This window comes from Loktanella sp. F6476L (genome assembly GCF_023015725.1).
GTDB lineage: Bacteria > Pseudomonadota > Alphaproteobacteria > Rhodobacterales > Rhodobacteraceae > Yoonia.
Genome location: NZ_JALKAR010000006.1, coordinates 1 through 223,087, shown reverse-complemented (window position 1 = coordinate 223,087; position 223,087 = coordinate 1). Strand labels below are relative to the sequence as shown.

The following is a 223,087-nucleotide window of genomic DNA, read 5'->3' as shown; positions in this document are numbered from 1 at the left end:
CGTGACCGCAATGCATTACATCGGGATGGCAGCACTAAAGGTCCAGGGGCAGTTTGAATGGAATTCAGACCTCGTCATTCTGTCGATCGTTTTCGGCAGCGTGTTTGGCATGATCATGGTGCACCGCGTGATGCATCCTGTGACACGGTTTTGTTGGGCGGGTGCCACCGTTGCGATGGTTTTGTCGGTTTGCACCATGCATTTCACAGGGATGGCTGCGGCGACATTTGTCCCTGACCCCAGCTATATTGTGCCTGCGCGCTTGATTTCGAACTTTGTTTTAGGGTTCATCGTTTTGACGGTGGTGAGCCTGATCCTGTTGATCGGCTTCACCACGTTCGTCATTGAAACTGAAATGAGCGCGGATACGCAACGCAAGTTAAGCGATGCGGTGCGCCGCGATTTGCTGACGATGTTGCCAAATCGTTTGGGTTTTGCGGAACGTGCCGCGCGTCTGCAAAAACGGGTTGATCGGGGGCACCAAATCCGGATTGCGGTTCTGACGATTGATTTGGATTTATTTAAACAAATCAATGACACGATGGGACATGCGACAGGTGATATCGTGCTGCGACATGTCGCCGATCAAATGAATGCCGTGCTGCAGGATCATGAATTCATTGCACGTATTGGGGGGGATGAATTCGCGGCGTTGAAGTCGGATTTGACCGACCCAGATGACGCGCGCGAATTTGCCATGCGCCTGCAAACCGCTATTGGCGAACCGCTATATTTAGGCATGTCTGATCTGAAACTGGGGGTCAGCATCGGGATTGCGACGTACCCCGACGACGGGGATCAACTGGAAACGCTGCAACAATATTCGGATCTGGCAATGTATCAGGCCAAGGGCCAGTCGCGCAGCAAAATTGAGTTTTATGACAATGAAATCGAGCAACGCAAGCGAGAAAAACAGGCGTTAATGGGTGATCTTAGCAAGGCAATCGACCGGGAAGAGTTGTTTTTGCACTACCAATTCCAAAACAGCATCGTCAGTCACGCCATCATTGGCTTTGAGGTTCTGTTGCGCTGGCGACATCCTGAAAGAGGGCTGATTGGCCCGAATGTATTTATACCGCTGGCCGAGGAAACCGGCCTGATCAAAGACATCGGGATGTGGGTGATGCGGACGGCATGTCAGGAAGCTGCAACATGGAATCAACCTTATCCGATTGCTGTCAACGTATCGCCGCAACAATTGATCGAACCCGACTTTGTGACGCAGGTTCTTGCGATTTTGGACGACTGCCAGCTCGCGCCTGAACGCTTAGAAGTCGAAATCACCGAAGCCACTATCATTCAGGATCAAGACAACGCGCTTGCCGTGATGCATAAACTGAAATCGATGGGGATACGCATTGCGATGGACGATTTTGGCACCGGATATTCGTCGTTGTCGACCCTGCAGGCCTTTCCGTTTGATAAAATCAAAATTGACCGCAGCTTTGTACACAACGTCCATCAAAGTCGACAAAACGCTGCAATTGTGCGCGCCACGCTTTTGTTGGGTGGCGCGCTAGATGTGCCGGTTCTTGCGGAAGGGGCAGAGGTTGCAGAAGAAATCGCATTTCTAGCCGGAGAAAGTTGTGACGCGGTGCAAGGGTATTTCTTTGGCAAACCAATGCCAGTTGACGATGTTCGCGATGTTACAATGAAACAGGCCCGCGGACCGAAGATCGCTTAACCCGTTGGGCGGCTGTCTGGCAGACTTATCCGTGCCACTTGTTCAGCGATGGGATCGGTGCTGAGCGGATGTAGCGCGCTATCATAGTCCGAAGGTTCGCGAATGGGGGCCCATTCACGGTTGTGATAAACCTCTAACCCGCTGAATTTGGATTTATACTCCATCTTCGGCGATCCTGGCACCCAGTAGCCTAAATAGACATAGGGCAGGCCGAGGTCGATCGCGATGGCGATGTGGTCGAGAATGATGAACGTGCCCAGCGACGATCGTTCAAAGTCCGGATCGAAGAACGAATACACAAGGCTCAACCCGTCATCGAGAATATCTGTCAGGCATACGGCCCGCAAATCTTCTGTTTCTTTGTCGGTATATTCGATCAATCGGGACCGGATCGGGGTTTCTTCGACCATGGCTGCGAATTCGAACATGTCCATGTCGGCCATGCCACCGGACGCGTGACGGCTATCCAGATAACGCCGGAAAAGATCGTATTGCGCTTCAGTCGCCCAAGGCGACGTCGCGCGGCGTGACAGGTTCGTATTGCGGTTCCTGACGCGTTTTTGGGATTTTGTCGGCACAAAGTCCGCAACACGGATGCGCGCAGACATACAGGCCGAACATTCCGAACAAGACGGGCGGTAAAGCACGTTCTGCGACCGCCGAAATCCTTGTTTGGACAGGCTATCATTCAGACGCGTTGCGGTGTCACCTTGCAAAGCAGTGAACAACTTCCGTTCCATCCGGCCCTCAAGGTAAGGGCAGGGTTGCGGAGCCGTGACATAAAACTGCGGCGCAATGGGAAGCGTGTGGCGCATGGTACTCTGGCGAAATGAACTAGGGTGACGTTAGCAAGCAATATTGCACAAACCAAGCCCCCCGAAAATAGCGAGGTTCTTACAAAGCAATCTTATGCCGTTCTTTCGTGCAACCGCTCAAAAAAGGGGCGCCTTGCCCGGGGACACAGGCAAGGCGCGACGGGGATGGGGGGACACCCGTCTTAGGACGATGCGGACAATCTGCCTGCACGGTCATCCATAAACTGATCAAATTCAGTCGAGTCTTTCGCAGCGCGGAGGCGGTCCAAGAAATCTTCAAAGTTTTCTTGTTCGTGCTCGAGCCGTTCCAGCATTTCGTCGCGGTACCGGTCAAAGCTGGCGTTGCCGCTGCGCCGTTGGGCGGCTTCGGGGGAAACGGTTTTTACGGCTTCACCAAGGGCTGCCATATCAATGCTATTCCCCATTCCCGGTGCAAATCCACCGCGCCATGCAAGGATGGCTGCGATTGCGATACCTGCCGGCCAAAAGACATTCAGCGCGACAATGGTGACCGGAATAGCAAACCCTGCAAACAACACGGTTGATACAATTTGGACAGCGACCGGCATCTGTTGTGCGGGGGACGGTGTGTGGGTCATCGAAAAAATCCTAAATCAAATGGGGTCCCCGAAGGGACCCGTTGAACCATTAGTGAGAGGTTTCAGCAGAGTCGTCAGATTTGCTCTGATGACCACGTTCGTCCATAAATTGGTCGAATTCTGCTTTGTCTTTGGCTTCGCGCAGACGTTCGAGGAATTCCTCGAAGTTTGTCTGTTCTTCTTCCAAGCGGCGCAGCGTTTCGTCTTTGTACGTGTCAAAGGCTGCGTTGCCCGTGGACCGGTTCATGTGGACAGAATGTGACCCACGGTGACAGCGTTTCCGGCTGTGCGTGCCCGAAAATTTGTTGTTGATGACCATATAAGCCGTCATCGCCAGACCAACCGGCCAGAAAACAATATAGCTGCCGACCATTGCTGTGATCCATGCAGCCCGACCGCGTGCGTCCAACCACGCTTCGGTCCGGGCAAAAAAGCCAGGGGCCTGTGTGCCCATGGAAGACGTGGAGTTCAGGGTTGCGGTGTTCATCTCAAAATCCTTTGTGTGTAAGGTAGAGGGTCTTATGTTTATGCCCTTTACATTACTCAAGATGGGAGGTGTGGCGTATCCTTGCAAGGGATAATGTAAATGTATTTTACATTTCTCGAGATTAACTTGTAAAATCAGCTGTTTGCGCGTTTGAAATTTGCAGAAGTTCATCCGGATTGATCGGTAAAATGTGCCGTGGCGTGCCCGCTGCCGCATAAATAACGTCGAATTCCGCCAATCTAGGGTCCGCGAACGCCCGTATCGGGTTCAGGTGCCCAACGGGGGAAACGCCCCCGATGGCAAAGCCGGTTTGTTTGCGTATCAGCGCCGCGTCCGCTTTGCCGAGCGGTTCGCGTGCGACGCGGCTGGCCTTGTCCGCGTCTACCGTGTTACCACCCGCTGTCAGGAACAGGACCGCGTCACCGCTGTCCAAGCCTTGGAAGATCACGGATTTCGCGATCTGGTCCAAATGACACCCAGCGGCGTCTGCGGCTTGTTGCGCGGTTTTGGTCAGTTCGCCCATTTCCATGACGTCTGCTGTGATGCCTGCGGCCTCAAGGGCTGCTTTCACTCGTTTCAAGCTCTTGCTCATGGGACCGTCCTTGCCTAGCGTGGACGTCCAACACATCATCGCGTTTCCCTAAAGACAAGAGCTTCCCCATGAGTATCGCCGACCGGATGACCCGTTGCCCGCATCCGTATAATGCTGAACGGGGCGCGGATGCCTTGGCTGCGTTTGACGTATTACCGGATGGTTTGGCGGACCTGATCAGGGGCACGGCGGGGTCTAGTCCGTACCTTGCAGGTTTGCTGAAAAGCGAAGCGAATTGGGTCATCCCCGCAATGGATGATCCAGAGACGGCGGTCGCTGATATTCTGGCAGGAGTGCGCGGGTGTCAGGCTGCTGATCTGGCAGATCACCTGCGCCAAGCCAAACGCCGGATTGCGTTGATCACGGCATTGGCGGACCTGTCGGGCGTGTGGCCTTTGGCGACCGTCACCGGGACCATCACCGATTTTTCCTATGCCGTTGTTCATCAGTGCATCACACAATTGGTTGCTGCAGAAATCAAGCGCGGCAAGCTGCCGGGGATGGTCGATGCGGATGCCGCGACCGGGGCAGGGATGGTGGCGCTTGCGATGGGCAAGATGGGCGCGAGGGAGTTGAACTATTCATCCGATATCGACCTGATCTGTCTGTTTGATGAAACGCGGTTCGACCCTGACGACTACCACGACGCCCGCGCCGCATTTATCCGCGTGACCCGCAAGATGACGGCGATCATGCAGGATGTGACGAAAGGCGGCTATGTTTTTCGGACCGATCTGCGGTTACGCCCCGATGCGTCGTCCACGCCAGTCTGCATTTCGATGGAAACGGCCGAACGGTATTACGAAAGCCTTGGCCGCACATGGGAACGCGCCGCGTACATCAAGGCAAACCCCTGCGGTGGTGATCTCGCGGCGGGCATGCGGTTTTTGGATACGTTGCGCCCGTTTGTCTGGCGTAAGCATCTGGATTTTGCCGCGATCCAAGACGCGCATGATATGCGGTTGCTGATCAAGGATCATAAGGGGCTGGGCGGGACGCAATCGCTTGAAGGCCACAATATGAAGCTGGGGCAGGGTGGTATTCGCGAGATCGAATTTTTCACGCAGACCCGACAGTTGATTTCGGGCGGGCGTGATCCGTCATTGCGGACCCGCGAAACGGTGGAAGGGTTGCAGCGTTTGGCGGCCGCGGGCTGGATCACCGACGATAATGCAGCAGAGCTGACCGATCATTATGAATTCCACCGCGAAATCGAACATCGGTTGCAGATGATCAATGACGCGCAGACCCACACGTTGCCGACGACCGATGATGGCTTTGCCCGCTTGGCGGCGTTGATGGGGCGCGATGTGGCGGGGCTGCGGGCGGACATTCAGACGCGGTTGGACGCAGTGCATGAACTGACGGAAAGCTTCTTTGCGCCGGACGAGGTCGCAGCGGAAGACAATAGCGATTGGGGCAAAGACACCACAGACCGTTGGCCGACGTACCCCGCGTTACGATCGGACCGCGGGCAGGCGATTTTTGATCGGTTACGGCCTGATATTATGCGCCGTCTGGCGGCGTCTGCAAAACCGGACGAAGCGCTGGCGCAGTTTGACGGTTTTCTGGCAGGGCTTCCCGCAGGCGTGCAGCTGTTTTCGTTGTTTGAAGCGAACCCGCAGCTGACCCAGTTGATCGTGGATATTGCAGCAACGGCACCTGCCTTGGCCCAATATCTTTCGCGCAATTCAGGTGTTTTTGACGCCGTGCTGGGGGGATCGTTCTTTGGCGATTGGCCGGGTGCGGATGCGCTGACTGTTGAGGCGGGCAAGGTTCTGCAGGCCGCACCCGATTACGAGGCGCAATTGATCGCGTTGCGGCGTTGGGCAAAGGAATGGCATTTCCGGATTGGGGTGCATTTGTTGCGCGGTTTGACCGATACGCCCACAGCGGGGCAGCAATATGCGGACCTTGCGGCGGCCTCTATCGCGGCTGTGATGCCTGTGGTCGAAGTAGAATTTGCTCGGAAACACGGGGCCGCCCCCGGTCGTGGGGCTGCTGTTGTTGGGATGGGGTCGCTGGGTGCGCATCGTCTGACGGCGATGTCTGATCTGGACCTGATCGTGATTTACGATGCGGGCGAGGCCGAAATGTCCGACGGGCCGCGCCCGCTGGCTGTGCGACCGTATTTTGCGCGTTTGACACAGGCTTTGGTGACCGCACTTTCCGCGCCAATGTCCGAAGGTCGGTTGTATGAAGTGGACATGCGGTTACGTCCATCGGGACGGCAAGGGCCAGTGGCGACATCGCTGCCTGCTTTCAAGAGCTACCAATTGAACGAAGCTTGGACTTGGGAACATCTTGCGCTTACGCGGGCGCAACCGATTGTTGGGGACACCGGTCTGTGTGCTGAAATCACCGAATTTTTGGGTGTCGTCGTGGCCAAGCACCGCGACAAAGCGGGGATCATGACAGACCTGCGGGATATGCGGCGCCGGATCGCAGATGCGCGTGGAGACGGGGCCGCGTGGGATGCCAAGAACGGTGTAGGACGTCTGCAGGATTGCGAACTGTTGGCGCAAGCGGCTGCCTTACGTGCAGGTCAGGCGGTTATCGCGACGGAAGACCAGATTGCGGCGGGTGTCGCGGACGGGTGGCTCGATGCCGCGCAGGCCGATGCGATCCTGCGGGCGTATCGTCTATTCTCAGCGGTGCAGGGCGCTGCGCGTTTGTTGACAGGCGGGGTACTGGACCCTGAACAGATCGGTGTGGGCGGGTGCGCTGTGGTGCTACGTGAAACGGGGGCAGAGGACATGCAATCTCTTTTGACCCAGATGGATGATGCCGCGACACAAGCGGATGCGGCGATAACGGCGCTATTGGCAGGAGAGACTTAAATGGCTGAAAGAGATCCGCTCGACCCCAAGGGTCTGATCCGCGAAGCCTATAACATTGATGGCATTTCATCCTATGAGTGCCGGTCAATTTTTCTGGATTGGGCGTTGAGCCACAATAGCGACGACCACACGCCTGCCATTGAAAAGCTGCTGACCGCTTACGGGCCGGGGCGGTTGGATCATCCGATGACACAAACGCTGACGGCCGCATTGGCCGATGCCAGCCCCGCCAAACGACGGGGCGGGCGAGCTGCGAGATTAGCGCGTTAGTTTTGCGGCCTCGGCTGCGATAGCGGTGATGCCAGCCCAGTCGCCCGCATCAATCAAGTTCTTTGGGGCAACCCAGCTACCACCAACACAAAGCGTGTTCGACAGGCTCAGGTAATCCGGTGCGTTCTTCAATGAAACACCGCCTGTTGGGCAAAACTTCACCTGTGGGATCGGACCGCCGATACCTTTCAGGGCTGCGGCACCGCCATTTGCCTCGGCAGGAAAAAACTTCTGAACCCAATAACCGCGTTCCAGCAGGCGCATCGCCTCGGACGACGTCGCAATACCCGGAAGCAATGGCAAATCGTTGGCTTCACATGCGTCGAGCAGTTTGTCTGTCGCACCCGGAGAGACGCCAAATGTTGCACCCGCGGCCTTCGCATTTTCCACGTCTTTCGGCGTCAACAATGTGCCAGCACCGACAACGCCGCCTTCAACTTTTGCCATCTCGCGGATCACGTCCAACGCGGCTGGCGTGCGCAACGTGACTTCCAACGCAGGCAAACCGCCAGCAACCAGTGCTTTTGCGAGTTCTTCGGCAGTGTCGGCTTTTTCCACAACCAGCACAGGCACAACAGGTGCGAGGGCGCAAATGTCGGCGGCGGCTTGAGAGGCGTCTTGCGGTGTCATTGGTATCTCTTTCGTCTGCGTTACGTATTATGCGGCGGCAGTATCAGGCGCTGATGTCGCGGGAATTTTGTCCCCGTTTCTTTTGGCACCAAATATCCCCGCCGGAGGCATAAAAGTTAAACCACAACGCCTGCGCCTTCAGAGGCACGTCCAACGTTCTGGCGGAAGACCTCGAACAATTCGCGGCCAACCCCGTTTCCATTGCCAGTCAGGTCCGCAACCGCAAGGTCGCGTGTGTCCAGATCGACGCCGACTACATCAATGGTCCCGGACGTGGCGTCAAGGCGGATGATGTCTCCGTCTTGGATTTTCGCAAGCGGTCCGCCGTCTGCGGCCTCTGGGCTGACGTGGATTGCGGATGGGACTTTACCGGATGCGCCTGACATGCGGCCGTCGGTTACGAGCGCTACCTTGAGGCCCCGATCCTGCATGATCGACAGGGTCGGTGTCAGGCCGTGCAGTTCTGGCATCCCGTTGGACCGTGGTCCTTGAAAACGCACAACGATGATCGTGTCTTGGGCCAATTCGCCAGCCTTAAAGGCCGCTTTAACAGCGTCTTGAGTATGGAAAACCTTTGCCGGTGCTTCGACTATGTGCCGTTCTGGTGCCACAGCGGATGCTTTCATCACGCCGCGCCCAAGGTTGCCTGCCAGTTGCACAAGCCCGCCGGTGGTCGCAAACGGATCGGACACAGGGCGCACGATTTTTTCGTTCAAGCTTTTTTTCGCTCCGGCACGGTAGCTGACGCGTCCGTCTTTCAGTTCGGCTTCATTGCGGTAATGCGATAGCCCGTCGCCCGCGACGGTTTTCACGTCGTCGTGCAGCAGACCCGCATCGAGCAGGTCGTTGATCAGGTACTGAAGCCCACCCGCCGCGTGGAAGTGGTTTACGTCGGCCAGACCGTTTGGGTAGACCTTGGCCATCAAAGGCACGGCTTTTGAGATGTCATCGAAATCTTCGAGGTCGAGGATTACGCCAGCGGCGCGCGCCATGGCGGGCAAATGCAGGACGAGGTTCGTGGAACCGCCAGTCGCCATCAGACCCACAAGGCCGTTCACAAATGTCTTCTCGTCGAGAATATCGCAGACCGGACGGAATTCGTTGCCGAGGCTTGTGATTGCAGCGGCGCGTTCGGTGCCTGCAACGGTCAACGCATCGCGCAATGGCGTGTTCGGGTTCACGAATGACGCGCCTGGCAGGTGCAGCCCCATGAATTCCATCAACATCTGGTTGGTGTTGGCTGTGCCGTAGAAGGTACAGGTGCCCGGACCATGGTAGGCGGCCATTTCGGCGGCCATCAGTTCTTCGCGTGTCGCTTCACCGATGGCGAATTTCTGGCGGACTTTGGCTTTTTCATCGTTAGGCAGGCCGCTGACCATGGGACCTGCGGGCAGGAACACGGACGGGATGTAGCCAAACGTTGCGGCGGCAATCACCAGACCCGGAATGATCTTGTCGCAGACGCCAAGGTAAACTGCCGCGTCAAAGACATTGTGAGACAGGCCGACGCCCGCCGCCAATGCGATCACGTCACGCGAAAACAGGGACAATTCCATGCCTGTTTCGCCTTGGGTCACGCCGTCACACATCGCAGGCACGCCACCTGCAACTTGGGCCGTGGCCCCAACCGCGCGCGCGGCTGATTTGATCAGGTTCGGATATGTTTCAAACGGTTGGTGCGCGGACAGCATGTCGTTATATGCGGTGATGATCCCGATGTTGGGCGCTTTGCCTGCCGCCAGATCACCCTTTTGTTCGCCCATTGCCGCAAACGCGTGGGCTTGACCGCTACACGAAATATGCCCGCGACGCGGACCGTCAGAGGCGGCCTTTGCCATCAAATCCAGATAGGCCCCGCGTGTGGCTTCGCTCCGTTTGCGAATACGGTCTGTGACTGCGGCGATTTGGGAGTTCAGTGTCATGACGCACCTCTACGTTTGATTTGGTGCTCTCGTAGCAGGGTTTGTTAGCGCTAACAACAGTGTTCTTTGTCGCAGTCTGGCTGGGCTCTTTCCAAGGGACGGTGTTTCGCTGTAGGAGGCAGGTATGACAGATACAGCTTCCCCCACAGTGCGCCTGAACCCAAAGGGTGATGCCCGCGCAATTCGGCATGGTTTTCCATGGGTTTACGCAAACGAGGTGGTCATGGACCGCCGCACCAAAGGCATCAAGGCGGGCACGATCGCGCGGCTTGAAGATGCAGAACGCCGTCCGTTGGGGATGGTCGCGGTAAACCCGCAGTCGAAAATCATCTGCCGGATGTTGGACCGCGATGAAAATGCGGTGATTGATCAGGCGTGGTTCGCGGCGAAATTACAGCGTGCTTTGACACACCGTGAACGGATGTTTGCGGAACCGTTTTATCGGTTGGTTCATGCAGAAGCGGACGGACTGCCGGGTGTTGTAATTGACCGCTTTGGCGATACGGCTGTTGTGCAACCCAATGCGGCTTATGCGGATGCGAATATCGAGGCGCTTGTTGCGGCACTGGTCGATGTGACGGGTGTTGCGACCGTGGTGATGAACGGAACGGGGCGTGCGCGGACCTTGGAAGGTCTGGACGAACGCACCGATGTGATGGTTGGCCAGACGCCCACAGCGGCAATTCCGGTACAGATGAACGGCGCGACCTATATGGCGGATGTCATTGGTGGCCAGAAAACCGGTCTGTTCTTTGATCAACGTCCGAACCATGCGTTTGCGGCGTCGCTGTCCAAAGGCGCACGGGTCTTGGATGTGTTTTCACACGTTGGCGGGTTTGGTCTAGCAGCTTTGGCTGGTGGCGCGGCGTCTGCATTGGCCGTTGACGGATCGCAACCTGCCTTGGATCTCGCAGCACAAGGTGCTGAGGCGATGGGCGTGTCAGATAAGTTTACAACGCGTAAGGGCGATGCCTTTGACGTATTGACGAAACTGGCGGAAGAGGGCGAGACGTTTGACGTTGTGATCTGTGATCCACCCGCATTTGCGCCGTCGAAAAAGGCGATGGAAGCAGGCCTGCGCGCCTATGAACGTGTCGCGCGTCTTGCGGCACCTTTGGTCGCTGAGGGCGGCTATCTGGGGCTGTGTTCGTGTTCACATGCTGCGGATCTGACAAAATTCCGCAACGCATCGGCGCGCGGGATTGGCCGTGCAGGGCGTCGTGGTCAGATCATTTACACGGGCTTTGCCGGTCCTGATCACCCGTTGATGCCGCATCTGGCGGAAACAGGTTATCTGAAATCGGTCTTCTTCCGCCTGTGAGGGTCTTGGTCGACACCTGCGTTCTTTACCCAACAGTCATGCGCGAAGTCGTGCTTGGCTGTGCGCAGGCGGGCCTGTTTGAAGTTCGCTGGTCAGCACGCATTTTGGAAGAATGGGCGCGGGCAGCACGCAAGATCGGGCCAGAAGGGGAAACCTTGGCGCGTGGTGAAATCGCCGGTGTTTCTGCCCGTTTTCCGAATGCTGTGGTGGCCTATCCCGAAGACAAGCTGCGTCAGTTCTGGTTGCCCGACAAGGACGACATCCATGTGCTGACGGCCGCTGTTGTGGGGTCTTGCGACGCGATTATGACGGTGAACGTCAAGGATTTCCCGAAGGATGTGCTGGCCGAGAACGATCTGGATCGGCTTAGCCCTGACGTTTATCTCGTCGAGATGTTCCATCAAAACCCGGATGTGGTGCGAGGTGTCGGCGACGCGGTGTTGGCTGAGGCGCGACGGTTGTCAGGCGACGACTGGCAGATGCGGCCATTGATGAAGAAGGCGCGACTGCCGCGTTTGGGCAAAGCCCTAACGGCCTAAGCCTGCCATTTCGCAGCGTTTGCTTCAATCGCCGCGATCCGTTGGTCGGTCTTTGGGTGGCTCATGATCCACGCGGGAATTTTTGCGCCACGTGCGCCTGTCAGCGTTTCGAGCTTATGGAATAGCGAAATCTGCGGTGCGGTGCCGATGCCGGATTTGACGAGCAGGGCAGATGCGTAAGCATCAGCTTCAAATTCGTCCTTACGGGATAAACCTGCCGCCAAAAGCCGCATTGCATGTCCTGCGATCCAGTTGCCAATACCAAAAGGCAGGAACCGTCCCAGCACCATTGCGATCGCAGTGCGCGCGGCGTTCTGGCCGGAAAAGTCGATCATGCGGCGACGGGCATGGCCCAGTGCCACGTGCCCCAGTTCATGGGCAATCACGCTGGCCATTTCATCCGCAGACACCTTGCCCGCGCGGTATTTGTTGAAGAAACCACGCGTGATAAAAATCCGCCCGTCAGGGGACGCGAGGCCATTCACAGGTTCAATTTCGTAGATGTTGACCTTGATCTGTTTCAAATCCAACGCACCGGCCATTTGATCACAGAGCTGGCGTAGCATGGGATCGGTTAACGGCGTTGATTTCTGATCAAGCTCGCGCTGCGTCCGCCAAACGGAAAAGCGATACATGGCGAGGCCGTACAGAACGGCGAGCAAAATGGGGGCGAGGCGCAACATACCCTAGATATGGGGCGCGGGGGCGTGCGGGGCAAGCGCTGGATGTGTTGTTTTGGCAGATGACGTGCGTGGTGATTGTTAGCCCAGCGACTTCATACCTTTTGTCAGCCCTGCGATGGTCATAGGGACCATGCGATCTGCTCCGAAAATCTGTTGGATCATTTGGGTGGATTGGGTGTGGCGCCAATAGGCTTCGTTCAGGGGATTGATCCAAATGTGGTTGGGCCATTGGTCGCGGACGCGGGTCAGCCAGACTTCGCCGGATTCGGGATTGTAATGCTCATTCGCCCCGCCGGGGTAGGCGATTTCGTAGGGTGACATGGATGCGTCGCCGACGATGATGCATTTGTAGTCGGACCCGTAGGTGCGCATGATTTCATGGGTATCGGTCTGGTCGTTCCAGCGGCGGCGGTTGTCGCGCCAGACGCCTTCGTAAATACAATTGTGGAAGTAGAAATGCTGCAGCGTTTTGAATTCGGATTTGGCCGCTGAGAACAGTTCTTCGACCATTTTGATATGCGGATCCATAGACCCGCCGATATCGAGGAACAGCAGAACTTTGACGGCGTTGCGCCGTTCAGGGCGTGTTTTGACGTCGATGTAGCCGTTTTCGGCTGTGGCGCGGATGGTGCCGTTCAGGTCGAGTTCTTCGGCGGCCCCGTCACGTGCCCAAGACCGGAGGCGTTTGAGCGCGACCTTGATATTGCGGGTTTGCAGTTCAACCGTGTCGTCGAGATTGCGGAATTCGCGTTTGTCCCAGACTTTAACAGCGCGTTGATGGCGCGACTTGTCTTGGCCGATGCGGATGCCTTCGGGGTTGTAGCCGTAGGCGCCAAACGGTGACGTGCCCGCAGTGCCAACCCACTTGGACCCGCCTTGGTGGCGACCCTTTTGTTCTTCGAGCCGTTTCTTCAACGTTTCCATCAGCTTATCAAAGCCACCTAGCGCTTCGATTTCGGCTTTTTCTTCCGCACTCAGGTGTTTTTCAGCGAGCTTTTCCAGCCAATCTGCGGGCAGGTCGACGGCGTTCAAAACCTGATCTGTCGTGATGTTTTCCAACCCTGCGAAGGTTGCCCCGAATGCACGGTCAAAACGGTCGAGGTGCCGTTCATCTTTGACCATCACGGTGCGCGCTAGAAAGTAGAACGCGTCCACATCATAGGTCGCCAGTCCCGCCTGCATCCCTTCGAGGAAGGCCAGAAATTCGCGTAGGGTCACGGGGACCTTTGCCGCGCGGAGGTTTTCGAAGAAGGGCAGGAACATCGTTTAGATGCTGGCGCGTTCGATCAACACAAGTGCGAACATGCCAATGATGCCGCCCATGATCGCCAGCACGCCGCCCCATTGCAAAAGATCAAGCATCTTGCCGCCGCGCCGTTTGGCGCTGAGCGCCCCAAGAATGGCACCAATCAGAAGGCCGGAAAGGGGGTAAATCATCGCGCAAATCGTCCTTTAGAGCGGGCGCAGCGCCCTGATCTCGTTCAGACGGGCCTGCACAAATACATCCTGACCAAAGCCGTATCGCGCCCAACCCAGACTGTCCAGCCGCACCGCTTCGGCCTCTGCGGTGTTGCCTTGCAGCATAAGCGCTTCGGCCTTGAACATCATCAATGTCGCAAGCAGGGCGGCGTTTTGGTGGTCACGGGCAAGGGGAATTGCACCGTTAGTCAGTGCGATGACGGCCTCCGCGTCACCGGCAGTGAGCGCAAATGCCGCACGTTGCACGGCGATGTGTGCTGCGTGAATTTGTGTCGCGGGATTGGACCGGTAGATGCGGTCGGCCGCGTTGAAAGAGGCCAGCGCAAGTTCGGAATTGTTGCCGACTTGCAGACGACCATGCGCGTAATGTGCAAATGCTTCGCGTGTGCCACCCCAGCCAAAGGCGTTGCCGATTTGGATGGCATTTTGGGCAGCCGCGCGGCGGCGCGATGGCGTTGCTGCACCCGACAGCGCCGTTTGGACGGCATCAATCCAGTCGCGATTGGTGTCATCTTCAGGGAACCGCGATCCGCGATTGCCCGCAGGGTTTAGCCGGGCAAGAAGGGCAGGGAGCTTTTCTGCCACCTGACCGCGTGTCATGCCGTTTGCCAATTCGGGGGCGTAATAGGCTTTCAAAACCAGCATATCAAAGCTGGTCAGCACGTTGTGGATGTTGTCGTCGTTGAACACTGAATCCGGCAGACGGTACAGATCGTTGAGCGGTCCAAGCGCTTGTGCCAGTTCTTCGTGCAGACAGTCGCGGATTTCCTGTGGGGCTACATCGGACGGCACAAACATAATCGCACGGTCGCGGCGTGTCAGCGTTGTCCAATCGACCGTGTCGGTCCGGCGGACGCGCAGGAATTCGTCCCAACTGGATACGCGGGGCACAACAAAACAGGCCGCACGCGGCACGGCGTCGTTCAGCACGCGGCGGGGGATGGCCTGTACGATAATCTGCGGTTGTGCGGCTTCCGACATGTCGATGTTGATGTTCGCTTCGCGCCGCAGACGGCTGAGCAATTGATCAAGATCATTCAGCAATGTGTCTGAGATTTCGCCCTGCACACGGACATTTATGGGCCCTTCGAAACGGGTCATGAACGGTATTTGTTTGCCGCTTTCCATGCGGAACGACAGGTCGAGAAAGTCCTGCGAAATCTCGGTATTTGATCGCGATGGGGTGCGCACGGGCACAGCCGCAAAGGTTTTGACCGGTGGCAGGACGGATGCAATCGGGGCCGCGCGTGTTGCGGCGACCTCTTGCGGGACAGGCGCGCAGGCCGTGAGAACGGCGAGACTGAGGGCTGCGAGACGGCTCATGCGGCGGGCCGTTGGTATTTGATGAAATTGGTTAAGCTGCCGACGCGGTCATACAGCTGGCGACCAGCAGCGTTGTCGTCTTGGGTCAGCCAGTACACATTCGGCGCGCCCTGGGCGTCGGCTTCGGCATAGACCGCTTCGATCAATTTCCGACCGCAGCCTGTGCCACGCGCGGCGGGACTGACGTAGAGATCTTGCAGATAACAGACGTTTTCGATTTTCCATCCATGACGGTGGAAAAGGTAATGGGTGAGGCCAATCAGTTCGCCATCCGCTTCAGCAACAAGAGCGGAAAAGTCCTGAGGATCGTCGCCCAAAAGGCGGTCAAAGGTGGACGCAAAGACGTCGGACGGCAAAGCGGTGCCGTAGAATTCAAGATAGGCGGTCCACAGCCCTATCCACGCCGCCTGATCAGCTGCGTGAAGTGGGCGTATGATGACCGGCATTTTTGCCTTGGTCACGTCTGCTCTCCTCAAGTGCGTCAATCTTGCCTGCCACAAGACTGCGTCCCCTCGTGTGTGTGGCTACGGCAAATGCGCGGCCATCATGGTGGGGGCAGGTTGATTAAAGGTGAACAGAGGGAGGCACGCACCTGATATTCGGGATAGTACCCGCTTTCTCGGAACTGCGTTGCACAGAAGACTCAGAGGTTTGTGGTGGCGGAGGTGCCGTGGGCTAGATGTTGATGCAGGTTTCTGAAGGGATCATGGTCAACAGCTCGCTCCATTAGATTTTACAGATCAACTGATAAGAGAGCGAATGTCTGTTTCGTGTCAAACCAACTATGCACTCTTGGAACGCCTGACTGGAAAATATTAGCTTCGGAAAGCAAAACAATAGAACGATTGCCACGATGCATAGCCAAGGTGTTCCTGATAAAATACTTCGAGCGTTGAAGCGATTTGAAGTAGACAAGCGGTTACTGGAAAATCTCAATCGAGAAACCCAAATCGTAACTGACCTTGATATTTGGGGAGACGATTTCACCGAATTTTATGAGATATTTAGCGAGAGAGATGGCGCTGAGTATCTTGTTAATGCGAAGCTTGTCCCAAGCGAATTTGCCTGGGCTGAAACCACCAGGGATGGTTTCCCTTACCGATATGAAAAGGGCTGTACCCGTGGCCTCATTGACTGTTGCGGAACTTGATGAATTCTCGCGTGGGCTTGGCTCCGAAGCATTGGTTTCGACCGATGTACAAAGTGTAGCAAAGTCCGTCTCTTACTAGCTTAAGCGCTGCTAAGCGAACGGCGGTAATTTCCGGACCGGCAACTCGTGACCAGCTCAGCGATGATGTTGGAAGAGCCAAAATTTCCAGATGCTGCAAAGTCCTTCAACATCGACTAAAGACTTGGGGGCTGCGCAATAAAGGAGGACGAAAATGCTGAGGAAATTGCTTATTTGGGGCGCGCTATTGGCATTGATTTTCATCGGGGGAAATCTTTTTCTGTTTCCGCCGCTCCCAAATCCCCCCGAAATTGCTAAAGGACTTCCGAGTGATTTCTCCGAAGCTGACGAAGAGTTTAACAGGCGAGTGTTGGCAGCATTCCCGATGCCATTAACGGTCGAAGAACTCACCGATCGGTTGAGCGAGCAAGGGTTTAAAGTTTATGCTGAAAATAACTATGGAAACTTTGAACAGAGCGGTTTTCCCTGCACGCTAATCTGGAGAATCCATTGGGAAGAAGTAGATGGTGCTGTCAGCGAAATGACATCAAAATATGGGGGCATATGTCTGTAAGGCAGGTTCAGTCACCGGAGAAGCAACCGTTGGCGCATCCGCAGCGAAGCCACATTTTGTCCGCTCAACTATCCCACGACCAGCCAAACCTACTGAATAACAATCTCGTCTGCACGGATCATGCCCAGCACATCGCGCGCTTGTTCGTCCAGAAGGTCCAGATCAAGGTAGTTATCCGACAACCGGCGTGTCAGGTTTTCCATGCGTGCCACTTCGGCGTGTAGGGTCGCGAGCTCTTGGGATAGCGCGCGACCCTCTGCTGTGACTTCCGCACGTTTGAACACCCCGTAATCACCCTGCACGGCGGCAAAGGTGAAATACAGACCCATGGCCAAAAGCCCTAGGAAAGAAAGGAGTGTGCCCATCGCTGGGCGGCTACGTTTTCGCATCGGTGCCTCAAAATGCCGTCTTCTTTGGACGATCTATCGCTAGAATCGCACATCCGAATCACTTTGTGAATCCTAAAAATGCACCGCCATGCAATTAATAATGGATTAGTTCGGCATCCACGCATGCGTCGTAAAACTGCCCGTGATGTAGTGGCATTCAGGGGCGCTTGGCGGTTCGCTGCATAGGTGGCCTGCGATGGTTCCTGCGACATATCCGATGTCGTCGACCGGATCTGGCGTCAGCTCTGTCAGGGTCAAGCGTAGATCGCTTTGCGCGCGTGCGACCACGTCTTCGGCGAATTGACCTGCCATGAACAGGGTGGCGCTTGTGCTTGTGCTGGGGACTGATTGCGCGAAGGTGGCTGTGATATTGATCAGGCCTGCGCCTTCAAGCAGGCGGTCGCCGCTGTCATAGCCGACAAGATACAGCGTATTGGACATCGGGCCACCTTCGACGAGAAACTCGGCGCTCAGGTCGATGACGTCGGTTGAAAAATCAACCGTTTCCCAATCATAAAGATCACCAGCGATGGACAGGTGAATTGTACCAAGCTTTGGAATATCCCGTAGAGGATGATCGCTTTGCTGCCAACGTGGGCTGCCTTCCGCTGCGACTTGCGTCCATGCGGGCGGGATGCCGTCGAGCACTGGCTGTTCAACAGGTGTGCAGGCCACCAGTCCGAAAAGTACAAAACTATATCGTAGCATCACCACGCCCCCTTGCTTTGGTACAACTTAGCCGTGCAAGCGGGCGTGGTCTAGCATTTAGCCCGCCACAGAGGCCGCGTAGATCGCATCGATTGTCTTAGACAATTCGCTGTTGAAATCGGCGTCGTCCTGCTGGGCAGAAAGTCCTTCGGTCAACGCGCGAGAGAAGCTCGCGATGATGCCCTTGTTCTGAGCGAGTCGCGTATTGGCCTCTTCACGGTTGTAACCACCGGACAGTGCCACGATCCGCAGTACTTTTGGATGGTCGACCAATGACTGATATTGGTTCGCGACTTCCGGCAGCGTCAGTTTCAGCATGACTTGCTGATCGTCGGGCAGGGCGTCCAATTGCTTTGTGATCGCAGCCAGCAGCAGGTCTTCGGCTTCGGCTTTGTCAGCGATAGAAATTGTGACCTCAGGCTCCAGGATTGGCATCAAACCGTGCGCCAAGATTTGTTTGCCCACTTCGAACTGCTGGGCGACGATCGCATCAATGCCGTTAGCATTGGCCGCTGAAATAACAGAACGCATTTTGGTTCCGAAAATACCGGCGTCTGCCGCCTTTTTCAAAAGTGCGTCCAGACCGTCGATCGGTTTCATCAACTGAACGCCGCCCTCTGCATCGCACAGGCCTTTGTCGACTTTCAGGAATGGGACAACGTGGTGATCTTCCCACAGTGCGGTCGCGGCAGGCTTGCCATCGATCTGGCGGTCCATCGTCATTTCAAAAAGGATCGCACCGACGACCTTGTCGCCCGTAAATGCGGGCGCGTTCACGATCCGGGACCGCATCCCGTGGATCAATGAAAACATCTCGTCTTCGGTTTTGTAGGCATCTTCTGTGACGCCGTACAATTTGAGTGCTTTTGGGGTTGAACCGCCACTTTGATCCAAAGCCGCGATAAAGCCTTTGCCGGCCCGAACCTGTTCCCACTGCGCTTGATTAGACATGTCTAGCATCACCAATTTCCTTGCAAATGACTGGGTCACCCCCGTTACCCGTTGTCATAAGGTGCGGGGGGAGAGTCTTGCAATTATGGTTACGCTAACAGTTAGCGCTAAACAGTCGGTTTAATTGGATAAAGCGGCAACGCCGGGCAATTCCTTGCCTTCCATCCACTCCAAAAAGGCCCCGCCTGCAGTCGAGATATAGGTGAAATTATCTGCCACCCCCGCCTGATTCAGCGCCGCAACCGTATCACCGCCACCCGCGACAGACGTCAGGTTACCCGAGTCGGTCAATGCACCAGCCACGCCCGCAGCCGCATTTGTGGCCCGATCAAACGGTTCGATTTCAAACGCACCCAACGGGCCGTTCCAGACGAGGGTTTTGGCGCCCGCCAGAACTTCGCTAATGTATGTCACCGTGTCAGGACCTGCGTCCAAGATCATCGCATCCGCGGGGCAGGCGTCAGGCGCGACTACTTCGTTCGCAGCGCCCGCTTTGAATTCGCGGGCGACAACAATATCGCGCGGCAGGATGATTTCGCAGCCCACCTTTTCGGCTTTGCCCAAAATTTCGCGGGCCGTGTCTGCCAGATCATGCTCGCATAGCGATTTGCCGACATCGATCCCTTGGGCTGCAAGGAACGTATTCGCCATGCCGCCACCGATCACCAGATGATCGACCTTGCCGACAAGATTACCCAACAAATCAAGTTTCGTTGACACTTTCGCACCACCAACCACGGCCACAACAGGGCGTTTTGGTGTGCCAAGGGCCGCTTCCAATGCGCCAAGCTCTGCCGCCATCAAACGGCCTGCGCAGGCAGGTAGCAATTTCGCAATGGCTTCTGTTGAGGCATGGGCACGATGGGCCGCAGAAAAGGCATCGTTCACATAGATATCGCCGAGTGACGCCAAACGCTTTGCAAAGCCTTCGTCGTTCTTTTCTTCGCCGGGATTAAACCGCAAGTTTTCCAGCAGCAGGACCTCGCCGTCTTCCATGTCAGCGACGGCATCCGCGTAGTCACCATCCACAAAGGTCACAGGCAAGCCAAGCGTGTCGGACACAGCACTTGCGATATGTCCAAGCGACATTTCAGGGACGACCTGACCCTTCGGACGCCCGAAGTGCGCCATCAGGATAACCTTGCCGCCAGCTGCCTGAATATCGTCCACAGTCGCGGCAATCCGCTCAATGCGAGTTGTATCCGTCACGCGTCCGTCTTCCATCGGCACGTTTATGTCTACGCGGACCAATGCGCGCTTGCCCGCAAAGTCCATATCATCAAGGGTTTTCCACGCCATTTGCCGTCTCCTAAGTCTGGGTTGTGTCTTACCTGAGGGAAGGACCGGAAAACGTCAACTAGCCGTCCCTTGGCAATTGCCGCTTTGGGCCATATGTCTAGGCCAACCTAAAAACACGGGAGCGCCCAATGGCCGATATTAAAGATCCAGAAAACACGATCATCATGACACTGAAAAACGGTGACGTTGTGATCCAGCTTTTGCCTGATGTGGCACCACAGCATTGCGAGCGGATGAAGACACTCGTGCGCAATGGCGACTACGACAACGTGGCGTTTCACCGCGTGATCGACGGCTTCATGGCGCAAACAGGCGACGTGGCAAACGCGAACATGGAAAAAGACTACAACCCGGGCCGCGCAGGCACAGGTGGGTCGAACATGCCCGACCTGCCAGCAGAATTCTCCAAGATCCCACACGCACGCGGGTCTATCGGCGCTGCACGGTCTGCGAACCCGAACTCTGCGAACTCCCAGTTCTTCATCAACTTCAAAGACAATGACTTCCTGAACGGCCAGTACACTGTTTACGGTCAGGTCATCGAAGGCATGGAGCACGTTGACGCAATCGTAAAAGGCGAGCCACCTGCGAACCCTGATCGTATGGTTAAAGTTGTGGTGGCTGCTGATGCTTAAGCTTGCTGCCGTTCTTGCACTTGTCGCTGGTCCAGCGGTGGCGACAGGTCTTGAAATCGACGTGACAGGTGAGGCCAATGGCACCATCAAGATCGACCTTTTCGAAGATGTCGCACCAAACCACGTGGCCCAGATCACTGCGATTGCAGAAGCTGGTGATTACGACAACGTCGTATTCCACCGTGTGATTGAAGGTTTCATGGCGCAAACCGGCGATGTCAAAAATGGCGTCGCGGGTGGCAACCTGTCCCGTGCGGGTACAGGTGGGTCTGACCTCGGCAACATCAACGCAGAATTCTCTGATCTTCCGTTTGATCGTGGCGTCGTCGGCATGGCGCGGTCGCAAAACCCGAATTCTGCGAATTCGCAGTTTTTCATCATGTTTGCACCGGGTCACTTCTTGAACGGTCAATACACAGTCGTTGGTGAAGTTACCGAAGGCATGGATGTCGTTGACGCGATCAAGCGCGGCCAAGGCCAAAGCGGGTCTGTTGCAGGCACGCCAGACGTGATGAGCGCCGTACGCGTGACGGAATAGCGCATCGCACTTGATGCGCAAAAGGCGGGTCCAATGGGGCCCGCCTTTTTTTGTTGGGCAACTGCGTTTCCTATCGGGAAACATTGCTGTGACGCTACGACCGATGGTTGTGTCAGGCCGCAAGACTGTTAGTGTCGCGACTTGTCGAGTTCAGTGGTGGTAAAGATATGCGACCAGTTTTTCTATCTTACGGTTTGATAGCAGTGCTGCTGGCTGGCTGCGGCGGCGGTGGGTCAAATATGGCCGAGGTCATGACAGCTGTGCCGACGCCAAACCAACCCGCAACCCCGACACCAGATACGCAAACGCCCGCCGTGACGCCGCCGGCCGTATCCGACACCTCAATTACGCTTTCACAGGTGAACACGAACGCGGCGGGGTTCGCGGCATTGCTGACGGATATTGGTGCTCGCGAAGACCTGAGCGAACTTGCCCCACTGGATTCCGTTGCAGACCTGCAGGCACGGGGCGGTGCGACCTATGACGGCGTCTTTTACGTCTATGGCAACGCGTCGCGCGTCGATGGATTTGTCGGCAACAGCGTTATTGAAATCGGCTTTGATGATCCTTCGATCCCAAGCGTTGCAGGCGGTGCGGACGGTTTCATCTATGTGGATGGGCCGGAATTAGCGGCTGTCGTGGAAACGGATTCTTTTGCGGCGATCGCGAGCGATACGCCGACTTTCGATGCCGAAGGGTCGATCACTTTCACAAACGGCGAATTGGCCAATACGTCCGGTGTCGCGGCTGCCGGATTTGAAATCGCGGGGACGCTCAGCGCCGATACCGGTGGTGGGACCACGCAAACAGTAAATGTAACAGGCGCAATGGCCGTCTTGTTCGACGGGGATCAGGCGTTTGGGGTCGGGGGCGATATCAGCGATCCGTCCTTTGACCTGAGCACCCCAGAAGTCTTCTTTTTTGGTAACGCAGACCGCTAGGTCCCGCAGAATGTGCGGGTGACCTGTTCTTCCTCGGTCGGCGCATTGGCGAACCCCTTGGTCGCGTCAGTGAGCGGCGCAAAAGGGTCCGTGACGGCTGCCAATAGTGCGTGAAACGGTGCGAAATCCCCAGAAACCGCGGCTGTGATCATCGCTTCTACATTATGGTTGCGCGAAATGATCAATGCGTTCACCGGTTCAGCATCACGACGTTTGGTCCAGCGGTCATGCCATGCGTCAAATGCGGCGCGGTCCAAAAACTGATCCCGCGCGTCGTCAAGATTGGCAAAAACGTTCGTGAAGTCTGCCCCGTCCGCTGCCATCAGGTCCAGTAGATCGCTGGCAAGGGCATCATCGGCCTCTATCATGACTGACAGCCCCAGCTTCCGCCCGAACACACGGCGACGCTCTACTTGAAAGATATCGTTGAAACCGTTGACAGCAATCGTAAATTCTTCAATCGCGGCGTCCCGATCATCCATCAACGGAATAAGGGACGTGGCAAATTGGGCCATATTCCACGTCGCGATTTGTGGTTGATTTTGATAGGCGTAGCGACCAAATTGATCAATCGCGCTGAACACGCGTTCGGGATGATAGCTGTCCATGAAGGCGCAGGGCCCGTAGTCAATCGTTTCGCCCGCAATTGATGCGTTATCGGTGTTCATCACGCCGTGGATAAACCCAAGCCCCATCCACTCCGCGATCAGTCTGGCCTGCCGCGCGATCACGGCATTCAAGAGATCGCTTGGACCTGTCGCATCAGGATAATGCCGCGCGATTGTGTAGTCGGTCAGGGCCTTCAACGCATCCATATCGCCGCGTGCTGCGTAAATCTGGAAGGTGCCGACGCGGATGTGGCTGCTGGCAACGCGGGTCAGGATAGCTCCGGGCAGGACGGTTTCACGCACCACAGGCTCACCCGTCGATACGGCGGCTAAGGCACGCGTTGTGGGAACGCCAAGCGCATGCATGGCTTCGGACACAAGATACTCGCGCAACACAGGACCAAGCCACGCACGCCCGTCGCCACCACGCGAAAACGGCGTACGACCGGACCCTTTCAGCTGTATGTCGAAGCGTTGATTGTTCTGAACAACTTCTCCCAACAAAACCGCGCGTCCGTCGCCCAGTTGCGGGTTCCAGTTCCCGAATTGATGACCCGCGTAAAGCTGCGCAAGGGGGGCGGCACCGTCTGGAATGGTATTGCCCGAAAACACGGCCGTGTCGCCATCGTCAAAAGTAATCCCAAGGTCCTTGGCCAGCGCATCGTTGCGGATTATCAAATGCGGGTTTCCGACGGGTGTCGGTGTAACCTCAGCAAACATATTGGCCGGTAAGTGACTGTAAGAATTATCGAAATGCGCCTTCATGACAGAATGTCAGTCACCACTGACCGCGTGCTGTCGGTCCGAAAACCAACGCGTTTCCAGAAATGCAGCAGCGGATTGTCCGCAGCGCCCAGTTCCGCATGCAAGGCTTTCACACCGCCCGCCCGCAGTGCCACCGCAACTGCGTGCAAGGTTTCGGTGCCAATCCCGCGTTTACGGACAGACGGGCGCATGTAGATTTCTGAAATCCAGCCGACCATACCGCCAGCCTCAACGCTCCATGCGAAAGTGACCAGCACGTAACCCAACGGGGCGCGGGCAGGGCCGATTAACCAGATGGCACCCAGCGGGTTTCCTTCAAGCAAAGGGGCGGCCACCGCAGCACGGTGGGCGTCGTCGTAAGGAAGCCCTTGTTCGGTATGGTGTTTTTCCATCAACGCGAGGCACAGATCGGCGCCATCCGGCGTCGCAAGGTTCACCGCGGCGCTCATAGTCTTGCCAACCGTGTGGCAAGCAAATCAAAGAAACCGTCAGCGTCGATATCTTTCATGAAGGTCGCGTTAGCCGGTCGATCCGACACGCGCCACCAATCCGCGACAGTGGCTCCTAGCGTCAGTTCTGAAGTTGTTTCGATCTCGACGTTGATGTGGCGGCCTGCGAACAAATCCGGCTGGATGAGGTAGGCAATTACGGTTGGGTCATGCAGCGGCGCGCCCTCTGATCCGTATTTTTCCATGTCGAACCTTTCGAAGAAATCGGTCCAAGCAGCGACCATGTCACCGACCTTGGTCCCCATGGCGCGGAACTTATCGACGCGGGCTTTGGTGGTCAGCGCTTTGTGTGTCACGTCGAGCGGCATCATTGTGATCTTTACGCCAGATTTCATCACGATATCAGCAGCTTCTGGATCAACGTAAATGTTAAATTCAGCGCTTGGTGTGATGTTGCCACCTTCAAAATAACCGCCGCCCATCAGCACAATTTCTTGCACCTTTTCAACGACATCCGGTGCGCGGTTAAATGCGGTCGCAATATTCGTCAAAGGACCAAGCGGGCACAATGTCACGGTGCCTGCATCTTCGCGGCGCAGCGTTTCGATAATGAAATCAACGCCGTGCTGGTCCTGAAGCGGCATGGTCGGATCATCCATTTGCGGCCCGTCCAGACCTGTCGATCCGTGAACATGTTCGGCTGTGATCAGCTTGCGATTTATGGGCGCGTCACAGCCCGCGAAGACCTTGGTTTCGGGGAAACCAGCCAATTCGCAGACGATGCGTGCGTTCTTTTCGGTCAGTGGCAGTGGCACGTTACCGGCGACCGCCACGACGCCCAAGACATCAAGGTCTTCGGGTGACGCAAGCGCCAACAAAATGGCGACCGCGTCGTCTTGGCCGGGGTCCGTGTCGATGATGATTTTGCGGGGCATGAAACGTCCTTTTGATTCCGCGTCACTGTGTCGGTTTGGGGCAAAAGGGGCAAGGGCTGGCGGCGCGATAACGTGGCGCGCGAAGGCTGATTTGCGCCTATGATTGCGTTGGTTTTGGCGCGCCGTCCGCCGAATTTGGGCTGATTTGTAGGCGATCCTTTTTACGCTGCATTGCAAGGGCGATTTCAGCAACTCATGGCCGAAATTAGGCATCAATGCACAACCCCATGGTGGGGCTAAGGCGTTGTGGTCAAAAGGGTTTCGGGAAGCATCAGCTTTTCAAGATCCGAAAAATGGAGACATGACCATGACAACGCAAATGAAGTTCACAACGCCTGCAATCGCATTGGTGATGACAGCCGGGGCTGCTTCGGCACAGGCCGCAAGTATCGATGTGAATGGGGATGGAATGTATAGTTTTCCGGAACTGCAGGCTGCCATGCCCGAGATCACCGAAGACGCCTATGTCGTACTGGATGTGAACGGGGATGGCTTACTGGAAGCTGACGAAATTACGGCCGCAATCGAAGCGGGTCTGATCGTCAATCCAGAAGAATAACAGATAGATGCGCACGGCGGGGACGCCCGCCGTGCGCATGATTTTTAGACGTGTGCGTCTGGTCCGCGCGACAGGGCCGCGACGCCAGTGCGTGCGACTTCTTGCAGGCCTAGCGGGCGCATCAGGTCAGCAAAGGCGTCAATTTTTTCAGGCGTGCCTGTGATCTCAAACACAAATGATTCCAACGTGCTATCGACCACATTGGCGCGGAAAATGTCGGCCAAGCGGATTGCTTCAATGCGGTGATCGCCTTTGCCAGCGACTTTCAGCAGCGCCAGTTCACGTTCCACAGATGGGCCTTCGACAGTTAGATCGTTGACTGTGTGCACGGTGACAATCCGGCCCAGCTGCGACTTGATCTGCTGGATCACTTGCGGCGTCCCGGACGTCACAATCGTGATCCGTGACTGATGACCTGTGTGGTCAATTTCGGCCACTGTCAGGCTTTCGATGTTGTAGCCGCGCCCCGAAAACAGGCCGATGACACGGGCCAGAACACCCGGTTCGTTTTCGACGATGACCGCCAATGTATGCCGTTCGACCGTGTCGCCAAACGGCGTTTTTAGGTCATAGGCAGAGTGGCTGGAGGCGCCTTTTTTGAGTTTGAGTGGTGACATGGTGATGTCCCTTTTTCGCATTTTTTGCATTGTAACTGACGTGCACAATGCGTGCACAACCCGTGCACATGTGTGTCATTAAACGAGGACTGCGCCGCCCGCCTTGATTGCCCCTTGCGTGTCCGCGTCGCCCAGCAGCATTTCGTTGTGCGGCTTGCCTGACGGGATCATCGGGAAGCAGTTTTCGTGCTTTTCGACCAGACAATCGAACAGGACCGGACCGTCGTGCGTGATCATTTCCATGATCGCGTCGTCCAGCGTATCGGGGTCGTGGCACTGGATGCCTTTTGCACCAAACGCTTCGGCCAGTTTCACGAAATCGGGCAGGGATTCGGACCAGCTGGATGAATAGCGTTCGCCGTGCAGCAATTCCTGCCACTGACGCACCATGCCCAGACGTTCGTTGTTCAGGATGAATTGTTTTACGGGCAGGCGGTATTGCATCGCGGTGCCCAGTTCCTGCATGTTCATCAGCCATGACGCTTCGCCAGCCACGTTAATGACCAGCGCGTCAGGATGCGCCATTTGCGTCCCGATTGACGCAGGGAAGCCGTAGCCCATTGTGCCCAGACCACCGGAGGTCATCCAGCGGTTCGGATCTTCAAAGCCAAGATACTGCGCGGCCCACATCTGGTGCTGGCCCACTTCGGTCGTGATGTAGCGGTCGTGTTTCTTGGTCAGTTCTTCCAAGCGCTGCAACGCGTACTGCGGCTTGATGATCTTGCCTTCTTGTTTGAAGCTCAAACAATCGACTTTTTTCCATTCGTTGATCTGGTCCCACCATTTGGCCAGACCTTCTTTGTTGGTCTTGCGTCCGTTGGCCTTCCAAACTTTCAGCAGGTCCTCAAGAACATGGGCCACGTCGCCCAAGATCGGCATATCGACGTGGATCACCTTGTTGATGGATGATGCGTCGATATCGATGTGTGCTTTCTTCGATCCCGGCGAGAACGCATCAAGACGCCCTGTGATCCGGTCGTCGAAACGCGCCCCGATGTTGATCATCAGATCGCAGTCATGCATCGCCATGTTGGCTTCGTACAGCCCGTGCATACCCAACATGCCCAGCCAGTTGTCACCAGACGCGGGGTAGGCGCCCAGACCCATCAGCGTGGATGTGATCGGGAAACCTGTTGCCGCAACCAATTCGCGCAGCAGCTGGGACGCTGCCGTGCCAGAGTTGATGACGCCGCCGCCTGTATAGAAGATCGGGCGTTTTGCCGTTTCCATCGCTTTGGCGAGTTCGGTGATCATTTCCAGATCGCCTTTGACCTGCGGCTGGTAGTGCGTTTCCATCTGCTTTTTCTGGGAATAGGCCCCAGTTGCAAATTGCACGTCTTTTGGAATGTCGATCAGCACCGGACCCGGACGGCCCGATGTCGCGACATGGAATGCTTCGTGCAGTGTTTGCGCCAGTTGATCCGTTTCTTTGACCAGCCAGTTATGTTTCGTACATGGCCGCGTGATGCCAACGGTGTCGGCTTCTTGGAACGCGTCGGATCCGATCATAAATGTCGGAACTTGGCCCGTCAGAACCAGCAATGGGATGCTGTCCATCAAGGCATCCGTCAGACCCGTCACGGCGTTTGTCGCGCCCGGGCCGGATGTCACCAATGCCACACCAACCTTACCAGTGGATCGCGCATACCCTTCAGCTGCGTGCACCGCACCTTGTTCGTGGCGGACCAGGACGTGCTTAATGTGGTTCTGCTGGAAAATCTCGTCGTAGATCGGAAGGACGGCACCACCGGGATATCCAAAGACGACTTCCACGCCCTGATCTATCAGAGCCTGTACTACCATTTTTGCGCCGGTCATGGCTTTTGTCATATCACTCGCGTCCTTCGCGTCAGTTTTCAGATCGATTGGCAACGTGGGGTGCCGGTCGTGTTCTCACAAAAAAGCCCCCGATGTTATCGAGGGCGCATGGGAAGCTGTTATGGCTTTACCGTTACCGGCCCATGCGCGTTATATTCACCACTAGAATGACGATGTTCATCTCAGGCTCCTTCGTGTGGGGACACACTATGCAGATGAAAAAGGGGGGTCAACGCCTGAGTTGGAGAAAATGTCGTCAGGAGGCGATTTTTCGCAACTTTGTTAAAGGTGGCGTTTTGGGGGGCGGCGTTCATGGGAAAGCAAAAGGCCCGCCACATTGGTGACGGACCTTTTCAATCAGGTGTTGGTACATCCGAGCCCTAGCAAGCGTGGGGCCCGTCGATGTGATCACCGATAATTAGTTCGCGTCAAAGCAACCGGCGTTACCCGCCTGACACCGTTCATTGAGGAAGAGGCCAAACTCGGCTTCGCCCTCGACGTCGTCGAACAGCGTTGTTGCAACGCCACCAACAGTTGCGTCTTCAAGGAACCCTTCGCCAAGAGTGATCGCACCAGCGATGGCTGTTGCTTCATCGCCGCCCAATGCCCCTTCGTAAGTGCCGACGGTTTCAAGGTCCTGAAATTCGACAGTACCAGCGAATTGGCCGTCAAGATCGAATTCAGTTGCCGTCAGGATGATGGTCTGCAGGTCGATGGCTAGCCCGTCGGGATCATATACGCGATCGTAGATAGACCCGTTTACCTGACGCTCGCCAAAATCGACATTGACGAAGACATCGCCGGTAATCAGCGTAGCAGCTTCTGGTACAAGTGATGGATCCGCGCCGTTGCCGGTCGTCAGAAGTGACCCGATGTTGGACAGGCCAACATAATCACCTGCAAAGCTTGCAAGTCCCGCTGGCGCCGCTGTGTACTCGACCTGCTGAACGACCCCACCGCCGAAGTAACGGTTGAATTGTCCGCCATCCATTACAAGAACAGCATTGAGACCCGCGTCATCAGATTCGGCAGCAAAACCTGTGAATGCGCGATCAAGCGGGTCATCTTGCTTCACAAAGCGCGCATAGCCATCCACTGTTCCTGCTGCGGTGTATTCTTGCAGAATGTCATTGCCGTCCAATGCGATCTGTACGGTCAGGGTGCCAGCATCTGGATCGAACGAGGCGGTGCCAACATCACCTGATGTGACTGCCCTTGTTGTCACTAATTCAGCGGAAGGGTCGGTGGGGGCCGCAACGACTGGCGGCTGTGCACGCGGCAGGTTTTTGGGATCGGCCGCTTCGCCTGGCGATGGTGGCACGACTGTGCCATCTGTTGGTGTATCGACGACTTCGGTCGGCGTTTCGGGGGTTTCCTGCTCCACGACAGGAATGTCCGGCGTTGTAATGACTTCGTTGCCTGAGCTGTTGCCGCAGGCAGACAAGGTTGCTGCAGCGACGGCTAATCCAAACAACTTATTCATTTGTACATTCCTTTTTTGACCACTCATATGTTGTAAAAGCGGCGGTTGGCTGAAAGTCAATCTGTAACCGCAAGTTGAGCGTAGTTTTCAATATCTCACACATTGAATACACTTCTAAGGCGTTAAGATGGCAAAGATCGTTCCTAATCAAGGACAAGCAGCGATGCCGGATCATATTCGAAATCAACCTCGCGGTATGGCGTCTCAAATATCATCTCATTGGTCCTGAAATCGTTGGACAGGCAGCCGATGCGATTGGACGTGACTTTTTCCCCGTAGATTTTCGGGCCTGTCGGGTCCATGACAATGCAGCCTGCATTCTGGGCTAAAAGGCACGTTATGACCGAGACAATTGTAGATTTAGAGACATGGCCCCGTGCTGCCCAGTTTCGCTGGTTTCGCACCTATGATCGCCCGCATTATGCAACCACGTCTCGTTTGGATGTTTCGCGTTTGATCGCGCGGCGTGGCGCGTCGGACTTTTCTGTGTACCGCGCGAGCCTGTTTGCGATTGGCTGTGGCCTGCATGCGGTGCCCGAGCTGCTGATGCGGTTTCGAAGTGACACGGTTGTGCGCCACGCGACGACGCATTTGTCGATGCCAGTGCCGACGCCGGAGGGGAGTTTTAACTACGCTTATGTTCCGTTTGTCTCGGACTTCGCAGAATTTGATCCCCAGACCAAAGCAATTTTGCACGACGCCGCCGCCGCTGACGAATTGAATGCTGTGGGGGCAGGGACCGACGATGTGGTCTTCCTGTCCTGTATGCCGTGGCTGGATTATACGTCGATCAACAACGCGATGCCCCATAAAGATGACAGCATTCCGCGGGTCACTTGGGGCAAATATGTGTCTGAAGCGCACGAATGGAAAATGGCCATGACGCTCGAAGTGCATCACGCGTTGGTAGATGGCGCGCATGTCGGTGCGTTTTTTCAGGCGGTTCAGGACACGCTCGATCAGTTTTAACGCTAACAGCCGACGGGTTGGTCCTAGACCACCGTCCCGCATCCGCGTATCAGGCCCGCGCAACATGACCCGATAGACTGGGCGGCGGGAGGCCACGACCATGACTGACAAGACACGTATCGTTATTTCAAGCGACCATGCCGATATCGCGATGCGCCAAGCCATTGCGGCGCGCGTGGCTGAATTGGGCTATGAGGCGGTTGATATCGGCCCGACCACTTCGGAAAGCACTCATTACCCCAAGCACGGCGAAGCGGCTGCGCGGATGGTCGCGTCAGGTGATTGCGCGCTTGGCATTTTGCTGTGCGGCACAGGGCAGGGGATCATGATGGCGGCCAACAAAGTGAAGGGTATCCGCTGCGGCGTCTGCTCTGACACGTTTTCCGCTCGGATGATCCGTGAACACAACAACGCAAATATGTTGTCGATGGGCGCGCGGGTGATCGGTGAAGGCCTTGCGCTGGACATCGTCGATGCGTTTCTTGGAGCAGCCTTTGAAGGCGGCCGCCACGGCACGCGGGTCGACATGATCACTGCGATTGAAGGCGCCTAGGCGGTTTCTGGCAACGAGCGCGAATTGATGAATGATCACTTCGCGTTCAAAGTTGTGACTGTACGCTTAGCGCCTAACGTCTGCCCGTACTCTCGAAGGTGGATTTAGAACCAACCGATGATCGCGTCGTAGGCATACAATCCAAGGTAAGCCAGAGCGATATTGTAGAACGTGTTCCCGATGGCCAACGGCACGATGATCCGCCAGTAGTTGTAGCCGATAATGCTAAGCGAGCCGACGACGAAATCGTTGGAGAACGGTGACACGGTTCCGTAAACGAAAAGCGCAGGTGTCACTAATCTAGGGTGACGCGCAAGGCGTTCGGACAAGTGCTCCATCGTTGCTTCGACCCTTGGCGGCAGGCTGGATTTGACCGTGCGCCCGATCAAATACATCGTGCTGTCGCCGAGCATGACGCCCATGGCAGTGCTGATCCCAAGCACAACAGGATTCAACCCGCCGGCTGCCAGACTCATCAAAACCAGATGATAAGGAATGCCGGTGAATGTTGTGAAGCCGCCGATCATGCCGAGTGCGAACATTACCACATAGGCATTGGTGGCACCGACCGCGTCAATCAGGTCGTCTGCCGGAAAGCTTGCTACAGCGATCGAGATCGCGAGGTATGCACCGACCACCATGACCACTTTGGCGACGTTCTTGCCGCGCTTCGGGGGCGGATTAATCTCGGCGGCGGTCACTCTGCTGGTCTTTCGGTTAGGGGCCGCATGCGGTCGACCGCGAAAGTCCCATCGTCCACAAAGCTGCCCCGCATCATGACATGCTGTCCAATTTCCATTTCCCGGAACGACGCGATATCGCGCAGCTCCGCGTCAGCGGATACGACAAGGACGGTGATCTCGCCGTGTGCGTCCTGAATGCGCGCGCTGTCTGCGGTGACGCTGACGACCTCACCCGCAAGACGGTGTTGGGTTTCTTGCGCCTGCATGTAGAGGAAAAACAGCGAGAGCAGCGCGAATGCGACCGCTGTCGCCAGACCGACCAAGAGTGTCCGGCCCAGCGAATAAGGGTGGGTTTTGCGGGTCATCTTGTGCCTTTGTCCATCAGGCTTTGATACCACGGTCGCATTCGATGAACACCCTACGCCGTAACACGCTGGCGGCGGCGCGCCCTTATCGACGAGACGCGGTAGATTTCCAAAAGGACGAGTGGCATGAAGTGTACCAAGGCAGGTCCGACACCGCCCCAATCATGTAATGCCGCCCAGTGAACAAGTGTCAGCACAGCAGCGCCGTAAACGAACTGCTGAAGCGTTTTCCAATTGCGGCCCAATTTGCGGACCCAACCGTCTGTTGATGTGATGGCCAGTGGCACGAAGATCAGGAACGCCAGCCAGCCAGTCCAGATATAGAGTTTGGAGATTTCGCCACCGGTGAAGGCCACGGCCCCCTCGTCAATGAGGTAAAGCACCGTATGTGCCAGCGCGTAAAGGAATGCCGCGACGCCAAGGTGACGGCGGCGCTTCATCATCCAGCGTGGCCAGCTTGAATTGCGAAACAACATCATCAGCGGCGTAATCATCATCGTGATAATCATAAACCGCGCGGCGAATTCGCCGGATGGGTGAAGGACGTTCTTCACCGCATCGGGATCGCCAGAGGTCAGCCCGAGGATCATAGGAATGGCCGGCAGGCTTAGCAGAGCCCAGAAGGTGTAGGGATGGTCCCAAATGGATTTGAGTGTGGACATGGGGTTTCTCCGAAAGATCGAGAGTTGTACGATGCGCGGCTGCAGTTCCGTCGCGGTTATTCTGCAAGAGACGCAAAATAATCGCCCCAGCTTTGATGGGGGCGGCCAGTCACTGTCTCGAAACTGCCTATACGGTCATAGCTGCCCCTGCTTATGCCGTCGTAGATGCCGCCGATGATCGGGCCGAAAAAATCGCCCAATTCTGCGGAGCGATCCGCGACAAAGTCTGCCGATGACATTGCGCGATAGGTCAGTTCGGTTTCGAATGCGGCGTTCAGGTGTTCGGCCAGTTGGTTTTGCGTGATGGGCGTGCCGTTCAGGTTGAAGGTCTCACCGTTCAGGTCATCCCTTGCCAGCAAAGCTGTATAGGCATGGGCTAATTCCGACCGCGTGGTGTAACCGCATTTGCCGCTGCCCGCGCTGTTGGCGATCTCGCCTTGGGTACGGTAGCTGTCGATATATTCCACATCCGGTTCGATATAGATCCCGTTGCGCCCGATTGCCCAGTCAAGGCCACTGGCGCGGATGTCCGCCTCGGTCTGGCGATTGCTTTGGACCACGGGGGAAAAGGCCGTGCCTTCAATGGGGCCCTGAATGCTGGTGTAGACGATTTTGCGCACCCCTGCGGATTTCGCGGCCTCGATTACATTGCGATGCTGCTGAATGCGATCTTCCGGCGGGGCGATGCCGGACACGAGGATCAAGGCATCGATGCCTTTGAGGGATGCGCGCAGATCGTTTGGTTTATCATAATCGCCGAGGCGAACGTCGATACCTAGGCCTTCCACGCGGGCGGGAGTGCGGGCCAGACCTATGACGTTGTCTGTACCAAATCTGCCGATGAGTTTGAGCGCGATTTCGCGGCCCAATTGTCCGGAAACGGCGGTGACGGCGTAAATCATAAGTTTCTCCTACGGGCGGGGGAATGGCCCGATTGGCGGGCCATTCCAGTCGGTAAATATCAGCCGTGATATGCTTGGCTGATTGCGAAGCTGTCTTCGAACCAGTGCCAAAGAACGACCTGTCCATCACGGACCTTGGCGCGCAGGGCGAATGTGAATTCACCCGTTTCTTTGCCTGAATGTGTTGTGATGCCGTTCATTACACCGAAAACGGCCACGGTATCGCCCGATGCGAAGGCGTCGGTGTTTTCCCATTTGGTGGTTTGCAAGTTTTCGGAAAAGACGCCGAGGAAGGTAAAGATGTTTTTCTTGCCACGGGTCTCGCCGATCCACGGCAGGCTTTCGTCGCCTTCATTGTGCCAAACCATGTCATCGGCCATCAGGCTGTTCATTTTTTCCATGTCACCCGATCCCATCGCGCCCATAAAGGCCATGACTGTATCGAATGATGCTTGTGTTTCTTCATCCATTTCTTGTGCTCCTGCTTGTGTTCCAAGGATGATCGCCAGCGATGCGCCGAGCGACGTTGTGAGTAGTGTTCTACGGTTCATTTTATGCTCCTGTTTGGTGCGCTGCGGGCGGGCCGCGGCGCTACGGTGGATTAGAATTTGCCGGCTTCATTGTGTGCCGCGTCTGCGGCTGGCATCGGCGCGATGACATCCCAATGTTCGACGATCAGCCCGTCTTCGACGCGGAACAGGTCGTAAAATGCGGTGGGGTCTTCACCGAGCGTGCCTTCGGACATTGTCAGTACGAAGTTGCCTTCGCCGATGACCTTATGGACCTTGGTGTAGTCCATGCTGATACCTTGCTGGGCCATCTCAGCCATGAATGCGCCGAAGCCTTCCAATCCATCTGCAACCATCGGGTTGTGCTGAATGTAGGTGACGGGGCTGATGTAATCGGTGATGTTGACTTCAGCATGTTCGATCAATGATTTGGTCAGGAAATCTTCAACCAGCGCCTTGTTCGCTTCGGTTTGATCAAGATCGGTGATTTCGGTCGCGCCGTCGATCTGGCTGCGGCCTGACGGGTTCAGGGGCTGTTCGGTGATCAGGTTGTCCCAGTGTTCAGCGATCTTGCCGTCCTCGACACGGAAAACGTCGAAACCAATGACCGGATCGGGACCGAAGCCTTCGTAACGGGCATGGACGGCGACGATATTATCATCGGCGATTACGCGGATATATTCAGCGCTAAAGTCACCATTGCCGGACAAGAAGCCAACAACGCCTTTTTGGGCTTCGATGCCGTTTGCGAACATGTCGTTATGCTGGATAATGTCGGTCGCGAAATACTGATCAACAGCGTCGACATCGCCCGCCAAGAGCGTGTTTTCCAACGCCTCAAGAACAAATGCCTTGTTTTCCGCGCTGTCAGCTATCGCGGTGATTGGTAGTGCAACCGCGATAGCGGCGGTGGCCATAAGTGTTTTCATAGTCATGTTTATCTCCAGGTTTCAGGGGTGATTTGGTCGGGTCGATGGGTGGAATGCGTGGCTTAGTGCCATTCGATTTGCGGGTTCTCGCGGAAAGCGAAACGTTCGAGGTGACTGGCAATAATCTGTGCTGTTTTGTCGAGATCGGCCTTGTTTTCCGCGGACACTTTCATGTCGAGCGCGCCGCCGTTCACGGCCAATTCGCACTGTCCAAACGGGAGGTCGATCCGGCCAGTATTGCCGTCGAGTTCTACCGGAACCTTATGGCCGAAGTGCTTGCACAGCGTGCCGAGATAGCGTCGCGCCTGTTCTGTCTTGAATGTTGTTTCTGCGTTCATCGGGGTGTTCCTTCAGTGTTGAAAACACATCTAGCCCCGTTGATCTGTTTCGAATACGGTATGAAAATTGACTTCATAGTTCCGAAAAAGAGATCAATGATTAACCACCTGAAACACATGGCCGTTTTTGCCCGCGTCGTTGATAAAGGGTCCTTTCGCGCCGCCGCACAGGATCTTGGCGTGGCCCCGTCGCGCGTCAGTCAGACGATCACTGATCTTGAAAGCTATCTCGGCACGACCCTGCTTTATCGCACGACACGCAAGCTTGCGCTGACGGGTGAGGGCAGAACGCTTTATCGACGCGTCACGGAAATGTTGCGCAGTGCCGAAGCTGGGTTCAATGAAATCAACGCCAACACGAATGACCCAGTTGGTGCGCTGCGCGTGTCCGTTCCGGCGTTTCTGGCTATGTCCGATCTTTCAACCGCCATGGCCAATTTTATCAAACGGTATCCGAACGTGGCGCTTTCACTGTACTATAATGATCGCAAGGTCGAGATCATCGAAAACGGGTTCGATCTTGCCATCAAAGCGGGTTCGCTTGCGGACAGTGCGATGATGTCTCGCAAGCTAGGCGCTATCCCGCGCGCGTTGGTCGCCGGTGTCGAATACGCAGCCGCCCGTCCGGTCCCCCAGCGGCCTCGCGACCTCGAAGATTGGGATTGGATCCAGTACCAGCAGCGTTCAGACACGGTCGACCTGTTGTCCGAAAAGGGCAAAATGGAAAAGGTCGGCGGGCAATCGCAGATTGAGGTTGATAGCGTCAACGCGCTCTATCATTTCGCCCAGCAAAATGTGGGCACAACAGTGCTGACGGAAAATCTGGCGGCGCAAGGGGTCGCGTCCGGCGCGCTTGTCCGCTTGTTGCCCAAGTGGCGGCCGCCCGACATTGATCTGCACGCTGTGTGGCCAGATTCGTCACGACGGGAAAACCTGACACTACTGTTCGTGCGGTTCCTTGCTGATGAACTTGGCCGCGAAGCGAAATCCTAAGCTGGGCGGTAAATGGCGCGCGAGCGCCAATGCTGAGGATCGATTACCGCCCGCCGCGCGCCATGAATGCCAGCCGTTCGAAGAGGTGAACGTCTTGTTCGTTTTTCAGCAGCGCGCCGTGTAGTTTGGGCAATGCGTTAGCACCGTCGCGTTTTAGGTCTTCTGGCGAAAGATCTTCGGCCAACAACAGTTTGAGCCAATCGATGACTTCCGATGTCGACGGCTTCTTCTTCAAACCCTGCGTTTCGCGGATTTCGTCGAATTGCGTCAGCGCTGCCGTCAGCAGGGCGTCTTTGATCCCCGGATGGTGGACTTCGACGATTTTGCGCAGTGTCTCCATGTCCGGGAACCGGATGTAGTGGAAGAAGCAACGGCGCAGAAACGCGTCTGGCAATTCTTTCTCGTTATTTGACGTGATGATGACGACAGGCCTGTTAACCGCTTTGACAGTTTCTCCGGTCTCGTAAACGTGAAACTCCATCTTATCGAGCTCTTGAAGCAGGTCGTTCGGGAACTCGATATCGGCCTTGTCGATCTCATCAATCAGCAAAACGGATCGGCGTTCAGCCGTGAAAGCCTGCCACAGTTTGCCGCGCCGGATGTAGTTCGACACGTCGTTGACCTTTTCATCCCCAAGTTGACTGTCCCGCAGGCGGCTGACGGCATCATATTCGTACAGACCTTGCTGTGCTTTCGTCGTAGATTTGACGTGCCATTCAATCATGGGCATGTCTAACGCCGCGCTGACCTGACGGGCGAGTTCTGTTTTGCCTGTGCCCGGCTCGCCTTTAACGAGCAGGGGGCGTTCCAGCGTGACGGCCGCATTCACCGCCATCTTAAGGTCGTCAGTCGCGATGTAGTCGTCGGTGCCGGTAAATTGCATAAGTCATGTCCTTGGTTTCGCTGGATACATTACCAGCAATGCGTCCAGCTTCAACACCTCGCGATAAACGGTAAAAGGGGGTGACAATTCAAAGGTTAGGGCGTAAACGACCCACAGTTCAGTGGGGGTCCGGACATGTCTGATAATTTAGCTGATGCGTCCGTTGACCAAGTGAGGGAAATTGACATGAAAGCCGAAGTTTTCTTGCCAGAGGATTATCGCCCGGCCGAAGACGAACCGTTTATGAATGATCGCCAGACAGAGTACTTCCGCCGGAAGCTGTTGGCGTGGAAAGCGGACATTGTTGAAAACAGCTCTGATACAGTGGCAAGCATGAAAGACCAGACGCGCAACATCCCTGATGTTGCCGATCGTGCGTCCGAAGAAACCGACCGTGCGCTGGAATTGCGTACACGGGATCGCGAACGCAAACTAGTGTCCAAGATTGATGCAGCGCTGCGCCGGATCGAAGAAGACGAATACGGGTACTGTTCTATCACAGGCGAACCGATCAGTCTGAAACGTCTGGACGCACGTCCAATCGCCACGATGAGCCTTGAGGCGCAGGAGCGTCACGAGCGTCGTGAAAAAGTTCACCGCGACGACTAAGGTCGGATTGGTGCAAGCAAACAAGGGTCGCCGTGTTGCCGTTATCGGGGCAGGGATCGGCGGCCTGACCACCGCATTGGCGTTTGCCCTGACAGGCGCAGAGGTCACGGTTTACGAACAGGCAGACGCACTGACCGAAGTCGGGGCAGGTCTGCAAATTACCCCAAATGGTGCGCGGGTTTTGAACGCGCTTGGCCTTGAAGATGCTTTGACTGCTGTCGGCATTGCTGCACAGGCCGTGTGTCCCATGGATGCGATGACGGGCCGCCAGATCGCGCGGTTCGATCTGACCACACAAAACCCTGTCTACCGTTTTTATCACCGTGCTGATTTGCTGGCCGTTCTAGTCGACGGGTGTCGCAAAGCGGGCGTGACGATAAAGCTGGGGTGCCGCATTGATACCGTGTCATCGGATGGTCGGTTCGTCGCAGATGGCGAGACGATTGAGCCGCTTTTGACGATTGGCGCGGATGGTCTGCATTCCAGTACGCGGCCATTACTGAATGGGCCAGAAAAGCCGTTCTTTACCGGACAAGTTGCGTGGCGTGCGTTGGTGCGTCGCGAAGATGCCGCGCCGTGCGCCCAAATCTGGATGGCACCGGGCCGACATGTCGTGACTTATCCGCTGCGGGACGGGATGCTGAATGTCGTTGCCGTTCAGGAACGCTCCGATTGGGCCGCCGAGGGCTGGCACCACGAAGATAGCCCTGCGAACATGCAAGCCGTGTTTGCGGATATGGGCGATGACCTGCAGGGTATTCTGGCAGATGTGACGGAGCTGCGGTTATGGGGCTTGTTCCGCCATCCAGTTGCTGACCACTGGCAGCAGGACGGTATCTTGGCCTTGGTCGGGGATGCCGCACATCCTACGCTGCCATTTCTGGCACAAGGCGCGAACCTCGCGATTGAAGATGGGTTGGCGCTGGCCGCCTGTTGCCAGCATGATCCGTCGTTGGAGCGGGCATTGGAGAATTACCAAGCGCTCCGCCGCCCGCGCGTCTCTAAGGCTATCAAGGCGGCTAATGCGAATGCGCGCAATTATCATTTGGATGGTGTGCAACGCAGGATTGCGCATGCGGGTCTAGGCGTGTTGGGGGCCATTGCGCCTAATGCGTTTCTTAGTCGTTTGGCGTGGCTTTACGATCATGATGCCGCAGCGGTTCACCAGTTTGCGGCAGTTTGATGCGTCACATTGTCGATCACCGTATGTGACGAAAAATCGACCCGGTAGACTTGGCGGTCAATGTCCATATAGACCCAACCATCCTGTACGGGGGGTAGCCCGTAATAATCCGCCATAATGATCACATTGTATTCGCCACGCGGCAGCGTCGTACCTGCATCAAGCATATCAACCATTGGTGCACGGCGTTGCCGCAGTTGGGGTTTGGCAGTGGTCGGTTCTCCCGCGACAACACACGATGCGCCAGTCGTTTGCATCGCGCAGCTTTGCGCGGTCGCGGTCAGAGGAATCGAGGACGCGGTCAAGAGAAAACCGACAAAAGTGATTAACTTCAGCATGATACAAGCCCTTCTTTATATGCAATGTTGCGTAAAGAACGGGCAGTCAGCGAAAAAGTTCCGACTATTTTAGGCTTTGATGTCGACCCAGACCGGTACGTGGTCGGATGGCTTTTCACGGCCACGGACCTCTTTTTCGATCCAGCAGTCCTGCAGCATATCCGCGCATTGTGGTGTTAGCAGGAAGTGGTCGATGCGGATGCCGTCGTCTTTGTTCCATGCACCGGCTTGGTAATCCCAGAAGCTATAGTGGCCGGGGCCGACGGCGCGGGACCGGAACGCTTCGGTAAACCCAAGGTTCAGGATTTTGCGGAAGGCCGCGCGGCTTTCGGGGCGGAAAAGCGCGTCGTCGGTCCAGACTTCGGGGCGTTTGGCGTCTTCGGGCTGCGGGATGATGTTGTAATCGCCCGCCATCAGTGCGGGCATTTCATCCGCGAGCAACTGTTGGCCGCGGGCGTATAGCCTTTCCATCCAAGCGAGTTTGTAATCGTATTTCGGGCCAGGGGCAGGGTTGCCGTTGGGCAGGTATAGACCGCAAACGCGCACGGCGTCGGTTTCGCCAATCACCGTGGCCTCGATCCAGCGGGCCTGTTCGTCTTCGTCGTCACCGGGTAGGCCGCGTGTGACGTCTTCCAATGGGAGTTTCGACAGAATGGCGACGCCGTTGAAACCCTTTTGGCCGTGGGTTTCGACAGTGTAGCCGAGGTCTTCGATCACTTCGCGGGGGAAACCTTCATCGACGGATTTGATTTCTTGCAGAAGGGCCACGTCAGGCGCGCTTTCTTTAAGCCAGTCGGTCAATGCGTTGATCCGAGCTTTGACACCGTTGATGTTGAAAGTCGCGATTTTCATGGATGGCCCCCGATTGCTTGGGGTGTTCATAAAGCGGAGTTCCGATGATTGAAACGGGGCAGGCGACGGTTTGTTGGGCAAAGGGGGCGGGGATCACCAGATATCCTCCCGTCGATGACCGCTTTGCGGACTTTCCAGCCATTCATTTTCGTATTCCGAAGGTGCAGCATGCGTTCACACTCGCGACACGAATTGCTCTGCACTACATCATCTGTCGCCAGACCGGTCATTCGCAAAAGTGGTATCAATAAGAACAAAGAACGTATTTTCACTGCAAACTGATCCGGCCAACGATCCGGTGGACAAAGCGCCAATGCTTTGCCGCGTAGGGATCTTGCTTCGGCCCTCCTTTTGCAGATCAGTCCACTGCAGCCCCAGAACCACTATTCAATACCAACCATTGCGCCTGGCATCGAAATCCCGCTGGGCGCATTCATGGCAGGTGAACTTAGCCTTTAAAAAGGGTCCGCCCACAGCCTTCCGGATGAGCTGCTTGGCGTTTAGTCATGCGAACCGATGTAGGCTTTGGCGGTCTTCGCGACTTTCTGCACACCCGTCAATCATTCACCAGTCATTTTCATTCAATCCCAGTTTTTTGAGCCTTGAATAGAGTGTTGTCGGCTTGATGCCGAGCAATGTTGCCGCCCCTTTTGCCCCGGAAACCTTTCCATCAGCTTCTTTCATGCAGGCGATGATATTGGCTCGACGGATTTGCTCCACGTCCGCTTCGGTGAGCAAGGCAGACGTCGGCGCGGATCCCGGTACAACCTGGCTCTGGATCTCAACTTGTAACTTGTCGGATTGCGACACGATGGCACCGCGTTCGATGACGTTTGCCAGTTCGCGCACGTTGCCGGGCCAGTGGTAGTCTTGCAGCTTTCGCATTGCCCCTTCGGTGACGACAGGGACCTTTCGACCGAGCCGCTTGCAGGCAATGCGCAGCAGATGGGCGGTCAGGATCGGGACGTCCTCCGGCCTATCCCGTAAAGAAGGACACAGAATAGGAAAGACCCCAAGGTGCAGCATGAGGTCCTGACGCAAACGCCCTGCCTGCACTTCACGGTCAACGTTGCGGTTGGTCGATGCGATCACACGTAGATCAAGGCTGCGGCTGCGATCATCGCCCAATCGGGTCACCACTCTGTTCTGCAATGCATCGAGTAGGTGGCCCTGTAATTCGATAGGAATGTCTGCAACCTCATCAATGAACAAGGTGCCGCCATGTGCCAATTCCAACTTTCCTGGCCGATCCTTGAGCGCCCCGGCAAAGGCACCACGGACTTGGCCGAACAACTCACTTTCAATTTTCTCAGGGCTTACGGCTCCAGCCTTGAAGTGGATCATAGGGCGGCGTTTACGGCTGCTTTCGTCATGGACAGCTGACGCCACAAGGGATTTCCCGACACCGTTCTCGCCACGGATCAGGACGCTTGTATCGGTTGGGCCTACAAGTTCGATCTGCCTGATGACCTCCTGAATTGCTTCCGAGCGCCCGATAATGTCGTGATGTGCCCGCTCGATACTGATCGCTTCCTGTAGGTATGCGTTTTCCTCTTCCAGCTGATGATGCAACGCAGCAACTTGATCCATTGCGTCCCGCAATTTGCGTTCGTTTTCCCAGCGTTCCGTGATGTCGCGAAAGATCACCACCGCACCGACCAATTTGGGTCCGTCGTAGATTGGGGTGGAGACGTATTCGACCCGGATCGGTTTGCCATCCTTACGCCAGAATACTTCGTCTTCGATCCGGTTGACCTGCTCATACCGGAAGGATTGATAGATCGGACATTCGTGCGATGGATATTGTTCGCCGTTCAGGTGGTGATGGTGAATTTTTGCGTGGATATCGTGGCCCAGAAGGTCTTGGGTTGTCCAACCAAGCATTTCCTGCGCTGCGCGGTTCACAAAGGTTGTTTTGCCATCGGCGTTGACCCCGTAAATCCCCTCGCCAGCGGCGTTCAGGATCAATTGGTTTTCGCGTTCCAGATCCGCAAAGAAGCTTTGCGCGCGTTGCCATTCCATCAGGCCGCCGTTGTAGATTTTTCCGGCCTCAACCTCAGCTGCGTGTTGTTCAAGGGTCTCAAGATCAAGCACATGCAAAAGCAGCATGTCCTGACCGTCGTGATGTATAGCCCGCCCCGTGACCTCACATTGCAGGGGCGATTGGTCCGCATTTTGGAGAGTCACCTGCCGGGTCCAAGCTGTGCCTCGGTGTTGAACCTCTGTGATGAAGACGACGAAGGTCTCCATGCCTGCGGCAACGAAGCGGGCGAAGTGCGATCCAGTTAGGGCATCATCCCCTAAAAGTGTTTCAGCCTCTTTCGTCGCTGCCAAAATTTGATCCCGGCCAAGATGAATTAGGATCGTAGGGCCAATTGCGCCAGCGAGAAAAGAATCGTGAGGGAGATCGGTATCAAGCATCCTTTGATGAAGGATAAGCACGCGCCCATGAGCAATACGAAATATCGTAATTTACGAAATTTCGTAATAATTCGTGGGCTGTTCTTCTATTATTGCTTTGAAATTAATCAAAAAATCCATTTTTTGATTTCTTAACGAATGCCTTCAATTGTCGATACCCCGCTGCCAGCATGGAGAAAATCAACAGCGAGGTTGCAACATGACTGTCAAATCACTGGGTAATCCCTTCTCTTCCGAAACCGATCTGCGGCACGCCGCCGATTGCGGCTGCCACACCTGTAGCGCACCCAAACCCGATGCTGCGGACAGCATTGACCTGTCCACCTCCGAAGGCATGTTGGAGCGCGCGGTCGAAAGCGCAATTGTGCGGTCAGTTTTTGGACAAAGCGACATCGGGCGTCGGTCTTTTATGGGCATGATGGGTGGGTCGACGATGGCCGCTGCACTGGCGTCTGTTTTTCCACTGAACGAAGCGAAAGCCGCTATCCTCGACAATCTTGGGCCACCTGAAAAGACCGACCTGAACATTGGTTTTGTGCCGATCACCTGTGCGACGCCGATCATTATGGCACAGCCTTTGGGTTTTTATGAGCGTTACGGCCTCAATGCCCAAGTGATCAAAACCGCGGGTTGGGCCGTTGCGCGTGACAAGTCGCTGAACGGGGAATACGACGCCTCGCACATGCTGACGCCGATGCCATTGGCGATGACACTTGGGGCGGGGTCGGTTGCGGAGCCTTACATCATGCCAGCCGTTGAAAATATCAACGGGCAAGCCATCGTGCTGTCTAACGAACACCTCGATAAGCGTGACCCGAAACAGTGGAAGGGCTTCACCTTCGGCGTGCCGTTTGAGTATTCGATGCACAACTTCCTACTGCGGTATTATGTGGCCGAGTTTGGTCTGGACCCAGATGTCGATATCCAGATCCGCGTCGTCCCACCGCCAGAAATGGTTGCAAACCTGCGTGCCGGTAACCTTGACGGGTATCTGTCGCCTGATCCGTTCAACCAGCGTGCCGTCTATGAAGGCATTGGTTTCCTTCACCTGCTGACAAAAGAAATCTGGGAAGGCCACCCATGCTGCGCTTTCGCGGCACCCCTGTCCTTTGCCACAGAGTTGCCGAACACCTACGGTGCGCTTTTGAAATCGATCATCGACGCGACGCAGTACGCGTCAGCGCCGGAAAACCGCAAGGAAATCTCAGAAGCGATTGCCCCGACCAACTACCTCAACCAGCCGGTGACCGTGATCGAGCAGGTTCTGACCGGAACCTACGCCGACGGCTTGGGCGAGGTGCAGCGTGTGCCCGACAGGATCGATTTCGATCCATTCCCATGGCACTCCATGGGCGTATGGATCCTGACGCAGATGAAACGTTGGGGCTATATCGAAGGCGACGTGGATTACCGCGGCGTGGCGGAGCAGGTCTACCTTGCTGCTGACTGTAAGAAAGTGATGGAAGACCTCGGTTACGAGGCACCGGACATCACCTACAAGTCGCATACGATCATGGGCAAAACCTTTGATCCTGCGAAACCGGAAGAATACGTCAGCAGCTTCCCAATCGGGAAAGGGTAAGCCATGGGCACCCTTTCGATAAACCAACGTGCTGCATTGTTGTCGGTTGTCATGTTGGTTGTCGGCCTCCTGATTTGGGAGGCCGCCATCCCGGCACAAAAGGCCGCTGAAGAGTTGACCGAATACGAAATTCTAACCGGCGCTGGCGCCCCAAAGGCGGGTGTCCCGCCACCCAGTCAGGTCATTGCCAAGGCGTGGGAACAACTCAGTAACCCGTTCTATGATGCGGGGCCCAACGACAAAGGCATTGGCATTCAAATCGGATATTCGATTTATCGTGTCCTGACGGGTTATTTTCTGGCCGCCTTGATCGCCATTCCTTTCGGGTTCCTAATCGGGATGAGCCAGGTTGCGTACAAGGCCTTCAACCCGTTTATTCAGGTACTGCGTCCGATCTCGCCGCTCGCTTGGATGCCGCTTGCGTTGTTCATTATCGGTGACAGTGAAGCATCGGCGATCTTCGTGATCTTCATCTGCTCAATCTGGCCCATGCTGATCAACACCGCCTTCGGTGTGGCTGGCGTCCGTGAGGATTGGGTCAACGTCGCCCGCACCCATGAGCTGGGACCAATTCGAACGGCCTTCACTGTGATCCTGCCTGCGGCTGCGCCGACCATTCTGACTGGCATGCGCATCTCGATCGGTATCGCGTGGCTGGTGATTGTGGCCGCTGAAATGCTCGTCGGTGGCACCGGCATTGGCTACTACGTGTGGAACGAATGGAACAATCTTGATCTGACGTCCGTCGTTTTCTCAATCCTCATGATTGGTGTGGTGGGCATGCTACTCGACGCCATGTTCGGCCTGCTGCAGCGCCGTGTCACCTACGCCGAATAAAGGAAGAGCCATGAAACCGTTCTTAAGTATCGACAAACTCACCCAACGGTTCCCGGATGGGAACGGCGGCGAGTTGACTGTTTTCGAAAACGCCTCCTTCGGTGTCGAGAAAGGCGAATTCGTGGTGATCCTTGGCCATTCCGGCTGCGGTAAGTCGACGATCATGAACATCCTCGCAGGGTTGGCAGACCCGACCAGCGGTGTTGTCACGATGGATGGCTACGAGGTCCGTGGTCCCAGCCTCGACCGAGGCGTCGTGTTCCAGAACTATTCTTTGCTGCCATGGCTGACGACGCTAAAGAACGTCACGTTTGGGGTTAAGGCCCGGCATCCGGAATGGACCAAGCAGCAGGTCGAAGAACATGCGACCAAGTTCCTTGCGATGGTGGGGCTTGAGGGGGATGTGATCCACCGCAAGCCGAGCCAATTGTCGGGTGGCATGCGCCAGCGGGTGTCAATTGCGCGCGCCTTTGCAAACCACCCAAAACTGTTGCTGCTGGATGAGCCTTTCGGCGCACTTGATGCCCTCACACGCGGGACCATTCAGGACGAGCTGCTCAAGATTTGGGGTCAGATGGAGCAAACGGTGTTCATGATCACCCATGACATCGACGAAGCGATCCTACTGGCCGACCGCATCTTGCTGATGACAAACGGACCGCACGCGCGGGTTGCCGAAAGTGTCGAAATCACAATCCCGCGCCCGCGCAATCGGACCGAAATTGTCGAACACCCGAACTACTATGCGATCCGCAACCATTTGGTGCAGTTCCTTGGCAAACGATCAAAGGAACTGGCCGGACAGCCAACGGAAGCAGGCGAAATGAATAAGCCCAAAACGGTCAAGATCAACTTGACCGATTCCGCAGAAGATTCCGAAGACAAACGACCTGCCTTGAAAGCAGTGAATAGCTAAGACCGGAGGAGACCAACATGAAAGACCTCACAATGACTGAGATGATGACCAAAGAAGACGTCACCGCCATGATCCTGTCCGCCAAGAAACAGGCTGGCCTAACATGGGAAGAGATCGCCGAAAAAATCGGCATGTCTCCTGTCTGGACCCATTCCGCCGCGATGGGCATGAACGCCTTTCCGGTCGAAAAAGCCACGTTGATGGTCAGCGTCATAGGCCTGCCGCAAGAAGCGGAAAGCGTCTTGGCCGAAAGCCCCACAAAGATTTGGGAACAAGCCGTGCCGACCGATCCTTGCATTTACCGTTTTTATGAAATCGTCGGCGTTTATGGCCCGACCCTCAAGGCGTTGATCCAAGAGAAATTCGGAGACGGGATCATGTCCGCCATTGATTTCGACATGACCGTTACGCGCGTTGAGAACCCAAAAGGTGATCGCGTAAAGGTCGAGATGTCGGGCAAATACCTTGGCTATAATAGCTGGTAGGCCGCAATGACCCGTATGCCAGTGCCGCCCTTTTCCTACGATGATGCAGTCAAAAAAGTCCGCATGGCCGAAGATGCGTGGAACACACGTGATCCCGACAAGGTGGCACTGGCTTACACGCCCGATACCAAATGGCGCAACCGATCCGAGTTCCTGAATGGCCGGGACGAAGTGCGCGTTTTTCTGACCCGTAAGTGGTCGCAGGAAAACGGATACCGGTTGATCAAGGAAATCTGGGCGCATAGCGACAATCGCATCGCTGTACGCTTTTGCTACGAATACCATGACGAGAGCGGCAACTGGTTCCGCGCCCACGGCAATGAAAACTGGGAATTTGACGCCGAGGGCTACATGGCCGTGCGCCACGCCTCAATCAATGATGTCGCGATCACTGAGACCGAAAGGCTGTTTCATTGGCCGCATGGGCCTAGGCCATCAGAACATGGCGGTTTGTCTGATCTCGGACTGTAAACGAAGAGTATCAAGAGAGCTTGGCAGCGACTGAGCGTCATTTTTATTGCCGTATCAACGATAAAAGAGGGCTTAAATTGAAGAACGGCGGGCCTGTCATCGATTAGGATGCCTACTCACATATGAACGGGATTTATCTACAGCAGGACCTGCCTTTAGACCGAATGTCTCAGAAGTTCGCGACCCGAATAATTTCCGCCCAATTCTTCTCCGCACCATGAAGGAATGGCCGCTATCCTTACCGCCGCGTAGCCTAGCCTACCTAGTATCCGCGGCGATTGGCCTGCTGCGAGCGCACACAGCACAAATTACCTAGTTACGGTATGGGCTCGTTGCGGACCTTCACGGTATTTCGCACGAAGATCCATGTTGCCGTTTTGGAGTCAGTACTTGAAGTGAAGTTCAAAGGCGTGTGGCGTACGACGTGGTTAGCTGTCGAACACGGGCCGCGCTTTTCCATCATCGTCAAGCGCCACAAAAACAAAGTCCGCGTCTGTCACTTTCGCGGCTTTATCGGAATAGCGCGGGCGGCCCCATGCGTCGACGTGGATGCGCATGGATGTGCGGCCGACTTTGCGTAGGGTGGCGTAGAGGGTGACTTCATCCCCGACTTTGACGGGGCGTAGGAATTGCAGCGCCTCGACCGATACCGTGGCGCAGCGCCCTTGGGATACGCGGCCTGCCATGTTGCCTGCTGCGAGGTCCATCTGGGACATCAGCCAGCCGCCAAAGATATCGCCGGAAGGGTTCGTGTCCGCAGGCATCGCGATCGTGCGAATGACAAGCACGCCTTCGTCCTGCTGACGCCCATGCGATCCGCGTTGTTGGCCCAGCTCAAGCGTTTTGTCAGTGTCGTCAGTCATTTGCGCAGTATCCTTTGGCCAATCTTTCCCTATTAGTGGGGCAGAATAGCCGGAAAGGCTACATTGAAAAGGACGTGCCGCAGCCGCAGGATGATGTCGCGTTGGGGTTTTCAATGACGAACCGCGCGCCGATCAATTCCTCGGAGAACGTGATCACGGCGTCCGTCAGAAAAGGCAATGAGACGCTGTCGATCAGGACTTTTTCGCCTTGGCCCTCAAGGATCAGATCGTCTTCTTTCGGTTCGTCCAGATCAATCTCGTATTGGAAGCCGGAACAGCCGCCGCCTTCAACGGCGACGCGCAATGCCTTGCGCCGCTGCACCAATCTCGGCGAGACGTTCAAACGCGCGTTCTGTGACTTTTGGGGGCAGGGTTAGCATCTTGGCACCTTACGATCTGGTTACGTTTGCAATATAGAGACGGCAGGCAAACACAACAAGACCGTCGCAGGGCAATGCGATGACTTGTGAAGATAAAAGGGCAGGGACACCAATGGCAGCCCCCTATGCAACCGACCCCGCAAATCCGCGCGGGCGGCTTTATCCTGAGGTGGAAAGCACCTTTCGGTCTCCGTTTCAGCGCGACCGCGACCGGATTATCCATGCGAGCGCCTTTCGGCGGTTGAAACATAAGACCCAAGTGTTCGTGGAACATGAAGGCGATTATTTCCGCACACGTTTGACCCATTCGATTGAGGTGGCACAGGTGGCGCGGACTGTGGCCGCGGCGCTGGATTTGAACGTCGAACTGACTGAGGCTGTCGCGTTGGCCCATGATCTGGGGCACACGCCCTTTGGTCACACTGGCGAAGAGGCGTTGGATGCATTGATGGCCCCATATGGCGGGTTTGATCATAACGCGCAGGCCTTGCGGATCGTGACTGATCTGGAACGGCATTACGCCGAATGGGACGGGCTGAACCTGACGTGGGAGACGCTGGAAGGTATCGCAAAGCACAACGGGCCTGTGACGGGTGACATTCCCTATGCGCTGTCTGCGTACAACGACCGTCATGATCTGGAACTGCATACCCATGCCAGCGCCGAAGCACAGGTTGCCGCTTTGGCGGACGATATTGCGTATAATAACCATGACTTACACGACGGTCTTCGTGCGGAGTTGTTCAGCACGGATGACCTTGCGGAGCTGCCGATCCTGGATGATTGCTTCAAACGGGTGGATCACAAATATCCGGGGTTGAATTACTACCGTCGCCGGCATGAAGCCTTGCGCCGCTTCTTTGGTATTCTCGTGGAAGATGTGATTGTTCTGGCCCGCCGTAATCTGGCGGAGCTTGATCCGCATTCTGTGCATGATGTCCGTCACGCTGGTCGTATGGTGATCCAGTTTACGCCCGAGATTTGGAAAGACTTGAAGGTTATTCGCCAGTTCTTGTTCGAACGGATGTACCGCGCCCCTGCAGTCGTCGAAATGCGGGTAGAGGTCACGGCCATGGTCGACTCGCTTTTCCCGTTTTTCATGGAAAACCCGCAAGAATTGCCCAAACAATGGCGCAAGGACGTGGATGCGGCCCCTGATCAGATCACGCTGGCGCGCATCGTGGCGGATTACATTGCGGGCATGACAGACCGGTTTGCGATCCAAGAACACGGGCGTCTTTTGGGTGGGGTATCCGGTCTCAAGGGAACGTGACGTTTGGTCACCTAATAATTGGTTAACAAAAGGTTAATTTCCGCAGATTTGACATATTCTCGTCACCCAAAAGACGTGCGCGACTAGTCTTTTGCGCTCAACAAAAGGTTCCGCGCTTTCATGCGCAGGCGCCACGCGATTGAGACGAGAAGGGTAGTTCTGTGAAGCCAACGCATATCTTATGCGGCGTTTTGTGTGCGCTGTGCATTGATGCAGGTGCCACAATTGCGGCGACCACGATATACACGGATAGGGCTGCATTCGATATTGCGACAGGTGGCAGTCTCAATTTTGAAGATTTCAGTGATACGACTTTCGAGAACGTAGCGATCAGTTCGGATGCCGGTTTTGTCACCAGCGGCTTTTTCCGCGACAGGCCGACGCCAAGCAGCTTTTTTCAGTCAGGCGATACGACCACCTACACGTTTGCGTCGCCGACCACCGCATTTGGTGGTGATTTTGACCTGTCGCCGCGCGGAAACGGAAATGGGTTGCGGTTTGTCCTGAGCAACGGAGAGATCGTTTCGGAAGAAATCGGTGCGCCGTTCGAAGGATTTTGGGGGTTCGTTTCGGATTTGTCCTTTACGTCCGTGACTGTTCAGGCTGGATCTGGCCCAGGTCGTGCTGAAACCCATAATTTCGACAACTTTTCTTTCGGGTTGGCGCAGCCTGTGGCGCCAGTTCCGGTGCCGGCTGGATTGCCGCTTTTGCTGACTGGATTGCTGGCTTTTGTGGGCTGGCGGCACCGGATGGGACGCAAAGCTGCGGTTTAACTGGTTTCTCTCCCCTTGTGATCTAGGTTTTGCGTGATAGGCAATACGCCTGCGACAGGAGAATACCCATGGCCACTGAAACCACGACGGGCCTTAGCCCCGTTGAAGCAATCGCCCTTGTTGGCGCTTTAGGCGTTGGATCACAGTGGCTTGCGTGGCGTTTAAGGATGCCTGCGATTGTCCTGATGTTGGTCGCTGGCATCATCGTCGGGCCTGTCTTGGGGATATTTGATCCGATCCGTGACATCGGCCCGTTGACCGCGCCGATGATTTCGATTGCCGTGGCGATTATCCTGTTTGAAGGCGGGATGACCCTGAATTTCCATCACCTGCGGGATGCGGCTGTTGGTGTGCGCAGGCTTGTCTTTATTGGTGCCCCGCTTGGCTGGCTAACGTCGGTGCTGGCGCTGCATTATGGGGCAGGGATCGGCTGGGAAAGTGCGGCTGTCTTTGGCGGGATCATGATCGTGACGGGCCCCACGGTGATCGCGCCGCTTTTGCGCACAGCGCGTTTGTCGCGCAGGCCAGCTGCATTGCTGCAGTGGGAAGCCATCGTAAACGATCCCATCGGGGCGTTGGCGGCTGTATTCGCGTTCTCTGTCGTTTTGGTTCTGAACACCGAAGGTGCGACCCCCATGGACGCCGCAATCGAGCTAATCTTGGGCATTGTTGTCGCGTCAGTTCTGGGGTGGCTCGCGGGCTACGGGTTATCTCGTGCGTTTAAACAAGCGCTTGTGCCGGAATATATGAAGGTCCCCGTGTTGTTCACGCTGCTGTTGGCGACATTCGCCGTATCGGACGCGGTGCTGCACGAAAGCGGTCTATTAGCTGTGACCGTCATGGGCGTTGTGATCGCGAACGCGAACCTGCCCAGCTATACCGAATTGCTACGTTTCAAAGAACACGCGACCGTTCTGTTGGTATCGGGTGTTTTCATTTTGCTGGCAGCCAACCTTGATTTTGCAGCGTTGGCCAAGTTGGACATGCGTGCGGTGATCTTTGTGCTGGCCGTCGTATTTGTGGCGCGTCCCGTGACTGTATTTGTGTCGTTGATCGGGTCAAAGCTGCCATTCAAGGAACAGGTTTTGGTGGCCTTTACCGGCCCGCGTGGTGTCGTGTTGATCGCCGTGGCAGGGCTGTTCGGGGAACGCTTGCAAGAACTGGGCATTCCTGACGCAGACTTGATCGGGCCATTGGCGTTTGTTCTGGTGGCCGTGACCGTTGTGATCCACGGCTTCACCTTGGCCCCGTTTGCACGGCTCTTGGGCCTGACAGGTGCAAGCACGCCGGGGGTTATCTTGATCGGTGGATCGCGCTTTACGACTGGCTTGGCCGAAGCGTTGCAGAAGGCTGAGATTCCGGTGCTGATGACTGATCCCAACTTTGGTCACTTGCGCCGTGCGCGGAGTGCAGGGATCGCGACGTTCTCTGGTGATATCCTATCGGAAGCTGCAGAGAACCGGCTTGAGTTTATCAACTACGCAACCTTGGTCGCCGCGACTGATAACGATGCCTACAACACCTTAGTCGCAACCGATTTGTCCCCTGAATACGGCCGCGACAACGTCTTCCAGATCATGCGCGAAAAATCGGAAAGTGCGCGGCATCAATTGCCCCGCACGTTGGGTGGGCAACGATTTGGCCCCGATCAGTCTTATCACGATCTTGAAGCGATGGTAGAGGATGGTTGGACGTTCCGCGTGACACGTCTGACGGAAGAGTTCGATTTTGACGCTTGGCGCGCCGAACATGCTGACAGTATTTTGTTGGGCTGGTGGCCTGATGGCGGTGCGATCAAGCTGGTGCGGTACGACACCGAAATTAAAAGTGGGGCCAACGTGCGCTTGATTGCGTTGCGTCCTGCAGAAGACAGGGCAGGGACGCAACCGCCGTCGGACGCAAAAGGGTGACAGAAGCGGGGCTGCGACATGAGTAATCATAGCGATACGCTGCCTAAATCTTACCGTCGTGCGTTGGTCATCGTGGTGTTGCTTGTGGTGGCATATGTTTTCGTGTGGCGGCCCTTGTTTCAGGACAGAGATGCGCCCGCGCAGCGCAGCGGTGCGACAACCGGCTATGTCGTCGAGGACGGGAAAATGGCCTGGCGGCCGATGTCGGGTGTCGATAAATTTGTGGTCAATGTCCTGACGCTAGGGCTAGCTGCCAATTCCGAGACGGTGAACGGGCGGACACTGGATACAGCCGATATCGAGAGCTTTCGCGTCATCGCGGGGCGCTACGGTCTCGATCGCACGCGGGTTTGGCTGGAAGGTCGCCAGATCGTAGGCGCTGATCCAGCGACGTTTGCGGTTTTGGAACGTGGTTTTGCCCATGACGCTTTTCAGGTTTGGAAAGGTGGCACGCAGGTGATGTCGTTGCCTGCAGGAGAGACGCCTTTGATCGAAATCCATTCAGATCATATACTATCGATTGGCGAAGAGACTTGGTTTGCCAGCATCCCTGCGTTTGAGCTGCCCGAACGGCCCGTCACCGAGCCGCATCATTATTGCCGCCATTGGTTAAAGATGAACGGAGCCATTTGGGAGGGGGCGACACGGCTTTATGATCTGGATGCGGCAGATCCGGTCGAGATGCTTGATTGTGATACGCGCGTCTCGACACAGTTTAAGGACGGTGTCGGCACGGAAGACTTGTCGGCTAACGCTGGACTGCTGATCCGTCAGGGGCCCGACATCACGCGGCTCACTTTGCTACATGATGTGGTGGACGTGATGACATTTCCTGAACCAATCGAGCAGGCCGGCTTTGTTGGGTCAGGCATTGGTCGTGACGCCGTCTATTTGGCGCGTGGCAGATCTGGGCAGGTCTATGCGACGCGACTGACAAAGTCGTCGCCAATCCAGCCAATTGGTACGTTCGCGGCGCTGCCCAGTGACGATGATATGATATTTGATGACGCGTTCTGGATGGGTGCGGATTATTTTACTGTCGTGCCTGCGGAAGCTGTGACCGATGCGCACGTCGTGAACCAAGGTTCAGGCATCCGCGTTGGCCGTTACGCGCATGTTGGTGGTGCACTGTTTAACAGGAATGAAATCCTCGCGCATCCGGGCGATTTGCCTGTGCGGTTTTTGGGCGAAGATACCGTTCTGATCGGCTCAACTTGTATGGATTTCGGGGAGTTTGTGACGGATGTCATTGATCCAACTGCCGACGAAAGAGAGGTCAGAGATAACTGTAGCACGATGCGGCGGCCAGAAACTGTTCTTTATGATGGTTTACGCATTGCCTTCTGGCCGCGATTGTTACCTATCGGGTTTACAGAAACGGACCCAGTCATGGAAATCTTGGACATTGGATCGCTTGCGATAACAAACGTGTCGGACGCGCCGATTGATTTGTCACCCGAATTTCTGGCCGGTTTTTATCTTCGGATTAACAGGACGGAGATTACGCGCCCCGATGATGCGTGGCCGGATGGTGGGTTGCGGTTGGAAGCAGGGGCCAGCCATACTTGGACTTATAACGTACACACTAACGCCGACCCGACATATTGGGCTTGGACGTTGAAGATGGTGCATAACGTCGAGCGGTCAAAGATTTTCGACAGCGATCCATTTTACATTGCAACTGGCCAATTTGTTGGAGGGAATTAGGCTGTTGTTGCCGTTACGCGCCCGCAAGCACCGTCCCGGCAATTGACCTAGACGCCAAGAGTGTTAGACGGACGACTTACCTTTGAGAGATGTGAAAACGCTATGAACCTTTTTGCTGATATCCGGGCTGTTGTGATCGACAGTCTTGACGCGCTTGTTGCTGACGGCACTTTGCCGGACGGTTTGTCCACGACCAATGTGTCTGTGGAACCGCCACGAGACGCAGCACATGGTGATATGGCGACAAACGCCGCGATGGTTTTGGCGAAACCTGCCAAGATGAACCCGCGGGCGATTGCAGAAGCTCTGGCAGGCAAGCTGACGGCTGATGCGCGGATTGCGTCGGCAGAAGTTGCGGGACCCGGTTTCCTGAACATGCGGTTGAACGCGGATGTGTGGCAGGGCGTGGTGAAGGCCGCGTTGACTGACCCGTCCTACGGCAAGTCCGATCTCGGTCAGGGCAAAAAGATGATGGTGGAATATGTGTCCGCCAACCCGACTGGGCCTTTGCACGTTGGTCATACGCGGGGCGCTGTGTTTGGCGATGCGCTGGCGACGCTCCTGTCCTACGCAGGCTACGACGTCACCAAAGAATACTACATCAACGATGGCGGTGGTCAGGTCGATGTGCTCGCGCGGTCTGTGTTCCTGCGGTATCAAGAGGCGCACGGCCAAGAGGTTGCGTTCGAGGACGGAACTTATCCGGGTGATTATCTGATCCCGGTGGGCGAAGGGTTGAAAGAAAAAGTTGGCGACGCGTACCTCGGGAAGTCAGAGGATGTTTGGCTGCAAGACGTTCGCGAATTTTCCACAGAGAAAATGATGGACCTGATCCGCGACGATCTGGCGTCTTTGAACGTCGAAATGGACAACTTCTTTTCTGAAAAATCGCTTTACGGCACAGGCCTGATTGAATCCGCGATTGCGGAGCTAAAGGAAAAGGGCCTGATCTACCAAGGCACGCTTGAACCACCAAAGGGCAAAATGCCGGATGACTGGGAAGCACGTGAGCAGACCTTGTTCAAATCTACTGACTTTGGCGATGACCAAGATCGGGCTGTGCAGAAATCTGACGGGGCGTGGACCTATTTCGCGCCGGATATTGCGTACCACTACGACAAGGTAAAGCGCGGCTATGATGCGTTGATCAATGTCTTTGGGGCGGATCACGGCGGCTATGTGAAGCGGATGAAAGCGGCTGTGTCTGCGCTGTCTGACAACAAGGTGCCGTTGGATATCAAGCTGACGCAGCTTGTGAAGCTGTACAAAAACGGTGAGCCGTTCAAGATGTCCAAACGGGCAGGGACGTTTGTGACCCTGCGCGATGTGGTGGACCAAGTGGGCGCAAGCGTCACACGGTTCCACATGCTGACCCGTAAAAACGATGCGCCGCTGGACTTCGATTTCGCGAAAGTGCTGGAGCAGTCCAAGGACAACCCTGTGTTCTACGTGAACTACGCTTATGCGCGGGTGAATTCAGCCAAGGCGAAAGCGGCTGCGTTTGCGGACGTGTCGGACGCCACTTTGGCAGGGATTGATTTGTCAGGTCTCACGAATGAGGCCGAACTGACTGTTGCGAAGAAACTGGCTGAATGGCCGCGTTTGGTGGAAATTGCCGCCAAGGGGCACGAGCCGCATAAGATCGCGTTCTACCTCTATGAACTCGCGTCAGACTTCCATGCGCTCTACAACAAAGGCAACGATGATGTGTCGCTGCGCTTTGTCCAAGAGGGTGACGTTTCGACAACACAGGCGAAAATTGCGCTGATCAGCGCCGTTTCTGTTGTGATCGTGGCTGGGTTGGGTATTCTTGGGGTTACTCCTGCGGAAGAGATGTAGATCAACTGCACCGTCGCGGGGGCGAGCAAACTCTAGATGATCAGTCCCCGCCTGACTTGGCTTGGCGGTAAGCTGGCGCGAGGCAGGTATGGCGATTTACGACGAGCGGGATCAGTCCCAGTCATTTGTGCAATCCGGTTCATTGATGAACTACGCGGGTGCGGCGGTATCGCTGGCCTTGGTCGTAGGCGTGAGCGTTTGGGGCTACCAATTGATCATGCGAGACGTATCCGGCATCCCCGTCGTCCGCGCAATGGAAGGGGCGATGCGTGTCGCCCCGCAAGCACCGGGTGGTGAGATTGCATCCCACGCTGGTTTGTCTGTGAACGACGTTGCAGGAATAGGCGAGGCCGCAGGGCCGTCCGATAGCCTGCTGTTGGCACCTGCCACACCAGGTTTGGCCGAAGAAGATTTACGGGTTGAGCCGTTGGCCGAAGCGGGCGAAGTTCTGCCCGCGACGGACGTGACCCCGTCCGAGACACAAATTCCAACGGCGCTTGAAACCGCCGTGACAACTGACACGGAAGAGCCGTTGACGACCGAAGGCATTCTAGCGCTAGCCGATCAGATCGCAGGCACCGCCGCGCCTCTGACAGCTTTGGCTGACGGCGAAGACGTGGCACCCACCGTCACGGTTGATGGTGCCGAAGTTGCGTCTGCGCCTGCCGTTGATCCAGCTGTGCCGGGTGTTTCGACATCCTTGCGCCCAACAGTACGACCGCGCCGCGCTACACCTGCTGCGGTGACGACAACAGCGCCAGCCGCTGCTGCACCACAGGTGGCTGATACCAGCACTGCTGTTGCTGCCGCACTGGCCGAGGCCACTGTCGCAACTAATGGCGCATTGCCTGTTGGCACGAACCTTGTGCAGCTTGGCGCGTTCCCATCTGCCGATACAGCCGCCGCTGAATGGACGCGTATGTCGTCGCTTTTCTCTGACTATATGGGCGACAAAACCCGCGTGATCCAAGAAGCATCAAGCGGCGGCAGCACATTCTATCGTCTGCGCGCCAGTGGCTTTACCGAGGCTGCGGATGCCCGCCGTTTCTGTGCCACGCTGCAGGCTGCAAACACGGATTGTATTCCGGTCGTCGTACGCTGATGCGTAACGGTGCCACGATCCTCGCGCCCGCGGGGCTGCGCCTGTCGGCGTGGGAAAAGACGTTCTTTCGGGATGCAGACCCTTGGGGGTTTATCCTGTTCGCCCGCAATGTGGATACCCCGGATCAACTGCGGTCACTGACAGCCGAATTGCGTGACAGCGTGGGCCGCGACGCACCAATTATGATCGACCAAGAAGGCGGGCGCGTGCAGCGCCTGCACGAACCGCATTGGGCCGAATATTGGCCGCCATTGGATCAGGCAGATCGGGCGCAAGACCCTGCCAAAAGCTTTTACATGCGGGCCCGTTTGATTGCCGCTGAGTTGCGTGACGTGGGTATTGATACAAACTGCGGGCCGACTTGCGATATCGCATCGGATGAAACCCATCCGTTCCTGCAAAACCGCTGCATGGGCCGCAACCCAGAGACGGTGACTGAAAACGCGCGTGCGGTGGCTGACGGGTATCTTGCGGGCGGCGTCCTGCCGATTATCAAACACATGCCGGGACACGGGCGTACAACGGTGGACAGCCACCTAAACTTGCCGACCGCCAACGCGGAACTGCTGGAAGCCAGCGCATGGGACTTCGCCCCGTTCCGCGCGTTAAACGATCTGCCGATGGGCATGTCCGCGCATATGGTGTTCCCAGAAGCTGGTGAACTGCCTGCCACCCAGAACCCTGCATTGATCGAAATGATCCGTGTGGATATCGGATTTGAGGGGCTTTTGATGACTGACGATATCTCGATGGAGGCTTTGTCGGGCAGTATCGCCGAACGGGCCGAAGTGTCGATTGCAGCGGGCTGTGACGTGGCTTTGCACTGCAACGGCGACGAGAACGAAATGATCGCTGTCGCAGCGGCTGCAGGCAAAATGACCGATGCCGCGCAATCCCGCGCAGATCGCGCGCTGACATGGCGAAAAGACCCTGATCACATTGACATTTCAGCGCTCAAAGCGGACCTTGCAGCCCAACTTGGCTGAAGGCACAGATGAGCGATACAGATACCTCTGAACCCGACCTGATGAGCGTCAGCGAACGTGTGGCCGCTGAAGCGTTGATCGTGGACGTGGGGGCGTATGAAGGGCCATTGGACCTGCTGCTGACGCTGTCGCGGACGCAGAAGGTGGATCTGCGCCAGATTTCGATCCTTGCTTTGGCCGAACAATATCTGGCGTTTGTCGAGAAAGCCAAAGAACTGCGGCTGGAATTGGCGGCCGATTATCTGGTGATGGCGGCGTGGCTCGCGTTTTTGAAATCGCGGCTGTTGCTCCCCCCTGATCCGACCGAAGATGGGCCATCGGGTGAAGAGCTTGCCGCGCATCTGGCGTTCCAGTTGGAACGGTTGGCTGCTATGCGTGAAGTTGCGGCAAAACTCATGGGCCGCGACCAATTGGGCCGTGATTTCTTTGCACGCGGCATCACAGAAGACGTCCAGCGCGTGCGCAAAGTCACCTATACCGCAACGCTGCTTGATCTGATGCAGGGCTACGCGCGGATCAGGACAAAGGACGATTTCCGGCCCTTTGTGCTGGACCGCGCCCATGTGATGACGATGGAACAGGCGCTGGAACGCATGCGGGGTATGATCGGCTTTGCGGGAGACTGGACTGATTTACAAAGCTATTACCCCGATGGCTGGGACGCGGACGCGGTGCGTACCCGATCATCCACCGCGGCGACCTTTGCGGCATCGCTGGAACTGGCCAAAGAAGGCAAAATCGAAATTCGGCAGGGCGAGATTTTCGCGCCGATCCAAATCCGAAAAAGGCTCCCCCGTGACTGACGACACATTGAACGAAAGCCTGTTCGAGGCGCCCCCCATGGCCGAACAGACCCGCATGGTCGAAGCGATCCTGTTTGCGACCGCCGACCCCGTGTCGATCAAAGAACTGACGGGGCGGATGCCGCACGGCTGCAATCCGGCAGAGGCGCTGGTACATGTTGGCAAACGATACGAAGGGCGGGGCGTGCATTTGGTCAAGATCGAAGACGCCTATGCGTTCCGGACGGCACCTGACCTTGGGTATCTGATGCAGAAAGAAACGGTCGAGGTGCGCAAGCTAAGTCGCGCTGCGATCGAGACCCTCGCGATCATCGCCTACCACCAACCCGCGACACGGGCCGAGATCGAAGAAATTCGGGGGGTGAGCGTTTCACGCGGCACTATCGATCAGTTGATTGAACTGGAATGGGTGCGGCTGGGACGTCGGCGCATGACACCGGGCAGGCCTGTGACGTTTGTGGTGACGGCAGGGTTCCTCGACCACTTCGGACTAGAGAACGCGCGTGACCTGCCGGGGCTGAAAGAGCTGCGGTCCGCTGGGTTGCTGGAGAACCGACCACCACCGGGGACGGGGGATGTTGACGGTGATGACGAAGATGACGGGCAGGAAGAGCTGTTTGAGGACAACGACGAATGAATGTTCAATCTTTGGTCCGCATGGCCATGGATCTGCTTGTGAGCGAGGGCATCCAAAAAACGACCCAAGATAAAACGGGGACAGCAGAAGGACGGGAGACCGCGCAATCCAAACGCAAAGCCGCGCAACGGACACGGCAAACGGCGAATTTGCTGAGGAGGTTGATGAGGTGATTGAGTTGGGGTGCGCGCTAAAGACCGGACCGGCATCGAGCTTAGCTTTCACTTTTTAGCCACTGATGCTTGATATTACATCTGGTGCATCGCATCTTAGACGTTGAAAGGACAACAAAATGACCTCGAAGAATTCAAATGCTGCAACAGTCACCCGAACCTCGAAGACGGGCCAATTTGTTGTGCGAAAAAGTGGTGGCGCCGTTTCGACACATACTGTTCGGTCGAAATCAACAGCAGCTATTAGTAAAAGCGTGAATAAGAACAGGGACGCTTTGCAGCGATTGGCTAATAGGTAAGCGCCACTATAGAGTGACTTTTTCCGACGCGCTAGAAGCGCACGAAGAGTCACTTGACGCCTTTGGGGGGCTGCGTGGCATTAGCAATATTGACAACATACATGGTGCTTTAGGCCGCCCGTATCACGGGTATCACCGTATGATTTGGGCTAAGGGAGCCGCTTTGCTTCATGGAGTTGCCTCGAGCCACGGATTTAATGACGGAAACAAGCGAACCTCATGGTTGCTTACTGAATTGCTTTTTCAACGAAGCGATTATGAATTGACGCTGTTAGACGACGACAGGCTCGACGACGTTGTTGTCAATGTTGTCAATGGAGACATGTCGCAGGATCAGTTAGAATTATGGCTCAAGGTTCGTACGTTTCGAACGTAGTTCTGTTTGATTGCTGATTGCACGATCGGATTTTGCGCTCACCCAAAATGCTTCGACAGCTTCAGCCCTTGCCCTTGGTAATTCGACTTGATCTCACGCCCGTACAGCGCGTCTGGCATTGCTGCCATGTGCTCGTATACCAACCGTCCTACGATCTGGCCGTGTTCCAGTACAAACGGGGCCTCGTGGCAGCGCACTTCTAGCACGCCGCGCGACCCTGATCCGCCTGCCTCTGCGTACCCGAACCCCGGATCGAAGAAGCCTGCGTAGTGGACCCGAAATTCGCCGACCATGGCGATGTAGGGCGCCATTTCGGCGGCGGCCATGGGGGGGATCGCGATGGATTCATTACTAACCAGAATGTAGAATGCGCCCGGATCGAGGATGATCCAGCCTTTGTCGGTGCGGACTTCCTCCCAATACTCAGTAGGGTCGTAGTGCGCCAGTTTGCCCAGATCGATGACGCCTGTGTGCGGTTTGGCGCGGTAGCCGACCAGATCGGTGCCGTCGGGGCGCAGATCGACCGAGAACCCGAGCCCGTCCGAGATTACAGCATCCCCGTCCACAATCGGCGTCTTGGCGTGCAGCGCCCGTAGCGCGTCGTCGTCCATGATCGTTTTGCCATTGCGGAAAATGATCTGGTTCAACATCTGGCCCGTCTGGGCGACGACAGAGAATGACCGCGGGCAGATTTCGACGTAAAGCGGGCCAACGTAGCCTTCGGGCACGCGGTCAAATTCGATCCCATGATCGGTGATCACGCGGGTCAACAGGTCGAGCCTGCCGATGGAAGATTTAGCCGACGCGGCGGCGGTCATGCCAGCGGGCAGGGCGAGGGATTCGATCAGCGGGACAACGTAGACGCAGCCTTTTTCCAGCACAGCACCGCCTGTCAGGTCGATTTCATGCATCTGGAACAGGTTCAGGCGGTCCGCAACCGTATGGTCGTGGCCCGCAAGAAACGACGCGCGGACACGGTAAGCCATATTGCCAAGACGCAGATCAAGCGACGCGGGCTGGATTTGACCATCGGCCACATCCGCAGAGGCTGCAATTTGTCCCGCATCCAGCATCGCGCGGATTTGGTGATCGGCTAGAACGCCCGGCTGTGGTGTCTGTGTCATATCGTGCCTCCCAAGCGGCGTATTATATCAAAACGCCCGCCACGCAAAAAGCGGGACGGGCGGTTATGATTGGTCGGGCTAGCAGGACTCGAACCTGCGACCTTCCGTCCCCCAGACGGACGCGCTACCAGGCTGCGCTATAGCCCGACTGCGTGTGTATTTACCGCAATTCCCACGCGGGGCAAGCGCGAAATCGGGCTGCTGCATCGGTTGCTTACCAAGGATGGCGCATCTCGTCGCGCAGTTTGGTGAGCTGATCTAGCAAAGGTGCAATCTTCGCCGCATTCGCCGCCACCCGCTGCGGTTTGGCATGGACCACTGACGCCAAACACCGCGCTGGCAGGTCAGAGCGAGGCATTGGATTTGCTGGCAGATCGACCTTGGGTTTGGCCAAGGACGACAAAGCGGTGATTGGATCTGCTGTCTGCGTATCAGCATCCGCTGATGGATCAGGGGCAGGGGATGCTGATGGAATTTCAAGCTCTTCGAAGTCATCAGCCGGTTGTTCGTTTGATGCGACAGGTTCGGCTGGTGTGTCCGGTGTCCGCTTTGCGCTGATGATCTGCAACTTGGGTTTGGGTTGCTCTTCAGGCGTCGCCGCAGCGACCGGTGCCGTAAACATTTCGGTTTGCGATTCATCTTCGGCTTTGAGTATCTCGGAGACCGCTTTTGCTGCAGCCTCTGGGGGGACTTCGACGTGCGACTGTGGCATGGTTTCTAATGGGCCATCGAGGCCTTGGCCGATACCCACAACGTGTTTCACGCCTTTTTCGCGCAGCAGTTTCTGTGCGCCTTTGATGGTCATGCCCTGATCGTGCAGCAAATGCTGTATCCCCGCGAGCAAGGATACGTCGTCGGGACGGTAATACCGCCGACCACCAGCCCGCTTGACGGGCTTGATTTGGCTGAATTTGCTTTCCCAAAACCGCAGCACGTGGGCAGGGGTTTCAAGCACGTCTGAAACTTCCGAAATGGTCCGGAAGGCATCGCGTGATTTGGCCATGGCAGTAGCCTCTTGTTAAGGTGTCGTGGTCGCGTTTAGCGTTTGTTGCCGGACGCGACGCGATCTTTCATCAGATGTGATGGACGGAATGTCAGAACGCGGCGTGGGTGGATCGGGACTTCTTCGCCGGTTTTTGGATTACGACCGACGCGGGCCGCTTTGTCGCGGATCGAAAATGTACCGAAAGACGAGATTTTGACTGACTCACCGGACACCAAGGCATCGGAGACATGTGACAAAACGCTTTCAACCAAATCCGCACTATCGTTACGGGACAAACCCACTTCACTGTGCACAGCCTCAGCAAGGTCCATGCGCGTTAATGTCTTATCAGCCATCGTATCCCCCTGTTATTTCGAGGACGATAGGCGGGTTCCGTTTTCAAAGTCAATAACCACGACGCCTAGGTCGCTGATTGCGCGGGATTTTTCTACCAGCGTAGAACAACCGCGCCCCATGCCAGACCGCCACCAATTGCCTCGGACACGATCATATCACCTTGTTTGATTTGACCATTTTCGACGCCGACTGATAGCGCCAACGGAATGGATGCAGCGGATGTATTGCCGTGATCTTGGACAGTTACGATGACACGGTCCATGCCAACGCCCAGCTTTTTAGCCGTGGATTGGATGATCCGAATGTTGGCTTGGTGTGGGACAACCCAGTCCACATCGTCTGCGCCTAGGCCTACTTTTTCAAGCGCTGTATCGGCGGTTTTCGCAAGCTTTTCAACGGCATGGCGGAAAACTTCTTTGCCCTGCATCTTGAGCACGCCAGTGTTCTGGGTGGACACACCACCATCGACATACAACAGGTCGCGGTAGCTTCCGTCGGAATTCAGGTCGGTGGCAAGGATACCCCGATCAGCGGTGGTTCCGTCGCCTTCTTGGGCCTCAAGAACCAATGCACCGGCACCATCGCCGAACAACACGCAAGTGGACCTGTCTGTCCAATCCATAATGCGGCTGAAGGTTTCAGCGCCGATGACCAGCACCCGATCCGCTTGGCCTGATAAGATCAACGCATTTGCATTTGTCAGTGCATAAATGAAGCCCGCGCAGACCGCCTGAATGTCAAAGGCGAATCCTTTTGTGTTACCGATCTTATGCTGGACCATTGTCGCCGCTGAAGGGAACGTTTGATCTGCCGTCGACGTCGCGACAATAATTGCGTCGATGTCGTTTGGTTCAAAGCCCGCCATTTTCAACGCGTTGTTCGCGGCCTCTGTGGCAAGATCGGATGTGCCTTGCTCTGGGAGCGCAAAGTGCCGACGTTCAATCCCGGACCGGGATTTGATCCACTCGCTTGTTGTTTCGAGTGTCTTTTCAAATTCAGAATTTGGTACGATCCGTTCGGGCAGGTAGTGACCAACCCCCCGAACCACTGCACGTCGTGTCATTGTATTGCCTGTTGCCCGTTAAGTCCGACACGTCTTATGACGTTACGTCGGTTTCATCTCGGACATCTTGGGCTAGGCTGACAGCAGAGGCAACCCGCGCCGCGAGTTTGTCTGAAAAACCTGAGCGTGCGAGGCGATATGCCAACGAAATTGCCGCAGAAACGCCGGCCGCATCCGCTGAGCCGTGGCTCTTAATCACCGTATGGTTGAGCCCCAGAAAAACGCCGCCGTTCACGCCGCTTGGATCGACTTTTTTACGCAATGCTTTCAGTGCGCCGCGCGCAAGCAGCGCGCCCAGCATCGCCATTGGATTCGCTTTGAGGTTCGTGCGCAGCAGGCCGGAAATCAGTTTGGCTGTGCCTTCGCCTGTCTTCAACGCGACGTTGCCCGTGAATCCGTCTGTGACGATTACGTCGATGCGGTCTGATGGAATATCGCCACCTTCTACGAAGCCTACGTATTCAAAGTCACCGACGTCTGCAGCATTTGCGATCAGTTCGTGCGCAACTTTTAGTTCTGCGCGCCCTTTATGTTCTTCGACACCAACGTTCAGTAGGCCAACGCGGGGACGTGGGATGTCCATACCGTTACGCGCATAAGACGCGCCCATTAGCGCGTAGGCCAACAGATCGTCTTGGTCAGCGCGGATATCGGCACCGGCGTCCAGCAGAACGTTGAAACCTGACGGATTGTGGGATGGCCATAAGCAGGCGATGGCGGGGCGGTTCACGCCCTCGGCCTTGCGCAGCCGCAACATAGACATCGCCATTAGGCCACCAGTGTTGCCACAGCTGACACACACTTGCGCTTGGCCCGCTCGGACCGCTTCGATGGCGGACCACATGGATGTGTTTTTACCGCTACGCAGCACTTTGCTTGGCTTGTCGGTCATTTTCACGACATCAGTCGCGTTATGCACCGTGACGTTGTCGGTCAGGCCTTTGGCCGCCAGCAGGGGGGCAAGTTCGTCTTCTGGACCATGCAGAATGATTTTGGCGTCTGGTTGCTTCTTTAGAAAGAACGAAAGGCCCGCAACTACAGTTGCAGGCCCAGAATCGCCACCCATCGCATCAACAGAGAGCACGGTTTCAGTCGCAGTAGCCTTGGTCGGATCGGTGTCCGTTACGGCGTTCATCATGACTGAGCGGCCCCTGTCTTGGGTAATTATGCGGCGTCGTCGTCGAGATCGATTTCGTTGGCTTGCGCCACAACTTCGCGCTGTGCGTAGTGACCACAGGATGGGCAAACGTGGTGTGGGCGCTTCAGCTCACCACAGTTGTCACATTCGTTTGGGTTCGCAGCGGAGAGTGAGTCGTGGGAACGACGGTTGTTCCGGCGGGATTTGGAAACTTTATTCTGCTGTACAGCCATTGTCTCGGCCCTTAGTTTATGGGGCTCAATGCCCGGATGTATCTGTCTTTCGGGGCAACTACGCCATTCCGGCAGCCCTGTCGAGACGCAATGTTCAAGAGCCGCGGAACATACTGCGATTCTTTTATGGTGCAAGGGGTTTGTTTGGATATTTCCAGACGGTGTTTTGCGCTGTTTTCAAAGGCCCGTAAAGCAGTGCGACACTGCGCGAGAATCGTCTGACTTCACAAGGCGCGTCTACCTGTGTGACGCGTCTTGCTGGGTTTTTAATCCGGATCGCAGGCCGTTTGATCAACCTGCCATCGCAAACTGTTCTTTTAGTCGATGACGCTGACCATCGTGTCGCGCGATTTGCGGACTTTGCCCATTGGCAGCAGCCAGTCACCGTCTTGGTCGCGATAGCCCAGCGGCATCAGTACGACAGAGCGCAGACCGCGTTCTTTGAGCCCGAGGATTTCATCGACAGCTTCGGGTGAGAAACCTTCCATCGGTGTGCTATCGACTTCTTGTTCGGCGGCAGCGACCAGCGCGACGCCAAGCGCGATATAGGCTTGGCGCGCCGCGTGTTCGTAGTTCACATCTGCGTCGCGCGGCAGGTAATTCGCTTTCAGATTGTCATAATAGGCCCGCAACATTGGCAGATCACCGCGCACGTCTACGTTTAGATCGACGACGGCGTCGATGCGGTCAGCGGTGTAATTGTCCCACGCCGCAAACACCAACAGGTGTGATCCATCAGTGATTTGTGCTTGATCGCCAGATGCTTTGGCAATTTGCGCGCGCAGGTCGGGGTTGGTCACGACAAGCAGCTCGAACGGTTGCGTGCCGCTGGATGTTGGCGTCATGCGGATCGCCTCAACGATCGCGTCGACCTTTTCTTGCGGTACTGATTTCGTAGCATCCATTTTCTTGGTGGCGTAGCGCCAGTTTAGATGCTCGTTCAAGGTCTTGGTTGTCATGTCGGTCTTCCCGTTGCTTGCGCCCGAAATGGGCGGTATACATTTGTAACCGGCGACCTAATAAGTACTGGGTGTTGGTGCAAGAAGGCACATTCTTTAACCTCGGTTACACAAAGGGAACCGCTATGCCCGACGACGCGCAATGTCCCGAATGCCAACGTATCAATGAAGTGTTGTCGCGTGTCGGCGATCGGTGGAGCGTGCTGGTTGTTATTTCGCTCGCGCAATACGGAACGTTGCGGTTCAACGAATTGAAACGGAACCTCGGGATTTCTCAGCGTATGTTGAGCCTGACATTAAAACAGCTGGAAAGGGACGGTCTTGTTAACCGGACCTACCACCCGACTATCCCACCAAAGGTGGAATATAATTTGACGGAAATGGGCGAATCTTTTCGTGAACCTGTCACCGTCTTGGGTGAATGGGCTTTGCGGAATTTGGCGACAATCGACGCCTCACGCGAAGCATATGACAATAATGTGAGCGGCTGAGGGTAGCTGTGCTGCGGCGATTTACCTTTGTTCGGATGGTTGTCCGCCCGTGGTTCAAATTACTCGTCGCCTTTTGCCTCTAACGCTGCTTTCAACGCTCCGAGACCTGCGAATGGTTTCGCGTCATCGTCTGTCATTGGTGTCGCTCCGTCCTGCGCGTAGACCGCTTCGCCCAGTTCTGCGCCTTCGGCACGCGGGAAGGGTGGTAGGGCCAATGACAAGACTTCTGCCAAAAGTACTTCGAGATCGAGCACCGCTGGGATCGGTTCAACCGTGTCGTCTTCGGGCATTTCGGCCTCGGATGCTTCGATTTCTTCGTAATCGCCGACGTAGGTGCGGGACACGGGTTCGTCGATCCGCGTGACCAAAGGTTCAAGCGTCACACCGCATTCCTGCACAACCGTCGCCCCAAGCGTGCCCGACAATTGCCAGTCGCGCCCGCCCTGCGGTGCGATTTCCCCATCAAACCGAAGTTTGCGGATTTCGATGATCTGCAATTCATCAGCCAGCGCCGCGCGGGCAGGCCCATCCGGCAAAATGCTGAATGTCGTGGCTTTCCGGGTAGCCAAATCAGCCATACGAAACTGTGTCGGCGCTTTATTGGTCACGGGCGTATCCATTCTTGAACAAGGAGGGGTGCATGTTGTAGGTGGAATAAAAGCCAAGAGCACCCAAAGCAAGAGGTCAGTCATGAGCAGGAACGACAGCACATCGGGTGTTCTATTGCGCCGCGCCGTGATGATGGCAGGTCTTGGCCTTGCGGTGGCCTGTACACCGATCACGCGCAACCATGGTTTTGTGCCTTTGCCCGAAGATCTGGCGCAGTTGACAGTTGGTGTCGATACTCGCGAATCTGTCATGGCTTTGGTGGGGCCTGCGACCGCTGGCGGCGTGATTGGCGAGAACACGATGTATTACGTGGCCAGCAAATTCGAACACTACGGTCCTTTTGAACCTACCGAAGTCGACCGCCAAGTCGTGGCGATCAGCTTCACTGGGGCAGGGACGTTGTCCAACATTGAACGGTTTACTTTGCAAGACGGTCGCGTCGTTGCGTTGTCACGGCGTGTGACTGACGACGGCATCGCTGATCTGACGGTGATTTCACAGCTGTTGGGCTCTATTGGCCAGATTGATGCAGGCCAGTTCTTGGGTGGGCCTCTGGCCGATAACGATATCTAGGCCAAAGCCTAGATATCCATTTTTTGCGATGATTGATTAGTCGCTTTCAGGTTCGAACGTCAAAGCCACGCCATTAATACAGTACCGCAGACCCGTCGGGGCTGGACCGTCCGGGAAAACGTGCCCCAGATGCGCTTCGCAGCGGTTGCAATGCACCTCTGTGCGTTTCATGAAAAACTTGCGATCCTCGCTTTCGCCGACCTGTTCGGCATCGATTGGCGCATAGAATGACGGCCATCCCGTGCCGCTTTCGAACTTCGTATCCTGTTCGAACAAAGGTGAGCCGCAGCAGACACACATGTAGGTCCCTGCATCTTTTGGGAAATCTTCGTGCGTCCCTGCGCGTTCCGTGCCATGTTTACGTGTGACCTTGTAAGCAAGGTCAGAAAGTTGCGCACGCCATTCGGCGTCTGTTTTGACGATTTTATCCATGGGTTCGCGATGTCCTCTTTGGTGCTGACACAAGATGTAGGGCTTAGTTCCATTTGTTCCAAGGGTTTGCTGCCTGTGGGGGGCATCACATGACTGTGGGTTTTCCGAAAGGGCGTTACGTCGCGCGGTTTGCGACATCTGCGGCGGATGTTGTCGCCTGTCAAAAGCTGCGGCATCGCTGCTTTTTTGGAAAATCGGGCGTCGATCTGGATCAATTTGATGCCAGTTGGTCGCATCTGATGATTGAAGACGGCACCGATGGCCCGCTTGTTTGCACGTTTCGCATGCGGCAATCATCTGCCGCCGCGGTGCAAGACGGGTACGCGGGGCAGTTCTACGATCTGTCAGGATTGGCGCAAACGACCGGCCCACATATCGAAATTGGTCGTTTTTGTACGGATCCGGCAACGCCTGACCCTCATATCCTACGCGTCGCGTGGGGGGCGCTGACGCAATACGTGGACGCCTGCGAAGCCACGATCCTATTTGGCTGCACAAGCCTGACCGGCACTGATCCCGCCCCATATGCCCGTGTCATTCGGGCGTTGCAGGACCGTTATCAAGGACCGCACGCATTGATGCCCGGCGCTATCGCGCCCGAGGTTATTCGTTTTGGTGAACAGATGGGCGACGCAGATCAACGCCCCATGCCGCCTCTGTTGCGGACCTATCTGGCGATGGGCGGATGGGTCAGCGATCATGCGGTTGTGGACCGGACGATGGACACGCTTCACGTGCTGACGGTTGTGGAAATCGCTAAAATACCCCCCGCACGCGCCCGCGCATTGCGCGCACTGGTTTAGATGCGGGCGACCCGCTGGGTCCGGTTGTTCCCCGACGGATAAAACAGGGGCTTGCACGTTGTCGTTTGCGGCAATAGCTGGTGGGCATGGCACGTACACCTTTACTCCAAATGTCCGATATCGCGCTGACCTTCGGCGGCGATCCTGTATTCGAAGACCTGTCGCTTGTGGTGCAACCCGGCGACCGCGTGGCGCTAGTGGGGCGCAACGGGTCTGGGAAATCTACCTTGATGAAAGTCATGGCTGGCCTTGTGGAGGCCGACAGCGGGACGCGGGTCGCAGCACCCGGCGTGTCTGTGGGGTACATGGAACAAGACCCGACGATGGAAGGGTTTGCGACGCTTGGCGATTACGCCGCGAGCGGCTTGGATATTGACGAAGCCTACCGCGTCGAAATGGTGGCGGAAGGGCTGAAATTTGATCCTGCGGGTGACGTGAATACGGCGTCGGGTGGGGAAAGACGGCGAGCGGCCTTGGCCAAGCTGATGGCCGAAGCACCTGAACTGATGTTGCTGGACGAGCCGACCAACCACCTTGATATCGAAGCGATTGCGTGGCTCGAAACCGAACTCAAAACGACCCGCGCAGGTTTCGTGCTGATTTCCCACGACCGTGCATTTTTGCGCGAACTTACCCGCGCAACCCTTTGGATTGATAGAGGAATGGTGCGCAGGGCCGAACAGGGTTTTGACGGTTTTGAAGAATGGCGCGACAAGATTTGGGAAGAAGAAGACCAACAACGCCACAAGCTGAACCGCAAGATTAAAGCGGAAGCACGGTGGGCGGTTGAAGGTATCTCTGCGCGTCGGAAACGGAACCAAGGTCGCGTGCGGGCGTTGCAGGATCTGCGGGCTGAAAAGTCGGCGCAGATCAAACGGCAAGGCACGGCCGCGATGGCGTTCGAGGGCGGCAGCACGTCCGGCAAAAAGGTTGTCGAAGCGTTCGGTCTTACCAAATCCTTCGATGGCAAACAAATCGTCAGGGATTTCGACCTGACTGTACAGCGCGGCGACCGGATCGCTTTTGTGGGGCCTAACGGGGTGGGGAAAACCACGTTAATCAAGATGTTGCTGGGGCAAGTTGAACCGGATGAAGGATCGGTCAAGCTTGGCACGAACCTTGATATCGCGGTGTTTGACCAGACGCGTGCGGCGCTCGATCCGGACATGACGTTGTGGGACAATCTGGCCAGCGACCCAGTGCTCGGGGCGAGCGGTAAGTCTGACCAGATCATGGTGCGGGGCGCACCGAAGCATGTCGTGGGCTACCTGAAAGAATTCCTGTTCGACGATGCACAGGCGCGCGCGCCCGTCCGGTCCTTGTCCGGTGGCGAAAAAGCACGGCTCTTGCTGGCGAAATTGATGGCGCGGGAAAGCAATTTCCTTGTGCTTGATGAACCGACAAACGATCTGGACATCGAAACGCTGGACCTGCTGCAGGACATCCTTGGCGACTATCCGGGCACTGTGCTGCTGGTCAGCCACGACCGTGATTTCCTTGACCGGACGGCGACCACAACCATCGCGATGGAAGGCAACGGGCAGGCTGTCGTCTATGCGGGCGGTTGGACGGATTACCGCGAACAGCGCGGAGCGGACACGCCTGACGCGCCGAAATCTGTGGGCAAGCAGCTGTCCAGCAAAGGTAAACAAGGCCAAGCGGTGGCGCGCAAAACCACGCTTTCGTTCACCGAAAAACATCGGCTGGAAGAACTACCAAGTGTGATCGAACGGATTACAGCCGAAATCGACAAGCTGACAGAATTGCTCGCCGATCCTGCGCTTTTCACAGACAACCCTGTGAAATTTCAAAAAGCGACCGACGCGCTTGTCGCACGTCAGGCCGCCTTGGAAGCTGCTGAAGAAGAATGGCTGACGCTCGAGGAAAAAGCGTCTTAATTCTTTTGGCCCCAAATATCCTGGGGGGTGCGGGGGGCTAGTCCCCCGCTTGATCGGCGGCGTTAGCCGTCGAAATCAACTTCTTCCATGATCCGCAATGCGGCGGCACGGTGGCCCGCAATTTCCGTCAGATCAGTCGTGTCTGCAGTCACAGGACCCCAGCTTTCGACCAGTTCGGACAATGGTGCGCCGTCCAGAACAGGGTATTCAAAGTTCAGCTCTGCGTAGATCGACTGTGCCGCTGGCGACACGAGGAATTCCATCAGTTGCAGCGCTTCTTCTTTGTTTGGTGCGGCTTGCGTCAGCGCGATACCGGATACGTTCACGTGTGACCCGCCATCTTCGAACTCTGGGAACACCAGACGGACAGAGTTGGCCCATTCGGTCTGCTCTTCGTTACCCAGCATTTTACCCATGTAGTAGGTATTGCCCAAAGAAATGTCGCATTCGCCAGCCCAGATTGCTTTGACCTGTGCGCGGTCGTTGCCTTCTGGTTTGCGTGCAAGGTTGTCTTTCACGCCTGCGGCCCAGTCTTTCGCGCCATCTTCGCCAAGGTGTGCGATCATCGCGGACACAAGTGCGAGGTTGTAGTTGTGCAAACCTGAACGTGTGCAGATGCGGCCTTCCCATTTGTCGTCGGCCAGATCTTCGTATGTTGTCAGTTCGCCGTCTGCGACGCGGTCACGGGATGCATATACGACGCGGGCCCGTGTTGTTAGGCCGAACCATTGGTTGTCTGTGTCGCGCAGGGCTGCAGGAATGGCAGTGTTCAGCACGTCGCTTTCAACGGGTTGAACAACGTCAGCATCAACGATTTGTTTCAGGTTCGCGATGTCGACAGTCATCACCAGATCAGCAGGGGACCGTGTGCCTTCGGCTTTCAGGCGCTCAACCAGACCGTCATCAACAAAGGCGAGGTTCACAGCAATGCCGGTTTCGGCGGTGAAGGCGTCCATGACAGGCTGGATCAGCTCTGGCTGGCGGGTGGTGTAAATGTTGACGTCTGCAAGGGCGGGTGCCGCGATTGCGAGGGTAGATGTTGCCAGAAGGCAGGTACGCAGTGACATTGGAAAGCTCCGTTATTTGATGGCGCTCATAAAGCCGACTATTTTTGTCGGGTCAATACCTGAATTATTTAGTCGGATACATTTTTTGCGCGTTTTTCCGCCAGTTTCGCAGCGTCCCAAAGGGCATCCATTTCAGCCAAATCGCTGTCCTTTGGTGTTTTGCCGCGCGCGGCCAATGCGTCCTCAACGGCCTCAAAGCGCCTTTGAAACTTGGTGTTTGCGGATCGCAGCGTGTCTTCGGGATCAAGTTTGAGGTGCCGTGCAAGGTTAGCGACGACAAACATCAGGTCACCGAATTCTTCTGCGACCTCTGCGTCGGTCAATGTATCGCGGGCCTCAACCAGTTCAGCCGATTCTTCTTTGATTTTATCGATGACGTGTGACGTATCCGGCCAATCGAATCCCACACGCGCAGCACGGTTTTGCAGTTTTACGGCGCGCGTCAGGGCAGGCAGGCCCACCGCCACGCCGTCCAACGTGCGTTTTTGCGCCTTGGCACCACGTTCCGCAGCTTTGATCTTTTCCCAATCGGCGGTTTGTTGTGCTGCCGATTTGTCCCGCGATTCGTCGCCAAAGACATGGGGATGCCGCGCGACCATTTTGTCTGAAATCGCCTTCACGACGCTATCAAAGTCGAAATGTCCTGCCTCGGACCCCATTTGTGTGTGGTAAACCGTCTGAAGCAACAGATCGCCCAGTTCGCCTTCGAGATCTGTCCAATCGCTGCGGGCGATCGCGTCCGCGACTTCATAGGCTTCTTCAATCGTGTAGGGCGCTATGGTGTTGAAATCCTGTTCGATGTCCCACGGGCAGCCTGTGTTCGGGTCCCGCAGGCGACGCATGATTTCTAGCAGTCGCGGCATCCCGCCATTTGGATCATGAATAAGGGTATCGTCCATTGCCAGTGCCTCTCGGTTAGGATCAACTACGACCATATTGCCCCTAACGACCGAGTACCACCTATGCCTGTTATCAATCGGATCGCCGACTTTACGCCTGACATGACTGCGTGGCGGCAGCATTTACACCAGCATCCTGAACTGGTGTTCGACTGCCATCAGACGGCGGCGTTTGTTGTTGAAAAGCTTCGGTCATTTGGGATCACAGACATCCACGAAGGTATCGCAACATCGGGTGTCGTGGCGATCATCGAAGGGCAGGGCGACGGCCCTACGATTGGTCTGCGCGCAGATATGGATGCGCTGCCGATGGATGAGGTCACAGGGCTAGATTACGCATCCAAGATCAACGGTGCGATGCATGCTTGCGGCCACGATGGGCACACGACAATGCTGTTGGGTGCAGCGAAGTATCTGGCTGAGACACGCAATTTTCGAGGCCGTGTCGCGCTTGTATTCCAGCCCGCGGAGGAAAGCATCGGTGGGGCGCAGGTAATGGTGGAGGAAGGCATTTTGGACCGCTTTGCCATCGACGAGATTTACGCGCTCCATAACCTGCCAGGTTTGCCTGTTGGGCATTTTCAAACGGTCGCTGGACCGATCATGGCGGCTGTTGATACGGCGACGATCACGGTTCAGGGGCGCGGGGGGCATGGGGCGATGCCACATGACACGGCCGATCCGGTTGTCGCGGCAGTATCGATTGTGCAGGCGATCCAGACGATTCTGAGCCGAAACCATTATGCATTTGATCAATTGGTGATTTCGGTGACACAAATCCACACAGGGTCCGCCGATAACGTGATCCCCGATACGGCATGGATTCAAGCGACGGTGCGCAGTTACGACAAAGACGTGCAGGCGATGGTGATCCGGCGGTTGGAAGAGATTTGCGCAGGCCAAGCGGCGAGTTTTGGGGTGGAGGCGACGCTCGATTATGAAATCGGGTATCCAGCGACCGTGAATGATGCCGACAAGACCGCATTTGCCTGCGACGTGGCGCGCGAGATTGCGGGGGACACCGCCGTCAATGGCGCGGCGAGCCCCGAAATGGGCGCCGAAGATTTTGCCTATTTCCTCGAAAAACGCCCCGGTGCCTATTTGTTTGTGGGGAACGGCGATACGGCAGGGTTGCACCATCCGGCCTATGATTTCACTGACGAAGGGGCGGCGCATGGGGCATCGTTCTTTGCGCGCCTTGTGGAGACCGCGCAGCCGGTGGTTTGATCCGGATGTGCGCGTGCCGCGCAAGACTTGTTTTGGTTGCACATGTCGCTGCATGGGCAGTCCGCAGTCGCGCGTGGCGCATGTCTTGACCGCGCAGCGTTGCCAGTGTCAGGTGATTTGAAAGACAGGAGCCCCCAATCCATGAGCCTTGAAGATGCCAAACGCCAGATTGACCGCGCATTCACGACTGATGATCCGCGCGGCTTAGCGTTTGAAAATGCCTTTGCTGGCGCCACGTCTTTTTTGCGTCGCAAATACACCAAGGATTTGACGGGGGTGGATCTGGCGATCACAGGCGTGCCGTTTGATCAGGCCGTGACCCATCGCACCGGCTGCCGCATGGGGCCGCGCGCGATCCGTGAAGCATCAACGTTGCAGCCCTATGATCCCCCATATGGCTGGGACGGGTTTGATCCGTTGTCAGAATTTTCGATCGTGGATTACGGTGATCTGGCGTTTGACTACGCACATACGCCGAGTTTCCCTGGGCTCTTGCAGGAGCATATAGCAGGGATTCTGGCGCAGGGGCCGGGCACGGTTTCGTTGGGCGGCGATCATTTTATGACGCTTCCGATTCTGCGTGCTTACGCTGAGAAATTCGGGCCGATGTCCGTGATCCAATTTGATGCCCATTCTGATCTGTGGGCAGATGACGATATGGACCGGATCGACCACGGTACGTTTATGTATAAGGCAGTGAAAGCAGGGCTGGTTGATGTGACGCGGTCTGTTCAGATCGGTATCCGGACCGAATGCGAAGATTACCTTGGGATGCCTTACATTGACGCCCGCACTGTTCACGAGAAGGGTGCTGCGTATGTCGTTGATCGTGTGAAGAAAATCGTCGGCGATCATCCGACCTATGTGACGTTTGATATCGACGCTTTGGACCCTGCCTTTGCTCCCGGTACAGGGACGCCGGTTTGGGGTGGTCTTGCGTCTTGGCAAGCGGCGGCGATCCTGCGGGATTTGGCTGGTGTAAACGTAGTGGGCGGCGATGTTGTCGAAGTATCGCCTGCATATGATACGACCGGTGCGACCGCGATTGCAGGGGCTCATGTTGTGATGGAGCTTTGCTGTCTAGCCCTCTGGAATAAAAGGAAAGTCTGATGCCGAATTTGCCAATTTCCGGAAACGATCTGGCCCGTTTCGCCGGGCCGCAAAGTTTCATGCGGTTGCCCGAAGTTGCGACGGCCGAAGGGATCGACGTTGGCTTCATCGGGATACCGATGGACATTGGCACGTCGTGGCGGTCCGGTACCCGTATGGGGCCAAAGCAATTGCGTGAACAATCGGCAATGATCCGGCCCTATAATATCCAAACGGGGGCTGCGCCGTTTGATGCGTTGCAGTGTGCGGACCTTGGCGATGTACCGATCAACACGTTCAATTTGCAGGAATCTATTCGTTTAATAACAGAGACTTACGACAATCACCTCAAGCATGATGTGATCCCGATGGGGCTTGGTGGGGATCATACTTTGACGTTGCCGATTTTGCGGTCGATTGCGAAAAAACACGGTCCTGTCGCGCTGGTGCATGTCGACGCACATGCCGATGTGAATGACGAGATGTTCGGCGAACGGGAAACCCACGGCACCGTTTTTAGGCGTGCGTATGAGGAAGGGTTGATCACCGCTGACAAGGTGTTCCAGATCGGTTTGCGCGGCACGGGTTACACGGCGGATGACTTCACTGAAGCTGCCGGTTGGGGCTTTAATCAGTATCTCGCGCCTGATCTTTGGCACAAGAGCCTTGCGCCCTTAGCTGCTGAAATAAAAGCAAAGATTGGCGATCAGAAGACCTATATCACCTACGATATCGACAGTCTTGATCCTGCTTATGCGCCGGGCACAGGAACCCCTGAGATTGGCGGGCTGACGACGCCGCAAGCGATGGAATTGATCCGCGGGTTGCGAGGACTAAACATCGTTGGGTGTGATTTGGTTGAGGTGTCGCCGCCCTATGACACCTCGGGGAATACAGCGCTGACGGGCGCAAATCTGATGTTCGAGATGCTGTCGATTTTGCCCGGAGTGCCGTACAGATAGGCTGGCACAACCCGTGCACAACCCGTACACAAGGCGTGCACTGGATTCCCAAAGTGAGAACACGACATGCGCACCATTTTTTTGCTGGCGATTGGCATTTTCGTCGCTCTCATCGTTTATGTACGGCTTGCACCGAATGACCCGAACAACGCCCATGTTCAGGCGCAAGTCAGGGGGCCGGGTGACTATCCGTCGGCAGGTGGTTTCACTGCCGTGCGTCAGATCACGGCGGCGCCAGCCGATGTTTTGACGGTTATCACCCAAGCCGCGATGGACACCGACAGGACCACCGTATTGGACGGGACGGTAGAGGACGGCATGATTACCTTCGTGACCCGTTCAAAGGTCGTGGGTTTTCCCGACTACACCACCGTTTCAATTATCCCCGCAGGGGCAGACGAGCTGGATAATGAAGGGCCGTTGTTGATGATCAATGCGCGATTGCGCTACGGACAAAGCGATATGGGTGTGAATAAGCGCCGTGTACTGGGTTGGCTTTCGGCACTTGGTCCTTTGACGGTCGCACTTGACCAGGACACGCCAAGCACATGATTGCAGAAGACAAAATCATTCAACTAATCGACCGGTTCCAGTTTCTTGAAGCCAAGATGTCGGGCGATGTTGCTGGTGCTGATATCGCTGCATTGGCGAAAGAATACAGCGAGTTAAAGCCCGTTGTTGAGACAGTTTCGGCCTATAAAGACCTCGTCACCCAGATCGCCGAAGCCGAAGCGATGCTGAAAGATCCCGAGATGCGTGAACTGGCCGAGATGGAATTGCCAGAGTTGAAAGCGCAGCTTGAAGGATCGGAACATGATGTTCAGTTGGCGCTGCTGCCAAAGGATGCGGCCGATGGCCGTCCTGCGCTGTTGGAAATTCGTCCCGGAACGGGTGGCGACGAAGCCGGACTTTTTGCCGCGGATCTGCTGCGGATGTATCAGCGTTATGCCGAAGGTCAGGGATGGACGTTTGAAATTCTCGAACATTCCCAGTCCGAGCTGGGCGGCGTGAAAGAAGCCACTGTTCGAATTGCCGGAGAAGGCGTTTTCGCGAAAATGAAATACGAATCTGGCGTGCACCGTGTTCAACGTGTGCCGGAAACGGAAAGCGGCGGGCGTATCCATACCTCTGCTGCGACTGTTGCGGTGCTGCCTGAGGCCGAAGACGTGGATATTCAAATTGCCAGCACTGACATTCGCATTGATACGATGCGGGCGTCGGGTGCGGGTGGTCAGCACGTGAACACGACCGATTCTGCGGTGCGGATCACGCATATTCCGACAGGAATTATCGTTGTGTCAGCTGAGAAGTCACAACACCGCAATCGCGAGATTGCGATGCAGGTGCTGAAGACGCGGTTGTTTGATCTCGAACGCCAACGTGTGGACGGCGAACGCTCTGCGGACCGTAAGGCGCAAGTGGGGTCGGGGGATCGGTCGGAACGTATCCGCACCTATAACTTCCCACAGGGCCGGATGACGGATCACCGGATTAATCTGACGCTCTATTCGTTGAACCAAATCATGCAAGGTGATCTGGATGAAGTGATCGAAGCGCTGTCTGCCGATGCTCAGGCCGCGTTGTTGGCTGAGATGGGCGCGTGAGCGGATTTTTTGCCGAAGGGACGTTCTGGGACGTAAACGGCACGCAGGACGCGGCAATACGGGATGCGGCCAAGCGGCTTGGCTTTGACGGGGCCTTGGGCGAGGTACAACGTCTGTGGGCCGTGGCTGTGGGCAATCTGACGACATTTGACGCATTGGTGGCGCAACGTGCGGACCATGTTCCGCTGTCGCACCTGTTGGGTTACCGCGATTTTTACAAACATCGGTTCATTGTGACGTCGGATGTGCTTGATCCGCGGCCTGATACTGAAACATTGATTGAGGCCGCTTTGGCTGTGCCTTTCACGCGGGTTTTGGATCTTGGGACAGGGTCTGGCTGTATTCTGCTGTCGTTGCTCGGGGACCGTCCCGATGCGATTGGCGTGGGCACCGATATGTCTGACGCGGCGCTTGCGGTGGCGGGGCGGAACGCTGCGGCGTTAGATCTGGAGTCGCGTGCCACGTTTTTGCGGTCGGATTGGTTTGCCGTTGTCGCAGGGGCATTTGATCTGATCGTATCGAACCCGCCTTATATCGCGGCGGATGAAATGGCGGGCCTGCAGGCGGATGTGCGTGATCATGAACCACGCATGGCTTTGACCGACGAGGCGGATGGGCTGACCTGTTACCGCATCATCGCGAATGGTGCGCACGCGGCGCTGAACACAGACGGTCACCTGATGGTCGAGATTGGACCAACCCAAGGTGCTGCCGTCGCGGAGATGTTTGCCGCAAATGGATTCGCCAAGATTCAGGTCACACAGGACCTTGATGGCCGTGATCGTGTGGTTTCCGGGCAAAAATCCGGGGGTTAACGGTCTTTCAAGGTGTCAAATGGCACTTAGGGGTTGCACAAAACGACGACCCGTGCTTTTTCTTCGCTACCAACAGCAGAGCCGTTATGCTCTCGTTGGCCATCGCCAAACACGCTTAATCCCAAAATGCCGCGCTGCTGCGGTACGGGAAAATAAAGCGCAACAAAGCCCGAAGGCTTGACGGAAAGCATTCCATGAGATCATCGAAGTCGCGTTCGCGGGGCAATAAGAACCGCAACAACCGCCCCTCAGGTGGCAGCCTGATTAACCGTGTGTTCGACAGTAACGGACCTGACGGAAAGGTGCGCGGTACGCCGCAGCAGATTATCGAGAAATACAACCAGCTTCACCGCGACGCCCAATTGTCTGGCGACCGTGTGAATGCGGAAAACTTTGCGCAGCACGCAGAACATTACCTGCGGATGCTGGCCGAGGCGCAGAAAGAAGTCGACGCTAAGCGCGAAGAGCAGGAACAAGCGAACCGCGAACGCCAAGCTGAACGGGATCGCGAACGCGCGGAACGTCTGAAAGCGCAAGAAGCGGCGTCGAATGATCCAGCGAATATGGATCAGCCTGATACGTCGTCGGATATCGTTGATACGCCCGAGGCGAAATCGGACGATCAGCCACAACCTGAAAAGCAGCCCGAGAAAAAGCCGCGCCGCCCGCGTCAGCCACGCAAGCCGCGTGCGCCGAAGGCAGACGCAGACCAGCCCAAAGAAGAGGCGAAACCTGATGCGCCCGCACCTGATAGCGGTGCAGCGCCGGAAGCTGCTGAATGATTGCAAAGCCCTCCGATTTCGGGGGGCTTTTTTCTTGCCAACGTGTCCTGATCATCGGCGCAAACGGGGCGGGCAAGACTTGGTTTGCCAATAGGCTGTCGGACCGCATTGGGCTTCCCGTTTTCCACAACGATGCGTTCGCGTTGAAAACGGGTTGGGCATATCGCGACCGTTCAGACATACGACGTGCCCAAGACGATGTTATTGCCCAGCCACGTTGGATCCTCGAAGGCGGTCCCTCGCTGCTTCAAACGGACGGGCTAAAGCGTGCAGATGTCGTCGTTTGGCTCGATCCGCCCAAATCAGTTCGTATTGGCCGGATCATTTGGCGCAGTATCCGCTTCATGGGGCGTAACCGGTCGGAACATCCTGAAGGCAATACAGATTGGCCCGGTCGGCGGCAATTCCGTTTTGTGCGTAAAGCATGGCGGCTTGATGCGAAAAACCGCGCGGAAATCGGTGCTGCACTAGCGGAAACGCCAACCCCAACGATCCGCCTTAGGACCGCAAAGGCGGCGCGAGACCTCTTCTAGGACGCAGACGCAACGCTGCGCGCCAATGCGCAGAATTCTTCCAGTGATACTTGTTCGGCGCGTTCCGTGGGCTTGATTCCCGCGGCGACGAGGTGGTCTTCGATATCTGGTCCCAACACCTTCAACGCAGAGCGCAGCATTTTGCGTCGTTGGTTGAAACCCGCAGCGACGACACGGTTCAGCACAGCCGGATCGGCCTCAAAGCGGGGTGCGGGCAGGGCTGTCAGGTGGACGACGGCGGAACTGACTTTTGGGGGCGGTGAAAACGCTTCTGGCGGTAAGTCCAATACGATCCGTGGCTCAGCCCGCCACTGCGCTAAAAGCGCCAAGCGACCGTAGGCCTTTGTGCCCGGCTGGGCCACGATCCGTTGGGCGACCTCACGTTGGAACATCAACGTCAGGCTTTCCCAGAACGGCGGCCATTCGGGCGGCGTCAGCCAGCGGACGAGCAATTCAGTGCCAACGTTATAGGGCAAGTTGGCGGCCACTTTAATTGGCGGCGTCAGATAGGTCAGCGGGTTCACCTCGAGCGCGTCACCGTTGATGACCTCCAACTGTCCCGGATAGGCGGCCGAAATTTCGGCCAGCGCTGACATACAGCGTTCATCTTTTTCGATGGCCAACACGCGCCGCGCGCCTTCGGCCAGCAAGCCGCGTGTCAGGCCACCCGGACCGGGGCCAACTTCCAGCACATCCGCGCCCGACAGATCACCCGCCATCCGCGCGATTTTCGCGGTCAGGTTCAGGTCCAACAAGAAATTCTGGCCCAACGATTTTTTCGCGGCAATCCCGTGGGTGTCGATCACCTCCCGCAGGGGGGGCAGATTATCAATGGTGCTCATGTTGGCACTCCGTCCGTGCTTCTTTGGGTTCTTCTATATCCCCGCCGGAGGCTCCCGCAAGTTCAGCCACGCGCCGCGTCTGCGTCTCTTGCGTCCGCCATCACAGCCGCCATTTTGATCGCTTCAATCATTGACGACGGATTGGCAAGACCTTTGCCCGCAATGTCAAAGGCTGTTCCGTGATCGGGCGATGTGCGGATGAACGGCAGGCCTAGCGTCACGTTTACGCCCGTATCAAAGCCGAGCGTCTTGACGGGGATCAGCGCTTGGTCGTGATACATGCAGACTGCGACATCATAGTTTTGGCGGGCGGCCGCATGGAACATCGTGTCCGCAGACATCGGCCCCATCAAATCCATGCCTTCTTGCCGCAGTGCGTCCAGTACCGGCGTGATCATCTCGATTTCTTCGTGACCCATTTTGCCGTCTTCGCCCGCATGAGGGTTCAGGCCTGCCACCGCGATGCGCGGCGCTTTGATCCCGAAATCACGACGCAATGCAGCATGGGTGATCAGTAGCGTATCAGTCAGGAGGCTGGCCGTCAGGTTAGACGACACATCCGCCAGCGGGATGTGGATTGTGACCGGCACAACGCGCAGGTCGTCGCACGCCAGCATCATCACGACACGATCTGTTTTGGCGAGTGCTGCGAGGTATTCAGTATGACCCGGATGAGCGAAATCCGCCCCGTCGATCAGTGCGGCCTTGTGAATAGGTGCCGTGCAGATCGCGCGGGCTTGGCCTGTTGTGACCAGATCGACCCCGATGGCGATTGCGTCGATCACCCCCTGCGCATTGGCGGGGTCTGCCGTGCCTGGGATCGCTGTGCCATCCATCGCGACGGTAAGCACGGGCAGTTTGCCTTGCTGACACAGGTCTGCTGCTTCACTGGCCTTGTCGATACAGACGTAATCTGTCCCCGCCGGCAGGTGCCTTGGGTCGCCAAGCCACGCGAGTGGAATATCGCGGCACAGCACATCAAAGGCTGCCACCGCGATTTCAGGTCCGATACCAGCTGGTTCGCCGCAGCTGATGACGATTGGTCTCGCTTGGGTCACTGATCTACGATGACCGCAGAGGCGCGGCGATCTGCCAGAAGCGCATCGGCAAATCCAGCCAAACGGGCGCTGCGCAATTGGTTGCTGACCGCTTCACGATCTGCATCTTCACGGCCTGCTGTCACACGGTTGCACAGCATCAAGAACACGGTTGTTTGGCCGTTAGCGCGCGTGAGGTTGTAGGACACTTCGCCCGGATCAAGGCGCGCCAGTTCAAGGGCCACATCCTGCGGGATTTGCGATGGTGCGAGGCTGTCGCGTTCCAGTACTTCCGCTGGTTGGCCTTGCGCCACGCCGTAAAGGTCGTCGCAGGTATCAACACGGTCTTGCAACGCGCGTGCGGCGTCACGGCCACCTGCCATGTAGTACGCCGCATATTCGATCTCAGCGGGCGCCGGACGCGCTGTCGGAACTTCACGCACACCGCGCATTTGGAACAACGCGACACCGTTTGGAATTTGGATTGGGGCCGTGACTTCTCCTGTGCCGAGACCAAGGATCAACCCTTGCAGCGCAGGTGGATAGTTTGAAATTGGTAACCAGCCCAGACGTCCACCGTTGGTTTTGGATGGCAATGCGGACACGCGGCGGGCTTCGCTTGAAAACACGTCCGTGGACCGCGTTTGGGCGATACGTTCGGCGGTCGCGAGCGCTGATGCGGCGCGTGGGGGTGGTGCCGGAATGATGATCTCGGACAGGAGCACCTCGATCCCGTCTGCCGTACCGCCAGATGCGCTGAGCGCACGGTCGATTTCGGCTTCCGAGATTTGCGCCTGTGATCCGAACCGCGACCGCACGTAGTCCCGCCATGTCACGCCGATTTCGACAAAATCGCGCAGTGTTTCGGGGGCGACGCCGTTTTGGGCGAGGATCACTTCGAACTGATCAAGCGTCAGGTTTGCGCGGCCTGCGAATTCTTCCAGTGCGGTCTGTAGCCCACCTTCGGCGATGCGCAAACCGACGCTGTCCATTTCGGCTTGCTTCAACCGATCATCGATCAGCTGTTCGCGGGCTAAAGCCCGACCTGCGCCGGGTGTGCGGAACAGTTCCAGTAGTTTCGCCCGTTGGTCAATTTCATAGCCGGTGATGGCGCTATTGTTGACGGTCACGGAAGGTCCAAACTGGCCCTGCGCGGTTGTGGCAAGGGGGGTGAAACCAACTGTCAGGGCAATCAGGCCGCAAAGAATGTTGAGTGCGCGCATCGGGGTCCTCATGGGGCTCGGTGCATCCGGTTTGTCCGAATGGTCATTAATTCTGGCATCCTGCACTTGGGCCTGCAACACTGCGTCCGGCAGAAAAGCCGTTGAGCGATATGGACAAGCCGTAGTCCGTGGACGGTTCAATCGTATCTGAAGACGTAAAGCGGCGCGAGACCGAAAGATCAACAGTCACGCATTCGTTGCGCCATTCTACGCCCAATCCGGCGGTGGCGGGGCTGTCGTTGGCGATATCGTAGCGGGCGTCGGCGCTAATTTTGAACGCATCGTTCAATTGCACAGCTGTATCAAGCGTCCATTCGGACACCGTGTCGGGTCTGCTTTCGGTCAAATCTGCTTCTTGCCAAATGTAGGCTGCATTCAATGTGACGTCGTCGGTCCGCCATCCAACGCGTCCAGCGCCGCGTGTCGTTTCAAGATCGTCGTTCAAAAGGACTCGCCCGTCGAAGTGGACGCCTTGCGGAGACGTGACTTGTCCCGCGATCAACCAATCTGATGATGTGCCATCAAGGCCCGATGAGGGAGAGAACGCATCGTCTGCTTCCGCGCGAATTACCCGCCCGAAGGTAAGCGATGTGAAGCTGCCGGTTGTGCCTTGCCGCGCGTAGGTGGCACCAAGTGCCGCCCGTGGACCGGTTTCAACGCGATCATCACCGGGGAACCGCGAAAGGTCGAACAGATTGGCTTGGTCCAATTCGGCGCGCGTGCTGTCTTCGTTCGGAGGCGTGGTGCCTAGAACGTCTGACCACGCGACTGCCAGCTTCGGTGTCACTGTATGAATAGCTGCGTCCGTGTTCCCTGTGATAACGGGCCAGCTGAACGACGCCCCAATGGTGGGAACAATCCGGTTGAAGGACGTTTCATAGGCTGGATCATCGCGGACAAAGTACTGGTCTGCACGAATGGCTGCGGTGATGTCGCCAATGACACCTGCTGGTAAGGTCAAATCGCGTGTCCACGACCCAAATGCGCCAGCACGTGCGACATCGCGGCCATAGTCGTCAGTGCCGTCGCCAGTCCTGAAAACCGCATCCCCAGACAGACCGTATGTCAGTCGGCCACCGGCAAAAGTATCCCGTTTTTCATAGCGCAGGTCTGCAACAATGGGGGGCAAGGTTGCGTTGACTTCGTCATCGCGCAGGGTCTCGAAAAAGCTGAAACGCGCGCGGAACAGACTATCGTCTGTGATCGTTTCCAGTGTCACACTGCTTTCTAGCCGATCAAGGTCCGCATAGCCGTATTCAGTAAGGTACGCTTTGTCGCTGACAGTTTTGATATCGAACGATAATACAGTGTTGGCGCTGAGTTTGAATTCACCGTCGGCAAACAGATACGACCGACGGTCCGTGTTTAGCGTATCGCGGCTGTAGGCTGCATCAATATTCAGATCACCGGAAAGAAACGCCTGACGATAGCTGGCCTCAAGCGTTGTGGTTTCGGACGACAAATATGGCGTTAAAGTCAGATCGCGATGGTCGCCGAGCGTGATGAAATAGGGCAGCTTGATCCCTAGGCCCAGTAGATCCGAATTCCGAAAGTCAGGTATTAGAAGACCCGTCGCACGTTCGAGCGTTGGATCGGGCAGACGCGCATAAGGCAGCCACAAGACAGGCACGCCACGGACGCGGAAGGTCGCATTGTCGAAGTAAAGTTGCTGGGCATCTTGGTCATGGACAACCCGTTCGGCCCTGATGTCCCACAGCGCGGGACGCCCGTTGCAAACGGCGCATGAACTCGCCACGACGCGGGTGAGCTGCGAATAGCGACCGTCGACGCGGTCGATCTGGTTGGCCGCTAGTTGCAACTGCTGATCCAAAACCAATCGCGCGCCGCGCAGCATGCCATTTTCAAGTTGCGGATCGAGCGTTGCGCGGTCGGCTGTCAGGATTTCACCGTCTGCGGTTTGGATGAAAATAGGTCCGTCAATCGTTAGTTGATCGCCGGATTGATCATAGACGATCCGGCGGGCGGACAAGCGGGTGTCGTCATAAAAGACTTCGATATTGCCTTGTGCGATCAGACGACTGCCGCCTTCGACTGAGACGTTATCGGCCACAAGTGTCGCAACCCCTTGGGCGGTCGCGGTCATTGGTAGCAGCAGCAAAAGGCAGATGAGAAGGGCGCGCATTATCCGTCTTCCCGATGTAATAAGAAGCTAAGTGCAAGACCGATGGCGGCAAGCGGCGGGGCCCACGCGGCCAAAGCGGCTGGCAATTGTCCGTTTTCCCCGAGAATTTGGGCGAAGTTACGCAGGAAGTAGGTCCCAAACGACAGCATGATTGCGAAAAGGACCATCATGCCAGTGCGCCCGCCGCGTTGATGGCGGACGGTAAAACTGGCACCGATCATGACCATCGCGACGAGGAATATGGGCATGGCCAATTCCATTTGCAGCCAGACCTGATGGCGTTGTGCAGAAAAGCCCGCTGTCTTCAGCCGTTCAATGAACGCCGGAAGATCCCAGATCGGGATTGAGGACGGGGTTCCGAAACTGTCGCGGATTTGGTCTGCGGTTAGGGTCGAACTGATGTCGTAGCTGTCTTGCGTGATGGCGTTGGATTCCGGCGTTAGCGACGTGGCAAGCGGCCATATCTTGACGTTGGACAGGGACCACGCGCCGTTGGTCAGCACGGCTGTTTTCGCCGCGATCCGTTCGACCGGCAGCCCGTCGTCGGTGAACCGCAGGAACGTCACGTTTTGCAGCCGTGTCCCGTCCAGATTTGCCGTCTCAGCGCGGATCACGGTCTGGCTTTCGTCATCGCCTTGCCGCAACCAGAGCCCCGTTGAGCCAAGTGTCAGAACGCGATCTTGGCCTTTGAAGCTATTGCTGCGTTCTTCAAATTCGCGAGACGTCGACGCGACAATCGGGTTGATCACTGCCACGCCCAGAACGCCGATCATGAATGCCATCAAAACGGGGGACATCAACGCGCGAACCGCTGAACGGCCCGCGGCCCGTGTCACGACCATTTCAGAAGACCGCGCCAGTCCAAGGAACAGCGCAATTGTGGCGATGATCATGATCAGCGGCAGGATCGCGTAGATACCTTGTGGCACGTTCAGCAGGGTTAATCCGACAATATCGGCAAATGTCGCGGGCGTGTTTCCGAAGCGACGCAATTGTTCAACGAGGTCGAGAAACACGAGGATCAGCACAAATATGCCAAGGACTCCGCCGAAGGTTTTCAGGAACCGATATGCAAAATAACGGTGAAGGATCATGCGGTTATCCGGCGTTTGAAAAGTGCAGGGTGCGCGGACATGTAAAGAAGGGCTGCGACAAATAACAGACCGACAACTGACGCCGCGTAGGCTGCAAACCACAGGTTGGGATCATCACGCGCGGCGTTCAGGCCCGCTGTTTCAACGGCCTTGATGACGATGATCAGGAAAATCGCGACGACGATCTGACGCCAGACCCCAAAGCGGCTGAACCCACCGACGATCAAGGCCGCAAAGCCCAACAAAGCGGCGACGGATCCAAGGATGGATTGGCTAAAGCGGTCGTGTGCGCGTGCAATCAGTTCTGCCCGTGTTTTGCCTGTTTCGGCAATTAATGCGGGGCTGGCCTGAAGCAGTTCGAGCGTCGGCACTTGTGTGTCGCGCCGTCCATCCCGCGTGGTCACGGTGATGAAACTGCCGATGTCATAGGCAAAATCTTTGAACGACGTGGTGGCAAGGCGCTGTGTTTCGGCCTCTAGGATTTGGGCCATCCCGTCTACCATCACCAACTGCGTGCCGGCGTCATTGCGCACCAGATAGGCGGATGCTGCGGTATAGGTGATCTGGCGGCTCGTATTCCGCAGATCGGTCAGAAAGACGTTTTGCAGTTCGCCTGAGGGCGTCACGTCACCAATGTAGAACGTCACGCCGTCGATCGGTTCCAAAAACGCGCCGGGTGTGAGCAGGCGTGATGTGATGTTCTGGGCAATCTCTGCTTGGCGCACGTCCAGTCGCGAAGATGCGAGCGGCACTAGTAGATGCATCAGCAGGGTCATCAGCGCGAAAACCAAGACGCCAAAATACGCCACTGGCCGCGCCATGCGGTAAGGGGAAAATCCGGTGGCCTGAACGACCACCAGTTCCGATTCCGTGGACATGCGGTTGGTCACGTAAACGGCTGCAGCAAAAGCAGAAAGCGGCAGCGCAAGGCGGATGACGCCGGGCAGGGAAAGCGCTGTGAATTCTAAGAAAACCGAAGCTGATTGCCCGTCTGCGATCAAGGTGTCGAACAAAACGACAGCCCGATTGATCCAATAGACCAGCACCAGAACGAGACTAAAAAAGCCAAACATCACGACAAGCTGGGACAGCATGTATCTGTCAAACCTTGCCACGTGTGTCACCTCTTACCGCATCATCTTGTATGTTGGCCGTTGTCTACCGCAATTCCAAAGGAGTTTGAACTGATATCTGGCCAATCGGCGGAGGGCGGACTACCTATATCGCAACTCAGTTTGATTAGAGGTCATCATGACAACGCCAACGCCTATTTCTTTCCTCGCCTATGCACATGAAGATCTGCCTGTAACGTCCAGAAAAATCGTTATTTTTGTAACCGAAGATGGCAAGATGGATCAAGGTTGCCGGAAGGTAAACACCCTGACCCGTAAAACCGTTGCGCGGGTTGCAGAGAGCGCTGCGTTCGAAAAGGCGAAGGCTGGTGATGTGACAAGCATTGCAATGCCTGTCGGGTTGGCGGCTGAAGCGTTGCTTGTTGTGAAATTGCCGCGGCGTCCAACATCAACCGAAGCCCGTAAAGCAGGTGCCAACTTGGCGAAACTGTTGGGCAAAGACGGTATGCTGGTGATCGCCGGGTCCACTTACCGCGTCGAAGAAATCGCGCAAGGCATCGCGATGCGCAACTATAGCTACGATGCACACAAGACCGCAGAGCCAAAAGAGATCGGCGATGTGTCCTTCATGGTGAATGATCCGGACGCTGCCGCCGCGGCCTACGCCCCGATTGCGGCGATTGTCGAAGGTGTGTTTTTCACACGTGATCTGACCAATGCCCCGGCCAATGACCTGACGACGACGTCTTTTGCGGATCAACTGGCCGCGATGGCTGACATCGGGCTGCAAGTTGAAGTGCTGGAAGAAGCTGATCTTGAGAAGCTTGGGATGGGGTCGCTTTTGTGTGTCGGGCAAGGCTCTGACAGCCCGTCCAAGGTTGTTGTGATGCAATGGAGTGGCGGCGGCGACGAAGCCCCGTTTGCGCTTGTCGGCAAGGGCGTTGTGTTTGATACGGGCGGGATCAGCCTGAAACCCGGCGCAGGCATGGAAGATATGACCATGGACATGGGCGGCGCGGGTGTTGTGTCGGGTGTGATGAAAACGCTGGCGCTGCGCAAGGCGAAGGCCAATGTTGTGGGCCTTGTCGGGATCGTTGAAAACATGCCGTCGGGCAATGCTGTGCGTCCGGGCGATGTTGTGACGTCCATGAAGGGCGATACGATCGAGGTGATTAACACGGACGCCGAAGGGCGGCTCGTGCTGGCTGATGTGCTTTGGTACACGCAGGAACGGTTTGCGCCTGTCGGGATGATCAACCTTGCGACATTGACCGGCGCGATGCTGGTTGCCTTAGGCCATGAAAACGCAGGCGTGTTTTCGAATTCTGATGATCTGTCTGGTGCGTTTATCAAGGCTGCCGGTGAAGAGGGTGAAGGCGCATGGCGGATGCCGATGTCGCCTGCCTATGACGCGCTGATCAAGTCGCGGATTGCGGATATGAAGAACGTTGGTGGCCGCATGGCAGGGTCGATCACAGCAGCGCAATTCCTGAAACGGTTTGTGAAGGATGATGTGCCGTGGTGCCATTTGGATATTGCGGGCACGGCGTCGGTGAAATCCGAAACTGCATTGGCACCTGCGGGTGCGACGGGTTGGGGCGTGATGGCGCTGAACCGTCTGATTGCTGACAAATACGAAGGGTAACATTGTGGGCGCTGCGTATTTCTACCACCTGACGGACACGCCGTTGGAACGGACTTTGCCGATGTTGCTTGGCAAATGCCGTGCGGCGGGATGGCGGGTGGCGGTGCGTGGTCGCGATCAGGGATTACTTCAACGACTTGACGCAACGCTTTGGAGTGACGGGTTTCTACCGCATGGCATGGCGGGCGGTGCGCATGATGCGGATCAACCGGTTCTGTTAGGCACAGACATTCCTGCAGAGGGATTTCAGTGCGTGATGTCTGTTGGCGGCGCAGAGGTGACGTCTGCTGAGGTCGGGCTGTCAGACCGCGTTTGCATCTTGTTTGACGGCTTTGACGAGGGTGCGTTGAACCACGCGCGCGGTCAGTGGAAAACACTGACGGCTGAGGGGTGTCAGGCACAGTATTGGGCGCAGGAAGACGGACGCTGGACCAAGAAGGCGGAAAGCTAACGGTCCGGCGCGGCGTTTCGGTCAATTGTGAAGCGAGGGCCGCGTAAGGCGGCCCCCGTCGATACCCAAGATTACCCGCAATACAGGTCTTCGCGGTGTGCGACGTCGTCGCGGTGCTTTTCGACGAACTTCATCAGGTTGCCCATTGTGCAGGTTTCGCCAAAGCCGCTCCATGGTGCGAAGTCTGGGACGTGCAGCACGCTTTCGCGGTCTTCGCGTAAAAGGCGGACGATGACAGAAGCTACGATCTTACCGCCAACGCCTGTGAGTTTACCTTTGCCCGAAGCTTGCGCCTCTTGCAGGCAATAGAACCACAGCGGCGTTTTATCGACGTGGTGATCTTTCAGAACCTGTGGCGTTGGGCATTCCGGAATACCAAGGTGGCGGGCCATTTGCTGACCGGATGGCAGCAGCATCGCCGTGCGATCCCGCAGGATGTTCCGCAAGCTCAGCTTTTTGGCTTGTTCGACTGGGATCGTGTGATCGCCCCATTGCAGACCGCGGCCGACGATAAAGTCGGGCAGTTCAAAAAGCGTTTCCGCCATGTCGGTCCCAACGGGAAGCGCTTTTTGCGCCCCTGGACCAAAGAACATTTCCAAGTCGATGGTCGCACCCGGATCGCGCGGCTTAAAGCCGCCGTCCAATGCAAACAAACCGACAGGTGCCTCACCTTTGCGCAGCGCATATTCGGGCTGCACAGTGGCATGTCCAAAACGGTAAGCCGCGACAGAGAACTCGGCAGGCATTATCGGTGCATCTGGGAAGATGTCGTGTGACAGGGCGTGGTCGATATCGGGCTGATCAACAAAGCTGGGCAAGAATTCATGCAGAACCAACCATTGGTAATGCAGCCGGATAAAGCGGCGGACTTCCTCGAATGTCTGAAGGCCGGGGTTCAGCACGTCGTGCCAAACTTCGGTCCGCACGCCCATTGATGAACAATGCGCGATGTCACGTTTCACAGCGCCGTTCTTTTCCGCCTGCGTCATCAGAATGTTGTGGAGGCAAATGAAGGCACCCTGCACCTGACTGACAATGATGTTTTCATCGTTGCGAAAGTCGCCGATTAACGCGCGGCCTGTGCAATTGCGGGCGAGATCGTAGGGGTTATCTTCGCGTCCGAACAAAAGGAATTCGTGAAGATTGCCGCCACCATAAAGGTATGGCGACGCTTCAGGGCCATCGCCATAGACGCAATCGAGATCAAGTTCCGGCGTGCGGATGTTGCGGATCGAACGCGGGTCGATCTTTGTTCCGATGGCCGAGGTTGCATCGAGCGTAATGTCGTGGTCGATGAATTGACCGAAGAACGTCATGCCCGCATCAGCAGGACCATCTTTGACGACGGTTGTGCGCATGGTTTCCACCAATGCATCAAAAGCCGCAACGATTGTGGCTTTTGACAGGTTGCCTGTGACTGGATTGGCATGCGTCAAATAGCCGAACGTTTGGGGCAAGGGGCGGTCGTCGTTGAGGCTGTGTTTATCTAGGCATTCTTTCAGAAACAGATCGAGACGGGACATCCCGTGTGGCATCTTAGCCATTGGACTTCTCCTAAAAATGGATCGCTTTAAAATAGAAATTTGTGAGTGGGTGTATCGTGGCACGGGTGGCGCGCTTCTCAAGTCGGGATTTCCTGACTTAAGGTCAACTTGGCGCGTGGCCGCGAGGTGGTATTTTTAATTGAATTTAAACAATGAATTAAGAGTGTTTTTTAATGTGGTCGGGAAGGGTGGTGCGCAGACTTCCGCCGAAGTCCTAACGGTTGAACCTATGGTGTCGCGCTGTTTTGGCCGTCGTGCGTGTCGCCGGATATTACGGGGTTAGGACATGCTGTGGTTGCCTGCGCATGCGTGGAGCTTGTTCAGCGAGCAGATACTGCGCAGAGTCGAAAAGCCCGAGGTTTTCACCTCGGGCTTTTCTAAATTTAGGGTGATGCTAGCGTCCCGAAAGGGGCCTTTAACCCCGACGGCGGCGGCCTGTCCGTGCGCGTCCTTCGCCTTCTTTTGGCGCGACGCGGTTGGCCTTGATCCATTCCGCACCGCTTGGGTCATTATCGGTCAGGAAGTTGGCCGCTCGGATCGCTTCCATTTCGGAACCTGCGCGTGCTTTGGTGGAGCCGAGCCCGAACATCTGCACAAACGTTTCGTCGTCCATGCCGTCTGGCAGGATGATGCCGGATGCGAGCACTTCGGCCTTCTTTTCTGCGATTTTCTTTGGCCCGATTGGCAGCGCCACTGGGTTCATGATCGCGGATGTCATGCCAGCGGCCATCGCCATGGGCAGGAATGCGTTGTTGATGCCGTGCCGGTTTGGCAGGCCGAAAGAAATGTTCGACGCGCCACAAGTCGTGTTAACGCCCAATTCGTCGCGCAAACGGCGCACAAGCGTGAAGACCTGTAGGCCCGCAGTCGACATCGCGCCGATTGGCATCACCAGCGGGTCGACCACGATGTCATGGGCTGGAATGCCGAAGTCGGCGGCGCGTTCTACGATCTTCTTCGCAACCGCAAAGCGGACATCAGGGTCTTCGGAAATGCCTGTGTCATCGTTGGAAATGGCTACAACCGGTACGTTGTATTTCTTGACGAGCGGCAGCACCAATTCCAGACGTTCTTCTTCGCCTGTGACAGAGTTCAACAGCGGACGCCCTTCGGCAGCTGCCAGACCGTTTTCCAGCGCACCCGGTACAGAGCTGTCGATGCACAGCGGGATGTCTGTGACGGCTTGCACCTTTTCGATCAGCTGTTTCATCAGCATTGGTTCGACAAAGTTGTTGTCCGCGTAACGTGGATCTTCGGCCATTTTGTTCGAAAATACAGCGCCAGAGTTCACGTCGAGGATGTTTGCGCCCGCCATGACCTGCGCGATCGCGTCCGCTTCCACACGGGAAAAGTCGTCCATTTCCAGTTCTGCCGCGAGGATTTTGCGACCTGTTGGGTTGATCCGTTCCCCGATCACGCAGAATGGTTCGTCAAAGCCGATGACGGCCGTCTTGGTCTTACTTTCAACAATCGTGCGGGTCATATTTCGGTCTTTCACTCAGGAGTTTTGTCAGGGTTGGCTGGGATCGCATTGTCCCCGCCGTGGGCCATCGCCCATTTTGCGTTGGTTTTGATGCCACCCAGCGGGAAGAAGTGGACGGCTTCGATGTTAAAGTCGGGGTTCGCTGCTTTGTGGTCGGCCAGTTGCGTGACCACGTCGTTTGGTTCGTAGGGCAGCAGCAGTTTGGTCACGTCCATTGCGCGTTTTTGCAGCACTTTCAGGGATGGGCCAACGCCGCAGGCGATTGCGAATTTGATCAGCGTTTGCAGTTTCGCGGGCCCCGCGATGCCGATGTGGATCGGGATAGTGATGCCTGCGTCCTTAAGCGCATCGGCCCAAGCAATGATCGGGTCCGCCTCGAACGCAAATTGCGTGGCAAGTGCCATGTCGGCGTCTGTTGTGTCGTTGAATTTCTGTTTCCAGCGCAGGGCATCCATGACGTTTGCGTCTGACCCGTCCGGGTCGATGTCTTTGTTACCTTCGGGGTGGCCTGCGACGTGCAGCCGTTTGAAACCGGTTTTGTCGAACAGGCCGGTTTCCAGCAATTGCATCGACGAATCAAAATCGCCGTGCGGGGTCGCGACGCCGCCAGCGAGCAATAGGGCTTGGTCGACGCCTGCTTCGCCTTGGTAGCGTGCGATCCAATCGCCGAGCGTTGCTTGGTCCTTAATGATCCGCGCCGGAAAATGCGGCATGACGTTATAGCCGTCCGCAGACAGGCGTTTGGCCGTCGCGACCATGTCTTCAATCGGTGTCCCTTCGATATGGGCGATGTAGACGCGGGTTCCAGTCGGCAGGAGGCTCTGGAAATCGACGATTTTCTCTGCCGTGCGCGGCATGACCTCTATCGAGTAATCCTTGAGAAAGGCTGTGACGTTGTCAGACACTGGGGCAGGGTCTTCGGATTTCTTGCGGAAGTTCAGCAGGGCCATCACAGCCTCCTTTACAGAAAAAGACAGGGCCCTACGCCCAGCCATCGTTTGCAATCAGGGTTTTGATCCGCTCTTGGTCGTATTCAGCTTCGATTTTTGCGACAGTTGCTGCTGCCGCTTCTTCGTCACTGCCGTCCACCGGAATGGGGGCGGCTTTGCGGAACCCTTCAAGGTAGGCATCAGATTCAGCGGCACCCGATTTCATCGCGGCCCGATCAATTGCCTGTTCAAAGCGTTCTGGCAAAGGCAACTTCACACCCCGACGCCCACGGCCTACTAGAACCTGAGCTGGCATGTCGCGCCAATAAACGATGATCACATCTGCCATCACGGCCTCCCTTTTTGCTATCTGTAACAGCACTTTTGTCCGTCCATCGCCTGATATCGACATGATTGTAACAATGGCGACTTCATTTTTATGCCGACGCTTGTTGGTAAACACCACAGGCCCGCGCGCCCGTATTCTTCACTATGTTCATGTGTCGCGTTCATGAAAGCGTGACTGTATCGCATGCAAGGCTTGCGCGGCGCGCCGTCCAGACATAGCTTGGGGGTAACTTAGAAATGGAGGGCGTGTCAGATGGCGCCCAAGCGTCCCAACGGTGCGGGCGCGTTTCCCAAAGCGGTCGATACCCCCGCGCCAATATCGCCTGATCCGGCGCAGCTTTATGCTGCCTTGGATTTGGGCACAAATAGCTGTCGCATGTTGATTGCCCAACCGAAGGGCAGTCAGTTTCATGTGGTCGATAGCTTTACGAAGTCTGTGCAATTGGGCCAAGGGCTTGAAAGCACGGGGAAACTGTCGCGGACGTCCATGAACAGGACGATTTCCGCGATGCGTGTGTGCAAGCAAAAGCTGGATCGGCACGGTGTGAAACGGATGCGACTTGTCGCAACCGAAGCCTGTCGGCGTGCCAAAAACGGGCATAGTTTTGTGGCGCAAGTCAGTCGTGAGACGGGTCTGAAGCTTGAGATCATCAAGCCCGAGGAAGAAGCGCGTCTTGCGGTAATTTCTTGCGCGCCGTTGGTCAGCACCAAAACAGAGCAACTGTTGGTCGTTGATATCGGCGGCGGGTCGACTGAGCTGGTCTGGATTGACCTGACGAATGTGCCGAAACGCGAACGGCCGCATGCGATTATGCGGCTGCACGCGGGGTTCAAATCGGATCCCGGTCCGTTTGCGGCCGCGAAGGTCGTCGATTGGATTTCGGTGCCTTTGGGTGTGGCGACGCTGCGCGATCAGTTTGCCGATGTGGAAGATGACGCGGCGCGTTTTGCGTTAATGTCGTGGTTCTTTGAAGAAAATCTTGAAGATTTCTCGCCTTACTCTGCCGCGCAAGCACGCGAAGGGTTTCAGATTGTTGGCACCAGCGGGACGGTAACGACCGTGGCCGCCAGTCATCTGGGTTTGAAACGCTACGACCGGACGAAGGTCGACGGCTTGCGCATGACATCTGATCAGATTGACAAAGTGATCCGCAACTACCTGAGCCTTGGTCCAAACGGGCGGCGCAGTGATCCGCGGATTGGTAAGGACCGGCAGGCGTTGATTATGTCAGGCTCTGCTATTCTTCAGGCCTTGATGCGGTTGTGGCCGACGGATCGGTTATCGGTGGCGGATCGCGGTTTGCGTGAAGGGCTGTTATACCAGCAAATGTCCGCAGATGGTGTGTTGGAAGACGCGCCGTTTTAGAGTAGGGCAGTTTTTCTAGAAAAATTGCGGCCCGTCGGCAGCGAGTTGTTTAGGACAGATGAGATGGCGAAGACACCAACAAAGAACTCTAGCGGCCGTGGCCAGCGTGATCTGACCGTAAAGGTCAAATCGGCCCGTGGTCGGTCGCAAAGTTCGACGCGGTGGTTGCAGCGTCAGTTGAACGATCCTTATGTCGTGCGGGCCAAGAAGGACGGTTATCGCGGGCGGGCGGCGTATAAGATTCTGGAATTGAACGAGAAGTTCCAGTTCTTGGTACCCGGTGCGCGGATCGTTGATTTGGGTTGTGCGCCGGGTGGTTGGATTCAGGTCGCTGTGCCACGGATCAACGCCTTGGGTGATCGGAAGTCCAAAGCGGTTGGCACCGTGTTGGGCATTGATTTGCAAGAAGTCGAACCCATTCCGGGTGCAGAAATCCATCAGCTCGATTTTCTTGAGGATGATGCGGACAAGAAGGTCATGGAATGGCTTGGTGGTCAGGCGGATGTTGTGATGTCGGATATGGCCGCGTCGTCATCGGGCCACAAACAGACCGACCATTTGCGGATCATCGCGTTGTGCGAAGCGGCTGCTTATTTCTCTTTCGATGTTCTGGTGGAAGGCGGTACCTTTATTGCCAAGACTTTGGCTGGTGGTGCGGAAGGCGATTTGCAGAAATTGTTGAAGAACCGCTTCACCAAAGTTGCAAATGTGAAACCGCCATCATCCCGCCAAGACAGTTCGGAAAAGTTCGTCGTCGCGACTGGTTTTAAAGGCTAGGCCAGATGCACCTTGGTGCCCCAGTCCGATAGTGCGTTCGCGAGCCGTTCGGACGGGATGCCATCGGTTACGAAATCATCAACGTCCATTAGTGATCCGATTTTGACGGGCGCTTTGCGTGTAAATTTTGCTTTGTCTGACAGGACCATGGTTTTGCGGGCAGCCCCGATGATCGCTTGAGATACCCGCACTTCTTCGGGATCGAAGTCCAGCAGGTCACCGTCCAGATCAATGGCTGATGCACCGATCACGGCGATATCGACCTTGAACCGTGCGATGGCGAGTGCTGCGAGGTCACCAACAAGACCGCCGTCCGACGGGCGCAGAACACCGCCTGCCACGACGACTTCGCAATCGCGGGTGTGGGCCAAGATATTGGCGACATTGAGATTATTGGTCACGACTTTCAGATTGCGGTGATGGTGTAAGGCGCGGGCGAGGGCTTCGGTTGTTGTTCCGATGTTGAGGAACAGCGACGCGTTGTCCGGTATCAGACGCGCGGCTTTTGCTGCAATCCGTGCCTTGGCATCTCGGTTCAGCGCGCGACGGTCGTCGTACCCGATGTTGCGCGTGCCGGATGGTAGAACCGCGCCGCCGTGCACCCGTTCTAGTAGGCCCGCTTGTGCGAGTTCGCGTAGGTCCCTACGGATCGTTTGAACTGCGACGTCGAAGTGGGCAGCGAGTTGGGTGGCGCTGACTTTGCCTTTGTCTCGGGCGCGGGTCAGGATGGCGGTGTGGCGGGTTTCGATATCCATGTGTTCGGTATTTAGTAGAAACGAACATCAAAGGCCAGATATATCCGCTAAGGTCCGGTTCGCTTTGCAATGATGGAACATTCTACTGGGTCATTCGTTGCGTCTGACAGGTGGATTGTTAGTGAAGCTCAAACAGATTTGGACGAAGCACATGAACACAGATTTCGATATTTTCATCATCGGTGGCGGCATCAACGGTGTGGGCGTTGCCCGTGACGCGCAGGGCCGTGGGTTGCAGGTTGGACTGGCTGAGATGAACGATCTTGGTGGGGCCACGTCGTCTGCATCGACGAAGCTGTTTCATGGCGGTTTGCGCTATCTTGAATTTTTCGAATTCGGATTGGTGAAGAAGGCGTTGATTGAACGCGAGGTTTTGCTGAAAGCAATGCCGCATATTTCATGGCCAATGCGGTTTGTACTGCCTTACCACAAAGATATGCGGTTCGAAGGCGACACGCCGACGTCCAAGCTGTTGACGTTGTTCATGCCGTGGATGAAAGGGCGCAGACCTGCGTGGCTGATCCGTTTGGGTTTGTTCATGTATGACAACCTTGGTGGGCGCGAGATTTTGCCGGGGACGGAAACGCTTGATCTGACGACCGGGCCTGAGGGTGCGCCGCTGAAGGAAAAGTTTGAACGCGCTTATGAGTATTCCGATTGCTGGATCGAAGATTCGCGGTTGGTTGTGCTGAACGCACGCGACGCCGAAGAACGCGGCGCGAAGATTATGACCCGTACAAAGGTGGTGTCGGCACAGCGGCAGGATGATCATTGGGTGATTGATCTGGACCACGATGGCGCTGTGCATCAGGTGACGGCGAAGTCATTGGTCAACGCGGGTGGCCCATGGGTCGAGGACGTCATCAAAGGTGTCGTGCGGTTGAATGCGACCGAAGGTGTGCGGCTGGTCCGTGGATCACATATCGTGACCAAGCGTTTGTTCGATCACGATAAATCCTACTTCTTCCAAGGCGAAGACGGGCGGATTATCTTTGCGATCCCGTACGAGACTGACTTTACCTTGATCGGCACAACAGACGCCGAACATACGGACGTCAGCGCGAAACCTGTCGCGACGGATGAAGAACAAGACTACCTTGTCGCTTTCGCAAACCAGTACTTCAAACAGGACATTTCCCGCGACGATGTGGTCTGGACCTATTCAGGTGTGCGTCCGTTGTACGACGACGGTGCGAAGTCCGCGACGGCCGCGACCCGCGACTACGTTTTGACGGTGAACGACGACGGTGCGCCGTTGCTGAATATTTTTGGCGGTAAGATCACAACTTATCGTAAGCTGGCCGAACAGGTCATGGCCAAGATGACCCCATTTGTCGGCGGATCGGACGACTGGACCGCTGGCGTTGCGTTGCCAGGCGGTGACTTTAAGGTTGCTGATCGGGATGCGTTGGTTGCGACCCTGAAGGCTGATTATCCTTTCTTAACAGACTTCTGGGCGCTGCGGTTGATCCGTGCGTATGGCACCGATGCGGTGGACATGCTGGGTGATGCCACGACACAGGCTGATCTTGGCGAAGATTTTGGTGCGACGCTGACGGCGCGTGAGGTGAATTACCTGATGCGTTACGAATACGCGCGGTCGGCTGAAGACATCGTATGGCGGCGCAGTAAATTGGGTCTGCGTTTGACGTCAGATCAGATTGCAGCCATCGACACCTATATCCAGACGGCTGTCGGCACTGCTTGAGCATTGCTACCAAGCCGTTAAGATCACAAGAAATTCGGGGGGACAACATGACCTATATTCTGGCCATTGATCAGGGCACGACATCAAGCCGTGGCATTGTTTTTGATAAAGACATGGGGGTTGTGGCCTCTGATCAACTTGAATTTACGCAGCATTTTCCGCAATCGGGCTGGGTTGAACATGAGGTCGCGGATCTGTGGGCGACGACTGTGTCCACCGCCAAAGGTGCAATATCAAAGGCGGGCATAGCTGCTGCTGATGTGGCTGCGATTGGCATCACGAACCAGCGCGAAACCGTGGTTGTTTGGGACAAAGCAACGGGAGAAGCCATTCATAACGCCATCGTTTGGCAGGATCGGCGGACAGCCGAACTTTGTCGCGAATTGAAGGCGGACGGATTCGAGGATGAAGTGACCGAAAAGACCGGTTTGCTGCTAGACCCTTATTTTTCGAGCACGAAACTGAAATGGATTCTCGACAATGTTGATGGTGCGCGTGCGCGTGCCGAGGCGGGTGAACTGCTGTTCGGGACCGTCGATAGTTACCTGATCTGGATGTTCACCAAAGGTGCGCGGCATGTGACCGATGCGACCAATGCAGCCCGTACGATGCTGTATAACATCCGTGAAGGCGCATGGGACGAAAGCATTTGTGCGCGTCTTGGCGTTCCGATGCAGATGCTGCCAGAAGTGCTTGATTGCGCGGCTGATTTTGGAGTGACGGATGCGTCTATCTTGGGTGCCGAGGTGCCGATTTTGGGTGTCGCGGGTGATCAGCAGGCCGCGACCATCGGGCAGGCCTGTTTTGAACCGGGGATGTTGAAATCGACCTATGGTACCGGGTGTTTTGCGTTGCTGAACACGGGCGACACGTTGGTGCGCAGTCAGAAGCGGATGCTCGGTACAATTGCCTATCAGTTGGACGGCAAAACGACTTACGCGCTGGAAGGGTCGATCTTTATTGCAGGCGCTGTTGTGCAATGGTTGCGCGACGGGTTGGGCATCATTGAACATGCGAGCGAGACACAAAAGCTGGCTGAAGATGCGGATGAAACGCAGGAACTGTACCTTGTTCCTGCCTTCACCGGTCTTGGTGCGCCGCATTGGGATGCTGATGCGCGCGGGGCGATTTACGGTCTGACGCGTGGGTCTGGTCCTGCGGAATTCGCAAAGGCCGCTTTGGAAAGTGTTGGGTATCAGACCCGCGATCTGCTGGATGCAATGAAAAGCGATTGGCCGGATGCCGCAGATGCGGGTGTTTTGCGCGTTGATGGCGGGATGAGCGCGTCAGACTGGTCGATGCAGTTCCTGTCCGACATCATCGGTGCGCCTGTGGATCGGCCGAAGGTTTTGGAAACAACCGCGCTTGGCGTGGCTTGGCTGGCGGGGATGCGGGCAGGGGTCTACCCTGATCAGGTAGGCTTTGCCGCAAATTGGGCGTTGGACCAGCGGTTCGACCCACAAATGGACGAAGACAGCCGTAGCCGTCGCTATGCAGGCTGGCAGGACGCAATTGAACGGACGTTGTCGCGGTAATCAGGACTGGCCTTGATCCCAAACAGAAAATTCAAAAGCGCGGCGGTCACGCAGTCGCGCCTCTACATCCTGTGAAATCGTCAGCGCCATTGGTGGTGAGACGTTTTTGCGGTTGAGTATGATCTCGTCTTTCTTGAGCCGTTGTTTCAGGAAATCGATGGCTTTGGGCATCGCTTCGTATTTGTAGAGATGGTTCACGCCGATGGATTTATCGCCTCGCGTCAGGAACTTGGCCTGTGATCCGACATTCGCAAAGGATGCGGGCTGTCCTTTGCAGTATTCCACCACGAAATCATCAAAACTGATGTCGCGGGTCGAATTTTCTGTTCCGACGATTTCGTCGCGTGCGCGGTAGCGATACCAACTGCCAAGCCAGTCGATCGGATTGCGGACCATGGCGAAGGTTTCCATGTCATCTTGGCCGCCGCCTTGGGCAAAAAGCGGCTGAAGGAATCGTTTGTAGCGGTAAACCGGTGAATGTTTCAGCTGCGGCGGATCACGCAGGACCATGGACGCACGGGGGGCTAACGCCCCTTCAATCGCAGTGGTGCCGGTTTTGGGTACGGCAAGGAAGACAAGTTTTTCAGCCCAGAAAACAAGCATTTGGGGTCCGTTTGTGATGTTCGATGCCGTTTATCGTAAGGCATAAATACTTAATTAACCACCAATAGCATTTCATAGTGTTCAAAGATTTTAGTTGAAATGTTCTGGTTTTGGTCTCATATGGTGAAGAGAACATAAAAAGAACAAAGCAGCGATTGTAGCCCGACAGGGCCTATGGAATAAGGGCGTAATTGACATGGCAACGGCAGAACTTCTGAAAATGACTGATAAGAAAACAGCGGACAAACAAAAGGCGTTGGATAGCGCTTTGGCGCAGATCGAACGTCAGTTTGGTAAAGGGTCGATCATGACCCTTGGTGGCGGCAACCAGATGCCGGATATCGAAGCAACGTCCACAGGGTCGTTGGGTTTGGATATCGCGCTTGGCATTGGCGGTCTGCCGAAAGGTCGAATTGTTGAGATTTATGGACCGGAATCGTCAGGTAAGACGACCTTGACGCTGCACACCCTTGCGGAGGAGCAGAAAAAGGGTGGCGTTTGTGCCTTTGTCGACGCGGAACATGCGCTTGACCCAGGTTACGCGAAAAAGCTTGGCGTGAACCTAGATGAGCTGCTGATTTCGCAGCCTGACACAGGTGAGCAGGCGCTCGAGATTGTGGATACGCTGGTGCGGTCCGGTGCGGTCAGCCTTGTAGTTGTCGATTCGGTGGCGGCGTTGACGCCGAAATCCGAACTTGAAGGCGACATGGGTGACAGTTCTGTCGGTGTGCATGCGCGTTTGATGAGCCAAGCGATGCGGAAACTGACAGGGTCGATTAACCGTTCTGGCTGTATGGTGATCTTCATCAACCAAATCCGGATGAAAATCGGCGTTATGTTTGGCTCGCCTGAAACCACAACCGGTGGTAACGCGTTGAAATTCTACGCGTCTGTCCGTCTGGATATCCGCCGCATCGGTGCGATCAAGGACCGTGACGAGGTCGTGGGTAACGCGACCCGCGTGAAGGTTGTGAAGAACAAAGTCGCGCCGCCATTCAAACAGGTCGAGTTTGATATCATGTACGGTGAAGGCATTTCCAAGATGGGCGAATTGCTTGATCTGGGTGTGAAAGCTGGTGTTGTTGAAAAATCTGGTGCGTGGTTCTCTTATGGGGACGAACGGATCGGGCAGGGGCGTGAGAATTCAAAAACCTTCCTGCGCGAAAACAGCCACATCGCGATTGAAATCGAAGACAAGATTCGCGCCGCACATGGTCTGGATTTTGACGGCGACGACATGCCATCGGGTGATGACGACCTCGTCGAGATGTAAATCTTCCGAAAACTTAGCAAAGGGCGTCCCTGATGGGGCGCCCTTTTGCGTTGGCTGTGGACAGTTTGCGGGCCTGCGGGTATTTCACGTGACAACCTTATTTTCTTGCGAAAGACGCCCATGACCAGCCTGTCCGATATCCGCTCTACCTTCTTGGATTTTTACGCGCGTAATGGGCACGAAGTTGTGGCCTCTAGCCCGCTTGTTCCGCGCAATGATCCGACCCTGATGTTCACCAACTCTGGCATGGTTCAGTTTAAGAACCGCTTTACCGGTGTTGAACAGGGGCCGTACCAGCGTGCGACGACCAGCCAGAAATGTGTGCGCGCAGGCGGCAAACACAATGATCTTGATAACGTGGGTTACACGGCGCGGCATCATACCTTTTTCGAAATGCTGGGCAACTTCAGCTTTGGTGATTATTTCAAAAACGAAGCGATTCCATATGCTTGGGAATTGTTGACCAAGGATTTCGGGATCAACAAAGACAAGCTACTCGTGACTGTTTACCACACAGACGACGGAGCAGCGGACATCTGGAAAAAGGTTGGCGGGTTGTCCGATGACCGGATTATCCGCATTCCGACTGATGATAACTTTTGGCGGATGGGCCCGACTGGACCTTGTGGCCCGTGTACCGAGATTTTCTATGACCACGGCGATCACATCTGGGGTGGTCCTCCGGGATCAGCGGAAGAGGACGGCGACCGGTTCATCGAGATTTGGAACGTCGTGTTCATGCAGAACGAACAGCATGCTGACGGCGCAATGACGCCGCTGGACATGCAGTCGATTGATACGGGCATGGGCCTGGAACGGATCGGCGCGTTGCTGCAAGGCAAACACGACAACTACGACACCGATTTGATGCGCGCGTTGATCGAGGCGTCCGCGCAGGCCACGTCTGTTGATCCGGATGGTGATGGCAACACGCACCACCGCGTGATTGCGGACCATTTGCGGTCCACGTCGTTCCTGATTGCCGAGGGTGTTCTACCGTCAAACGAAGGCCGTGGTTACGTGCTGCGCCGGATCATGCGCCGTGCGATGCGTCATGCGCATCTGTTGGGTGCGAAAGATCCTGTCATGCACAAACTGGTGCCGGAGCTGGTCAAACAGATGGGCGCTGCATACCCTGAATTGGGCCAAGGTCAGCGGTTGATCGAAGAAACATTGTTGAATGAAGAAATCCGGTTCAAGACGACGTTGGATCGTGGTCTGAAACTGCTCGACGATGAAGTGTCCAGCCTGTCCGAAGGCGCTGATTTGCCCGGTGCGGCGGCGTTTAAACTGTATGACACCTACGGCTTCCCGCTCGACCTGACTCAAGACGCGTTGCGCGAAAAGGGGCTGGGTGTGGATACAGAAGGCTTTAATGCGGCGATGGCTGAGCAGAAGGCAAAGGCGCGTGCGGCATGGTCCGGCACGGGTGCGCAAGCTGACGCAAGTGTATGGTTTGATGTGGCGGACAGCCACGGCACGACTGATTTCTTGGGCTATGAGAACTTGTCTGCAGAAGGCCAGATCGTGGCGCTGATCGTGGATGGCGAGTCTGCTGATGCAGCGTCAGGTGACGTGCAAATCGCGTTGAACCAATCGCCATTCTACGCGGAATCCGGTGGTCAGGTTGGCGATGCTGGCATCATCAAGACCGAAACCGGCGTGGCCTCAATCACTGACACCAAAAAGGTGGCGGGCGTGTTCATTCACATCGGCACCGTGACAGAGGGCGAAGTCAAATCTGGACAGGCCGCTGTTTTGGCGGTGGATGCAGATCGCCGTGCCGCGATCCAAGCGAACCATTCTGCGACGCACCTGCTGAACGAAGCTTTGCGCAACGTTCTGGGCGATCACATCGCGCAGAAGGGATCGTTGAACGCGCCGGATCGTCTGCGGTTTGATTTCAGCCACAACAATGCTGTCAGCCTTGAAGACCTTGATAAAGTCGAACGTGAAGTGAACGCGATCATACGTCAGAACGGCGTGGTCGAGACGCGGATCATGACGCCTGACGATGCACGCGGCCTTGGGGCGCAGGCGCTGTTTGGCGAAAAATACGGCGATGAAGTGCGTGTTGTGTCGATGGGGCAACAAGATGGGTCTGGTAAGGGCACCGATGGTGCGACTTACAGTCTTGAACTGTGTGGCGGTACGCATGTGGACCGGCTTGGCGAAATCGGCGCGTTTGTAACCTTGGGCGAAAGTGCGTCCAGTGCCGGTGTTCGCCGGATCGAAGCGCTGACAGGGCAGGCCGCGTTAGATTATCTGCGGGCGCAGGATCAGCGGCTTGCGGCTGTTGCGAATGTACTGAAAGCACCTGCGGCGGATGTCGCGGATCGTGTGAAGGCGCTGATGGATGAACGCAAAGCGCTGGCCAATGAAGTGGCGCAGTTGCGTCGCGATGTAGCGATGGGTGGTGGCGGTGATGCTGCACCTGCCGATGCGCAGGTAAACGGCATGGGCTTTATCGGTCAGGTGATGCAGGGCATCACGGGCAAAGACCTGCCGGGGCTGGTTGATCAGATGAAAGATCGCATAGGAAGTGGCGTTGTGCTGTTGATCGCCGATACGGGCGGCAAAGCGGCTGTCGCGGCTGGTGTGACCAAAGACCTGACCGACAAAGTGTCGGCGGTAGACGTGCTGCGCGCGGCCGTGCCACTATTGGGCGGTAAAGGCGGCGGTGGCCGTCCTGATATGGCGCAGGGTGGCGGTGCATCTGCTGAAAATGCGGATGACGCGATTGCTGCTGCGAAAACTTACTTGGAGGGCCTGTGATGCCGACTGCACTATGGATTGCGCATGTGACCGTAACAGACGAAGCATCTTATGCCGAATATGCAAAACGGGCGACCGTGGCGATTGATGACTTTAAGGGTGAATTTCTAGCACGTGGCGGGAAGTTCGAACAGTTGGAAGGCCCAGAACGGTCCCGCAACGTGGTCGCACGTTTTCCCAGCCTGCAAGCGGCGCATGATTGCTACTATTCAGAGGCCTACCAACACGCGTTGAGCTTCGCCAAAGGGGCGAGCCAACGTGAGTTGAGTATTGTTGAAGAGATCTGACACCATCGACGGTGGGCAGCTTTGAAACGATTCTGCAGCTTGTGATTGTTGTCATGCTTGCGAAACCCTTATAGGGTCAATAGTCTCTTACTCATTCGTTAGAATTAGTAAGGGAGAGTTTTGATATGCCAAAATGGATTTGCTCTACTCCGTGGTGCGATACGTGGGTGTTCGCACCGAGCGTTCGACCAGTGCATGCTGTTGCACCGAATCCCAGCATGCAAGCCAGAGACCCATCCTGCCCGAAATGTCAGGTCCCCTTAGAGTATACTGAAGATGCGATTGTAGCCCCAATTGCGCCGGGAATTGCGCCGGGAAGCCAGGTCCATAAGATCGGAACCATACATGAGAAACTTGGAATTCTTGTCGGGCTGCACAACAACCTGATCCCAATCTATTGTGATTACCATCAACGTAAGCATGTATCGCACGGTTTATGGCCCGGTTCGGTTCCAACAAACAAACCTGTTTTTCTCCCAAACTTGTTTCATCAAGGCGAGCTCACTTTATGCAGCAAGTTAGCAACTTCTGTTCCGTGGGGAAGGTTTATCGGCAAACGAGGTGGTACGGATGTTATTTTCGATTGCGGCAGAACCGTTGTTGGTACCGACGGCGAACAAGAAATACTTGTTCAGGGTGGTGCGCAGATCGAAAAAGGTGAAACGATCATCACGTTTCATGCGTACCCCGTGGCGCGGAATGGATCTCAAGCCAGCACTTATAGAAGCTGTGAAAAAGATGATCGATTTTTGCCATTGGAGGTTTGACAACGAATCTAGCCTGTTTCGCGCAACCCTATTTCGTTAGGGTAGTTATTTCTGTGGCAATATATATCAGGCGAGTAAAGTCACATGCTCTGAAATCTAAAAAGCCGCGCAGTTAGCGCGGCTTTTTTGTTTTTATTCTGCTGAACGCGACTGGCGTTTGCGTTCGTGTGGATCGAGGTACCGTTTGCGCAACCGGATCGCGTTTGGTGTGACTTCGACCAATTCGTCGTCGTCGATGTACGCAATCGCTTGTTCCAGCGTCATGGTCACTGGTGTTGTCAAACGCACGGCTTCATCTGTCCCGGAGGCCCGTACGTTGGTCAGCTGTTTGCCCTTGAGCGGGTTCACTTCGAGGTCGTTTTCACGGCTGTGTTCGCCGATGATCATGCCTTGGTAAACCGCTTCTTGTGCGCCGATGAAGAACTTGCCGCGATCTTCGAGTTTCCACAGAGCGAAGGCCACTGATGTACCGTTTTCCATTGAGATCAGAACGCCCTGACGACGACCCTGGATTTTACCTTTGTAAGGTGCCCAGCCGTGGAACAGGCGGTTCAGGATGCCTGAGCCGCGTGTGTCAGTCAGGAATTCGCCATGGTAGCCGATCAGGCCGCGTGATGGCACGTGGGCCACAATACGCGTTTTGCCGACGCCGGCTGGTTTCATCTCGACCAATTCGCCTTTGCGCGGGCCAGTCAGTTTTTCAACAACAACGCCTGTGTATTCGTCATCAACGTCGATTGTTGCTTCTTCGATAGGCTCGTGACGTACGCCGTCGATGTCTTTGAAAATCACCTGCGGGCGCGAGATAGACAGCTCGAACCCCTCGCGGCGCATGTTTTCGATCAACACGCCCATTTGCAATTCGCCACGACCGGAGACTTCGAAAGCGTCGCCTTTTTCGGTGTCAGCGATTTTAATCGCCACGTTCACTTCGCATTCTTTTTCAAGACGGTTGCGGATGACGCGGGATTGCACGTGCTTGCCGTCACGACCAGCCAGCGGGCTGTCGTTGATGCCGAAGGTCACTGTGATGGTTGGCGGATCGATCGGCTGGGCAGGGATCGCTTCGTTGATTTCCGGATCACACAGGGTGTCGGCAACCGTCGCTTTGGTCATGCCAGCCACTGTGACGATGTCGCCCGCTTCGGCCACGTCGATTGGCTGCTGCATCAGGCCACGGAATGCGAGGATCTTAGACGCGCGGAATTGTTCGATTTTTGTGCCGTCACGGGACAGCGCCTTAACCGTGTCGCCAGCTTTCAATGTACCTGCTTCGACACGACCTGTCAGAATACGACCGATGAATGGGTCAGCGGACAGAGTTGTGGCGAGCATTTGGAATGGCTCGTCTTTGCGTGTGATCTGCTTTGGCATCGGGACGTGTTCAACGATCTGATCGAACAGCGCGTCAAGGTTTTCACGTGGTCCGTCAAGTTCTTGGTCACACCAGCCAGCACGACCAGAGGCGAACATTGTTGGGAAGTCGAGCTGGTCGTCGTCTGCATCAAGGTTGGCGAACAGGTCGAAGCAAAGATCAACCGCGTTGTCTGGGTCGCCGTCTGCTTTGTCGACTTTGTTCACAACAACGATTGGGCGCAGGCCAAGGGCCAGTGCTTTGGCAGTTACGAATTTCGTCTGTGGCATTGGGCCTTCAGCCGCATCAACCAGCAGAACAACGCCGTCAACCATGGACAGAATGCGTTCCACTTCGCCGCCGAAGTCGGCGTGGCCCGGCGTATCAACGATGTTGATCCGAGTGCCTTTCCATTCAACGGACGTACATTTCGCAAGAATCGTGATCCCGCGTTCGCGTTCGATGTCATTGCTGTCCATCGCCCGTTCAACGGTGGCTTCGTTGTCGCGGTAAACACCGGATTGTTTCAGAAGTTCGTCAACAAGTGTCGTCTTGCCGTGGTCAACGTGCGCGATAATCGCGATATTGCGGATATCCATATCATGGTCTTTCATCGGGAGTTCGGTGCCAAACAGCACGGATTTGACGCGCGGATACAGGGCATCGCGTCTAAAGGGAACCCCTTTAAAATGCAGGCGTGTTATGCGCCCACGGGTCCGCTGCGTTATTTAGTGCGTGCTGCTGTTCGAGAACAGGTGAATGACCAAAATGCCGGACAGGATCATGATGATGCCAAGAACGGCTGGCAGATCCAGTTTTTGGCCGAATACGGCATATCCAATCGCCGCGATCAAAACGATTCCGAGGCCGGACCAAACCGCGTAGAGAATGCCAACTGGCATCACCTTTAGCGCAAGTGACAACAAGTAGAACGCAGCCGCATAGCTGATGACACAGATCACTGATGGCAAAAGCCGTGTGAATTGTTGGCTGGATTGCAGCGCTGTTGTGCCGATTGTTTCGGCGGCAACTGCAAAGAAAAGGATGATGTAATGGTTTGGCATAGCCTGAACGCTAGCGACAGTTTTGCGGAGTTACAATCGGTCCAGGTTTGATTTTTCCGATGGTGCCAGAAGCTGCGTCAAGGCTTCGATAATTGCGCCTTCACGGGTCGGTTTTTCGATAACAGGAACGTCGGGAAAAGATGACCCGAATATGTCCCGATCAATCACACCCGTATGCCAAATGAACGGCGTGTTGTGTTTTTTCAGGACGTCGGCCACCGCATAGCTGTGCTTACCTTTGAGGTCCACATCCACGATCGCAGCGTCAAGCGAAGGATCGTCCGCCGCGTCGAGTGCAGCATTGAGCGACGCGGCAGGGCCAAGTAACGTGGCACCAGCCGCTTCAAGTTCCATCTTAAGATCAAGCGCCACGAAAATCTCATCTTCAATAATCAGGATGCGTTTCCCGATCAGGGTCTCTGAGGGCCGAATGTCTAAAGTGAATGTCATAATTTGGCTGGCTGCTTCAAAATTGGTGCGTGTGACCCTTGTTTGATCTATCGCGTCACACCCCAACGAAACTGAGACTGGATTTGTTCCATCTGGTGTGAAAAATTTACGAAGGTTTCTAGATTATGTGCGCACCGCACGGAGGGGCGCACAAAAAAGGGCCACGATACATTCCGTATCGTGGCCCTTTTTGCGTCAATTTTTGCGAACGCTTACATCGCCGCGTTCAGGTTCTGATCGATCTTCTCGAGGAACCCTTCGGTTGTCAGCCACGACTGATCAGGTCCGACCAGCAAAGCGAGGTCTTTGGTCATGTGACCGGATTCGACCGTATCGACGATGACTTTCTCTAGCGTCTCTGCGAAGTTCATAAGTTGCGTGTTTTCGTCCAGTTTGGCGCGGTGTTTCAGGCCACCAGTCCACGCGAAGATCGACGCGATAGAGTTGGTGGAGGTCGCTTTGCCTTCTTGGTGCTGACGGTAGTGGCGCGTGACAGTACCGTGGGCTGCTTCGGCTTCCATGATCTTGCCATCGGGTGTCAGGAGCGCGGATGTCATCAGGCCAAGTGACCCGAAGCCTTGGGCCACGGTATCGGACTGCACGTCGCCGTCGTAGTTTTTACAGGCCCAGACGAATTTACCGGACCATTTCATTGCGGATGCCACCATGTCGTCGATCAGGCGGTGCTGGTAATACAGACCTGCGTCTTCGAATTTCTGTGCAAATTCGGCGTCGTAGATTTCTTGGAAAAGGTCCTTAAAGCGACCGTCATACGCTTTCAGGATCGTGTTCTTTGTGGACAGGTAAACCGGCCAACCAACGTTCAGACCATAATTGAAAGACGCACGGGCAAAATCGCGGATCGAATCGTCGAGGTTATACATGCCCATCGCAACACCCGCGGATGGGGCGTCGAAGACTTCTTTTTCGATGACAGTGCCGTCTTCGCCAACGAATTTCATCGTCAGTTTGCCGGGGCCGGGCATTAAGAAGTCGGTCGCCTTGTACTGGTCACCAAACGCGTGGCGGCCAATGACGATCGGGTCAGTCCAACCGGGGACAAGACGCGGCACGTTTTTACAGATGATTGGCGCACGGAAGACAACGCCGCCAAGGATGTTGCGGATTGTGCCGTTTGGGCTGCGCCACATTTGCTTCAGGCCAAATTCTTCGACCCGCTGTTCGTCTGGTGTAATGGTCGCGCATTTCACGCCAACGCCATATTTCTTGATCGCTTCAGCCGCGTCGATAGTGATCTGGTCGTTCGTTTCGTCCCGGACTTCCATGCCCAGATCGTAATATTTCAGATCGATATCGAGGTAGGGCAAAATCAACTTCTGCTTGATAAAGTCCCACATGATGCGGGTCATCTCATCGCCGTCGAGTTCAACAACGGGGTTTTCTACCTTGATCTTGGACATAGGTCTCTCCGGTAAGGTGATGTGTTTGATCATGCCTTAGCGCAATTGGAACGCGAGGGAAAGAGTGTATACCGTGGTATGCTGAATGGATCGTTTATATTTCTGCTGATTTTTTAAGACCTTGGCGGCGCCGTCGCTGAAGGTATGCGCCTGCCGCAAGCGCAAGCCCGAGAAGCGCGCCTGATGCGGGTACTGGTACGGGGCTGGGGATCGGTCGGTCCGCGTTTGGCACGGATTGGCCTGCTGCGGGGGGAATCAGGTACGCCACGGTCTGCGGTGCTAAGCTGGCGCTGGTCGGCTCACCAAGTCCGCCCGGGATAAACGGGCGCAAACGCGACGATGTTGGCGTTCCGGTGTATTGGATAATGCGGGCGCGGTCGATGATCGGTTTCCAGAACCCGTCTGCTGTTCGTGGGCGCGACACCACAACTTCGCGGCGGCAGTGGTCAGCGTAGCGTGAATAATAGTCGTCCCACTCATCGTGAAAGCTGGCCAGAATCGGCTCTGTCCCCGTGATGTTAGACAATTCCCGCTTGGTCAGTGCGCGTGCGCATGGATCGGGTAGACAGGTACGGGGCAGGCGGGTCTTGCCCGAAAGCGAGAACGCAATCGCGGCACCGCCGTCTTCGTCATCGTCAAAATACACTGATGGAATGCAGCGATACCCGAGTGCGTCGATTTCCAAGATATCAGCAAGTTCGATGGGTCCGGCAATAGCGCGAGACGTGGGAAGCGCGCACAGCAACAGGCTGGCCGTTATGGCCAACAGCGCGTTCACCAGACGCAAAACCGTTGCTCGTTCACTCACGTCACAGACCTTTCAGGTCGCCTTATGCGTTGTGTTAGAACAGTTAACTGTGGCTTAACGATGGAATTTGGGTCTGATAACGCACTGAAATCACGTGTTTTGTGGCGATAATTGGGCAGCTATTGTGGGCCCGAAACCAAAGCCCGCACAGTGTTGCGGCTTTGGTTTGAATCGTGGGGTAGGTTGGTCAGTTCACGGCTTTGAAATAGTCCAGTTTCCAGTAGATCACCGAGAGGAAAATCAGGCTGATCACGTTCGGGATGAGTATCTGGGCAAGGCCGAGCTCTGCCTTGACCGTGACCAATGCGACGATCCCGTTCAGTACGAATAGCCCGATATAGATCGTGGCCCATTTCGGCCCCCAGTGCTTGCGCGTCCAAAGTGCGAATAGGAAGATCGCGGGGCCAATGAAATCGAAAAACAGAACAACACACAGCGCGACCGCGCCGAAGGCAAATGTTCCAAAGAAAGGCAGGCCATTTGCCATCAAGTTGGGCAGGTTCATGACGGACCCAATTGCCCATAAGGCCATGAAAACGGACAGAATTTTCAGAGCCAACGGGATGGGTTTCCAGCCCGTCGGGCGTTCTGATACGGCAGTCATGATGCTTGCACCAGAATCGCGCCAAGCTTGTCGATTGCCTGAACCCAGCCACCTTCGCCTGCAGTGCCCGCAGGGACGCCAACGTGGACCATCGTCATTGCCGTTTTCCCGTCATTGTCGCTGAGTTCGACGATTACTTCGGTGATATCAGGATGGCCGGGGGGCATGCCCATCGCTTCGGCAGGAATGATCGTTCCGTTCTCGTCGCACATGCTTTCAGTGTAGACGAGACGGGTCGGGCTGTTCACCTCTTTATAGACGCCCGTAAACCACATGGACATCGTGCGATCGGGCATTTGCATTTCCATGCAAATCTTGCGGGTCCCACCCACAACGACGTCCATTTCGGCCACGGGAATCGTCATACCGTTGGGTCCGTACCATTTCTGAAACATCGCGGGGTCGGTCCACATTTGCCAAACGGTCTCAATCGGTGCGTCAAATTCGCGTTGGATTTTCACCCAGTCTTGTTGATCACTCATCGGGGTTTTCCTTTATTGATTGAAGAATTTCGGCCATCGCGTCGAACCGTGCTTCCCAAATAGGGCGGTACTGGTCTGTCCAAGAGGCCACCGCTTGAAGCGGTCCGGTGTTTAGCGTGCAGGGGCGAAATTGCGCGTCGCGTCCGCGCGTGACCAGCCCTGCGGTTTCGAGAACGCGGATATGTTTGGAAATGGCAGGTAGGCTCATGTCGTAGGGCTCTGCCAAGGTGTTCACGGTCGCGGGGCCGCGTGCAAGTTGCGCCAGAATTGCGCGTCGGGTCGGATTGGCAAGGGCGGCGAATGCCGCATCAAGTTGATCAGGCGATGTCATCCCACCTTGATAAACTGTATGGTTAATTAATCAAGTGGTTTATTAATGGACGTGAAGATTTGCAGTCGCCTAAGGCGCGTCAGGTACATTCGTCCCAATAAGTTGGGGAAAGGTGGTAGGCCCGGCAGGACTTGAACCCGCAACCAAAGCGTTATGAGCGCTCTGCTCTAACCAGTTGAGCTACAGGCCCCCTGCAGCTTGAGGTATCAGACTCGCCCGATGCGTCAAGGTCGAAAAATCACTCTGGAGCGGGATGCTGAAAACTTGATGGAGGACGGCGATCATTTCCAGTTCTTCATCGGTGACGATGCTGGGTTCTCCGTCGAGATCGGCGAGCGCCACAATGTCAGCTGCTGTCTTGATTTCGATCACAGGTTCTTCTGTTTGGCCTGGCGCCGCGTGCGACGTGGCCGCCCAGAAAAACGGGATGAAAAATGCGGATGCATAGACGAAGCGGGCGAGGGGCTTGAGATGTGTCATGTGTGCATGAACACCTAAAGAGATGAATAGTTCCTTAACCGCGAAAAAAACCTTTCAAACATTTGCGCCGCACGCGTTGTTGGGCTATCGCAGCGTCAAATCCTTGGGGGACATGATATGACCGACAAAACTGGCCTGACTTATGCGGACGCGGGCGTCGATATCGACGCGGGCAATACATTGGTAGAGCGGATCAAACCTGCCGCGAAACGCACGAAGCGTAGCGGTGTGATGGCGGGTTTGGGCGGCTTTGGTGCTTTGTTCGATCTCAAGGATGCGGGTTACGTTGATCCGGTTCTGGTGGCTGCGACTGACGGTGTTGGCACCAAGCTGCGGATCGCGATTGATACGGGCAATGTGGACACGATCGGGATCGATCTGGTGGCCATGTGTGTCAATGATCTGGTCTGCCAAGGTGCTGAGCCTTTGTTCTTCCTTGATTATTTCGCGACAGGTAAGCTGGAACTGGATGCGGCTACACGGATCATCAACGGGATTGCTGCTGGTTGTGAAGCCTCTGGCTGTGCGTTGATCGGTGGTGAAACGGCGGAAATGCCGGGGATGTACCATGACGGTGATTTCGACCTTGCGGGCTTTGCAGTCGGTGCGATGGAACGCGGTCATGATTTGCCACGCGGTGTGGCTGAGGGTGATGTACTGCTTGGCCTCGCGTCTGACGGTGTTCATTCCAACGGCTATTCATTGGTGCGCCGTATCGTTGAGAAAAGCGGGTTGGCGTGGTCCGATGCCTGCCCTTGGGCGGATGGCACGCTGGGCGAGGCTTTGTTGGCCCCAACACGTCTTTACGTAAAATCGACGCTGGCGGCTGTGAAAGAGGGTTCCGTGCGCGGGTTGGCCCATATCACAGGTGGTGGTTTGACCGAGAACCTACCGCGTGTGTTGCCGGAAGGGTTGGGCGCGGACATTGATCTGGGTGCATGGGAACTGCCTGCTGTGTTCAAATGGCTGGCGGCGGAAGGCGGCATGGCTGAGGCCGAGTTGCTGAATACGTTCAATTCCGGTCTTGGCATGGTTGTGATTTGCCCGGCTGATCAGGTTGAAACTGCGAAGGCCACATTGACCGCAGCTGGTGAAACCGTGTCGCAGATCGGCACCGTGACAGCGGGCGAGGGCGTGCGATACACTGGATCGCTGCTGTGACAAAACGGGTCGCGATCCTGATTTCGGGGGGCGGCTCTAACATGGTGTCGCTGGCCCGCGCGATGACGGGTGACTATCCGGCGCGCCCTTGTTTGGTTCTGTCGAATGTGCCTGATGCGGGCGGTCTGGCCAAGGCTGCTGACATGGGGATTCCGACGGCTGTTGTAGATCACCGCAACTTCAAGGGTGATCGGCACTGGTTTGAAAATGAACTACAAATAGCGCTTGAGGCGGCTAATCCCGATATCATTTGTCTTGCCGGTTTTATGCGCATCCTGACGCCTGAATTCACGGCGCAGTGGGCGGGCAAGATGCTGAACATTCACCCGTCGCTCCTGCCGAAATACAAAGGGCTGCACACACATGCCCGCGCGTTAGAGGCAGGTGATACGGTGCATGGTTGTTCGGTGCATGAAGTGAACGGTGAACTCGACGGTGGCCAAGTGCTTGGTCAGGCGCGTGTGCCGGTATTCGCGGATGATACGCCGGACGATCTGGCGGCGCGGGTTTTACCGATGGAACATCAGCTTTATCCTGCTGTTTTGGAACGCTTTGCGCAGGGTGACCTTACGCCAATCCAACTTGGCGAGGCTTGACCTTTTCAACCCTTCCGTGATCGCCTATCATAAACCACCCAGACTTGGGCGGCATAAAAAGACGGACAAAAAAGAGAACAGCCCACATGAAGACAATCACGACGACTGACGATCTTGCGGCATTCTGTAAAGAGGCTGCAAAACGCGCCTATGTGACTGTCGATACGGAGTTTTTGCGCGAACGCACGTATTATTCAAAGCTGTGTTTGGTCCAGCTTGCCTATCAGGATGATGCAGGCAGTGACGCGGTTTTGGTTGACCCGTTGGCGGGTGATCTGTCACTTGCACCGCTTTACGATCTGTTCCGGGATCATGGTGTTGTGAAAGTATTCCACGCCGCGCGTCAGGATCTCGAAATTTTCTACGTCGACGAAGGTGTTATTCCGGAGCCGTTGTTTGACACCCAAGTGGCCGCGATGGTCTGCGGGTTTGGCGAACAAGTGGGTTACGAGACGCTTGTTCGTAAGATCGCCAAGTCTGATCTGGATAAATCGTCACGTTTCACCGACTGGTCGCGGCGTCCTTTGACGGATGCACAGGCGAAATATGCAGTCGCGGATGTGACGCATTTGCGGGACATTTACGAATTCCTGTCCGCACAATTAGCCAAATCAGGCCGTGCGAAATGGGTTCAGGAAGAACTTGGCGTGTTGCAGGACCCCGCGACATATGAGGCGCATCCGGATGATGCATGGAAACGTGTGAAAACGCGGAATAATTCGGGTCGGTTCCTTGGGATCGTGCGCGAACTTGCGCGGTTCCGTGAAGCCTATGCGCAGGAACGCAACATCCCGCGCAGCCGTGTTTATAAAGATGATGCTCTGGTTGAACTCGCATCGACGAAACCGCAATCGGAACAGGACCTTGGCCGGTCCCGCCTATTGCTGCGCGATGCCCGTAAGGGCGATATTGCACAGGGTATTCTGGCTGCTGTGAAAGCTGGCCTCGCGCTGCCGAATGATGAATTACCAAAGGCAGATACCAGCCGCACGAAGCTGCAGGTGAACCCTGCGATTGCGGATATGCTGCGCGTGTTGCTCAAGTCGAAATCCGAAGGCGAAGGTGTCGCACCGAAGCTGATTGCAACGTCATCGGACCTTGATGCTTTGGCGGCAGGGCAGCGCGACATGATCGCGTTGCGCGGCTGGCGTAAAGAAGTGTTCGGGAATGACGCTTTGTTGCTTTGCGAAGGCAAAATCGGCCTGAAAGTGGACGGTCAAAAAGTTGTGCCCGTGATGCTGTGATCCCAAGGCTGGACGTTTGCCCGTTCGGCCCCTAGATCAGAGTTATCAAGAGGAGCACACCATGGCGACCGAAGCCTTTGAAGAGATTGCAGAGACATTCGACTTTCTGGACGATTGGGAAGACCGCTATCGTCATGTAATCGACATGGGCCGCGCGATGCCTGCGATGGATGATGCGCTGAAAGTGCCCGCGACAAAGGTCGACGGTTGCGCGTCGCAGGTCTGGATTCAGCCGCGTATCGAAGATGGTCGGTTCTATTTTGACGGCGACAGCGATGCGATGATTGTTAAGGGGCTGATCGCAGTCCTGCAGGCGCTTTATACCGGTGTACCCGCCGCGGATGTCGCCGCTGTCGATGCGCATGCAGAGCTTGGCCGCCTCGGTTTGAACGATCACCTGTCGGCGCAAAGATCGAATGGTGTACGTGCAATGATTGAACGTATTCAAACGGTTGCGGCGTCAGCTTAAGGTCGCAAGTAGATAGTCGTTTCGATTACCGATCTTTACAGCGAACATTTTAGGCTGGAACACAATATGATTTTTGGTGCTATTGGCGCAGTTTTTGCGATGTTCCAGTCGCTTCTGGTTTTGCTAATCATATTGTTGGGGTTCTTCATCAATCGACGGATCGCAGGTTTTGCGCTTATTGGATATTTTGCGGTTCTCCTACTTCCTCCATTTACGAGTTGGGCATGGTACAGCGCGCGGCTAGCATGGAACGGTGGATTTCACGAGCGAGTCTTTGATGGTGTAAAGTACCGGGTAAAGTTAGATGAGGAAAACGGTTTTGACCTAGCCGGTACCCGTCACGCGTACCGGCGAAACCAGCTCCGGTTTTCGTATCGTGTGCCAGAGACACAGAGCATTGATTTCTGGTTGCAACAGATCGATGGCGATTCAATGCAACCGTCAGGATGTCCAGTCATTGGCTACCGCTACGGGTTGAACGAGGTATCAATCAGTTGTTCGATACGAGATGATCGGTCATTGTATTCTGATTATGTCTTCGAGACAGGAAAAGATGCACCGATCCAAGTTCAACTGGTATGTGACGACGCACGTGATTGGCAAAAAGATCAAATGCAGAATTGTAGTGCTTATTTCCAGATTGAACGTTTCTTCATTGGGGCGTGGCTATCACTCAATGATCCAAACGATTGGTCGATTATTGCAGCTGGCTTGTCTCAGATCATCGCCGAGCAATTTGTGATCGAGGATGCTCCCCGCGGGTAAGAGCGAGTGCTACTGCCTCAGATGCTGACGAGTGAGTTTTCGAGATCACCGTACCCCGTGAACCGACGTTCGAATGCTAGCCCCAAACGGGCCGCGCAATCTTTTGCTTTGGCTGTGAGTTCTGGATCGTCGATTTGCGCTTGGTAGACAAGTTTAGTGTAGTGCCCGAAGTACATGTCACGCAGGGTATCCGCTCGGTCGGGGTATTTCGCAAAGCCGAGCGGTTCCCAGACGAAAGCGTCAAATTGCCGAACAAGAAAATCGGTCAGGTAGAACGCTGTCATTTCCTCTTTTGCGGCAAAAGCTGCGTTGCCTTCAAAGAAGGAATAGCAATGGGGACCGTCGAGCATTTCGACGCCGAGCTCTGCACATGTGGCTTGCAGTAAGCCGCCGGTCCCGCAGTCCGCGTAAACCACAAAGATTTTGGTGTAGCTGTCCCGATATTTGCCCACGGCTTCGCGCACGGCGGGTTCAATTTTTTCGGGGTGGTTGTGGTAGATGGCGGGTAGGCATTGCAGATCAAGGTGATCCAGCCCGTTTGCTTCCGTGACCGCCAGAATTTCGCGGGCCAGCGCACCACAGGCGAGCAGAAGAACCCGCTCGCCGTTGTTAGAGGACGTTTTTGGTATCAAGGGACCCGCTGTCTTAGGATCATACGCAGACCGATCGCGCCGATAAGGACGATCGGGATCAGCGTAGATGATGGTGCGATGCTAATCGCAAAGGCCGTGATGGCACCTGCGACGAGCACGGTAAACAGAATGATTGCAAAGACAGTTGTTGGCATATCGTGTCCCCCCCAAAGGACACGTCAACTATGGCTAGGAACCGCCATGGTTGCAATCAAGTCCTTGCAGTACCTTGGTTATGTTTGCGCGCCACGAAGGTTTTTGCCGTTTCAACCGCAACAGCCGCATCACGACAGTAGGCGTCCGCACCGATGGCTTTGCCGAATTCTTCGTTCAGCGGCGCACCACCAACAAGGACGATGTAATCATCGCGGATGCCCTTTTCGACGAGCGTGTCGATAACGACCTTCATGTAAGGCATCGTGGTTGTCAGCAGGGCGGACATCCCGAGGATATCTGGCGATTCCGCTTCCAGCGCTTCCATGTAGGATTCAACGGCGTTGTTGATGCCAAGATCAATGACCTCGAAACCAGCACCTTCCATCATCATACCAACAAGGTTCTTACCGATGTCGTGAATGTCACCTTTGACGGTCCCGATGACCATTTTGCCAACTTGCGGCGCACCTGTTTCGGCCAGAAGTGGTTTCAGGATGAACATCCCGCCCTTCATCGCGTTCGCAGCCAGAAGAACTTCGGGCACAAACAGGATACCGTCGCGGAAATCGTGACCAACGATGGTCATACCGCCCACAAGGGCTTCGGTCAGGATGCGGTAAGGCGCCCAGCCACGTTCGAGAAGGATATTTACGCCTTCTTCGATTTCTTCTTTCATACCGTCGTAAAGGTCGTCGAACATCTGCGCGACAAGGTCTTCGTCGTTCAGTTCAGACAGGATGATATCGTCTTCGTCGGACATGATAAGGTCTCCGTGGCGTGTGGCATTTTGCCCTATGCATTTAGTAATGCGATAAGTCGTGAATTTCTATTGAACTTTTCGCGACATCATTATGAACAATCCCGACCTTTTCTTGTGCGTGTTCCGTATTTGTTCTAGTGAAGGTTATGGCAGAGCATCCCGTCCAACCCAAACACCGGACGCCCGGTAGGGCAGCGCTATCGAATCCTGATAATCGGTTTGATCGTTTGACGGATGAAGCGGTTGATGACGGCTGGGCGCGTGACGATGAATTGCCGGTGCTGCGGACTGTCGTCACGGATGAGGTCCCGCGTCGCGTGATTACCCGCAATACGTCGCCTGATCTGTCATTTGATCGGTCGATCAATCCTTACCGTGGGTGCGAACACGGGTGCATTTATTGTTTCGCCCGCCCGAGCCACGCTTACCTTGGGATGTCCGCTGGTCTGGATTTTGAAACGCAGCTTGTGGCGCGTCCTGATGCGCCGCAGGTCTTGGCGCGCGAATTGTCGAAGGCGTCCTATGTGCCGGACACAATCGCGATTGGTACGAACACAGATCCTTATCAACCGATAGAGCGTGATCGGCAGATCATGCGCGAGGTGTTGAAGGTGCTGTCGGCATTTAATCATCCGGTAGCGATTGTCACTAAGGGCACCCTGATTGAGCGCGACATTGATATTCTGGCGCCGATGGCAGCGAAGGGCCTGTTGCGGGTCGGGATTTCGGTGACGACTCTTGATAACGCGACATCGCGGGCAATGGAGCCGCGGGTGCCGTTGCCCGCAGTGCGATTGCGCACAATCCGGCGGCTGACGGATGCGGGGATACCTGTGCGGGCGATGGTGTCGCCCGTTGTACCTGCGCTGACGGATCATGAACTGGAAAGGATCGTCACGGCCTGCGCAGAGGCTGGTGCGGTCGCTGCGTCGTCGATTGTTCTGCGCTTGCCACGTGAGGTCGCAGGATTGTTCAGCGACTGGGTGACGGAAACCTATCCTGATCGTGCCAATCGCATCATGTCCCGCGTGCGTGAACTGCATGGCGGGAAAGATTACGATCCCACATTTGGGACACGCATGAACGGGCAGGGCGAATGGGCCGCTTTGATGAAGCAACGATTCCGATTGATCACGCGCAAGCTCGGGCTTGATCGCGACCTCCCAAAGCTGCGCAGTGACTTGTTTGCCGTGCCACCCAAGGTCGGGGATCAGATGAATTTGTTCTGACGTCGGTTTTTTCTGCTATCACTTTGTGAGGCTCCGGAAGCATTGGGCCAGCGATCAAGGGAACAACGCATGATTGATCATATTAGTTTCGGTGTCACCGACTTTGCGCGGTCCGTGGCCTTCTATGATCGCGCTTTTGCGCCTCTGGGTGTGACGCGATTGTTCACCGTTCCGCCTGAACACACCGATGGGGTGCAGGTGACAGGATATGGCGACACGGCCCCGTGGTTCTGGATCGCCGAGGAAAACGCGACCAGTGGTACGCTGCATATCGCGCTGCGTGCGTCGGATCGGGCGTGCGTGGATGCGTTTTACGCGGCGGCCTTGGCAGCGGGCGGATCAGATAACGGCCCCCCCGGACTGAGACCGCATTATCATGATGCGTATTATGGTGCGTTTGTGCGTGATCCGGACGGGCACAACATCGAAGCTGTGTGCCACAATCCGTAAGTTTTATGCGATGGGGCGGGGATTAAGCCCGACGCCGTCCGCGACGTGCAGCGCGCACTGGGCCCGCGCCGTCTGTGCCATCGGATTCGGAAGAGAACCCACCAAGTGCGGCAGAGATCGCTTCGAGTGATGGCGTTTCGCCTTTTGGCCGCGTTTCCAGTGCTTCGCGCATGCTGCGCAGGTGCTCTGGCGTTGTCCCGCAACAGCCACCAATGATCTTTGCGCCACAATCGCGCGCCAGAGTGGCGTAATCGGCCATCAGTTCTGGTGTGCCGTCATAATGGATATGACCGTCGTGGAATTTCGGAATGCCAGCGTTGCCTTTAGCGATCAGCGGGAAGGGCGCGTTGATCGACAACCCAAGGATCGTCCGCAGAAGATCGGACGCGCCGACGCCGCAGTTTGCACCAAAGGCCAGCGGTGCGTTTTCCAGCTTACCCACCATTTTGGTCATCGCGGAAGATGTGATGCCCATCATTGTGCGACCGGCGGTGTCAAAGCTCATCGTGCCACACCACGGCATATCGGCCATGGCGAATGCCTCTGACGCGGCTTTGTATTCTTCGGCAGCACTGATTGTTTCGACCCACAGCAAGTCCGCGCCGCCCGCTTTCAGGCCTTCGGCCTGTGCGTGGAACATCTCGACCGCCAATTCGTGGGTCAAAGTGCCGCCCATATCTTTCATGATGTCGCCTGTCGGGCCAACGGACCCCGCAACGATCACTTTACGATCCATCGCATCTGCTACGTCGCGGCCCAATTCCGCGCCGACTTTATTTAGCTCAAACACGCGGTCTTGCGCATTATGCAGTTTCAGCCGTGACGCATTGCCCCCGAACGTATTGGTTAGGAAGATGTCAGAACCGGCATGTGCCGCCCCTTCATACAGGGCCTTGATCCGGTCAGGGTGATCGACGTTCCAGAATTCTGGTGGGTCACCCGCTTCGAGACCCATATTGAACAGGTTTGTCCCCGTTGCGCCATCGGCCAAAAGCCAGTCACGTTCGGACAAGAGTGTCGCAAATGCGGTATTCGTCATGGGGAGATGCCTTTTTGGTCAGCCGTGCGCCTGCACGACGGGATCAGGGACGGATGTCACGGGGATCGGCTTGGTTCAAATGAAAAATTTCACTGATCATTATGAGGGATTTAACAGTTCGCGAAAGACGCCCAAATGTACGTGGCAGGGGGCGCTGAACGTGCCAGACGACATGTGCTATGGAGATGATCCATTGCAGCCGTGTCGGTGCCACATGATACAACGGACGCCACGTGGGTGCAAAGCTTTGTTTGAACTGAACCAGACCTGCCTTTGCGGACCGAAATTTCAGTTGATGTTTGCAGACCGTATCGGCGGTGGGGACCGCGCCAAGCGACAGCATTTTTGCTCCGCTTGTCTTGGCGTCTGCAATGACCGCGGCATAGGCCGCATGAATGGCCCCGTTTGGCATGTCAGGTAAGTGTCGGATGACGTCGATTGACCATGTTTTCTGGCGCGTTTGAACGGTGATGAACCCGCATAGCTTTGGACCATCCCAAATGAGATAGACGCGTTGCTGCCCAATGTAGTCAGGGCAATAGCGGCCCATTGAATAGCCTAACTCACCGCCATGATGCTGCGCCCACGTTTTCGCGATCTGCGCCATATCACGCGTAGGCAAGGGGCCTTGGGCTGGGATGATCTGCACGCCTGCCTTCGTGGCTTGGGCGATTTTGCGGCGTAACTGGCGCATTTTTGATCCTTCAGCAGTCCATGTTTGGGGAGCGATCACTGCGTCGTCGGCAATCCGCCGGACAGCCCAACCGCGTTGTTTGGCCTGTGCTGCGAGTTGGCTGTCGGCTTTGTAGAGAGCGCGAAAGCCTCCGACCTTGGACAGCCAAACGGTTAGGTCGGCGTTGCGCCCTGATGGTTCGATGGCCACCGTACCCAATAGGTGTTTGCGAATGACCCAATCTTTGGCACCGACTTGTTTCAGTTGTGCCCCTTGGCGGCAAAGATCGCTGATTGGGGCGTCGGTCGTGTCTATGCTGTGATTGCGGTTCAGATGCACAGCGGCAAGGTATGCGCCAGCCGCGATGGCGGGGATGAGATAGTAAACCACGCGAAAGGCGAGGATCGCGGCCAGCGCGTCCGCTTCAGCGATTGTCGGAATGAACGCCAGCAAGCAGAGGTCGAAAGCGCCAAGCCCGCCGGGTGCATTGGAAATCAGACCTGCGCCGAGCGCGACGACGTAGGCGGCCACAATCGGGGCGAGCAGGCTTAGTGACGCGTCGGGAACCAAGGCCCATAGCGCCAAGCCTGCAAACCCCATATCAAGTGCCGAAAGCTTCAGCAGCCGACCCGCGTCTTTGCGGTACATCGCAAGCTTTGCGGTGAAACAGGCGGCAAGAAACGGCGCCAAAGCCGCGCAGATGGTGATCCCCCACAGCACAGGCATTAACGGCAGAATGCCGATCCAGACTGCGGCACCGAATCCCAAGACAGCCCAGCAGGTTAGGAAGGAAAGGCTCACGCCCACGGTGATTGCGGTTGTTGTCTTGAATCCAAGCCCGGGCAGCAGATGCCAGCGGACGAACGCGCTGGTTACTGTTCCCGCGCCAATTGTCTGGCCGATTGCGATGGCTGCCATGCCGGTGCGGCGGGCTTTGGCGTCGGGAACGTCGGTGCCGAAACGTTTGTGCCAAACGGCGTCGTAGCGGCCCACGGCCATAAAACTGCACAGTGTCGCAGTAGATGCCAAACCCCATTGCCACGGAGCGATGGCATGAAATGTTGCCAGCAAGTCTTCCGTTGGGATAGCGGCGATCTGCCGCCATAAGATCGCGCCACATATGGCCATCACAGCCAGCGCCAAGACGCTTTTCGCCGCCCGCTTGGATGAAATGAATGGTGTTTGCATATGTCGCCCCGAACCGCTGTTGTCGCGGTTCAGAGGTAAATGTGGGTCGTTAATGGGGCATGAAAAATGGCGCTGCCCATGCGGGGCAACGCCATTGTTTGTTCATCGTATTTAATCAGAAGTTGAAAAGACTTTTCTTAAACTTCGTCAACAAGCTGGGCTTTGGCTTCTGCCATCAGCTCTTCCATTTTGGCGCGGATTGTCGCTTCGTCGGCTTTGTCGCCGAGATCGCCGGATACTTTGCGGAAGACGTCTTCGTGGCCGGCTTCTTCAAAATCGGACTTCACGACTTCGCTGGCATATGCTGCCGCGTCGTCACCGTCTTTGCCCAGCAAACCTGCGGCCCAAAGCCCGAGCAGTTTGTTGCGACGTGCATCCGCTTTGAACTGCATTTCTGCGTCATGTGCGAATTTGTTTTCAAATGCGTTTTCGCGGTCTTTCATGCTGGACATTGGTGTCCCTCCGAGTGGTTCGAATTACGTTATCTATGATATGACGTCAGGTAGGCTTGCTCGCAAGGGGGGCTTGGCTTATGAGGCGCGCTATGACGCACCCTGCTGCGGGGTGTGACTTGAGGATATTCGGCATGGCACGTCGCAAACTGGTTTACGAAGGCAAAGCAAAAATTCTGTACGAAGGCCCAGAGCCGGGCACGTATGTTCAGTATTTTAAGGACGATGCCACCGCTTTTAATGCTGAAAAGAAAGCCGTAATCGAAGGTAAAGGCGTGTTAAATAACCGCCTTTCCGAATATTTTATGAACGGGTTGACCCAGATCGGCGTCCCCACACATTTTATCAAACGCCTGAATATGCGCGAACAATTGATCCGCCAGGTTGAGGTCATTCCTTTGGAAGTCATCGTGCGCAACTTTGCCGCAGGGTCCATGGCCAAGCGTCTGGGTCTGCAAGAAGGCATGGCGTTGCCGCGTCCGATTGTCGAATTTTCCTACAAAGACGATTCTCTTGGTGATCCGCTGGTCCCTGAAGAATACATCGCGGCCTTTGGTTGGGCATCTCAGCAAGAGATGGACGATATCGTAAGCATGGCGCTGCGCGTCAATGATTTCCTTTCCGGTACGATGTACGGTGTTGGGATCAAGCTGATCGACTTCAAAATCGAAATCGGTCGTGTCTTTGACAGTGAATTCCCCCGCTTAGTTGTCGCCGACGAGATCAGCCCTGATAGCTGCCGTCTGTGGGACATCGAGAGCGGTCAGAAGCTGGACAAGGACGTGTTCCGTCAGGATCTGGGCGATTTGGCCGATGCTTACACTGAAGTTGCCAAGCGTTTGGGCGTTTTGCCATCCAACGTGACCCACGCCCCAACAAAACCGACACTCATCAACTGAAACGGCCCTGCCGTTTGAGCTGATATAGACAGATGAAATAAAGGACCCGCCCATGAAAGCCCGTGTACATGTGATGTTGAAAAACGGTGTTTTGGACCCGCAGGGGGCTGCTGTGAAGCACGCGCTTGGTGCGTTGGGTTTTGCAGGTGTCGAAGATGTCCGTCAGGGCAAAGTGATCGAGCTGGAACTGGCGGATGGCACATCAGAGGCTACAATCGGCGAGATGTGTGAAAAGCTGCTCGCGAACACTGTGATCGAAAGCTACCGCGTCGAGGTGCTCTGATGCGCGCCGCCGTTATTGTTTTTCCGGGGTCTAACTGCGATCGGGATATGGCTGTCGCTTTGAAAGCGGCGGGCGCGGACGTCAGCATGGTGTGGCACAAAGATGCCGCCTTGCCTGACGGTGTGGATCTTGTCGCTGTACCTGGTGGGTTTTCGTTTGGCGATTACCTGCGCTGTGGCGCGATTGCCGCCCAAAGCCCTGTGTCCCAAGCCATCGTGAAACACGTTGAACGCGGCGGTTATGCCCTTGGCGTCTGTAACGGGTTTCAGGTTCTGACAGAAACGGGTTTGTTGCCGGGTGCTTTGATGCGCAATGCCGGACTGAAGTTTCTGTGCAAGACCGTTGGCCTTCAGGTCGCGACTTCAAATTCCGCTTTCACCGAAGGCTATGCCGCGGGCGATGTCGTTGATTATCCAATCGCGCATCACGACGGCAACTACACAACGGACCCAGAAACGCTGGCTGCACTGAAAGACCAAGACCGGATTGCGTTCACTTATGCGCAGAACCCGAATGGGTCACTTGCCGACATAGCGGGCGTCTTGTCCGAGAACCGTCGCGTGCTGGGCATGATGCCGCATCCTGAACGTGCCGTTGATGCCGCACACGGTGGCACGGACGGTAAAGCGTTGTTCACGGGGCTGCTTGGGCAATTGACCGCCGCGTGAAGCGACGGTTGCTTGTGAGACGGTATGGCTCGGCCTAGACTGGCGTTCATGACGCAAGCTGCTGCCGCACCCAAGACAAAAAGATCTGACCGCTGGTTCTTCCGCATTGCCGTTGTCGGCGTGTGTTTACTGGCCGTCGTGGTCATTACGGTCACGAACAGTCTGTTGACCCAACGCTTCACGGCGAGCACAAACACGCGCGCCGAAGTCCGGTTGACCCTATACGTCGCCAGTTTGATGAGCGAGCTGCAGCGCAATTCTATCGTGCCGCAGCTTTTGGCGCGTGATCCAGAGCTGACGACAGCCTTGCAAGATCGCAATTATTCCTTGTCCACCCAACGCCTGTTGTCGTTTGTTGACGAAATCGGTGCGGCGTCTTTGATGCTGTTGGACCGCGATGGCCGCACGGTTGCGGCGACGGATCGCAATAAAATCGCAGAAATCCACAAAACAGAGCCGTATTTTGTGAATGCCCTGCGCAGCAATACAACCACCTTTACCGTCACAGAACGTGACGAAGGCGGGTACATTTTTGTCTATTCCCGCAAAGTCGAAGCGGCTGGTACCGTTTTGGGCGTGATCACGGTTGAGGTCGACATGGCCAAGCTGGAACGCGGTTGGGCAGGGGTGTCTGACGCTGTTTTTGTGACCACCAGTCAGGGCGAGATTATCCTTGCGACAGAACCCCGTTGGCGTGGTTTGCAAGAAACGGATGCATTGGCGCGTCAATCGGCCCCGTCCGCGATCCAGCGTGCGTTACAAGCGACCCAAGATTGGGCTGATCCGCCGATTGATATCTATTTGGGTGGCGAGGCCGTTCTGCGCCGCGAAATTCGCGTGCCGTTCCAAGGTTGGCGGATGGTCAGTTTCACAACTTACAGTTCGGTCCGCGAAAAGGTGAACGGTGTTCTGGCGCTCGAAGTCATGGGATTCGCGATCCTGTTGGCGCTGATGTTCTGGTTGTCGAACCGCCAGACGACATCACGGCTGATCTTTTTCCAACGCGAGTCGGCAGAGTTGCGCGCACTGAACGCAAGGCTACAGCGGGAAATTGCCGAACGCGAAAAGGTCGAAAAGACGCTGGAAGTGGCGGAACAAACGCTCGCGCAATCGTCGAAATTGGCGGCTTTGGGCGAGATGTCGGCGGCTGTGTCGCACGAGTTGAACCAACCGCTGGCTGCGATGAAGACGTACCTCGCAGGTGCCCGTCTTTTGCTGCAACGCAAACGCCCCGATGAGGCGCTGTCATCCTTCCAGCGGATCGACGATTTGATCGACCGGATGGGTGCGATCACGCGTCAGTTGAAATCCTACGCCCGCAAAGGGGCCGATGCCTTTGAACCCGTTGATACAAGGGCTGCAGTGTCGTCTGCGCTTGCGATGATGGAACCGCAATTGAAAACCCGCGACGTCGATATCACCCGCACTTTGCCGTCTGAACCGGTGATGATCATGGGCGACAGGCTGCGTCTGGAGCAGGTGATTATTAACTTGCTCCGCAACGCGCTGGACGCCACCAAATTGTCCGATGATCCGGCGATTGAAATCATCCTTGCCGCTGGTGACACCGTCAGTTTGACGGTCCGCGACAACGGGCAGGGGATTGATGACTTGGATGAATTGTTCGAGCCATTCTACACCACAAAAGAGCCGGGTGACGGTGTGGGCTTGGGGCTTGCGATCTCTTCCGGGATCGTAAACGACCTAGGTGGACGGCTGACTGCGCGCAATGCAGTGGCCGGGGGGGCTGTTTTTGAGGTGCAGCTTCCTATCTATAAAGAACACGTTGCTGCGGCAGAATAAGGAATGATCCGATGAACAAGGCTATGAAGATTGCCATTGTGGATGATGAAAAAGATATGCGGCAGTCGATTTCCCAGTGGCTTGCGCTATCTGGCTTCGACACCGAAACATACGCCAGCGCCGAAGATGCGCTGAAAGGCCTGTCGCCTGATTTCCCGGGGATTGTTGTCAGTGACATCAAGATGCCTGGCATGGACGGGATGCAGTTTCTGAAGAAGCTGAAGGGCGTCGATAGCAGTTTGCCTGTGATCATGATCACAGGTCACGGCGACGTTCCGATGGCTGTTGAGGCGATGCGCGTCGGTGCGTTTGATTTCTTGGAGAAGCCGTTCAACCCTGATCGGATGACGGAATTGGCAAAACGGGCCACGACTGCACGCCGATTGACTTTGGATAACCGTGCGCTGCGCCGCGAATTGTCTGATGGGACCGCGATTATCAAGAAACTGATTGGTCAGTCGCCTGTGATGGAACGTTTGAAAGAAGACATTCTTGATCTGGGCCAAGCCGACGGCCACGTGTTGATCGAAGGTGAGACGGGGACGGGGAAAACGCTGGTTGCCCATGCCCTGCACGCTGTTGGTGCGCGTGCGTCCAAGACGTTTAGCCTGATTTCATGTTCTGCCTTTGACGAAGACAGTCTTGGCCGCCGACTATTTGGTCCTGCCGATGAAGGCGAACCGATCCCCGCGATTGAAGCCGCCCGTGGTGGCACATTGGTGCTGGAAGACGTTGAAGCGTTGTCGGACAAACTGCAGGCACGTCTTTTGACTGCCATTAACGAGCAGGGGACGCCTGCCGAAACGCGCATTGTCGCGATTTGTAATCTGCAAGAGCAGGACAAGACCTGCGAAAGCGTTCTGCGGCCTGATTTGTTCTATCGCCTTGCTGCCCTGCGGATCACAGTCCCACCACTGCGCCAGCGCGGCGAAGATATTCTGACGTTGTTCACACGTTTGGGCGAACAGTTTGCTGATGAATACGGCTGTGACGCGCCAGAGGTGACAGCACAAGAAGCCGCACAGCTATTGCAGGCCCCTTGGCCGGGCAATGTGCGTCAGTTGATCAACGTGGCAGAACGGGCCGTGTTGCAGAACCGTCGTGGATCCGGATCAATTGCTTCGCTTCTTATGTCGGACACCGAAGAAATGAAGCCGGTGATGACGACTGAAGGCAAGCCGCTGAAAGAGTTTGTCGAAGCGTTCGAGCGGATGCTGATCGACAACACGATGCGTCGCCATAAGGGGTCTATCGTCGCGGTGATGGACGAGCTCTGTCTGCCGCGCCGGACGTTGAACGAAAAAATGGCGAAATACGGGCTGCAACGGTCGGATTATCTGGCTGCGTAAGTTCCTTAGACGTTTGAAGTCTCTTCACACCTGTCGTAGCTTGTGCCGCGACAGGTGTTTCTATTCTGAGGTGTGTGATGCGGAAAGTTGTGAGTTTGATTGCGTTGGCGGCTCTTACAGCCTGTGGGGGGACTGGCAGTGGTCGCGCTTATCTGGGCGGCATCATTGAGGAAGCTGACATCAACGGCAACTTTGTCGGCGTACCACCTGAAGATGTGCAGATCGTGCGCGACGGCGCCAACGCTGTGGCGTTTGGTTTTTCGCGCGGTCTGGATGCGACCGTCGTTGGCAATTCTTACCAAGCATCTTCCGGGGACACGGGCAACTTCGGCGTTGCAGGTATCGTGCCGGGATACCACGTCGGCGAACCGATTTTGTCCGGATCGGCATCCTTAACGGGTGACTATGCCTTCACAAAGATCACTGGGTACGAAGATACGTCCAACGCCGCGAATTGGACCGAAGAGGAATTTGCGGGTTCCATGACGGCAACAATCACTTTTGACCGTGAAGAGGCGGATATTTCCGATCCGGAAGACCCTAGCACGGCTGGTGACGTTGATATTTACCAAAACGACATGATCCTCACTGGGGAATCTTTCGATGGACGCTTTGTGGTCGAAGAATCGCGCATTTATGATTTGCTGAACCAACGTGATCTGTCTGCGCCATCCGTTGTCTCAGACCTAAACATCACAGTCGATGGGCAGGCACTATCCCCGCGTAACGAAGTCGTCGCAGGCCAACGCGGAGTGGTCGCCGCATTTGCCGGATCACAAGATAATACAATCATAACGGGTGGCTTCGTTTTGGGGCGCGACAACTGATCCGCCTCATTTATCTTGCGGATTAACATGCGATTTCGGTCATCTACGTCGATCTACACTTGTTTTCGGACATGTAAGTGACCTATGTATGGAGGACGGGAGTGCCACGAGAAGGATCGTTGTGACCCCGGTGAGATTCTCTGACAGCGTCGCGCGGCGAATACGCCCCCCGAATGATGATCAGCTGATTTGGCGGAAACGCCATATATAACGCCTAGGGCGAGAGATCACATCAACCGCTAGGCCTTGAATGGGTGTCGCGAAACCGCGACGCTGGAGACCAACGCGATGCAAAGCGCGCCAGATACAGGCTACGACGCACGCGCCCCGAGGGGCCGCGACGACGCCTATGCGCACATCGCCAACATCAGACACATCACAGGCGCGTCTGCCCCACCGGGGCGGCGTGATTTGTCGTGTGCGAACGGACAATATGCCAAAGAAAATGCTAATCGATGCAACACACGCGGAAGAAACCCGCGTTGTTGTCGTAGACGGAAACAAAGTAGAGGAGTTTGATTTCGAGAGCCAGTTCAAGCGTCAGCTTGCTGGGAACATCTATCTAGCCAAAGTGACACGGGTTGAGCCGTCGTTGCAGGCTGCTTTTGTTGACTACGGTGGGAACCGTCACGGTTTCCTCGCGTTCTCTGAAATCCACCCTGACTATTACCAAATCCCTGTAGCTGATCGCGAAGCACTGCTTGCGGAAGAAAAAGCCTATGCCGAAAGCCTGAAGGCCGAAGCAGAAGCGCAGGACGAAGAAAAGCCGAAACCAAAACGCCGCCGCCGTAGTCGCGCAAAGGCATCCGAAACTGTATCTGATGATGCAGTGGCAACGGCCGAAGTTGCGTCAGACGATTCGTCTAACGATTCTGGCGCAGAAGTCGCTGGCATGGAAACCATTGATCTGGAGGAAGGCGACGAAGGGTCGTCTCCGATGGAATTGGTCGCGGAAACGCCTGTCGAAACGCCGTCTGCTGATGAAGACGCTTCGGATGACGCAGCGACTGGTGACGCGGACGCAGTAGTAGCGTTGGAAGATACACCAGCAGAAACTGTTGAAGAGGCCGCGGATGACGCATCCTCTGACGATGAAGATGACGCGCCGAAAGGCAAAGACGCTACGTCCAAAGACGACAGCATCGAAAGCGTCGCTGAGGAAGACGACACCGACGAAGTTCGTCCTGTGCGCAAACCACGTCCAAAGCGTTACAAAATCCAGGAAGTGGTGAAAGTACGCCAAATCTTGTTGATCCAAGTCGTGAAAGAAGAACGCGGCAACAAGGGCGCTGCCCTGACAACTTACCTGTCATTGGCGGGTCGCTACTGCGTTCTGATGCCAAACACCGCCCGTGGCGGTGGCATTTCGCGCAAGATCACAAACGCTGCCGACCGTAAGAAGCTGAAAGAAATCGCAAATTCTATGACTGTCCCTGATGGGGCAGGTTTGATCATCCGAACTGCGGGGTCCCAGCGGACCAAGGCCGAGATCAAGCGTGACTACGAATACCTGCAGCGTATGTGGGAACAGATCCGCGAACTGACGATGAAATCTATCGCCCCTGCGAAGATCTACGAAGAAGGCGATCTGATCAAACGGTCGATCCGCGATCTGTATAACAAAGACATCGACGAAGTGATCGTCGCGGGCGACGAAGGCTACAAAACAGCCAAGACGTTCATGAAAATGATCATGCCGTCCCACGCCAAGAACGTGAAGCATTACGGTGAACAATTGCCGCTGTATGCGCGTTATCAGGTCGAAACTTACCTCGGTGGTATGTTCAATCCGACGGTTCAACTGCCATCTGGCGGTTACATCGTGATCGGGATCACTGAGGCGCTGGTTGCGATCGACGTGAACTCTGGCCGTGCGACCAAAGAAGGCTCGATCGAGCAAACAGCGTTAAAGACCAACCTTGAAGCGGCCGACGAAGTGGCCCGTCAATTGCGTCTGCGTGACCTTGCTGGTCTGATCGTGATCGACTTCATCGACATGGATGAACGCCGCAACAACATCGCCGTTGAAAAGCGGATGAAGGACAAGTTGAAGACGGATCGCGCCCGTATTCAGGTCGGTCGGATTTCCGGCTTTGGTCTGATGGAAATGTCGCGTCAGCGTCTGCGTCCGGGTATGCTGGAAGCGACAACTCAGATGTGTTCGCATTGTCACGGGACAGGTCTGCTGCGGTCTGACGACAACGTATCGCTGTCGATCCTGCGTGCCTTGGAAGAAGAAGGCACACGCGGTCGGTCGAAAGAAGTTCTGGTGCGTGCGCCTATCGCCATCGCCAACTTCTTGATGAACGGCAAGCGCGAACATATCGGCGATATCGAAGCCCGCCACGGCATGTCCGTGCGGATCGAATGCGATATGTCACTGACATCGCCCGACTTCGCCATTGAGAAGTTCAAGACAGCCACACGTGTTGTGCCTGAGGCCGCACCAGTGGTCGGATCATCCGTGATCATGGACGACGATGACGATCTTGAATTGCTCGGCATGACCGACGAGGACGAAACAGAGGTCACCGCAGAGGCAGAGACTGAAGCGTCGACTGAGGATCAACCAAAACGCAAACGGCGTCGGCGTCGTCGGCGTCGGGGTGGCGGCGGAAACGCAGACGGCCAGAACGGCGAGACGCAAAACGCTGAAGGCCAAACCGAAGGTGCAATCGACGGAGAGTCCAAGCCTGCGGATGCGCCATCGCAAGACGCTGAAACGGCAAGCAGCGATACTGCTGAAGCGCCTGCGGCTGAGGGTGACGCAGAGGTAAAAGAGAAACCGAAGCGGACACGTACGCGTAGGTCGCGTAAGAAGGCTGAAGAACCGGTTGCGGCAGACGCACCAGCGGCAGAAGAAACTGCTGCGGCGGAAGATGCGCCAGCCGAGGTTGCGACGACTGAGGTTGCGACGACTGAGGCGGCGTCAGCTGAAGAGCCGGCTGCGGAAGAAAAGCCAAAGCCAAAACGTCGGAGCCGTGCAAAGAAAGCGGCACCAGTGGCGGAAGAGGCCGCGACCGAAGAGGTGGCAGCAACTGAAGAAGCGCCAGCCGCTGAAGAAAAGCCAAAACCGAAGCGGCGGTCACGGGCGAAGAAACCTGCGGCGGCAGTTGCGGAAGAAGCGCCAGCTGCTGAGGCACCAGTTGTTTCGGACGAAGCACCTGCGACTGAAGCGCCAAGGGCTGAAGCCCCCGCCGAGCCAGCAGCGGCTGAACCCGCGCCTGCGCCAGAGCCCTCACCGGAACCGGCACCTGAGCCAACGCCAGAGCCGGTTGCTGAGACCAAGGCGGATGAGCCCGAAAAACCAAAGCGTAAAGGCTGGTGGTCATTGGGCCGCTAAGACATAGAAAAGGGCCGTCGCATCATGCGGCGGCCCTTTTTCTTTATGTGAACGGTCGCTGAATATGCAAATTTCTAGAAAGCACCGCAGCCCGCCCGTGATCTGCTAATGCCCGAATCGATCCGCTTAAAGCTGCGCTGCGGCCTTCGGTTTTTCAGGGGAAATCGTCACTTGCGCCGAATGATGAACGTCAGCACGCCGTCGGTATCGTTTTGATCAAGCAGGGTATGACCCGTCTCAGCGCAGAAGTGCGGTACATCTATGACTGCAGCAGGGTCGTCCGCGACCATTTCCAGAACAGCGCCAGAGGCCATACCAGACAGGCGTTTGCGGGCTTTCAGGACCGGCAGCGGACATAGCAATCCGAGCGCATCAAGAGTGTGATCAGGTGTTGTCATATCAGGGAGGTAGGGCCGATGTTTCAAAGAGTCCACAGACTTGTGACGAACCGCGTCGTGACGCCGCCGCATTCCGCGCGTAGGGAAGGGGTAAGGAGACCCAATTCTAATGCTCGAAGCTGATCTGATCCTAGACGCCACACTTTTGCCTGCGATTATCATTGCGATGTCTGCGGGCTTGTTGTCGTTTTTATCACCCTGCGTTTTGCCAATCGTGCCGCCATATCTGGCCTACATGGGCGGCGTGTCGATGGGCGAGATGGACGAAGATCGCGCGGCGCGGCGGCGGGTTCTGTTAGCGGCCGCATTTTTCGTTTTGGGGCTTTCGACCGTTTTCCTGCTGCTTGGTTTCGCGTTTTCCGCGCTCGGGCGCACGTTCCTGCAATTCCAAGACTGGTTCTTGTTGATCGCGGGTATCGTTGTGATGATTTTCGGGGCGCATTTTGTTGGCGTCTTCCGGATTGGCTTTCTTGATCGCGAGGCCCGCGTGGATATTGGCGACAAGGGTGGATCTGCCATGGGCGCCTACATTCTTGGTCTCGCCTTCGCGTTCGGCTGGACACCGTGTCTGGGGCCGATCCTTGGCACCATTCTTGGGCTAGCTGCGTCGGAGGCGGATGTTGCCCGTGGCACGGTTCTGCTGGCTTTCTATGCGCTTGGTCTTGGGATTCCATTCCTGCTGGTTGCTGCGTTTTTCCCGCGTCTGAAAGGCGTGATGGGCTGGATGAAGCGCCATATGGGCCGGATCGAGCGGACGTCTGGCCTATTATTGTGGACGGTTGGTCTGATGTTGATCACGGGTCAATTCGCTGCGATGAGCTATTGGATGCTGGAAGCTTTCCCTGCCTTAGCCAACTTCGGCTAAAAGGCTTATTATCGGCACAGTTTCCGGTTATGCTGTCGAAAACGCCGCGCAGCATATCAGGCAGCACATGACGAGTACCACAGGTTCACAACAGGTTCAGCGCCGCCGGGTGTTTTACATTCCTGGCTATGATCCTATTCATCCGCGCCGATACCGCGAACTTTACCGCAAAGAAGGAGCCGCGCAGGCTCGGATTTCCGGCTATGACATAGGCATTACACCAAAGCTGAAATCGAAAACCTTCGGGTGGCATGCTGAGGCCGAGATTGACGGTCAAAAAACGTCTGCCGACATTGATGTGCTAATTTGGTCCGACATTGTGCGGGACAGCATGTCGAACACGATCCCCGCGACCTACTGGCAGCTCATCCGGACCGCGTGGACCTACATCGCAACGGGCGCGTTAGGCCGTTTGATGAAGATGCGGAAGGGGCCCGTGATTGCGGCGCTGTATCCGGTTGGGATGTTGGTTTTGCAGCTTTTGCTGGCAGTCGTCGTAGCACTTTGGGTGCGTTTCGTTTGCGGCCGTATCTTGGGCGTCTTGGCATTTCAGGGATTGGGATTTGCGCCGAGTCCAACTCTCTCGATCTCTTTTTTCATTACGAGTTGGGTGGTTGGGATTTGGATCGGGCTGAAGGTGCTTAAATGGTTTAAAGCGAAAGACGGCAAATTTTTCGCCTATTACCTGATGCATGATTATTCCTACTCGGCGAAATGGCGGGGTGCGAATCCGGCACCACTTGAAGCCCGTATTGCGGCGTTTGGCGATCAAATCGCTGCAGCCTTTGACGAGGACGTGGAGGAAGTCCTTGTTGTCGGCCATTCATCCGGCGCGCATCTAAGCGTTTCGATCCTTGCCGATTTGATCCGCGCGGGCAGGGTGCCTTTGGATGGTCCTCGGTTAGCGTTTCTGTCGCTGGGGCAAGTTGTCCCAATGGTGTCGTTCTTGCCAGAAGCCAAACGCCTACGCGCTGATTTGGCCTATCTCAGCGCCAAAGACCGGCTGACGTGGGTCGATGTGACCGCACCCGGTGATGGTTGCGCCTTTGCATTGTGCGACCCTGTGGCCGTGTCAGGTGTGGCACCGGCGGATAAGAAATGGCCGCTGGTGGTCTCTGCGGCCTTTACCCAAACCCTGAAGCCCGAGACATGGAAAGCGCTGCGGTGGCGCTTTTTCCGGCTGCATTTCCAGTATCTGTGCGCTTTCGACAATCCGGGCGATTACGATTATTTCCAGATCACTTGCGGGCCAATGACCTTGGCTGATCGCTACAAAGATCGCGCAGCATCCAAGAGCCGGATCGAGACGCCTTTGTCAAAATACACAAGCACATCATGACCTTGCCGCCCAAACCTAATTCTCGGCCTGATCGTGTGTCGCTGTGGCAGTATATGAAGCTGTTCCGCGCCGATATTCTGTCGGCGCAGCCTGCAAAGCTTTATCGTGCATGGATGGCTGAGTTTAAGACGCCGTTCTTTCGCAGTTATCTGATCAATGATCATAGCTTGATCAAACGCGTCCTGAACGAACGGCCGGATGATTTTCCGAAGTCGGATCGCATTGGTGCTGGTTTGCGGCCGTTGCTTGGCAATTCGGTATTTTTGACAAATGGTGACGTTTGGAAACGGCAGCGGCGGATCATTGATCCCGCGTTTGAAGGTGGACGGCTGCGAGATACGTTTCCGGCGATCTGGGCGGCAGGGGAAGCCGCTGTTGCGCGGATGGCGCCACATGCCACGAATACGCCGTTTGAAATTGAGCCGGAAACAAGTCACGCCGCCGCGGATGTCATTTTTCGAACCTTGTTTTCGATCCCGATTGAAAACGAGATCGCGTCAGAGGTGTTCGATAAGTTCAAATCGTATCAGCGCACCCAACCGATTTTAAATCTCGCAGCCTTTGTTCCGGGGCCGTCGTGGATGCCGCGGTTCTTCCGGAAGGACACCAAAGAGTCTGCAACGGCCATTCGAAAATTGATCACGCAACTGACCCAAGATCGATTGGATGACATTCAAAGCGGCAATGTACCTGATGATTTAGCGACAAAAATCATGACTACTGCCGATCCCGAAACGGGTGAAAAATTTGATGTCGAAGAAATGGTGGATCAGGTTGCGATCTTCTTTCTGGCAGGACATGAAACCAGCGCATCTGCCTTGGCATGGACACTTTATCTGTTGGCGATGTATCCCGAATGGCAGGATAAGATCGCCGACGAAGCCGCTGAAATGTCACCGGAATTTTCGCAGCTTTCAACTTTAAAACATACGCGGGACGTGTTTCGCGAAGCGCTTCGCCTGTATCCACCGGTGCCAATGATGGTCCGCGAGACAACAAGGCCCGAAACGTTCCGTGGGCGGTCCGTGAAACCGGGTGCGCAGGTTGTTGTGTCACCGTGGCATCTGCATCGCCAATCGCGGCTTTGGGACAATCCGGATGCATTCGATCCGGCGCGATGGGGGACCGAAAACGGAAAATCCTGCCAAAGAGAGGCCTATTTGCCGTTCTCGGCTGGCCCCCGTGTGTGCACAGGAGCCGGTTTTGCGATGATCGAGGGCGTTGTGTTGCTCGCGCAATTGGTACGTGCGTACCGGTTTGAAATCGTCGAAGGACGTGTTCCCGTGCCCGTAGCACATTTGACAGTCCGTTCGAAGGACGGAATATGGCTGCGATTCGTGCCGCGTTAAATGTGATTGTTGCTGAGGTCGTGACAATCGCGGTCAGTTTGCTATTTCGTGTCGAAAGCGCAAACTGAGCAATTTGTCTAAGATTTGCGTCAATCATACGTTATTGTTATTTAATTTCCAATACTTACGCTGATTAACCCTTTGTTAATGTGCCCGATAATAGACTGTGAAATGCGTCGAAAAGGTGCGTTTTTGTCAGAAGCGCGACACAGTGGGTGTGTTGGGATGGGTAGGAATTGAATGATGTTTGGACAGTCTTCAGAAAGCGTAATGGGAAAAATGGTTGGTTTACGGGCGCGTCTACGCGCGATTGGTGCACCTTCGGAACATACGCTGTACGTACGTAAGGCGGCTGCACCCCATAAAAGTCGGTCAGCGACCGTTCCTGCGTCTGCGCGCGATGGGCGCCGGACAAACGCCCGCCTTGAACACGACAGTGCATCACTGATCCGCAAGGGCCTTTATTCTGGGACGCGGTCCTGAACGTCCTTTAGGACAAACACACGGATCGCTGACGCAAGGCCGATATCGCCCCGCTGCGCATCAATTTCACGGGCCAAGTCGTTAATCGGCTGACCACGCCGTGCAGCGATCTGGCGAAATGCGTTCCAAAAGATATCTTCTAGTGACACGCTGGTCCGATGCCCTGCTAATGTCAGGGACCGTTTAACGGGCCGACCTGTGAGTACGTCATTCATCATCGAATTTTAGCGCATCTAACCGCGCAGAGGCTTGTTTTGATTGGGTAACCTCAAGCAAGCGTTGTGCTTTGCTTTGCCCGAACTTCACGGAATTCGCGTCGGCGCGCAGTTTCTTTTCGGTGCGCGCTTTGTCTTTACGGACCTTGTTGAGGTTAATCGGCGTTGTCATGGTGTCTCTGTCATAAATGAAAAACGCGCGCCTTGATAGCAGGGCGCGCGCTTGAAAACTTATATTGGAAGGTGCTTACTTTGGCCCGATCATATCCTCGGGGCGCACAACCTTTTCAAAGGTTTCTTCGTCCACAAAGCCAAGCTTAATCGCTTCTTCTTTCAGTGTCGTACCGTTCTTGTGCGCCGTCTTCGCGACAGTCGTTGCGTTGTCGTAGCCGATGGTTGGTGCAAGTGCTGTGACAAGCATCAGTGATTCACGCATCAGTTTTTCGATGCGGTCTTCGTTGGCTTTGATGCCAGATACGCAGTTGTCAGTGAAGGCAGAGGATGCGTCACCGATAAGTTGCATAGATTGCAACACGTTATAGGCCATCATTGGCTTCATGACATTCAGTTCAAAGTGGCCCTGTGACCCAGCAAAACCGACTGCAGCATCGTTACCCATGACGTGCGCACAGACCTGTGTGATCGCTTCGACCTGTGTTGGGTTCACTTTGCCCGGCATGATGGACGAGCCAGGTTCGTTTTCTGGCAACATCAATTCGCCGAGGCCGCAGCGCGGGCCAGAACCCAGCATGCGGATGTCGGCTGCGATTTTGTAAAGGCTGGCCGCGACAGTTTTCAACGCGCCAGACATTTCAACAAGGGCGTCGTGACCTGCAAGCGCTTCGAATTTGTTCGGTGCTGTCACGAACGGCAAACCTGTGATTGACGCCATTTCCGCCGCCACGGTTTCACCCCAACCTTTTGGCGTGTTCAGGCCGGTGCCGACGGCTGTGCCGCCTTGCGCAAGTTCGTAGATCGCGGGAAGGGCGGCTTTGATGCGGCGGATGCCCATCGCCACTTGATGAACGTAGCCGGAAAATTCCTGACCCAATGTCAGCGGTGTCGCGTCCATTGTGTGGGTCCGACCGATCTTGATGATGTGGTCGAATTCTTGCTGTTTCTGCTCCAACGCCGCGTGCAGTTTCGCAAGGCCCGGCAACAATACGTCATGCGCTGTGGTCGCCACGGCGATGTGCATGGCTGTTGGGAATGTATCGTTGGACGACTGGCCCATGTTGCAGTGATCGTTCGGGTGCACGGGGTCTTTGGACCCGATTTCGCCGCCCAAGATTTCAATCGCGCGGTTTGAAATAACTTCGTTCGCGTTCATGTTCGACTGTGTGCCGGACCCTGTTTGCCAAACGACAAGCGGGAAGTGATCGTCGAGCTTGCCAGCCACGACTTCGGACGCCGCTTCGATCACCGCGTCGGCCAGTTTCGCGTCCAGCTTGCCACGTTCTTTGTTTGCGACGGCACAGGCCTGCTTGATCACGCCAAGTGCACGGACGATCGCAACGGGCTGCTTTTCCCAACCAATTGGAAAGTTCATGATGGAACGCTGTGTCTGCGCCCCCCAATACCGGTCTGCTTGGACCTCCAGTGGGCCAAAGCTGTCGGATTCAGTACGGGTGGCGGTCATGGGACGCTCCAATCGTGTAAAGTATGCGGTTGTATACCGATTAGGCCGCAATGTCGGCCGCGGCAAGTCTTCAGTTCGGTTATTTGCGGAATTGATCGAGGCTGACCACATCAGCGTCTTTGCGTTCGGACGCTTGTTCTTCCGGCTCGGGCTCTACCATTTCTTGCATAGGCGCCTCTGGGATCGTTTCGACGTTTTCAGAACCGTCGTCATCATCGTCGTCGTCTTCACTTTGGGTTTCAAACCGCAGTCCAAATTCTACGGATGGATCCACAAATGTCTGGATCGAATCGTAAGGGATATAAAGCGGTTCCGGATTTTCGCCAAAGTTCAGAGTGATGGAAAACCCTTCGTCCGTTACTTCGAGGTTGTCGAACCAATGCTGAATCACGACGGTCATTTCGCCCGGATACCGATCCGACAGCCAATCAGCGATTTCGACGTCAGGGTGCATCGTATCAAAGGTAATAAAGAAATGATGTTCGCCCGGCAGGCCGTTTTCGGCGATGTCGGACAAAACTTTTTGGATCAAGCCACGCATGGCCCGGTGCATCAGGTTTCCATAATCAATGGTGCTTGAGGCTGGTGTACGGGTCACGGGCGGCACGTCCTTCACTTCACTTAACTGACCGACAACATACGGGATTCGAAGAGGGATGAAAGGGGGCGTGCGCAAACGTGTCAGAACATCGCGAGTGTTCCACTGATTGCAGCACAGATAAACAGGACCCAAAGAAGATTGATATGTCGCCACAGCAAGAGCACCCCAGCCAGTCCGGACAAAGCGATTGCTAATGGCTGCACGGTTGTCAGGTCTGGCCAAACGCTTGTGATTGGACCTGCTGTGAAGGGTGTGACAGAGCCGAAAAAGACATGAAGCGCGAACCACACCGAAAGGTTGGCGATCACCCCCACAACCGCGGCTGTGATGCCAGCAAGCGCTGCTTTCAGGCGCGGCTGTTGTTCAAGCCAGTCGATCAGCGGCGCACCTGCAAAAATCCAGATAAAGCAGGGGACAAACGTCACCCACAATGTCAGCACACCTGCGATCAAGGCCAGTCCAGTCCCGCCAGCCTGTGCACCTGCGATCATGCCAACAAATTGCGTCACAAGTATCAGCGGCCCTGGCGTCGTTTCGGCCAGTCCCAATGCATCCATCATTTGTGGCGTTGTCAGCCAACCAAAATCGCCGACGACCGCTTGGGTCATATAGGCGAGCACCGCGTAGGCCCCGCCAAAGGTGACGACAGCGAGCCACGCAAAGAAGGCACCAATTTCAGCAAGGATAGGGTCGGCGTTTCCGATCAGGGCAAAGGGTGCGGCCCAAAGCAAACAACCGATGACAACGACTGCGAAGCTTTTGGCCCACGGGAATTTTGTACTTGGCGCCGCAACCGTATCAGCCGCCGCGGTCATAGCTCCGACAACAGCCGCGAAGACAATGACAATCGGAAAGGGAAGTGCGAAAAAGAACAGTGCGACAAAGGCAAATGCAGCCAGCCAGAGTGCTGTGCGCGATACGAGCGCGCGTTTGGATACTTTGATCAATGCTTCGATGACGATCACGACAACGGTCGCCTTCACACCCAAGAAAATCGCTTGGACGAGCGGAAGTGATCCGTAACTGCCGTACAAAAGTGCCAGCGCCATGATGACGATTGCGCCGGGTAGGACGAACAATCCACCGCCGATCAAGCCACCCAGAATGCCGCGCTTTCGCCAGCCTGCGTAGGTAGCAAGCTGCATGGCTTCGGGTCCGGGCAGCAACATGCAGAATGATAACGCTCTTAGGAATTGATCCTCGGTCAGCCAATCGCGGTCTTCGACCAGTGATTTATGCATCAAGGCAATTTGCGCGGCGGGGCCGCCGAACGACAGCAAACCTATGCGGCCAAAAACGCGGGTCAGGTCAGCGTAAGACGGGGTCATTGGTACGGCCAATCGTGTGTTTCGTCTTGGCCATCACGGGCCCAGCGGTAGAGCGCGTCATAAAGCGGCAAAGCGGCTTCTAACTGGGCCTGGTCGTCTTTGTATTGGCGGGACAGACCGACAGAAAGCGCGAGCAATCCCGCAGCTTCTGGCACAGACGTATCATCGGTATCTGCGGCGCGTATCACGCGGCTGAGACGGTCCAACGCCGGTGTGCGCAGACCAAAGTGGTCCAGCATCGCGTCAAAGGTACATTGCCCGTCGCTGTGGGTGAATTTGACATCCGGCACATCAAAGGCCATTGCGTCGAACTTTTCAGCGACCAAGGCAACTTCGGCAGGCGGGACAAAAAGAACGCGGGCGTCAGGCGCGATAAAGCGGCGGATGAGCCAAGGGCAAGCGATGCGGTCGATCTTGGGGCGATGGCGCGTGACCCACAGGTCGGTGCCCGTCAAAGCCTCAAGTGGAATGCGGGGATAATCTGTTGCCAACCACGCCAGAATACCGCCAGCCAGAACTTCGGCAGCTATGCCATGACTGCGCAAAACGGCGGCGGTGCCGTGGCTTAGTTTCTTGCCTTTCTGACAGACGACAACAACGGATTGGCCCTGCAGGGCAGGGATCATAGCCGTGATGTCTTTATGGCTGCACGATACGCTTGTCGGGATGCGATACAGGTTTTCTGCGACGTCTTCGGGAATACAGACGTCGATGATCACGGGACAATCAGGCGTCCCGATTAATCGCATCAATTGCTTGCAGGACATTTCGGTGAAGCCAGGTTTTTGGGTGTCAGCCATGAGGGCATCCTTTCTGAGATGGTCAGTGGATGCGAACCTTTGGCATCAGCCTCACGGGGCGGTCGCGATCCCCATGACCTAGGAATGGCGGTCTGGGGGCCATGGGTCAAGGCAAAATTATCGGGCGCGCAGATTGTGTTGCGCTGTCTTATTGTGGTAGTTGGCGAAACAATAATAACGACATATTGCGGTGAACAAACCAAAGTTTGGGCCGCGTCGCGTGGGGGAATGAGTAGATGAAACTAGGCGAAGCCATTGGAATGGTTGCTGTTGGCGCGATTGCGACGTTCGGTGTGACACAATTTCTGTTCACGGATGCAGCACCTGAAGAGGCAACTGGAATCGGTGCAAATGTACCCGTTGTTGACTTAGCACCTACAGACATTGCTACGACAGACAATGCGGCGGCGGAAACGCAGACCCCTTTGGCCGATGACGTTCAGGTTTCACGTATGGCGTCGAACCTCGACACTTTTGCTATTCTTGAACAGGTCATCAGTTCGCATCAGAACGAAGATGCCGCAGCTGGTGAAGATGTCGTCAAACTGACGCCTGAGCAGGAACAAGTCATTGAAATGTTCCGCGCAACCGCACGACGCCAGAACGAAAACAAAGGGTCTGCTGGTGATGGTAGCCTTGTGTTGAATAATATGGCCGTCGTTGGGTTGAACGTCCGCTATTATTACACCGTCATGTTGCCACACTCTGCGCTGGAGCCGGAGCAAGTGATCGAACGCCAGCAGTCAAAAGTGATCGGCGCTGTTTGTGGTTCGCCGGAAATCAAAATCTTGATGGAGGATTACGGTTTTGATTACACCTATTCATATCTGTCCGAGGATCGCCGCTTGATAGGCACGATTGATGCAGACCTCGAAACCTGCACAGGCTGATTAACCTAGCACTTGGCTGAGTTCCCTGATGATCTTGCGTCTTATGGCGTCGGGGTATTCGCGGTGCGTGCGCGCCGTAATCACAAACCCATCGCGGGTGATAATATGCCTTTGGAAAAAGGTTGTGATGGCGACGCCCATCGATTCAATCGCGATCCCATTGATCGTGATCCCGCGGCGTTGGGCAAATTGCCGTGCTGTACCGCTATCCGATCCGGCATTTGGGGTCCCATCGCCAGAGATATCAACGACTTGCCGCTTACAGTCCGGCGCGCTGCGAAACAGGTCGACGGCGTAGTATATCGCCTCTGCCGGTGCTGTGTCGGACAACACAAACGCGCGGGTCATCAAACGGGCGTCGGCGGACAAGCGTTCCGCATCAAATTTCGTTCGTATTTGACGCCATGGGATGCTGAGTTCTTGGCGTTCCGCCCCTGACCATTGCATCACGGCGATTGCAACGTCTCCCGCGACCATTGCGTCAACGATTTCTGGGTCTAGTAGAGCATCGGCCATACCATCGACCTGCAAACGGTATTCGGCAACATCGACGGAATTTGACACATCAATCGACAGAACAAGGGCTGTATCGCAAGCCAAGCAGGGCGATGCAAAACCAAGACATGCAGCGATCAGACGAAGGGATTTCATCCCAACAGCCTGCGCGGGGTCGCTGCAATTTGCAACCTTCCGCTTTAGGCAGTGATCATGCGAGCTTCGTGGCGTTTGATCTGAAGGCGGGCAGAGGGGCCGTAACTGATCGGGCTCATCGCGACCTTCGGGAAGAGGCGGAACAATTCTGCTCGCGTCGCCGCAGACAGGGCATCAAGCGCCATCGCACCCGGATGGAAGCTTTCGGACCACGCGCCGTCGGCACAGATCACTTCGTGCCGGTCAAACGCAAGATGCACGTATGTGACCGTGTCGCGATGGACCTGCCGGATCGTTGTGTCGTTGATCAGATGCTTGGCAGGCGCCAATGCTTCTTGTGCGCCGCTGACCAGTTCACACCGCCACCCGGATAAGAGCATCCTGTGTTGCGGTGACACTTCAAAGGCGGCGTGCAGGCCAAGCGCATTTACGGCAAAGCGGATTGGCGCGAGATCACCCAGAGCAGCAACAGTTGTCGTCCCAATCCAACGGATCGGCTGCGCGCCGTGATCGCGCGTGATGACCAGATCCCCAGTGTGCAGCGCCTCAATCGGGATTTCGCCGCGTGGTGTCAGGATCAGTGCGCCAGTCGTGAAACAGGCAACCGTTTCAATGTTTTGGAAGGCAATACTGTCACCGGTTTCATTGCCGTCAACATCCAGATAGACCACTGTTCCGTTGACTGCGTTCGGATCATCATTCTGATAATCGACGCGGAAGCGGCTGCCTTTGATTGTCAGTGTGTCGTCGCCGGAACCACCGCTTATTTTGTCGACATCGGCGCCTGCTTCGACAGTGATCGTATCACTGCCGCTGCCAAGAAAGACCTCGGGTGAGGAGGTGTTTTCACCAAGGCTGACAGTATCATCACCGGCACCTGCACGAACCCGCGCGACATCTGCAAAGTCATCAAGCGTGATTTCATCGTTGCCGCTGCCGCCGGAGACGTCACCTAGGACTTCGCCATCGCCGCCGATATACAAAGCGTCGTCACCGCTTCCAGTACGCACATCACCGGTGATCGTGCCGCTGGTCTGGGTGAAGGTGTCGTTGCCGCTGCCGTGCTGCACATTGCCGTCAACGATTGTGCCGCCGCGTACCGTGATTTCGTCATCGCCAGCGCCGCCTTGCACAGTGCCATCAATGCGCTGCGATACGAGATCGAAATCGTCGTCGAACCACGTTGTGTCCGGTGCGGCCGTATCAACTAAATCCATGGGTGCGGCCAAGAACGGATCGCCCTGCAGCGCATCAACGCCCGTTGTGCGCATCAGGATATCGTTCAACCCGCTTTGTTGTACCTCGGCGATGATGTCTTCGCCAATCGCCGGATCAAGCTGACCAAATTCCGGATCAGCGTCACGGATGCGGCTGAACTGGTCCGCGACGATAAACGTAAACGTCGGGCCCAGTTGCGTGTCACCGATCGAGTCTTCGGCCAATCCGCCAACCCACACATCAACGTCATGGACCGTATCGTAAACCTCGGCCAAGGCGGCTTGTTGGTCTGGGTCGGATGTGATGATCGAAAAGTCGTAAGGATCGAGCGTGTCCGGATCAATATCACCGAGCAAAGCGGCACGGGTGTCCACGTAACTTTGCAGGCCATGATCTTGGCCGCGCAACAGGTTCAATGCCACAAGGCTGAACCCTGAAAGACCATCGGGCGACGATAAGAAAAAGTTCAGGTCATCCACAACTTTAGTGTCGAATTCTTGCGCGTTGCTGGTCAGCTGGCCGCGCAGGATCGCATCCAGATCGCCGTCTTTCAGTGGATCGGCGTTGAAGAACGCGTCCATAATGGCCAGATCACCATCTTCGGTATCGGTGCCATCGGCGTTGATGCGGGGCAGGGTGCTGGACACCATCGTGTGGCCAAACCGGAATGCAGCCGTGGAAAACTCGACAGAGATTTCGCCGACGGCATCCGGATCATGACCGTCGTAATCACCGGCGGCCTCACCGATCAGATGTGGTAGCCATTGTTCGTAAGTGATTGACTGCAATTCATAAGTAACGATCTGGCGTGCTGCATCGAACAACTGATTATCCGTCCAATCGGGATGTTGTTCTGCCAACCGTTCGGCCCAATAGTTATGTTCGCGCGCCATAACCGTGTGCATCGACGCAAGTGCCGGATTTTCGTTGGCCCGAATGTCGCCCGATAGAAAGACCGGATCGTCCGAATGAATATCACCCGCCATGAAACTATCAGGATCAGCCAGCGGCATAAGCTCATCATCGGATGCGGGATCGTCCGACATCCGGAGTTTCCCGCCCGCGAAGCTACGCAGATCCGCGGTACGTTCTTCGGTTGATCCATAGATTTGGCTGCCGTCGATCTGCCACGAAATGGCATTCGTCGGCACGCGTGCACCATCTTCGCCGATCTCATAGACGGACCGCGCGAGAGGGGCGACAAGTCCTTCGGCCGTCAAAACCTCTGCGTGGCTTTCTAGCGATAGCGTAATGTCGTGGTCCAGAAACTGACCCCACGCCACAAACATATTGCTTAGCCCCGCCGCATTTGGCGTTTCACCGTCTTGGTCAAACAGATTAGCCGAAATCGCGACCGGATCGGTGCCGCCGACAACTTCGCCGACGCCGTCAGCATAGTTTGCTTCGGTCAAACGGATTTGTGGCTTTGGATCGTGGGTAAAGGGCATGGAACCGGTCACACTTGTCAACGTGTCCCATAGGTTTCACGATTCTGTGTTGTGACAAAGGGCTATGTGGCAGAAAAAAGGCCTGATTATATGGCGTTAACCAGATAATCAGGCCGATTTTATTGGATTGTTTCTAGTGCGGGATCAACCGCCCCAAGACCGGACAGGACCACAATCCATATGCACGAAATTAGAGCCGGAATACCGACCAACACCACCGGCAGCACATGACCGTGCGGCACGCGCCATCTGCGCGGTAGAGCGGCTTTCCAAGCGCAGATCAGCGGCCTGACCTTGGATGTGCAGTGAATTGCGTGCCACGCCCGAAGACCGGCTGCGCAGCATCGCGTTTGTTTCAGGTGACCGGTAGCCAGACAACAACATGTACGGTTCGTTTGCATCCAAAAGACGCAAAGACGCGGCCATGATATCGATGTTGCGGATATCGATATTGATCGTTTTGTTGTTACGCCAGTCGCGCATAAACGTGTTGATTTCAGCCAGCGCTTCACCAACGTATTGGCCCTCGATCCAATAGATCGTGTCCATGCGTTCGCCGGTACGCCCGGAATACATCCGCAAGCGGCGTACGTCGCCGCCACCGCGCAAGAATCCTGCTGCATTTGAATAGGTTGGTGCCGCTGCTACAGCTGTTGCTGCGAACGCGCGAAGCACGCCGCGTCGGGTCATGCCCGATGTCGAAGTATTTGTCATATCTATGCGCCTGTCCCGTCGCTCGATCTGATGTCGGCTTTTCGCCGACGGTGCACTGTTCCCCCAGATGCACGGGCAACTTCTCACAAACCTGTCAGTCAACCAAGTGCTTTGTGTTGAAATGGCCATAATTGATCCAAAATAGGCGAATTTCGGCCAGTTGAACGGATCAAACATTGGTCGTGTCATTTTGATCACGTCTAGTGCCGTCAGGCATACGGATGTTTTCAACGTGATTAGACACCTACAACATATTGTGCGTACACAGTTGGATAACGCTGCCCGCGGCAATAATTTCGGGCAAAAGACGAGTATTCTAGGGGGAATAATGGGTCGGTTTATCGATTTCGCTGGCGCGCGGTTGCGTCGTTTTGGATGTGTTGTAAGCGTTGTCGCACTGGCCGGAACTGCCATTCCTGCAAGCGTTCAGGCACAAGTTACTGCTTTTCGCCAAGCCGTTGCTGAAACTGCGGCGCGTGATGATGATGTGGCCGCGTTTTACCGGTCTCGAAATTTCGAAGGGATTTGGAGTGGCGATTCGGCGATGGGGCACCGCAATGCGTTGTTGTCCGCGCTTGAAAATGCAGGTCACCATGGCTTGCCTACGAACCGGTATGATGTCGCGTCACTAATTGCACAAATGCAATCTGCACGGACACCAGCAGAGCTGGGCGAGATCGAAGTGCTGTTGACCAAGACCTTCTTGCAATACGCCCGCGACGTCCAATCGGGTGTATTGCGCCCAAAGTCGGTTGATCCGATGATTGTACGCGAAGTTACCTATACACCGCGTGTTGATCTTCTGACTGAATTCCGCAGTAGCAATCCGACGACTTTCCTTCGGTCGTTGCCGCCAAGCACACCAGAATACACGCGATTGGTTGCTGCAAAATTGCGTTTGGAAACCCAACAAGCGACGGGCGGTTGGGGTCCTGTTGTGAATGCTGAAAAGCTGGAAGCAGGGGCCACTGGCGCAGAAGTCATCGCCTTGCGGAACCGTTTGGTTGCGATGGGGTATTTGGAGCGGTCTGTCACCGCAACATATGACGCGCAGATCACCGAAGCTGTTCGTGCATTCCAGCGCGGGCATGGTTTGCAAGAAGATGGCACAGCAGGTCCGTCTACAATCGCAGAAATGAACCGCCCGATTAGCGAACGACTTCAGTCGATTGTGGTCGCGATGGAGCGCGAACGCTGGTTCAGCCAGGACAAAGGCGATCGCCATGTTTGGGTGAACCTGACTGATTTCTCTGCGAAGGTCGTTGATTTTGGCCAAGTTACGTTTTCGACCCGTTCCGTAATCGGGGCCGTCGATCCGGATCGCGAAACGCCCGAATTTTCCGACATCATGGAATATATGGTGATCAACCCGAGCTGGTACGTCCCACGCTCTATCGTCACAAAAGAATACCTACCGCAGATGCAGCGTAACCGTGGCGCCGCTGGTCATTTGTTGATTACGGACCGCAATGGTCGGACGGTGAACCGCGCTAATATCGACTTCAACCGTTACAACGCGCGTAACTTCCCATTCTCAATGCGCCAGCCTCCCTCGAGCCGGAATGCCCTTGGTTTGGTGAAATTCATGTTCCCGAACCAATACAACATCTATTTGCATGACACGCCTGCCAAAAGCCTGTTTGGTCGCGAAGTACGGGCTTACAGCCACGGCTGTATTCGTCTGAATGACCCGTTTGATTTCGCCTATGCATTGCTGGCGAAACAGTCTGATAACCCCGAAGAATTGTTCCAGTCGCGCTTGCGGACGGGCAATGAATCGCGCGTGACGTTGGATGAAGCTGTTCCTGTGCATTTGGTGTACCGGACCGCGTTCACGACGAATACGGGCGACGTGGAATTCCGCCGCGACATCTACGGGCGTGATCGGAAGATCTGGAATGCGCTGACCCGCGAAGGGGTGGTTGTTCCCGGCGTTCAGGGCTAAGTCTGTCGCACGACCTTCAAGCTGGGTCAAAGGGCAGGGATAGATGACACAAACGATTGCAACGATCGCACAGGCGCTTGGTGCTCAGGTTCTGGGTGACGGGACTGTGGCCGTTCAAGGTCTGTCAGAGCCTGCGTCAGCAGGGCCGGATGATCTGGCTCTTGCGATGTCTCCGCGCTATGGCGATGCGCTGAAAACAAGTGATGCCGTTGCTGCAATCCTCTGGGCGGATGCCGATTGGCAAGCGCTTGGTCTGAAAGCCGCGATTGTTGTGCCACGTCCGCGTCTCGCGATGTCAGTCCTGACCCAGATGATGGACAAGCCGTTGACCGGGCAGGGTATTCATTCGTCTGCAATCATCGATCCATCGGCCACTATCGCGGAAGGCGTTTCTATCGGACCGTTCTGTGTGGTTGGTGCAGATGCAGTCATTGGGGCTGATACAACGATTGCTGAACATGTCAGCATCGGGGCTGGTGCAATGGTTGGCGCACGCGGGGAAATACATGCGGGCGTGCGGATCGGGCGAAATGTGCGGATCGGAGATCGGGCCATTTTGCACCCCAATGTTGTGATCGGTGCGGATGGATTTTCATTCGTCACCGCGACACCTTCTATTGCTGAAATCGGACGACGGACACTGGGCAAGACGGCTTTTGAAGCATCAGATGACGCCATCCAACATCGTATCCATTCACTTGGCTCAGTTGTCTTGGGTGATCATGTCGAAGTTGGTGCAAACGCGACCATTGATGCGGGCACCATTCGTCCGACGCAAGTTGGACGCGGCACGAAGATCGATAACCTTGTGCAAGTTGGGCACAATGTCATTGTCGGCGAAGATTGCCTTTTGTGCGCGCAAACGGCTGTGGCTGGGTCTGCTGTGATCGGAGATCGGTCAATCTTAGGGGGAAAGTCTGGTGTCGCTGATAACATTTCTATTGGATCCGATTGCCTGCTTGGTGGCGCCGCGATTGTGCTGGGCAATACACCTCGTGGCAGCTTTATGATGGGCTGTCCGGCCAAGCCGATGCTGACGTTCCGTGCTGAACAACGGGCGCTGCGTGATGCGGCCCAAAACGGGGCCCGTCGTAATCTTGTTTCCAAACCAAGTGATGATACATAAGCGCAAAGTCAGAACGAGGTCGGTCCGTGAATACCCAAGACAAAGTCATCGCTATTATCGCCGAACAAGCTTTGATGGACCCGTCCGATATCAAACTGACTGATACGCCGGAATTGCTTGGGATCGATAGTATGGGGCTGGTTGAAACCATCTTCGGTATCGAAGAAGCTTTTGATATCGCCGTTCCATTTAACGCGAACGAACCATCGGAAAGCGATTTTGACATCTCGAATGTCGCGGCCATCATCAAGGCGGTTGACCGTCTTGTGAAAGAGCAGGCCTAACCTATGCGCCGTGTGGTGATCACGGGTGCTGGCACGATCAACCCATTGGGTCATGATGTGGCGTCTACATTGGACGCAATGCGCGAAGGACGCTGCGGTATTGGTCCACTGGATATCCGTGACGTTGATCGGTTGCAGATCAAGATTGCAGCACAGGTGCGTGGCTATGATCAAGCGGACCATTTTGATCGCCAGAAACTGACGCTTTACGATCGTTTTACCCAATTTGCGCTTTTGGCCGCAGATCAAGCGATTGCGCAGTCTGGCATGAACTTTGATGGCGAACTGTCTGATAAGTCAGGTGTTATTCTCGGCACGTCCGGCGGTGGATTGAATACCCAAGACGACAATTATCGCGCCGTTTATGAGGACGGTAAAAACCGTGTCCATCCGTTTATCGTGCCACGTCTAATGAACAACGCGGCTGTGTCCCATGTGGCCATGACCCATAATCTGCGCGGTCCAAGCTTTACCGTTGCGACCGCATGCGCGTCATCCAATCACGCAATGGGACAGGCGTTTAACATGGTCCGGTCCGGGATGGCTCCGGTCATGGTTACGGGCGGATCCGAGGCGATGCTGTGCTTTGGCGGGATCAAAGCATGGGAAGGTTTGCGGGTCATGTCAAAAGACGGCTGCCGCCCGTTTTCAGCCAATCGTAACGGCATGGTCCAAGGCGAAGGGGCGGCTGTGTTTGTGTTTGAGGATATGGAACACGCTCAGGCCCGCGGTGCTGACATTCTGTGTGAAGTCGTGGGTTTCGCCATGTCTTCCGACGCATCTGATATCGTGGTGCCGTCACCGGATGGGGCTGCGCGTGCGATTGCCGGTGCGGTACGGGATGCGCAGGTCGATGTGGACGCCGTTGGGTACATTAATGCCCACGGGACTGGCACGACCGTGAATGACAAAACGGAATGTGCCGCGATCAGGGATGTGTTCGGCACGCATGCGGACAACCTGATGATATCATCCACGAAATCGATGCATGGTCATCTGATCGGCGGTACGGGTGCGGTTGAACTTTTGTCCTGCATCATGGCCGTGAAGGACGGTGTCATCGCACCGACGATTGGATTTGAGACGCCTGATCCGGCGTGTGATTTGGATGTCGTGCCGAATGAAGCGCGGGGAGCAAAAGTTGATGTCGCTTTGTCCAATGCATTTGCATTTGGTGGCCTGAACGCAGTTATTGCTGTGAAAACTGCATAATAAAGGGCGCCGCAGATTTCTCTGGGCGCCCATCTATCAACCGTACATCGTGTGTTATTCAGACAAGCCGTCGTAGCCTGCCGTGAAGCCGCTCAACGAAACGTTCAGCTCAACCGCTTCGTCAGGTGCCGCTGCTGGGACCATTACGATGGTCGCCGCGTTGCCGCGTTTGAATTGTGAGACTTCTTCTGCTGTGAAACCCACGCGGGCCACGCAGCCTGCGGTGTTACAGAATGTGAACGGGTAACGGCGTGCCGCCCCGCCATCGACTGACAAGGTCAGCTGTTGTGTCAGAAGCGTTTCAAGTGGTGCCACGATTGTTGCGCCAGCTGCTGCACGACCGGAACCTTCCAGCGGGAAGATGCTGATTTCAGCGACAGAATTGCCAGACGAGTCATTCAACAGCTGATAAAGCTGGCAAGGATCGGCGTTGCCGGGTTCGGATTTCAGACAACGGTAGACCCAATCACCAGATTCCCCACGCACGTAAGGTTGGCCAACTGCAAGATCATCAACAGTTGGTTCTGCTGCGTCATCAAGCAACGTACCCAATGACAGGCCGTCAGCAGGATCAGCGTCAACCGCTGGTGCGGCTTCTTCGGAGGTGGTGGCGTCGTCAGTCGCAGTCTCTTGTGCAAATGCAGGTGTCGCCAACATCAAGGCGACCAAAAACGGTGTAGCGGTCTTCAACATGAATATCAGTCCATTGGTTTTAGTTGACTCGGATTAGCACGGCAAAACACGGGTGTCAGGGGCAAAACCGCCCAAAGCGGCAAAGGTCTGCTTATATCCACCTGCGCAACTAACATGGGTCAAGAAAAAAGGGCCCCTGCAGCGCAAGGACCCTTCTTCTATGTCTCCCTGTCGGACTTTGCCGACTTATTACGCGAACGCTACGGAATGACGCACAGATCGTCAACTGGATAGTTCGAAAAATTGAGTAAAACGGGGGATTAAGCCGAAAAAAGCCGTGCCCGAAGGCACGGCAAGTCTGACAGGGAGTCAAGCGCTGCGCATCTGGGAGGGGGAGTTGATGGCCGCGCTACATTAGACCTAGCGCAAACTAGTTAAGAATGTATTTTGTCTCAGCACAAAAGGAGTACTCAGCGGATGTCTGACAGAATTTTTATTGGTGGCGGTGGTCAAGACTACGCTGAAGCGCAATCCTTGTTGCTTGATAAGTCAAACCGTCATGGTCTGATTGCGGGTGCCACGGGCACCGGCAAAACCGTGACGCTTCAGATTTTGGCTGAAGGGTTTGCTGCTAATGGCGTGCCGGTGTTTTTGTCGGACGTGAAGGGTGATCTGTCGGGCCTTGCGGCGTCGGGCAGCGCTGACTTCAAATTGCACGATGCGTTTATGAAACGGGCCGCGACGATCGGCCTTGATCTGCAATACGATAAGTTTCCGGTCACGTTCTGGGATTTGTTTGGCAAACAAGGCCACCCGATCCGCGCGACAGTCGCCGAAATGGGGCCGTTGCTGTTGTCCCGATTGATGGAACTGACGGACGTACAAGAAGGTGTGATGAACGTCGCCTTCCGCGTCGCCGATGAGGAAGGTCTGCCGTTGCTCGACCTAAAAGACCTGCAAGCGTTGCTAGTCTGGGTCGGACAAAACGCGTCTGATCTGTCATTGCGCTACGGCAACGTTTCAACATCATCTGTCGGTGCGATCCAACGACAGTTGCTTGTGTTGGAAAACCAAGGTGGGTCTGCATTGTTTGGCGAACCCGCGCTTGATTTGCACGATCTGATGCGCACCGATACGGACGGGCGCGGTATGATCAACATCCTCGCGGCAGACCAGTTGATGGCCAGCCCGCGGCTTTACGCGACATTCCTGCTGTGGCTGCTGTCCGAATTGTTCGAAGTCATGCCGGAGGTCGGCAACCCCGATAAGCCCAAGCTCGTGTTTTTCTTCGACGAAGCCCATTTGCTGTTCGACGACGCGCCCAAAGCGCTGGTTGATAAGGTCGAACAAGTCGCCCGCCTGATCCGGTCAAAAGGCGTGGGCATCTATTTCATCACGCAGAATCCTGCCGACGTGCCTGACGATGTGCTGTCACAGCTGGGCAACCGTGTGCAGCACGCCCTACGTGCCTTCACAGCGAAAGATCGCAAAGAGCTGAAATTGGCCGCACAAACCTATCGCGACAATCCGGCATTCGATACCGCAGAGGCGATCCAGGAAGTCGGAACAGGCGAAGCGGTCACATCGATGCTCGATCCAAAGGGTATCCCTATGATCGTGGAACGGACGCTGATCCGCCCGCCGTCTTCGCAATTGGGGCCGTTGTCCGCGACCGAACGCAAGGCGGTGATGAACGCGTCACCAATGGCGGGCAAGTACGACACAACCATCGACCGCAACTCTGCGCATGAAATGCTGACCAAACGCGCGGCAGATGCAGCAGCCGAAGCGGAAAAGGCGGAAGCTGAAGAAGAGCGTCTGGAAGAAAAAGAACGCGAATTCAAAGCGGCACGGCGTTATTCGGGCAATGGCACCAAGGGGCGTTCAACCTCAAAACGGTCCACCAAAGACAACAGCTTCGGCGGAGCATTGGCATCGGTCGTGGCAAAAGAACTCAAAGGCACCACAGGTCGCCGGTTGGTGCGTGGTATTCTGGGCAGCCTGTTCAAAGGACGCTGATCCTTCGGTCCCTTTGGCCAAAAATTTCCGCCGGAGGCACCATCTAGGCGCCGCCGGCGGATAAGTCATTAAAGTGGCCGGATCTTCAGCTCGGCGATCCGGTTTTCTTCTTTACTCACGACTTCAAACCGGAAGCCGTGGAAACTGAATACCTGACCTTCAATCGGGATCATCTGTGCTTCGTGAATGACCAGACCGGCCACTGTGTTTGCTTCTTCGTCGGGCATGTTCCAGTCGTGGGCACGGTTCAGGTCGCGGATCGTCATACTGCCGTCGACAAGATAGGTGCCGTCGGCACATTTTTCGATCTGGTGGTCTTCGTCTTCGTCGAATTCATCGGCAATCTCGCCGACGATTTCTTCCAAGATGTCTTCCAGCGTGATCAATCCCTGCAAACCGCCGTATTCGTCCACAACGAGCGCAAAGTGCGCTTTACGCAGCAAGAACTGGCGCATCTGATCGTCGAGCGTTGTGGTTTCAGGCACAAAATAAGGGTCCATTGCGACCGACATGATGTCGAAGGATTGCAATGCTTTTTCCGTGTTTTCGTCACTGGTCAGCAAATTATATAGCGCCCGCGACAGGTCTTTGGCGTGGATCACACCGACGATATTCTCGGGATCGTCACGGTATATCGGGTGGCGCGTGTTTTTGGACTGTAGGATTTGCGCCAGGATTTCTTGGGCGGGAAGGGCGGCATCAACCATTTCGATGTTTGAACGGTGCAGCATGATTTCTTCAACCGCGCGTTCGTTCAGGTCAAGCGCGCCCAAAATCCGGTCGCGGTCTTCCTTTTCGACGAACCCTTCTGAATGGCCAAGTTGCAAGGCACCTGCAATTTCTTCGCGAACCGCAAGGATGTGGCTGTCTGGGTCTGTTTGCACACCGAACAGGCGCAAGATTGCGCGGACAAGTACACGCACCATCGCAACGATGGGTGAAAAGATCAGCACCACAAATGCAATCGGGCGCGCCACGCGGGATGCGACCAGTTCGGGGTTCGTGATCGCGTAGGTTTTGGGCAGTACCTCGGCGAAGATCAGCACCAGTAAGGTCATGATCAGGGTCGCTGCCGCTACGCCGTTTTGGCCAAAGACTTTGGTCAGCACGGCGGTCGCAAGCGATGTCGCCAGAATGTTCACGACGTTGTTGCCCAGCAGAACCGACCCGATCAGCCGTTCGCTGTCGTCTGTCAGTTCCAACGCGGTTTCAGCACCCTTCGATCCACGATCCGCAGCAGAGCGTAATTTGCCCCGAGATGCGGCGGTAAGAGCAGTTTCGGACCCAGAGAAAAAGCCTGACATGGCAAGCAAAACTAAAATAGCGGCCGCAGTAATCCAAAACGCGGCGTCAAATGTCGAGGGGTCCATTGCTCTCTTTCAATAATAGGGTGGTGGGAAAGTAAGGGTTACAGGTCTGACGATCAAGACGCATCGTCATCCTTCGTTGTTTTGGCCTTTGACAGCGGGTGATGTTCCATCACCAGTGCCGTCAGCCGTTCGTCAACTACATGCGTGTAAATTTCCGTGGTGGCCACATCCGCGTGGCCTAGCATCGTCTGGATCGCCCGCAGATCCGCGCCACCGGCCAACAGATGCGTGGCAAAGGCATGGCGCAGCGTGTGAGGTGTCACTTTGTCGGGCGAAACTCCCGCCGTGACTGCAAATTCCTTGATCATGCCAAAGAAGCGATGTCGCGTCAGATGACCGGCCTTGGACCGTGACGGGAACAGAAATTTCGATGACGGTTTGCCAAGTGCGCGTGCCGCGTCGTCGGCTTTATCCCATGCGACCAGCCATTCTGCCATTGCCGCTTTAGCGGGCGGGGACAGGGGGACCATACGTTCTTTGCCGCCTTTGCCGCGGACCAGCAGCATCGCAGGATCGCCGCGTGCGGACGTCACCGGCAGCGTCACCAGTTCAGTCACCCGCATGCCCGTGGCATAAAGCAGCTGCATCAGGCAGGCGTTGCGCTTGCCTTCCTTCTTATGGGCCGCAGCGGCCGAGATCAGCGCGTCAACTTCTTCAATCGATAACGTTTTCGGCAGTGATTTCTTCTTGCCGGGGCCTTTGATCTGGATGGCGGGATTGTCCGCGCGCCAGCTTTCCTCAAAGGCAAACCGGTACAATTGCTTGATTGCAGACAGGCGGCGTGCGCGCGTCGATGCGGATAGCCCTTGGGTATCACATTCGATCAAATAACCTTCAACGTCGTCTTGGGTCGCGGTTGCAAAGTGTTTGCCAAGCGGTGTCAGCCACCCGGCAAAATCCTTGAGGTCATTAGCATAGGCCAGTTGTGTGTTTGTCGCGGCATCAAGTTCGGCGGCCTGCGCTTCTAGAAACGCCTGCACCCAGTGCATCATCGGGCGATCAGCGGGGGTCATGTTGGCCGCTCTAATAACAACAATTGCAGGCCTGCACGGCGAGCAACGTCTTCGAGACCCACGGATCGCAGAAACGATAGCGCTTCGGTCAAGGTCTGGTAATCGCCCGACATGCCCACATCAACCAAGGCGATAGATCGCAGGATCGCTTCGCCCAATTGGCCGTTATCAACCATGTCTTTCAACGCATCAGGGGCGCTGACTTCGCCAAATGCATCCGCAATGGCGCGGCGTAGCGGGTCGTTTGCTTCAACGCCCTGAGGAACGCCGCGCGCAAGTGCCACAAGGAACGCGTCGCCGTCGCTGCGGGCAATGGCTGTTGCTTCATACGATGACGACAACAGGCCGACGGCTGCGGCTACTTCTGCGGCTTGTCCTTCGAGGGGCACGTCGACCAGATTGGGTCCGTAGTTTTGTGCAAAGGCGATTTCCGTCTTTACGAATTTCATCGCGTCCCAAGCAGCAGGCAAGGTCGCGGCAATCGCGTCTGGATCGTTATCCCGGATGGCTGTGTCGAAATCCTGTATCGCATCCGCACGGTCCCACACCCCGCCAGAGGCCGACGGCCGCCGCGACGTATACAGCGCGAACAAGACATTGCCCGCGATGGCACCATGGCGAGCGAGGCGTTCGGCGGCTTCCAGTTGGCTTTTCCAACCGACCTGATTGCGCAGGTCTGCATGGGCAAAGGCACGGGGCAGACGGTTTGTCGTCATCCGTTCGCCAATTGCTTCATAAAGGCGAAACACCAGTGGACTGATCCGTTCGGGCGTGCCAAGTGGCGGCTCACCTTCGTAAAGTTCAGGATCAAGAAAGCGCGACAGCAGTGCTTCTTCATCTTCCGAAATATCGCCCAACACGCGATGCGTATTCAAAGACAAAGCGGCCGCATTCCAGTCGCCGCCACGGGCAAGGCAGAAAATGCGGGCGGCATAGGTTGGGGCCACGTCAATGCGGGCCTGCAAGGTGCGGCAGGCCATGTCTTCTGATCCAGTAAGCAGGGCCACATCAAACCAGCGGCGGAAAAGATCGGGCGTCTCGGCACCAGCCTGTTCCAATAGGGCTTGGGCAGGTTCAATCGCGCCGATATCCAGCAGCTTATCAACACGGGCTTGGAACAAACCGCCTGCAGCCGACGCGCCTAATGGCGGATCAGCCTCAGCCATCAATAGGGTTTTCAGCAAATCCTGCATCGCAGGCAAGCCATCGGTTTGCTGGGCTTGGAGCAATGCAATCAGCGTTGCTTCTTCACTCGCGGACCAAAGCGTTGCAGGCAAACCGGTCAGATCGGATGACAACAGGCCAATCGGATCAGGTGACGGTCCATCAAGCGGGGTCGTTGTAACGGATGGTGTCCCAGCGCCTGATGCAACAGGTGCTTCATCACGCACTGCAGGCGCCGTTGGTAGGCGGCGTGTCGGGATCTTTGCGGGTTCAACGCTTTGGGATAGCCAATCAATGGCTGACAAGGGTTCAGCCGATTGCGCGTGAACCTGAGGTCCTAATGTGGCGGCAAACGTGCCAAAAACAAATGTAAGAACAACAGGTTTCATATCACTCCAGATCCAACGTCACAGGTTCCACGACCTGAACCCGTGGTGGGGCAAAATCACCGGGGAAGAATATCGGACCTACATATGCGTAGCCGATCAAGCCGATCGCAGCCAGAGCTGTCAAAAATACCAGTGCTTTGATCAGTCGCCACATAGATTGCCTCGAAATTGTGTTAATTGCCCAATGTTACGGTTATCGACCCGCATTTGCTTGCGTTTATATATGGCCTTTTCGGCAAGATCACGCCATTGAATGATATAAATCATGATTAAGCGGGTCACAGCCGATGACCTGCCTGAATATACAGCGGACCAGACATGTCTCAAGCCACTGAAGATGCATATTGCCTGAAAAAGACTGTTGTTCTGGTTGGAATGATGGGATCGGGAAAAACGGCCATTGGCAAGGCGTTAGCGGCCCAGCTTGATGTGCCATTTCTGGATAGTGACGCTGCCATTGAAGAAGCCGCCGCAATTTCAATCGCCGAGATTTTTGAACGCGACGGTGAAGCCTTTTTTCGTAAACGCGAGGCCGAAGTGATTGATCGGTTGTTGGCAGGCGATCCGTGTATTCTGTCTACAGGCGGTGGCGCATTCCTGACTGACACAGTGCGTGCCGCGATTGCCGATAAAGGGGCTGCCGTCTGGCTTGATGTCTCTTTGAACATTTTGTGGGAACGGGTTCGCAATAAGGATACGCGTCCGCTTTTGCGTACTGACAACCCACGCCAGACGCTGTCCGATATTTTTGATGTCCGCGTGCCTGTATATGCGCAGGCCGGTATACATATAAAAATTACGGACAACGCATCCATTGAACAAACGACCGATACGGTTGTGAAAACCTTGTCTCAATACCCAGACCTGCTGGAGAAATTGTCATGACGACGACACCGCGTACCGTTTCCGTTGATTTGCCCGGCCGCGAATATGACATCCAGATTGGGCCGGGTGTATTGGCGCAAGCTGGACCGCGTATCGCCGAGATGACGCGCCGCCCGCATGTCACAATTATCACGGATGAAACCGTGGCGGGGCTACACCTTGCGACGCTGCAAGCAAACCTTGAGGCATCCGGTCTGACCTCTGCAGCGCTTGCCTTGCCTGCGGGTGAAGCGACAAAATGCTGGGCCCAGCTGGAACGTTCTGTCGAATGGCTTTTGTCCGAAAAAGTTGAACGTGGCGATATCATCGTGGCCTTTGGCGGCGGGGTGATCGGTGATCTGGCTGGCTTCGCAGCCGCAGTCTTGCGGCGCGGGGTCCGCTTTGTGCAAATCCCGACAACGTTGCTGGCGCAGGTCGATAGTTCGGTTGGCGGTAAGACGGGTATCAACTCTCCGGCGGGCAAGAACCTGATCGGCGCATTTCATCAGCCAAGTTTAGTGCTTGCGGATACTGATCTTCTGTCAACGCTGGAAAAACGCGATTTCCTTGCGGGGTACGGCGAAGTCGTCAAATACGGCCTGTTAGGCGACGCGCAGTTTTTCGATTGGCTGGAAAGCAATGCGCCGGGCATGGCGGGCGGCGATATGGCAGCACGTGTACAGGCGGTGACGCGGTCGTGCGAAATGAAAGCCGATATCGTCAAGCGCGACGAGACAGAGCAGGGGGATCGTGCTCTGCTGAACCTTGGACACACGTTCTGTCACGCCCTTGAAGCTGCGACTGGGTATTCTGATCGGTTGCTTCACGGCGAAGGTGTCGCCATCGGCTGCGCTTTGGCGTTTGAACTGTCATCCCGTCTGGGCCTGTGTAGTCAGGAAGACCCAAGCCGCGTGCGCGCACATCTCAAAGCGATGGGTATGAAGACCGATCTTGCGGACATACCGGGCGATTTGCCTGGGGCAGAGGCGTTGTTGGATCTGATGGCACAGGACAAGAAGGTGCTTGATGGCAAATTGCGGTTCATCCTTGCCCGCGGAATCGGTGATGCTTTTATCACCAGCGATGTGCCATCCGATGCAGTGCTGAAGGTCCTGAAAGACCAACTTTAACCCAGCCTAACTGCGCTCTAAAAGCCCTCGTTTCGTGTCCTGCCATTCTGTCGGTAACTCTTGCAAAGCATGGCCAACGAAGGTCACTTCGCCCGCGCGTGCTGCAACCGACAAATCTGACAGGCTGTTGGCGAATGCTTTGGATTGGAACGTAGCGGCACTGCCAGCGATTTTGTGGGCTTGATCGGCGATGTCGTCTAACGGCAAACTAGACGTCTGGGACCATTCCACAAAACTGTCGGTCTCAGAAATGAACCGCTTGAGCATTTTGCCGTAGGCTTTTGAACGGTACACATCGCCTTGATCCCTCGTTTCGGCATCAGGCACAGTCTGCAGTTCGGTCGATCTAAGAACGTCCAAAAGGCTGTTCTTTGATAGCGGTTTTGTCAGCGTTGCGACCATCCCGTCTTCTTTGAATGCCGCTTGGTCTTCGGGCAGCGCGTGCGCGGTAAGGGCGACAATCGGGGTTTGCGCAGACTTGCCATGGCCAGAACGGATTTTGCGTGCGGCAGTGCGACCATCCATCACGGGCATGCTGATATCCATGAAAATCAGATCAAAACGGGTCTCGGCGGCGGCTTCTACGCCTGATTTGCCGTTGTGCGCCTCGACGACTTTGTGACCAGCATTTTCCAACATTTCGCGGGCTAGGATCCGGTTAATGTCGTTATCATCAACCAACAAGATCGAAAGGATGGTGCTTGGTGGGACTGTTTTGGGTGTGGCATAGACATCCACAGGCTTTTCGGCTTGCGGCATCGGTAATATGACTTTGAATACACTGCCTTTCCCAACTTCCGTTTCCACCGAAATGACACCACCAAGCGCATCGACAAACCGCTTCGCAATACTCAAGCCCAAGCCGGTGCCGCCCACTTCGCGATCAAATGCCGCGTTACCGGTGACAAAGTCGTCGAAGATACGATTTGCCAGCTCTTCGGTCATGCCGGGACCGGTATCTTGGATGCAAAATACGATGTTGTCTGATGAAGTCGCGTTGTTGTCACCGATTTCGGCTGTCACAAGAACCTCGCCAGCGCGGGTGAATTTTACGGCGTTACTGATCAGGTTGATCAAGACTAGCTGTACCCGATCCGGATCGGACAACACCCAGTCGCGGCTTTCACCGATCCAGTGCCACCTTAGCGTGGTATCCGACGACACGGCCATTGCGCTTTGGTTATCAATGATATCCTGAACCAGAATGCTGATATTCATGGGGTCAGTCGTGACCTTCAGTTTGCCCGCGTCATAGCGCGTAATATCCAGCACATCTGAAATATGGCTCATCAGCAATCGACCAGAGGTTTCCATATTGCGCATGTAGCGATCTTGCTGAGATGTCAGTTCAGTATCCTGCATCAGCGACAGGTTACCCAGTAACCCGTTCAATGGCGTGCGGATTTCGTGGCTCATCGTTGCCACAAAATCGGTCTTGATCTTTTCGCCTTCAAGAGCTGCATCGCGCGCCGTGACGAGTTCCTGTTCGGCGGCTACAACACGAGAAACATCGCGTACGAAAACGACGTAGATTTTGCTGTCGTGAAGCTCTGCCGCTTGAATCGACAATTCAATTGGAAACACGCTGCCGTCTTTGCGTGATGCGTCCATACGGCGGCGACCTGCACCGATCATATGCTGAAGCCCGCCGCGACTGACGCGCTGTAGTCCGGTGCGTTGTTCATTCTGAACTGTTTTGGGGGTAATGATGTGGGCAACATCCTGACCGATGGCTTCGGCGGCTGCGTAGCCAAAGATTTTCTCTGCGGCTTGCGAAAACTCGATGATCTCGCCGTAATCGTTGCTTACGATGATCCCGTCCAGTGACGTTTCGATCACTGTGTTCATACGGGTCGCGATTTCTTTCTGCGCGCGTTCACGGGTAATATTGATCGTATTCAATCGGTTGAGATATAAAATTGATGTGGCGAGCGCCCCCACAAAAACCACCAATGCCACGGCCAATTGCGCCACTGTTCCGGCGACGGCTTCGCGCTGTCGGTCCGCATTTGCAGCGAAAATCGACAGACCGGCATTCGACAATCCCCGAACTGTGGTGCGAGCGTCCTGCGCGAGGGTTTTCAGGGCGTCCTGTTGGGCAATGAAATCTTCGTCGGAAAGATCAACAATGGTGACTGCTTCGTTCAAGAAGGTACGGGTTAGGGCGAGTTGCGACGCGAATTGATCAGATTGGCGCAGCTTTTCGTAAACTTCCGCGACTTCAATCGTGTTCACACGACTATAAAAAATGTCAAAACGCCGTCTGATCCGATCCGGTGGTTCTTCGAATAGGTTCACGGCGTTTACAAAATCGAGGAACTCAACCTCGGTCTGGGCTAGCGACCATTGCGCATTATCGGATCTTGCGGATCGCAGGCTTTGCATTTCGCGCGCAACATTGTTTGCTAACAAACCAATCGCGATAAGCGCAGCCAAACCGGCCAGACCCGCAAGGGTCCGACCGGTTCGGGTTCGTGTGTGAGTGGTTGCTGGCACAAGACCGCCCCAAAGGTTCAAGAAATATTTGTACCTACGGGGTTACTTGACGACAGCTATTCTGTCGAGTTGCCAGATACTGCGGGAATATATGACCTCGGATCGATATTCCGATGCGCTGTCATACGGGTAGATGATCCAAAGTGGCCCTTTATCACGGATCGACATGCGCTCGCCGTCCATTAAATAGGCCAGTATTGGCCCGCCTTCGATCGCGTCAGTTACAGGGATTTGCACTGAATAATCGTTGATAGCAGTTGCTTGCAACGATCCAGTTGTTGTCCCCAGAACATCGGCCAGTAAATGAAGCGAGACACCTTGGAAAACACTGACACCATCCGTCCAAATGGTGCTGGTTTCTATTTGCGTGTCATCCAAGGCTTCCAACATGGCGTAATCGAATTGCAGCGTTTCGCCTACGTTGGTCTGTGCGATGTCGCCACCCACCGTGAGGATAACATCCCCGACCGGTGCCAAGAAATCTTCTGCAGCTGTAATTGTCGGTCCGCAAATGGCTGCAAAAGCGATGGGTAATAAAAAACGCACGTTAGTCTCTCTTCTATCGGTGCATCGACTTTGGCACTAAATCGGCAATCGGTAAAAAGAACTTAGGGATAAGGGGATACCCAGAAGGGTAGGTTTTGTAGGCATAATCACGTTTTAGTTGATTGTATTTTTACTTTACCTCGTCATCGTTCTCAACGAAGGTGTGGGAAATCATTTGGTTGGCACATAGGTTGTAACGACAAAATAGGCGTGCATGCCTACCTAGAGTTGTATCGGTTTTATTTCCCCATGATGTTGTTTGATGATTTGATGTATGTTCGTGTCACGGACGCGGGTGTCGCTAAAGGATTGATATGAAAGTTCTTATTGCAGACGACCATGAACTCGTCAGGGATACCTTGGCGATGTTTCTGGATATCGAAGGTGGGATAGCCAGTGATCTTGCCGGTACATTCGAAGAAGCGACACGAAAACTTGATCAGGATGGCCCGTTCGATTTGGTGCTGCTCGACTTCAATATGCCCGGAATGAATGGTCTTGAGGGGCTTAAGACGGCCATCGCGTCTGGTAACGATCAGCGTTTTGCATTGATTTCAGGCGAAGCGACCCGCGAAATTGCCGAAGAAGCATTAGAGCTGGGTGCAGCCGGTTTCATCCCCAAATCCTTGCCGGCCAAATCGTTGGTCAACGCTGTGCGGTTTATGGCGATGGGTGAACGTTACGCGCCTGTTGAATTTATGACAGCCGAAGAACCCGCGACGCCGCATCCGATTGCTGATCAGCTGACCAAGCGCGAATTGCAGGTGCTGCGCGGTTTGACCGAGGGTAAGACGAACAAACAGATCGCCCGCGATCTAGAGGTGCAGGAACCCACCGTCAAACTGCATATCAAGAACACGTACCGTAAAATTGGTGCGCCAAACCGCACTGTCGCGGCACTTATCGCCCGAGAATCAGGTTTGTTCTGACGCTGGCTATCGAGCCAGAACCAAATCCGCCTTTAGTCCGCCCAAGTGTTCGCTGTCGCCCAGCCGCAGCATGCCGCCATGCGTCCGCGCTATATCGCTGACTATCGACAGGCCAAGTCCCACGCCGCTACCTTTGTTTTGGTTACGCGCCGGGTCTAGTCTGACGAAGGGACGTGTCGCTTCATCGCGTTGATCTGCTGGAATACCGGGGCCATCGTCCTCTATAGTGAAGCGAAGGCTGCGATCTGTGACGGACAGGCTGATCTCAGCTGTTTGGCCATAGCGCAGCGCATTTCCGACAAGATTGTCCAGCGCACGCCGGATCGCATCGGGGCGCATCGCGATGCTTGTCCCTGCGGGAGCCGTTTCAATGCAGGTCAATGCAAGCCCGCTGCGTTTCGCGTCTTCCATTACCGCATCAAGCAGATCAACCGGATCGGTAGGTTCAAGCACATCTGCAGCGTCGCTGCGTGCGAAATCAAGAAATCCGTCGAGCAACTGCTGCATTTCATCGACGTCTTTGATCAGCGGTTCGACGTCTTCATTATCCAGCATCGACAGGCCAAGCCGCATACGTGTCAGAGGCGTTCTCAGATCGTGACTGACGCCTGACAGCATCATCGTCCGGCTTTGCGTTTGGCGTTCAATCCGGTTGCGCATATCCAGAAACGCCATGCCCGCAGCGCGGACTTCAAGCGCACCAGTCGGATTGAAATTAGTCATACGGCCTTTACCGTAATCTGTCGCGGCTGCTGCCATTCGTTTGATCGGGCGCAGCTGATTGCGCAAAAAGAAATAGGCGATGGTCGTCATGACTGCGCCCATCACAACCATGATAACCAAAAGCTGATGTGGATTAGACGCCGAAACACGGTTGCGACGGAATGAAACCTCGAGCGGTCCCTTGTTTGTCTCTAGCCACAGCGTCACAACCCGTCGTTCAGCGAGCGAAATACGCAGGACGTCGGGGACCTGTTCGCGCAGGTTGGTAATCACTTTGCGACCCGTCAGGTCCTGAAACGGTTTAACATCGTCGGGCAGCATCGGGCTGGCGGGCAGGGTGGTGGTTAGCTCTAGTCCTGTTGTTACGCGATCAAGCGCCACGCGGGCCGCTTCGTAATCGACAGCGCCGTTGACTTGGGATTGCAGGAACCGCAACTCAATCGCCATGGCACTGGTCATTGATTCCGTGACACCGTCAAAGTGGCGTTGAATAAACACCACCGACACGAGCAACTGCAGCGTCACAACCGGCAGCACCAAAATCAGGGCGGCGCGGCCATAAATGCCACGCGGCATTGCGTTTTTGATCCAATCTAGAAACATTGCATCAGGCTAACCCGCCCAGCGCCAAACAAAAAGTCACAAGCGATGCCAGATTCAGATTTTCCCGCCAAAGCCGGTCAACTTACGATGTTAGAACCAGACTTGGGTCTCGTTTTGGCGCCGAACCCGTCGCCTATGACTGGGCCTGGCACCAATACGTATCTATTGGGTGGTGAAAGCCTTGCGGTCATTGATCCGGGCCCAACAAGTGACGCGCATTTGGCAGCATTAATCACCGCAATCGATGGTCGACCTGTCAGCCATATTGTCGTCACGCATAGCCATTTGGATCATTCACCGCTCGCCAAGCCATTATCAGATCACACTGGCGCGCCTGTTATTGCGTTTGGGGATACCTATGCGGGGCGCAGTGCTGTGATGACGGCGTTGGCAAAGGATGGCATGGCAGGTGGCGGCGAAGGGCTGGATCTCGACTTCGCACCCGATCAGCTGGTCAAGGATGGCGATGTGATCAAAGGGCAGGGATGGGACCTGTCGGTAATCCACACCCCCGGACATCTGGGGAATCACATCGCACTCGGGTGGAATGACGCGATTTTTGTGGGTGATCTGGTGATGGGGTGGTCAACCTCGCTGGTGTCACCGCCCGACGGGGATATGACAGACTTTCTGACGTCATGTGCGCGGCTGCGTGAAATCCCTGCAAGGGTGCATTATTCCGGCCATGGCGCGCCAATCACAACCCCGCATGACCGCCTAACCGAACTGATCAACCACAGAGAATCCCGCACCGCCCAAATTCTGGCGACGCTGCAAGACGGTCCGCACAGCGTCAGCCAAATTGTGACGGCAATCTATACTGATTTGCACCCGCGCCTTCATGTGATCGCAGGGCGGAACGTATTCGCCCATCTCGTTGATTTATATGTGCAAAAAAAAGTTGGTGTGGATGGAGAGCTGCATCCAGAAGCCGTCTTTTCGCGGACTGACTGACAGGGAAATTGCAAGAAAAGTGAAAAAAGCAATTTAACCCTCTGGACGCGCCGAAAACGCATCGTTATAGACCGCGCATACAGTGTTCCGACGTAGCTCAGCGGTAGAGCAGTTGACTGTTAATCAATTGGTCGTAGGTTCGATCCCTACCGTCGGAGCCAAAGAATTCAAGGGCTTAGTGAGAAATCACTAAGCCCTATTTCTTTGGTAAATCATGCTAATCCAGATTAAATCCCTTGGCGCGAATGAACGCTCCGAAGTCAGCCCGCTCGGGTGCGCTGTATTGGCGAACCTTGTCCGTAGACCATCCGTATCCTGCTGCCGTTCCGAAACGCTCTTCATAGCGTTGTTGTGCGTAAGGCTGGGTCAGGGCGCGATCCGTATCATAGGCATTGACCGTCTGTTGAAGGTCCGTTTCTTGATACGTGTCCTGATGAACCGTCGCCGCCAATGGCAGACGTTTTGAAATCACCTTGGGTGCCGCTGGATATCCGACGGCTAAACCAGCCACTGGAAACACATGTTGCGGAAGATTCAAAAGTCGCGACACAGCCGCCGCCTGATCCCTGATTCCGCTGATAGGGCAGCATCCAAGCCCGATTGATTCCGCAGCAGTCACAAATGCGCCCAGCGCGATGGCTGCGTCCACACTCGCGTTGAAGAAGGCATCGAGGTGATCATTCGCAAACGGTATGTCGTGCCAAGCGTGGTTCAATCGCTGGCGACGGTTGTTCCCGCAGAAGACGGCGATCATCGGCGCATTCGTGACCCATGGTTGCGTCGTGACCATGTCGGCCAGTTCCTTGCGCGGCCCCGCAGATGTCATCAACACAATATCGCGCTGTTGCAGATCGCTTTTTGTCGGGGATGACAGGGCAACGGCGCAAAGCGTTTCAAGCACCTCTGTTGGTACACGTTGATCTGTAAAGGCACGACACGATCCACGGTCCACCATACCTGCCAGAATCTCCTCACCCTGTAATTGATCAGGTATATCTGTGTGATCCTGAAACCTTGACTGAAGGGCAGAGTGCAGGTTGGTTGTCATGCGCGGATAGCTTTCTGTCAGTAACGCTTACAGTTTAGTTAAGTGTTATATGGATTTATAAAGCACAGCTATTTTGGTAAGTATGCAGCGCGGCTGACCAATTGGGAAGTGTAGGGCATGACACCATCGACGTTGAAAGTGACCATTGCGCGCGGTGCGGCGGGCGACGACACGTTTGATGTCCCTGCGGCGGCTAATCAGACCGTTCTGGATGTCGTGTCGTGGATTCAGCAAAACGCCGATCCGACCTTAAGCTACAGGTTCGCGTGCCGCGTCGGGATGTGCGGAAGCTGTGCCATGATGGTCAACGGTGTGCCGAGCTGGACCTGCCGGACGCATATATCGAAGGTTTTGCAGGGGGATACGGTATCAATTGGGCCGCTGCGGAACTTGCCTGTGATCAAAGACTTGGTCGTCGACATGGATCCCTTCTTTGACAAATGGGTCGCGGCAGAAGGGGTGCACCACCCAACAGCGACACGTGATGATCCCATCGCCCCAGTAGATGAAACATCTGCCGGACGCGTTGTCGCAAACGCAGGGATCGAATGTATCAATTGTTCCGTCTGTTACGCGGCCTGTGACACGGTCACGGGCAACGAAGATTACCTTGGCCCGGCGGCGCTTCAACGGGCGTGGACGGTGTTGAATGACGCCAAAGACGGGGACAAAGCGGCAATCCTTGATGCGGTTTCCGGTCAGGGTGGATGTCACAATTGTCATTCCATGGGGTCATGCACTGCTTATTGCCCCAACGACCTTGACCCGATGACGGCAATCGCCGGATTAAAACGGGCCACAGCTAAATCCTTTTTCAAAAGGGGGCGCTGATGCTGACATTGCGCCTTTACATGTTGCAACGGATCACAGCGCTTTTGATGGCCCCGTTGGTTATTGGACATCTGGCCGTGATGATCGTCGCCGTCCAGGGCGGGCTGAGCACGGCCGAGATTCTGGGGCGGACTCAAGGCTCTGCCGCGTGGTTCCTGTTTTATGGCACATTTGTTGTCGCCGTCTGCATTCACGCCGCAATCGGTTTGCGCGTCGTTGCGCATGAATGGGGCGGGCTGAAGGGGCATGGCCTTGACGCCTTCATGTGGGTCACCGGTCTGGGGCTGTTTGCACTAGGCGCGCGCGCGGTCTGGGCCGTGACATTCGGAGGGGCGCTATGAAAATGCCGCCACGCGCCCATCCTCTTTGGCTTGCCTATATTTTGCATCGGGTCTCAGGCGTGGCGTTGGCTATCTTTTTGCCGCTGCATTTCTGGGTACTTTCCATGGCATTAAACGATCCGGCGAGGTTGGACGGGTTCCTGCAATTGACCGACTACACGGTTGTGAAGCTCGCGGAATTTGGTCTCGTGTTTGGGCTTGCGGTGCATATGTTTGGCGGTTTGCGCCTTGTGGCGCTGGAATGGCTACCGTGGAGCCCGCCTCAAAAGACATTGGCTGCGGGGGCTGCAGCGGCGTCATTTTTGGTCGCAACATTGTTCTTGATGAAGGCGCTGTAAAATGGGTTTGACCGATATTGATCGCCACGACACGGATATCTTGATCATCGGCAGCGGTGGCGCGGGTCTTTTCGCGGCATTGCACGCGCAGCAGACAGCGCCTGAGGGGACAAAGATCACAATCGCTGTGAAGGGGCTGATCGGGAAATGTGGTTGCACACGGATGGTGCAAGGCGGCTACAACGTGGCGATGGGCGGTGGCGACACAGTTGAACGGCACTTCATGGACACGATCAACGGGGGCAAATGGCTACCCAATCAGGACATGGCGTGGCGATTGTGTGAACAAGCCGTTGTGCGGGTCCGTGAGTTAGAGAACGAGGTCGGGTGCTTTTTTGACCGTAATCCCGATGGCAGTTTGCATCAAAAGGCATTTGCAGGCCAAACGGCAGATCGCACCGTCCACAAGGGTGATCTGACGGGCATCGAGATCATCAACCGCTTGATGGAAGAGGTGCTAGCGAGCGGTGTCGAGAAACTACAAGAACACCGCGCGATCGGGCTGATCCCCACAAAAGACGGATCGGCGCTGGCGGGGGTTTTGTTTATCGACATGCGTACCGGCGGGTTCCGCTTGGTACGGGCCAAGACGGTGCTGATGGCCACGGGTGGCGGGCCTTCCATGTACAAGTACCACACACCGAGCGGCGACAAGACGATGGATGGCTTGGCGATGGCGCTGCGTGCGGGGCTCAAGCTGCGCGATATGGAAATGGTGCAGTTTCATCCGACGGGCCTGCTGGCCGGCGACCATACACGCATGACCGGTACGGTACTGGAAGAAGGATTGCGCGGGGCAGGTGGTCAGTTGATCAATCACGCCGGAGCGCGGTTTATGTTTGATTACGACGCAAAGGGTGAACGCGCCACGCGTGATGTCGTCAGCCGCGGTATCTACGCGGAGATGCGCAAAACCAATGATCCCGCACAGGAAGGCGTCTTTATTTCGATGGCGCATCTGGGGCCGGACAATGTGCGCAAGAAATTCAAAGGCATGGTGTCGCGCTGTGCTGACAGCGGTTTTGATTTGGCAGCAGGTAAGGTCGAAGTCGTCCCAACCGCCCATTATTTCATGGGGGGCGTTGTGGTTGATGTGGACACCCGCACGGAGATGGAAGGGCTCTATGTGGCAGGCGAAGATGCGGGCGGCGCACATGGGTCCAACCGTTTAGGCGGCAATGGCGTTGCGAATTCAACTGTCTATGGCGGGATCGCAGGTGACGTGATGGGGCGCGATATCCGGCAAATGCCGTCACTGCGCGATCCGGATGAGACAGTTCTTGCTGCAGAAATCGCACGCGCGATCCATCCGTTGGACCGTAAACCTGCCTTGGTTCATCCCCTGCGCCAAGATCTTCAAAACGTCATGTGGGACGACGTGGGTGTCATGCGGACAGCGGCTGGATTGAAACGCGGCTTGCAAGGGATCGCAGCTGTGTCGGATCAGCTAATGGACGTAGGCGTGGCAAGCGATACGCTGGCGTTTAACCTGACGTGGCACGATTGGCTGAACTTGCGGTCACTGTGCGATGTTTCTGAGGTGATCACCAAAGCGGCGATGGCCCGCGAAAATTCGCGCGGGGCGCATTTCCGTGAAGACCACCCCGAACCGGGCGCGATGGAAGACAGTGATTTCACAGTGGCGCAGCAAACTGGCGATGCAGTCAACGTCACACGCGAACCTGTTCAATTCACAATCGTGCGTCCGGGCGAGACGATCTTGCCCGATGATGCGCCAGAAACTCTCGTGGCTGTGCCATGACCCGTACAACAAAGGACATCAGATGATTCCTATCTCGCTTATTCAATCCACCGCTGAAACGCTGATGGACAAAGCGGCCATTGAAATACCGCAGGATTACCTGGACGGTTTGCAAGAGGCCGCACGCACCGAGGACGGCGATCTATCGTCATTTGTCCTCAAAGCGATGCTCGAAAACTACGAAGCCGCGAAGGAAGACCGCCGCGCGATGTGTGGCGATACGGGCGTGCCGCGTTGGTTCGTGAAAATGGGAAATGATGCGGCCGTCGAAGGGGGCATGATTGCGCTGGAAGGCGCGTTGCGTCGTGCCACTGCCAGCGCCACCAACGGGGTTCCATTGCGTCCTAACCGCGTCCATCCGCTTTGGCGGACGGATCACAACAATAACGTCGGCATCGGTGCGCCCGAAATTGAATACGGGTTTGAACCGGATGGTGATTGGATTGATCTGATCACGGTTCACAAAGGTGGGCTGTTCGGGTCTGATTACCGGATGTTGTTTCCGTCGGATGGTATCCAAGGGATCAAACGGTTCTACCTTGATAGTCTGATGGCTTTCGGCAAACGCGGATTGGCCTGTCAGCCGGCGATCATCGGTATCGGACTTGGCGGATCAAAGGACACCTGCATGACGCTTGGTAAACGGGCGTCGACATTGCGGATCGTCGGGTCACGCAATAGCGATCCCGAGATTGCAAAGATGGAAGATGAATTCAAAGACCTTGGGAATTCCATTGGCATGGGGGCCATGGGCTTTGTCGGTAAGAACATGGTCATCGATTGCAATATCGAAGTTGGCTACTGCCACACAGGGGGGATGCCGATGTCGGTGCATGCGTTCTGTCTGTCATCGCGCAGGGCCGTGTCGCGGATATTCCCTGACGGGCGTGTCGAACATCGCACGGACCCCGATTGGTTTACACCTTACCAAAGACGCGAAACCGTCGATTGGGCCCCAGTTCAGGAGGCTGCCGAATGACTATCCGTGAAGTCCGCCTGTCTACGACCCCAACCCCCGAAGCCATCGCTGATCTGCAGCTTGGCGACATCGTCTATCTTGACGGCCTCATGTATACAGCCCGCGAAGGCGTCTACATGCGCGCGCTCGAAGACAAAGCGAACATTCCGATGGAATTGCCAAGCCAGTCTGCCGCGAATTTCCACTGTTCGCCTGCAGCACGGATCAATCCAGACGGCAGCTTTGACATGGGCGCGGTGACCGCTACCGCATCGTTTCGCTTTGCCAAATGGTTGCCCGAATGGATGGCCAAGACCGGCGCGAAATTGATCGTAGGCAAGGGCGGAATGACGTCAAAAGACTATAAAGACTATTTCGTCCCCAATGGTGCAGTCTATTTATCTACGGTCGGATACGGGACAGGCGCGCTGCTGGGGCGTGGCGTCGAAAGCGTCGAAGCTGTGCACTGGAACGAAGAACTTGGGATCGCGCAAGCGATGTGGGTCCTGAAATGCAATCGGATGGGTCCGTTCATCGTGGCCTCTGATATGAACGGCGACTGCCTGTTCGAACGCGAAAACGCAAAAATCTCGGCCAATATTGCGCATGTGTACGAAGGCACAAAACCAGCAGTTCTCAAACGCTACGGCGAAACAGACGATAGGTCTGACGAAGTGATCTAGGACGCTTCTGCGATCACATCTGACAAAGCGGCAAAGACTTCGTCCAACAAGCGGGTTTTTATGTGATCCTTGCGGTACGCTAGCCCCAGCAAACGGGTGGGCGCATCGGCCCCCAATGCGACCTGCTTTACCGCAACTTGTTCAAGCGGTTTGACGACAAGGTCGGGCACGATTGACACGCCAAGGTTCGCTTGCACCATACTTGTGATCGCTTCTGGGCTATCGAGTTCCATGGCTTCCGTCACACGCACTTTGTTCGCCACCAGCCAGTTTTCAATCAATGTCCCGAGCACAGCGCGACGGTTGAACCGAATGAACGGTCGACTGTGCAGCAACGCGATCGGATCATCCAGCGGGTCTTGGGCGTGGGCAATCAGTTGCAACGGTTCACGGGCGAGGTCTTTGAAAGCGATGTCGGCGGGCAGCAAATGGGGACGGGTTACAATGGCGGCATCGACGGACCCGCGCGAGATATCGGCGAGCAGGGTTTCGGTCAAACCCGGTCGAATATGGATGCCAAGCGCGGGAAACCTGTCCTTCAACCGTGCCATTGCGTGTGGTGTCAGGCCGGTCAAAGTGGTCCGTAAAGCACCCAAGGTGACGACGCCGCTTAATCCATCGTCCCCCAGTACCGACGGCGCAAGGTTGTCGTAATCCGCGATCAACTGACGCGCTTTGCGGACGACGTCGTGTCCGATTGGGGTAAGCTCGGGCGTGCGTGTGTCCCGATTGAACAGCGCCAACCCAAGGTCAGCCTCAAGCGTTTGCATTTGTTGGCTGACAGCTGCGTGTGTGACGCGAACCTCAACGGCAGCTGCGGAAAATGTGCGAGTATCGGCCACGGCCACCAGCGTGCGCAAAAGGCGGATTGTCATGGGATATGCTTGATGCCTGTTGTCATAGCTAAAGGATACGCAAGCAATCGGCGAATTCCAAGTCACGCAAAGCCACCGCGCATTGGGGGGTGTCAGCGTATTGCTGCAAGTTGAAGGGTATTGCGCTTGGAAAAACGCAAGGCCCGCCATATCTTAACAGAAGATCGCTAAAAGGATTACTTGATGTTGACCCGCCTGACCTTCGCCGCAGCCCTCGCGCTGACACCTGCCATAAGCTTTGCCAATGTGGCCAAAGAAGATGTGGCGAACCTGTTTGCGGCCATGGACCTTGATGCCATCGTGTCCATCATGCGCGAAGAAGGCTTGGAATACGGGGAACAGATCGCTGAAGACCTGTTTCCGGATCGGACGTCGTCGGATTGGCCTGAAACGGTTTCACAGATATACGACTACGACACCATGCGCGACGGGCTTGAAATGCAGTTCGGTGCGGCCTTGGGTGATGTGGACATTGACAGTCTGATCGCATTTTTCGAAGGCGACGTTGGCCAAACTGTGGTCGGTTTAGAAGTCGCGGCGCGTCGTGCCTTGATGGACGAAGACATCGAAGAGGCCAGCAAAGAAGCGGCGGCCGTCGCAATTGCCGATGAAACACCACGGTTTTCGTTGGTCGAAGAATTCGTAGAGACCAATGATTTGGTGGAAACCAATGTTGTCGGGGCACTGAACGCGAACTACGCATTCTATCTGGGCTTGTTGGATGGCGGGGCCTTTGGCCAAGACCTGACAGAAGAGCAAATTCTGACCGACGTCTGGAACCAAGAAACCGAAATCCGCAAGAATACCTATGAATGGGTCTATTCCTATCTGCTTATGGCCTACCAACCGCTCAGCGACGCCGAACTGCAGGCCTATATCGACTTTTCCGAAACCGAAGACGGGCAGGCGTTGAACACAGCTTTGTTTGTGGCCTTTGATGAAATGTTCGAAGGGATCAGCCGTGCGCTTGGTCTTGCGTCATCACAATACATGGCGGGGCAGGATCTATGATGCGCCCAAGCGCCTTGGCGGCAAGCGTGGTTATCGCGACTACAAGCATGAGCCATGCAGACACGACCGAATTGATGTTCTGCGCCATGGAAAACAGTTCAAAGATGGTGTCGGTCCGGTTGGACGGCGCGGATGTGACCTATGCGTACGGCAATCTCAACGAAATGTCTGATCTCGTGCTGACCACGCCGGCAGCAGATGTCGACTACCAACCTTGGCCGGGCGTTGGGAACACCATTTGGGAAACGATCACATTCTATAACGGCGACTACGAATATGTGGTCGTTATGGGCGCCGAACGTCAGGACAATCCGCAGAAATACGGCGGCATCACTGTGCGCAAAGCCGGAGAAGAGATTGCAGCGCTCGACTGCATTCCGTCCTCCGTCTCTTTCGACTTCGGCAACTACCTATACGATGCGAAGACACAAGCAGGGTGGTGTCTGGATCGCGGCGCAAAGGGCGGATGGACCCGCTGTGACTAGGAACTATAGACCATCAGTGCAGTGACCAAAGCGCCGGGGTTGTCGTCGTATATCCCGATGTCACCGCGTAACTGGACCAAACGTGCAGGGCGATCCTGCAGGGGAATGCCTGCTTCTTCCATTGCCGTGCTGATCGCTGGACCGCCGCCTGCCATGATTTCGGGGATGATCTGGTCAAAGTTGGATTTCACCGCGATTTCGACGCGTCCCCGCCGTTCGTTATAGATCGCGTTCTCAGTCGCGGATGTCAGGGCGTTGACGGGCCACAGCAACGGATTGCCAAGGTGATTGGCTTCGCTACTGCAGGCGGCTAGAAATATCAGTGAAATAAGTGTGCTGCGCATGGTTTTGGCCTCTTTCTGGGCTTGACTTAAAATACATCTGCGCACATAAGCCGCCATCTCATCAAGGCACTTGGTGAGGGTAAAGCGAAAAACTGCCCTTACAGGCACGCAGTCCACAGGTACCAAACACCCGTTTGATCGGGGGCCTCAGAGACGCGAAAGACAAAGGAATACACTATGTTTGCGGTTCTTAAGACCGGTGGCAAACAGTACAAAGTTGCATCAGGCGACGTACTGCGTGTCGAAAAATTGGATGCCGCCGCTGGCGACCAGATCCAATTCAACGAGATTCTCATGGTTGGTAACACTGTTGGCGCTCCACTTGTGGAAGACGCTGGTGTTCAGGCCGAAGTTGTTGACCAAATCAAAGGCCCTAAGACGATTAACTTCGTTAAGCGCCGTCGTAAGCACTCTTCTGCACGTAAGAAGGGTCACCGTCAGCAGCTCACAGTTGTTCGCATCGGCGATATTCTTGAAGCAGGCGCTGGCAAGTCCGGCGTAAAAGCTGCCGTATCCGGTGCTGGTAAAGTTGTATCTGAAGCAATCGCTGCAGGTAACGGCGCACCAACATCCAAGAAAGCCGAAGCTGCTGCAAAACGCGCTTCTACTCCAAAGGCTGCTAAGCCTGCGGCGAAGAAAGCCGATAGCGCACCAGCAAAAGCTGCACCAAAGAAAGTTGCAAAGGCAGACGCCCCACAGGCCGAAGCTGAAGTTGCAAACGCTGGTACAAAGCCTGCCAACCTGCTGAAAGAAGCACGCGGCGGCCAGCCTGACGATCTGAAGCGTATTTCAGGCGTCGGTCCAGCACTCGAAAAGAAGTTGCACGCAAATGGCATCTTCCACTTCGACCAAGTTGCAGCTTGGACAGCAGACGAAATTGCGTATATGGATGACCAATTGTCATTCAAAGGCCGCATTGAGCGTGACGAGTGGCTGAAACAAGCCGCAGAATTCGCTAAAGAAGCGTAAGGAGAGACACCAATGGCACATAAAAAAGCAGGCGGTTCATCCCGTAACGGTCGCGACTCAGCTGGTCGCCGTCTTGGCGTGAAAAAGTACGGCGGCGAAGTCGTGATCCCAGGCAACATCATCATGCGTCAGCGTGGCACTAAGATGTGGCCAGGTATGGGCGTTGGCATGGGCAAAGATCACACGATCTTCGCAACCATCGAAGGCAACGTACAATTCCACAAAGGCCTTAAGGGCCGTACCTTTATTTCAGTTCTCCCAGTGGCGGAGGCCGCTGAGTAAACCGAAGTTTCCAAGGTAACGCATTTGGGGGGATCGGTGAACACCGGTCCCCCTTACTTTTTCATACTATCGACACGATATGAAAGTAGACGACAGTTCTGACGTGAGGCCCAGTTTGGGAGGCACCGGTTTTTCGAGGAGGGAAAGCCATGATGCACAATACAATCGCAACGCCGGATAAAGCGGCGACAAACGACCAGATCACAATTGCGGCGGACCGCTTTGTGTTACGCCCATTGCGGCGTGCTGATGTGGGTCTTGTCGCGATGTATGCAGGTGACGAACGTATTGCGCGCGGCACCCGTGCCATGCCGCATCCTCTTCCACCGGGGACTGTCGAAGCGATGATTGATCGCGCCAGCGCCGATGACCGGCTTGAAGATATCTGGATTCTGGACGGCACTGATGGCGGGAATGCCGAAGCACTGGGGCTGATCAGCCTCAACCGGATGGACCGTGATCAATCTGAGATTTTCTATTGGATCGCGCCTGCGTTCTGGAACACGGGTCTCGCGACCGAAGCTGTCCGGACATTGCTGGCCGCAAACCCGCACAACGCAAAGCAAATTTTTGCAGAGGCGTTTCAAGACAACCCAAGTTCGGCACGTGTGCTGACAAATAACGGGTTCGACTATCTGGGCGATGCGGAAGCCTATTCCGTCGCTCGCAAGGCTACGGTGCCAACATGGACGTATATGCTCAAAATGGGGTGACCCCTTTACCGGTGATCAAAACGGCGCGGCTTGAACTGCGTCCGATGGCGCTGTCGGATGTCGATGCGATCGTTCCGCAGTTGAATAATCTTGACGTGACCCGTTGGCTTTCGGTTGTTCCGTATCCTTATACTAAAGAGGACGCGATCTGGTTCATCGAAGAAAACCTTGCAGGTCGCGCCGCGTCGTGGTCGATTTTCAAAGATGATACGTTGATCGGAAACGTCGGCGGCGGTGATGCCCACGGGTATTGGCTGGGCCAAGACCATTGGGGGCAGGGCTATGCGACAGAAGCCGCGACGGCGGCTTGTGCGCACCACTTCGCCACAACCGATGATGTTGAGATCACCAGTAACTACTTCCTCGGCAATGTCGGGTCAGCCAACGTGCTGGGAAAGCTCGGCTTTTTGCCGACGGTTATCGGCACCTCACATTGTGCGGCGACAGGCGCAGACGTGCAATCGCAAGGCATGGTGCTGACTCGTACCCGTTGGGAAAGCCTCCATAATGCTTGACCTGACTTATCACGAGATGTGTGCTGATGATCATGCTGATCTGACCGCGCTTGCTTCGGACTGGCGCGTCGTGCGGCAGCTGGGAGGATGGGCTTGGCCGATGGACCCTGATCAGGTTGCAAAATACTGCAAACCTTTTGAGGGGGACGGCTTTTGTTGGACGATCAAGCACAGTGGTGAATGGGCCGGTCGGATCGGCGTAACCGGTGCAAACATTGGCTATACTCTGCCGCGATCAGTTCACGGACGTGGGATCGCGACGCAAGCAACGCGCCACGCCACGGCGCATTTCTTTGATACCAATGATGCAGATGTTTTGACGGCCACAACATGGATCGACAATCCGGCATCTCATCGGGTGCTCATAAAATGCGGTTTTACCCACTGGCAAACTTGCTATCGCCATGCACTGGCCCGTGGCTACCCGGTTGCATCACGCCAATATCGCTTGACCCGCACCGACTGGCAGCGCTTGAGAGCCTGCGCGAAATAGATTAAGCGCCATCCAACACTGGTAGAAAGCACCCGATCCTATGAAGTTCCTCGATCTCGCCAAAGTCTATATCCGCTCTGGCAGCGGTGGTGGCGGCTGTGTGTCTTTCCGCCGCGAAAAGTTTATCGAATACGGTGGCCCTGATGGCGGTGACGGCGGCAACGGCGGGTCGGTCATTGCTGTGGCTGTCGAAAGCCTGAACACGCTGATCGATTTCCGTTACCAGCAGCACTTCTTTGCGAAGAACGGTCAGCACGGCATGGGGTCACAGCGGACTGGGGCGACAGGTGACGACATCATCCTGCGCGTACCTGTCGGGACCGAAATTATCGACGAAGACGAAGAAACGATCTTGTGTGATATGACAGAGGTCGGGCAGCGGTTTGTGATTGCCAAAGGCGGTAACGGCGGCTGGGGCAACCTGCACTTTAAATCGTCCACAAACCAAGCGCCACGCCGCGCGAACCAAGGTCAAGAAGGCATCGAACGCACGATCTGGCTGCGGTTGAAGCTTATTGCGGACGTCGGACTGTTGGGAATGCCAAATGCCGGCAAATCCACGTTCCTCGCTGCCACATCCAATGCACGGCCAAAGGTTGCAGATTATCCATTTACGACGCTTGTGCCTAACTTGGGCGTCGTCGGCGTTGATAACGTTGAATTTGTTGTTGCTGATATTCCGGGCTTGATCGAAGGCGCATCCGAAGGGCGCGGTCTTGGCGATCTGTTCTTGGGTCACGTCGAACGCTGTTCAGTGCTGCTGCACCTTGTTGACGGCGCGTCTGGCGATCCGGTGAAAGACTACGAGACGATCATCGGCGAACTCGAAGCCTACGGCGGCGATCTTGCGGATAAGCCGCGCGTAACCGTGCTGAACAAAATCGACGCGCTCGACGATGAAGAACGTGAATTCATCAAAGAAGAACTGGAAGCAGCGACAGGATCGCCTGTCATGCTGATGTCCGGCGTCAGCACCGAAGGCGTGACCGATGTGTTGCGCGCGTTGCGTGACCAGATTGACGCGGACAAGCTGCGCCACCGCATTGCGGAGGCGGCCGAGGAAGAAGACGAGGACGCACCGTGGCAGCCTTAACAGACGCAAAACGATTAGTCGTAAAAATTGGATCAGCGCTGCTGGTTGATCGGGACACGGGCGATTTCCGCGGTGACTGGCTGCAATCGTTGGTGGATGACGTGGCCGTTCTGCGCGCACGCGGCACCGACGTGGTGCTGGTATCTTCCGGATCGATCGCGCTAGGGCGCGGGGTCTTGGACCTACCTGCGGGGCCATTGCCGCTAGAACAATCTCAAGCGGCCGCAGCTGTCGGACAAATCCGGCTCGCACGATACTATGAAGAAGCATTGGCCAAACACGGGCTGTCGGCGGCGCAAATCCTTGTCACGCTTGAGGATTCGATGGACAGGCGACGGTATCTGAACACGCGTGCGACAATGGAAACGCTGTTGTCACTGGGCGTGACGCCGATTGTGAACGAAAACGACACGATTGCGACGGACGAAATTCGCTACGGCGATAATGACCGACTGGCAGCACAGGTGGCCGTGACCATTGGTGCCGATCAGCTGGTGTTGCTATCAGACGTCGATGGTTTCTACACGGCGAACCCGCAACAAGACGCCACGGCCAAGCGGCTGGACGTGATCGATACCATCACGCCCGAGATCGAAACGATGGCGGGCGATGCCGGTTCAGGCTTGTCCAAAGGCGGGATGAAGACAAAAGTCATGGCAGCACGCGTCGCGGTTGAAGCAGGCTGCGCCATGGCGATCACGTTAGGGTCGCCCTTGAACCCACTGAAAACGCTGGAAGACGGTGCGCCGTCCACTTGGTTCACCGCACAAACCGACCCACAAGCCGCCCGCAAACGGTGGATTGCCACAATGAAACCAAATGCGCAGGTGGTGATTGATGCGGGTGCACTGGACGCGCTGCGACGCGGTAAAAGCCTGCTACCGGCAGGCGTTGTCGCGGTCAGTGGCAGCTTCGGGCGTGGCGACCCGGTCTCGATAGAAAATGAAGCAGGCCAAGTGCTTGGCGTGGGGCTGTCACGTTACACAAGCGCCGAGGCCCGCCAGATCAAAGGCTGCCGAACGCAAGATATTGAAGACGTGCTGGGTTACAAAGGGCGCACCGCCTTGATCCATCGCGATGACATGGTGCTGTGAGGAAAAAATGACTGAAATCAAAGATATGATGCATGAAATTGGCGCAAACGCACGCGCCGCAGCAGCGATCCTCGCGGCAACTCCGGCACCGGCGAAGCGTAAAGCGTTGGAAGCAGCAGCAGACGGCGTCTGGACGCAGCGTGACCACATCATAGCAGAGAATGTCAAAGACATGGCGTTTGGCGCGAACAAGGGCCTCAGTCCTGCGATGATGGACCGTCTGATGCTGGACGAGGACCGCATCAAAGGCATGGTCGATGGATTGCGTGCAGTGGCTGCGCAGGACGATCCCGTTGGCGAAGTGACCGAAGAATGGACGCAACCCAGTGGGCTGCACATTCAACGTGTCCGCACGCCGATTGGCGTGATTGGTGTGATCTACGAAAGCCGTCCGAACGTGACGGCGGACGCAGGCGCGCTTTGTCTGAAATCCGGTAATGCAGTGATCTTGCGGGGCGGGTCGGAAAGTTTTCATTCAGCAACGGCCATCAATGCATGTTTGCAAGAAGGACTGCGAGCCGCGGGCCTTCCCGAGGCGGCGATTCAATTGGTCCCAACCCGCGACCGCGAAGCCGTCAGCGCGATGTTGCAAGCCGTTGACCACATCGACGTGATCGTGCCGCGTGGTGGTAAAGGTCTTGTTGGGTTGGTGCAAAAAGAAGCCCGCGTGCCCGTTTTTGCGCATCTTGAAGGGATTTGCCACGTCTACGTGGATGGATCCGCAGACTTGGAAAAGGCGCGCGCGGTCTTGTTGAACGCAAAAACGCGCCGGACCGGGATTTGTGGATCTGCGGAAACGGTTCTGATCGACCAAGCCTTTTTTGACGCGCAAGGCGCAGGGCTGGTGAATGATCTGATCGCGGCGGGCGTCGAAGTTCGTGCGGACGGACCCTTGGCAAAAGTCGAAGGAACGATACCCGCGAAACCAGATGATTTTGGCCGCGAATTTTTGGACATGATCATCGCCGCCCGCGTTGTTGACGGTGTCGGCGGGGCGATTGCGCATATTCAGGAACATGGATCCAACCACACGGATGCGATCATCTGCGAAGATGACGCTGTTGCGCAAACCTTCTTCACGCAACTCGACAGTGCGATTCTGATGCGCAACGCGTCAACGCAGTTTGCCGATGGTGGCGAATTCGGGATGGGTGCCGAAATTGGGATCGCGACGGGCAAGCTTCACGCCCGTGGACCCGTCGGTGCGACCCAATTGACGAGCTTTAAGTACCTCGTCACGGGCGATGGAACGATCCGGTCTTAATTGTATTTACTTGAATGTCGCGGTGATCTGGTCACCGGTTACTGCGATATTCAGGGTGCGACGCGCCTCCTGCAGCACAATGGGAAGCAGGGCAAATTGCACCTCGGCGGCGGAATGTTCGTATCCCAATCTGGGCCGCGTCAGGCTGTCCCACAGGTTTTCGTCATAGTTCATCCTGTCGCCATGGGCGGTTAAGGTCCATGTATCGGCGTCTTGAATAGTGGTGATGTCGCCACCGACCGGAAACGCGGTTTCAAAGCATTGCAGCAGTAGAAATGCGATGCGCACGTCGCGTCGCGCATGATCGTTGTCGACCTGCCAATAATACGTAAACCGTCCTGATTTTGCGGTGGCTGACAGGATCGAGAGCACTTCGGTCCGGCCAATGATCTGGTCAGCGCTGGCGGCACCAAAGGCCACGCGAAAGAACCTGATCCGTGCATTTGCGTTCTCGACACTTTCGCTGATCAGCGCCATTTCCGGCCCCGAAGTCGATTCAGTCAATCCAATCAATTCGACCCCATTGCCGATTGCCCCAATTGGGCTGATAAGGTCGTGGCATATACGAGATCCGACCAGTGCTGCGATATCATTGCGCATGATTTGGGCCTAACGTGAAAGAGATACGATGTCTGAGATGAACGCGATACTTGAGCCGGGTATGATCGTCCGTCACACCGAGAAGCCAGAGTGGGGCGAAGGGCAGGTCCAATCGAATATTGCAGGGAAAATCACGGTCAATTTTCGCGAAGAAGGAAAGGTCGTTATGGATGCCGCACACGTCATTCTTGAAATAGTCACTTTCTGAAATATCTTGCAACCAAGGGTAGCGTAGGCATTAATTCTGTCAACTCGTGTCTGTTTTGTGTAGCTGCAGAAAGTTGATAGAGTGTTAATAATCGCTAACCATCAATTTCCATCTCAGGACATAATGCCAGTCCCATGAATATCGTTTCTCCACCTTCCCGATTTGCGGTCTCGTTGGCCCAAGGACCAGAAGACCTGCACGCGGTGCAACGGTTACGTTATGATGTTTTCTGCAAGGAAATGGGAGCTGATAGCGCTGGAACCGACCACGCCGCGCAAACCGAAGGTGACCCTTTTGATACGTTTGCCGATCATCTGATTTTGCGTGATTTGTCATTGAAAGGTGCGGCACAAGTCATTGGAACATATCGCCTTATGCGGACTGGCCAGGCAATGGACGCCGGCGGGTTTTACTCGGCTCGCGAATTTGACCTGACACCTTTGACCGACGGACGCGATGACGTGCTGGAGCTAAGCCGATCCTGTATTCGGGCGGATTATCGAGGTGGGTTGTCTTTGATGCACCTGTGGCAGGCATTGGCCCGGTACGTCGAGACCCATCATATTTCGTATTTGTTTGGCGTTGCGTCCTTTCCGGGCGTCGATTTGGATGTTCACCGGAACTCAATTCGGCACTTGCATGCGAAGCATCTGGCACCCGAAGATATACGTCCCTGTGCGCATGGTGACGGGGCCGTTGATCCGTCTGAATTCGCAGGTGACGTGGATGATCATCGGGCCGCTATGGTTGCGATGCCGTCTTTAATCAAAGCATATCTTCGAATGGGCGGCGTTGTGGGGGCTGGCGCGTTTGTTGATCTCGATTTTCAAACGACGGATGTTTGCATGATTTTGGAAACCGCGCAGTTGTCGGCGCGCCAACGCGCGATGCTGGGGGCCCAATAACGTGTCGGAACCATGGGATTCTGTTGACCATCCGACAATGCCAGCAATCGGGCTCATCGGTTGGTTTCACATTGTCCGACGGGGCGTGCCGCTGATCTTGATGATCGCGGTGTGTTTGGTGTTGCTCTTGGTCGTGCGATTGATCGAAGCTCCAATCTGGAAGGCCAAGCGCCCGATCACACCGTTCATCACGCAGTTCGTTTGCAAGAATGCGTTTTACATCATGGGTATACGGCACGAAGTTCAGGGCACAGTGATGCGCGGACCCGGTGCTGTTGTCGCCAATCATGTGTCTTGGCTGGATATTTTTGCGCTGAACGCGACCAAGCGGATTTACTTCGTGTCGAAGTCAGAAGTTGCCAAATGGCCCGGTATCGGCTGGCTCGCACGGGCCACCGGAACGGTTTTTATTCAGCGTGATCGGAAAAGTGCAAAAACGCAGGTTTCTGTTTTTCAGGAACGATTAAGGGCGGGCCATAAGCTGTTGTTTTTCCCTGAAGGTACGTCGACGGATGGCCTTCAGGTTCTTGGGTTCAAGCCGACGCTATTTGCTGCGTTTTTTGACGATGATCTGCGTGAGACTATGCGGATTCAACCCGTCACAGTGAAATACATCCCTGACGATAGCAGCGATCCCCGTATTTACGGTTGGTGGGGCGATATGGACTTTGGTCCGCATCTACTGGCCACACTGGCCGCGACCCGTCAGGGGGCGGTCAGTGTGCGGTATCATGAACCAGTAAAGGTGCGCGATTTCGCAAATCGCAAAGACCTAAGCCTTGCTGTTGAAAATGCAGTGCGTGCGGGCCTAAGCCACGATCGCTGTACGTAGATCGGCAAAAGCTGCAATCGGATCTTCTGCGGACCAGACTTCGTTGCCGATACCGAAGAAATCAGTGTGCGGCGAAATCTTGGTGATCAATTCTTTGGTCAACGCCCCTTCCGCGACAACCGGCACTTCGATCATCATGGACCACCATTCGAACAGCTCGACTTCTGCTTGTGATCCATCTCCCAGCGACGTCTGTCCGCAGGGGCCGAACGCCACATAATCAACGCCCAGTTCACCGGCTGTCATACCATCATGGCGGGAATTTCCACAGAAACTGCCGACGATTGCATCATCGCCCAACTCTTTGCGGACTTTCTTCACAGAACGCGCACCGTCCGTCAGGTGCACGCCATCAAGGCCCAGACGTTCGACTAGTTGGATATGTGTATCGATCACCAATGCGACGTCGCGCGCGTGGGTCACTTCACGCAGGGCGTCTGCCGTGCGGGCGATCACGTCTTCGTCTTTTGTGCCCAAGGCCAATCTGACGCATCCGACCTCGGCGGCATCAAGACAGGCGCCGAGAATATCCGGATAGGTCATCAATTCGACCTCTGACGGGGTGATCAGGTACAGCTGGGGCAGTTCTACGTCTGAGTCGGCCATGGGTAAATTCCGTCTTTTATCTTGTGTTGCCCCCCTTTAGCTGGATTTTTGCCGCTTGGCTATCAGTGTCGCAAAGCTGTTACGCTTGTCTTAACCGCGCGTGCCACGTATCAGGCGGGCGATCTTTAAAGGAACCGAAATGCCCCAAGATACGCCTCAACCCGCGTTTGTTCTGATCCGTCCGCAGATGGGTGAAAATATTGGTGCGGCTGCGCGTGCGATGTGGAATTTCGGATTGGACCGGATGCGGATTACCAGTCCACGTGATGGGTGGCCAAACCAAAAAGCGGTTGCGATGGCCAGCGGTGCGGGGCGGCTGTTGGACGAAGCTGTGATGTGCGACAGCACTGCAGACGCGATTGCCGATTGTACCTATGTCTATGCCACGACTGCGCGTCCGCGCGAGCTGACAAAGCCTGTATTCACGCCCGCATTCGCGATGAAGGACGCCGCGCAACGTATTGCAAATGGTGAAAAAGTTGCGATCCTGTTTGGACCTGAACGGGCAGGGATGGAAAACGATGACATCGCCAAGGCGAACGCGATTATCTCGGTCCCTGTGAACCCTGAATTTGCGTCGCTGAACCTTGCGCAATGTGTGTTGTTGACCGCCTATGAATGGCGTCAGGCAACCGTGGACACCGTGCCATCCACCGTTTCCATGGAAGGTGAATGGGCGTCACACGCTGAAATGGAAGCGCTGGCGACCCATTACGAAGACCGGATGGAAACCGCCGGTTTTTTCTATCCCGAACACAAAGCGCCGAGCATGAAAATCAATTTGCGTAACCTGTGGTCGCGTCTGCCGTTGACCCGCGCGGATGTGCAAATGTTGCACGGCGTGATGCGACAAATGGTGCGCTGGAAAGAGCGCGATTAAGCCCCAAATTGCCCTGTGACTCGCGTGCACAACCCGTGCACAATGCGTGCACTGACACATCCGGAGATCCCGTAAATGGCGACCAAGCCCCGCAATATTTTTGAAGAGGTCAATACGACCGAAAAGAAAGCCGTCACGACTGGCGGGATCGACGCGAAAGGACAGGGCGCGCGTAAGGGCATTCGCGCGTGGCTTTACGTGTTGTTTGCGCTTGTCGCAGTCATGATCGCTGTTGGTGGTTTAACGCGGTTAACCGACAGCGGGTTGTCGATCACGGAATGGAACCCCGTGTCGGGTGCATTGCCGCCGATGAATGCGGCGGATTGGCAGGTTGAATTTGATAAATATCGTCAAATTCCGGAGTACCAAGAGCAGAACAAAGGCATGTCCCTGACTGAATTCCAGTTCATCTACTGGTGGGAATGGGGACACCGTCAGCTGGGCCGTTTCATTGGTGTTGTCTGGGCGCTTGGTTTCCTTGGGTTTGCGATTACCCGCAATATTCCAACAGGTTGGACGGGGAAGTTGTTGTTCATCGGCGCGTTGGGCGGCCTGCAGGGCGCGATTGGCTGGTGGATGGTTTCCAGCGGGCTTGAAGCGGGGATGCTGGATGTGGCGTCTTATCGGCTTGCCACGCATCTGGGCCTCGCGTTTGTGATTTTTGGGTTCATTGCGTGGTACATTCTGCGGCTTTCGCGTCGCGAAGCGGACCTGCTGCAGGCGCGTCGTTTGGGAAATCCGACACTTGCGAAATGGGCGTCGGTTTTGGTTGGACTGACGTTCATCCAGATTCTGTTGGGCGCTTTGGTCGCCGGCATTGATGCGGGTCGCGCTTTCCCACAATGGCCGCTGATGGCAGGTGGGTTTTTACCGCCTGATCCGTTTGTATTGGAACCTGTTTGGCGCAACTTCTTTGAGGACGCGGGGCTGGTCCAGTTCATGCACCGGATGGCGGGCTATGTCCTGTTTGTCTTCGGGATCGTCGTTTGGCTGCGCGCGCGCAAATCGGCCAATGCGCAAACGCGGTTCGGATTTAATATGGTGTTGGCGATGATGGTCGTTCAGATGCTCCTGGGTATTGTGACCGTGCTGTATTCCGCACCGTGGCAGATCGCGATTGTGCATCAGTTTGGCGCGGTTGTGCTGTGGGTCTTGGTCCTGCGGGCGCGGTTCTTGGCGACTTATCCGTTGCCGCAATCTGTACGGGGGGCCGCGTAGATGTCCGCTTATGCAGAATTGATGGGGTTTCAGCGCGAAACCGAAGCGCTGTCTCAGGTCGCTGGCCGTTTGGGCTGGGATCAAGAAACGATGATGCCGGAAGGGGCAACTGACCAACGTGCAGAAGAACATGGCGCGATGGCGAACGTGTTGCACGCGCGGCGGATTGATCCGCGGATTGGTGACTGGCTTGAGACCGCAAAGGCTGCAAACGATGTTGAAGCTGCAAACCTGCGGCAGGTCAAACGATCGTATACGCGGACGTTAAAAGTGCCTGCTAAACTAGCGGCGGAACTTGCAAAAACAACGTCGCTTGCGCATCGCGTGTGGGCGGATGCACGGGCCAATGAAGACGTCGCAGCGTTCCTGCCGATGTTGGACAAGGTTGTGGCGCTTCGGCGGGAAGAAGCCGCTGCGGTTGCGGGCGATGCGGATACCTATGACGCGTTGCTGGACGACTATGAACCGGGTGCCACGGGTGCTGAACTTGGTGCGATGTTTGACGCGTTGCGTCCGCGTCTGGTGGCGCTGCGTGCAGCGATCCTGAACAAACCTGCGCCTGCCGCTTTGTCCGGTTCCTTTGACGAGGCGGCGCAACTGGCTTTGTCGACCAAGCTGGCGCAAACCTTTGGCTATGACCTGAAAAGCGGACGGATTGATAAGGCTGTTCACCCGTTTTCGAGCGGCGCTGGCTTAGACGTGCGGATCACGACGCGGACTGAGGAACGTGATCCATTTAATTGTTTTTACTCGACAATCCATGAAGTCGGTCATGCGTGTTATGAGCAAGGGATCGATAAACAACATCTGCTAACGCCGCTTGGTGGTGGTGTGTCGATGGGTGTGCATGAAAGCCAAAGCCGGATTTATGAAAACCAGCTTGCGCGGTCGGAGGCGTTCACTGGGTGGCTCTATGGTCAGATGCGTGACGCCTTTGGTGATTTTAGCATCGCGGATGCGCGTGCGTTTTATGCCTGCGTGAACCGTGTGACGGACGGGTTTATCCGCACCGAAGCCGACGAGGTGCAGTATAACTTGCACGTTTTGCTGCGGTTCGATCTGGAACGGGCGCTGATGTCAGGTGATTTGGCGGTGGCGGATCTAGAGGCTGCGTGGAACGACCGGTTCTTGTCTGATTTTGGGTACGCGGTGGACAAACCGTCGAACGGGGTTTTGCAGGACGTGCATTGGTCCGAAGGTCTGTTTGGGTATTTTCCAACCTATACGCTTGGGAACGTCTATGCAGGTTGTCTGAACACAGCGATGCGTGCGGCGGTTCCGTCGGTCGACGCTGATCTGGTAATTGGCGACACGGCGGCGGCCACTGGATGGTTGCGCGAGAATGTTCAACGCTTTGGCGGTCTTTATGAACCCAAAGATTTGATCACGCGGGCGACGGGTGCAGCGCCGAGCGAGGCACCTTTGCTGGATTACCTCGAAGCGAAGTTTAGCGATATTTACGATCTGTAGGATGGCCCTGCGGGGCCATCTGGGGTTTTGCACCCCAGACCCCGCAAGGTATTTCTGACCAAAAGAGGTTAGGACCAGTCCGGTTTGCGTTTCTCCAAAAAGGCAGTGATGCCTTCGTTGGTGTCGCGATCCTGCATGTTTGCGGCCATGACGTCGGCGGTGAAGGCATAGGCATCCTGTGTCGCCATGTGGGATTGCGCGTAAAATGCTGCCTTACCGTAACGGACGGCGGCGGGCAGTTTCGCGGCAATGCTTGCGGCTAAAGCGCGGGTGGCTGATTGCAGATTTTCTGTTGGAACAGAGCGGTTTATCAGGCCAAGTTGTTGTGCTTCTGTGGCGTCGATGAAGCGGCCTGTTGTCAGCATTTCAAATGCAGATTTCGTTGGGATATTGCGCGTTAATGCCACCATCGGCGTAGAGCAGAACAGGCCGATGTTGACCCCGTTGACCCCAAACTTTGTCGTGTCAGCCGCGACTGCCATGTCGCATGTCGCGACAAGTTGGCAACCGGCGGCTGTGGCGATGCCGTGGACCTGAGCGATGACGGGTTGCGGGAGCGTTTGAATGCGCTGCATCAAGGCCCCACAACGGCCAAATAGGTCTTTGAAATAGGCGGCCCCGCCATCATCGGCACTGCGTCCGGCCTGCATTTCCTTTAGATCGTGGCCTGCGCAGAACGCTTTTCCACTGCCGGACAGGATCACAACACGGATTGTATCGTCTTTCGCGATTGTATCGAGTTCGGCGTGAAGCGCTGCCAGCATCGCGTCGGACAGCGCGTTCAGCCGTGCGGGCGCTGTCATTTCGATGTGTGCGATATGGTCAGTAACGTCGCGTGAGAGCAATGTCATAGGCTTGCCTTTAGGTTGGTTTCACGGAAGCTTAGGCCGTGATTGGGAGTGAGGGAAGACATGTCTGACATTTTGAAAATGGATATTCCGGCGCTCGAGGCGTTTTTGGAACGGGATTTCACGCAAGTCGCGGACATGTTCGGGCTCGATGCGTTGGATGAGACGGAATTGACAGTGCGGTTACGTGTTCAAGAACAGCATTTGCGTCCGGGCGGGACTGTATCAGGTCCGTCGATGTTCGCGCTGGCGGATGTGGCGATGTATCTTGCGATCTTGGCGCGGATCGGGCCGGTCGGGTTGGCGGTGACGACCAATTGCAGCATTGATTTTATGCGTAAACCTGCCGCTGGCGTTGATCTGATTGCAAAGGCGCGGGTTCTTAAATTGGGGCGCGTTTTGGCTGTGGGGGATGTTCTGCTGTTCAGCGAAGGGCAGGCGGATCCTGTTGCGCGGGCGTCGCTCACGTATTCGATCCCCAAGCACTAAAAAAAGGGGCCGGAGGATATCCGGCCCAGTCAGGAAGATCTTAACGTTGGTAGAAGCGCTTGTTCGCTTCGCGCTTGGCCTCAGCTGACGTGAGGCCGATGTCGTCCAATTCGTATGGATCAAGACGACCAAGCGCCTTGCGGGTTCGCCAATTCATGTCCCATTTCGTCGCCATCACCGCCACGGTCACAGCAACACGGGCCAGCGTTGGAAGCTGTGCCTGAGAGTTGAGTAGAGCGAGTTGGGCGGGGTGGATAGCGTTTGATGACATGATGCGTCCCTTTCAAATTGTATTGACACATTTGCAGTTGTTTCGTATCTATTTGGTACATTGTACTGCATGCGTGGGTCGAGAGAATGATTGTATCCGATACAAAATGGCAACCAAGTCTGTCTGGTGCGGGGCGTGCGAAGTATAAGGCGTTGGCGCAGGCCATTCGCGAAGCGATTGTATCGGGACAATTGTCTGCCGGTGAACAACTGCCGCCTGTGCGTGATCTTGCGTATCGAATCAATGTCACTCCGGGCACCGTGGCGCGGGCCTATGCGGTCCTGACAGATGAGGGGCGTCTGACCGCAGGTGTGGGCCGCGGTACATTTGTGACGGAACGCAAAGCTGTTGCGCAATCGGTTTGGGACGCACCTGCGATGCTGGATAACGTGGCTGAGTTATCCGAGCGGGTTCATCTGTTGAGCCCGAAAATGCCAGAGGTCGGGCAGGGTGCAATCATGCGGGGAGCCTTGCAGGCGCTCGCCACGGATATGGTTCCCGAACATCTGTTGAACTACCCGAGCCGGGTCACAGATATCGCTGCACGGCGCGCGTTTAAGGCATCTTTGACCGATACCCCAGTCGGTCCGTTTGATGAAAACGATGTGATTACGTCGCATGGCGGCCAAAGCGCGATTATCATGATTTTACAAACGGTTCTGCATGGACCTTCACCTGTTATCGCGGTGGATGAGCTTAGTTACGGTGGGTTCCGTTCGGCTGCTGTCATGTCGCGTGCTCAAGTTGTGGGGGTGCCTTGGGATGACGAAGGGCCTGATCCTGCGGTCCTTGAGGATTTGATCAAAACGCAGGGCGTTCAGGTGTTTTGCACCTCTGCCGAGGTCTGCAATCCGACTGTGCGCACAACATCGACGCCACGCCGTAAGCAGATTGCGAAACTGGCCCAGCGCTACGGTATCCATATTATTGATGACGACTGTTATCGGTTGATGCGGACGGAACATAACGGACCAAGTTATCGCGCGTTGGCACCGGATTTAGGGTGGTATGTGACGTCGCCATCAAAGTCGCTGACGGCCGCTTTGCGGATCGGTTTTGCGGTGGCGCCTTTGGATTGGGGCGCGAACCTTGCCCGCACGTCCACGTTCCATTCGTTTGGTGTGACGCGGCTGGTGACAGATATGTATGCATACATTATGGCCCAGCCCGAATTGCCGGACATTATTGAGCGGATCAAAGGCCGGATTGCCGAAGATGTGCGGGCCGCGGTGAATATCCTTGGCGGTCACAAGCTGACGTGGTCAGAACAGGTCCCGTTTTTGTGGCTAGAGCTGCCAATGGGCTGGCGTGCTGGGGAATTTAAACAGCAGGCGGAAACCGCTGGTGTGTTGATCAAATCGGCAGAGGATTTTGCTTTGCGTGATGGGCGATCAAACCATGCGGTGCGGATTGCGATTAACGGACAGGTGAGCCACGAACACTTTGCGTCGGGGATGCAAACGCTGCGCGAGATGCTGGATAATCCGCCGGATATTATTTCGGTGTGATTGGGGGCGTTACGGGCGGTTCGGCACGCGGATTGAGCCGATTTTGAAGACTCACGTCGGGATGTTTCTTTTGCCGCCATTCCTAGTCGACCGGTAAATTGACAAGTCTTGATGTCACGTTTAATCCTTTGAGCTAGGCTTGCCGGGACGACCCGGCCATGACAGGGCATTAGTCAGGACGACCTGCGGATAGTGGAGGTCGAAATGGCTTGGTTTTATCTTTTCATCGCAGGTGCATTGGAAGTCGCTTGGGCCGCGGGGCTCAAGAAACTTGGTATTGGTTTCTCTTGGACGCTTGGCGTTTTGACGCTTGTTGCGATGATCGCGAGCCTTGTGGCTCTTTATGCCGCGATGGCACGGCTACCGCTTGGGATCGCCTATCCGATTTGGACCGGGATCGGTTCAGTCGGATCGGTGATTGTGGGCGTGATGGCGTTCAATCAAAATCTTAGCATGGCCGGAATAGCAGGTCTGATATTTCTGATGATCGGGATGTTTCTCATCGGATCAGATGCGCATTAATACGAAGGGACACGAAAATGACGACAGCAACCAAAACAGCAAGAAATCTGATCGAAGGCCGGCCTGCGTTGATCGTGATCGATATTCAGAAAAGCACCTTCATTGACGATAGTGAAGTGCGGTCCATCGATAACATGCCGGGTTATAAGGATCGGATGATCGCTGCGCGCGACTTGGTGGATGCCGCCCATGAGAACGACGTGCCGGTGATTTTCATTCAGGAAATCCATCGATCTGACCTTATTGATTTCGGACGCGAATTGGACGGAGACGAGGACGTTCACTGTCTGGAAGGTGATCCGCGTACAGACGTCGCCAAAGAGGAAATGGGATATCGCAAAGGCGACTACATCATTCCGAAGCGGCGTTACTCCGCGTTTTTCGGAACTGATCTGGAAATTCTGCTGCGGGGGCTGAAGGTCGACACGCTTTTGCTGTGCGGCGGGCTGACCGATGTCTGCGTCCACTATACCTTTGTTGATGGGCATCAGTCCGACTACTTCTGCCGCGTCGTGACCGATTGTGTCGGTGGATCATCCGTTGAGGCGCATGAAGCGGCACTCAAAGCGATGGAATACCTGCAAACGGGTGCGATTCAGGATCGGGCGACGGTGATTGAAGCGATGTCGAGATATCGATGAGCGAGTTGGCCCGTTGAACATTCCATGCGCGTGAATGCGAGACGAAGCGTTCGCTGTGGTGGGGATGTGGGCGAATGGTGTGAGTTTCGGCGGGGAAACGTCCGTAGCGTGATAATTGTGTGGGGTATTTTGATACCTTATTTTTAACCTGTTGAAATACAATAACTTAATTGATTCTTTTTCTCTTGTTTGTGTCCTGCACACCTTTATAAGCCCGTTATCCGAATGACGGGGCTGTAATGGTCCCCCCAAACCTTTTTGGTGAGATATGAAAACCTTTTCTGCGACTCCGGCAGATGTAGACAAGAAATGGATCCTGATCGACGCTGAAGGCGTTGTTCTGGGCCGTCTCGCGTCCATCATCGCCATGCGCTTGCGCGGCAAGCACAAAGCATCCTTCACGCCGTCCATGGACATGGGCGACAACGTGATCGTTATCAACGCTGACAAAGTTCAGATGACTGGTAACAAACGTGATGAAAAATACTACTGGCACACTGGCCACGTGGGTGGGATCAAATCCCGCACCAAAGGCGAGATCCTTGAAGGCAAGCACCCTGAGCGCGTTCTGATGAAAGCTGTTCAGCGCATGTTGCCAGGTGGTCCACTGTCCAAGAAGCAGATGACAAACATCCGCGTCTTCGCTGGTGCAGAGCACGGCATGGAAGCCCAGAAGCCTGAAGTTCTGGACGTTAAGTCCATGAACAAAAAGAACACGAGGACTGCATAATGGCCGATCAGATCAACTCTCTCGAAGAGCTCGGCGCGGTTGCAGAAGGCGTTGTCGCTGAAGCACCTGTGGCTGAAGTCGTCATCAACCGTGAACCAGTTCGTGACGAACTGGGTCGTTCATATGCCACTGGTAAGCGTAAAGACGCTGTTGCACGCGTTTGGATCAAGCCAGGTTCTGGTAAGGTCACCGTGAACGGCAAAGAAATGAACACATACTTTGCACGTCCAGTGCTGCAGATGATCTTGGCGCAGCCATTCTCTGTTGCTGGTGTTGCTGGTCAGTTCGACGTTGTCGCAACTGTCAAAGGCGGTGGTCTTTCTGGTCAGGCTGGTGCGGTGAAGCACGGTGTTTCTAAGGCGCTTCAGCTTTATGATCCGGCCCTGCGTCCTGCGCTGAAAGCTGCTGGCTTCCTCACACGCGATAGCCGTGTTGTTGAGCGTAAGAAGTACGGTAAAGCAAAAGCGCGTAAGAGCTTCCAGTTCTCCAAGCGTTAAGCTTTGGGTCTATGGTTTTGGAAAGGGCGTCCTTTGGGGCGCCCTTTTTGTTTGCGATTCGTCGGGGCTGCGTCGGGGTTGTTTTTGGTAAATGGCCTCTCGTGTCTGGCATCGAAATGATTTAGGTCGCGTGGCATGTTCAAAGCATTGCGGATCATTTCCAGTCTTTTGACGCCCGTTGCGCTGATTTGCGCGATGGTGATGTCCGGATTTGCGCATTCTCCCGCAGTTCAATCTGAAATGACGCCCGAGCTTGCAGCCTATGTCGCTGCTGGCGGTTCGTTGTCTGATATTTGTGGCAATACAGGCGGGCAGGACGGTGCTTTGGGTCAAAAGTGTGAGGCCTGCCGTCTGGCGGGTGGCGCGCTTATTCCGCGTGATTGCCACGGCATTCCAATGCGTCTGCTGGAACAGACGCGCATTCAGACCTTTGTCGCCGTTCAATTGCACAACGCGCGCCCACTTGATCCCGCGCGGCTGACGCGCGCACCACCCCAAGCCTGATCTCTTCACCTAACAGAGTTCAATTTCGCCCGCTCGCAAGCGGGTCTCAAGGCTTGGAGCCAAATCATGAAAGCAACCGAAATTACCGCGCCGCCCGAGGGCCGCGTGAACAAACTCTATTTCGCCGCGTGGCGCTGGCATTTCTACGCTGGCTTATTTGTTATTCCGTTCCTGACCGTATTGGCCGTCACAGGAATGGCCATGCTGTGGATCGCGTGGATTGACGGGAGAGACGGGGAACGGACAGCCGTGATCCCGCAGGACATTGTTCAGCCGGTTTCCGTACAGGCGGATGCTGCCGTGGCCGCTATATCCGACGGGACACTGAAGCAATATGTCGCCCCGCGTACATCCGATGTGGCGGCGTTGTTTCGAGTCGATTCTGGTGGCGATGCCACGATGGTTGCCGTTGACCCATACACCGCAGAGGTGATCGAGACATTCCCACGTCGGAGCGGGTGGTATGATGTCGTCGACGGTATCCACAGTGATCTGATGCTTGGTGTCACCGGTGACCGAATGCTGGAGACAGCCGCGTCGCTGGCGTTGGTCCTGATTGCCACGGGGCTTTATATGTGGTGGCCGCGCGATGCGGGATGGCGTCGCGCCTTGATCCCAACTTTTGGCCGCGGTCGCGCGGTGTGGAAATCGCTGCATGGCGTTGTTGGCATCTGGCTATCCTTGTTTTTGGTGTTCTTCCTGATCTCAGGTCTGTCGTGGGCAGGCATTTGGGGTGGTAAGATGGTTCAAGCGTGGAGCCAGTTTCCTGCAGAGAAATGGAACGAAGTCCCGTTATCTGACGAAACCCACGCCAGTTTGAACCACGACCGCCGTGAAGTGCCGTGGGCGCTGGAGCAGACACCATTGCCTGCGTCCGGTAGTGACGCGGGTGTTGCGGGTGTGGACGCGGGTCCCGTGACCATCGACACGGTGGACCGCCTTGCGCGTGAAATCGGGTTCGATGCCCGCTATCAGTTGAACGTGCCGCGTTCCGCAACGGGTGTGTGGACGTTGAGCCGCGATTCCATGAATACGGATAGCACTGATCCGATGTCCGACCGGACTGTTCATGTGGATCAATACTCGGGTAAAATTTTGGCTGATGTGCGGTTCGATGATTATTCGGTCGCGGGGAAAGCCATGGCCGTTGGGATCGCGCTACATATGGGCACCTTAGGATTGTGGAGCGTTTTGGCCAACACGATCATCTGCCTGTCTGTCTTGTTCCTGTGCGTCAGTTCGGTTGTGCTGTGGTGGAAGCGTAAGCCTGCGCATGCTGGCCGGCTTTCCGCGCCACCCATGCCGAAAGAGTTGCCGTTATGGCAGGGCGCGGTGTTTGTGGGGTTGGCCGTTTCGATGGCGTTCCCAATGGCTGGGATTGCGTTGCTGTGTGTGCTGGCGGTGGATGCGTTCATCCTGTCTTGGTTGCCAAGCCTGCGTTACCGTTTGACGTAAAGTGATGTTGGCACCGCTCTGTTTTGGGGCGGTGCCATTCTGACCACGGTTGCTAGAACCGCGACGTGATCTGCGGTCCGTTTTCCCATTCGACTGCGTAACGGATGGACAGTGTTTCTAGCCCCGGGTTACGCGCTTGGGTGTCTGCGTTGGATCTGTGGTCGTAGGCCACAGTGATCGTGCTGCCGTTGTCGAATTCGTACCCGATCCCGAAAGCTGATCGGAATTGCAGGGGACCGCCAAGGTCGATGCCTTCGCGTGGCGCGTAAAGGCCTGGCATCATGGATGTTTCTATGAACAATGGGCTGTCAAAGACGTTTTGCGATGTCCATTTCCAGCCGACACCAAACCATGCGGAACCGTCCGTCGTCAGGGACAGTCCGTATGTTGGTTGGAACGGTCCTTTGCGGCGGTGGCTGTCGTAGCCCATGTAGAATTCTTCGGCGATGCTTTCATCGTTAAATTGCACGTCGGCGAATTGGTATGACAGGCGCGCTTGCGCGGGTTCTTTGATCAGGCAGCCTTCGTTCGGGCAGTCATTCGCCGTCATGTCAGCGACGCTTGTCAGCAACCAGATAAGGGCAAGGGTTCCGTCCATTGGTGTTGTCCTATGTGCAAATGAGGTCAGGCGTCGGGCGGCAAAAGGCCAAGTCCGCGCAGGTAGATGCCGATGCCTGTTTCGAGCAGGTCTTCGGGGGGAAAGGGGCTTTTGGTGCCGGGGGATCCGCGGGCGAAAAGTTCGACGACACCGTGTGACAGCGCCCAGATGTGGGCCGAGAACATCTGTGGCGGCGGGCGGCGGTCCGCTGGGATGTGGTTGCTTAGGTCTGTTGCCGCTTTTTCCAAGACGCCCAGCGCGCGGGTCGCGGAGGCGTTGAGCGCTGGGTTTCGTTGGATCGAAATGCCGGATTCGAACATGGCCACGTAATGGCCCGGAAATTTGTTGGCGAAGGCCAGATAGGCGCGGCCTGTTTTGAGGAACGCCGTCAATGCAGAGGGTTTGCCGCCATCATAGGCGTGTTCCATCAGATCGCCGAAGATGTCGTAACCTTGGTGCGCGGCTTCCGCGATCAAGTCTTCGCGGCCCGCAAAGTGGCGGTAGACGGCAGCGGGTGTCACACCTGCTTCGCGTGCGGCTTCGGAGAGGGAGAAACCGGTCGGGCCTTTGGCTTCGATCAGCGTGAGGCAGGATTTGACAAGTGCCTCGCGGAGATTGCCGTGATGATAGCCTTGTTTAGGCATTCCACAGGTCCGGTCCGCCAGCGATTTTATCGTCGATCTTGGGCAGGTCTTTGTTCGGGTAATCAAGACCTTGCAGTACGGACTTAATGGCGTTCACACGGGCGCGTTTTTTGTCGTCGGACCGCACAACGGTCCACGGTGGGAAATCGGTGTGGGTGCGTGTCAATGTTTCGTCAATTGCCGTGGTATAGGCGTCCCATTTCGCAAGGCCAGCGACGTCGATCCAGCTGAGTTTCCACTGCTTGAGCGGATCGCTTTCGCGGTCGAGGAAACGTTTCAGTTGCGTTGCACGCCCGACATTGAGCCAGATTTTGAACAGCTTGATGCCGTCGTCGGCGAGCATCTTTTCGAAGTCGCCGACTTGGTTGAACCAGTGTTGGCGCTGATCAGGTGTGCAGAAGTCGAACACGTGTTCCACAACGCCGCGATTGTACCAGCTGCGGTCGAAGAAAACGACTTCACCAGCGGCGGGTAGGTGTTTGATATAGCGTTGGAAATACCATTGCGTTGCTTCGACTTCAGTCGGCTTGGAAAGCGCTACGACACGTGCGCCGCGCGGGTTTAGATTCTCGCGGAACCGCTTGATCGTCCCGCCTTTACCAGCCGCATCACGGCCTTCGAAAACGACTGCAACGCGTTGGCCGGTCTCTTTGACCCATGCCTGCATTTGCACGAGTTGGATTTGCAGCGCTTCGATTTCGGCCTCATAGGCGTCTTTGTCCCACGCCGTGTCGTATGGGTAATCGGGGTTGATGATCCGCTTTTTCTTGGCGGATTTGATCAGATCAACCACATCGTCCGGCGCTTCGTTTTTGAAGTAGGCGCTGATCCCACCATCAAGCGGTTTAGACATGATAAAACTCCCTGAATTTCGCTAGTTATGGCGATTTTAGAGGCTTAACGCAATCCGGCGCGGTCAGCTGCGCGTACAATCGCGTCGACTGCGGCTTGCGGGTCAGCATGGTGCGGCATGTGGCCGACACCGGGTAGGCTGGTCAAACGTGCGCTGTCCACGATTTTCACAAATTCAATCGGGTGAACGAAGTCAGGCACCGTTGTGTCCGCTGTCCCGTGGAGGATTTCGATGGGAAGCGTTAACTGCGGGTAGCGTGTGGTCATCTCCACGACATGCGGGCGCAGGGTGTTTACTTGGCGGACGTTCGCGCGGAATGTTTCTTGGCGCACGGCTAAAGGCGCACCGATGTGGGCGACATAGCCTTCGGGGACGGGGTCGGGCGCAAAGATGCCTTCTACCGCACCTTCGATGGTGCTGAGCGGCGCAAATGCTGAAATCAGTGGGATCACGACGGCGCCGCCAATGGGGCTGCCGTTCACGGTGTAATAGGCCCCAAGATCATCGGGCCATGGCATTAGAACACCGCCAAAAGATACGATGCCAGAGGCGTTTACAGGTGCTTCTTCACCTAGACCAATGTCTGCCCAAGCCATGGCGACGATACCACCGAAGCTATGACCCGCGACGATTGGATTTTCGATGCCAAGTTGGGTTGCGGCTTCGCGTAACATACGCGCTTGATCGGCTGGGCTGTCGCCGTCCGTGGCCAGCGGTCCGGTCTCAACTTGCGGTACCCGGTCTGTGTATCCAAGACCCGGACGGTCAAAGGCTGTTACGGTGAAATCATCTGCCAGCCGGTCTACGAGATCAAAGGTAAAATCGCGCAGGTTACCGCCCGCACCATGTAACAGAACCACATGCGGGCCGGACCCTTTTTGCACGTAGTGCACGCGCCCACCTGTGACGTCAGCGAATTGGCCGACAGGCGGGAACGCCTCTTCGGTGGCTTGGGTCCGTGCGGATGACACACAGCCCGTCAGCAAAGCCGAAAGGCCCAGCGCCGCGCCCGTGTATGAAAGTCCCTTAAGTGCCGATTTTATCAATGTCATAATGCGTGGTCTGGTAGATCTCGTTGATCCAATTCCCATAGAGCAGATGGGCGTGGGAACGCCATTTGTTCAGCGGTGGTTGGGTCGGATCATCCCCCGGATAATAGTTGGTCGGCACATTGATCGGCGTGCCTTCGGCAACATCGCGATCATATTCCTGTTTCAGCGTCCCACTGTCGTATTCAAAGTGGTTGAATATATACAGAGCACGATGTGCCGGATCTTCAACCAGTGCGGGACCAGAATCGTCACTTGTGATCAGGGTTTTCAGCCCCGACGCTGCGTCAATTTCGTCCTGACGCATTTCGGTCCATCGACTGACAGGGATCACGCAGTCATCCGAGAAGCCGCGTAGGTACGGCGACGCCGCATCACAGACACGGTGCCGGAAGCACCCGAAGGCCTTGTGATCCAGCAGATGTTTTTTCACATCGTGGAAGTAGTTGATCATCGCCATACCACCCCAGCACACCCCGAAGGTGGAATGCACGTTGGTCTGGGTCCAGTCCATGACTTCGCGCAGTTCGTCCCAATAGGTCACATCGGTAAAGTCGAGGTGTTCAATCGGCGCGCCTGTGATGATCAGACCGTCAAACTTCTGGTCCTTCACGTCTTGGAACGGCTGGTAGAATTCGGCCATGTGTTCCGCCGCCGTGTTCTTTGTCTGGTGTTCAGACATCCGGATCAGCGTCAGTTCAATCTGCAACGGGGTTGCCCCGATCAGGCGTGCGAACTGGTTCTCTGTCTGGATTTTCTTGGGCATCAGGTTCAGCAAAGCAATCCGCAATGGGCGGATGTCCTGATGACCGGCTTGGTCTTCATCAAGCACCATGACGCCTTCGTTGGTCAGAACGTCAAAAGCGGGCAGGGCGGCGGGTAGTTTAATCGGCATAGTGTAACCTCACGTGGGTCGGATGGCAGAGATAGGGCTAACCCCTGCGCATCTCAAGGGCGTCAGCGATCATGCCAACAAAACCCTCCTGATCGTGAACACGTGTGACCGCGTCTTGGGGGACTGTGATGCCCCATTTATCTGCCATCGCCTTGTAGCGCGGCTGACGATGGGCGAGCGCCTTTGCAAAGGCCCAGCGGATAAAGTCATCGGGATCAACTTGATCAGGCGCTTTGTTAAATTCGGCCAGATAAGCTTGCCAAGTGTTTAACAGAAAGACCGGATCGTAGGACATCGGCTTTGGTTCTTTGTCGAACCTGCGGATCAGTTCGGCCGTATGCGCATCAGTCCCTTCGATCCAGACCATCAGCGTTTTGGACGCGAGGTCCGTCATGATCGGGTCTTTATCGTCGTCTGTGTCGACCCATTCGCAGATTGATCCGCCTGTGTCGCAGATGAAATGCGGGTATTGGTACAGATCGGTCGCACGTTCGATAAAGTGACCGGTGTCGTGCAGGGCTGCGATTTCTGAGCGTTGAAACTGGTCCTGCCGTTTGGTGTATTCGTCCCAATCCAGCCCGCCCAGCGCCGGATTACCCGGTTTGCCAAGATAAGACGACATCGGTTTGAGGTCATCGAACGAGATGTTCGACCCGATGTAGATCGAATTCGACCGCAGCAGGTCGCGTAGGAACGGGACCTTCATCGCCTCGCGTTTGGCGTTGTCCGCAATCGCTTCGCCCATGTACCGCGTGCCGATCCGGTAATCGATCGAGTAATGGAACCAATCGCCGCCGTCGCGCAGCATGGTGGACAGATAAGTTTTTCCAAGCCCTGACATCGCAAAGATGAGGACGCGTTTCTGGGGGGCGTTACGCCATTCGGCTGCAGTTTCGTAAATCATGTGCGCAGGAATATGCGCGGACTGGGGTGGGCGCTAGGGAAAAAACCACATCGCGGTTTGTTCGTGTCGGTGTGTGTCCGGTGGACTTTTGCCAAAGACGCTTGCACGGTGCGACACGACCAGACCCGTACTTTGAAAAGGTAACCGAATGACTGACACGACGCCCGAGATTATCTTTCACAACTACCCTCAGTCTCCGGTGGCCGAAAAGGTGCGTGTGGCCTTTGGGATCAAGGGGCTTGCGTGGCGCGATGTTGAAATTCCTCGTTTGCCGCCAAAGCCGATGCTGACTGCATTGACGGGCGGGTATCGGCGTACGCCTGTGATGCAGATCGGTGCGGATATTTATTGCGACAGCCAGTGCATCTTGCGTGAATTGGACCGTCGTTATCCGGAGCCGAGTTATATGCCCACTGCTGATGCGGGGCTGATGTGGTGTCTGAGCCGCTGGACAGACGGAGAGTTGTTCACGCTTGCCCTGAAGCTGGTTCTTGGCGCGCAGGGTGACGATCTTCCACTTGACTTTGCCGAAGACCGCGGGCGTTTGTATTTGGGGGAAGATTGGGCCGAAGGTTTGAAGAAAGCCAACACTGATCTGCCGCATATTGTGGCGCAGTTGCGTGCGCCGCTGTCGTGGATCAACAGCGTGTTCAGTGATGGGCGCAAATATCTGTTGGGCGATGCGCCAGCCGCGATTGATGCGCAGGTTTATCATATCATCTGGTTCATCAAAGGCCGCTGGTCTGGTGGCCCCGAGATGTTGTCCGAATTCACCGCATTGACCCGTTGGGAACTGGATGTTGCCGCGTTGGGCCATGGGACACCAACGCCGTTGGATGCGCAGGAAGCGGTGGAGACGGCGCAAGGTACTGCGCCAAAGTCGTTGATTGGTGTGGCGCCAAATGATCCGCAAGGTTTGAAGGTTGGTGATCGTGTTTCGATCAACCCTGACGTTGATGGGGGCGAACAGCCTGTCGAAGGGACGTTGCGTTATGCCGACGCCGAAACCGTCAGCATTGATCGCAAGGGTGACGATGTTGGTGAGGTCGCGGTGCATTTCCCGCGTGCAGGCTACCGTATTACGGTGCTGTGACACGGCCAGGGGCGTCTAGATTACTTGCTACGCTGCGAGCTTGACGCGGACGATATAGGCGACTTCGTTGCCGAGACCAGTCAATGAATAAAGTGCGGGTGTGTCCGCATCGCAGATCAGTCGCAGGCTTTTCAGTTTCGCGATCGTGTCTGCGTCGTGTTGCAGCTTTGAATGCGCAATATTGCTGAGTACGCCGCGTTCGGCGGACGTTAAAGTCTCGGCTAGAAGTTCAGCTATGCGATTCACGTGTCGTTCCCTTTTTAAAAAAGTTTAACGTCGGTGCATTTATGGGTCGCGGGGAATTGGGGCGCAAAAATAACCTAACCAACGTTTTGGGTCATACCGTTAAGCATTGAACGCAGCAGGGCAGCGTTTCCGTCGCGGCCCGTTGCACAGGCGACAAATCGAGGTTGGTAAGGGTTATTGGCCGTGTTCGGCAGCGATTTCTGCTAGATGTGCCCGCCATTTACGGCGCAACCAAATCACGCAATAGAGCACTAACAGGCCCGCAAAGATGATCCCGAAGAAGTTGCTGAGGATATCGGCGACCTGCGAGAGCTGGGATGCAAACATGTAGCCCAAGGACACATAGGCGGCTGTCCAGATCGCGGCCCCGATTGCGGCCATGATCGTGAACTTCAGCCATCGCATACCACCCGCGCCGCACAGATAACTGATGTAAGGGCAGGTGGGGCTAAGGATCGTGTGGCTCAGCAGCACCGCGACATGGCCCTTGGAATGCAGCAAAGCTTCGCTTTTTTCCAGAACGGGCAGCAGGCGCGGTTTGCCCCGCATCCAATCCAAAATGCGCGGCCCAAATCGGGATGCGATCATAAATGCAATTTGGTCGCCAATGAGGAACGCCACAAATGCTACGACGAAAACCTGCCACAGCGTCAGGTCGTCCGACGCCGCAAACGCGCCAGATGTCAGCACAAGAACAGACGACGGCAGCGGTATCGCGAGGCACGCTAATGATATTACGCCAAACAAGAGGAAAAGTCCGTATTCCGGAACGAGGCCGATCACCGCTGCGGTCATTTTTGGATCTCCGTACGGAAAGCCTCTGCAGCAGCACGGACCTTGTCGGTCAACGCGTCCAGTGACATGTTCTGTTCAGCCGCAATCATACGCATGGTCATGCCGCGCGGCCCACCTTCGGTCAGCCCAAAGATTTCGCCAACAACGGGCCGTGGCAGGTCATAGGACATGCCAACATAGCGCGGTGTCATCCATGCCTTAAGCGCTTCATCCTGATGGCGCGGATCATTGAAATACAAGAAATCCAAGAAGATGTCGGCGGCGAACCACAGACCGGCGGCACATGCGATGATCAAGATGGCGAACACGCCAAGATGATTGCGCAGGAAGCTCCAAATGGGGTGCGGTCGGCTCATCCGGTTGTCCTGTCCTGTCCTGTTCAGTGCGCGGTTTTCCTTGCGTAGACCATGGTGGATGGTCATTCGGTGTCAAGCGGGTGATCCTAACAGGCGTCTGATCCAGCGCCGTCCGGGTCGTTCAATAACGTGATACAGGATCACGGATGCCACGTAGATCGTGGTGATCGAAATGGCAGCGGTCATTTGCTCGCTTATTCCACCAACCCGTTGAGCGACAACAGGGACGGCAAATAGTACGAGGATGTGTACCATGTAGGTCGCGTACGAAATCTCGCCCAGATAGATCAAGACGGGATGGCGCAGGCTATTTGATCGCTCTTGCGTGGCCAAATGCGCCAGTGTCGCAAGGAACACGGCGAGCGCCATGACGATCAAGCGTTCATCGGCTTGGAATGCAGATAGAAGCCCAACTGCTGCCACGCTGATCCAAAGGCAAGGTCTGACCCAGACATCGGGAAGCCGTCTTTTCTCCATGACCAGATATATCGCCAAGCCGATGAGGAATTCGGTCATGACGCGGATGATCCCGAAATCAAACATCAGTTTGGTGATGGAACGATCGAGGACGGCCAAGGTGAACAGGGATGCGGCGGCGAAGAGGCAAATCGCCAGAACAAGAGTGACAACTGGTCGAAAGATCAATGCGATTGTCAGACTGATTGGAAACATCAGGTAGGCGAAGGTTTCGGCGCTGACTGACCAAGACGGGAAGTTCCAAGAATGCCCGTCCGTCACCCCCCACGCATGCATAAGCGCGAAATGCCATGGCAAATGCGCCCAGTTCTGACCTTCGGCGACCGTTTCCGCGCCCATGATCGCAAGCGCCTGGTAGGCCACAACAAAGATCAACGTCATCGTCAGGTGAAGGGGGTAAAGACGGGCGAAGCGGTTTGTAAGGAAGCGTTTGTAGGAAAACGTGCCCTCTCGCCACGCTGAGAGGTAGACATGCGCCAGAATAAAGCCGCTCAACATGAAAAATAGATCAACACCTAAATGGCCGTCGGCGATCAGGTTGTTTCCAATGCTAGGGGGATTGGCCGCGTCAAAGAACTGATGAAAAATCACCACAATGAAGGCCGCCAAGGCCCGCATTGATGTCAGTTCCTGAAGGTTACTTGGCAGAGGCTTCATGCTGGGTGTAGCTCAATAACCGCGCCAGATCCAGCCGCCGCCAAGAACGCGGGTTCCGTCGGGGTCATAAAAGACGCAAGCCTGCCCGGGTGATACGCCTTCTTCTGCGACGAGCAGTTCGACTTCAGCTTCGGTATTCGAAATTGGCCGCAGAACGGCATCAATGGGTGGCTTGGTTGAGCGAACCTTTACCGCTATTGTCCGTTCGCCACCGTCCATCAAGTCGCCGTCGCCCAGCCAATTGATTTCCCGCAGGGGGACCTTGCGTGTTGCGAGCAGGTCTTTCGGTCCGACGATCACGTGCTTTTTGTCTACATCCAGCCGCACGACATACAACGGGTCTGCCAAGCCGCCGATCCCCAGGCCGCGGCGCTGACCGATGGTGTAATGGATGACGCCGCGATGCTGACCAAGGACGTTCCCGTCCGTATCCACGATATCGCCAGGTTCGGCAGCACCAGGACGCAGTTTTTCGATGACGGCGGCATAGTTGCCGTTGGGTACAAAGCAGATGTCTTGGCTGTCGGGTTTGTCCGCAACGCTTAGCCCGTATTTCGCGGCGAGCGCACGTGTTTCTTCCTTGGACGTGTGATGTCCAAGCGGAAACCGCAGGTAATCAAGCTGTTCACGGGTGGTCGAGAACAGGAAGTAGCTTTGGTCTTTGGTTGGGTCGCCTGCGGAATGCAGTTCGGCGCCCGCGCCACCCATCATGCGCTGGATGTAGTGACCGGTCGCCATGCAATCCGCGTCGAGGTCGCGGGCGGTTTCCAACAGGTCTTTGAATTTCACACGCTCGTTGCAGCGGATGCAGGGCACGGGCGTTGCACCAGCCAGATAGCTATCGGCGAATTCGTCCATCACGGCTTCTTTGAAGGTGTTTTCGTAGTCTAGGACGTAGTGGGGGAACCCCATCTCTTCGGCGACGCGGCGTGCATCGTGGATATCACGCCCCGCGCAACATGCCCCTTTTTTGGCCAAAGCGGCCCCGTGATCGTACAATTGTAAGGTCACACCGACGACGTCATAGCCTTCTTCGTGCAACTTTGCCGCGACAACGGAACTGTCCACACCACCTGACATCGCTACGACGACGCGGGTTTCCGACGGCGGTTTTGCAAAACCAAGGGAATTTAACGGTTGATCCAAAGACATATCACACCAATTTTTTATGGGCTTTCAGGGCGTTTCCAACAAATTTGCTGAAATTGCAAGTTACTCCGTTTCGGCAAGCTTACCGAAACTTAAGCGATTTTCTTCATATGTGCGTCCCAGTGCAAAATGCAAAGGGAAGCAAGATGTATTTGCGAAAGATTGATGGGCCACGTTCCGTGACGCTGCCCGATGGGTCTGTGATGACCCGCGCTGATCTGCCACCGACCGATACACGACGTTGGGTGGCATCGCGCAAGGCGTCCGTCATAAAAGCCGTTGCCGCAGGGCTGCTGACACGGCCTGAGGCGTTGGAGATGTACAGTTTGTCCGATGAAGAGTTTGCGGAATGGGAAACCGCAGTTGCCGAACACGGGGAGGCCGCATTGAAGACGACGTCGTTGCAGCGCTATAGACAACCCTAGGGAGAAGTGGCATCTTTTATGTTACCGGTAACGTGTCATTAACTATTCTTGCAATATGTTGGTGGTGCCAAGAAAAAGCGGAGAAAACAGATGCGCGTACTGCTGGTTGAAGACGACCCGACGACTTCAAAAAGCATCGAATTGATGCTCACTCATGCGAACCTAAACGTTTATGCGACCGATCTCGGGGAAGAAGGGATCGATCTTGCCAAGCTGTACGATTACGACCTGATCCTTCTGGACCTGAATTTGCCTGATATGAACGGTCACGAAGTGCTGCGGCAACTCAGGATGAGCCGGATCGACACACCAATCCTGATCCTGACGGGCGACGATAGCACCGAAGGAAAAATCAAGGGATTTGGCTTCGGCGCGGATGATTATCTGACGAAACCCTTCCATCGTGAAGAACTGATCGCGCGGATTCATGCGATTATTCGCAGGTCGAAAGGGCATGCCCAGTCCATCATCAAAACCGGACGCATTGCGGTCAATCTAGACGCGAAAACCGTGGATGTTGGCGGGAACACTGTCCATCTGACCGGCAAAGAATACCAAATGCTTGAATTGCTATCGTTGCGTAAGGGGACAACGCTGACGAAAGAGATGTTCCTGAACCATCTCTATGGCGGGATGGATGAGCCGGAACTGAAAATTATTGACGTGTTCATTTGTAAATTGCGCAAAAAATTGAGCAACGCGACCAATGGTGAAAATCATATCGAAACTGTTTGGGGGCGTGGTTACGTGCTGCGGGACCCGGAAGTTGGTGTAAACGAAGAACGGCTTGCCATCGGGGCTTAGGCCGTCGGTGCGATAGACCAAGAGAATGACAAAAGGGCGACCGATCTGGCTGGACGAGCTAGAACGGTCGCCCTAAAACTTTGCAGAGGGGCCACTGGGTCACCAAACTGCAAGGGACTGACTAATGGCGCCAACCACCGCTCAAACCGACCTGAACGATTTGCTTGAAATCGACGCGGCGGATGTCGGTAAGGATGATGCGGCGTCGCTGCTGTTGCGTCTGGCTGCTGTTCTGGGTGATGCGAATACAGCGTATCATACAAATGATGCGCCAGAGATTGATGACGCGACATATGACCGGCTAAAGCGATTGAACGCCGCGATTGAAGCGGCTTACCCGGACCAGAAATTGGCGAACAGTCCAAGCGATCAAGTTGGGGCCGCTGTCGCCGACAAGTTCGGCAAAATCACGCATGCGGTTCCGATGTTGTCTCTGGGGAATGCGTTTAGCGACGATGATGTCGTCGATTTCGAAAAGAGCGTGCGCAAGTTTCTGAATCTGGACCAAACGACGCCATTGGCGTTTACGGCCGAACCGAAGATTGACGGACTATCGTTGTCGTTACGGTATGAAGACGGTGTGCTGAAACAAGCGGCCACGCGGGGTGACGGCGCAGTTGGTGAAAACGTGTTGGCGAACGCGCTGACGATTACCGATGTGCCGCATCGGATCTCGGGCGCACCTGCGGTGCTTGAAGTGCGCGGCGAGGTTTACATGAGCCATGCTGATTTCGCCGCGTTGAACGCGCGACAGGTGGAAAAGGACGAAAAAACATTTGCGAATCCGCGCAATGCGGCGGCCGGATCTTTGCGGCAGTTGGATTCGAAAATCACGGCAGCGCGTCCGTTGAAGTTTTTCGCCTATGCGTGGGGCGAATTGTCCGAACCGTTGGCAGACACACAATCCGGCGCGATTGCGCGGCTCAAGGCGCTTGGATTTAGCACGAACCCGTTAACGCGGACATGCGATACGGCGGCGGATATGATCGCGCATTATGAACAGATCGGGCATGATCGGGCGGACCTTGGGTATGACATCGACGGGGTTGTCTACAAGGTGGATGATTTGGAATTGCAGCGGCGTTTGGGGTTTCGGTCCACGACGCCGCGTTGGGCGATTGCGCACAAATTCCCAGCTGAACTTGCGTGGACAACGTTGGATGCGATTGACATTCAGGTTGGACGCACTGGGGCTTTGTCACCGGTTGCGCGGCTGACGCCGGTGACGGTTGGCGGTGTCGTAGTGTCGAATGCGACGTTGCATAATGAAGATTATATCGCGGGATTGGGCGGCGATGGCGAAGCGATCCGCGAAGGGGGCGATTTGCGTGTCGGCGATCTGGTTCAGATCTACCGCGCGGGCGATGTTATTCCGAAGATCAAGGATGTGGACCTTACAAAACGTCCCGATGATGCGGTGCCTTATGTATTTCCAGAGGTGTGTCCCGAATGCGGATCGGCTGCGGTGCGTGAAGCGGGGGACGCGGTGCGGCGCTGCACTGGCGGATTGATTTGTCCGGCGCAAGCCGTCGAAAAGTTGAAGCATTTCGTCAGTCGGGGCGCGTTTGATATCGACGGGTTGGGTGCCAAACAGATCGAAATGTTTTATCATGATGACGCGTTACCGATTAAGGAACCTGCGGATATTTTCACACTTCGCGCCCGCAATGATGCGGCTTTGGCAAAGCTGGAGAACCGCGATGGATTTGGCAAGACTAGCGTGAAGAATCTGCTGGATGCCATTGATGATAAACGTGAAATACCGCTTTCGAAATTGCTGTTCTCGTTAGGGATACGACATGTTGGCGATTCTGGTGCGCAGTTGCTCGCCAATCATTACGGCAGCTGGGATGCGCTCGCGCAGGCTGTGGATCGCGCCGTCATCGGTGAGGGAACCGCTTGGGACGATCTTTTGGGGATCGATGGGGTCGGCGCGGTGATGGCGACGTCGTTCTTGGAGGCGTTTCACAACGACGCCGAACGCGCGTCGATTGATCGGTTGATCGCCGAATTACGGGTGCAGGACGCCGTCGTGCGCGACACGTCCGGCAGCCCTGTGGCTGGCAAAACGGTAGTATTTTCGGGCACGCTGGAAAAAATGACGCGGGCCGAAGCAAAAGCGCGCGCAGAGGCGTTGGGTGCGAAAGTATCTGGGTCCGTCAGTGCAAAAACCGACATCTTGATTGCGGGACCGGGTGCGGGATCGAAAGCGACGAAGGCCGCGTCGTTGGGCGTGGAAACACTGGACGAGGACGGCTGGCTGGCGCTGATCGGCGACGCATGAGCGGGCGTCCGGACGTTCTTTTTCCGCTTTTTGCGGGGCTGCAAACGCTTGATGGGATTGGTCCTAAGACGGCTGTGACCTTGCAGGACGTGGGCGTTGAAAAGCCACGCGATATCTTGATGACCCTGCCGGTGTCTGGTGTGGATCGTCAATTGCGTGGCTCAGTCCGTGATGTCGTGGCACCTGCGGTGGCGACCGTTACGGTGACGGTCGGCGCGCATTATCCGCCAAAAACGCGGGGACGTCCGTACCGCATTCATGTGACAGATGAGCAGACCGAATTCCAGCTCGTGTTTTTCCATGCGCGCGGCGATTATTTGCAGCGACTTTTGCCGACGGGGCAAAAGCGGATCGTGTCGGGTAAGGTCGAGATTTTCGATAGTGTCGCCCAGATGGTCCATCCTGACCATGTGGTCACACCAGACGAAGCCGCGACATTTCCGGCGTTTGAACCAGTTTATCCGCTGCATGCGGGGATTACGCAGAAATTGATGTGGAAAGCCACGCGGTCTGCGCTGGAAAAATTGCCGGACGTGGTTGAATGGATTGATCCTGCTTTGAAAGATCGTGAGGGGTGGCCGGATTGGGCTGATGCTTTGTCGCAGGCCCATGCGCCAACCACCATGCAGGACCTTTCGCCTGAACATCCGGCCCGTGCGCGGTTGGCATATGACGAATTGTTCGCGCATCAGATTACACTGGCTTTGGCACGTGCCGTGGCGCGGCGTGGCAAGGGGATCGGGTCCAAAGGCACCGGGGCTTTGCAGCGTAAGGTGTTGGATGCGTTGCCTTATCAGCCGACGGGAGCACAGACCCGTGCCGTTGCAGAGATCGCGGCAGATATCGCGAAACCGTTGAAAATGAACCGGCTTTTGCAAGGGGATGTGGGATCGGGCAAGACGCTTGTGGCGTTGATGGCGTTGCTATGCGTGGTTGAAGCTGGCGGGCAGGGCGTGATGATGGCCCCGACCGAGATTTTGGCGCGGCAGCATCTGGAAGGGTTGCAGCCTTTGGCGGCAGACGCGGGTATCCGGTTAGAGCTTTTGACTGGCCGCGACAAAGGTGTGGCGCGTCGCGAGAAACTGCAGGCTTTGGCCGACGGTGACATTCAAATCTTGGTGGGTACACATGCGGTGTTCCAGAAAGACGTGCATTTTCATGATCTTCGGCTCGCGATTATCGATGAACAACACCGGTTTGGTGTGGCACAGCGAATGGAATTAGGCGCCAAGGGGCAGGCGGTTGATGTGCTGGTCATGACGGCGACGCCGATCCCGCGGAGCCTCGCCCTAGCGCAATACGGCGACATGGATGTGTCGGTGTTGGATGAAAAACCGCCAGGGCGGACGCCAGTCCAAACGGCGTTGATTTCGACAGGACGTATGGACGAAGTCGTTGAAAAACTGCGCAAAGCGGTTGCCGATGGAAAGCAAGCCTATTGGGTCTGCCCATTAGTCGAGGAATCCGAGGTCGTGGATATGACCGCCGCCGAGGAACGGTTCAAACGGTTGCGCGCGGGGTTGGGCGAAGGCGTTGTGGGGCTGGTCCACGGTCAAATGCCGCCTGCAGACAAAGATGCTGCGATGGCGAAGTTCGTGGCGGGCGAAACGAAGGTTTTGGTCGCGACAACGGTGATCGAGGTCGGCGTGAACGTCCCGAATGCGTCGATCATGATGATCGAACGCGCGGAAAGCTTTGGTCTAGCGCAGTTGCACCAGCTACGGGGCAGGGTCGGTCGCGGGGCGGCAGCATCGACGTGCCTGTTGTTGTTCCAAGAACCGATGTCCGAAACAGGCCGCCGGCGACTGGAAATTCTACGCGAAACCGAAGACGGGTTCCGGATATCGGAAGAAGATTTGGCGATGCGCGGTGCTGGCGACGTGATCGGGACGGCCCAGTCAGGTCTACCGCGTTTCCGGATCGCGGATTTGGAACGGCAATCTGATTTGATGGCTGTGGCGCAGACGGATGCCAGAAAGCTGCTGACGGATGATCCATCTTTGGAAACAGGTAGGGGCAAGGCGGCGCGCGTGTTACTTTGGTTAATGGAACAGGACAAAGCGATCCGTTTGATTTCAGTAGGTTAGCCTGTTTGTTCTAAAAAGTTCACAAATGTTCTCATAAAGTTCTTTACAGAACGTTTCCGATATGGGAACAAAGTGGCAACAGAACAAACGAGCAACAAGGAGCGCCGACATGGCCAAAGATATCAAATCCGCACTGATCCGCAGCAGCGATACGATCATCTCTGACGCGCTTGGTGTTGCTGCTTTGTGTGTGATGCTTTTTGTTGGTCTATCGCTGCCCGCGATGGTCTGACCTGCCTGGAACGCATGTTCGGTTCACGTAATTTGCCTGTCCCACCTCGCAATTGCTGACCTGCCCGTCCCGTCCTGATTTGGGGATTTGCCTCTCCCTTAGGATTTAGAGCCGGACATGCGATCCAACTTCCTGCCGCCGCCATCCTTGCCCGGATGTGCGGCGGTTTTTTTATGGGGCACGGTTATGGGACAGGGTGTTTAGGCGGTGGTTTTGGCCGCGTGGATCGCGTCAAGTGTCGCGTCAAATGCAAGCAGGATCGACGCATGCCGATTTTTGTAGTCTTTCGCAGGTTCCAAAACATCAAGTCCATCGAACGGTGCGTCTGGCACGGCCCCATTTTCCTTGAGCATCGCAAGAAGCTGATCACGCCCATGTTGGATTTGTTCAGGTGTCAGCCCAACGATCGCTGATCCGATCACAGATGCGGCTGCTTGGCCCAAGGCGCAGGCCTTAACGTCTTGGGCGTAGTCACTGATCTTGCCGTCCGTCAAAGTCACATCAACAGTTACCGTTGATCCGCACAGAGGGGACCGTTTTTTGGCTGTTCCGTCCGGTTGTTGCAGGCGTGTCGTCCGTGGCATGTCGGCTGCCAGCGCGAGAATACGGCCCGAATAGAGTTTGATCATGTCGTTTTCGGCTGTCACGGCGTTTGCCCTTTCGCGTTGTCCCCCATAGATAGGCCGCAGGATGGATTTTGCAAAGGCCAAGACGATGACATTTGATCCAACAACACTGACGTACAATGACGCAGGCCTGATCCCTGTGATCGCGCAAGACGCTGAAACGCTTGAAGTCTTGATGATGGCGTGGATGAACGCGGAAGCGGTGGCCAAGACGCTTGAGACCGGAAAAGTGACCTATTGGTCGCGGTCGCGGCAGGCGTTCTGGATCAAAGGTGAAACATCCGGTCATACGCAGGCGTTAGTGGCGATGCGCGTTGATTGTGATCGTGATTGTCTGCTTGTGACGGTCCGCCAGATCGGGGCCGCGTGCCACACGATGCGCCGGACGTGTTTCTACACGGGTGTCGAGACTGGCGAAGAAGTCGAGCTGATGGTTCCTGAGTTTTAAAGCGCGGCTATGCCGGTAGCCCAACCATGCGGCGAATGTCGTCTGGTGTGGCACCTTCGGCGCGGTAGCTCGCAATAGATTTCGATTTGTCGATTTTGGCGAGACGTTTGCCTGTGGCATCGGTGATCAGGCCGTGGTGCCGGTAGGTCGGCGTCGGCCAGCCCATGAGTTGTTGCAGGATGACGTGAATCGGCGTGAGCGGTGCAACGTCTTCGCCACGGATCACATGCGTGACGTTTTGCAGGGCGTCGTCGTGCGTGCAGGTTAGGTGATAAGCGGGGTCGCCGGTGTCCTTGCGTCGGAGGATCGGTGCGCCGATGCTTTCTGGCATTTTTGACGTAAGTATAGTGACTTCATCGTCGTTATTCATGTAACGCAGTTGGGCGGGCAGGTGGTTGAGGGCCGCCTTTAGGTTCAGCCGAATTGCGTCGGTTGGCGCGGCTGATGCCATCGTGCGAGCGACGCAGGTGTACGGATAGATTGGTCCGTCTGGACCCGGCTTTGCGCCCGTGTCGAAGATGCGTTTCCGCCCGCAATCGCATGGGAATACGAGATTTTTTGCCGCTAGCGAGTCAATCGCATCCGCGTAATCGGACAGATGTTCAGATTGCATGCGTGGCGGTGCGTCCCACGTGCAGCCAAGCCATGCCAAATCGTCTAGTATCTGTGCGATGTGTTCTGGACGGCTGCGCGTGCTATCGAAATCTTCGATGCGCAGCAGGAACGTCCCGTTTTGCGCCCGTGCTGTGTCATGCGCCAAAAGCGCCGAATAGGCATGCCCGATGTGCAGCGGCCCAGTCGGCGATGGTGCAAAGCGCGTAATCACGCAGCGGTTTCAGCCTGTTGGCCGAGCCATGTTTGCCAATCGATCTTCGCGCGATCTGTATAGCCTTTGTAGCGTTCTTTACGCCCGCGACGCCCTGATTTCATGCCTTCCAGTGGTGGGAACAAGCCGAAATTGACGTTCATTGGTTGGAACATTTTTGCGTCCGCACCGCCGGTGATGTGGGTGACAAGAGCACCCATCGCGGTCGTGTTTGGCACTGGCGCGAGCGTTTGCCCCGTCAGTTCCGCCACCGCCATGCGTCCGGCGAGCAGACCCATTGCAGCGCTTTCGACGTAGCCTTCAACCCCTGTGATTTGACCCGCAAACCGCAGATTTGGTTTCGAGCGAAGACGCATTTCGTGATCAAGAAGCGTGGGTGAATTGATGAATGTGTTCCGGTGGATGCCACCAAGTCGCGCAAATTCCGCATCTTCCATGCCTGGAATCATTTTAAGAACAGTCTTTTGCGCGCCGTACTTCATCTTGGTCTGAAAGCCGACGATGTTGTAGAGTGTGCCAAGCGCGTTGTCGCGGCGCAGCTGCACGACGGCGTATGGCTTGTTTTCAGGATCATGCGCGTTGGTCAGACCAACAGGCTTCATCGGGCCAAAGCGCAGCGTTTCGCGACCACGTTCGGCCATGACTTCGATCGGCAGACAACCATCGAAATATCCTGCGGTTTCGCCTTCTTTGAACTCGGTCTTTTCAGCGGCCAGTAGCGCGTCGATGAACCCTTCGTATTGGTCTTTGGTCATCGGGCAGTTCAGGTAAGCGGTTTGCTCTTCCAGCGTTTCGCCTTTGTCATAGCGCGACTGCATCCATGCGACGTCCATGTTGATGGAGTCGTGGTAAATGATGGGCGCGATGGCGTCAAAGAATGCGAGCGCCTCGGCGCTGGTCTCTGACTGGATCGCTTCGGCAAGGTTGCCTGACGTCAGTGGGCCAGTCGCGATGATCCACAACCCATCGTCGGGCAGCGATGTGATTTCGTCGTATGAAATCGAGATGTTAGGATGCGCTTTTAATGCTGCAGTGACGCTTTCAGCAAAGGGATCGCGATCAACGGCCAATGCACCGCCGGCAGGAATGCGGTGTTTGTTCGCCATATCCATGATCAAGCCGCCAGCCGCGCGCATTTCCCAATGCAGAAGGCCTACAGCATTTTGTTCGTGATCATCTGACCGGAATGAATTCGAACATACCATCTCGCCCAGATTACCAGTGCGATGGGCAAAGGTTTCGACCTTAGGCCGCATTTCGTGGATCACCACGTTGATGCCAGCGTTTGCAGCCTGCCATGCGGCTTCGGAGCCGGCCATGCCGCCGCCAATGATATTGAGTGTGTGTGTCATGGTCCGCGATGTATAGTGATCTACTCGAATTGCAAAGAGGCGCCGTTCATCTGAACGACGCCTCTTGTATAGTAGCGTCAGATCGGATCAGAACTGTTCGAAATAGCTCCGACCGTTAAAGGTGGTGCCGCGGTTCGCGCCAAAACTGATGGTTGCGCCAATTTCGACGTAGCTGCTTGTGACTTCACCGTCATCATCTTCAGCGGCTCTACGACCAATTTTACCGTATATTTCTGGACCACCAGAAATTTCATATTGGACGCCAACGGCCAGATTGCTTAGATCAGCGGAATCCGCATTGATGAAATCACCAGATGCGATTGCCGAGAAAGCTGGTGCGAATGTATATGCGCCGGATGCGCCGAACATCGTGAAATCTTCTTCTGCGCCTTCAGTGGTTGAAAAGCCGATATAACCTTCGGCTTCGCCTTCACCGAATTCGGCACCTGCTTCAAGACCTGCGAAGCTAAGGCTTTGGGCAACAGTGCCAACCTCGGTGTCAGAGGCGAGAACATCAGCGCCAGCAAACGCCCCGAAGGACGCGGTTTCATTCAGGTGGTAGATAAGGTGCCATGTGGAGCTGACGATCGTCGCATCGACGTCTTCGATGCTGTAGCCGGACAGATCAAGCGCGATGGCAAAGTTGCGGTTGATCGCATATTCCAAGCCGCCGAAATATTCGGTTGCTGAGAGGTCGTCGCTTTCGGAAGGATGTGCGTAGTTAAAGCCAAGGTTACCGCTGAAGTTTTGTGCGGATGCGCCTGGCGCGCAGGCAGCAAGTGCGATGCTGCTGGCCAAAAGTGTTTTGTAAATCATTTTGTCACCTCAAGTTGGTAGAACGTCGAAATGCGTTCCTTGAGGTTGTGGATAAGGTACCCCTCGCGCTCCGGCAATCGTGCCGGTCACGCGAGGGAAAACCTGTTACGCGTCTGCATCACCTTCGGTGGTATCGTCGGCGTCTTCTTGCTCGGCGATCCATGCCACGCTGACGACTTCTTCGCCTTTGGCCGTATCGAAGACCTTTACGCCGCCTGCAGATCGTGACCGGAAGCTGATGCCTTCGACGGGGACGCGGATGGATTGGCCCGCCGATGTGACGAGCATGATTTGATCGCCCGTATCAACCGGGAAGCTGGATACGATTTCACCGCCGCGCATCGCCTTGTCCATCGCAGTGACGCCCATGCCGCCACGGCCGCGCACCGGATAATCGTGTGATGACGATAGTTTGCCAGACCCTTTTGATGTGATCGTGAGGATCAGGTTTTCAGATGCGGACATTTCCGCATAGCGTTCCTGACTGATCGCACCAGCTGGTGCTTCTTCGTCTTCGACCTCTGCATCGTCGGCCAGACCTGCCATTGCGCGGCGCATTTTGAGGTAAGCGGCACGTTCGTCTGCCTCTGCGTCGAAGTGGCGGATGATCGACATTGATACGATTTTGTCGTCGCCTTGCAGCTTGATGCCGCGTACACCGACGGAGTTACGTGAGTTGAACACCCGCACATCGGTAGCTGGGAAGCGGATCGCGCGGCCCGAATTTGTGACCAGCATTACGTCGTCATCGTTGGATGCGATGCGGGCATTGATCAGTGTCGTGTTTTCGTGTTCGCCTTCGAACTTCATCGCGATTTTGCCGTTTCGCATCACATTTGTGAAGTCTGACAACGCGTTACGGCGCACAGTTCCTGCGGATGTCGCGAAGACAACCTGCAGATCGGCCCATTCTTCTTCGGGGCGATCGACTGGCATGATGGCGGCAATCGACACGCCAGCCGGGATCGGCAGGATGTTGACGATTGCTTTGCCTTTAGCGGTCCGGGACCCAAGTGGCAGACGCCAAGTCTTGAGCTTGTAGACCATGCCGTCCGTTGTGAAGAACAGCAGTTGCGTGTGGGTATTGGCGACGAAAAGCGTGGTGACGACGTCTTCTTCTTTAGTCTGCATCGACGACAGACCTTTGCCGCCACGCCGTTGCGCACGGAAATCGGCGAGGGCGGTCCGTTTGATGTAACCACCAGAGGTCACGGTCACGACCATGTCCTCTTTTTCGATGAGATCTTCGTCTTCCATGTCGCCAGACCAGTCGACGATCTCTGTCCGACGCGGCACGGCGTAGTTGTCACGAATTTCGATCATTTCATCGCGGATGATTTGCATGATCCGTTCGCGAGACCCCAGAATTTCGAGGTATTCTTTGATCTTTTTGGCGAGTTCTTCGAGTTCGTCCGTCACTTCTTTCACGCCGATCTGGGTCAGGCGTTGCAGACGGAGTTCAAGGATCGCGCGGGCCTGTGTTTCGGACAGGTTGTAAGTGCCGTCGTCGTTCGCCGTGTGGGTCGGATCGTCGATCAGCGCGATGTATTCGAGGATCGATTCTGCTGGCCAGCGACGTGTCATCAGTTTTTCGCGGGCTTCAGAGGCGTCAGCGGACGACCGGATTGTGGCGACGATTTCGTCGATGTTGGTGACCGCAACCGCCAAGCCGCACAAGATATGCGACCGTTCGCGGGCTTTGCGCAGCAGATAGGCGGTGCGGCGGGCTACAACGTCTTCGCGGAAGTCGATGAAGTTGGTTAGGAAGCTGCGCAGCGTGAGTTGTTCTGGCTTTCCGCCGTTCAACGCCAGCATGTTACAGCCGAAATAGGTCTGCATCGGTGTGAAGCGGAACAATTGGTTCAAAACGACCTCTGCCGTTGCGTCCCGTTTCAGTTCAACAACGACCCGTACACCGTTGCGATCGCTTTCATCTTGGACGTGGGCGATGCCTTCAATTTTCTTGTCACGCGCCGCTTCCGCAATCTTGTCGATCATCGCGGATTTGTTCACCTGATAGGGGATTTCGTCGATGATAATCGCCCAGCGGTCCTTGCGGATTTCTTCGATGTGGGTTTTCGCGCGGACGATGACGGACCCACGACCCTCGAGGTAGGCTTTGCGCGCGCCAGAACGGCCCAGCATAACGCCGCCTGTCGGAAAATCGGGGCCTGGCACGTATTCGATCAGGTCTTCGATAGACAAATCGGGGCTGTCGATAAGTGCAAGCGTCGCGTTGATGACTTCGCCAAGGTTATGCGGCGGAATGTTCGTTGCCATACCCACAGCAATACCGCCAGCGCCGTTGACCAGCATGTTTGGGTATTTTGCGGGCAGGACGGTCGGTTCTTTGTCCTTGCCGTCGTAGTTGTCTTGGAAATCGACCGTGTCTTTGTCGATGTCATCAAGCAACGCGAGCGCCACCTTCTTCATCCGGACTTCGGTATAACGGTAGGCCGCGGCGCGGTCGCCGTCCATGGAGCCAAAGTTGCCCTGACCATCAAGCAGGACCAATGACATCGAGAAATCCTGCGCCATCCGCACAAGTGCGTCATAGATCGCGCTGTCACCGTGCGGGTGGTATTTACCCATTGTTTCGGCAACCGGACGTGATGATTTTCGGTAAGGTTTGTCGTGCGTGTTATTGGTTTCGTTCATCGCGTATAAAATACGACGGTGTACCGGTTTTAGACCGTCCCGCAGGTCCGGAATCGCACGGCTAACGATGACCGACATCGCATAATCGAGATAGCTGGTTTTCAGTTCGTGTTCGATTGTGACGGCTGGGCCATCATATACAGGCTTTTCAGGCCGATTTTCGTCTGCGTTTTCAGGGGTTTCCGGGGTATCGCTCACGTGGTCCGCCTAAGATTCTGGATCTACTATAATTTGTTGATCAGAATGTAACAGATACCAGATCGCGTGTGCAATGCCCCGTACGCCTTGATGCCTATTTCGCCCGCATGACCATGCCGAAAAGGTCCCGTGGATCGTCCGGATCGGCGATCATATCGAGGTTTTTGAAGAACTCCGTCCCATTGATTTTATCGTGGACGTAGCGCAGGGCAGAAAAGTCTTCGATCGCAAAACCCACGCCGTCGAACAGCGTAATTTCGGCGGCATCTTTACGACCAGTGGCGGTGCCGTTGATGACTTCCCACAATTCCGTATACGGGTGATCCAGCGGCATTTGCTGCAGTTCGCCTTCGATCCGCGTCTGTTCGGGGTATTCGACGAACATGGACGCGCGGGCCACGATATCGCTGTGCAATTCGGTCTTGCCCGGACAGTCGCCGCCGATGGCGTTAATGTGCACGCCGTTGCCGACCATGTTGTCGGTCAGGATGGTCTGCATTTCCTTGTCGGCGGTCGCGGTGGTGATGACGTCCGCGCCTTCGATGACTTCTTCGGGCGATTTGCACTGGATCACGGTGATCCCGCGCCCCGCAAGGTTAGCCGCGCATTTGGCCGTCGCTGCCGGATCGATATCGTAAAGACGCACCGTGTCGATGCCGCAGACCGCCTTCAACGCGATGGTTTGGAATTCGGATTGTGCGCCGTTGCCGATCATGGCCAAGGTTTTGGAATTCGGACGCGCAAGGTGTTTCGTTGCCATTGCCGACGTAGCCGCGGTACGCAGTGCGGTTAGAACGGTCATTTCCGAAAACAGAACGGGGTAGCCTGTGTTCACATTGGCCAAAAGACCAAACCCCGTGACGGTTTGCAGGCCTTCTTTCATGTTCTTTGGGTGGCCGTTCACGTATTTGAACCCATAGAGTTCACCGTCGGATGTCGGCATCAATTCGATCACGCCAACATCGGAGTGTGACGGTACGCGTGGTGCTTTGTCGAAGATCGGCCACCGCTTGAAGTCGGTTTCGACTTCAGTGGCGAGTTCTTTCAGGAATGTTTCGAGACCCACATGGTGGACCAGTTTCATCATGTTTTCGACTGAAACAAACGGGACGAGGGCAAGGTGGGAAGGTTGGTTCATTTCCGGCTCCGTGTCAGGCGATCAAAGACGCGGCGGCCCATCAGGCTGGCCACAAGATCAACCATCAGGTTGGCGGTCATACCGCGGTCATCAAGGAATGGGTTCAGTTCAACAAGATCAAGAGAACCGACTAAGCCACTGTCGCACAACATTTCCATGATCAGATGCGCTTCGCGGGTGGTTGCGCCTCCAGGAACGGTTGTGCCGACGCCGGGGGCTATGCTTGGGTCAAGGAAATCGACGTCCAGCGACACATGGAGTGCGCCGTTGACGGACGCCACGCGTTCAAGGAATGCTGACAACGGTGCGCTGATCCCTTGTTCGTCGATGGACCGCATATCGTGCAGGATGGCATCCGTGCCAGCAAGTGCGGCACGTTCGGCCGGATCGACCGACCGCAGGCCAATCATGCAGATGTTTTCAAGCGGGACAGGTGATTTCAGGGGCGGAAAGGCATCGAAACCTTCGCGGCCCGTGAAATAGCCAACAGGTGTGCCGTGCAGGTTGCCGCTGTCCGTTGTGTCAGGCGTGTGAAAATCGGTGTGCGCATCGAGCCAGAGAACAAAGAACGGGCGGTCCTGTTTGGCGTAATGCGCGGCCATACCGGACACCGTGCCGGCGGCCAGCGCGTGATCGCCGCCCAAGAAAATCGGCATGCCTGATTGTGCTGCATTTTCAGCAGCTTCTGACAGGGTTTTCGTCCAGCCAACTGTGCGTTTCAGATCGTGCACAAGCGGATTCTTCGGCTCGGGCACGTCAACACCAGCAGGCGTGAGGTTCCCAAGATCCGCAACACTGTGGCCAAGGTCAGTCAGCGCTTCGGTGATTCCCGCGGTGCGATAGGCATCTGGACCCATCAGGCACCCTTGGCGACGTTTACCACAATCGACGGGCGCACCGATGAGGATGCAGTTCTGTTCTGTCATGTTCTGTTTCATGATCACATGGTCTGACGCCTTTCGTGCTTTTTGAAGTGCGTATTTTGTGCTATTTGGGCGGTCATTGATCGAAATGGGTAGTTGAAATGGACGATACGGATAGACGCCTGATCGCGCATTTACGGCAAAACGGGCGTGCAGGCATTTCTGACCTTGCTGCAAGCCTTGGGGTGACGCGCACGACAGCACGTAACCGGTTGGAGCGGTTGCAGACCGATGGCGAGATCATTGGCTTTACGGTACTTACGCGCAGCGATGCGGCGACACATCCCGTGCGCGGGTTGATGATGCTTGAGATTGCGGGGCGTAGCGCGGAAAAGGTGTCGCGCCTGTTGTCCAAGATTCCTGAAGTTCAGGCCGTGCATTCGACGAACGGGATTTGGGATCTGATCGCTGAGATCGGCACCGATACGCTTGAACAATTTGATCGCGTGCTGACGGATATTCGCCGCAATGACGGGATTACGAAATCAGAGACGAATTTGTTGTTAAGCAGCCGTCGCTAGATCACATTAACGACGGGCTGCAACAATCCATAACCAAACCGCAATCAACGAAAAGACTGCATTCCAAGATGCCATGGACAGACCCAGCATTTCCCAGCTGACTTGGTCGCACATCACCAGCACTGGTCCCTCGATTGACAGCAGGTCCGCACCTGATGACGCATCTAACCCGCCGCCTGTGCAGGAAGATGGGCCGGGCCAGTATTTGCGTTCAACGCCGGAATGAAAAACGCCAATGGCTGCCGTTGTCAGCGCCGCGAGTGCGCCGAGATAGCCCAGAATACGTGCGGGAATGATCAGGGCGAGCATACCGATGGCGATGGCAGCCATATGCGGCCAACGTTGCCAGTAGCACATCGTACACGGCGGATAGCCGAAGTATTCGAACACATAAGCACCGCCCAGAAGGGCGACAGACACACCTGCGGCGATGATGACGTGCAAACGGTTCATTATAGTAGTCCTACCAGTGCAAAGCCGCCAAGCAGCAGCACACAGAAAACGATAAACATCAGGCCCAGACGTTTTTCGATGAAATCGCGGATGGGTTCACCAAATTTCCATAGCAATGCGGCAACAATAAAGAAGCGCAAGGCGCGCGCGACGATGGCCGAGATGATAAACACTGGCAACGAAAGTGCCGTCACGCCGGACATGATCGTGATGACCTTGAACGGGAAGGGCGTCACACCTGCGATCAGGACGGCCCACGCGCCGTACGCGTTGAACTTTTCGCTGAACTCAGCGACCGCGTCTGCTTTGCCATAGAAATCAAAGATCGGCTGGCCGATGGTTTCAAACAACGCGTAACCGATGAAATATCCGAATAGACCGCCAAGAACCGATGCAACCGTGGCCACACCAGCGATCAGAAACGCACGGCGCGGTGCTGCGATGATCATTGGGATCATGATGACATCCGGTGGGATCGGGAAGAAAGACGATTCGACAAACGCCACGACAGCCAGCGCCCACAAGGCGTAAGGCGATTGGGCCAACGACAAGGTCCAAGCATAAAGGCGTTGTAGCATTGATCGTCTCCGATTTGTTGCGCTGCTTAGGCCACGGGTTTGAGACGGGGTCAAGCTTGTGTCACAGCGCAAAGTGCCGCAACATAGTCGTGTTTGAGAGGTGAGGGTTCTTATGAAGTGGCAAGGTCGGCGTGGAAGCAACAATATCGAAGATCGGCGCAGGCGGCCGTCGCGGCGTAAAGCGGGGGCAGGTGGCCTAGGTGGTCTCGGCCTGATCGCTGTTGTTGTGATCGGTTATTTTCTAGGTGTCGATGTGACTCCGTTATTGAATGGAGGTGCGACTGACGGCATCGCAACCGAACGTAGTGTTGAAATTACACCTGCTGATGAACGCGTAGCACAATTTGTATCCGTGACATTGGCGGACACAGAAGACGTATGGACGGATATCTTTGCGCGCCAAGTTGGCGAACCTTACGAGGCCCCGACGTTGGTACTGTTCAAAGGACAAACGCAATCCGCATGTGGTGGCGCGTCTGCGGCGACAGGGCCATTCTATTGCCCACCCGAAGAAAAAGCGTTTTTGGACACAGACTTCTTCGTCACCATGGAACAGCGATTAGGTGCGGGGGGCGACTTTGCCGCCGCTTATGTTGTAGCTCATGAAATTGCCCATCACGTTCAGAACGAATTGGGGATCTTGCCGCAGGTGAACAGGATTCGCGCGCAGTCGGACGCGGAAACGTCAAATGCCTTGTCAGTACGGGTTGAGCTGCAAGCAGATTGTTTTTCCGGAATCTGGGCGCGGACCGTGCAGGAAAAGTTCGGGACCTTGGAACGTGGTGATATCGCTGAGGCGATGAATGCAGCAGCACAGATCGGTGATGATACGCTTGCACGCAATGCCGGGCGCGCTGTGCGGCCACACACGTTCACCCATGGCACAAGCGCGCAACGGCAAAGATGGTTCCAGCGCGGATTTGAAAGCGGTGATCTGACAATTTGCGATACTTTTTCCGTCGATCAACTTTAATCGCATTTCAGGGCGTTAGGGTGATTGACGATCCCGTTCAGACCTCTTAGGAGAGCGGCATTGGTACGCCGGTGTGGCGGAATGGTAGACGCAGGGGATTCAAAATCCCCCGTTGGTGACAACGTGCCGGTTCGAGTCCGGCCACCGGTACCAATTTTCTGGAAATCGTAGGCTTTAACAACGCTTGCCCGAATGGGGCAGGAATTGGGCCGTGCGATTCTATTTTCGTTTCTAATTTCATGACAGTTCGGGCTTTTCCTTAGTATTGCCTGCTGTGCTGGAAACAATTTTCAGTGATGGGCCATTTTTCCGCCGTAATCCATTGACGTGGGGTTAATGGGCTTTGATTGGTTCTGAAATTGAAAAAATCTTTACGAAATTCGGTTTCATTCTGAAAGAATTCAAATGTAATCCGTTTGTTAACAATCTGTTAACACTTTTGGTTGGAATTATTGTTTTAGATTTGGAAACAATTACTTGTCGTCCAAATGACATAACGCAGGGGAACGACCCTGAAGATAAATCACGTTAAGGTTGTTTGTGGTCTTTTTGCGCCATTTTTTCCCTTTTTGTCGCCACTTTGCTTGTTATACGACGGGGTGACTCTGGGTGGGGTCCGGGTTTTTGGGGAATCCGACATGTGTTCCGTCGTGGCGGGGCAAGGTGTGAATAATAAATGTCTGCGATGTTGCCAGCTGGTCAGGATTGCAAAAGAATCTAATACGAGTGGGTCTTCCCATTTGGTTTGCGTGGCCTTTCTAAGGCCTTAGGAGAATGAGTTATGACGAAGACGATTGATTTTAATGATCTATCTGGTGGTACGATTGTTGATAATGAATACCAGTCTGCGGGTGTGACTATTCAGGCTTGGACGGCTGGTGGTGTTGGTAATCGTGCGATGATTT

At 55.7% G+C, this 223,087-nt stretch carries 236 protein-coding genes, 4 tRNA genes and 1 pseudogene (1 of these 241 cut by a window edge); 121 read left to right on the top strand and 120 right to left on the bottom strand.

The features are described from left to right. On the top strand, positions 1-1,684 hold the 3' portion of the coding sequence (locus tag MWU61_RS13800) for a bifunctional diguanylate cyclase/phosphodiesterase (protein WP_247128958.1). Its footprint begins 353 nt before the window's first position; only the last 1,684 of its 2,037 coding nucleotides appear in the window; the start codon falls outside the window, past its left edge; its stop codon occupies positions 1,682-1,684. Here MWU61_RS13800 and MWU61_RS13795 read toward each other — a convergent pair. The 4 genes from MWU61_RS13795 to MWU61_RS13780 form a co-directional block, all read right to left on the bottom strand. Next, the gene (locus MWU61_RS13795; RefSeq protein WP_247128957.1) at positions 1,681-2,499 is read right to left on the bottom strand and encodes an arginyltransferase; all 819 of its coding nucleotides are present in this window, start codon (positions 2,497-2,499) and stop codon (positions 1,681-1,683) included. The two genes, MWU61_RS13800 and MWU61_RS13795, sit on opposite strands and share 4 nt — an antisense overlap. A gap of 182 nt (positions 2,500-2,681) precedes the next feature. After that, positions 2,682-3,098: a DUF2852 domain-containing protein gene (locus MWU61_RS13790; protein ID WP_247128956.1), complete on the bottom strand. Its 417-nt coding sequence runs from the start codon at positions 3,096-3,098 to the stop codon at positions 2,682-2,684. A gap of 49 nt (positions 3,099-3,147) precedes the next feature. Then, a complete protein-coding gene (locus MWU61_RS13785; protein WP_247128955.1) occupies positions 3,148-3,585 on the bottom strand; it encodes a DUF2852 domain-containing protein in 438 nt (145 codons plus the stop codon). 121 nt (positions 3,586-3,706) lie between these two features. Beyond that, positions 3,707-4,177 carry a YbaK/EbsC family protein gene (locus MWU61_RS13780; RefSeq protein ID WP_247128954.1) on the bottom strand — a complete coding sequence of 157 codons (471 nt, stop codon included), beginning with the start codon at positions 4,175-4,177 and terminating at the stop codon, positions 3,707-3,709. Positions 4,178-4,245: 68 nt separating this feature from the next. Here MWU61_RS13780 and MWU61_RS13775 point away from each other — a divergent pair, with 68 nt between their 5' ends. Both MWU61_RS13775 and MWU61_RS13770 read left to right on the top strand, forming a co-directional pair. Continuing rightward, entirely contained in the window at positions 4,246-7,017 is a 2,772-nt protein-coding gene (locus tag MWU61_RS13775; RefSeq protein WP_247128953.1) for a glutamine-synthetase adenylyltransferase, read from the top strand. Continuing rightward, the gene (locus tag MWU61_RS13770; protein ID WP_247128952.1) at positions 7,018-7,287 is read left to right on the top strand and encodes a hypothetical protein; all 270 of its coding nucleotides are present in this window, start codon (positions 7,018-7,020) and stop codon (positions 7,285-7,287) included. Here MWU61_RS13770 and eda read toward each other — a convergent pair. Further along, on the bottom strand, positions 7,276-7,917 hold the full coding sequence (gene eda, locus MWU61_RS13765; RefSeq protein ID WP_247128951.1) for a bifunctional 4-hydroxy-2-oxoglutarate aldolase/2-dehydro-3-deoxy-phosphogluconate aldolase: 642 nt from the start codon (positions 7,915-7,917) through the stop codon (positions 7,276-7,278). The genes MWU61_RS13770 and eda overlap by 12 nt on opposite strands. Before the next feature lie 116 nt (positions 7,918-8,033). Beyond that, entirely contained in the window at positions 8,034-9,839 is a 1,806-nt protein-coding gene (gene edd / locus MWU61_RS13760) for a phosphogluconate dehydratase (protein WP_247128950.1), read from the bottom strand. 124 nt (positions 9,840-9,963) lie between these two features. On the opposite strand from edd, the gene MWU61_RS13755 reads away from it, so the two are divergent. Together MWU61_RS13755 and MWU61_RS13750 are read left to right on the top strand one after the other, a co-directional pair. Continuing rightward, entirely contained in the window at positions 9,964-11,160 is a 1,197-nt protein-coding gene (locus MWU61_RS13755; protein ID WP_247128949.1) for a class I SAM-dependent rRNA methyltransferase, read from the top strand. Continuing rightward, the gene (locus MWU61_RS13750; RefSeq protein WP_247128948.1) at positions 11,157-11,699 is read left to right on the top strand and encodes a PIN domain-containing protein; all 543 of its coding nucleotides are present in this window, start codon (positions 11,157-11,159) and stop codon (positions 11,697-11,699) included. Before MWU61_RS13755 ends, MWU61_RS13750 begins: the two co-directional genes overlap by 4 nt. On the opposite strand, the gene MWU61_RS13745 is transcribed toward MWU61_RS13750, so the two are convergent. From MWU61_RS13745 to MWU61_RS13725, 5 genes are all read right to left on the bottom strand, one after another. Further along, positions 11,696-12,382, bottom strand: a complete 687-nt coding sequence (locus tag MWU61_RS13745) for a M48 family metallopeptidase (protein ID WP_247128947.1) — start codon at positions 12,380-12,382, stop codon at positions 11,696-11,698. The two genes, MWU61_RS13750 and MWU61_RS13745, sit on opposite strands and share 4 nt — an antisense overlap. A 78-nt stretch (positions 12,383-12,460) precedes the next feature. Then, positions 12,461-13,645, bottom strand: coding sequence for a VWA domain-containing protein (locus tag MWU61_RS13740; protein ID WP_247128946.1), 1,185 nt, complete (start codon positions 13,643-13,645; stop codon positions 12,461-12,463). A gap of 3 nt (positions 13,646-13,648) precedes the next feature. After that, entirely contained in the window at positions 13,649-13,819 is a 171-nt protein-coding gene (locus MWU61_RS13735) for a hypothetical protein (RefSeq protein ID WP_247128945.1), read from the bottom strand. A 15-nt stretch (positions 13,820-13,834) separates the two neighbouring features. Next, positions 13,835-15,184, bottom strand: a complete 1,350-nt coding sequence (locus MWU61_RS13730) for a DUF2927 domain-containing protein (RefSeq protein WP_247128944.1) — start codon at positions 15,182-15,184, stop codon at positions 13,835-13,837. Continuing rightward, positions 15,181-15,630 carry a GNAT family N-acetyltransferase gene (locus tag MWU61_RS13725; RefSeq protein ID WP_247129016.1) on the bottom strand — a complete coding sequence of 150 codons (450 nt, stop codon included), beginning with the start codon at positions 15,628-15,630 and terminating at the stop codon, positions 15,181-15,183. The genes MWU61_RS13730 and MWU61_RS13725 overlap by 4 nt, the downstream gene beginning before the upstream one ends. Positions 15,631-16,037: 407 nt before the next feature. Between MWU61_RS13725 and MWU61_RS13720 the strand changes: the two genes are divergently transcribed. Together MWU61_RS13720 and MWU61_RS13715 are read left to right on the top strand one after the other, a co-directional pair. Beyond that, on the top strand, positions 16,038-16,334 hold the full coding sequence (locus MWU61_RS13720; RefSeq protein ID WP_247128943.1) for a hypothetical protein: 297 nt from the start codon (positions 16,038-16,040) through the stop codon (positions 16,332-16,334). A 232-nt stretch (positions 16,335-16,566) separates the two neighbouring features. Further along, positions 16,567-16,926, top strand: a complete 360-nt coding sequence (locus tag MWU61_RS13715; RefSeq protein WP_247128942.1) for a hypothetical protein — start codon at positions 16,567-16,569, stop codon at positions 16,924-16,926. A gap of 89 nt (positions 16,927-17,015) precedes the next feature. On the opposite strand, the gene MWU61_RS13710 is transcribed toward MWU61_RS13715, so the two are convergent. The 4 genes from MWU61_RS13710 to MWU61_RS13695 form a co-directional block, all read right to left on the bottom strand. Then, positions 17,016-17,315, bottom strand: a complete 300-nt coding sequence (locus tag MWU61_RS13710) for a septum formation initiator family protein (protein ID WP_247128941.1) — start codon at positions 17,313-17,315, stop codon at positions 17,016-17,018. Between the two features lie 105 nt (positions 17,316-17,420). Beyond that, positions 17,421-18,023 carry a hypothetical protein gene (locus tag MWU61_RS13705; RefSeq protein ID WP_247128940.1) on the bottom strand — a complete coding sequence of 201 codons (603 nt, stop codon included), beginning with the start codon at positions 18,021-18,023 and terminating at the stop codon, positions 17,421-17,423. Between the two features lie 57 nt (positions 18,024-18,080). After that, positions 18,081-18,974, bottom strand: a complete 894-nt coding sequence (locus MWU61_RS13700; RefSeq protein WP_247129015.1) for a fructose bisphosphate aldolase — start codon at positions 18,972-18,974, stop codon at positions 18,081-18,083. Between the two features lie 120 nt (positions 18,975-19,094). Further along, positions 19,095-20,273 carry a phosphoglycerate kinase gene (locus MWU61_RS13695; RefSeq protein ID WP_247128939.1) on the bottom strand — a complete coding sequence of 393 codons (1,179 nt, stop codon included), beginning with the start codon at positions 20,271-20,273 and terminating at the stop codon, positions 19,095-19,097. Between the two features lie 128 nt (positions 20,274-20,401). Between MWU61_RS13695 and MWU61_RS13690 the strand changes: the two genes are divergently transcribed. From MWU61_RS13690 to MWU61_RS13680, 3 genes are all read left to right on the top strand, one after another. After that, entirely contained in the window at positions 20,402-20,908 is a 507-nt protein-coding gene (locus tag MWU61_RS13690; protein WP_247128938.1) for a peptidylprolyl isomerase, read from the top strand. Next, positions 20,901-21,446 (top strand): peptidylprolyl isomerase, encoded by a 546-nt coding sequence (locus MWU61_RS13685; protein ID WP_247128937.1) that lies wholly within the window; start codon positions 20,901-20,903, stop codon positions 21,444-21,446. Before MWU61_RS13690 ends, MWU61_RS13685 begins: the two co-directional genes overlap by 8 nt. A gap of 167 nt (positions 21,447-21,613) precedes the next feature. Then, on the top strand, positions 21,614-22,387 hold the full coding sequence (locus tag MWU61_RS13680; RefSeq protein WP_247128936.1) for a hypothetical protein: 774 nt from the start codon (positions 21,614-21,616) through the stop codon (positions 22,385-22,387). Here MWU61_RS13680 and MWU61_RS13675 read toward each other — a convergent pair. From MWU61_RS13675 to MWU61_RS13665, 3 genes are read right to left on the bottom strand one after another with little or no spacing between them, the layout of a single operon-like run. Further along, entirely contained in the window at positions 22,384-23,760 is a 1,377-nt protein-coding gene (locus MWU61_RS13675) for a protein adenylyltransferase SelO (protein WP_247128935.1), read from the bottom strand. The two genes, MWU61_RS13680 and MWU61_RS13675, sit on opposite strands and share 4 nt — an antisense overlap. Then, positions 23,757-24,209, bottom strand: a complete 453-nt coding sequence (locus tag MWU61_RS13670; RefSeq protein WP_247128934.1) for a GNAT family N-acetyltransferase — start codon at positions 24,207-24,209, stop codon at positions 23,757-23,759. Before MWU61_RS13670 ends, MWU61_RS13675 begins: the two co-directional genes overlap by 4 nt. Further along, the gene (locus MWU61_RS13665) at positions 24,206-25,144 is read right to left on the bottom strand and encodes a nucleoside hydrolase (protein ID WP_247128933.1); all 939 of its coding nucleotides are present in this window, start codon (positions 25,142-25,144) and stop codon (positions 24,206-24,208) included. Before MWU61_RS13665 ends, MWU61_RS13670 begins: the two co-directional genes overlap by 4 nt. A gap of 301 nt (positions 25,145-25,445) precedes the next feature. Here MWU61_RS13665 and MWU61_RS13660 point away from each other — a divergent pair, with 301 nt between their 5' ends. Further along, complete coding sequence (locus tag MWU61_RS13660) at positions 25,446-25,703, top strand: hypothetical protein (protein ID WP_247128932.1); 258 nt, start codon at positions 25,446-25,448, stop codon at positions 25,701-25,703. Positions 25,704-25,747: 44 nt separating this feature from the next. Here the strand turns inward: MWU61_RS13660 and ilvN are convergent, their stop codons facing one another. The 4 genes from ilvN to MWU61_RS13640 form a co-directional block, all read right to left on the bottom strand. Then, positions 25,748-26,320 carry an acetolactate synthase small subunit gene (gene ilvN / locus MWU61_RS13655; RefSeq protein ID WP_247128931.1) on the bottom strand — a complete coding sequence of 191 codons (573 nt, stop codon included), beginning with the start codon at positions 26,318-26,320 and terminating at the stop codon, positions 25,748-25,750. A 78-nt stretch (positions 26,321-26,398) separates the two neighbouring features. After that, positions 26,399-28,150, bottom strand: coding sequence for an acetolactate synthase 3 large subunit (locus MWU61_RS13650; protein WP_247128930.1), 1,752 nt, complete (start codon positions 28,148-28,150; stop codon positions 26,399-26,401). Between the two features lie 406 nt (positions 28,151-28,556). Beyond that, positions 28,557-29,621, bottom strand: coding sequence for a hypothetical protein (locus MWU61_RS13645; RefSeq protein ID WP_247128929.1), 1,065 nt, complete (start codon positions 29,619-29,621; stop codon positions 28,557-28,559). Between the two features lie 143 nt (positions 29,622-29,764). Beyond that, positions 29,765-29,923, bottom strand: a complete 159-nt coding sequence (locus MWU61_RS13640) for a hypothetical protein (RefSeq protein ID WP_247128928.1) — start codon at positions 29,921-29,923, stop codon at positions 29,765-29,767. A 37-nt stretch (positions 29,924-29,960) separates the two neighbouring features. On the opposite strand from MWU61_RS13640, the gene MWU61_RS13635 reads away from it, so the two are divergent. After that, positions 29,961-30,590, top strand: a complete 630-nt coding sequence (locus tag MWU61_RS13635) for a CatA-like O-acetyltransferase (RefSeq protein WP_247128927.1) — start codon at positions 29,961-29,963, stop codon at positions 30,588-30,590. A gap of 100 nt (positions 30,591-30,690) precedes the next feature. Then, complete coding sequence (gene rpiB, locus MWU61_RS13630) at positions 30,691-31,143, top strand: ribose 5-phosphate isomerase B (RefSeq protein ID WP_247128926.1); 453 nt, start codon at positions 30,691-30,693, stop codon at positions 31,141-31,143. A gap of 104 nt (positions 31,144-31,247) precedes the next feature. Here rpiB and MWU61_RS13625 read toward each other — a convergent pair whose 3' ends face one another. The 7 genes from MWU61_RS13625 to MWU61_RS13595 are packed head-to-tail and all read right to left on the bottom strand — an operon-like array spanning position 31,248 to position 35,531. Next, positions 31,248-31,844 (bottom strand): VTT domain-containing protein, encoded by a 597-nt coding sequence (locus tag MWU61_RS13625; RefSeq protein ID WP_247128925.1) that lies wholly within the window; start codon positions 31,842-31,844, stop codon positions 31,248-31,250. Then, on the bottom strand, positions 31,841-32,191 hold the full coding sequence (locus tag MWU61_RS13620) for a hypothetical protein (RefSeq protein ID WP_247128924.1): 351 nt from the start codon (positions 32,189-32,191) through the stop codon (positions 31,841-31,843). Before MWU61_RS13620 ends, MWU61_RS13625 begins: the two co-directional genes overlap by 4 nt. Positions 32,192-32,244: 53 nt before the next feature. Beyond that, a complete protein-coding gene (locus MWU61_RS13615; protein WP_247128923.1) occupies positions 32,245-32,853 on the bottom strand; it encodes a ferric reductase-like transmembrane domain-containing protein in 609 nt (202 codons plus the stop codon). Between the two features lie 56 nt (positions 32,854-32,909). Continuing rightward, on the bottom strand, positions 32,910-33,755 hold the full coding sequence (locus tag MWU61_RS13610; RefSeq protein ID WP_247128922.1) for an NAD(P)H-binding protein: 846 nt from the start codon (positions 33,753-33,755) through the stop codon (positions 32,910-32,912). A gap of 59 nt (positions 33,756-33,814) precedes the next feature. Then, entirely contained in the window at positions 33,815-34,306 is a 492-nt protein-coding gene (locus tag MWU61_RS13605; RefSeq protein WP_247128921.1) for a nuclear transport factor 2 family protein, read from the bottom strand. Between the two features lie 50 nt (positions 34,307-34,356). Then, positions 34,357-35,199: a nuclear transport factor 2 family protein gene (locus MWU61_RS13600; RefSeq protein WP_247128920.1), complete on the bottom strand. Its 843-nt coding sequence runs from the start codon at positions 35,197-35,199 to the stop codon at positions 34,357-34,359. Between the two features lie 56 nt (positions 35,200-35,255). Beyond that, positions 35,256-35,531 carry a DUF2218 domain-containing protein gene (locus tag MWU61_RS13595; RefSeq protein ID WP_247128919.1) on the bottom strand — a complete coding sequence of 92 codons (276 nt, stop codon included), beginning with the start codon at positions 35,529-35,531 and terminating at the stop codon, positions 35,256-35,258. A gap of 96 nt (positions 35,532-35,627) precedes the next feature. Here MWU61_RS13595 and MWU61_RS13590 point away from each other — a divergent pair, with 96 nt between their 5' ends. After that, positions 35,628-36,524, top strand: a complete 897-nt coding sequence (locus MWU61_RS13590; protein WP_247128918.1) for a LysR family transcriptional regulator — start codon at positions 35,628-35,630, stop codon at positions 36,522-36,524. A 43-nt stretch (positions 36,525-36,567) separates the two neighbouring features. On the opposite strand, the gene MWU61_RS13585 is transcribed toward MWU61_RS13590, so the two are convergent. After that, on the bottom strand, positions 36,568-37,407 hold the full coding sequence (locus MWU61_RS13585; protein ID WP_247128917.1) for a MoxR family ATPase: 840 nt from the start codon (positions 37,405-37,407) through the stop codon (positions 36,568-36,570). A 186-nt stretch (positions 37,408-37,593) separates the two neighbouring features. Between MWU61_RS13585 and dksA the strand changes: the two genes are divergently transcribed. Continuing rightward, entirely contained in the window at positions 37,594-38,016 is a 423-nt protein-coding gene (gene dksA / locus MWU61_RS13580; protein WP_247129014.1) for an RNA polymerase-binding protein DksA, read from the top strand. Then, positions 37,991-39,199 carry an FAD-dependent monooxygenase gene (locus MWU61_RS13575; protein ID WP_247128916.1) on the top strand — a complete coding sequence of 403 codons (1,209 nt, stop codon included), beginning with the start codon at positions 37,991-37,993 and terminating at the stop codon, positions 39,197-39,199. The genes dksA and MWU61_RS13575 overlap by 26 nt, the downstream gene beginning before the upstream one ends. On the opposite strand, the gene MWU61_RS13570 is transcribed toward MWU61_RS13575, so the two are convergent. From MWU61_RS13570 to MWU61_RS13560, 3 genes are all read right to left on the bottom strand, one after another. Further along, complete coding sequence (locus MWU61_RS13570; protein ID WP_247128915.1) at positions 39,178-39,537, bottom strand: hypothetical protein; 360 nt, start codon at positions 39,535-39,537, stop codon at positions 39,178-39,180. The two genes, MWU61_RS13575 and MWU61_RS13570, sit on opposite strands and share 22 nt — an antisense overlap. Positions 39,538-39,606: 69 nt before the next feature. After that, complete coding sequence (gene xth / locus MWU61_RS13565) at positions 39,607-40,389, bottom strand: exodeoxyribonuclease III (protein ID WP_247128914.1); 783 nt, start codon at positions 40,387-40,389, stop codon at positions 39,607-39,609. Positions 40,390-40,953: 564 nt separating this feature from the next. Then, on the bottom strand, positions 40,954-42,498 hold the full coding sequence (locus tag MWU61_RS13560) for a sigma 54-interacting transcriptional regulator (RefSeq protein ID WP_247128913.1): 1,545 nt from the start codon (positions 42,496-42,498) through the stop codon (positions 40,954-40,956). On the opposite strand from MWU61_RS13560, the gene MWU61_RS13555 reads away from it, so the two are divergent. The 6 genes from MWU61_RS13555 to MWU61_RS13530 all read left to right on the top strand — a co-directional run bounded on the left by MWU61_RS13555 (position 42,484) and on the right by MWU61_RS13530 (position 47,101). Next, complete coding sequence (locus MWU61_RS13555; protein ID WP_247128912.1) at positions 42,484-42,678, top strand: hypothetical protein; 195 nt, start codon at positions 42,484-42,486, stop codon at positions 42,676-42,678. The genes MWU61_RS13560 and MWU61_RS13555 overlap by 15 nt on opposite strands. 331 nt (positions 42,679-43,009) lie before the next feature. Continuing rightward, positions 43,010-44,392 (top strand): CmpA/NrtA family ABC transporter substrate-binding protein, encoded by a 1,383-nt coding sequence (locus tag MWU61_RS13550; RefSeq protein ID WP_247128911.1) that lies wholly within the window; start codon positions 43,010-43,012, stop codon positions 44,390-44,392. A gap of 3 nt (positions 44,393-44,395) precedes the next feature. Beyond that, complete coding sequence (gene ntrB / locus MWU61_RS13545; protein WP_247128910.1) at positions 44,396-45,229, top strand: nitrate ABC transporter permease; 834 nt, start codon at positions 44,396-44,398, stop codon at positions 45,227-45,229. Positions 45,230-45,239: 10 nt separating this feature from the next. Continuing rightward, a complete protein-coding gene (locus MWU61_RS13540) occupies positions 45,240-46,145 on the top strand; it encodes an ABC transporter ATP-binding protein (protein ID WP_247128909.1) in 906 nt (301 codons plus the stop codon). Positions 46,146-46,162: 17 nt separating this feature from the next. Continuing rightward, complete coding sequence (gene cynS, locus MWU61_RS13535; RefSeq protein WP_247128908.1) at positions 46,163-46,630, top strand: cyanase; 468 nt, start codon at positions 46,163-46,165, stop codon at positions 46,628-46,630. 6 nt (positions 46,631-46,636) lie between these two features. Beyond that, the gene (locus MWU61_RS13530) at positions 46,637-47,101 is read left to right on the top strand and encodes a nuclear transport factor 2 family protein (RefSeq protein WP_247128907.1); all 465 of its coding nucleotides are present in this window, start codon (positions 46,637-46,639) and stop codon (positions 47,099-47,101) included. Positions 47,102-47,529: 428 nt separating this feature from the next. Here the strand turns inward: MWU61_RS13530 and MWU61_RS13525 are convergent, their stop codons facing one another. After that, the gene (locus MWU61_RS13525; protein WP_247129013.1) at positions 47,530-47,865 is read right to left on the bottom strand and encodes an acyl-CoA thioesterase; all 336 of its coding nucleotides are present in this window, start codon (positions 47,863-47,865) and stop codon (positions 47,530-47,532) included. A gap of 157 nt (positions 47,866-48,022) precedes the next feature. After that, positions 48,023-48,344, bottom strand: a pseudogene (locus tag MWU61_RS13520) (iron-sulfur cluster assembly accessory protein). 112 nt (positions 48,345-48,456) lie between these two features. On the opposite strand from MWU61_RS13520, the gene MWU61_RS13515 reads away from it, so the two are divergent. The 9 genes from MWU61_RS13515 to scpB all read left to right on the top strand — a co-directional run bounded on the left by MWU61_RS13515 (position 48,457) and on the right by scpB (position 59,374). Further along, positions 48,457-49,617: a deoxyguanosinetriphosphate triphosphohydrolase gene (locus MWU61_RS13515; RefSeq protein ID WP_247128906.1), complete on the top strand. Its 1,161-nt coding sequence runs from the start codon at positions 48,457-48,459 to the stop codon at positions 49,615-49,617. 161 nt (positions 49,618-49,778) lie between these two features. Beyond that, positions 49,779-50,390, top strand: coding sequence for a hypothetical protein (locus MWU61_RS13510; protein WP_247128905.1), 612 nt, complete (start codon positions 49,779-49,781; stop codon positions 50,388-50,390). A 68-nt stretch (positions 50,391-50,458) separates the two neighbouring features. After that, positions 50,459-52,300: a sodium:proton antiporter gene (locus tag MWU61_RS13505; protein WP_247128904.1), complete on the top strand. Its 1,842-nt coding sequence runs from the start codon at positions 50,459-50,461 to the stop codon at positions 52,298-52,300. An 18-nt stretch (positions 52,301-52,318) separates the two neighbouring features. Then, positions 52,319-54,007, top strand: a complete 1,689-nt coding sequence (locus MWU61_RS13500; protein WP_247128903.1) for a DKNYY domain-containing protein — start codon at positions 52,319-52,321, stop codon at positions 54,005-54,007. Between the two features lie 102 nt (positions 54,008-54,109). Then, positions 54,110-55,846: an arginine--tRNA ligase gene (gene argS / locus MWU61_RS13495; RefSeq protein WP_247128902.1), complete on the top strand. Its 1,737-nt coding sequence runs from the start codon at positions 54,110-54,112 to the stop codon at positions 55,844-55,846. 88 nt (positions 55,847-55,934) lie between these two features. Further along, positions 55,935-56,948: an SPOR domain-containing protein gene (locus MWU61_RS13490; protein WP_247128901.1), complete on the top strand. Its 1,014-nt coding sequence runs from the start codon at positions 55,935-55,937 to the stop codon at positions 56,946-56,948. Further along, positions 56,948-57,934, top strand: coding sequence for a glycoside hydrolase family 3 N-terminal domain-containing protein (locus MWU61_RS13485; RefSeq protein ID WP_247128900.1), 987 nt, complete (start codon positions 56,948-56,950; stop codon positions 57,932-57,934). The genes MWU61_RS13490 and MWU61_RS13485 overlap by 1 nt, the downstream gene beginning before the upstream one ends. Before the next feature lie 8 nt (positions 57,935-57,942). Continuing rightward, positions 57,943-58,737, top strand: a complete 795-nt coding sequence (locus MWU61_RS13480; RefSeq protein ID WP_247128899.1) for a ScpA family protein — start codon at positions 57,943-57,945, stop codon at positions 58,735-58,737. A gap of 37 nt (positions 58,738-58,774) precedes the next feature. Next, positions 58,775-59,374 carry an SMC-Scp complex subunit ScpB gene (scpB, locus tag MWU61_RS13475; protein ID WP_247129012.1) on the top strand — a complete coding sequence of 200 codons (600 nt, stop codon included), beginning with the start codon at positions 58,775-58,777 and terminating at the stop codon, positions 59,372-59,374. Positions 59,375-60,260: 886 nt separating this feature from the next. On the opposite strand, the gene MWU61_RS13470 is transcribed toward scpB, so the two are convergent. From MWU61_RS13470 to MWU61_RS13435, 8 genes are all read right to left on the bottom strand, one after another. Further along, positions 60,261-61,346: a 2'-deoxycytidine 5'-triphosphate deaminase gene (locus tag MWU61_RS13470; protein WP_247128898.1), complete on the bottom strand. Its 1,086-nt coding sequence runs from the start codon at positions 61,344-61,346 to the stop codon at positions 60,261-60,263. A 70-nt stretch (positions 61,347-61,416) separates the two neighbouring features. Continuing rightward, positions 61,417-61,493: transfer RNA gene (locus MWU61_RS13465), tRNA-Pro, on the bottom strand. A 67-nt stretch (positions 61,494-61,560) separates the two neighbouring features. Further along, positions 61,561-62,349 (bottom strand): MerR family transcriptional regulator, encoded by a 789-nt coding sequence (locus MWU61_RS13460; protein ID WP_247128897.1) that lies wholly within the window; start codon positions 62,347-62,349, stop codon positions 61,561-61,563. A 35-nt stretch (positions 62,350-62,384) separates the two neighbouring features. Then, positions 62,385-62,687 carry an integration host factor subunit alpha gene (gene ihfA / locus MWU61_RS13455; RefSeq protein ID WP_247128896.1) on the bottom strand — a complete coding sequence of 101 codons (303 nt, stop codon included), beginning with the start codon at positions 62,685-62,687 and terminating at the stop codon, positions 62,385-62,387. Positions 62,688-62,779: 92 nt separating this feature from the next. After that, the gene (locus MWU61_RS13450) at positions 62,780-63,751 is read right to left on the bottom strand and encodes a beta-ketoacyl-ACP synthase III (RefSeq protein ID WP_247128895.1); all 972 of its coding nucleotides are present in this window, start codon (positions 63,749-63,751) and stop codon (positions 62,780-62,782) included. A gap of 34 nt (positions 63,752-63,785) precedes the next feature. Beyond that, complete coding sequence (plsX, locus tag MWU61_RS13445) at positions 63,786-64,889, bottom strand: phosphate acyltransferase PlsX (protein WP_247128894.1); 1,104 nt, start codon at positions 64,887-64,889, stop codon at positions 63,786-63,788. A 26-nt stretch (positions 64,890-64,915) separates the two neighbouring features. Continuing rightward, positions 64,916-65,122: a 50S ribosomal protein L32 gene (rpmF, locus tag MWU61_RS13440; RefSeq protein WP_247128893.1), complete on the bottom strand. Its 207-nt coding sequence runs from the start codon at positions 65,120-65,122 to the stop codon at positions 64,916-64,918. 317 nt (positions 65,123-65,439) lie between these two features. Next, a complete protein-coding gene (locus tag MWU61_RS13435) occupies positions 65,440-66,081 on the bottom strand; it encodes an NAD(P)H-dependent oxidoreductase (protein ID WP_247128892.1) in 642 nt (213 codons plus the stop codon). Positions 66,082-66,206: 125 nt separating this feature from the next. Here MWU61_RS13435 and MWU61_RS13430 point away from each other — a divergent pair, with 125 nt between their 5' ends. After that, a complete protein-coding gene (locus MWU61_RS13430) occupies positions 66,207-66,572 on the top strand; it encodes a helix-turn-helix domain-containing protein (RefSeq protein WP_247128891.1) in 366 nt (121 codons plus the stop codon). Between the two features lie 59 nt (positions 66,573-66,631). On the opposite strand, the gene MWU61_RS13425 is transcribed toward MWU61_RS13430, so the two are convergent. Next, complete coding sequence (locus tag MWU61_RS13425) at positions 66,632-67,180, bottom strand: DUF177 domain-containing protein (RefSeq protein WP_348645585.1); 549 nt, start codon at positions 67,178-67,180, stop codon at positions 66,632-66,634. A gap of 82 nt (positions 67,181-67,262) precedes the next feature. Between MWU61_RS13425 and bamE the strand changes: the two genes are divergently transcribed. Next, on the top strand, positions 67,263-67,754 hold the full coding sequence (gene bamE, locus MWU61_RS13420) for an outer membrane protein assembly factor BamE (RefSeq protein WP_247128889.1): 492 nt from the start codon (positions 67,263-67,265) through the stop codon (positions 67,752-67,754). A 36-nt stretch (positions 67,755-67,790) separates the two neighbouring features. On the opposite strand, the gene msrB is transcribed toward bamE, so the two are convergent. Further along, a complete protein-coding gene (gene msrB, locus MWU61_RS13415) occupies positions 67,791-68,186 on the bottom strand; it encodes a peptide-methionine (R)-S-oxide reductase MsrB (protein WP_247128888.1) in 396 nt (131 codons plus the stop codon). Between the two features lie 89 nt (positions 68,187-68,275). Here msrB and MWU61_RS13410 point away from each other — a divergent pair, with 89 nt between their 5' ends. Beyond that, entirely contained in the window at positions 68,276-68,989 is a 714-nt protein-coding gene (locus tag MWU61_RS13410) for a GNAT family N-acetyltransferase (protein WP_247128887.1), read from the top strand. Between the two features lie 86 nt (positions 68,990-69,075). Next, positions 69,076-70,887: an ATP-binding cassette domain-containing protein gene (locus tag MWU61_RS13405; protein ID WP_247128886.1), complete on the top strand. Its 1,812-nt coding sequence runs from the start codon at positions 69,076-69,078 to the stop codon at positions 70,885-70,887. Positions 70,888-70,949: 62 nt separating this feature from the next. Here MWU61_RS13405 and MWU61_RS13400 read toward each other — a convergent pair whose 3' ends face one another. After that, complete coding sequence (locus MWU61_RS13400; RefSeq protein WP_247128885.1) at positions 70,950-71,954, bottom strand: Fe(3+) ABC transporter substrate-binding protein; 1,005 nt, start codon at positions 71,952-71,954, stop codon at positions 70,950-70,952. Between the two features lie 68 nt (positions 71,955-72,022). Further along, positions 72,023-72,853: a nucleoside triphosphate pyrophosphohydrolase gene (mazG, locus tag MWU61_RS13395; protein WP_247128884.1), complete on the bottom strand. Its 831-nt coding sequence runs from the start codon at positions 72,851-72,853 to the stop codon at positions 72,023-72,025. 63 nt (positions 72,854-72,916) lie between these two features. On the opposite strand from mazG, the gene MWU61_RS13390 reads away from it, so the two are divergent. The 8 genes from MWU61_RS13390 to MWU61_RS13355 all read left to right on the top strand — a co-directional run bounded on the left by MWU61_RS13390 (position 72,917) and on the right by MWU61_RS13355 (position 79,865). Then, positions 72,917-74,080, top strand: a complete 1,164-nt coding sequence (locus MWU61_RS13390) for a M20 aminoacylase family protein (protein ID WP_247128883.1) — start codon at positions 72,917-72,919, stop codon at positions 74,078-74,080. Positions 74,081-74,221: 141 nt separating this feature from the next. Then, the gene (gene speB, locus MWU61_RS13385; protein ID WP_247128882.1) at positions 74,222-75,190 is read left to right on the top strand and encodes an agmatinase; all 969 of its coding nucleotides are present in this window, start codon (positions 74,222-74,224) and stop codon (positions 75,188-75,190) included. Next, on the top strand, positions 75,190-76,131 hold the full coding sequence (gene speB, locus MWU61_RS13380; RefSeq protein ID WP_247128881.1) for an agmatinase: 942 nt from the start codon (positions 75,190-75,192) through the stop codon (positions 76,129-76,131). The genes speB (MWU61_RS13385) and speB (MWU61_RS13380) overlap by 1 nt, the downstream gene beginning before the upstream one ends. A 66-nt stretch (positions 76,132-76,197) precedes the next feature. Beyond that, positions 76,198-76,683: a DUF1499 domain-containing protein gene (locus MWU61_RS13375; RefSeq protein WP_247128880.1), complete on the top strand. Its 486-nt coding sequence runs from the start codon at positions 76,198-76,200 to the stop codon at positions 76,681-76,683. Then, positions 76,680-77,735 carry a peptide chain release factor 1 gene (gene prfA / locus MWU61_RS13370; protein ID WP_247128879.1) on the top strand — a complete coding sequence of 352 codons (1,056 nt, stop codon included), beginning with the start codon at positions 76,680-76,682 and terminating at the stop codon, positions 77,733-77,735. Before MWU61_RS13375 ends, prfA begins: the two co-directional genes overlap by 4 nt. Continuing rightward, positions 77,732-78,550, top strand: a complete 819-nt coding sequence (gene prmC / locus MWU61_RS13365) for a peptide chain release factor N(5)-glutamine methyltransferase (protein ID WP_247128878.1) — start codon at positions 77,732-77,734, stop codon at positions 78,548-78,550. Before prfA ends, prmC begins: the two co-directional genes overlap by 4 nt. A 194-nt stretch (positions 78,551-78,744) precedes the next feature. Next, on the top strand, positions 78,745-79,332 hold the full coding sequence (locus MWU61_RS13360; RefSeq protein ID WP_247128877.1) for a DUF4167 domain-containing protein: 588 nt from the start codon (positions 78,745-78,747) through the stop codon (positions 79,330-79,332). Next, positions 79,329-79,865, top strand: a complete 537-nt coding sequence (locus MWU61_RS13355; protein ID WP_247128876.1) for an AAA family ATPase — start codon at positions 79,329-79,331, stop codon at positions 79,863-79,865. Before MWU61_RS13360 ends, MWU61_RS13355 begins: the two co-directional genes overlap by 4 nt. On the opposite strand, the gene rsmA is transcribed toward MWU61_RS13355, so the two are convergent. From rsmA to lptF, 6 genes are all read right to left on the bottom strand, one after another. Then, complete coding sequence (rsmA, locus tag MWU61_RS13350; protein ID WP_247128875.1) at positions 79,862-80,707, bottom strand: 16S rRNA (adenine(1518)-N(6)/adenine(1519)-N(6))-dimethyltransferase RsmA; 846 nt, start codon at positions 80,705-80,707, stop codon at positions 79,862-79,864. The two genes, MWU61_RS13355 and rsmA, sit on opposite strands and share 4 nt — an antisense overlap. A 62-nt stretch (positions 80,708-80,769) precedes the next feature. Further along, entirely contained in the window at positions 80,770-81,765 is a 996-nt protein-coding gene (gene pdxA, locus MWU61_RS13345) for a 4-hydroxythreonine-4-phosphate dehydrogenase PdxA (RefSeq protein WP_247128874.1), read from the bottom strand. Then, positions 81,762-82,967 (bottom strand): peptidylprolyl isomerase, encoded by a 1,206-nt coding sequence (locus MWU61_RS13340; protein ID WP_247128873.1) that lies wholly within the window; start codon positions 82,965-82,967, stop codon positions 81,762-81,764. The genes pdxA and MWU61_RS13340 overlap by 4 nt, the downstream gene beginning before the upstream one ends. Before the next feature lie 46 nt (positions 82,968-83,013). Continuing rightward, positions 83,014-85,110 (bottom strand): LPS assembly protein LptD, encoded by a 2,097-nt coding sequence (gene lptD, locus MWU61_RS13335; RefSeq protein ID WP_247128872.1) that lies wholly within the window; start codon positions 85,108-85,110, stop codon positions 83,014-83,016. Then, complete coding sequence (lptG, locus tag MWU61_RS13330) at positions 85,110-86,204, bottom strand: LPS export ABC transporter permease LptG (RefSeq protein ID WP_247128871.1); 1,095 nt, start codon at positions 86,202-86,204, stop codon at positions 85,110-85,112. Before lptG ends, lptD begins: the two co-directional genes overlap by 1 nt. Then, on the bottom strand, positions 86,201-87,319 hold the full coding sequence (gene lptF, locus MWU61_RS13325; RefSeq protein WP_348645584.1) for an LPS export ABC transporter permease LptF: 1,119 nt from the start codon (positions 87,317-87,319) through the stop codon (positions 86,201-86,203). Before lptF ends, lptG begins: the two co-directional genes overlap by 4 nt. Before the next feature lie 136 nt (positions 87,320-87,455). Between lptF and MWU61_RS13320 the strand changes: the two genes are divergently transcribed. Next, positions 87,456-88,922: a leucyl aminopeptidase gene (locus MWU61_RS13320; RefSeq protein ID WP_247128870.1), complete on the top strand. Its 1,467-nt coding sequence runs from the start codon at positions 87,456-87,458 to the stop codon at positions 88,920-88,922. 4 nt (positions 88,923-88,926) lie between these two features. Then, complete coding sequence (locus MWU61_RS13315; protein WP_247128869.1) at positions 88,927-89,373, top strand: DNA polymerase III subunit chi; 447 nt, start codon at positions 88,927-88,929, stop codon at positions 89,371-89,373. Between the two features lie 71 nt (positions 89,374-89,444). On the opposite strand, the gene MWU61_RS13310 is transcribed toward MWU61_RS13315, so the two are convergent. The 4 genes from MWU61_RS13310 to MWU61_RS13295 all read right to left on the bottom strand — a co-directional run bounded on the left by MWU61_RS13310 (position 89,445) and on the right by MWU61_RS13295 (position 93,678). Then, on the bottom strand, positions 89,445-90,917 hold the full coding sequence (locus tag MWU61_RS13310) for a peroxidase family protein (protein ID WP_247128868.1): 1,473 nt from the start codon (positions 90,915-90,917) through the stop codon (positions 89,445-89,447). A gap of 415 nt (positions 90,918-91,332) precedes the next feature. Further along, positions 91,333-92,400, bottom strand: coding sequence for a methyltetrahydrofolate cobalamin methyltransferase (locus tag MWU61_RS13305; RefSeq protein WP_247128867.1), 1,068 nt, complete (start codon positions 92,398-92,400; stop codon positions 91,333-91,335). 11 nt (positions 92,401-92,411) lie between these two features. Next, positions 92,412-93,350, bottom strand: a complete 939-nt coding sequence (locus tag MWU61_RS13300) for a methylenetetrahydrofolate reductase (RefSeq protein ID WP_247128866.1) — start codon at positions 93,348-93,350, stop codon at positions 92,412-92,414. A gap of 31 nt (positions 93,351-93,381) precedes the next feature. Next, entirely contained in the window at positions 93,382-93,678 is a 297-nt protein-coding gene (locus tag MWU61_RS13295; protein ID WP_247128865.1) for a virulence factor, read from the bottom strand. Positions 93,679-93,930: 252 nt separating this feature from the next. Here MWU61_RS13295 and MWU61_RS13290 point away from each other — a divergent pair, with 252 nt between their 5' ends. Both MWU61_RS13290 and MWU61_RS13285 read left to right on the top strand, forming a co-directional pair. After that, positions 93,931-95,043, top strand: a complete 1,113-nt coding sequence (locus MWU61_RS13290) for a Ppx/GppA phosphatase family protein (RefSeq protein ID WP_247128864.1) — start codon at positions 93,931-93,933, stop codon at positions 95,041-95,043. Positions 95,044-95,106: 63 nt separating this feature from the next. Next, on the top strand, positions 95,107-95,820 hold the full coding sequence (locus MWU61_RS13285; RefSeq protein WP_247128863.1) for an RlmE family RNA methyltransferase: 714 nt from the start codon (positions 95,107-95,109) through the stop codon (positions 95,818-95,820). Here MWU61_RS13285 and MWU61_RS13280 read toward each other — a convergent pair. After that, the gene (locus MWU61_RS13280; protein WP_247128862.1) at positions 95,817-96,575 is read right to left on the bottom strand and encodes a DeoR/GlpR family DNA-binding transcription regulator; all 759 of its coding nucleotides are present in this window, start codon (positions 96,573-96,575) and stop codon (positions 95,817-95,819) included. The two genes, MWU61_RS13285 and MWU61_RS13280, sit on opposite strands and share 4 nt — an antisense overlap. A gap of 151 nt (positions 96,576-96,726) precedes the next feature. On the opposite strand from MWU61_RS13280, the gene glpD reads away from it, so the two are divergent. Together glpD and glpK are read left to right on the top strand one after the other, a co-directional pair. Next, positions 96,727-98,283 carry a glycerol-3-phosphate dehydrogenase gene (gene glpD, locus MWU61_RS13275; protein ID WP_247128861.1) on the top strand — a complete coding sequence of 519 codons (1,557 nt, stop codon included), beginning with the start codon at positions 96,727-96,729 and terminating at the stop codon, positions 98,281-98,283. Positions 98,284-98,330: 47 nt separating this feature from the next. Continuing rightward, positions 98,331-99,818: a glycerol kinase GlpK gene (gene glpK / locus MWU61_RS13270; RefSeq protein WP_247128860.1), complete on the top strand. Its 1,488-nt coding sequence runs from the start codon at positions 98,331-98,333 to the stop codon at positions 99,816-99,818. Here glpK and MWU61_RS13265 read toward each other — a convergent pair whose 3' ends face one another. Next, positions 99,819-100,421 (bottom strand): sulfotransferase family 2 domain-containing protein, encoded by a 603-nt coding sequence (locus MWU61_RS13265; RefSeq protein ID WP_247128859.1) that lies wholly within the window; start codon positions 100,419-100,421, stop codon positions 99,819-99,821. A 196-nt stretch (positions 100,422-100,617) separates the two neighbouring features. Here MWU61_RS13265 and recA point away from each other — a divergent pair, with 196 nt between their 5' ends. The 4 genes from recA to MWU61_RS13245 all read left to right on the top strand — a co-directional run bounded on the left by recA (position 100,618) and on the right by MWU61_RS13245 (position 105,523). Continuing rightward, complete coding sequence (recA, locus tag MWU61_RS13260) at positions 100,618-101,694, top strand: recombinase RecA (protein WP_281502111.1); 1,077 nt, start codon at positions 100,618-100,620, stop codon at positions 101,692-101,694. A gap of 120 nt (positions 101,695-101,814) precedes the next feature. After that, complete coding sequence (alaS, locus tag MWU61_RS13255; RefSeq protein ID WP_247128858.1) at positions 101,815-104,469, top strand: alanine--tRNA ligase; 2,655 nt, start codon at positions 101,815-101,817, stop codon at positions 104,467-104,469. Then, entirely contained in the window at positions 104,469-104,756 is a 288-nt protein-coding gene (locus MWU61_RS13250; RefSeq protein WP_247128857.1) for a DUF1330 domain-containing protein, read from the top strand. Before alaS ends, MWU61_RS13250 begins: the two co-directional genes overlap by 1 nt. 125 nt (positions 104,757-104,881) lie before the next feature. Then, positions 104,882-105,523 carry a hypothetical protein gene (locus MWU61_RS13245; protein WP_247128856.1) on the top strand — a complete coding sequence of 214 codons (642 nt, stop codon included), beginning with the start codon at positions 104,882-104,884 and terminating at the stop codon, positions 105,521-105,523. 132 nt (positions 105,524-105,655) lie between these two features. On the opposite strand, the gene typA is transcribed toward MWU61_RS13245, so the two are convergent. From typA to MWU61_RS13195, 10 genes are all read right to left on the bottom strand, one after another. Further along, positions 105,656-107,476, bottom strand: a complete 1,821-nt coding sequence (gene typA, locus MWU61_RS13240; protein WP_247129009.1) for a translational GTPase TypA — start codon at positions 107,474-107,476, stop codon at positions 105,656-105,658. Positions 107,477-107,605: 129 nt separating this feature from the next. After that, a complete protein-coding gene (locus tag MWU61_RS13235; RefSeq protein ID WP_247128855.1) occupies positions 107,606-107,941 on the bottom strand; it encodes an SMR family transporter in 336 nt (111 codons plus the stop codon). 30 nt (positions 107,942-107,971) lie between these two features. Beyond that, entirely contained in the window at positions 107,972-108,391 is a 420-nt protein-coding gene (locus MWU61_RS13230) for a response regulator (RefSeq protein WP_247128854.1), read from the bottom strand. Positions 108,392-108,603: 212 nt separating this feature from the next. Then, positions 108,604-109,812 carry an NADP-dependent isocitrate dehydrogenase gene (locus MWU61_RS13225; RefSeq protein WP_247128853.1) on the bottom strand — a complete coding sequence of 403 codons (1,209 nt, stop codon included), beginning with the start codon at positions 109,810-109,812 and terminating at the stop codon, positions 108,604-108,606. A 94-nt stretch (positions 109,813-109,906) separates the two neighbouring features. Continuing rightward, positions 109,907-110,620 carry a PEP-CTERM sorting domain-containing protein gene (locus MWU61_RS19870; protein WP_247128852.1) on the bottom strand — a complete coding sequence of 238 codons (714 nt, stop codon included), beginning with the start codon at positions 110,618-110,620 and terminating at the stop codon, positions 109,907-109,909. A gap of 187 nt (positions 110,621-110,807) precedes the next feature. After that, positions 110,808-111,224: a hypothetical protein gene (locus MWU61_RS13215; RefSeq protein ID WP_247128851.1), complete on the bottom strand. Its 417-nt coding sequence runs from the start codon at positions 111,222-111,224 to the stop codon at positions 110,808-110,810. Beyond that, positions 111,221-111,706 (bottom strand): SRPBCC domain-containing protein, encoded by a 486-nt coding sequence (locus MWU61_RS13210; RefSeq protein WP_247128850.1) that lies wholly within the window; start codon positions 111,704-111,706, stop codon positions 111,221-111,223. Before MWU61_RS13210 ends, MWU61_RS13215 begins: the two co-directional genes overlap by 4 nt. After that, positions 111,699-112,037, bottom strand: coding sequence for a metalloregulator ArsR/SmtB family transcription factor (locus MWU61_RS13205; protein WP_247128849.1), 339 nt, complete (start codon positions 112,035-112,037; stop codon positions 111,699-111,701). Before MWU61_RS13205 ends, MWU61_RS13210 begins: the two co-directional genes overlap by 8 nt. 113 nt (positions 112,038-112,150) lie before the next feature. Next, positions 112,151-112,227 (bottom strand) — tRNA-Ile (locus tag MWU61_RS13200). After that, complete coding sequence (locus MWU61_RS13195; RefSeq protein ID WP_247128848.1) at positions 112,218-112,517, bottom strand: hypothetical protein; 300 nt, start codon at positions 112,515-112,517, stop codon at positions 112,218-112,220. The genes MWU61_RS13200 and MWU61_RS13195 overlap by 10 nt, the downstream gene beginning before the upstream one ends. A gap of 117 nt (positions 112,518-112,634) precedes the next feature. Between MWU61_RS13195 and purM the strand changes: the two genes are divergently transcribed. The 5 genes from purM to MWU61_RS13170 all read left to right on the top strand — a co-directional run bounded on the left by purM (position 112,635) and on the right by MWU61_RS13170 (position 116,752). Next, positions 112,635-113,678: a phosphoribosylformylglycinamidine cyclo-ligase gene (gene purM, locus MWU61_RS13190; protein ID WP_247128847.1), complete on the top strand. Its 1,044-nt coding sequence runs from the start codon at positions 112,635-112,637 to the stop codon at positions 113,676-113,678. Then, entirely contained in the window at positions 113,675-114,274 is a 600-nt protein-coding gene (gene purN / locus MWU61_RS13185) for a phosphoribosylglycinamide formyltransferase (protein ID WP_247128846.1), read from the top strand. Before purM ends, purN begins: the two co-directional genes overlap by 4 nt. 86 nt (positions 114,275-114,360) lie before the next feature. After that, positions 114,361-115,518 (top strand): ribonuclease D, encoded by a 1,158-nt coding sequence (gene rnd, locus MWU61_RS13180; RefSeq protein ID WP_247128845.1) that lies wholly within the window; start codon positions 114,361-114,363, stop codon positions 115,516-115,518. 61 nt (positions 115,519-115,579) lie between these two features. After that, positions 115,580-115,987: a SufE family protein gene (locus tag MWU61_RS13175; protein ID WP_247128844.1), complete on the top strand. Its 408-nt coding sequence runs from the start codon at positions 115,580-115,582 to the stop codon at positions 115,985-115,987. A gap of 66 nt (positions 115,988-116,053) precedes the next feature. Continuing rightward, positions 116,054-116,752, top strand: coding sequence for a hypothetical protein (locus tag MWU61_RS13170; RefSeq protein WP_247128843.1), 699 nt, complete (start codon positions 116,054-116,056; stop codon positions 116,750-116,752). Positions 116,753-116,769: 17 nt separating this feature from the next. On the opposite strand, the gene MWU61_RS13165 is transcribed toward MWU61_RS13170, so the two are convergent. Genes MWU61_RS13165 through MWU61_RS13155 form a run of 3 tightly spaced genes read right to left on the bottom strand, consistent with a single transcriptional unit; the run spans position 116,770 to position 118,300 of the window. Beyond that, positions 116,770-117,384, bottom strand: coding sequence for a DUF1638 domain-containing protein (locus tag MWU61_RS13165; RefSeq protein ID WP_247128842.1), 615 nt, complete (start codon positions 117,382-117,384; stop codon positions 116,770-116,772). Further along, positions 117,381-117,539 (bottom strand): hypothetical protein, encoded by a 159-nt coding sequence (locus tag MWU61_RS13160; protein ID WP_247128841.1) that lies wholly within the window; start codon positions 117,537-117,539, stop codon positions 117,381-117,383. The genes MWU61_RS13165 and MWU61_RS13160 overlap by 4 nt, the downstream gene beginning before the upstream one ends. Positions 117,540-117,595: 56 nt before the next feature. Next, positions 117,596-118,300: a B12-binding domain-containing protein gene (locus tag MWU61_RS13155; RefSeq protein ID WP_247128840.1), complete on the bottom strand. Its 705-nt coding sequence runs from the start codon at positions 118,298-118,300 to the stop codon at positions 117,596-117,598. 146 nt (positions 118,301-118,446) lie between these two features. On the opposite strand from MWU61_RS13155, the gene MWU61_RS13150 reads away from it, so the two are divergent. Next, positions 118,447-119,529: a PA0069 family radical SAM protein gene (locus MWU61_RS13150; protein WP_247128839.1), complete on the top strand. Its 1,083-nt coding sequence runs from the start codon at positions 118,447-118,449 to the stop codon at positions 119,527-119,529. A 69-nt stretch (positions 119,530-119,598) separates the two neighbouring features. Next, positions 119,599-119,979: a VOC family protein gene (locus tag MWU61_RS13145; RefSeq protein WP_247128838.1), complete on the top strand. Its 381-nt coding sequence runs from the start codon at positions 119,599-119,601 to the stop codon at positions 119,977-119,979. Positions 119,980-120,001: 22 nt separating this feature from the next. Here the strand turns inward: MWU61_RS13145 and bmt are convergent, their stop codons facing one another. The 3 genes from bmt to MWU61_RS13130 all read right to left on the bottom strand — a co-directional run bounded on the left by bmt (position 120,002) and on the right by MWU61_RS13130 (position 123,331). After that, positions 120,002-121,018, bottom strand: coding sequence for a betaine--homocysteine S-methyltransferase (gene bmt, locus MWU61_RS13140; protein WP_247128837.1), 1,017 nt, complete (start codon positions 121,016-121,018; stop codon positions 120,002-120,004). A 43-nt stretch (positions 121,019-121,061) separates the two neighbouring features. Beyond that, complete coding sequence (locus MWU61_RS13135; RefSeq protein WP_247128836.1) at positions 121,062-122,879, bottom strand: phosphatidylglycerol lysyltransferase domain-containing protein; 1,818 nt, start codon at positions 122,877-122,879, stop codon at positions 121,062-121,064. Between the two features lie 137 nt (positions 122,880-123,016). Next, positions 123,017-123,331 (bottom strand): DUF1476 domain-containing protein, encoded by a 315-nt coding sequence (locus MWU61_RS13130; RefSeq protein ID WP_247128835.1) that lies wholly within the window; start codon positions 123,329-123,331, stop codon positions 123,017-123,019. 134 nt (positions 123,332-123,465) lie between these two features. Here MWU61_RS13130 and purC point away from each other — a divergent pair, with 134 nt between their 5' ends. From purC to MWU61_RS13095, 7 genes are all read left to right on the top strand, one after another. Further along, positions 123,466-124,230, top strand: a complete 765-nt coding sequence (gene purC, locus MWU61_RS13125) for a phosphoribosylaminoimidazolesuccinocarboxamide synthase (RefSeq protein WP_247128834.1) — start codon at positions 123,466-123,468, stop codon at positions 124,228-124,230. Between the two features lie 52 nt (positions 124,231-124,282). After that, the gene (gene purS / locus MWU61_RS13120) at positions 124,283-124,513 is read left to right on the top strand and encodes a phosphoribosylformylglycinamidine synthase subunit PurS (protein ID WP_247128833.1); all 231 of its coding nucleotides are present in this window, start codon (positions 124,283-124,285) and stop codon (positions 124,511-124,513) included. Next, positions 124,513-125,181, top strand: coding sequence for a phosphoribosylformylglycinamidine synthase subunit PurQ (gene purQ / locus MWU61_RS13115; RefSeq protein WP_247128832.1), 669 nt, complete (start codon positions 124,513-124,515; stop codon positions 125,179-125,181). The genes purS and purQ overlap by 1 nt, the downstream gene beginning before the upstream one ends. A gap of 48 nt (positions 125,182-125,229) precedes the next feature. After that, complete coding sequence (locus MWU61_RS13110) at positions 125,230-126,984, top strand: ATP-binding protein (RefSeq protein ID WP_247129008.1); 1,755 nt, start codon at positions 125,230-125,232, stop codon at positions 126,982-126,984. Between the two features lie 11 nt (positions 126,985-126,995). After that, positions 126,996-128,333 carry a sigma-54 dependent transcriptional regulator gene (locus tag MWU61_RS13105; RefSeq protein WP_247128831.1) on the top strand — a complete coding sequence of 446 codons (1,338 nt, stop codon included), beginning with the start codon at positions 126,996-126,998 and terminating at the stop codon, positions 128,331-128,333. A gap of 77 nt (positions 128,334-128,410) precedes the next feature. Beyond that, positions 128,411-129,160 (top strand): hypothetical protein, encoded by a 750-nt coding sequence (locus MWU61_RS13100; RefSeq protein WP_247128830.1) that lies wholly within the window; start codon positions 128,411-128,413, stop codon positions 129,158-129,160. Between the two features lie 433 nt (positions 129,161-129,593). Then, a complete protein-coding gene (locus MWU61_RS13095; RefSeq protein ID WP_247128829.1) occupies positions 129,594-132,503 on the top strand; it encodes a ribonuclease E/G in 2,910 nt (969 codons plus the stop codon). A gap of 167 nt (positions 132,504-132,670) precedes the next feature. Here MWU61_RS13095 and MWU61_RS13090 read toward each other — a convergent pair whose 3' ends face one another. Continuing rightward, positions 132,671-132,901: a sulfurtransferase TusA family protein gene (locus MWU61_RS13090; protein ID WP_247129007.1), complete on the bottom strand. Its 231-nt coding sequence runs from the start codon at positions 132,899-132,901 to the stop codon at positions 132,671-132,673. 109 nt (positions 132,902-133,010) lie between these two features. Between MWU61_RS13090 and MWU61_RS13085 the strand changes: the two genes are divergently transcribed. The 3 genes from MWU61_RS13085 (at position 133,011) to MWU61_RS13075 (ending at position 136,454) form a co-directional block, all read left to right on the top strand. Then, the gene (locus tag MWU61_RS13085; RefSeq protein ID WP_247128828.1) at positions 133,011-133,766 is read left to right on the top strand and encodes a cytochrome c biogenesis protein CcdA; all 756 of its coding nucleotides are present in this window, start codon (positions 133,011-133,013) and stop codon (positions 133,764-133,766) included. Positions 133,767-133,833: 67 nt separating this feature from the next. Beyond that, complete coding sequence (locus MWU61_RS13080) at positions 133,834-135,105, top strand: hypothetical protein (protein WP_247128827.1); 1,272 nt, start codon at positions 133,834-133,836, stop codon at positions 135,103-135,105. Beyond that, the gene (locus tag MWU61_RS13075; RefSeq protein WP_247128826.1) at positions 135,102-136,454 is read left to right on the top strand and encodes a cytochrome P450; all 1,353 of its coding nucleotides are present in this window, start codon (positions 135,102-135,104) and stop codon (positions 136,452-136,454) included. The genes MWU61_RS13080 and MWU61_RS13075 overlap by 4 nt, the downstream gene beginning before the upstream one ends. A 461-nt stretch (positions 136,455-136,915) precedes the next feature. On the opposite strand, the gene MWU61_RS13070 is transcribed toward MWU61_RS13075, so the two are convergent. The 6 genes from MWU61_RS13070 to MWU61_RS13045 all read right to left on the bottom strand — a co-directional run bounded on the left by MWU61_RS13070 (position 136,916) and on the right by MWU61_RS13045 (position 141,520). After that, positions 136,916-137,152 (bottom strand): ribbon-helix-helix domain-containing protein, encoded by a 237-nt coding sequence (locus tag MWU61_RS13070; RefSeq protein WP_247128825.1) that lies wholly within the window; start codon positions 137,150-137,152, stop codon positions 136,916-136,918. After that, positions 137,145-137,324, bottom strand: a complete 180-nt coding sequence (locus MWU61_RS13065) for a DUF4169 family protein (protein WP_247128824.1) — start codon at positions 137,322-137,324, stop codon at positions 137,145-137,147. Before MWU61_RS13065 ends, MWU61_RS13070 begins: the two co-directional genes overlap by 8 nt. Positions 137,325-137,399: 75 nt before the next feature. Then, entirely contained in the window at positions 137,400-138,791 is a 1,392-nt protein-coding gene (gene fumC / locus MWU61_RS13060) for a class II fumarate hydratase (protein ID WP_247128823.1), read from the bottom strand. A gap of 79 nt (positions 138,792-138,870) precedes the next feature. After that, a complete protein-coding gene (locus tag MWU61_RS13055; protein ID WP_247129006.1) occupies positions 138,871-139,344 on the bottom strand; it encodes a ClpXP protease specificity-enhancing factor SspB in 474 nt (157 codons plus the stop codon). A gap of 128 nt (positions 139,345-139,472) precedes the next feature. Further along, a complete protein-coding gene (gene chrA / locus MWU61_RS13050) occupies positions 139,473-140,720 on the bottom strand; it encodes a chromate efflux transporter (RefSeq protein ID WP_247128822.1) in 1,248 nt (415 codons plus the stop codon). Next, on the bottom strand, positions 140,717-141,520 hold the full coding sequence (locus MWU61_RS13045) for a chromate resistance protein ChrB domain-containing protein (RefSeq protein WP_247128821.1): 804 nt from the start codon (positions 141,518-141,520) through the stop codon (positions 140,717-140,719). Before MWU61_RS13045 ends, chrA begins: the two co-directional genes overlap by 4 nt. A gap of 236 nt (positions 141,521-141,756) precedes the next feature. On the opposite strand from MWU61_RS13045, the gene MWU61_RS13040 reads away from it, so the two are divergent. Continuing rightward, on the top strand, positions 141,757-142,410 hold the full coding sequence (locus tag MWU61_RS13040) for a hypothetical protein (RefSeq protein ID WP_247128820.1): 654 nt from the start codon (positions 141,757-141,759) through the stop codon (positions 142,408-142,410). On the opposite strand, the gene MWU61_RS13035 is transcribed toward MWU61_RS13040, so the two are convergent. The 3 genes from MWU61_RS13035 to MWU61_RS13025 form a co-directional block, all read right to left on the bottom strand. Next, positions 142,411-143,061, bottom strand: coding sequence for a DUF1194 domain-containing protein (locus MWU61_RS13035; RefSeq protein WP_247128819.1), 651 nt, complete (start codon positions 143,059-143,061; stop codon positions 142,411-142,413). Positions 143,062-143,105: 44 nt separating this feature from the next. Further along, entirely contained in the window at positions 143,106-145,727 is a 2,622-nt protein-coding gene (locus MWU61_RS13030) for a peroxidase family protein (protein WP_247128818.1), read from the bottom strand. A 144-nt stretch (positions 145,728-145,871) separates the two neighbouring features. After that, positions 145,872-146,441 (bottom strand): DUF882 domain-containing protein, encoded by a 570-nt coding sequence (locus MWU61_RS13025; protein ID WP_247128817.1) that lies wholly within the window; start codon positions 146,439-146,441, stop codon positions 145,872-145,874. A 328-nt stretch (positions 146,442-146,769) separates the two neighbouring features. Between MWU61_RS13025 and MWU61_RS13020 the strand changes: the two genes are divergently transcribed. From MWU61_RS13020 to MWU61_RS13005, 4 genes are read left to right on the top strand one after another with little or no spacing between them, the layout of a single operon-like run. Beyond that, the gene (locus MWU61_RS13020; RefSeq protein WP_247128816.1) at positions 146,770-148,386 is read left to right on the top strand and encodes a L,D-transpeptidase family protein; all 1,617 of its coding nucleotides are present in this window, start codon (positions 146,770-146,772) and stop codon (positions 148,384-148,386) included. A gap of 43 nt (positions 148,387-148,429) precedes the next feature. Beyond that, positions 148,430-149,512 (top strand): UDP-3-O-(3-hydroxymyristoyl)glucosamine N-acyltransferase, encoded by a 1,083-nt coding sequence (locus tag MWU61_RS13015; RefSeq protein ID WP_247128815.1) that lies wholly within the window; start codon positions 148,430-148,432, stop codon positions 149,510-149,512. 26 nt (positions 149,513-149,538) lie between these two features. Next, complete coding sequence (locus tag MWU61_RS13010) at positions 149,539-149,796, top strand: acyl carrier protein (protein WP_247128814.1); 258 nt, start codon at positions 149,539-149,541, stop codon at positions 149,794-149,796. Between the two features lie 3 nt (positions 149,797-149,799). Continuing rightward, positions 149,800-151,008: a beta-ketoacyl-[acyl-carrier-protein] synthase family protein gene (locus MWU61_RS13005; RefSeq protein ID WP_247128813.1), complete on the top strand. Its 1,209-nt coding sequence runs from the start codon at positions 149,800-149,802 to the stop codon at positions 151,006-151,008. Between the two features lie 54 nt (positions 151,009-151,062). Here MWU61_RS13005 and MWU61_RS13000 read toward each other — a convergent pair whose 3' ends face one another. Beyond that, positions 151,063-151,701: an invasion associated locus B family protein gene (locus tag MWU61_RS13000; RefSeq protein ID WP_247128812.1), complete on the bottom strand. Its 639-nt coding sequence runs from the start codon at positions 151,699-151,701 to the stop codon at positions 151,063-151,065. 417 nt (positions 151,702-152,118) lie between these two features. Between MWU61_RS13000 and MWU61_RS12995 the strand changes: the two genes are divergently transcribed. Next, the gene (locus MWU61_RS12995) at positions 152,119-153,660 is read left to right on the top strand and encodes a helicase HerA-like domain-containing protein (protein WP_247128811.1); all 1,542 of its coding nucleotides are present in this window, start codon (positions 152,119-152,121) and stop codon (positions 153,658-153,660) included. Between the two features lie 68 nt (positions 153,661-153,728). Here MWU61_RS12995 and MWU61_RS12990 read toward each other — a convergent pair whose 3' ends face one another. Genes MWU61_RS12990 through MWU61_RS12975 form a run of 4 tightly spaced genes read right to left on the bottom strand, consistent with a single transcriptional unit; the run spans position 153,729 to position 157,750 of the window. Beyond that, the gene (locus MWU61_RS12990) at positions 153,729-155,030 is read right to left on the bottom strand and encodes an HlyC/CorC family transporter (protein ID WP_247128810.1); all 1,302 of its coding nucleotides are present in this window, start codon (positions 155,028-155,030) and stop codon (positions 153,729-153,731) included. A 53-nt stretch (positions 155,031-155,083) separates the two neighbouring features. Next, the gene (locus MWU61_RS12985; RefSeq protein ID WP_247128809.1) at positions 155,084-156,043 is read right to left on the bottom strand and encodes a site-specific tyrosine recombinase XerD; all 960 of its coding nucleotides are present in this window, start codon (positions 156,041-156,043) and stop codon (positions 155,084-155,086) included. After that, positions 156,040-157,596, bottom strand: coding sequence for a hypothetical protein (locus MWU61_RS12980; protein WP_247128808.1), 1,557 nt, complete (start codon positions 157,594-157,596; stop codon positions 156,040-156,042). Before MWU61_RS12980 ends, MWU61_RS12985 begins: the two co-directional genes overlap by 4 nt. 1 nt (position 157,597) lies before the next feature. Continuing rightward, the gene (locus tag MWU61_RS12975; protein ID WP_247128807.1) at positions 157,598-157,750 is read right to left on the bottom strand and encodes a hypothetical protein; all 153 of its coding nucleotides are present in this window, start codon (positions 157,748-157,750) and stop codon (positions 157,598-157,600) included. 164 nt (positions 157,751-157,914) lie between these two features. Between MWU61_RS12975 and MWU61_RS12970 the strand changes: the two genes are divergently transcribed. Together MWU61_RS12970 and aroB are read left to right on the top strand one after the other, a co-directional pair. Beyond that, on the top strand, positions 157,915-158,481 hold the full coding sequence (locus MWU61_RS12970) for a shikimate kinase (protein WP_247128806.1): 567 nt from the start codon (positions 157,915-157,917) through the stop codon (positions 158,479-158,481). Continuing rightward, positions 158,478-159,590: a 3-dehydroquinate synthase gene (aroB, locus tag MWU61_RS12965; protein WP_247128805.1), complete on the top strand. Its 1,113-nt coding sequence runs from the start codon at positions 158,478-158,480 to the stop codon at positions 159,588-159,590. Before MWU61_RS12970 ends, aroB begins: the two co-directional genes overlap by 4 nt. A gap of 6 nt (positions 159,591-159,596) precedes the next feature. Here aroB and MWU61_RS12960 read toward each other — a convergent pair whose 3' ends face one another. Together MWU61_RS12960 and MWU61_RS12955 are read right to left on the bottom strand one after the other, a co-directional pair. After that, positions 159,597-162,086 carry an ATP-binding protein gene (locus MWU61_RS12960; RefSeq protein ID WP_247128804.1) on the bottom strand — a complete coding sequence of 830 codons (2,490 nt, stop codon included), beginning with the start codon at positions 162,084-162,086 and terminating at the stop codon, positions 159,597-159,599. A gap of 42 nt (positions 162,087-162,128) precedes the next feature. Next, entirely contained in the window at positions 162,129-162,632 is a 504-nt protein-coding gene (locus MWU61_RS12955) for an oxidoreductase (RefSeq protein WP_247128803.1), read from the bottom strand. 314 nt (positions 162,633-162,946) lie between these two features. Here MWU61_RS12955 and MWU61_RS12950 point away from each other — a divergent pair, with 314 nt between their 5' ends. Next, on the top strand, positions 162,947-163,561 hold the full coding sequence (locus tag MWU61_RS12950; protein WP_247128802.1) for a response regulator transcription factor: 615 nt from the start codon (positions 162,947-162,949) through the stop codon (positions 163,559-163,561). A 6-nt stretch (positions 163,562-163,567) separates the two neighbouring features. On the opposite strand, the gene MWU61_RS12945 is transcribed toward MWU61_RS12950, so the two are convergent. Further along, on the bottom strand, positions 163,568-164,887 hold the full coding sequence (locus MWU61_RS12945) for an ATP-binding protein (protein ID WP_247128801.1): 1,320 nt from the start codon (positions 164,885-164,887) through the stop codon (positions 163,568-163,570). 45 nt (positions 164,888-164,932) lie between these two features. Between MWU61_RS12945 and MWU61_RS12940 the strand changes: the two genes are divergently transcribed. Next, positions 164,933-165,841 carry an MBL fold metallo-hydrolase gene (locus MWU61_RS12940; protein WP_247128800.1) on the top strand — a complete coding sequence of 303 codons (909 nt, stop codon included), beginning with the start codon at positions 164,933-164,935 and terminating at the stop codon, positions 165,839-165,841. A gap of 86 nt (positions 165,842-165,927) precedes the next feature. Beyond that, a tRNA-Asn gene (locus MWU61_RS12935) sits at positions 165,928-166,002 on the top strand. 56 nt (positions 166,003-166,058) lie between these two features. Here MWU61_RS12935 and MWU61_RS12930 read toward each other — a convergent pair. Beyond that, entirely contained in the window at positions 166,059-166,889 is an 831-nt protein-coding gene (locus MWU61_RS12930; protein ID WP_247128799.1) for a nitroreductase family protein, read from the bottom strand. Between the two features lie 117 nt (positions 166,890-167,006). Between MWU61_RS12930 and MWU61_RS12925 the strand changes: the two genes are divergently transcribed. Genes MWU61_RS12925 through MWU61_RS12900 form a run of 6 tightly spaced genes read left to right on the top strand, consistent with a single transcriptional unit; the run spans position 167,007 to position 171,802 of the window. Further along, positions 167,007-167,720, top strand: coding sequence for a 2Fe-2S iron-sulfur cluster-binding protein (locus tag MWU61_RS12925; protein ID WP_247128798.1), 714 nt, complete (start codon positions 167,007-167,009; stop codon positions 167,718-167,720). Continuing rightward, the gene (locus MWU61_RS12920; RefSeq protein WP_247128797.1) at positions 167,720-168,061 is read left to right on the top strand and encodes a succinate dehydrogenase; all 342 of its coding nucleotides are present in this window, start codon (positions 167,720-167,722) and stop codon (positions 168,059-168,061) included. The genes MWU61_RS12925 and MWU61_RS12920 overlap by 1 nt, the downstream gene beginning before the upstream one ends. Continuing rightward, positions 168,058-168,399: a succinate dehydrogenase, cytochrome b556 subunit gene (gene sdhC, locus MWU61_RS12915; protein ID WP_247128796.1), complete on the top strand. Its 342-nt coding sequence runs from the start codon at positions 168,058-168,060 to the stop codon at positions 168,397-168,399. Before MWU61_RS12920 ends, sdhC begins: the two co-directional genes overlap by 4 nt. Position 168,400: 1 nt before the next feature. Further along, the gene (locus MWU61_RS12910; protein WP_247128795.1) at positions 168,401-170,161 is read left to right on the top strand and encodes an FAD-binding protein; all 1,761 of its coding nucleotides are present in this window, start codon (positions 168,401-168,403) and stop codon (positions 170,159-170,161) included. A gap of 22 nt (positions 170,162-170,183) precedes the next feature. Further along, complete coding sequence (locus MWU61_RS12905) at positions 170,184-171,140, top strand: fumarate hydratase (RefSeq protein WP_247128794.1); 957 nt, start codon at positions 170,184-170,186, stop codon at positions 171,138-171,140. Next, a complete protein-coding gene (locus tag MWU61_RS12900; protein WP_247128793.1) occupies positions 171,137-171,802 on the top strand; it encodes a fumarate hydratase C-terminal domain-containing protein in 666 nt (221 codons plus the stop codon). The genes MWU61_RS12905 and MWU61_RS12900 overlap by 4 nt, the downstream gene beginning before the upstream one ends. Here MWU61_RS12900 and MWU61_RS12895 read toward each other — a convergent pair. Beyond that, entirely contained in the window at positions 171,799-172,677 is an 879-nt protein-coding gene (locus MWU61_RS12895) for a LysR substrate-binding domain-containing protein (RefSeq protein ID WP_247128792.1), read from the bottom strand. The two genes, MWU61_RS12900 and MWU61_RS12895, sit on opposite strands and share 4 nt — an antisense overlap. A 183-nt stretch (positions 172,678-172,860) precedes the next feature. Between MWU61_RS12895 and MWU61_RS12890 the strand changes: the two genes are divergently transcribed. Then, positions 172,861-173,688 carry a DUF2059 domain-containing protein gene (locus MWU61_RS12890; protein ID WP_247128791.1) on the top strand — a complete coding sequence of 276 codons (828 nt, stop codon included), beginning with the start codon at positions 172,861-172,863 and terminating at the stop codon, positions 173,686-173,688. Next, entirely contained in the window at positions 173,685-174,173 is a 489-nt protein-coding gene (locus MWU61_RS12885) for a hypothetical protein (RefSeq protein WP_247128790.1), read from the top strand. The genes MWU61_RS12890 and MWU61_RS12885 overlap by 4 nt, the downstream gene beginning before the upstream one ends. On the opposite strand, the gene MWU61_RS12880 is transcribed toward MWU61_RS12885, so the two are convergent. Next, positions 174,170-174,517 (bottom strand): hypothetical protein, encoded by a 348-nt coding sequence (locus MWU61_RS12880; RefSeq protein WP_247128789.1) that lies wholly within the window; start codon positions 174,515-174,517, stop codon positions 174,170-174,172. The genes MWU61_RS12885 and MWU61_RS12880 overlap by 4 nt on opposite strands. 177 nt (positions 174,518-174,694) lie before the next feature. On the opposite strand from MWU61_RS12880, the gene rplU reads away from it, so the two are divergent. From rplU to MWU61_RS12840, 8 genes are all read left to right on the top strand, one after another. Further along, positions 174,695-175,486, top strand: a complete 792-nt coding sequence (gene rplU, locus MWU61_RS12875) for a 50S ribosomal protein L21 (RefSeq protein WP_247128788.1) — start codon at positions 174,695-174,697, stop codon at positions 175,484-175,486. Between the two features lie 12 nt (positions 175,487-175,498). Beyond that, a complete protein-coding gene (rpmA, locus tag MWU61_RS12870) occupies positions 175,499-175,768 on the top strand; it encodes a 50S ribosomal protein L27 (RefSeq protein WP_183530947.1) in 270 nt (89 codons plus the stop codon). A 149-nt stretch (positions 175,769-175,917) separates the two neighbouring features. After that, positions 175,918-176,481, top strand: coding sequence for a GNAT family N-acetyltransferase (locus MWU61_RS12865; protein ID WP_247128787.1), 564 nt, complete (start codon positions 175,918-175,920; stop codon positions 176,479-176,481). Continuing rightward, complete coding sequence (locus tag MWU61_RS12860; RefSeq protein ID WP_247128786.1) at positions 176,454-176,996, top strand: GNAT family N-acetyltransferase; 543 nt, start codon at positions 176,454-176,456, stop codon at positions 176,994-176,996. Before MWU61_RS12865 ends, MWU61_RS12860 begins: the two co-directional genes overlap by 28 nt. Beyond that, positions 176,989-177,489 (top strand): GNAT family N-acetyltransferase, encoded by a 501-nt coding sequence (locus MWU61_RS12855; RefSeq protein WP_247128785.1) that lies wholly within the window; start codon positions 176,989-176,991, stop codon positions 177,487-177,489. The genes MWU61_RS12860 and MWU61_RS12855 overlap by 8 nt, the downstream gene beginning before the upstream one ends. A gap of 40 nt (positions 177,490-177,529) precedes the next feature. Next, the gene (obgE, locus tag MWU61_RS12850) at positions 177,530-178,582 is read left to right on the top strand and encodes a GTPase ObgE (protein ID WP_247128784.1); all 1,053 of its coding nucleotides are present in this window, start codon (positions 177,530-177,532) and stop codon (positions 178,580-178,582) included. Beyond that, positions 178,570-179,676 (top strand): glutamate 5-kinase, encoded by a 1,107-nt coding sequence (proB, locus tag MWU61_RS12845; protein ID WP_247128783.1) that lies wholly within the window; start codon positions 178,570-178,572, stop codon positions 179,674-179,676. Before obgE ends, proB begins: the two co-directional genes overlap by 13 nt. A gap of 7 nt (positions 179,677-179,683) precedes the next feature. Then, positions 179,684-180,940, top strand: a complete 1,257-nt coding sequence (locus MWU61_RS12840; protein ID WP_247128782.1) for a glutamate-5-semialdehyde dehydrogenase — start codon at positions 179,684-179,686, stop codon at positions 180,938-180,940. 6 nt (positions 180,941-180,946) lie between these two features. On the opposite strand, the gene MWU61_RS12835 is transcribed toward MWU61_RS12840, so the two are convergent. Continuing rightward, complete coding sequence (locus MWU61_RS12835) at positions 180,947-181,540, bottom strand: histidine phosphotransferase family protein (RefSeq protein WP_247128781.1); 594 nt, start codon at positions 181,538-181,540, stop codon at positions 180,947-180,949. Between the two features lie 28 nt (positions 181,541-181,568). On the opposite strand from MWU61_RS12835, the gene MWU61_RS12830 reads away from it, so the two are divergent. From MWU61_RS12830 to MWU61_RS12820, 3 genes are all read left to right on the top strand, one after another. Next, positions 181,569-181,748 (top strand): DUF3553 domain-containing protein, encoded by a 180-nt coding sequence (locus tag MWU61_RS12830; RefSeq protein ID WP_247128780.1) that lies wholly within the window; start codon positions 181,569-181,571, stop codon positions 181,746-181,748. A gap of 134 nt (positions 181,749-181,882) precedes the next feature. Further along, positions 181,883-182,653, top strand: a complete 771-nt coding sequence (locus MWU61_RS12825; protein ID WP_281502109.1) for a GNAT family N-acyltransferase — start codon at positions 181,883-181,885, stop codon at positions 182,651-182,653. A gap of 1 nt (position 182,654) precedes the next feature. Then, positions 182,655-183,485, top strand: coding sequence for a lysophospholipid acyltransferase family protein (locus tag MWU61_RS12820; protein WP_247128778.1), 831 nt, complete (start codon positions 182,655-182,657; stop codon positions 183,483-183,485). On the opposite strand, the gene MWU61_RS12815 is transcribed toward MWU61_RS12820, so the two are convergent. Then, positions 183,462-184,091, bottom strand: coding sequence for a thiamine phosphate synthase (locus tag MWU61_RS12815; protein ID WP_247128777.1), 630 nt, complete (start codon positions 184,089-184,091; stop codon positions 183,462-183,464). The genes MWU61_RS12820 and MWU61_RS12815 overlap by 24 nt on opposite strands. A 139-nt stretch (positions 184,092-184,230) precedes the next feature. Here MWU61_RS12815 and MWU61_RS12810 point away from each other — a divergent pair, with 139 nt between their 5' ends. From MWU61_RS12810 to MWU61_RS12800, 3 genes are all read left to right on the top strand, one after another. Beyond that, on the top strand, positions 184,231-184,971 hold the full coding sequence (locus MWU61_RS12810; protein WP_247128776.1) for an RNA methyltransferase: 741 nt from the start codon (positions 184,231-184,233) through the stop codon (positions 184,969-184,971). Between the two features lie 75 nt (positions 184,972-185,046). Further along, on the top strand, positions 185,047-186,189 hold the full coding sequence (gene ctaA / locus MWU61_RS12805) for a heme A synthase (RefSeq protein ID WP_247128775.1): 1,143 nt from the start codon (positions 185,047-185,049) through the stop codon (positions 186,187-186,189). Then, a complete protein-coding gene (locus tag MWU61_RS12800) occupies positions 186,190-187,659 on the top strand; it encodes a carboxypeptidase M32 (RefSeq protein WP_247128774.1) in 1,470 nt (489 codons plus the stop codon). It abuts the gene before it with no gap. A gap of 68 nt (positions 187,660-187,727) precedes the next feature. Here MWU61_RS12800 and MWU61_RS12795 read toward each other — a convergent pair whose 3' ends face one another. Further along, on the bottom strand, positions 187,728-188,510 hold the full coding sequence (locus MWU61_RS12795; protein ID WP_247128773.1) for an enoyl-CoA hydratase: 783 nt from the start codon (positions 188,508-188,510) through the stop codon (positions 187,728-187,730). 60 nt (positions 188,511-188,570) lie between these two features. Between MWU61_RS12795 and MWU61_RS12790 the strand changes: the two genes are divergently transcribed. Next, positions 188,571-188,996 carry a PaaI family thioesterase gene (locus MWU61_RS12790; protein ID WP_247128772.1) on the top strand — a complete coding sequence of 142 codons (426 nt, stop codon included), beginning with the start codon at positions 188,571-188,573 and terminating at the stop codon, positions 188,994-188,996. A gap of 40 nt (positions 188,997-189,036) precedes the next feature. On the opposite strand, the gene MWU61_RS12785 is transcribed toward MWU61_RS12790, so the two are convergent. After that, positions 189,037-189,267 carry a DUF1127 domain-containing protein gene (locus MWU61_RS12785; RefSeq protein WP_247128771.1) on the bottom strand — a complete coding sequence of 77 codons (231 nt, stop codon included), beginning with the start codon at positions 189,265-189,267 and terminating at the stop codon, positions 189,037-189,039. Between the two features lie 86 nt (positions 189,268-189,353). On the opposite strand from MWU61_RS12785, the gene MWU61_RS12780 reads away from it, so the two are divergent. The 7 genes from MWU61_RS12780 (at position 189,354) to MWU61_RS12750 (ending at position 195,124) form a co-directional block, all read left to right on the top strand. Next, positions 189,354-190,775 carry a PLP-dependent aminotransferase family protein gene (locus MWU61_RS12780; RefSeq protein ID WP_247128770.1) on the top strand — a complete coding sequence of 474 codons (1,422 nt, stop codon included), beginning with the start codon at positions 189,354-189,356 and terminating at the stop codon, positions 190,773-190,775. A gap of 204 nt (positions 190,776-190,979) precedes the next feature. Next, positions 190,980-191,297 carry a multidrug efflux SMR transporter gene (locus MWU61_RS12775; protein ID WP_247128769.1) on the top strand — a complete coding sequence of 106 codons (318 nt, stop codon included), beginning with the start codon at positions 190,980-190,982 and terminating at the stop codon, positions 191,295-191,297. A gap of 17 nt (positions 191,298-191,314) precedes the next feature. After that, the gene (locus MWU61_RS12770) at positions 191,315-191,938 is read left to right on the top strand and encodes a cysteine hydrolase (protein ID WP_247128768.1); all 624 of its coding nucleotides are present in this window, start codon (positions 191,315-191,317) and stop codon (positions 191,936-191,938) included. 268 nt (positions 191,939-192,206) lie between these two features. Then, the gene (gene rplM, locus MWU61_RS12765) at positions 192,207-192,668 is read left to right on the top strand and encodes a 50S ribosomal protein L13 (RefSeq protein WP_247128767.1); all 462 of its coding nucleotides are present in this window, start codon (positions 192,207-192,209) and stop codon (positions 192,666-192,668) included. Continuing rightward, positions 192,668-193,165, top strand: coding sequence for a 30S ribosomal protein S9 (gene rpsI, locus MWU61_RS12760; RefSeq protein ID WP_247128766.1), 498 nt, complete (start codon positions 192,668-192,670; stop codon positions 193,163-193,165). The genes rplM and rpsI overlap by 1 nt, the downstream gene beginning before the upstream one ends. 135 nt (positions 193,166-193,300) lie before the next feature. Further along, positions 193,301-193,669: a hypothetical protein gene (locus tag MWU61_RS12755; protein WP_247128765.1), complete on the top strand. Its 369-nt coding sequence runs from the start codon at positions 193,301-193,303 to the stop codon at positions 193,667-193,669. A gap of 66 nt (positions 193,670-193,735) precedes the next feature. Next, positions 193,736-195,124 carry a PepSY domain-containing protein gene (locus tag MWU61_RS12750; RefSeq protein ID WP_247128764.1) on the top strand — a complete coding sequence of 463 codons (1,389 nt, stop codon included), beginning with the start codon at positions 193,736-193,738 and terminating at the stop codon, positions 195,122-195,124. Positions 195,125-195,176: 52 nt separating this feature from the next. Here the strand turns inward: MWU61_RS12750 and MWU61_RS12745 are convergent, their stop codons facing one another. Genes MWU61_RS12745 through MWU61_RS12720 form a run of 6 tightly spaced genes read right to left on the bottom strand, consistent with a single transcriptional unit; the run spans position 195,177 to position 200,067 of the window. After that, positions 195,177-195,722 (bottom strand): acyloxyacyl hydrolase, encoded by a 546-nt coding sequence (locus MWU61_RS12745; protein ID WP_247128763.1) that lies wholly within the window; start codon positions 195,720-195,722, stop codon positions 195,177-195,179. A 26-nt stretch (positions 195,723-195,748) separates the two neighbouring features. Further along, entirely contained in the window at positions 195,749-196,366 is a 618-nt protein-coding gene (locus MWU61_RS12740; RefSeq protein ID WP_247128762.1) for a TetR/AcrR family transcriptional regulator, read from the bottom strand. Then, on the bottom strand, positions 196,359-197,219 hold the full coding sequence (ppk2, locus tag MWU61_RS12735; protein ID WP_247128761.1) for a polyphosphate kinase 2: 861 nt from the start codon (positions 197,217-197,219) through the stop codon (positions 196,359-196,361). The genes MWU61_RS12740 and ppk2 overlap by 8 nt, the downstream gene beginning before the upstream one ends. A gap of 44 nt (positions 197,220-197,263) precedes the next feature. Further along, a complete protein-coding gene (locus MWU61_RS12730) occupies positions 197,264-198,271 on the bottom strand; it encodes an alpha/beta hydrolase (protein WP_247128760.1) in 1,008 nt (335 codons plus the stop codon). Beyond that, on the bottom strand, positions 198,246-199,163 hold the full coding sequence (metA, locus tag MWU61_RS12725) for a homoserine O-succinyltransferase (RefSeq protein ID WP_247128759.1): 918 nt from the start codon (positions 199,161-199,163) through the stop codon (positions 198,246-198,248). The genes MWU61_RS12730 and metA overlap by 26 nt, the downstream gene beginning before the upstream one ends. 37 nt (positions 199,164-199,200) lie before the next feature. Further along, positions 199,201-200,067, bottom strand: coding sequence for an ATPase (locus tag MWU61_RS12720; protein ID WP_247128758.1), 867 nt, complete (start codon positions 200,065-200,067; stop codon positions 199,201-199,203). Between the two features lie 148 nt (positions 200,068-200,215). Here MWU61_RS12720 and MWU61_RS12715 point away from each other — a divergent pair, with 148 nt between their 5' ends. Further along, on the top strand, positions 200,216-201,160 hold the full coding sequence (locus MWU61_RS12715) for a glutathione S-transferase N-terminal domain-containing protein (RefSeq protein ID WP_247128757.1): 945 nt from the start codon (positions 200,216-200,218) through the stop codon (positions 201,158-201,160). Between the two features lie 27 nt (positions 201,161-201,187). Here the strand turns inward: MWU61_RS12715 and MWU61_RS12710 are convergent, their stop codons facing one another. From MWU61_RS12710 to mnmA, 5 genes are all read right to left on the bottom strand, one after another. Next, complete coding sequence (locus MWU61_RS12710; protein ID WP_247128756.1) at positions 201,188-201,406, bottom strand: hypothetical protein; 219 nt, start codon at positions 201,404-201,406, stop codon at positions 201,188-201,190. A gap of 174 nt (positions 201,407-201,580) precedes the next feature. Next, positions 201,581-202,201 carry a DedA family protein gene (locus MWU61_RS12705; RefSeq protein WP_247128755.1) on the bottom strand — a complete coding sequence of 207 codons (621 nt, stop codon included), beginning with the start codon at positions 202,199-202,201 and terminating at the stop codon, positions 201,581-201,583. Beyond that, positions 202,198-202,557, bottom strand: a complete 360-nt coding sequence (locus MWU61_RS12700; RefSeq protein ID WP_247128754.1) for a hypothetical protein — start codon at positions 202,555-202,557, stop codon at positions 202,198-202,200. Before MWU61_RS12700 ends, MWU61_RS12705 begins: the two co-directional genes overlap by 4 nt. A 72-nt stretch (positions 202,558-202,629) precedes the next feature. Beyond that, positions 202,630-203,691 carry an acyltransferase gene (locus MWU61_RS12695; protein ID WP_247128753.1) on the bottom strand — a complete coding sequence of 354 codons (1,062 nt, stop codon included), beginning with the start codon at positions 203,689-203,691 and terminating at the stop codon, positions 202,630-202,632. A 12-nt stretch (positions 203,692-203,703) separates the two neighbouring features. Then, the gene (gene mnmA, locus MWU61_RS12690) at positions 203,704-204,843 is read right to left on the bottom strand and encodes a tRNA 2-thiouridine(34) synthase MnmA (protein WP_247128752.1); all 1,140 of its coding nucleotides are present in this window, start codon (positions 204,841-204,843) and stop codon (positions 203,704-203,706) included. 143 nt (positions 204,844-204,986) lie between these two features. Between mnmA and MWU61_RS12685 the strand changes: the two genes are divergently transcribed. The 5 genes from MWU61_RS12685 to MWU61_RS19775 all read left to right on the top strand — a co-directional run bounded on the left by MWU61_RS12685 (position 204,987) and on the right by MWU61_RS19775 (position 210,672). After that, positions 204,987-205,265, top strand: coding sequence for a DUF1153 domain-containing protein (locus tag MWU61_RS12685; RefSeq protein WP_247128751.1), 279 nt, complete (start codon positions 204,987-204,989; stop codon positions 205,263-205,265). A 90-nt stretch (positions 205,266-205,355) separates the two neighbouring features. Continuing rightward, complete coding sequence (locus MWU61_RS12680; RefSeq protein ID WP_247128750.1) at positions 205,356-206,069, top strand: response regulator transcription factor CtrA; 714 nt, start codon at positions 205,356-205,358, stop codon at positions 206,067-206,069. A 124-nt stretch (positions 206,070-206,193) separates the two neighbouring features. After that, positions 206,194-208,353 carry an NAD-dependent DNA ligase LigA gene (ligA, locus tag MWU61_RS12675; protein WP_247128749.1) on the top strand — a complete coding sequence of 720 codons (2,160 nt, stop codon included), beginning with the start codon at positions 206,194-206,196 and terminating at the stop codon, positions 208,351-208,353. Then, a complete protein-coding gene (recG, locus tag MWU61_RS12670) occupies positions 208,350-210,440 on the top strand; it encodes an ATP-dependent DNA helicase RecG (protein WP_247128748.1) in 2,091 nt (696 codons plus the stop codon). The genes ligA and recG overlap by 4 nt, the downstream gene beginning before the upstream one ends. A 109-nt stretch (positions 210,441-210,549) precedes the next feature. Beyond that, positions 210,550-210,672, top strand: a complete 123-nt coding sequence (locus MWU61_RS19775; protein ID WP_281378350.1) for a hypothetical protein — start codon at positions 210,550-210,552, stop codon at positions 210,670-210,672. A 200-nt stretch (positions 210,673-210,872) separates the two neighbouring features. Here MWU61_RS19775 and MWU61_RS12665 read toward each other — a convergent pair whose 3' ends face one another. Continuing rightward, on the bottom strand, positions 210,873-211,319 hold the full coding sequence (locus tag MWU61_RS12665) for an iron-sulfur cluster assembly scaffold protein (protein WP_247128747.1): 447 nt from the start codon (positions 211,317-211,319) through the stop codon (positions 210,873-210,875). A gap of 67 nt (positions 211,320-211,386) precedes the next feature. On the opposite strand from MWU61_RS12665, the gene hisI reads away from it, so the two are divergent. After that, complete coding sequence (hisI, locus tag MWU61_RS12660; RefSeq protein ID WP_247128746.1) at positions 211,387-211,746, top strand: phosphoribosyl-AMP cyclohydrolase; 360 nt, start codon at positions 211,387-211,389, stop codon at positions 211,744-211,746. 7 nt (positions 211,747-211,753) lie between these two features. Here the strand turns inward: hisI and gluQRS are convergent, their stop codons facing one another. The 6 genes from gluQRS to rocF all read right to left on the bottom strand — a co-directional run bounded on the left by gluQRS (position 211,754) and on the right by rocF (position 219,660). Further along, the gene (gluQRS, locus tag MWU61_RS12655) at positions 211,754-212,572 is read right to left on the bottom strand and encodes a tRNA glutamyl-Q(34) synthetase GluQRS (RefSeq protein WP_247128745.1); all 819 of its coding nucleotides are present in this window, start codon (positions 212,570-212,572) and stop codon (positions 211,754-211,756) included. Continuing rightward, positions 212,569-213,924, bottom strand: coding sequence for a methylenetetrahydrofolate--tRNA-(uracil(54)-C(5))-methyltransferase (FADH(2)-oxidizing) TrmFO (trmFO, locus tag MWU61_RS12650; protein ID WP_247128744.1), 1,356 nt, complete (start codon positions 213,922-213,924; stop codon positions 212,569-212,571). Before trmFO ends, gluQRS begins: the two co-directional genes overlap by 4 nt. An 87-nt stretch (positions 213,925-214,011) precedes the next feature. After that, a complete protein-coding gene (locus tag MWU61_RS12645) occupies positions 214,012-214,740 on the bottom strand; it encodes a hypothetical protein (protein ID WP_247128743.1) in 729 nt (242 codons plus the stop codon). 105 nt (positions 214,741-214,845) lie between these two features. Further along, the gene (gene gyrA, locus MWU61_RS12640) at positions 214,846-217,596 is read right to left on the bottom strand and encodes a DNA gyrase subunit A (protein WP_247128742.1); all 2,751 of its coding nucleotides are present in this window, start codon (positions 217,594-217,596) and stop codon (positions 214,846-214,848) included. A 94-nt stretch (positions 217,597-217,690) separates the two neighbouring features. Next, positions 217,691-218,734 carry an ornithine cyclodeaminase gene (locus tag MWU61_RS12635; protein WP_247128741.1) on the bottom strand — a complete coding sequence of 348 codons (1,044 nt, stop codon included), beginning with the start codon at positions 218,732-218,734 and terminating at the stop codon, positions 217,691-217,693. Continuing rightward, positions 218,731-219,660 carry an arginase gene (rocF, locus tag MWU61_RS12630; RefSeq protein ID WP_247129005.1) on the bottom strand — a complete coding sequence of 310 codons (930 nt, stop codon included), beginning with the start codon at positions 219,658-219,660 and terminating at the stop codon, positions 218,731-218,733. Before rocF ends, MWU61_RS12635 begins: the two co-directional genes overlap by 4 nt. A 98-nt stretch (positions 219,661-219,758) precedes the next feature. Here rocF and MWU61_RS12625 point away from each other — a divergent pair, with 98 nt between their 5' ends. Further along, positions 219,759-220,178 (top strand): Lrp/AsnC family transcriptional regulator, encoded by a 420-nt coding sequence (locus MWU61_RS12625; protein ID WP_247128740.1) that lies wholly within the window; start codon positions 219,759-219,761, stop codon positions 220,176-220,178. A 6-nt stretch (positions 220,179-220,184) separates the two neighbouring features. Here the strand turns inward: MWU61_RS12625 and MWU61_RS12620 are convergent, their stop codons facing one another. Continuing rightward, entirely contained in the window at positions 220,185-220,631 is a 447-nt protein-coding gene (locus MWU61_RS12620) for a disulfide bond formation protein B (protein WP_247128739.1), read from the bottom strand. Next, positions 220,631-221,209 (bottom strand): YqaA family protein, encoded by a 579-nt coding sequence (locus MWU61_RS12615; protein ID WP_247128738.1) that lies wholly within the window; start codon positions 221,207-221,209, stop codon positions 220,631-220,633. Before MWU61_RS12615 ends, MWU61_RS12620 begins: the two co-directional genes overlap by 1 nt. Positions 221,210-221,321: 112 nt before the next feature. Between MWU61_RS12615 and MWU61_RS12610 the strand changes: the two genes are divergently transcribed. Further along, positions 221,322-222,182: a neutral zinc metallopeptidase gene (locus MWU61_RS12610; RefSeq protein WP_247128737.1), complete on the top strand. Its 861-nt coding sequence runs from the start codon at positions 221,322-221,324 to the stop codon at positions 222,180-222,182. Positions 222,183-222,249: 67 nt separating this feature from the next. Beyond that, a tRNA-Leu gene (locus MWU61_RS12605) sits at positions 222,250-222,335 on the top strand. Positions 222,336-223,087: the final 752 nt, after the last annotated feature.

Bases quoted from the DNA above. Each gene is read 5' to 3' on its own strand.
- MWU61_RS13795 (WP_247128957.1), bottom strand. From the start codon at position 2,499: ATGCGCCACACGCTTCCCATTGCGCCGCAGTTTTATGTCACGGCTCCG.
- cynS (WP_247128908.1), top strand. From the start codon at position 46,163: ATGAAAGACCTCACAATGACTGAGATGATGACCAAAGAAGACGTCACC.
- MWU61_RS13470 (WP_247128898.1), bottom strand. From the start codon at position 61,346: ATGACACAGACACCACAGCCGGGCGTTCTAGCCGATCACCAAATCCGC.
- MWU61_RS19775 (WP_281378350.1), top strand. From the start codon at position 210,550: ATGGCCAAAGATATCAAATCCGCACTGATCCGCAGCAGCGATACGATC.
- MWU61_RS13245 (WP_247128856.1), top strand. From the start codon at position 104,882: ATGCCAAAATGGATTTGCTCTACTCCGTGGTGCGATACGTGGGTGTTC.
- scpB (WP_247129012.1), top strand. From the start codon at position 58,775: ATGGCCGAACAGACCCGCATGGTCGAAGCGATCCTGTTTGCGACCGCC.
- MWU61_RS13375 (WP_247128880.1), top strand. From the start codon at position 76,198: ATGCGCACCATTTTTTTGCTGGCGATTGGCATTTTCGTCGCTCTCATC.
- MWU61_RS13055 (WP_247129006.1), bottom strand. From the start codon at position 139,344: ATGCACCGGGCCATGCGTGGCTTGATCCAAAAAGTTTTGTCCGACATC.
- MWU61_RS13085 (WP_247128828.1), top strand. From the start codon at position 133,011: ATGCTCGAAGCTGATCTGATCCTAGACGCCACACTTTTGCCTGCGATT.
- MWU61_RS13175 (WP_247128844.1), top strand. From the start codon at position 115,580: ATGGCGACCGAAGCCTTTGAAGAGATTGCAGAGACATTCGACTTTCTG.
- MWU61_RS12980 (WP_247128808.1), bottom strand. From the start codon at position 157,596: ATGAAACCTGTTGTTCTTACATTTGTTTTTGGCACGTTTGCCGCCACA.
- MWU61_RS12895 (WP_247128792.1), bottom strand. From the start codon at position 172,677: ATGACAATCCGCCTTTTGCGCACGCTGGTGGCCGTGGCCGATACTCGC.
- speB (WP_247128882.1), top strand. From the start codon at position 74,222: ATGAGCCTTGAAGATGCCAAACGCCAGATTGACCGCGCATTCACGACT.
- MWU61_RS12730 (WP_247128760.1), bottom strand. From the start codon at position 198,271: ATGACATTGATAAAATCGGCACTTAAGGGACTTTCATACACGGGCGCG.
- MWU61_RS13150 (WP_247128839.1), top strand. From the start codon at position 118,447: ATGGCAGAGCATCCCGTCCAACCCAAACACCGGACGCCCGGTAGGGCA.
- rpmF (WP_247128893.1), bottom strand. From the start codon at position 65,122: ATGGCTGTACAGCAGAATAAAGTTTCCAAATCCCGCCGGAACAACCGT.
- MWU61_RS13505 (WP_247128904.1), top strand. From the start codon at position 50,459: ATGGCCACTGAAACCACGACGGGCCTTAGCCCCGTTGAAGCAATCGCC.
- MWU61_RS13740 (WP_247128946.1), bottom strand. From the start codon at position 13,645: ATGTTCCTGCCCTTCTTCGAAAACCTCCGCGCGGCAAAGGTCCCCGTG.
- MWU61_RS12840 (WP_247128782.1), top strand. From the start codon at position 179,684: ATGACTGAAATCAAAGATATGATGCATGAAATTGGCGCAAACGCACGC.
- MWU61_RS12830 (WP_247128780.1), top strand. From the start codon at position 181,569: ATGTCTGAGATGAACGCGATACTTGAGCCGGGTATGATCGTCCGTCAC.
- ntrB (WP_247128910.1), top strand. From the start codon at position 44,396: ATGGGCACCCTTTCGATAAACCAACGTGCTGCATTGTTGTCGGTTGTC.
- MWU61_RS13485 (WP_247128900.1), top strand. From the start codon at position 56,948: ATGCGTAACGGTGCCACGATCCTCGCGCCCGCGGGGCTGCGCCTGTCG.
- glpD (WP_247128861.1), top strand. From the start codon at position 96,727: ATGAACACAGATTTCGATATTTTCATCATCGGTGGCGGCATCAACGGT.
- MWU61_RS12905 (WP_247128794.1), top strand. From the start codon at position 170,184: ATGATTCCTATCTCGCTTATTCAATCCACCGCTGAAACGCTGATGGAC.
- MWU61_RS13110 (WP_247129008.1), top strand. From the start codon at position 125,230: ATGACGCAAGCTGCTGCCGCACCCAAGACAAAAAGATCTGACCGCTGG.
- MWU61_RS13090 (WP_247129007.1), bottom strand. From the start codon at position 132,901: ATGACAACACCTGATCACACTCTTGATGCGCTCGGATTGCTATGTCCG.
- alaS (WP_247128858.1), top strand. From the start codon at position 101,815: ATGACCAGCCTGTCCGATATCCGCTCTACCTTCTTGGATTTTTACGCG.
- plsX (WP_247128894.1), bottom strand. From the start codon at position 64,889: ATGATGAACGCCGTAACGGACACCGATCCGACCAAGGCTACTGCGACT.
- MWU61_RS12610 (WP_247128737.1), top strand. From the start codon at position 221,322: ATGAAGTGGCAAGGTCGGCGTGGAAGCAACAATATCGAAGATCGGCGC.
- MWU61_RS12680 (WP_247128750.1), top strand. From the start codon at position 205,356: ATGCGCGTACTGCTGGTTGAAGACGACCCGACGACTTCAAAAAGCATC.
- argS (WP_247128902.1), top strand. From the start codon at position 54,110: ATGAACCTTTTTGCTGATATCCGGGCTGTTGTGATCGACAGTCTTGAC.
- MWU61_RS12625 (WP_247128740.1), top strand. From the start codon at position 219,759: ATGGACGATACGGATAGACGCCTGATCGCGCATTTACGGCAAAACGGG.
- MWU61_RS12925 (WP_247128798.1), top strand. From the start codon at position 167,007: ATGACACCATCGACGTTGAAAGTGACCATTGCGCGCGGTGCGGCGGGC.
- MWU61_RS13680 (WP_247128936.1), top strand. From the start codon at position 21,614: ATGCGACCAGTTTTTCTATCTTACGGTTTGATAGCAGTGCTGCTGGCT.
- MWU61_RS13660 (WP_247128932.1), top strand. From the start codon at position 25,446: ATGACCATGACAACGCAAATGAAGTTCACAACGCCTGCAATCGCATTG.
- MWU61_RS13640 (WP_247128928.1), bottom strand. From the start codon at position 29,923: ATGGACCCGACAGGCCCGAAAATCTACGGGGAAAAAGTCACGTCCAAT.
- MWU61_RS13515 (WP_247128906.1), top strand. From the start codon at position 48,457: ATGGCAGCCCCCTATGCAACCGACCCCGCAAATCCGCGCGGGCGGCTT.
- MWU61_RS13145 (WP_247128838.1), top strand. From the start codon at position 119,599: ATGATTGATCATATTAGTTTCGGTGTCACCGACTTTGCGCGGTCCGTG.
- MWU61_RS13105 (WP_247128831.1), top strand. From the start codon at position 126,996: ATGAACAAGGCTATGAAGATTGCCATTGTGGATGATGAAAAAGATATG.
- mnmA (WP_247128752.1), bottom strand. From the start codon at position 204,843: ATGTCTTTGGATCAACCGTTAAATTCCCTTGGTTTTGCAAAACCGCCG.
- MWU61_RS12790 (WP_247128772.1), top strand. From the start codon at position 188,571: ATGTCTGACATTTTGAAAATGGATATTCCGGCGCTCGAGGCGTTTTTG.
- MWU61_RS13430 (WP_247128891.1), top strand. From the start codon at position 66,207: ATGCCCGACGACGCGCAATGTCCCGAATGCCAACGTATCAATGAAGTG.
- msrB (WP_247128888.1), bottom strand. From the start codon at position 68,186: ATGGATAAAATCGTCAAAACAGACGCCGAATGGCGTGCGCAACTTTCT.
- MWU61_RS13405 (WP_247128886.1), top strand. From the start codon at position 69,076: ATGGCACGTACACCTTTACTCCAAATGTCCGATATCGCGCTGACCTTC.
- dksA (WP_247129014.1), top strand. From the start codon at position 37,594: ATGAAAGCCGAAGTTTTCTTGCCAGAGGATTATCGCCCGGCCGAAGAC.
- MWU61_RS13710 (WP_247128941.1), bottom strand. From the start codon at position 17,315: ATGCGAAAACGTAGCCGCCCAGCGATGGGCACACTCCTTTCTTTCCTA.
- MWU61_RS12815 (WP_247128777.1), bottom strand. From the start codon at position 184,091: ATGGCCGACTCAGACGTAGAACTGCCCCAGCTGTACCTGATCACCCCG.
- MWU61_RS12685 (WP_247128751.1), top strand. From the start codon at position 204,987: ATGTATTTGCGAAAGATTGATGGGCCACGTTCCGTGACGCTGCCCGAT.
- MWU61_RS12800 (WP_247128774.1), top strand. From the start codon at position 186,190: ATGTCCGCTTATGCAGAATTGATGGGGTTTCAGCGCGAAACCGAAGCG.
- rsmA (WP_247128875.1), bottom strand. From the start codon at position 80,707: ATGAGCACCATTGATAATCTGCCCCCCCTGCGGGAGGTGATCGACACC.
- MWU61_RS12745 (WP_247128763.1), bottom strand. From the start codon at position 195,722: ATGGACGGAACCCTTGCCCTTATCTGGTTGCTGACAAGCGTCGCTGAC.
- MWU61_RS13135 (WP_247128836.1), bottom strand. From the start codon at position 122,879: ATGCAAACACCATTCATTTCATCCAAGCGGGCGGCGAAAAGCGTCTTG.
- MWU61_RS12635 (WP_247128741.1), bottom strand. From the start codon at position 218,734: ATGAACCAACCTTCCCACCTTGCCCTCGTCCCGTTTGTTTCAGTCGAA.
- MWU61_RS13620 (WP_247128924.1), bottom strand. From the start codon at position 32,191: ATGACCCGCAAAACCCACCCTTATTCGCTGGGCCGGACACTCTTGGTC.
- MWU61_RS13665 (WP_247128933.1), bottom strand. From the start codon at position 25,144: ATGCCCCGCAAAATCATCATCGACACGGACCCCGGCCAAGACGACGCG.
- aroB (WP_247128805.1), top strand. From the start codon at position 158,478: ATGACGACGACACCGCGTACCGTTTCCGTTGATTTGCCCGGCCGCGAA.
- MWU61_RS13225 (WP_247128853.1), bottom strand. From the start codon at position 109,812: ATGTCCAAGATCAAGGTAGAAAACCCCGTTGTTGAACTCGACGGCGAT.
- MWU61_RS12890 (WP_247128791.1), top strand. From the start codon at position 172,861: ATGTTGACCCGCCTGACCTTCGCCGCAGCCCTCGCGCTGACACCTGCC.
- MWU61_RS13300 (WP_247128866.1), bottom strand. From the start codon at position 93,350: ATGGCCCTGCTGAACTTCCGCAAGAAATCCGAAGACCCTGCCCCAGTG.
- MWU61_RS13770 (WP_247128952.1), top strand. From the start codon at position 7,018: ATGGCTGAAAGAGATCCGCTCGACCCCAAGGGTCTGATCCGCGAAGCC.
- MWU61_RS12940 (WP_247128800.1), top strand. From the start codon at position 164,933: ATGCCAGATTCAGATTTTCCCGCCAAAGCCGGTCAACTTACGATGTTA.
- MWU61_RS13745 (WP_247128947.1), bottom strand. From the start codon at position 12,382: ATGTTGCGCCTCGCCCCCATTTTGCTCGCCGTTCTGTACGGCCTCGCC.
- MWU61_RS12930 (WP_247128799.1), bottom strand. From the start codon at position 166,889: ATGACAACCAACCTGCACTCTGCCCTTCAGTCAAGGTTTCAGGATCAC.
- MWU61_RS12975 (WP_247128807.1), bottom strand. From the start codon at position 157,750: ATGTGGCGACTGATCAAAGCACTGGTATTTTTGACAGCTCTGGCTGCG.
- fumC (WP_247128823.1), bottom strand. From the start codon at position 138,791: ATGACCGCCACCCGTACTGAATCCGACAGCTTTGGCCCACTGGAGGTC.
- MWU61_RS13310 (WP_247128868.1), bottom strand. From the start codon at position 90,917: ATGGCTAAGATGCCACACGGGATGTCCCGTCTCGATCTGTTTCTGAAA.
- MWU61_RS12860 (WP_247128786.1), top strand. From the start codon at position 176,454: ATGGACGTATATGCTCAAAATGGGGTGACCCCTTTACCGGTGATCAAA.
- MWU61_RS13460 (WP_247128897.1), bottom strand. From the start codon at position 62,349: ATGGCCAAATCACGCGATGCCTTCCGGACCATTTCGGAAGTTTCAGAC.
- MWU61_RS13585 (WP_247128917.1), bottom strand. From the start codon at position 37,407: ATGCAATTTACCGGCACCGACGACTACATCGCGACTGACGACCTTAAG.
- bamE (WP_247128889.1), top strand. From the start codon at position 67,263: ATGAGCAGGAACGACAGCACATCGGGTGTTCTATTGCGCCGCGCCGTG.
- MWU61_RS13725 (WP_247129016.1), bottom strand. From the start codon at position 15,630: ATGCCGGTCATCATACGCCCACTTCACGCAGCTGATCAGGCGGCGTGG.
- MWU61_RS13435 (WP_247128892.1), bottom strand. From the start codon at position 66,081: ATGACAACCAAGACCTTGAACGAGCATCTAAACTGGCGCTACGCCACC.
- rpmA (WP_183530947.1), top strand. From the start codon at position 175,499: ATGGCACATAAAAAAGCAGGCGGTTCATCCCGTAACGGTCGCGACTCA.
- MWU61_RS12705 (WP_247128755.1), bottom strand. From the start codon at position 202,201: ATGACCGCAGCGGTGATCGGCCTCGTTCCGGAATACGGACTTTTCCTC.
- MWU61_RS13615 (WP_247128923.1), bottom strand. From the start codon at position 32,853: ATGTCCACACTCAAATCCATTTGGGACCATCCCTACACCTTCTGGGCT.
- MWU61_RS13755 (WP_247128949.1), top strand. From the start codon at position 9,964: ATGACAGATACAGCTTCCCCCACAGTGCGCCTGAACCCAAAGGGTGAT.
- MWU61_RS13160 (WP_247128841.1), bottom strand. From the start codon at position 117,539: ATGCCAACAACTGTCTTTGCAATCATTCTGTTTACCGTGCTCGTCGCA.
- MWU61_RS13570 (WP_247128915.1), bottom strand. From the start codon at position 39,537: ATGCTGAAGTTAATCACTTTTGTCGGTTTTCTCTTGACCGCGTCCTCG.
- MWU61_RS12740 (WP_247128762.1), bottom strand. From the start codon at position 196,366: ATGCCTAAACAAGGCTATCATCACGGCAATCTCCGCGAGGCACTTGTC.
- purC (WP_247128834.1), top strand. From the start codon at position 123,466: ATGGCACGTCGCAAACTGGTTTACGAAGGCAAAGCAAAAATTCTGTAC.
- rpsI (WP_247128766.1), top strand. From the start codon at position 192,668: ATGGCCGATCAGATCAACTCTCTCGAAGAGCTCGGCGCGGTTGCAGAA.
- MWU61_RS12750 (WP_247128764.1), top strand. From the start codon at position 193,736: ATGAAAGCAACCGAAATTACCGCGCCGCCCGAGGGCCGCGTGAACAAA.
- MWU61_RS13065 (WP_247128824.1), bottom strand. From the start codon at position 137,324: ATGACAACGCCGATTAACCTCAACAAGGTCCGTAAAGACAAAGCGCGC.
- MWU61_RS13230 (WP_247128854.1), bottom strand. From the start codon at position 108,391: ATGACATTCACTTTAGACATTCGGCCCTCAGAGACCCTGATCGGGAAA.
- rocF (WP_247129005.1), bottom strand. From the start codon at position 219,660: ATGACAGAACAGAACTGCATCCTCATCGGTGCGCCCGTCGATTGTGGT.
- MWU61_RS13650 (WP_247128930.1), bottom strand. From the start codon at position 28,150: ATGACAAAAGCCATGACCGGCGCAAAAATGGTAGTACAGGCTCTGATA.
- MWU61_RS13600 (WP_247128920.1), bottom strand. From the start codon at position 35,199: ATGACTATGAAAACACTTATGGCCACCGCCGCTATCGCGGTTGCACTA.
- MWU61_RS13530 (WP_247128907.1), top strand. From the start codon at position 46,637: ATGACCCGTATGCCAGTGCCGCCCTTTTCCTACGATGATGCAGTCAAA.
- typA (WP_247129009.1), bottom strand. From the start codon at position 107,476: ATGGATATCCGCAATATCGCGATTATCGCGCACGTTGACCACGGCAAG.
- MWU61_RS13560 (WP_247128913.1), bottom strand. From the start codon at position 42,498: ATGCTGCTTTTGCATGTGCTTGATCTTGAGACCCTTGAACAACACGCA.
- MWU61_RS13215 (WP_247128851.1), bottom strand. From the start codon at position 111,224: ATGACTGCCGTATCAGAACGCCCGACGGGCTGGAAACCCATCCCGTTG.
- MWU61_RS12700 (WP_247128754.1), bottom strand. From the start codon at position 202,557: ATGAGCCGACCGCACCCCATTTGGAGCTTCCTGCGCAATCATCTTGGC.
- MWU61_RS13605 (WP_247128921.1), bottom strand. From the start codon at position 34,306: ATGAACCGTAGAACACTACTCACAACGTCGCTCGGCGCATCGCTGGCG.
- MWU61_RS13675 (WP_247128935.1), bottom strand. From the start codon at position 23,760: ATGAAGGCGCATTTCGATAATTCTTACAGTCACTTACCGGCCAATATG.
- MWU61_RS13075 (WP_247128826.1), top strand. From the start codon at position 135,102: ATGACCTTGCCGCCCAAACCTAATTCTCGGCCTGATCGTGTGTCGCTG.
- MWU61_RS12775 (WP_247128769.1), top strand. From the start codon at position 190,980: ATGGCTTGGTTTTATCTTTTCATCGCAGGTGCATTGGAAGTCGCTTGG.
- ctaA (WP_247128775.1), top strand. From the start codon at position 185,047: ATGGCGACCAAGCCCCGCAATATTTTTGAAGAGGTCAATACGACCGAA.
- purM (WP_247128847.1), top strand. From the start codon at position 112,635: ATGACCGACAAAACTGGCCTGACTTATGCGGACGCGGGCGTCGATATC.
- MWU61_RS13525 (WP_247129013.1), bottom strand. From the start codon at position 47,865: ATGCCTGCGGACACGAACCCTTCCGGCGATATCTTTGGCGGCTGGCTG.
- MWU61_RS12970 (WP_247128806.1), top strand. From the start codon at position 157,915: ATGTCTCAAGCCACTGAAGATGCATATTGCCTGAAAAAGACTGTTGTT.
- glpK (WP_247128860.1), top strand. From the start codon at position 98,331: ATGACCTATATTCTGGCCATTGATCAGGGCACGACATCAAGCCGTGGC.
- rplM (WP_247128767.1), top strand. From the start codon at position 192,207: ATGAAAACCTTTTCTGCGACTCCGGCAGATGTAGACAAGAAATGGATC.
- MWU61_RS12920 (WP_247128797.1), top strand. From the start codon at position 167,720: ATGCTGACATTGCGCCTTTACATGTTGCAACGGATCACAGCGCTTTTG.
- rplU (WP_247128788.1), top strand. From the start codon at position 174,695: ATGTTTGCGGTTCTTAAGACCGGTGGCAAACAGTACAAAGTTGCATCA.
- MWU61_RS12825 (WP_281502109.1), top strand. From the start codon at position 181,883: ATGAATATCGTTTCTCCACCTTCCCGATTTGCGGTCTCGTTGGCCCAA.
- ligA (WP_247128749.1), top strand. From the start codon at position 206,194: ATGGCGCCAACCACCGCTCAAACCGACCTGAACGATTTGCTTGAAATC.
- MWU61_RS13540 (WP_247128909.1), top strand. From the start codon at position 45,240: ATGAAACCGTTCTTAAGTATCGACAAACTCACCCAACGGTTCCCGGAT.
- MWU61_RS13040 (WP_247128820.1), top strand. From the start codon at position 141,757: ATGAAACTAGGCGAAGCCATTGGAATGGTTGCTGTTGGCGCGATTGCG.
- MWU61_RS12785 (WP_247128771.1), bottom strand. From the start codon at position 189,267: ATGTCATCAAACGCTATCCACCCCGCCCAACTCGCTCTACTCAACTCT.
- MWU61_RS12885 (WP_247128790.1), top strand. From the start codon at position 173,685: ATGATGCGCCCAAGCGCCTTGGCGGCAAGCGTGGTTATCGCGACTACA.
- MWU61_RS13410 (WP_247128887.1), top strand. From the start codon at position 68,276: ATGACTGTGGGTTTTCCGAAAGGGCGTTACGTCGCGCGGTTTGCGACA.
- MWU61_RS13205 (WP_247128849.1), bottom strand. From the start codon at position 112,037: ATGACATCGCCTGATCAACTTGATGCGGCATTCGCCGCCCTTGCCAAT.
- chrA (WP_247128822.1), bottom strand. From the start codon at position 140,720: ATGACCCCGTCTTACGCTGACCTGACCCGCGTTTTTGGCCGCATAGGT.
- MWU61_RS13070 (WP_247128825.1), bottom strand. From the start codon at position 137,152: ATGAATGACGTACTCACAGGTCGGCCCGTTAAACGGTCCCTGACATTA.
- MWU61_RS13305 (WP_247128867.1), bottom strand. From the start codon at position 92,400: ATGACCCGCACGATTGTTGAAAGTAAGACCAAGACGGCCGTCATCGGC.
- MWU61_RS13720 (WP_247128943.1), top strand. From the start codon at position 16,038: ATGCATAGCCAAGGTGTTCCTGATAAAATACTTCGAGCGTTGAAGCGA.
- recG (WP_247128748.1), top strand. From the start codon at position 208,350: ATGAGCGGGCGTCCGGACGTTCTTTTTCCGCTTTTTGCGGGGCTGCAA.
- ppk2 (WP_247128761.1), bottom strand. From the start codon at position 197,219: ATGTCTAAACCGCTTGATGGTGGGATCAGCGCCTACTTCAAAAACGAA.
- MWU61_RS13715 (WP_247128942.1), top strand. From the start codon at position 16,567: ATGCTGAGGAAATTGCTTATTTGGGGCGCGCTATTGGCATTGATTTTC.
- MWU61_RS13695 (WP_247128939.1), bottom strand. From the start codon at position 20,273: ATGGCGTGGAAAACCCTTGATGATATGGACTTTGCGGGCAAGCGCGCA.
- MWU61_RS12990 (WP_247128810.1), bottom strand. From the start codon at position 155,030: ATGGACCCCTCGACATTTGACGCCGCGTTTTGGATTACTGCGGCCGCT.
- MWU61_RS13645 (WP_247128929.1), bottom strand. From the start codon at position 29,621: ATGAATAAGTTGTTTGGATTAGCCGTCGCTGCAGCAACCTTGTCTGCC.
- MWU61_RS13250 (WP_247128857.1), top strand. From the start codon at position 104,469: ATGCCGACTGCACTATGGATTGCGCATGTGACCGTAACAGACGAAGCA.
- MWU61_RS13130 (WP_247128835.1), bottom strand. From the start codon at position 123,331: ATGTCCAGCATGAAAGACCGCGAAAACGCATTTGAAAACAAATTCGCA.
- MWU61_RS13670 (WP_247128934.1), bottom strand. From the start codon at position 24,209: ATGAGCGCCGCGGTGAACCTTGCGACGCCGGATGGCGCCGATCTGTGC.
- MWU61_RS13195 (WP_247128848.1), bottom strand. From the start codon at position 112,517: ATGACACATCTCAAGCCCCTCGCCCGCTTCGTCTATGCATCCGCATTT.
- MWU61_RS12770 (WP_247128768.1), top strand. From the start codon at position 191,315: ATGACGACAGCAACCAAAACAGCAAGAAATCTGATCGAAGGCCGGCCT.
- MWU61_RS12950 (WP_247128802.1), top strand. From the start codon at position 162,947: ATGAAAGTTCTTATTGCAGACGACCATGAACTCGTCAGGGATACCTTG.
- MWU61_RS12795 (WP_247128773.1), bottom strand. From the start codon at position 188,510: ATGACATTGCTCTCACGCGACGTTACTGACCATATCGCACACATCGAA.
- obgE (WP_247128784.1), top strand. From the start codon at position 177,530: ATGAAGTTCCTCGATCTCGCCAAAGTCTATATCCGCTCTGGCAGCGGT.
- MWU61_RS13100 (WP_247128830.1), top strand. From the start codon at position 128,411: ATGCGGAAAGTTGTGAGTTTGATTGCGTTGGCGGCTCTTACAGCCTGT.
- MWU61_RS13355 (WP_247128876.1), top strand. From the start codon at position 79,329: ATGATTGCAAAGCCCTCCGATTTCGGGGGGCTTTTTTCTTGCCAACGT.
- MWU61_RS13490 (WP_247128901.1), top strand. From the start codon at position 55,935: ATGGCGATTTACGACGAGCGGGATCAGTCCCAGTCATTTGTGCAATCC.
- ilvN (WP_247128931.1), bottom strand. From the start codon at position 26,320: ATGTCACCACTCAAACTCAAAAAAGGCGCCTCCAGCCACTCTGCCTAT.
- MWU61_RS12865 (WP_247128787.1), top strand. From the start codon at position 175,918: ATGATGCACAATACAATCGCAACGCCGGATAAAGCGGCGACAAACGAC.
- MWU61_RS12995 (WP_247128811.1), top strand. From the start codon at position 152,119: ATGTCTGACAGAATTTTTATTGGTGGCGGTGGTCAAGACTACGCTGAA.
- MWU61_RS13155 (WP_247128840.1), bottom strand. From the start codon at position 118,300: ATGTCCGACGAAGACGATATCATCCTGTCTGAACTGAACGACGAAGAC.
- MWU61_RS12985 (WP_247128809.1), bottom strand. From the start codon at position 156,043: ATGACCCCCGCTGATCGCCCGATGATGCACTGGGTGCAGGCGTTTCTA.
- MWU61_RS13555 (WP_247128912.1), top strand. From the start codon at position 42,484: ATGCAAAAGCAGCATGTCCTGACCGTCGTGATGTATAGCCCGCCCCGT.
- edd (WP_247128950.1), bottom strand. From the start codon at position 9,839: ATGACACTGAACTCCCAAATCGCCGCAGTCACAGACCGTATTCGCAAA.
- MWU61_RS13015 (WP_247128815.1), top strand. From the start codon at position 148,430: ATGACACAAACGATTGCAACGATCGCACAGGCGCTTGGTGCTCAGGTT.
- MWU61_RS12855 (WP_247128785.1), top strand. From the start codon at position 176,989: ATGCTTGACCTGACTTATCACGAGATGTGTGCTGATGATCATGCTGAT.
- MWU61_RS13025 (WP_247128817.1), bottom strand. From the start codon at position 146,441: ATGACAAATACTTCGACATCGGGCATGACCCGACGCGGCGTGCTTCGC.
- MWU61_RS12910 (WP_247128795.1), top strand. From the start codon at position 168,401: ATGGGTTTGACCGATATTGATCGCCACGACACGGATATCTTGATCATC.
- MWU61_RS13700 (WP_247129015.1), bottom strand. From the start codon at position 18,974: ATGTCTAATCAAGCGCAGTGGGAACAGGTTCGGGCCGGCAAAGGCTTT.
- MWU61_RS13690 (WP_247128938.1), top strand. From the start codon at position 20,402: ATGGCCGATATTAAAGATCCAGAAAACACGATCATCATGACACTGAAA.
- MWU61_RS13360 (WP_247128877.1), top strand. From the start codon at position 78,745: ATGAGATCATCGAAGTCGCGTTCGCGGGGCAATAAGAACCGCAACAAC.
- MWU61_RS13790 (WP_247128956.1), bottom strand. From the start codon at position 3,098: ATGACCCACACACCGTCCCCCGCACAACAGATGCCGGTCGCTGTCCAA.
- MWU61_RS13295 (WP_247128865.1), bottom strand. From the start codon at position 93,678: ATGGCAGATGTGATCATCGTTTATTGGCGCGACATGCCAGCTCAGGTT.
- xth (WP_247128914.1), bottom strand. From the start codon at position 40,389: ATGAAAATCGCGACTTTCAACATCAACGGTGTCAAAGCTCGGATCAAC.
- MWU61_RS12880 (WP_247128789.1), bottom strand. From the start codon at position 174,517: ATGCGCAGCACACTTATTTCACTGATATTTCTAGCCGCCTGCAGTAGC.
- lptD (WP_247128872.1), bottom strand. From the start codon at position 85,110: ATGCGCGCCCTTCTCATCTGCCTTTTGCTGCTGCTACCAATGACCGCG.
- MWU61_RS13550 (WP_247128911.1), top strand. From the start codon at position 43,010: ATGACTGTCAAATCACTGGGTAATCCCTTCTCTTCCGAAACCGATCTG.
- MWU61_RS12615 (WP_247128738.1), bottom strand. From the start codon at position 221,209: ATGCTACAACGCCTTTATGCTTGGACCTTGTCGTTGGCCCAATCGCCT.
- MWU61_RS13450 (WP_247128895.1), bottom strand. From the start codon at position 63,751: ATGACACGACGTGCAGTGGTTCGGGGGGTTGGTCACTACCTGCCCGAA.
- MWU61_RS13390 (WP_247128883.1), top strand. From the start codon at position 72,917: ATGCCTGTTATCAATCGGATCGCCGACTTTACGCCTGACATGACTGCG.
- MWU61_RS12835 (WP_247128781.1), bottom strand. From the start codon at position 181,540: ATGCGCAATGATATCGCAGCACTGGTCGGATCTCGTATATGCCACGAC.
- MWU61_RS13780 (WP_247128954.1), bottom strand. From the start codon at position 4,177: ATGAGCAAGAGCTTGAAACGAGTGAAAGCAGCCCTTGAGGCCGCAGGC.
- MWU61_RS13020 (WP_247128816.1), top strand. From the start codon at position 146,770: ATGGGTCGGTTTATCGATTTCGCTGGCGCGCGGTTGCGTCGTTTTGGA.
- MWU61_RS12900 (WP_247128793.1), top strand. From the start codon at position 171,137: ATGACTATCCGTGAAGTCCGCCTGTCTACGACCCCAACCCCCGAAGCC.
- metA (WP_247128759.1), bottom strand. From the start codon at position 199,163: ATGCCGATTAAACTACCCGCCGCCCTGCCCGCTTTTGACGTTCTGACC.
- eda (WP_247128951.1), bottom strand. From the start codon at position 7,917: ATGACACCGCAAGACGCCTCTCAAGCCGCCGCCGACATTTGCGCCCTC.
- MWU61_RS12645 (WP_247128743.1), bottom strand. From the start codon at position 214,740: ATGATTTACAAAACACTTTTGGCCAGCAGCATCGCACTTGCTGCCTGC.
- MWU61_RS13705 (WP_247128940.1), bottom strand. From the start codon at position 18,023: ATGCTACGATATAGTTTTGTACTTTTCGGACTGGTGGCCTGCACACCT.
- purS (WP_247128833.1), top strand. From the start codon at position 124,283: ATGAAAGCCCGTGTACATGTGATGTTGAAAAACGGTGTTTTGGACCCG.
- MWU61_RS12810 (WP_247128776.1), top strand. From the start codon at position 184,231: ATGCCCCAAGATACGCCTCAACCCGCGTTTGTTCTGATCCGTCCGCAG.
- hisI (WP_247128746.1), top strand. From the start codon at position 211,387: ATGACATTTGATCCAACAACACTGACGTACAATGACGCAGGCCTGATC.
- prfA (WP_247128879.1), top strand. From the start codon at position 76,680: ATGATTGCAGAAGACAAAATCATTCAACTAATCGACCGGTTCCAGTTT.
- MWU61_RS13775 (WP_247128953.1), top strand. From the start codon at position 4,246: ATGAGTATCGCCGACCGGATGACCCGTTGCCCGCATCCGTATAATGCT.
- MWU61_RS13400 (WP_247128885.1), bottom strand. From the start codon at position 71,954: ATGTCACTGCGTACCTGCCTTCTGGCAACATCTACCCTCGCAATCGCG.
- MWU61_RS13685 (WP_247128937.1), top strand. From the start codon at position 20,901: ATGCTTAAGCTTGCTGCCGTTCTTGCACTTGTCGCTGGTCCAGCGGTG.
- recA (WP_281502111.1), top strand. From the start codon at position 100,618: ATGGCAACGGCAGAACTTCTGAAAATGACTGATAAGAAAACAGCGGAC.
- MWU61_RS12620 (WP_247128739.1), bottom strand. From the start codon at position 220,631: ATGAACCGTTTGCACGTCATCATCGCCGCAGGTGTGTCTGTCGCCCTT.
- MWU61_RS12695 (WP_247128753.1), bottom strand. From the start codon at position 203,691: ATGAAGCCTCTGCCAAGTAACCTTCAGGAACTGACATCAATGCGGGCC.
- MWU61_RS13290 (WP_247128864.1), top strand. From the start codon at position 93,931: ATGGCGCCCAAGCGTCCCAACGGTGCGGGCGCGTTTCCCAAAGCGGTC.
- rnd (WP_247128845.1), top strand. From the start codon at position 114,361: ATGAAGACAATCACGACGACTGACGATCTTGCGGCATTCTGTAAAGAG.
- MWU61_RS13265 (WP_247128859.1), bottom strand. From the start codon at position 100,421: ATGCTTGTTTTCTGGGCTGAAAAACTTGTCTTCCTTGCCGTACCCAAA.
- MWU61_RS13590 (WP_247128918.1), top strand. From the start codon at position 35,628: ATGATTAACCACCTGAAACACATGGCCGTTTTTGCCCGCGTCGTTGAT.
- MWU61_RS13285 (WP_247128863.1), top strand. From the start codon at position 95,107: ATGGCGAAGACACCAACAAAGAACTCTAGCGGCCGTGGCCAGCGTGAT.
- MWU61_RS13480 (WP_247128899.1), top strand. From the start codon at position 57,943: ATGAGCGATACAGATACCTCTGAACCCGACCTGATGAGCGTCAGCGAA.
- MWU61_RS13045 (WP_247128821.1), bottom strand. From the start codon at position 141,520: ATGGCTGACACCCAAAAACCTGGCTTCACCGAAATGTCCTGCAAGCAA.
- MWU61_RS13730 (WP_247128944.1), bottom strand. From the start codon at position 15,184: ATGAGCCGTCTCGCAGCCCTCAGTCTCGCCGTTCTCACGGCCTGCGCG.
- MWU61_RS12755 (WP_247128765.1), top strand. From the start codon at position 193,301: ATGTTCAAAGCATTGCGGATCATTTCCAGTCTTTTGACGCCCGTTGCG.
- MWU61_RS13610 (WP_247128922.1), bottom strand. From the start codon at position 33,755: ATGATTTACGCCGTCACCGCCGTTTCCGGACAATTGGGCCGCGAAATC.
- MWU61_RS13500 (WP_247128903.1), top strand. From the start codon at position 52,319: ATGAGTAATCATAGCGATACGCTGCCTAAATCTTACCGTCGTGCGTTG.
- MWU61_RS13095 (WP_247128829.1), top strand. From the start codon at position 129,594: ATGCCAAAGAAAATGCTAATCGATGCAACACACGCGGAAGAAACCCGC.
- ihfA (WP_247128896.1), bottom strand. From the start codon at position 62,687: ATGGCTGATAAGACATTAACGCGCATGGACCTTGCTGAGGCTGTGCAC.
- trmFO (WP_247128744.1), bottom strand. From the start codon at position 213,924: ATGACACACACACTCAATATCATTGGCGGCGGCATGGCCGGCTCCGAA.
- MWU61_RS12780 (WP_247128770.1), top strand. From the start codon at position 189,354: ATGATTGTATCCGATACAAAATGGCAACCAAGTCTGTCTGGTGCGGGG.
- MWU61_RS13080 (WP_247128827.1), top strand. From the start codon at position 133,834: ATGACGAGTACCACAGGTTCACAACAGGTTCAGCGCCGCCGGGTGTTT.
- MWU61_RS13735 (WP_247128945.1), bottom strand. From the start codon at position 13,819: ATGATTTACCCCCTTTCCGGCCTTCTGATTGGTGCCATTCTTGGGGCG.
- bmt (WP_247128837.1), bottom strand. From the start codon at position 121,018: ATGACGAATACCGCATTTGCGACACTCTTGTCCGAACGTGACTGGCTT.
- MWU61_RS13170 (WP_247128843.1), top strand. From the start codon at position 116,054: ATGATTTTTGGTGCTATTGGCGCAGTTTTTGCGATGTTCCAGTCGCTT.
- MWU61_RS13235 (WP_247128855.1), bottom strand. From the start codon at position 107,941: ATGCCAAACCATTACATCATCCTTTTCTTTGCAGTTGCCGCCGAAACA.
- rpiB (WP_247128926.1), top strand. From the start codon at position 30,691: ATGACTGACAAGACACGTATCGTTATTTCAAGCGACCATGCCGATATC.
- MWU61_RS13595 (WP_247128919.1), bottom strand. From the start codon at position 35,531: ATGAACGCAGAAACAACATTCAAGACAGAACAGGCGCGACGCTATCTC.
- lptG (WP_247128871.1), bottom strand. From the start codon at position 86,204: ATGATCCTTCACCGTTATTTTGCATATCGGTTCCTGAAAACCTTCGGC.
- MWU61_RS13280 (WP_247128862.1), bottom strand. From the start codon at position 96,575: ATGGATATCGAAACCCGCCACACCGCCATCCTGACCCGCGCCCGAGAC.
- MWU61_RS13320 (WP_247128870.1), top strand. From the start codon at position 87,456: ATGACAACGCCAACGCCTATTTCTTTCCTCGCCTATGCACATGAAGAT.
- MWU61_RS13000 (WP_247128812.1), bottom strand. From the start codon at position 151,701: ATGTTGAAGACCGCTACACCGTTTTTGGTCGCCTTGATGTTGGCGACA.
- MWU61_RS13340 (WP_247128873.1), bottom strand. From the start codon at position 82,967: ATGCGCGCACTCAACATTCTTTGCGGCCTGATTGCCCTGACAGTTGGT.
- speB (WP_247128881.1), top strand. From the start codon at position 75,190: ATGCCGAATTTGCCAATTTCCGGAAACGATCTGGCCCGTTTCGCCGGG.
- MWU61_RS12945 (WP_247128801.1), bottom strand. From the start codon at position 164,887: ATGTTTCTAGATTGGATCAAAAACGCAATGCCGCGTGGCATTTATGGC.
- MWU61_RS13030 (WP_247128818.1), bottom strand. From the start codon at position 145,727: ATGCCCTTTACCCACGATCCAAAGCCACAAATCCGTTTGACCGAAGCA.
- MWU61_RS13210 (WP_247128850.1), bottom strand. From the start codon at position 111,706: ATGAGTGATCAACAAGACTGGGTGAAAATCCAACGCGAATTTGACGCA.
- purQ (WP_247128832.1), top strand. From the start codon at position 124,513: ATGCGCGCCGCCGTTATTGTTTTTCCGGGGTCTAACTGCGATCGGGAT.
- MWU61_RS13635 (WP_247128927.1), top strand. From the start codon at position 29,961: ATGACCGAGACAATTGTAGATTTAGAGACATGGCCCCGTGCTGCCCAG.
- MWU61_RS12715 (WP_247128757.1), top strand. From the start codon at position 200,216: ATGACTGACACGACGCCCGAGATTATCTTTCACAACTACCCTCAGTCT.
- MWU61_RS12720 (WP_247128758.1), bottom strand. From the start codon at position 200,067: ATGATTTACGAAACTGCAGCCGAATGGCGTAACGCCCCCCAGAAACGC.
- MWU61_RS13005 (WP_247128813.1), top strand. From the start codon at position 149,800: ATGCGCCGTGTGGTGATCACGGGTGCTGGCACGATCAACCCATTGGGT.
- mazG (WP_247128884.1), bottom strand. From the start codon at position 72,853: ATGGACGATACCCTTATTCATGATCCAAATGGCGGGATGCCGCGACTG.
- MWU61_RS13035 (WP_247128819.1), bottom strand. From the start codon at position 143,061: ATGAAATCCCTTCGTCTGATCGCTGCATGTCTTGGTTTTGCATCGCCC.
- MWU61_RS13785 (WP_247128955.1), bottom strand. From the start codon at position 3,585: ATGAACACCGCAACCCTGAACTCCACGTCTTCCATGGGCACACAGGCC.
- sdhC (WP_247128796.1), top strand. From the start codon at position 168,058: ATGAAAATGCCGCCACGCGCCCATCCTCTTTGGCTTGCCTATATTTTG.